The sequence below is a fragment of the Methanocaldococcus jannaschii DSM 2661 genome, assembly GCF_000091665.1.
Lineage (GTDB): Archaea > AGJL01 > Methanococci > Methanococcales > Methanocaldococcaceae > Methanocaldococcus > Methanocaldococcus jannaschii.
This window is the reverse complement of sequence record NC_000909.1, coordinates 845,923-1,076,608: the sequence shown is the minus strand read 5'-3', so window position 1 is coordinate 1,076,608 and position 230,686 is coordinate 845,923. Positions and strand designations below refer to the sequence as shown.

Annotated in this window: 225 protein-coding genes, 9 tRNA genes, 1 rRNA gene, 5 pseudogenes and 1 CRISPR repeat array (2 of these 241 running past the window's edge); of the genes and pseudogenes, 125 read left to right on the top strand and 115 right to left on the bottom strand. The window is 30.9% G+C overall.

Annotated elements, in window-relative coordinates; genetic code table 11:
- Positions 1–347, bottom strand: partial view of a tRNA uridine(34) 5-carboxymethylaminomethyl modification radical SAM/GNAT enzyme Elp3 gene (locus tag MJ_RS06065; protein ID WP_064496733.1) — the 5' portion only. The gene continues 1,267 nt to the left of window position 1, outside the view; the window shows 347 of its 1,614 coding nt (coding positions 1–347); it begins with the start codon at positions 345–347; its stop codon lies beyond the left edge, outside the window.
- Between the two features lie 229 nt (positions 348–576).
- Here MJ_RS06065 and moaC point away from each other — a divergent pair, with 229 nt between their 5' ends.
- Together moaC and MJ_RS06055 are read left to right on the top strand one after the other, a co-directional pair.
- Positions 577–1,035: a cyclic pyranopterin monophosphate synthase MoaC gene (gene moaC / locus MJ_RS06060; RefSeq protein WP_010870646.1), complete on the top strand. Its 459-nt coding sequence runs from the start codon at positions 577–579 to the stop codon at positions 1,033–1,035.
- An 18-nt stretch (positions 1,036–1,053) separates the two neighbouring features.
- Complete coding sequence (locus tag MJ_RS06055; RefSeq protein ID WP_010870645.1) at positions 1,054–1,734, top strand: segregation and condensation protein A; 681 nt, start codon at positions 1,054–1,056, stop codon at positions 1,732–1,734.
- 22 nt (positions 1,735–1,756) lie between these two features.
- Here MJ_RS06055 and MJ_RS06050 read toward each other — a convergent pair whose 3' ends face one another.
- Positions 1,757–3,022 (bottom strand): UbiD family decarboxylase, encoded by a 1,266-nt coding sequence (locus MJ_RS06050; protein WP_010870644.1) that lies wholly within the window; start codon positions 3,020–3,022, stop codon positions 1,757–1,759.
- A gap of 188 nt (positions 3,023–3,210) precedes the next feature.
- On the opposite strand from MJ_RS06050, the gene MJ_RS06045 reads away from it, so the two are divergent.
- The 5 genes from MJ_RS06045 to MJ_RS06025 all read left to right on the top strand — a co-directional run bounded on the left by MJ_RS06045 (position 3,211) and on the right by MJ_RS06025 (position 7,565).
- On the top strand, positions 3,211–3,567 hold the full coding sequence (locus MJ_RS06045; RefSeq protein ID WP_010870643.1) for a UPF0058 family protein: 357 nt from the start codon (positions 3,211–3,213) through the stop codon (positions 3,565–3,567).
- Between the two features lie 18 nt (positions 3,568–3,585).
- Positions 3,586–4,518 carry a glutamine-hydrolyzing GMP synthase gene (gene guaA, locus MJ_RS06040; RefSeq protein WP_010870642.1) on the top strand — a complete coding sequence of 311 codons (933 nt, stop codon included), beginning with the start codon at positions 3,586–3,588 and terminating at the stop codon, positions 4,516–4,518.
- Positions 4,519–4,615: 97 nt separating this feature from the next.
- Positions 4,616–6,223, top strand: coding sequence for a bifunctional N(6)-L-threonylcarbamoyladenine synthase/serine/threonine protein kinase (locus MJ_RS06035; RefSeq protein WP_010870641.1), 1,608 nt, complete (start codon positions 4,616–4,618; stop codon positions 6,221–6,223).
- A gap of 125 nt (positions 6,224–6,348) precedes the next feature.
- Positions 6,349–6,636, top strand: a complete 288-nt coding sequence (locus tag MJ_RS06030; RefSeq protein WP_010870640.1) for a metal-sulfur cluster assembly factor — start codon at positions 6,349–6,351, stop codon at positions 6,634–6,636.
- Positions 6,637–6,647: 11 nt separating this feature from the next.
- Positions 6,648–7,565 carry a D-glucuronyl C5-epimerase family protein gene (locus MJ_RS06025; protein ID WP_064496731.1) on the top strand — a complete coding sequence of 306 codons (918 nt, stop codon included), beginning with the start codon at positions 6,648–6,650 and terminating at the stop codon, positions 7,563–7,565.
- On the opposite strand, the gene MJ_RS06020 is transcribed toward MJ_RS06025, so the two are convergent.
- Together MJ_RS06020 and hflX are read right to left on the bottom strand one after the other, a co-directional pair.
- Positions 7,566–8,408 carry a TatD family hydrolase gene (locus tag MJ_RS06020; protein WP_010870638.1) on the bottom strand — a complete coding sequence of 281 codons (843 nt, stop codon included), beginning with the start codon at positions 8,406–8,408 and terminating at the stop codon, positions 7,566–7,568. It lies immediately after the preceding gene.
- 60 nt (positions 8,409–8,468) lie between these two features.
- Complete coding sequence (gene hflX, locus MJ_RS06015) at positions 8,469–9,677, bottom strand: GTPase HflX (RefSeq protein ID WP_010870637.1); 1,209 nt, start codon at positions 9,675–9,677, stop codon at positions 8,469–8,471.
- A gap of 475 nt (positions 9,678–10,152) precedes the next feature.
- Between hflX and MJ_RS09750 the strand changes: the two genes are divergently transcribed.
- Entirely contained in the window at positions 10,153–10,302 is a 150-nt protein-coding gene (locus MJ_RS09750; RefSeq protein ID WP_244409377.1) for a hypothetical protein, read from the top strand.
- Between the two features lie 281 nt (positions 10,303–10,583).
- On the opposite strand, the gene MJ_RS06010 is transcribed toward MJ_RS09750, so the two are convergent.
- Both MJ_RS06010 and MJ_RS06005 read right to left on the bottom strand, forming a co-directional pair.
- Positions 10,584–14,171 carry a DEAD/DEAH box helicase gene (locus tag MJ_RS06010; RefSeq protein ID WP_010870635.1) on the bottom strand — a complete coding sequence of 1,196 codons (3,588 nt, stop codon included), beginning with the start codon at positions 14,169–14,171 and terminating at the stop codon, positions 10,584–10,586.
- A 14-nt stretch (positions 14,172–14,185) separates the two neighbouring features.
- A complete protein-coding gene (locus MJ_RS06005; protein ID WP_010870634.1) occupies positions 14,186–14,803 on the bottom strand; it encodes a class I SAM-dependent methyltransferase in 618 nt (205 codons plus the stop codon).
- Positions 14,804–14,882: 79 nt separating this feature from the next.
- On the opposite strand from MJ_RS06005, the gene MJ_RS06000 reads away from it, so the two are divergent.
- The gene (locus MJ_RS06000) at positions 14,883–15,107 is read left to right on the top strand and encodes an antitoxin VapB family protein (RefSeq protein ID WP_064496730.1); all 225 of its coding nucleotides are present in this window, start codon (positions 14,883–14,885) and stop codon (positions 15,105–15,107) included.
- On the top strand, positions 15,080–15,364 hold the full coding sequence (locus tag MJ_RS05995) for a type II toxin-antitoxin system VapC family toxin (RefSeq protein ID WP_010870632.1): 285 nt from the start codon (positions 15,080–15,082) through the stop codon (positions 15,362–15,364). The genes MJ_RS06000 and MJ_RS05995 overlap by 28 nt, the downstream gene beginning before the upstream one ends.
- Before the next feature lie 69 nt (positions 15,365–15,433).
- Here the strand turns inward: MJ_RS05995 and MJ_RS05990 are convergent, their stop codons facing one another.
- The 4 genes from MJ_RS05990 to cobY form a co-directional block, all read right to left on the bottom strand.
- Positions 15,434–16,273, bottom strand: coding sequence for a helix-turn-helix domain-containing protein (locus MJ_RS05990; protein WP_010870631.1), 840 nt, complete (start codon positions 16,271–16,273; stop codon positions 15,434–15,436).
- Positions 16,274–16,276: 3 nt separating this feature from the next.
- The gene (gene dapF, locus MJ_RS05985; RefSeq protein WP_010870630.1) at positions 16,277–17,164 is read right to left on the bottom strand and encodes a diaminopimelate epimerase; all 888 of its coding nucleotides are present in this window, start codon (positions 17,162–17,164) and stop codon (positions 16,277–16,279) included.
- A 113-nt stretch (positions 17,165–17,277) separates the two neighbouring features.
- A complete protein-coding gene (locus MJ_RS05980; protein ID WP_010870629.1) occupies positions 17,278–17,547 on the bottom strand; it encodes a PRC-barrel domain-containing protein in 270 nt (89 codons plus the stop codon).
- A gap of 24 nt (positions 17,548–17,571) precedes the next feature.
- Positions 17,572–18,162 carry an adenosylcobinamide-phosphate guanylyltransferase gene (gene cobY, locus MJ_RS05975; protein WP_010870628.1) on the bottom strand — a complete coding sequence of 197 codons (591 nt, stop codon included), beginning with the start codon at positions 18,160–18,162 and terminating at the stop codon, positions 17,572–17,574.
- 145 nt (positions 18,163–18,307) lie between these two features.
- On the opposite strand from cobY, the gene asnB (MJ_RS05970) reads away from it, so the two are divergent.
- The 6 genes from asnB (MJ_RS05970) (at position 18,308) to MJ_RS05940 (ending at position 25,497) form a co-directional block, all read left to right on the top strand.
- Positions 18,308–19,933, top strand: a complete 1,626-nt coding sequence (gene asnB / locus MJ_RS05970; protein WP_064496729.1) for an asparagine synthase (glutamine-hydrolyzing) — start codon at positions 18,308–18,310, stop codon at positions 19,931–19,933.
- 23 nt (positions 19,934–19,956) lie between these two features.
- On the top strand, positions 19,957–20,733 hold the full coding sequence (locus MJ_RS05965) for a BtpA/SgcQ family protein (RefSeq protein ID WP_064496728.1): 777 nt from the start codon (positions 19,957–19,959) through the stop codon (positions 20,731–20,733).
- 83 nt (positions 20,734–20,816) lie between these two features.
- On the top strand, positions 20,817–21,395 hold the full coding sequence (locus MJ_RS05960) for a hypothetical protein (RefSeq protein ID WP_010870625.1): 579 nt from the start codon (positions 20,817–20,819) through the stop codon (positions 21,393–21,395).
- 305 nt (positions 21,396–21,700) lie between these two features.
- Positions 21,701–22,606 (top strand): MraY family glycosyltransferase, encoded by a 906-nt coding sequence (locus tag MJ_RS05950; RefSeq protein ID WP_010870624.1) that lies wholly within the window; start codon positions 21,701–21,703, stop codon positions 22,604–22,606.
- A 118-nt stretch (positions 22,607–22,724) separates the two neighbouring features.
- Positions 22,725–24,074, top strand: a complete 1,350-nt coding sequence (cca, locus tag MJ_RS05945; protein ID WP_010870623.1) for a CCA tRNA nucleotidyltransferase — start codon at positions 22,725–22,727, stop codon at positions 24,072–24,074.
- Positions 24,037–25,497, top strand: coding sequence for a DUF530 family protein (locus tag MJ_RS05940; protein WP_010870622.1), 1,461 nt, complete (start codon positions 24,037–24,039; stop codon positions 25,495–25,497). The genes cca and MJ_RS05940 overlap by 38 nt, the downstream gene beginning before the upstream one ends.
- Positions 25,498–25,594: 97 nt before the next feature.
- On the opposite strand, the gene pyrE is transcribed toward MJ_RS05940, so the two are convergent.
- A complete protein-coding gene (gene pyrE, locus MJ_RS05935) occupies positions 25,595–26,125 on the bottom strand; it encodes an orotate phosphoribosyltransferase (protein WP_010870621.1) in 531 nt (176 codons plus the stop codon).
- A gap of 1,679 nt (positions 26,126–27,804) precedes the next feature.
- Here pyrE and pheT point away from each other — a divergent pair.
- From pheT to relE3, 7 genes are all read left to right on the top strand, one after another.
- The gene (gene pheT, locus MJ_RS05930; RefSeq protein WP_010870620.1) at positions 27,805–29,451 is read left to right on the top strand and encodes a phenylalanine--tRNA ligase subunit beta; all 1,647 of its coding nucleotides are present in this window, start codon (positions 27,805–27,807) and stop codon (positions 29,449–29,451) included.
- A gap of 110 nt (positions 29,452–29,561) precedes the next feature.
- Positions 29,562–29,987 carry a hypothetical protein gene (locus tag MJ_RS05925; protein ID WP_064496726.1) on the top strand — a complete coding sequence of 142 codons (426 nt, stop codon included), beginning with the start codon at positions 29,562–29,564 and terminating at the stop codon, positions 29,985–29,987.
- Between the two features lie 17 nt (positions 29,988–30,004).
- Positions 30,005–30,562, top strand: a complete 558-nt coding sequence (locus MJ_RS05920; protein ID WP_010870618.1) for a DUF483 domain-containing protein — start codon at positions 30,005–30,007, stop codon at positions 30,560–30,562.
- 251 nt (positions 30,563–30,813) lie between these two features.
- Complete coding sequence (locus MJ_RS05915; protein WP_010870617.1) at positions 30,814–31,470, top strand: potassium channel family protein; 657 nt, start codon at positions 30,814–30,816, stop codon at positions 31,468–31,470.
- 20 nt (positions 31,471–31,490) lie between these two features.
- The gene (locus MJ_RS05910) at positions 31,491–32,381 is read left to right on the top strand and encodes a homoserine kinase (protein ID WP_064496725.1); all 891 of its coding nucleotides are present in this window, start codon (positions 31,491–31,493) and stop codon (positions 32,379–32,381) included.
- 81 nt (positions 32,382–32,462) lie between these two features.
- Positions 32,463–32,624, top strand: a complete 162-nt coding sequence (locus tag MJ_RS09500; RefSeq protein ID WP_162484755.1) for a hypothetical protein — start codon at positions 32,463–32,465, stop codon at positions 32,622–32,624.
- Positions 32,621–32,887, top strand: a complete 267-nt coding sequence (gene relE3, locus MJ_RS05905; protein ID WP_010870615.1) for a type II toxin-antitoxin system toxin RelE3 — start codon at positions 32,621–32,623, stop codon at positions 32,885–32,887. Before MJ_RS09500 ends, relE3 begins: the two co-directional genes overlap by 4 nt.
- A gap of 7 nt (positions 32,888–32,894) precedes the next feature.
- Here the strand turns inward: relE3 and MJ_RS05900 are convergent, their stop codons facing one another.
- The 3 genes from MJ_RS05900 to glmM form a co-directional block, all read right to left on the bottom strand.
- A complete protein-coding gene (locus tag MJ_RS05900) occupies positions 32,895–33,365 on the bottom strand; it encodes a deoxyuridine 5'-triphosphate nucleotidohydrolase (RefSeq protein ID WP_064496724.1) in 471 nt (156 codons plus the stop codon).
- Between the two features lie 116 nt (positions 33,366–33,481).
- On the bottom strand, positions 33,482–34,708 hold the full coding sequence (gene glmU / locus MJ_RS05895; protein ID WP_010870613.1) for a bifunctional UDP-N-acetylglucosamine diphosphorylase/glucosamine-1-phosphate N-acetyltransferase GlmU: 1,227 nt from the start codon (positions 34,706–34,708) through the stop codon (positions 33,482–33,484).
- Positions 34,709–34,735: 27 nt separating this feature from the next.
- Complete coding sequence (gene glmM, locus MJ_RS05890) at positions 34,736–36,082, bottom strand: phosphoglucosamine mutase (protein WP_010870612.1); 1,347 nt, start codon at positions 36,080–36,082, stop codon at positions 34,736–34,738.
- Positions 36,083–36,287: 205 nt separating this feature from the next.
- Between glmM and MJ_RS05885 the strand changes: the two genes are divergently transcribed.
- The 7 genes from MJ_RS05885 (at position 36,288) to MJ_RS05855 (ending at position 44,717) form a co-directional block, all read left to right on the top strand.
- On the top strand, positions 36,288–36,995 hold the full coding sequence (locus tag MJ_RS05885; protein WP_010870611.1) for a (5-formylfuran-3-yl)methyl phosphate synthase: 708 nt from the start codon (positions 36,288–36,290) through the stop codon (positions 36,993–36,995).
- A gap of 227 nt (positions 36,996–37,222) precedes the next feature.
- Positions 37,223–37,987, top strand: a complete 765-nt coding sequence (locus tag MJ_RS05880) for a hypothetical protein (protein ID WP_010870610.1) — start codon at positions 37,223–37,225, stop codon at positions 37,985–37,987.
- A gap of 1 nt (position 37,988) precedes the next feature.
- Positions 37,989–38,065, top strand: a tRNA-Arg gene (locus MJ_RS05875).
- Positions 38,066–38,104: 39 nt separating this feature from the next.
- Complete coding sequence (gene lysA, locus MJ_RS05870; RefSeq protein ID WP_064496723.1) at positions 38,105–39,412, top strand: diaminopimelate decarboxylase; 1,308 nt, start codon at positions 38,105–38,107, stop codon at positions 39,410–39,412.
- Positions 39,413–39,735: 323 nt separating this feature from the next.
- Positions 39,736–40,761, top strand: coding sequence for an N-acetyl-gamma-glutamyl-phosphate reductase (gene argC / locus MJ_RS05865; protein ID WP_010870608.1), 1,026 nt, complete (start codon positions 39,736–39,738; stop codon positions 40,759–40,761).
- Between the two features lie 227 nt (positions 40,762–40,988).
- A CRISPR array of direct repeats spans positions 40,989–41,789; the repeat unit is 31 nt; unit sequence ATTTCCATCCTCCAAGAGGTCTGATTTTAAC.
- 474 nt (positions 41,790–42,263) lie between these two features.
- Positions 42,264–43,526: a tRNA(Ile)(2)-agmatinylcytidine synthase gene (locus MJ_RS05860; protein ID WP_064496722.1), complete on the top strand. Its 1,263-nt coding sequence runs from the start codon at positions 42,264–42,266 to the stop codon at positions 43,524–43,526.
- Between the two features lie 33 nt (positions 43,527–43,559).
- The gene (locus tag MJ_RS05855; protein WP_010870606.1) at positions 43,560–44,717 is read left to right on the top strand and encodes a YcaO-related McrA-glycine thioamidation protein; all 1,158 of its coding nucleotides are present in this window, start codon (positions 43,560–43,562) and stop codon (positions 44,715–44,717) included.
- A gap of 113 nt (positions 44,718–44,830) precedes the next feature.
- Here the strand turns inward: MJ_RS05855 and nifB are convergent, their stop codons facing one another.
- Both nifB and MJ_RS05845 read right to left on the bottom strand, forming a co-directional pair.
- Complete coding sequence (gene nifB / locus MJ_RS05850) at positions 44,831–45,733, bottom strand: FeMo cofactor biosynthesis protein NifB (RefSeq protein ID WP_010870605.1); 903 nt, start codon at positions 45,731–45,733, stop codon at positions 44,831–44,833.
- Between the two features lie 131 nt (positions 45,734–45,864).
- Positions 45,865–46,509: a HoxN/HupN/NixA family nickel/cobalt transporter gene (locus MJ_RS05845; protein WP_010870604.1), complete on the bottom strand. Its 645-nt coding sequence runs from the start codon at positions 46,507–46,509 to the stop codon at positions 45,865–45,867.
- A 281-nt stretch (positions 46,510–46,790) separates the two neighbouring features.
- Here MJ_RS05845 and cbiM point away from each other — a divergent pair, with 281 nt between their 5' ends.
- Genes cbiM through MJ_RS05825 form a run of 4 tightly spaced genes read left to right on the top strand, consistent with a single transcriptional unit; the run spans position 46,791 to position 49,476 of the window.
- Positions 46,791–47,492 carry a cobalt ECF transporter S component CbiM gene (cbiM, locus tag MJ_RS05840; protein WP_010870603.1) on the top strand — a complete coding sequence of 234 codons (702 nt, stop codon included), beginning with the start codon at positions 46,791–46,793 and terminating at the stop codon, positions 47,490–47,492.
- Positions 47,493–47,780: an energy-coupling factor ABC transporter substrate-binding protein gene (locus MJ_RS05835; protein ID WP_010870602.1), complete on the top strand. Its 288-nt coding sequence runs from the start codon at positions 47,493–47,495 to the stop codon at positions 47,778–47,780.
- Between the two features lie 49 nt (positions 47,781–47,829).
- Positions 47,830–48,627: a cobalt ECF transporter T component CbiQ gene (gene cbiQ / locus MJ_RS05830; RefSeq protein ID WP_064496721.1), complete on the top strand. Its 798-nt coding sequence runs from the start codon at positions 47,830–47,832 to the stop codon at positions 48,625–48,627.
- A 9-nt stretch (positions 48,628–48,636) separates the two neighbouring features.
- Entirely contained in the window at positions 48,637–49,476 is an 840-nt protein-coding gene (locus MJ_RS05825; RefSeq protein WP_010870600.1) for an ATP-binding cassette domain-containing protein, read from the top strand.
- A gap of 1 nt (position 49,477) precedes the next feature.
- Here MJ_RS05825 and mvk read toward each other — a convergent pair whose 3' ends face one another.
- The 7 genes from mvk to MJ_RS05790 form a co-directional block, all read right to left on the bottom strand.
- On the bottom strand, positions 49,478–50,416 hold the full coding sequence (gene mvk, locus MJ_RS05820) for a mevalonate kinase (protein WP_010870599.1): 939 nt from the start codon (positions 50,414–50,416) through the stop codon (positions 49,478–49,480).
- A 13-nt stretch (positions 50,417–50,429) separates the two neighbouring features.
- Entirely contained in the window at positions 50,430–51,452 is a 1,023-nt protein-coding gene (locus MJ_RS05815) for a nucleotidyltransferase domain-containing protein (protein WP_010870598.1), read from the bottom strand.
- Positions 51,449–52,969 carry a hypothetical protein gene (locus tag MJ_RS05810; RefSeq protein ID WP_244409375.1) on the bottom strand — a complete coding sequence of 507 codons (1,521 nt, stop codon included), beginning with the start codon at positions 52,967–52,969 and terminating at the stop codon, positions 51,449–51,451. Before MJ_RS05810 ends, MJ_RS05815 begins: the two co-directional genes overlap by 4 nt.
- A gap of 34 nt (positions 52,970–53,003) precedes the next feature.
- On the bottom strand, positions 53,004–53,852 hold the full coding sequence (gene aroE / locus MJ_RS05805; RefSeq protein ID WP_010870596.1) for a shikimate dehydrogenase: 849 nt from the start codon (positions 53,850–53,852) through the stop codon (positions 53,004–53,006).
- A gap of 88 nt (positions 53,853–53,940) precedes the next feature.
- Entirely contained in the window at positions 53,941–54,522 is a 582-nt protein-coding gene (locus MJ_RS05800) for a flavodoxin family protein (RefSeq protein ID WP_010870595.1), read from the bottom strand.
- Positions 54,523–54,591: 69 nt separating this feature from the next.
- On the bottom strand, positions 54,592–54,954 hold the full coding sequence (locus MJ_RS05795; protein WP_010870594.1) for a helix-turn-helix domain-containing protein: 363 nt from the start codon (positions 54,952–54,954) through the stop codon (positions 54,592–54,594).
- 18 nt (positions 54,955–54,972) lie between these two features.
- On the bottom strand, positions 54,973–55,374 hold the full coding sequence (locus MJ_RS05790) for a secondary thiamine-phosphate synthase enzyme YjbQ (protein ID WP_064496720.1): 402 nt from the start codon (positions 55,372–55,374) through the stop codon (positions 54,973–54,975).
- 160 nt (positions 55,375–55,534) lie between these two features.
- Between MJ_RS05790 and MJ_RS05785 the strand changes: the two genes are divergently transcribed.
- From MJ_RS05785 to MJ_RS05690, 20 genes are all read left to right on the top strand, one after another.
- Positions 55,535–55,927 carry a hypothetical protein gene (locus MJ_RS05785; RefSeq protein WP_064496719.1) on the top strand — a complete coding sequence of 131 codons (393 nt, stop codon included), beginning with the start codon at positions 55,535–55,537 and terminating at the stop codon, positions 55,925–55,927.
- Between the two features lie 177 nt (positions 55,928–56,104).
- Positions 56,105–57,298 (top strand): tripartite tricarboxylate transporter permease, encoded by a 1,194-nt coding sequence (locus tag MJ_RS05780; protein ID WP_010870591.1) that lies wholly within the window; start codon positions 56,105–56,107, stop codon positions 57,296–57,298.
- A 1-nt stretch (position 57,299) separates the two neighbouring features.
- Positions 57,300–57,479, top strand: coding sequence for a hypothetical protein (locus MJ_RS09635; RefSeq protein WP_064496718.1), 180 nt, complete (start codon positions 57,300–57,302; stop codon positions 57,477–57,479).
- A gap of 92 nt (positions 57,480–57,571) precedes the next feature.
- Positions 57,572–58,276: a flippase-like domain-containing protein gene (locus MJ_RS05770; protein WP_010870590.1), complete on the top strand. Its 705-nt coding sequence runs from the start codon at positions 57,572–57,574 to the stop codon at positions 58,274–58,276.
- A gap of 89 nt (positions 58,277–58,365) precedes the next feature.
- Complete coding sequence (gene serS / locus MJ_RS05765) at positions 58,366–59,931, top strand: serine--tRNA ligase (RefSeq protein ID WP_010870589.1); 1,566 nt, start codon at positions 58,366–58,368, stop codon at positions 59,929–59,931.
- A gap of 33 nt (positions 59,932–59,964) precedes the next feature.
- The gene (locus MJ_RS05760) at positions 59,965–60,978 is read left to right on the top strand and encodes an ATP-binding protein (RefSeq protein ID WP_010870588.1); all 1,014 of its coding nucleotides are present in this window, start codon (positions 59,965–59,967) and stop codon (positions 60,976–60,978) included.
- An 8-nt stretch (positions 60,979–60,986) separates the two neighbouring features.
- Entirely contained in the window at positions 60,987–62,411 is a 1,425-nt protein-coding gene (gene trpE / locus MJ_RS05755) for an anthranilate synthase component I (protein ID WP_010870587.1), read from the top strand.
- Between the two features lie 64 nt (positions 62,412–62,475).
- A complete protein-coding gene (locus tag MJ_RS05750; RefSeq protein WP_010870586.1) occupies positions 62,476–62,814 on the top strand; it encodes a hypothetical protein in 339 nt (112 codons plus the stop codon).
- 30 nt (positions 62,815–62,844) lie between these two features.
- Positions 62,845–63,735 carry a serine/threonine-protein kinase RIO2 gene (locus tag MJ_RS05745; protein WP_083774546.1) on the top strand — a complete coding sequence of 297 codons (891 nt, stop codon included), beginning with the start codon at positions 62,845–62,847 and terminating at the stop codon, positions 63,733–63,735.
- A gap of 187 nt (positions 63,736–63,922) precedes the next feature.
- Positions 63,923–64,252: a hypothetical protein gene (locus MJ_RS05740; protein WP_064496717.1), complete on the top strand. Its 330-nt coding sequence runs from the start codon at positions 63,923–63,925 to the stop codon at positions 64,250–64,252.
- Positions 64,253–64,273: 21 nt separating this feature from the next.
- Entirely contained in the window at positions 64,274–65,215 is a 942-nt protein-coding gene (locus MJ_RS05735; RefSeq protein WP_010870583.1) for a DHH family phosphoesterase, read from the top strand.
- A complete protein-coding gene (locus MJ_RS05730) occupies positions 65,212–65,685 on the top strand; it encodes a hypothetical protein (protein WP_010870582.1) in 474 nt (157 codons plus the stop codon). Before MJ_RS05735 ends, MJ_RS05730 begins: the two co-directional genes overlap by 4 nt.
- A gap of 120 nt (positions 65,686–65,805) precedes the next feature.
- The gene (locus MJ_RS05725; RefSeq protein WP_010870581.1) at positions 65,806–66,984 is read left to right on the top strand and encodes a glycosyltransferase family 4 protein; all 1,179 of its coding nucleotides are present in this window, start codon (positions 65,806–65,808) and stop codon (positions 66,982–66,984) included.
- A gap of 10 nt (positions 66,985–66,994) precedes the next feature.
- Entirely contained in the window at positions 66,995–68,518 is a 1,524-nt protein-coding gene (locus MJ_RS05720; protein ID WP_010870580.1) for a flippase, read from the top strand.
- Between the two features lie 4 nt (positions 68,519–68,522).
- On the top strand, positions 68,523–69,683 hold the full coding sequence (gene pseC, locus MJ_RS05715) for a UDP-4-amino-4,6-dideoxy-N-acetyl-beta-L-altrosamine transaminase (protein ID WP_010870579.1): 1,161 nt from the start codon (positions 68,523–68,525) through the stop codon (positions 69,681–69,683).
- 10 nt (positions 69,684–69,693) lie between these two features.
- Positions 69,694–70,707: an N-acetylneuraminate synthase family protein gene (locus MJ_RS05710; RefSeq protein WP_010870578.1), complete on the top strand. Its 1,014-nt coding sequence runs from the start codon at positions 69,694–69,696 to the stop codon at positions 70,705–70,707.
- Positions 70,708–70,709: 2 nt separating this feature from the next.
- The gene (locus tag MJ_RS09865; protein WP_064496715.1) at positions 70,710–71,348 is read left to right on the top strand and encodes an acyltransferase; all 639 of its coding nucleotides are present in this window, start codon (positions 70,710–70,712) and stop codon (positions 71,346–71,348) included.
- 1 nt (position 71,349) lies between these two features.
- On the top strand, positions 71,350–72,081 hold the full coding sequence (locus MJ_RS05700) for a cytidylyltransferase domain-containing protein (protein ID WP_010870576.1): 732 nt from the start codon (positions 71,350–71,352) through the stop codon (positions 72,079–72,081).
- Positions 72,078–73,532 carry a UDP-2,4-diacetamido-2,4,6-trideoxy-beta-L-altropyranose hydrolase gene (gene pseG / locus MJ_RS05695; RefSeq protein ID WP_010870575.1) on the top strand — a complete coding sequence of 485 codons (1,455 nt, stop codon included), beginning with the start codon at positions 72,078–72,080 and terminating at the stop codon, positions 73,530–73,532. Before MJ_RS05700 ends, pseG begins: the two co-directional genes overlap by 4 nt.
- A gap of 12 nt (positions 73,533–73,544) precedes the next feature.
- Complete coding sequence (locus tag MJ_RS05690) at positions 73,545–74,546, top strand: UDP-N-acetylglucosamine 4,6-dehydratase family protein (RefSeq protein WP_010870574.1); 1,002 nt, start codon at positions 73,545–73,547, stop codon at positions 74,544–74,546.
- On the opposite strand, the gene MJ_RS05685 is transcribed toward MJ_RS05690, so the two are convergent.
- The 8 genes and pseudogenes from MJ_RS05685 to MJ_RS09345 all read right to left on the bottom strand — a co-directional run.
- Positions 74,541–76,154, bottom strand: a complete 1,614-nt coding sequence (locus MJ_RS05685) for a glycosyltransferase family protein (RefSeq protein ID WP_010870573.1) — start codon at positions 76,152–76,154, stop codon at positions 74,541–74,543. The two genes, MJ_RS05690 and MJ_RS05685, sit on opposite strands and share 6 nt — an antisense overlap.
- Positions 76,151–77,371 carry a glycosyltransferase gene (locus MJ_RS05680; RefSeq protein ID WP_010870572.1) on the bottom strand — a complete coding sequence of 407 codons (1,221 nt, stop codon included), beginning with the start codon at positions 77,369–77,371 and terminating at the stop codon, positions 76,151–76,153. The genes MJ_RS05685 and MJ_RS05680 overlap by 4 nt, the downstream gene beginning before the upstream one ends.
- A gap of 16 nt (positions 77,372–77,387) precedes the next feature.
- Complete coding sequence (locus tag MJ_RS05675) at positions 77,388–79,217, bottom strand: nodulation protein NodU (protein ID WP_010870571.1); 1,830 nt, start codon at positions 79,215–79,217, stop codon at positions 77,388–77,390.
- Between the two features lie 10 nt (positions 79,218–79,227).
- Complete coding sequence (locus tag MJ_RS05670; RefSeq protein ID WP_064496714.1) at positions 79,228–80,088, bottom strand: glycosyltransferase family 2 protein; 861 nt, start codon at positions 80,086–80,088, stop codon at positions 79,228–79,230.
- Positions 80,073–81,901 (bottom strand): annotated as a pseudogene (gene asnB / locus MJ_RS05660) (asparagine synthase (glutamine-hydrolyzing)). Before asnB (MJ_RS05660) ends, MJ_RS05670 begins: the two are co-directional and overlap by 16 nt.
- Before the next feature lie 79 nt (positions 81,902–81,980).
- A complete protein-coding gene (locus tag MJ_RS05655; RefSeq protein WP_010870568.1) occupies positions 81,981–82,961 on the bottom strand; it encodes an NAD-dependent epimerase in 981 nt (326 codons plus the stop codon).
- The gene (locus MJ_RS05650; protein ID WP_010870567.1) at positions 82,958–85,645 is read right to left on the bottom strand and encodes a nucleotide sugar dehydrogenase; all 2,688 of its coding nucleotides are present in this window, start codon (positions 85,643–85,645) and stop codon (positions 82,958–82,960) included. The genes MJ_RS05655 and MJ_RS05650 overlap by 4 nt, the downstream gene beginning before the upstream one ends.
- A 265-nt stretch (positions 85,646–85,910) precedes the next feature.
- Positions 85,911–86,122, bottom strand: a pseudogene (locus MJ_RS09345) (IS6 family transposase); the annotation flags it as partial.
- 138 nt (positions 86,123–86,260) lie between these two features.
- Between MJ_RS09345 and MJ_RS05645 the strand changes: the two are divergent.
- From MJ_RS05645 to MJ_RS05635, 3 genes are all read left to right on the top strand, one after another.
- On the top strand, positions 86,261–86,752 hold the full coding sequence (locus tag MJ_RS05645) for a hypothetical protein (protein WP_010870566.1): 492 nt from the start codon (positions 86,261–86,263) through the stop codon (positions 86,750–86,752).
- Between the two features lie 64 nt (positions 86,753–86,816).
- Positions 86,817–87,110 carry an MTH1187 family thiamine-binding protein gene (locus MJ_RS05640; protein ID WP_064496712.1) on the top strand — a complete coding sequence of 98 codons (294 nt, stop codon included), beginning with the start codon at positions 86,817–86,819 and terminating at the stop codon, positions 87,108–87,110.
- An 11-nt stretch (positions 87,111–87,121) separates the two neighbouring features.
- On the top strand, positions 87,122–88,663 hold the full coding sequence (locus tag MJ_RS05635; protein WP_010870564.1) for a carbamoyltransferase family protein: 1,542 nt from the start codon (positions 87,122–87,124) through the stop codon (positions 88,661–88,663).
- Here the strand turns inward: MJ_RS05635 and MJ_RS05630 are convergent.
- Both MJ_RS05630 and MJ_RS05625 read right to left on the bottom strand, forming a co-directional pair.
- Entirely contained in the window at positions 88,639–89,172 is a 534-nt protein-coding gene (locus MJ_RS05630) for an adenylate kinase family protein (RefSeq protein WP_010870563.1), read from the bottom strand. The two genes, MJ_RS05635 and MJ_RS05630, sit on opposite strands and share 25 nt — an antisense overlap.
- A gap of 67 nt (positions 89,173–89,239) precedes the next feature.
- Positions 89,240–89,725, bottom strand: a complete 486-nt coding sequence (locus MJ_RS05625; RefSeq protein WP_010870562.1) for a hypothetical protein — start codon at positions 89,723–89,725, stop codon at positions 89,240–89,242.
- A 124-nt stretch (positions 89,726–89,849) separates the two neighbouring features.
- Here MJ_RS05625 and MJ_RS09340 point away from each other — a divergent pair.
- Positions 89,850–90,061, top strand: a pseudogene (locus MJ_RS09340) (IS6 family transposase); the annotation flags it as partial.
- A 520-nt stretch (positions 90,062–90,581) separates the two neighbouring features.
- Here MJ_RS09340 and MJ_RS05620 read toward each other — a convergent pair.
- The 13 genes from MJ_RS05620 to MJ_RS05560 all read right to left on the bottom strand — a co-directional run bounded on the left by MJ_RS05620 (position 90,582) and on the right by MJ_RS05560 (position 109,023).
- Positions 90,582–92,762, bottom strand: a complete 2,181-nt coding sequence (locus tag MJ_RS05620; protein ID WP_010870561.1) for an elongation factor EF-2 — start codon at positions 92,760–92,762, stop codon at positions 90,582–90,584.
- A 110-nt stretch (positions 92,763–92,872) separates the two neighbouring features.
- Complete coding sequence (gene rpsG / locus MJ_RS05615) at positions 92,873–93,448, bottom strand: 30S ribosomal protein S7 (RefSeq protein WP_010870560.1); 576 nt, start codon at positions 93,446–93,448, stop codon at positions 92,873–92,875.
- 57 nt (positions 93,449–93,505) lie between these two features.
- Entirely contained in the window at positions 93,506–93,952 is a 447-nt protein-coding gene (locus tag MJ_RS05610; protein ID WP_010870559.1) for a 30S ribosomal protein S12, read from the bottom strand.
- A 141-nt stretch (positions 93,953–94,093) separates the two neighbouring features.
- Positions 94,094–94,645, bottom strand: a complete 552-nt coding sequence (locus tag MJ_RS05605) for a NusA-like transcription termination signal-binding factor (RefSeq protein WP_010870558.1) — start codon at positions 94,643–94,645, stop codon at positions 94,094–94,096.
- A complete protein-coding gene (locus MJ_RS05600) occupies positions 94,645–94,977 on the bottom strand; it encodes a 50S ribosomal protein L30e (protein ID WP_010870557.1) in 333 nt (110 codons plus the stop codon). Before MJ_RS05600 ends, MJ_RS05605 begins: the two co-directional genes overlap by 1 nt.
- Positions 94,978–95,323: 346 nt before the next feature.
- Positions 95,324–97,903, bottom strand: a complete 2,580-nt coding sequence (locus tag MJ_RS05595; protein ID WP_010870556.1) for a DNA-directed RNA polymerase subunit A'' — start codon at positions 97,901–97,903, stop codon at positions 95,324–95,326.
- A gap of 74 nt (positions 97,904–97,977) precedes the next feature.
- Positions 97,978–102,003, bottom strand: coding sequence for an LAGLIDADG family homing endonuclease (locus MJ_RS05590; RefSeq protein WP_010870555.1), 4,026 nt, complete (start codon positions 102,001–102,003; stop codon positions 97,978–97,980).
- Between the two features lie 108 nt (positions 102,004–102,111).
- A complete protein-coding gene (gene rpoB, locus MJ_RS05585) occupies positions 102,112–104,022 on the bottom strand; it encodes a DNA-directed RNA polymerase subunit B (RefSeq protein WP_010870554.1) in 1,911 nt (636 codons plus the stop codon).
- Positions 104,023–104,107: 85 nt separating this feature from the next.
- Positions 104,108–105,595: a DNA-directed RNA polymerase subunit B'' gene (locus tag MJ_RS05580; RefSeq protein WP_064496710.1), complete on the bottom strand. Its 1,488-nt coding sequence runs from the start codon at positions 105,593–105,595 to the stop codon at positions 104,108–104,110.
- A 16-nt stretch (positions 105,596–105,611) separates the two neighbouring features.
- The gene (locus tag MJ_RS05575) at positions 105,612–105,848 is read right to left on the bottom strand and encodes a DNA-directed RNA polymerase subunit H (RefSeq protein WP_010870552.1); all 237 of its coding nucleotides are present in this window, start codon (positions 105,846–105,848) and stop codon (positions 105,612–105,614) included.
- A 174-nt stretch (positions 105,849–106,022) separates the two neighbouring features.
- Positions 106,023–106,862, bottom strand: coding sequence for a tryptophan synthase subunit alpha (gene trpA / locus MJ_RS05570; RefSeq protein ID WP_064496709.1), 840 nt, complete (start codon positions 106,860–106,862; stop codon positions 106,023–106,025).
- 191 nt (positions 106,863–107,053) lie between these two features.
- Positions 107,054–108,259 carry a tryptophan synthase subunit beta gene (trpB, locus tag MJ_RS05565; protein ID WP_064496708.1) on the bottom strand — a complete coding sequence of 402 codons (1,206 nt, stop codon included), beginning with the start codon at positions 108,257–108,259 and terminating at the stop codon, positions 107,054–107,056.
- A 71-nt stretch (positions 108,260–108,330) separates the two neighbouring features.
- The gene (locus tag MJ_RS05560) at positions 108,331–109,023 is read right to left on the bottom strand and encodes a ZIP family metal transporter (protein WP_064496707.1); all 693 of its coding nucleotides are present in this window, start codon (positions 109,021–109,023) and stop codon (positions 108,331–108,333) included.
- Between the two features lie 417 nt (positions 109,024–109,440).
- Between MJ_RS05560 and MJ_RS05555 the strand changes: the two genes are divergently transcribed.
- Positions 109,441–110,274, top strand: coding sequence for a F420-dependent methylenetetrahydromethanopterin dehydrogenase (locus tag MJ_RS05555; protein WP_010870548.1), 834 nt, complete (start codon positions 109,441–109,443; stop codon positions 110,272–110,274).
- Between the two features lie 22 nt (positions 110,275–110,296).
- Here the strand turns inward: MJ_RS05555 and MJ_RS05550 are convergent, their stop codons facing one another.
- The 8 genes from MJ_RS05550 to MJ_RS05515 all read right to left on the bottom strand — a co-directional run bounded on the left by MJ_RS05550 (position 110,297) and on the right by MJ_RS05515 (position 118,241).
- Positions 110,297–110,560: a signal recognition particle subunit SRP19/SEC65 family protein gene (locus MJ_RS05550; protein WP_010870547.1), complete on the bottom strand. Its 264-nt coding sequence runs from the start codon at positions 110,558–110,560 to the stop codon at positions 110,297–110,299.
- Between the two features lie 9 nt (positions 110,561–110,569).
- Positions 110,570–111,523 carry a magnesium/cobalt transporter CorA gene (gene corA / locus MJ_RS05545; RefSeq protein WP_010870546.1) on the bottom strand — a complete coding sequence of 318 codons (954 nt, stop codon included), beginning with the start codon at positions 111,521–111,523 and terminating at the stop codon, positions 110,570–110,572.
- A 1-nt stretch (position 111,524) separates the two neighbouring features.
- Positions 111,525–112,625: a DUF373 family protein gene (locus MJ_RS05540; RefSeq protein WP_010870545.1), complete on the bottom strand. Its 1,101-nt coding sequence runs from the start codon at positions 112,623–112,625 to the stop codon at positions 111,525–111,527.
- A 126-nt stretch (positions 112,626–112,751) separates the two neighbouring features.
- Complete coding sequence (locus MJ_RS05535) at positions 112,752–113,669, bottom strand: AEC family transporter (RefSeq protein ID WP_064496706.1); 918 nt, start codon at positions 113,667–113,669, stop codon at positions 112,752–112,754.
- A gap of 5 nt (positions 113,670–113,674) precedes the next feature.
- Positions 113,675–114,118, bottom strand: coding sequence for a phosphopantetheine adenylyltransferase (locus MJ_RS05530; protein WP_010870543.1), 444 nt, complete (start codon positions 114,116–114,118; stop codon positions 113,675–113,677).
- Between the two features lie 2 nt (positions 114,119–114,120).
- Positions 114,121–114,948 (bottom strand): 16S rRNA (adenine(1518)-N(6)/adenine(1519)-N(6))-dimethyltransferase RsmA, encoded by an 828-nt coding sequence (gene rsmA, locus MJ_RS05525; RefSeq protein WP_010870542.1) that lies wholly within the window; start codon positions 114,946–114,948, stop codon positions 114,121–114,123.
- A gap of 47 nt (positions 114,949–114,995) precedes the next feature.
- On the bottom strand, positions 114,996–116,966 hold the full coding sequence (locus tag MJ_RS05520; RefSeq protein WP_064496705.1) for a DNA topoisomerase VI subunit B: 1,971 nt from the start codon (positions 116,964–116,966) through the stop codon (positions 114,996–114,998).
- A gap of 150 nt (positions 116,967–117,116) precedes the next feature.
- Positions 117,117–118,241, bottom strand: coding sequence for a hydrogenase large subunit (locus tag MJ_RS05515; protein WP_064496704.1), 1,125 nt, complete (start codon positions 118,239–118,241; stop codon positions 117,117–117,119).
- Positions 118,242–118,411: 170 nt separating this feature from the next.
- Here MJ_RS05515 and thiC point away from each other — a divergent pair, with 170 nt between their 5' ends.
- Together thiC and MJ_RS05505 are read left to right on the top strand one after the other, a co-directional pair.
- The gene (gene thiC, locus MJ_RS05510) at positions 118,412–119,692 is read left to right on the top strand and encodes a phosphomethylpyrimidine synthase (RefSeq protein WP_010870539.1); all 1,281 of its coding nucleotides are present in this window, start codon (positions 118,412–118,414) and stop codon (positions 119,690–119,692) included.
- Positions 119,693–119,707: 15 nt separating this feature from the next.
- Positions 119,708–120,862, top strand: coding sequence for an L-serine ammonia-lyase, iron-sulfur-dependent, subunit alpha (locus MJ_RS05505; protein ID WP_064496703.1), 1,155 nt, complete (start codon positions 119,708–119,710; stop codon positions 120,860–120,862).
- On the opposite strand, the gene MJ_RS05500 is transcribed toward MJ_RS05505, so the two are convergent.
- On the bottom strand, positions 120,863–122,056 hold the full coding sequence (locus MJ_RS05500) for an ABC transporter permease (RefSeq protein ID WP_064496702.1): 1,194 nt from the start codon (positions 122,054–122,056) through the stop codon (positions 120,863–120,865). It lies immediately after the preceding gene.
- 10 nt (positions 122,057–122,066) lie between these two features.
- Complete coding sequence (locus MJ_RS05495) at positions 122,067–122,855, bottom strand: ABC transporter ATP-binding protein (protein WP_010870536.1); 789 nt, start codon at positions 122,853–122,855, stop codon at positions 122,067–122,069.
- Positions 122,856–122,935: 80 nt separating this feature from the next.
- Between MJ_RS05495 and arcS the strand changes: the two genes are divergently transcribed.
- Both arcS and MJ_RS05485 read left to right on the top strand, forming a co-directional pair.
- Complete coding sequence (arcS, locus tag MJ_RS05490) at positions 122,936–124,645, top strand: archaeosine synthase subunit alpha (RefSeq protein WP_010870535.1); 1,710 nt, start codon at positions 122,936–122,938, stop codon at positions 124,643–124,645.
- Between the two features lie 232 nt (positions 124,646–124,877).
- A complete protein-coding gene (locus MJ_RS05485; RefSeq protein WP_010870534.1) occupies positions 124,878–125,369 on the top strand; it encodes a hypothetical protein in 492 nt (163 codons plus the stop codon).
- 43 nt (positions 125,370–125,412) lie between these two features.
- Here the strand turns inward: MJ_RS05485 and MJ_RS05480 are convergent, their stop codons facing one another.
- Together MJ_RS05480 and carA are read right to left on the bottom strand one after the other, a co-directional pair.
- On the bottom strand, positions 125,413–126,180 hold the full coding sequence (locus tag MJ_RS05480; protein ID WP_064496701.1) for an HD domain-containing protein: 768 nt from the start codon (positions 126,178–126,180) through the stop codon (positions 125,413–125,415).
- A gap of 106 nt (positions 126,181–126,286) precedes the next feature.
- Entirely contained in the window at positions 126,287–127,351 is a 1,065-nt protein-coding gene (gene carA, locus MJ_RS05475; protein ID WP_010870532.1) for a glutamine-hydrolyzing carbamoyl-phosphate synthase small subunit, read from the bottom strand.
- A gap of 132 nt (positions 127,352–127,483) precedes the next feature.
- On the opposite strand from carA, the gene serA reads away from it, so the two are divergent.
- On the top strand, positions 127,484–129,058 hold the full coding sequence (gene serA, locus MJ_RS05470; RefSeq protein WP_010870531.1) for a phosphoglycerate dehydrogenase: 1,575 nt from the start codon (positions 127,484–127,486) through the stop codon (positions 129,056–129,058).
- A gap of 6 nt (positions 129,059–129,064) precedes the next feature.
- On the opposite strand, the gene MJ_RS05465 is transcribed toward serA, so the two are convergent.
- Positions 129,065–129,676 carry a hypothetical protein gene (locus MJ_RS05465; protein ID WP_010870530.1) on the bottom strand — a complete coding sequence of 204 codons (612 nt, stop codon included), beginning with the start codon at positions 129,674–129,676 and terminating at the stop codon, positions 129,065–129,067.
- The gene (locus tag MJ_RS05460) at positions 129,666–130,550 is read right to left on the bottom strand and encodes a 7-cyano-7-deazaguanine synthase (protein ID WP_010870529.1); all 885 of its coding nucleotides are present in this window, start codon (positions 130,548–130,550) and stop codon (positions 129,666–129,668) included. The genes MJ_RS05465 and MJ_RS05460 overlap by 11 nt, the downstream gene beginning before the upstream one ends.
- A gap of 266 nt (positions 130,551–130,816) precedes the next feature.
- Here MJ_RS05460 and pstS point away from each other — a divergent pair, with 266 nt between their 5' ends.
- From pstS to ilvE, 9 genes are all read left to right on the top strand, one after another.
- On the top strand, positions 130,817–131,950 hold the full coding sequence (gene pstS, locus MJ_RS05455) for a phosphate ABC transporter substrate-binding protein PstS (protein ID WP_064496700.1): 1,134 nt from the start codon (positions 130,817–130,819) through the stop codon (positions 131,948–131,950).
- Positions 131,951–132,123: 173 nt separating this feature from the next.
- Positions 132,124–133,062: a phosphate ABC transporter permease subunit PstC gene (gene pstC, locus MJ_RS05450; RefSeq protein WP_064496699.1), complete on the top strand. Its 939-nt coding sequence runs from the start codon at positions 132,124–132,126 to the stop codon at positions 133,060–133,062.
- Positions 133,049–133,894, top strand: a complete 846-nt coding sequence (gene pstA / locus MJ_RS05445; protein ID WP_010870526.1) for a phosphate ABC transporter permease PstA — start codon at positions 133,049–133,051, stop codon at positions 133,892–133,894. Before pstC ends, pstA begins: the two co-directional genes overlap by 14 nt.
- 30 nt (positions 133,895–133,924) lie before the next feature.
- The gene (gene pstB, locus MJ_RS05440) at positions 133,925–134,683 is read left to right on the top strand and encodes a phosphate ABC transporter ATP-binding protein PstB (protein ID WP_010870525.1); all 759 of its coding nucleotides are present in this window, start codon (positions 133,925–133,927) and stop codon (positions 134,681–134,683) included.
- Positions 134,684–134,749: 66 nt separating this feature from the next.
- Positions 134,750–135,142, top strand: a complete 393-nt coding sequence (locus MJ_RS05435; protein ID WP_010870524.1) for a PhoU domain-containing protein — start codon at positions 134,750–134,752, stop codon at positions 135,140–135,142.
- The gene (locus MJ_RS05430; protein ID WP_064496698.1) at positions 135,139–135,381 is read left to right on the top strand and encodes a hypothetical protein; all 243 of its coding nucleotides are present in this window, start codon (positions 135,139–135,141) and stop codon (positions 135,379–135,381) included. The genes MJ_RS05435 and MJ_RS05430 overlap by 4 nt, the downstream gene beginning before the upstream one ends.
- A gap of 149 nt (positions 135,382–135,530) precedes the next feature.
- A complete protein-coding gene (locus tag MJ_RS05425) occupies positions 135,531–136,655 on the top strand; it encodes an ATP-binding protein (protein ID WP_064496697.1) in 1,125 nt (374 codons plus the stop codon).
- 51 nt (positions 136,656–136,706) lie between these two features.
- Positions 136,707–137,417, top strand: coding sequence for a phosphate signaling complex protein PhoU (gene phoU, locus MJ_RS05420; RefSeq protein ID WP_010870522.1), 711 nt, complete (start codon positions 136,707–136,709; stop codon positions 137,415–137,417).
- A 100-nt stretch (positions 137,418–137,517) separates the two neighbouring features.
- Complete coding sequence (gene ilvE / locus MJ_RS05415; protein WP_010870521.1) at positions 137,518–138,384, top strand: branched-chain-amino-acid transaminase; 867 nt, start codon at positions 137,518–137,520, stop codon at positions 138,382–138,384.
- A 47-nt stretch (positions 138,385–138,431) separates the two neighbouring features.
- On the opposite strand, the gene valS is transcribed toward ilvE, so the two are convergent.
- The 8 genes from valS to hisS all read right to left on the bottom strand — a co-directional run bounded on the left by valS (position 138,432) and on the right by hisS (position 147,883).
- A complete protein-coding gene (valS, locus tag MJ_RS05410; RefSeq protein WP_010870520.1) occupies positions 138,432–141,068 on the bottom strand; it encodes a valine--tRNA ligase in 2,637 nt (878 codons plus the stop codon).
- 101 nt (positions 141,069–141,169) lie between these two features.
- Positions 141,170–142,198: an ATP-binding protein gene (locus MJ_RS05405; RefSeq protein ID WP_064496696.1), complete on the bottom strand. Its 1,029-nt coding sequence runs from the start codon at positions 142,196–142,198 to the stop codon at positions 141,170–141,172.
- 22 nt (positions 142,199–142,220) lie between these two features.
- The gene (locus MJ_RS05400; RefSeq protein WP_010870518.1) at positions 142,221–142,616 is read right to left on the bottom strand and encodes a helix-turn-helix domain-containing protein; all 396 of its coding nucleotides are present in this window, start codon (positions 142,614–142,616) and stop codon (positions 142,221–142,223) included.
- Entirely contained in the window at positions 142,617–143,261 is a 645-nt protein-coding gene (locus MJ_RS05395; RefSeq protein WP_010870517.1) for a CBS domain-containing protein, read from the bottom strand. It lies immediately after the preceding gene.
- Between the two features lie 90 nt (positions 143,262–143,351).
- Complete coding sequence (gene hacA / locus MJ_RS05390) at positions 143,352–144,614, bottom strand: homoaconitase large subunit (protein WP_010870516.1); 1,263 nt, start codon at positions 144,612–144,614, stop codon at positions 143,352–143,354.
- A 101-nt stretch (positions 144,615–144,715) separates the two neighbouring features.
- Entirely contained in the window at positions 144,716–145,645 is a 930-nt protein-coding gene (gene dacZ / locus MJ_RS05385) for a diadenylate cyclase (protein ID WP_010870515.1), read from the bottom strand.
- Positions 145,646–145,732: 87 nt separating this feature from the next.
- Entirely contained in the window at positions 145,733–146,599 is an 867-nt protein-coding gene (cofF, locus tag MJ_RS05380) for a coenzyme gamma-F420-2:alpha-L-glutamate ligase (protein ID WP_064496695.1), read from the bottom strand.
- 42 nt (positions 146,600–146,641) lie between these two features.
- Positions 146,642–147,883, bottom strand: a complete 1,242-nt coding sequence (gene hisS / locus MJ_RS05375; protein WP_064496694.1) for a histidine--tRNA ligase — start codon at positions 147,881–147,883, stop codon at positions 146,642–146,644.
- Positions 147,884–148,094: 211 nt separating this feature from the next.
- Here hisS and thsB point away from each other — a divergent pair, with 211 nt between their 5' ends.
- The 3 genes from thsB (at position 148,095) to MJ_RS05360 (ending at position 150,894) form a co-directional block, all read left to right on the top strand.
- Positions 148,095–149,723, top strand: coding sequence for a thermosome subunit beta (thsB, locus tag MJ_RS05370; protein WP_010870512.1), 1,629 nt, complete (start codon positions 148,095–148,097; stop codon positions 149,721–149,723).
- 269 nt (positions 149,724–149,992) lie between these two features.
- On the top strand, positions 149,993–150,601 hold the full coding sequence (locus tag MJ_RS05365; RefSeq protein ID WP_162484754.1) for a hypothetical protein: 609 nt from the start codon (positions 149,993–149,995) through the stop codon (positions 150,599–150,601).
- Positions 150,602–150,621: 20 nt separating this feature from the next.
- Positions 150,622–150,894: a hypothetical protein gene (locus MJ_RS05360; RefSeq protein ID WP_064496693.1), complete on the top strand. Its 273-nt coding sequence runs from the start codon at positions 150,622–150,624 to the stop codon at positions 150,892–150,894.
- Here MJ_RS05360 and MJ_RS05355 read toward each other — a convergent pair.
- Positions 150,881–152,236, bottom strand: a complete 1,356-nt coding sequence (locus tag MJ_RS05355; RefSeq protein WP_010870510.1) for a TldD/PmbA family protein — start codon at positions 152,234–152,236, stop codon at positions 150,881–150,883. The two genes, MJ_RS05360 and MJ_RS05355, sit on opposite strands and share 14 nt — an antisense overlap.
- A 72-nt stretch (positions 152,237–152,308) precedes the next feature.
- Here MJ_RS05355 and MJ_RS05350 point away from each other — a divergent pair, with 72 nt between their 5' ends.
- From MJ_RS05350 to MJ_RS09495, 4 genes are all read left to right on the top strand, one after another.
- Positions 152,309–152,977 (top strand): hypothetical protein, encoded by a 669-nt coding sequence (locus tag MJ_RS05350; RefSeq protein WP_244409371.1) that lies wholly within the window; start codon positions 152,309–152,311, stop codon positions 152,975–152,977.
- Entirely contained in the window at positions 152,974–153,696 is a 723-nt protein-coding gene (locus tag MJ_RS05345; protein ID WP_010870508.1) for a uroporphyrinogen-III synthase, read from the top strand. Before MJ_RS05350 ends, MJ_RS05345 begins: the two co-directional genes overlap by 4 nt.
- A gap of 4 nt (positions 153,697–153,700) precedes the next feature.
- Complete coding sequence (hypD, locus tag MJ_RS05340) at positions 153,701–154,777, top strand: hydrogenase formation protein HypD (protein WP_010870507.1); 1,077 nt, start codon at positions 153,701–153,703, stop codon at positions 154,775–154,777.
- Between the two features lie 325 nt (positions 154,778–155,102).
- Entirely contained in the window at positions 155,103–155,273 is a 171-nt protein-coding gene (locus tag MJ_RS09495) for a multidrug effflux MFS transporter (RefSeq protein ID WP_162484753.1), read from the top strand.
- Positions 155,274–155,464: 191 nt separating this feature from the next.
- Here the strand turns inward: MJ_RS09495 and MJ_RS05335 are convergent, their stop codons facing one another.
- Positions 155,465–155,998 carry a hypothetical protein gene (locus tag MJ_RS05335; RefSeq protein ID WP_010870506.1) on the bottom strand — a complete coding sequence of 178 codons (534 nt, stop codon included), beginning with the start codon at positions 155,996–155,998 and terminating at the stop codon, positions 155,465–155,467.
- Positions 155,999–156,421, bottom strand: a complete 423-nt coding sequence (locus tag MJ_RS05330) for a hypothetical protein (protein ID WP_064496692.1) — start codon at positions 156,419–156,421, stop codon at positions 155,999–156,001. It abuts the gene before it with no gap.
- A 273-nt stretch (positions 156,422–156,694) separates the two neighbouring features.
- On the opposite strand from MJ_RS05330, the gene MJ_RS05325 reads away from it, so the two are divergent.
- Both MJ_RS05325 and MJ_RS05320 read left to right on the top strand, forming a co-directional pair.
- Positions 156,695–156,910, top strand: coding sequence for a sulfurtransferase TusA family protein (locus MJ_RS05325; protein WP_064496691.1), 216 nt, complete (start codon positions 156,695–156,697; stop codon positions 156,908–156,910).
- 8 nt (positions 156,911–156,918) lie between these two features.
- Positions 156,919–157,263, top strand: coding sequence for a DsrE/DsrF/TusD sulfur relay family protein (locus tag MJ_RS05320; protein ID WP_010870503.1), 345 nt, complete (start codon positions 156,919–156,921; stop codon positions 157,261–157,263).
- Here MJ_RS05320 and MJ_RS05315 read toward each other — a convergent pair.
- On the bottom strand, positions 157,260–158,249 hold the full coding sequence (locus tag MJ_RS05315) for a DHH family phosphoesterase (RefSeq protein WP_010870502.1): 990 nt from the start codon (positions 158,247–158,249) through the stop codon (positions 157,260–157,262). The genes MJ_RS05320 and MJ_RS05315 overlap by 4 nt on opposite strands.
- 110 nt (positions 158,250–158,359) lie before the next feature.
- Positions 158,360–158,701, bottom strand: a complete 342-nt coding sequence (locus tag MJ_RS05310; protein ID WP_064496690.1) for a prefoldin subunit beta — start codon at positions 158,699–158,701, stop codon at positions 158,360–158,362.
- A 341-nt stretch (positions 158,702–159,042) separates the two neighbouring features.
- Here MJ_RS05310 and MJ_RS05305 point away from each other — a divergent pair, with 341 nt between their 5' ends.
- Both MJ_RS05305 and MJ_RS05300 read left to right on the top strand, forming a co-directional pair.
- Positions 159,043–159,240 (top strand): hypothetical protein, encoded by a 198-nt coding sequence (locus tag MJ_RS05305; RefSeq protein ID WP_064496689.1) that lies wholly within the window; start codon positions 159,043–159,045, stop codon positions 159,238–159,240.
- Positions 159,240–160,148 carry a DNA-methyltransferase gene (locus tag MJ_RS05300; RefSeq protein WP_244409369.1) on the top strand — a complete coding sequence of 303 codons (909 nt, stop codon included), beginning with the start codon at positions 159,240–159,242 and terminating at the stop codon, positions 160,146–160,148. The genes MJ_RS05305 and MJ_RS05300 overlap by 1 nt, the downstream gene beginning before the upstream one ends.
- A 6-nt stretch (positions 160,149–160,154) precedes the next feature.
- Here the strand turns inward: MJ_RS05300 and MJ_RS05295 are convergent, their stop codons facing one another.
- Positions 160,155–160,811, bottom strand: a complete 657-nt coding sequence (locus MJ_RS05295; protein WP_064496688.1) for an MjaI family restriction endonuclease — start codon at positions 160,809–160,811, stop codon at positions 160,155–160,157.
- Between the two features lie 146 nt (positions 160,812–160,957).
- Between MJ_RS05295 and MJ_RS05290 the strand changes: the two genes are divergently transcribed.
- The 5 genes from MJ_RS05290 (at position 160,958) to MJ_RS05270 (ending at position 164,894) form a co-directional block, all read left to right on the top strand.
- Positions 160,958–161,542, top strand: coding sequence for a 50S ribosomal protein L15e (locus tag MJ_RS05290; protein ID WP_010870497.1), 585 nt, complete (start codon positions 160,958–160,960; stop codon positions 161,540–161,542).
- 119 nt (positions 161,543–161,661) lie between these two features.
- Complete coding sequence (gene rpsB, locus MJ_RS05285; protein WP_010870496.1) at positions 161,662–162,330, top strand: 30S ribosomal protein S2; 669 nt, start codon at positions 161,662–161,664, stop codon at positions 162,328–162,330.
- A gap of 33 nt (positions 162,331–162,363) precedes the next feature.
- A complete protein-coding gene (locus MJ_RS05280; protein WP_064496687.1) occupies positions 162,364–162,972 on the top strand; it encodes an HVO_0476 family zinc finger protein in 609 nt (202 codons plus the stop codon).
- Positions 162,973–163,009: 37 nt separating this feature from the next.
- Positions 163,010–163,678, top strand: coding sequence for a 30S ribosomal protein S3ae (locus MJ_RS05275; RefSeq protein WP_010870494.1), 669 nt, complete (start codon positions 163,010–163,012; stop codon positions 163,676–163,678).
- A gap of 622 nt (positions 163,679–164,300) precedes the next feature.
- Positions 164,301–164,894, top strand: coding sequence for a hypothetical protein (locus MJ_RS05270; protein ID WP_010870493.1), 594 nt, complete (start codon positions 164,301–164,303; stop codon positions 164,892–164,894).
- Positions 164,895–164,918: 24 nt separating this feature from the next.
- On the opposite strand, the pseudogene MJ_RS05265 reads toward MJ_RS05270, so the two are convergent.
- The 3 genes and pseudogenes from MJ_RS05265 to MJ_RS05255 form a co-directional block, all read right to left on the bottom strand.
- A pseudogene (locus MJ_RS05265) lies at positions 164,919–165,586 on the bottom strand (CRISPR-associated endonuclease Cas6).
- Between the two features lie 20 nt (positions 165,587–165,606).
- The gene (gene recJ, locus MJ_RS05260; RefSeq protein WP_010870491.1) at positions 165,607–167,016 is read right to left on the bottom strand and encodes a single-stranded-DNA-specific exonuclease RecJ; all 1,410 of its coding nucleotides are present in this window, start codon (positions 167,014–167,016) and stop codon (positions 165,607–165,609) included.
- Positions 167,017–167,046: 30 nt separating this feature from the next.
- The gene (locus MJ_RS05255; RefSeq protein ID WP_010870490.1) at positions 167,047–168,147 is read right to left on the bottom strand and encodes a hypothetical protein; all 1,101 of its coding nucleotides are present in this window, start codon (positions 168,145–168,147) and stop codon (positions 167,047–167,049) included.
- Positions 168,148–168,256: 109 nt separating this feature from the next.
- On the opposite strand from MJ_RS05255, the gene MJ_RS05250 reads away from it, so the two are divergent.
- Genes MJ_RS05250 through MJ_RS05240 form a run of 3 tightly spaced genes read left to right on the top strand, consistent with a single transcriptional unit; the run spans position 168,257 to position 170,117 of the window.
- Complete coding sequence (locus MJ_RS05250; protein ID WP_064496686.1) at positions 168,257–168,451, top strand: antitoxin family protein; 195 nt, start codon at positions 168,257–168,259, stop codon at positions 168,449–168,451.
- Positions 168,438–168,872 (top strand): type II toxin-antitoxin system VapC family toxin, encoded by a 435-nt coding sequence (locus MJ_RS05245; protein WP_064496685.1) that lies wholly within the window; start codon positions 168,438–168,440, stop codon positions 168,870–168,872. The genes MJ_RS05250 and MJ_RS05245 overlap by 14 nt, the downstream gene beginning before the upstream one ends.
- A 9-nt stretch (positions 168,873–168,881) precedes the next feature.
- Positions 168,882–170,117: a phosphoadenosine phosphosulfate reductase domain-containing protein gene (locus tag MJ_RS05240; RefSeq protein ID WP_010870487.1), complete on the top strand. Its 1,236-nt coding sequence runs from the start codon at positions 168,882–168,884 to the stop codon at positions 170,115–170,117.
- A gap of 1 nt (position 170,118) precedes the next feature.
- Here the strand turns inward: MJ_RS05240 and MJ_RS05235 are convergent, their stop codons facing one another.
- Complete coding sequence (locus tag MJ_RS05235) at positions 170,119–170,757, bottom strand: NAAT family transporter (RefSeq protein ID WP_064496684.1); 639 nt, start codon at positions 170,755–170,757, stop codon at positions 170,119–170,121.
- 5 nt (positions 170,758–170,762) lie between these two features.
- The gene (locus MJ_RS05230; protein WP_064496683.1) at positions 170,763–171,854 is read right to left on the bottom strand and encodes a site-2 protease family protein; all 1,092 of its coding nucleotides are present in this window, start codon (positions 171,852–171,854) and stop codon (positions 170,763–170,765) included.
- A gap of 128 nt (positions 171,855–171,982) precedes the next feature.
- Here MJ_RS05230 and cfbA point away from each other — a divergent pair, with 128 nt between their 5' ends.
- Both cfbA and MJ_RS05220 read left to right on the top strand, forming a co-directional pair.
- The gene (gene cfbA / locus MJ_RS05225) at positions 171,983–172,414 is read left to right on the top strand and encodes a sirohydrochlorin nickelochelatase (RefSeq protein WP_010870484.1); all 432 of its coding nucleotides are present in this window, start codon (positions 171,983–171,985) and stop codon (positions 172,412–172,414) included.
- A 260-nt stretch (positions 172,415–172,674) separates the two neighbouring features.
- Positions 172,675–173,487: a pantoate kinase gene (locus MJ_RS05220; RefSeq protein WP_010870483.1), complete on the top strand. Its 813-nt coding sequence runs from the start codon at positions 172,675–172,677 to the stop codon at positions 173,485–173,487.
- Positions 173,488–173,792: 305 nt separating this feature from the next.
- Here MJ_RS05220 and MJ_RS05215 read toward each other — a convergent pair whose 3' ends face one another.
- Positions 173,793–174,614, bottom strand: coding sequence for an HAD family hydrolase (locus MJ_RS05215; protein ID WP_010870482.1), 822 nt, complete (start codon positions 174,612–174,614; stop codon positions 173,793–173,795).
- 55 nt (positions 174,615–174,669) lie between these two features.
- Between MJ_RS05215 and MJ_RS05210 the strand changes: the two genes are divergently transcribed.
- Positions 174,670–175,287: a DJ-1/PfpI/YhbO family deglycase/protease gene (locus tag MJ_RS05210; protein WP_010870481.1), complete on the top strand. Its 618-nt coding sequence runs from the start codon at positions 174,670–174,672 to the stop codon at positions 175,285–175,287.
- A gap of 122 nt (positions 175,288–175,409) precedes the next feature.
- On the opposite strand, the gene MJ_RS05205 is transcribed toward MJ_RS05210, so the two are convergent.
- The gene (locus MJ_RS05205; RefSeq protein ID WP_064496682.1) at positions 175,410–176,735 is read right to left on the bottom strand and encodes a B12-binding domain-containing radical SAM protein; all 1,326 of its coding nucleotides are present in this window, start codon (positions 176,733–176,735) and stop codon (positions 175,410–175,412) included.
- 19 nt (positions 176,736–176,754) lie between these two features.
- Positions 176,755–177,483: a uroporphyrinogen-III C-methyltransferase gene (cobA, locus tag MJ_RS05200; RefSeq protein WP_064496681.1), complete on the bottom strand. Its 729-nt coding sequence runs from the start codon at positions 177,481–177,483 to the stop codon at positions 176,755–176,757.
- 71 nt (positions 177,484–177,554) lie between these two features.
- Here cobA and MJ_RS05195 point away from each other — a divergent pair, with 71 nt between their 5' ends.
- Together MJ_RS05195 and MJ_RS05190 are read left to right on the top strand one after the other, a co-directional pair.
- On the top strand, positions 177,555–179,597 hold the full coding sequence (locus MJ_RS05195) for a hydantoinase/oxoprolinase family protein (protein ID WP_010870478.1): 2,043 nt from the start codon (positions 177,555–177,557) through the stop codon (positions 179,595–179,597).
- A gap of 12 nt (positions 179,598–179,609) precedes the next feature.
- Positions 179,610–181,301: a hydantoinase B/oxoprolinase family protein gene (locus tag MJ_RS05190; protein ID WP_010870477.1), complete on the top strand. Its 1,692-nt coding sequence runs from the start codon at positions 179,610–179,612 to the stop codon at positions 181,299–181,301.
- Here MJ_RS05190 and MJ_RS05185 read toward each other — a convergent pair.
- Together MJ_RS05185 and MJ_RS05180 are read right to left on the bottom strand one after the other, a co-directional pair.
- The gene (locus MJ_RS05185) at positions 181,287–181,673 is read right to left on the bottom strand and encodes a ribonuclease P protein component 4 (RefSeq protein WP_010870476.1); all 387 of its coding nucleotides are present in this window, start codon (positions 181,671–181,673) and stop codon (positions 181,287–181,289) included. The two genes, MJ_RS05190 and MJ_RS05185, sit on opposite strands and share 15 nt — an antisense overlap.
- Complete coding sequence (locus MJ_RS05180; RefSeq protein WP_010870475.1) at positions 181,670–183,958, bottom strand: ATP-binding protein; 2,289 nt, start codon at positions 183,956–183,958, stop codon at positions 181,670–181,672. The genes MJ_RS05185 and MJ_RS05180 overlap by 4 nt, the downstream gene beginning before the upstream one ends.
- A gap of 216 nt (positions 183,959–184,174) precedes the next feature.
- On the opposite strand from MJ_RS05180, the gene fsa reads away from it, so the two are divergent.
- Together fsa and MJ_RS05170 are read left to right on the top strand one after the other, a co-directional pair.
- A complete protein-coding gene (gene fsa / locus MJ_RS05175; protein WP_010870474.1) occupies positions 184,175–184,828 on the top strand; it encodes a fructose-6-phosphate aldolase in 654 nt (217 codons plus the stop codon).
- A gap of 44 nt (positions 184,829–184,872) precedes the next feature.
- Positions 184,873–186,030 (top strand): pyridoxal-phosphate-dependent aminotransferase family protein, encoded by a 1,158-nt coding sequence (locus tag MJ_RS05170; protein WP_010870473.1) that lies wholly within the window; start codon positions 184,873–184,875, stop codon positions 186,028–186,030.
- Positions 186,031–186,053: 23 nt separating this feature from the next.
- Here the strand turns inward: MJ_RS05170 and MJ_RS05165 are convergent, their stop codons facing one another.
- From MJ_RS05165 to hisC, 4 genes are all read right to left on the bottom strand, one after another.
- Positions 186,054–187,334, bottom strand: coding sequence for a hypothetical protein (locus tag MJ_RS05165; RefSeq protein WP_010870472.1), 1,281 nt, complete (start codon positions 187,332–187,334; stop codon positions 186,054–186,056).
- Positions 187,335–187,338: 4 nt separating this feature from the next.
- Complete coding sequence (locus MJ_RS05160; protein ID WP_010870471.1) at positions 187,339–188,391, bottom strand: hypothetical protein; 1,053 nt, start codon at positions 188,389–188,391, stop codon at positions 187,339–187,341.
- Complete coding sequence (locus MJ_RS05155) at positions 188,391–189,173, bottom strand: hypothetical protein (protein WP_010870470.1); 783 nt, start codon at positions 189,171–189,173, stop codon at positions 188,391–188,393. The genes MJ_RS05160 and MJ_RS05155 overlap by 1 nt, the downstream gene beginning before the upstream one ends.
- 145 nt (positions 189,174–189,318) lie before the next feature.
- Positions 189,319–190,428 (bottom strand): histidinol-phosphate transaminase, encoded by a 1,110-nt coding sequence (gene hisC / locus MJ_RS05150; protein ID WP_064496679.1) that lies wholly within the window; start codon positions 190,426–190,428, stop codon positions 189,319–189,321.
- Positions 190,429–190,521: 93 nt separating this feature from the next.
- Here hisC and MJ_RS05145 point away from each other — a divergent pair, with 93 nt between their 5' ends.
- Positions 190,522–191,811, top strand: coding sequence for an S-layer protein (locus MJ_RS05145; RefSeq protein ID WP_244409367.1), 1,290 nt, complete (start codon positions 190,522–190,524; stop codon positions 191,809–191,811).
- Positions 191,812–191,819: 8 nt separating this feature from the next.
- On the opposite strand, the gene MJ_RS05140 is transcribed toward MJ_RS05145, so the two are convergent.
- A complete protein-coding gene (locus tag MJ_RS05140; protein ID WP_010870467.1) occupies positions 191,820–192,122 on the bottom strand; it encodes a monovalent cation/H+ antiporter subunit E in 303 nt (100 codons plus the stop codon).
- 189 nt (positions 192,123–192,311) lie between these two features.
- Here MJ_RS05140 and pfdA point away from each other — a divergent pair, with 189 nt between their 5' ends.
- The gene (gene pfdA, locus MJ_RS05135; protein WP_064496678.1) at positions 192,312–192,731 is read left to right on the top strand and encodes a prefoldin subunit alpha; all 420 of its coding nucleotides are present in this window, start codon (positions 192,312–192,314) and stop codon (positions 192,729–192,731) included.
- A 123-nt stretch (positions 192,732–192,854) separates the two neighbouring features.
- Here the strand turns inward: pfdA and MJ_RS05130 are convergent.
- Positions 192,855–192,928: transfer RNA gene (locus MJ_RS05130), tRNA-Val, on the bottom strand.
- Between the two features lie 47 nt (positions 192,929–192,975).
- Here MJ_RS05130 and MJ_RS05125 point away from each other — a divergent pair.
- From MJ_RS05125 to MJ_RS05095, 7 genes are all read left to right on the top strand, one after another.
- Positions 192,976–194,043, top strand: a complete 1,068-nt coding sequence (locus MJ_RS05125) for a nucleotidyltransferase family protein (protein WP_010870465.1) — start codon at positions 192,976–192,978, stop codon at positions 194,041–194,043.
- Between the two features lie 196 nt (positions 194,044–194,239).
- Positions 194,240–194,929, top strand: a complete 690-nt coding sequence (locus MJ_RS05120; protein ID WP_064496676.1) for an RNA ligase partner protein — start codon at positions 194,240–194,242, stop codon at positions 194,927–194,929.
- 43 nt (positions 194,930–194,972) lie between these two features.
- Positions 194,973–195,344 (top strand): DUF356 domain-containing protein, encoded by a 372-nt coding sequence (locus MJ_RS05115; RefSeq protein ID WP_010870463.1) that lies wholly within the window; start codon positions 194,973–194,975, stop codon positions 195,342–195,344.
- 34 nt (positions 195,345–195,378) lie between these two features.
- A complete protein-coding gene (locus tag MJ_RS05110) occupies positions 195,379–195,945 on the top strand; it encodes a hypothetical protein (protein ID WP_064496675.1) in 567 nt (188 codons plus the stop codon).
- Positions 195,946–195,949: 4 nt separating this feature from the next.
- Complete coding sequence (gene ileS / locus MJ_RS05105; RefSeq protein WP_010870461.1) at positions 195,950–199,069, top strand: isoleucine--tRNA ligase; 3,120 nt, start codon at positions 195,950–195,952, stop codon at positions 199,067–199,069.
- A 98-nt stretch (positions 199,070–199,167) separates the two neighbouring features.
- A complete protein-coding gene (locus tag MJ_RS05100) occupies positions 199,168–200,292 on the top strand; it encodes a tRNA (guanine(10)-N(2))-dimethyltransferase (RefSeq protein ID WP_010870460.1) in 1,125 nt (374 codons plus the stop codon).
- Between the two features lie 4 nt (positions 200,293–200,296).
- Positions 200,297–200,926, top strand: coding sequence for a family 16 glycoside hydrolase (locus tag MJ_RS05095; RefSeq protein ID WP_064496674.1), 630 nt, complete (start codon positions 200,297–200,299; stop codon positions 200,924–200,926).
- Positions 200,927–200,947: 21 nt separating this feature from the next.
- On the opposite strand, the gene MJ_RS05090 is transcribed toward MJ_RS05095, so the two are convergent.
- Positions 200,948–201,310 (bottom strand): winged helix-turn-helix transcriptional regulator, encoded by a 363-nt coding sequence (locus MJ_RS05090; protein ID WP_010870458.1) that lies wholly within the window; start codon positions 201,308–201,310, stop codon positions 200,948–200,950.
- A gap of 188 nt (positions 201,311–201,498) precedes the next feature.
- On the opposite strand from MJ_RS05090, the gene MJ_RS05085 reads away from it, so the two are divergent.
- Together MJ_RS05085 and MJ_RS05080 are read left to right on the top strand one after the other, a co-directional pair.
- Positions 201,499–202,743 (top strand): hypothetical protein, encoded by a 1,245-nt coding sequence (locus tag MJ_RS05085; RefSeq protein ID WP_064496673.1) that lies wholly within the window; start codon positions 201,499–201,501, stop codon positions 202,741–202,743.
- Between the two features lie 102 nt (positions 202,744–202,845).
- Positions 202,846–202,923, top strand: a tRNA-Ile gene (locus MJ_RS05080).
- A 238-nt stretch (positions 202,924–203,161) separates the two neighbouring features.
- Here MJ_RS05080 and MJ_RS05075 read toward each other — a convergent pair.
- From MJ_RS05075 to MJ_RS05060, 4 genes are all read right to left on the bottom strand, one after another.
- The gene (locus MJ_RS05075) at positions 203,162–205,117 is read right to left on the bottom strand and encodes an ATP-dependent DNA helicase (protein ID WP_010870456.1); all 1,956 of its coding nucleotides are present in this window, start codon (positions 205,115–205,117) and stop codon (positions 203,162–203,164) included.
- Between the two features lie 51 nt (positions 205,118–205,168).
- The gene (locus tag MJ_RS05070; protein WP_064496672.1) at positions 205,169–206,140 is read right to left on the bottom strand and encodes a tetratricopeptide repeat protein; all 972 of its coding nucleotides are present in this window, start codon (positions 206,138–206,140) and stop codon (positions 205,169–205,171) included.
- A gap of 34 nt (positions 206,141–206,174) precedes the next feature.
- Positions 206,175–207,131, bottom strand: a complete 957-nt coding sequence (locus MJ_RS05065; protein WP_010870454.1) for a tetratricopeptide repeat protein — start codon at positions 207,129–207,131, stop codon at positions 206,175–206,177.
- A gap of 373 nt (positions 207,132–207,504) precedes the next feature.
- Positions 207,505–208,326, bottom strand: a complete 822-nt coding sequence (locus MJ_RS05060) for a YkgJ family cysteine cluster protein (protein WP_209320023.1) — start codon at positions 208,324–208,326, stop codon at positions 207,505–207,507.
- An 82-nt stretch (positions 208,327–208,408) separates the two neighbouring features.
- On the opposite strand from MJ_RS05060, the gene MJ_RS05055 reads away from it, so the two are divergent.
- Positions 208,409–209,140 carry an ABC transporter permease gene (locus MJ_RS05055; protein ID WP_064496671.1) on the top strand — a complete coding sequence of 244 codons (732 nt, stop codon included), beginning with the start codon at positions 208,409–208,411 and terminating at the stop codon, positions 209,138–209,140.
- Between the two features lie 26 nt (positions 209,141–209,166).
- On the opposite strand, the gene purD is transcribed toward MJ_RS05055, so the two are convergent.
- The 16 genes from purD to purB form a co-directional block, all read right to left on the bottom strand.
- Positions 209,167–210,501, bottom strand: a complete 1,335-nt coding sequence (purD, locus tag MJ_RS05050; RefSeq protein ID WP_010870451.1) for a phosphoribosylamine--glycine ligase — start codon at positions 210,499–210,501, stop codon at positions 209,167–209,169.
- A 63-nt stretch (positions 210,502–210,564) separates the two neighbouring features.
- The gene (locus tag MJ_RS05045) at positions 210,565–211,065 is read right to left on the bottom strand and encodes an MJ0936 family phosphodiesterase (RefSeq protein WP_010870450.1); all 501 of its coding nucleotides are present in this window, start codon (positions 211,063–211,065) and stop codon (positions 210,565–210,567) included.
- A 94-nt stretch (positions 211,066–211,159) separates the two neighbouring features.
- Positions 211,160–211,786 carry a DUF434 domain-containing protein gene (locus MJ_RS05040; RefSeq protein WP_010870449.1) on the bottom strand — a complete coding sequence of 209 codons (627 nt, stop codon included), beginning with the start codon at positions 211,784–211,786 and terminating at the stop codon, positions 211,160–211,162.
- Positions 211,767–212,387 carry a 4Fe-4S binding protein gene (locus MJ_RS05035; protein ID WP_064496670.1) on the bottom strand — a complete coding sequence of 207 codons (621 nt, stop codon included), beginning with the start codon at positions 212,385–212,387 and terminating at the stop codon, positions 211,767–211,769. The genes MJ_RS05040 and MJ_RS05035 overlap by 20 nt, the downstream gene beginning before the upstream one ends.
- Before the next feature lie 80 nt (positions 212,388–212,467).
- Positions 212,468–212,545, bottom strand: a tRNA-Asp gene (locus MJ_RS05030).
- Positions 212,546–212,591: 46 nt separating this feature from the next.
- Positions 212,592–212,706 (bottom strand): 5S ribosomal RNA (rrf, locus tag MJ_RS05025).
- A gap of 13 nt (positions 212,707–212,719) precedes the next feature.
- Positions 212,720–212,793, bottom strand: a tRNA-Lys gene (locus MJ_RS05020).
- An 83-nt stretch (positions 212,794–212,876) separates the two neighbouring features.
- Positions 212,877–212,953, bottom strand: a tRNA-Tyr gene (locus tag MJ_RS05015).
- Positions 212,954–212,961: 8 nt separating this feature from the next.
- A tRNA-Pro gene (locus MJ_RS05010) sits at positions 212,962–213,039 on the bottom strand.
- Positions 213,040–213,053: 14 nt separating this feature from the next.
- Positions 213,054–213,130, bottom strand: a tRNA-Thr gene (locus tag MJ_RS05005).
- 86 nt (positions 213,131–213,216) lie between these two features.
- On the bottom strand, positions 213,217–213,918 hold the full coding sequence (locus tag MJ_RS05000; RefSeq protein ID WP_209320022.1) for a TIGR00297 family protein: 702 nt from the start codon (positions 213,916–213,918) through the stop codon (positions 213,217–213,219).
- Between the two features lie 29 nt (positions 213,919–213,947).
- Positions 213,948–214,019 (bottom strand) — tRNA-Arg (locus MJ_RS04995).
- A gap of 179 nt (positions 214,020–214,198) precedes the next feature.
- Positions 214,199–214,402, bottom strand: coding sequence for a histone family protein (locus MJ_RS04990; RefSeq protein WP_010870446.1), 204 nt, complete (start codon positions 214,400–214,402; stop codon positions 214,199–214,201).
- Between the two features lie 141 nt (positions 214,403–214,543).
- The gene (thiI, locus tag MJ_RS04985; protein WP_064496669.1) at positions 214,544–215,665 is read right to left on the bottom strand and encodes a tRNA uracil 4-sulfurtransferase ThiI; all 1,122 of its coding nucleotides are present in this window, start codon (positions 215,663–215,665) and stop codon (positions 214,544–214,546) included.
- 10 nt (positions 215,666–215,675) lie between these two features.
- Positions 215,676–216,308: a cobalt-precorrin-8 methylmutase gene (locus MJ_RS04980; protein WP_010870444.1), complete on the bottom strand. Its 633-nt coding sequence runs from the start codon at positions 216,306–216,308 to the stop codon at positions 215,676–215,678.
- Between the two features lie 72 nt (positions 216,309–216,380).
- Positions 216,381–217,733 carry an adenylosuccinate lyase gene (gene purB / locus MJ_RS04975; protein WP_064496668.1) on the bottom strand — a complete coding sequence of 451 codons (1,353 nt, stop codon included), beginning with the start codon at positions 217,731–217,733 and terminating at the stop codon, positions 216,381–216,383.
- Between the two features lie 882 nt (positions 217,734–218,615).
- On the opposite strand from purB, the gene MJ_RS04970 reads away from it, so the two are divergent.
- Both MJ_RS04970 and MJ_RS04965 read left to right on the top strand, forming a co-directional pair.
- The gene (locus tag MJ_RS04970) at positions 218,616–219,209 is read left to right on the top strand and encodes a HemK2/MTQ2 family protein methyltransferase (RefSeq protein ID WP_010870442.1); all 594 of its coding nucleotides are present in this window, start codon (positions 218,616–218,618) and stop codon (positions 219,207–219,209) included.
- Positions 219,210–219,211: 2 nt separating this feature from the next.
- A complete protein-coding gene (locus tag MJ_RS04965; RefSeq protein WP_064496667.1) occupies positions 219,212–219,946 on the top strand; it encodes a Nif3-like dinuclear metal center hexameric protein in 735 nt (244 codons plus the stop codon).
- Positions 219,947–219,968: 22 nt separating this feature from the next.
- Here MJ_RS04965 and MJ_RS04960 read toward each other — a convergent pair.
- Together MJ_RS04960 and MJ_RS09490 are read right to left on the bottom strand one after the other, a co-directional pair.
- Positions 219,969–220,346 (bottom strand): annotated as a pseudogene (locus tag MJ_RS04960) (DUF2226 domain-containing protein); the annotation flags it as partial.
- Positions 220,347–220,571: 225 nt separating this feature from the next.
- On the bottom strand, positions 220,572–220,718 hold the full coding sequence (locus MJ_RS09490; protein WP_162484752.1) for a hypothetical protein: 147 nt from the start codon (positions 220,716–220,718) through the stop codon (positions 220,572–220,574).
- Between the two features lie 362 nt (positions 220,719–221,080).
- Here MJ_RS09490 and MJ_RS04955 point away from each other — a divergent pair, with 362 nt between their 5' ends.
- Positions 221,081–221,401, top strand: coding sequence for a winged helix-turn-helix transcriptional regulator (locus MJ_RS04955; protein WP_010870439.1), 321 nt, complete (start codon positions 221,081–221,083; stop codon positions 221,399–221,401).
- A 115-nt stretch (positions 221,402–221,516) separates the two neighbouring features.
- On the top strand, positions 221,517–222,287 hold the full coding sequence (locus MJ_RS04950; RefSeq protein WP_064496666.1) for a MinD/ParA family ATP-binding protein: 771 nt from the start codon (positions 221,517–221,519) through the stop codon (positions 222,285–222,287).
- Between the two features lie 61 nt (positions 222,288–222,348).
- Here the strand turns inward: MJ_RS04950 and MJ_RS04945 are convergent, their stop codons facing one another.
- Complete coding sequence (locus MJ_RS04945) at positions 222,349–223,242, bottom strand: hypothetical protein (protein ID WP_010870437.1); 894 nt, start codon at positions 223,240–223,242, stop codon at positions 222,349–222,351.
- A 191-nt stretch (positions 223,243–223,433) separates the two neighbouring features.
- Here MJ_RS04945 and MJ_RS04940 point away from each other — a divergent pair, with 191 nt between their 5' ends.
- The 5 genes from MJ_RS04940 (at position 223,434) to MJ_RS04920 (ending at position 226,934) form a co-directional block, all read left to right on the top strand.
- On the top strand, positions 223,434–223,850 hold the full coding sequence (locus tag MJ_RS04940) for a CBS domain-containing protein (protein WP_010870436.1): 417 nt from the start codon (positions 223,434–223,436) through the stop codon (positions 223,848–223,850).
- A gap of 289 nt (positions 223,851–224,139) precedes the next feature.
- Positions 224,140–225,042 carry a methanogenesis marker protein 11 gene (mmp11, locus tag MJ_RS04935; protein ID WP_010870435.1) on the top strand — a complete coding sequence of 301 codons (903 nt, stop codon included), beginning with the start codon at positions 224,140–224,142 and terminating at the stop codon, positions 225,040–225,042.
- A gap of 9 nt (positions 225,043–225,051) precedes the next feature.
- Positions 225,052–225,609 (top strand): Era-like GTP-binding protein, encoded by a 558-nt coding sequence (locus tag MJ_RS04930; RefSeq protein ID WP_010870434.1) that lies wholly within the window; start codon positions 225,052–225,054, stop codon positions 225,607–225,609.
- Between the two features lie 4 nt (positions 225,610–225,613).
- Entirely contained in the window at positions 225,614–226,063 is a 450-nt protein-coding gene (gene sepF / locus MJ_RS04925; protein ID WP_010870433.1) for a cell division protein SepF, read from the top strand.
- 70 nt (positions 226,064–226,133) lie between these two features.
- Positions 226,134–226,934, top strand: coding sequence for an indole-3-glycerol phosphate synthase TrpC (locus tag MJ_RS04920; protein WP_010870432.1), 801 nt, complete (start codon positions 226,134–226,136; stop codon positions 226,932–226,934).
- A 1-nt stretch (position 226,935) separates the two neighbouring features.
- Here MJ_RS04920 and MJ_RS04915 read toward each other — a convergent pair whose 3' ends face one another.
- Positions 226,936–228,651, bottom strand: a complete 1,716-nt coding sequence (locus MJ_RS04915; protein ID WP_064496665.1) for a bifunctional NADP phosphatase/NAD kinase — start codon at positions 228,649–228,651, stop codon at positions 226,936–226,938.
- A gap of 83 nt (positions 228,652–228,734) precedes the next feature.
- Between MJ_RS04915 and MJ_RS04910 the strand changes: the two genes are divergently transcribed.
- From MJ_RS04910 to MJ_RS04895, 5 genes are all read left to right on the top strand, one after another.
- Positions 228,735–229,004, top strand: a complete 270-nt coding sequence (locus MJ_RS04910) for a PRC-barrel domain-containing protein (RefSeq protein WP_010870430.1) — start codon at positions 228,735–228,737, stop codon at positions 229,002–229,004.
- A 98-nt stretch (positions 229,005–229,102) separates the two neighbouring features.
- The gene (locus MJ_RS04905; RefSeq protein WP_010870429.1) at positions 229,103–229,906 is read left to right on the top strand and encodes an aspartate dehydrogenase; all 804 of its coding nucleotides are present in this window, start codon (positions 229,103–229,105) and stop codon (positions 229,904–229,906) included.
- 21 nt (positions 229,907–229,927) lie between these two features.
- Positions 229,928–230,086, top strand: a complete 159-nt coding sequence (locus tag MJ_RS09590) for a hypothetical protein (protein ID WP_162828715.1) — start codon at positions 229,928–229,930, stop codon at positions 230,084–230,086.
- Between the two features lie 188 nt (positions 230,087–230,274).
- Entirely contained in the window at positions 230,275–230,469 is a 195-nt protein-coding gene (locus MJ_RS04900; protein WP_064496664.1) for a hypothetical protein, read from the top strand.
- Positions 230,420–230,686, top strand: the 5' portion of a protein-coding gene (locus MJ_RS04895) for a type II toxin-antitoxin system VapC family toxin (protein WP_010870428.1). The gene runs 144 nt beyond the window's last position; the window shows 267 of its 411 coding nt (coding positions 1–267); it begins with the start codon at positions 230,420–230,422; its stop codon lies off the right edge, out of view. The genes MJ_RS04900 and MJ_RS04895 overlap by 50 nt, the downstream gene beginning before the upstream one ends.

Here is a 230,686-nt window from a genome sequence, read left to right as displayed (position 1 = left end):
GTGTAGCTTTGTGGCACATCTCCAAATACACTTCCAACTCCTCCGGGGCAGAAGATACATTTTCCATGAGGGCATTTTTCTGGAGATGTCATCACTGCTACAACAGCAACACCAGAGATTGTCCTGACAGGCTTCTTTCTTAATATTGGGATTAATATCTTCTTTTCCTCTTCAGTTGCATACTGCAAAATCTCAGAGTTTGATGGATGCCCAATACCAATTCTATGTATTCTTAAACACTCTGCCTTAATCTGTTCAATTCTCTTTTTATCCAAGGTTTTTCCTTTGTTGTATTCATCTAAGATTCTTTCAATGATGCATCTCATTAATTTTGCCTTTTCATCCATGATAATCACCAATAAACTTTAAACTTACATATATGAATATATTTATAAAAATGATTTATATATAGAACTTTCGCAACTTATATTTTTAAAAAGGTATTTGGATGCCTTTAGGCATCAATATTCAATAAAACATTTTATTCCTGCGAAAGTTCTATATAGTTTATTCGGCAATGATTATAATGTTATTGTATAATTGTAGTATTTGGTTTAATAAAGTAGTGGTGATTAAATGCTAACTCATGTTGATGATAAAGGCGTTAAGATGGTTGATATTTCTAAAAAAGAAGATGTTGAGAGAATATGTGTTGCTGAAGGATACATAAAATTAAAACCAGAAACAATTAAATTAATAAAAGAACAAAAAATTAAAAAGGGAAATGTCTTAACAACTGCACAAATAGCTGGAATCTTGGCAGTTAAAAAAACTTATGAGCTAATTCCAATGTGCCATCCTCTACCAATAACTTCAGTTAATGTTGATTTTGAGGTATTTGAAGATAAGATAAAGGCAATCTGCTCAGTAAAAACTACTTATAAGACAGGAATTGAGATGGAAGCTTTAACTGGTGTCTCTATAGCTTTATTAACAATTTGGGATATGGTTAAATCTGCTGAAAAGGATGAGGATGGGCAGTACAAAACTGCTGAGATTTTTGGGATTAGGGTTGTTGAAAAGATAAAGAAATAGTTTATTTAGGGGATTGCAATGATTGATTCTAACTTTGACATTGTTCTTTGGGTTAGGATGATTAAAGAAGGGATTGAAAAGAAAAATCTAAATCCTTGGGATGTTAATATTGCTGAAATTGCCGATTACTATATACAAAAGATTAAAGAGCTTAAGAAGTTTGATATTCGATTATCTGCCGATGTTATTCTTGTTGCTGGTATATTGTTGAGAATGAAATCTGAAGCTTTATATGACGAATGTAAGGTTGAGGAAGAAGAGGATTATGATTATTGCGATGATTATTATGATTATGATGATATAGAAGAGAAACCTAAAAAAGGCAAAAAGAAAGAAAAAGAAGATAAAGATAAAAATAAAAAAAGTAAAAAACCAGTTACTGTTGATGAATTAATTAAAACAATTGAAAAAGAGCTAAATAAGGTTAAAAAATCCAGAAAGAATAGAGAGAAAAAGACAAATGAGGTTGAAGAAATTATAGAGGAGCTTATAGAAGAGGATGATATCTCCGATATAATAGCTGAGTTGTTAGATGATTTGATGAAAGAGGGAATTATAGTTTATCAGGAAAAGTTTAAAACAAGAGAGGATAGGGTTAGATACTTTATCCCTTCTTTATACTTAGCTAATGATGGAAAGGCAGAGTTGATTCAAGAAAAATTGTTTGGAGAGTTGATAATTAAACTTAAATCTTTTTAAATCATTCCTTTTTACCTTCAACTCATTTATCAGGAATCTTGGCTCTCTCAAAATGCTCTCTACCTTTAATCAAACTCATAGTTGCATCTACCCCCACTTTTGCTGTTAGTTTATTTTTTAAATCACTCGAAGGATCTAAAGAAGAACCTTTGGCTCCAGAAATAATAACTATATCTTTATCTCCTTGAACCCTTGTGGCTATTGCATACTCAACATCATTTATATCAAATATATTTATGTCATCATCAACTACAATCACATGCTTCAAACTTGGATGGGAAGCAAATGCTGCCAATATAGCATTTTTCCCATCTCCTTCTGTCCTCTTCTCTATCTGAACAACAGCATGAAGCCAGCAACAACCTCCCTCAGTTAAAACAATATTTTTTACTGTCGGAACGGTATTTCTAACTCCCTTCAAAATTCTTGGCTCTTGAGGCATTCCCATCAATGTTTTATGTTCAATCCCTCCCGGTAATAAAGCGTGGAATATAGGTTTTTCCTTCCTATAAAGTTTCTCAATCTTAATTATTGGCTGCTTTCTAACAATATCATAAGTTCCAGTTATATCTACAAAAGGCCCCTCATCATCAACCTCTGGCAATATCTTACCCTCAATGATAAACTCTGCCTCTGGAACTAACAAGCCATTATCCAACTCAAAAACCCCTATCTCTCCTCCCAACAAAGCAGCTGCAAATTTTAGCTCATCAAATGTTATATCAGCAGAGGTAGAGCCAGCCAACAAAACAGCTGGATGAACTCCTATAACTATAGCAACATCCAAATATCCCTTTTCCTTTAGAGCTTTATTATATAAAAAGTGTAAATGCCTTTGTTCAACCATTCTTATAACTAAATAATCATCTTTAACCAAAATTCTATGAATTGATAAGTTATAGCCGTAATCTTTATCATAGACAACAACAACCCCACTTGTTATATAAGCTCCCGCATCCTTCTCGTAGTATATTGGAATTGGCCAGTTTTTAATATTCTCTGGGATTTCAACAATATATTTCTCTTTCAATTTATTGTTTATCTTTAATTTTCCTTCTTTTTCCTTTTCCATTGCATCAAGCATAAAGAATATAAAATCCTCCTTTTTAACATTAAAAATCTTTGAAAGGGTTTCCCTACTGCAAAGATTTCCAACAACTTCAAATCCATTTACATCTTTTATATAAACTGGTTTTCCATCATATTTTTTTAATATTCTTGAAACTCCAAACTTTTTATCGGCTTTGTCTATTATAATGGGATTAAGTTTATTAATGATTTCTCTCATGATACCACCAAAGTTTTTATAGTTTTTTGCAAAGTAATAAAATTTATTAAGGAAAGTTTAAACGCCTTCCAAAAGGAAGGCGTTCATAAATACCTTTTTATCCTAAAATGTTTTGCAAAAAACTATATATATTTCTTAGCCAATTTTAATATTAATCTTATTCTTTGCTTAATATTTAAAGTGATAACATGCACAAAGAGCAGTTAATGAAACTTCATCAATTTTTTGTTTATGTTGTAAAAGAAATTATGGATGATAATTTAGAAAATACTGACAATGAATGTAAAAAATTATTTAAAATTTATGAGATGTTAGACATTAGGCCCCATCACATTCATCGACTTAAAAGCGAACAAAAAGCAGCGATATTACTGTTATCTGCTTGTGTTGCCAGTTACTTAGCCAATAATATGGATAATGTCCCCAAAAACTTAGCCAAAAAACTTGAAGAAAACGCTTTTAAACATTTAAACAGTTGTAAGAAAAACATTATTATATTAGAAGAAAATGAAAATAACGGTGAAAGTGCTGAAAAGGAAGAATAATTTAAAGGTGATATTTTTATGTTTGACCCAAAAAAATTTATTGATGAGGCAGTAGAAGAAATAAAACAGCAAATTAGTGACAGAAAAGCAATAATTGCCTTAAGTGGAGGGGTAGATAGCTCCGTCGCTGCCGTCTTAACCCACAAAGCAATTGGAGATAAATTAACAGCTGTTTTTGTTGATACTGGATTGATGAGAAAGGGAGAGAGGGAAGAAGTTGAAAAAACTTTTAGAGACAAGTTGGGATTAAACTTAATTGTTGTAGATGCAAAGGATAGATTTTTAAATGCCCTAAAAGGAGTTACAGACCCAGAGGAGAAGAGAAAGATTATTGGAAAGTTATTTATTGATGTCTTTGAGGAGATTGCTGAAGATATAAAGGCAGAGGTTTTAGTGCAAGGGACTATAGCCCCAGATTGGATTGAAACACAAGGGAAGATAAAGAGCCATCATAACGTTGCCCTACCTCACGGAATGGTTTTAGAGGTTGTTGAACCATTGAGAGAGCTTTATAAAGATGAAGTTAGATTGTTGGCAAAAGAATTAGGGCTACCAGATAGCATCGTCTATAGACAACCATTCCCAGGGCCAGGATTAGCTGTTAGAGTTTTAGGGGAGGTTACAGAAGAAAAGCTAAACATCTGCAGAGAGGCAAATGCAATAGTTGAGGAAGAAGTTAAAAAAGCCAACTTAGATAAAGATTTATGGCAATACTTTGCCGTTGTTTTGGACTGTAAAGCAACTGGAGTTAAGGGAGATGAAAGGGAATACAACTGGATTGTCGCCTTAAGAATGGTTAAATCATTGGATGCTATGACAGCACACGTTCCAGAGATTCCTTTTGATTTGTTGAAGAGGATTAGTAAAAGAATTACATCAGAAATTCCAAATGTTGCAAGAGTAGTGTTTGATATAACTGATAAGCCACCAGCTACAATTGAATTTGAATAAAAAAACTTTTTTAAACTTTTTTAGTTTATTATATTGACATTAACTATTTAACTATTTTGGCAATTTAAATATTATAATAGTATAATTGAGTGATAATATGATTTGCTTAGGATTAGAAGGAACTGCAGAAAAAACTGGGGTAGGGATTGTTACCTCTGATGGAGAGGTTTTATTTAATAAAACTATCATGTATAAACCCCCAAAACAGGGTATTAATCCAAGAGAGGCTGCTGACCATCATGCTGAAACATTTCCTAAGCTTATAAAAGAGGCTTTTGAAGTAGTTGATAAAAATGAGATTGATTTAATTGCATTCTCCCAAGGGCCGGGATTAGGGCCGAGTTTGAGGGTAACTGCAACCGTAGCAAGAACTTTATCTTTAACATTAAAAAAACCAATAATTGGGGTTAATCATTGCATTGCCCATATAGAGATTGGTAAGCTAACTACAGAGGCAGAAGACCCTCTAACTCTATATGTTAGTGGTGGAAACACCCAAGTTATAGCTTATGTCTCAAAAAAATATAGGGTATTTGGAGAGACGTTAGATATAGCTGTTGGTAACTGCTTAGACCAGTTTGCAAGATATGTGAATTTGCCACATCCCGGGGGGCCTTATATAGAGGAATTGGCAAGGAAAGGGAAAAAGCTTGTTGATTTACCTTACACTGTTAAAGGCATGGATATAGCATTCTCTGGATTGCTAACAGCGGCTATGAGAGCTTATGATGCTGGAGAGAGATTGGAAGATATCTGCTACTCCCTACAAGAATATGCCTTCTCAATGCTAACTGAGATTACAGAAAGGGCTTTAGCTCACACAAATAAAGGAGAGGTCATGCTCGTTGGTGGAGTAGCGGCAAATAACAGATTGAGAGAGATGCTCAAAGCTATGTGTGAGGGTCAGAATGTTGATTTTTACGTCCCTCCTAAGGAGTTTTGTGGAGACAATGGAGCTATGATTGCATGGCTTGGTTTATTGATGCATAAAAATGGAAGATGGATGAGTTTGGATGAAACAAAGATAATTCCAAATTATAGGACTGATATGGTTGAAGTTAATTGGATAAAAGAAATTAAAGGCAAGAAGAGAAAGATTCCAGAACATTTAATTGGTAAGGGGGCAGAGGCAGATATTAAGAGAGATAGCTATTTAGATTTTGATGTAATTATTAAGGAGAGAGTTAAAAAAGGCTATAGGGATGAGAGATTAGATGAAAATATAAGAAAGAGTAGAACTGCAAGAGAGGCAAGGTATTTAGCATTGGTTAAAGATTTTGGTATCCCAGCTCCATACATATTTGATGTTGATTTAGATAACAAGAGAATTATGATGAGTTATATCAACGGAAAGTTAGCTAAGGATGTTATTGAGGATAATTTAGATATTGCATACAAAATTGGAGAAATCGTTGGAAAACTGCATAAAAACGATGTAATTCATAATGACTTAACTACATCCAACTTTATATTTGATAAAGATTTATATATCATTGATTTTGGTTTAGGAAAGATTTCAAATCTTGATGAAGATAAGGCAGTTGATTTAATCGTCTTTAAAAAGGCTGTGTTATCAACTCATCATGAAAAGTTTGATGAAATCTGGGAGAGATTTTTAGAGGGTTATAAAAGTGTTTATGATAGGTGGGAGATTATACTGGAGTTAATGAAGGATGTTGAAAGAAGAGCAAGATATGTAGAGTAAATATTTAAAATTTTTTAAGTGGTATGATTTTTCCACTTATGAGTAAAAAAAATGTAAAAATAGAAGTATTTATATAATGAGCAAATACTAAAAAATTATTTAAAATCTCTTCTGAGGTGTAAGATATGGTAACAAAGGAAGATGTTTTAAATGCCCTAAAAACAGTTGCAGACCCGCACATGGGAATAAGCATTGTAGATATGGGATTAATTAGAGATGTGGAGGTTGATGATGAGGGTAATGTAAAATTTAAGCTCATTCCTACAAACCCTTACTGTATGAGTGTTATGGCAATGGCTTTTCAGGCAAAGGAAGCAGTTAAATCATTGGAAGGTGTTAAAAAAGTTGAGGTTACTGTAGAAGGGCATGTAATGGAGAAGGACATTAATGAGATGCTTAAAGAGAAAGAATAAAAGTGATTCTTATGAAGAAATTTGAAATTATTCTTTTTTTATTTATAGCCGTTTTAATCTTTGTTTTCGGATATTTTGTTGGAGCATCTCAACCTTTATATTCTGAAAATCCAGTTATCCAATATTTCAAAAATCCAAAACCTTTTACAGTTGAAAATGTAAATATGCCAGTTACTTACTATGGCACGATATGTGGAAAGTATATTGGTTATCAGATAACTCCCCACAATGTCAATGAAGAGGCAAGAAAATGTTTCTATAAATATTTTAAGTTAAAAGATAAAAATCCTAAAGAGGCTGAGAGATATTTAAAAAGAGGACTATTTTTAACAGAGTATCTAATATCTCAAGCAGATAAAGAAACTGCTGAAGTAGATGAAAAGAACATCACTTTTATTGTTTGGAGGTATAATTTTGAATTCCCACTTTATAATCTATCTAAGGGTTGGAGAGGAGCATTATGCCAAGCAGGCTGCTTAAAGACCTTATATTTAGCTTATGAAGCTACTGGAGATGAGAGGTATTTAAATTATGCAAATTTAGCCATAAATGCCTTCAAAGTTCCTGTTGAAAAAGGAGGGTTATTAAAAATCAGAATCTATAAAAATAAAAGCTACTATTGGTTTCCAGAGTATGCATCTGAAAATCCACCCTATGTGCTAAATGGGTTTATCACAGCCACTCTATGGATTGGAGACTTTGGAAACAAAACAGGGAACGCTGATGCTCTATACCTTTACAAAGAAGGTTTAAAATCAATAAAAACATTTCTTCCAATGTATGATGCTGGAGATTGGAGTTATTACGATGCTTTAGGTCATAGATGCAATAAACATTATGAACATCTACATAGACTGCAGATGCTATGGCTTTACAATAAAACAGGAGATGAGATATACCTAAAATACTACAAAAAATGGAGAGAATAGTTACAATTCTAAATCCATATCATAAATCCTCTCTATATTCTCCTTATGGATTTTATAAACACCCTCTTCATCCAAAACTCCCTTCTCAATCAATCTCCTTGTAACTCTTGGGACTGTTTTTATTCCTAAGGCAACTCCTGGCCTTTTTAAATCATCAATATAGTCAGTTTCCATAACAAACCTTAAAGATTTTTTAACAACGTCTTCATTTACTCTTGATGCTAAAATTGAAGGAAAAATACCATATCTCTCTCCCTCCAAAACCATATTCCCACAATGATGCTTAACGACCTTTTCTGGATTCAATCCAACCTCTTTAGCCATTTCAGAAAACTCTTTAAACTGCTCTTCTGTTGAACTCTCAGCATGAATTTGGATTGCACAACCAATATCTTTTGCCAATTCCATACAATATTTTAAAATCTCATTTGATGCTTTCCAAACATCTTCACTTACAGGATAGTGAGGTCTTCCAACTTCACCAATTCCTACAATAAAATCATACTCCTCAACAAGCTTTTTTGCATAATTTAAGGCATCAACAATTCTTTGTTTTGCCTCCTCCAAGCTCATAAATTTCATCAAGTATGTTAGCTCAGCTGGATGAACTCCAACTAATCCAAAAGCTTTAACTGGTGTGTTTTTGTTTATTATCTCAACATCTCTAACTAAGATGTCCATTGATGCTGTTAGGTTTCCATCAAATGTTGGTTTATTTAAAACTATCATTACCTTTCCTCCAGCGTTATAGAATGTTTTAGCTACCTTTTCAGCTCCATAGCCGTGTTTGTCATCAACATGTATATGATTGTCAGTAACAGGCAGACTTTTTAGAACATCCATATTTTCACCAGATTTAATTTAAATTTTTCTAATTATACCTCTGAGCGTATTTCACTAAATTTATACTGCAGATTTATGCAGCTTTAAAATCCTATTTACATCTCTTTCTTTTGCTCTGAATGTTATTATATGCTTGTTATCTTCTAAGATATCTTCAATAATCTCAGTGTTCTCATACAAATAGGATATAAGCCTTGGATTGTCTGTCTCAATAGTTCCGATGGAGAGATTGAGATGCTCTATAATCATCTCCTTAAGTAAATCCATATTTATGTCGTATTTTGCAGAGACAAATATTGGATTCACTATGTATCTATCTAACTCTTCTAAAATTTTTCTCTTTTTTTCCTTTGTAATCTTATCTACTTTGTTAAATACAGTTATTATTGGGGCTTTGCAATTAATTTTACTTAAAATTTCATGATTTACCTTTAATTTTCTTTTAATTTCTTCAATATCATCGGACGCATCTACAACAATTAATATCAAATCGCTGTCTGCACTCTCTTCAATTGTTGATAAGAATGCCTCAATCATAAATGGGGGCAAATCATCAATAAATCCAACTGTATCGGTAACCAATATCTTTCTCTTAATACCTTTTATAGCCCTTGTTGTTGTAGTTAATGTTGTAAAAACCTGATTTTTTGATTCTTTGTTCTCTCCAGTTAATGCATTTAATAAGCTGGTTTTTCCTGCGTTTGTATAACCAATTAAACCAACAGTATCAAATTTAGCCCTTCCTTTCCTTGCTACCCTTCTATGCTCCCTGAGCTTTTCTAATTTTCTTTTTATTGTTGCTATCTCCCTTTTTACCTTTTGGTAGTATTTTTCAACTTCATAATCCCCATATCCTCCAAATCCCGGCTGTTCCCCCATCTTTGCTAATCTTACTTTCTCCCTTGCCCTTGGTAACTCATACTGCAATTCTGCCAATCTAACCTGCAATTGAGCTTCTTTAGTTCTTGCATGCTTATAGAATATCCTTAAAACAAGCTCAATCTTATCAATAACTTCAACTTTAAATTTCTTAGCTAAGTTGTATTTTTGTGAAGGAGTTAAGATATTTCCAACTATAACAATCTCTATATTCTCCTCTTTAATATTTTCAGCGATTCTTTCAACTAATCCACTACCAATTTGATACTTTGGGTCAGCTTTTCTAATTTGAACTATTGTTTTTACTGGGTTATAGAGAACTTCAGCTAATTCTTTAAGCTCCTCTATACTTTTTCTATCAAATTTACTGTCTTTTCTTAAAATTAACAATGCCCTTCTTTTAATTCTATCTCCCCCATTTAATTTTTAAATTTTAAATTGTTAAAATATATTATGGAAATTCAATATATAAATCTTGTCCTTATTAAAAAAGAAAATAGAGTCTAAGTCAATTTATAAAAGACTCATCTTTATAAACAAGCGTTTAAGAAATATGGTTTCGAAGTTATTGAAGACTAAAATATTCAATATATATTGCAATTGTTACAATAGTTTATCTCATTAATAAATTTTTAATAAGCTCATAGTTTCTTGTAAAAAATTTTGTAATAAAAAAAGGCATAAATGAATGCTTTTAGGATGTTCAAATTTCCTTAATTAATTTTAATAACTTTGCAAAAACAACTATGATGGTGAAAAATACAATAGATGTTAAAGAAATATTAAGAGAGTTAGATACAACCAGAATTAAAGACTATCCTTTAATGAGTGGAAAAGAGATTTTGTTGAGGACTAATTTTAAGGGTTGTTGTGGGATGCCTTCACAGATAAGCCAGTTGAATTTAAAGGAACAATTAGAGAGCTGTTAGATAAAGGAAATAGAGCTGAGATAATTGCCACTTTAAATGCTGTTATGAGATGTGCAAAAAAGTTAGTTGAATATTTAAAGAATTAAAACCAGAAAAGATTGGAATTATTGGATTTCAGCCAGCGTTAAAGAGATTGTTAATACCTTTAGTTCTGAAAATGTCATAGTTAGTGATTTAAATCCAGAAAATGTTGGAAAAATAAAATATGGGCTAGTAGCTTTAGCAAGAGCTTTAGTTGTAGAACCGAGGTTATTTTATTAGATAAACCGCTAAATACCTTATTTCTGACCTTCTCTCCGAGATAAAGCTCGGAGCTTCCTTAGCGACAATAAATGGTGAATCCAACTTAAAAGTTAAATTCAAAAATTTAAAAACTTAGTTTTTGCTGTCCAAATTTAACTCCCAACTCATCCAAAATCTTTTTAGCTATTTTTTCTCCAATAATTGAAGCCACTTTTGAAGGGTTGTTTATAATATCCTCAATACTTCTAATTCCAGCATTATACAGCTTTCTTGCTCTAACCCTTCCAATATACTTTATGCTCAACAACTCAATAATATCTTCCTTAGCTCCATATTCTAACCTTATCTCCAACTTCTCTGGAATGTCTGAGCTTTTACCAATTAATTTAGCAATCTCTTTTAATGCATGCATTATCCAAACAGCATTTTCAACCTTATATCTCAAAATCCCTGGTTCAATCTTATATCTCTTTAAAATTTCATCTTCTGGAACTTCATTAATCCAATCATACAGCATCTTAGCTGTTTTAAATGCCTCTAAATCCTCAATCTCAAAGCTTTTTATTCCAAGAGAGTCCATTTCATCAATTAAATTTAACTCTTCAGAGTTATAAACTCTTAAATTTGGCATCATCTCCAAGGTTTTTGAAATTAGGTAGAGATAATAAATCTCTTCTTCATTCTCCATCTCTTCCAATCCATCTATGATGAATTTAGCTGACAATGGGTCTATGTAGAGTTCAGAAACTCTCTTTCCTAATTCTGTTGGCATAAAATCAATAATAAACTCATTCTCTTCCAAAAATCTAATGACTTCATTAATATTTTTAGCAACTTCCCTCAAATTTCCATATTGATGAGCATAGAAGGTATTTCTTATAAACCATTCTAAATCATACTCATCTCTAATCTCTCCAGTAGCAATAAGTCCTAAAAGTTGAGTTCTTAAAACTGCTTGATTTGAGAGCTTTGAATATATTGGCTCTGGTTTTTGCGTCAATGCCTGATAAGCCCTTAAATAATCTCTATCATTCTTTGCTACGATTATCCCTTCTCCATATGGGTCTAATCCTGGTCTTCCAGCTCTTCCTATACATTGTTGGATTTCCATTATTGGGATGTATCTCATCCCTTTATTTGTAAATCTTGTTAAGTCTTTAACTATTGCCCTTCTACACGGTAAGTTCAGCCCAGCAGAGTTATGCACTATAAATCCATTTGCCACAATATAATGGCTGTTGCTTCCATCGTCTGGCAGTTCTATGTCATAGGCATACTTGTCATTTACTTTTATCTTTTTAATTTCTTTAATTCTATCCCAATAAATGTCTCCATCATAGCATTCTTTTTTCCAGCTATATCTCATCTCTTTATGAATTGGCTTACCACAAATTGGACATTTTTCGAGATTTACTAAAAAGTTATACATCTCTTCTAAGTTTTCTTTATCTTTTATGTGTTTATTTAGGAGACTCATTAAAACTCTGCCTTTTTCATTTAAAGAGTAATAATTGTTTCCATTAATTTTTTCTCTTACAATAAAGTCAAAATAAGGATTTTTTCTCTTTGAATAATATTCTTTATAGTTTGTAATTAATTTTTTTCCATCCAATAGTTCAAAAAGTAATTTTACACGTTTTTTATTTAACTCTCTCTGCCTTTTAGTTCTTGGTTTAAACATGGTCAAATCAACACTAAATCCACAATCACACCATATTTTGGCAATCGGAGTGAAGCGGAGAGCTACAAATTCCGAAGGAATTTGTCCAATTTCTTTATTTTTTATGATTTCTTCTAATTTTCTTCTCTTCTCTTCATGTCTTAGTGGGATGTTCTCATAAAATCTTTTTATACTCATAAAATCTCTAATTGTTAATACATAAATGTCTTTACATTTGTATTCTTTGCCATTTGTTGGAGATACCATAGTTTTAGTTTTCTTTTTTCTAATACTGCTATGAATCCCAAATCTTAACAATACAAACTGTAATTGTTCAACCAATTTTTCAGATATTGAATAGAATTCAATGTTTTTTCTATTTAAGTATATATATCCATCACTATCAAACAATCCTGCAATAAGATATGCTAACTTATCCAATGGAAGATTACAAAATGCATCAATGTTTTTGTTATCTTTTGTGAGCATATTTAATTTATTAAAGATTTTTCTTAGTTTTTTCGAGTATATATAATGAGCAACACCTTTTGATATTCTACATTTCAAAAAGTATTTTTTGTGAAGTTCAGAATCATCAAAATTTGGGGGATATTTTGGATTAAATGCAAGGTCTGGAGTGGCTTTAAGAGTATTTTTTTCTATAACTCCGGTATAACCATCTCCTATGAAATATCCAATGAAATAAAGGTCTCCATTAGATAAATCAATATCTTTCTCCTTAACTCTTATTCTATCAACTGTCGCTACATAATCTCCAACTTTTAAATCCTTTGCCTCTTTTTCTTTTAAAGAACCATTTTCTTTAACTAAAAATATATGATTTGGAGTTGTAGTGATTTCTAAACCATTTACTGTTTTTACAACGATGTTGTATTCATGCTGTGGAGTTTTATGGACTTTCCAACCATCTACTGGTTTTATCTCCTTTCCACATAATGCAAAGACTTTTTCGTCTTTATTTAATTCAGTAATTTTCCTAAATCCGCTCTCTTGCAGTATTTCAGTGTTTGCATTTAGGCAGAGTGTAGGAGTGCAACAGATAACCTTAATTAACCTCTTTCTAAACGCATCTTCAACAATCTTTCTATGCTGATAAGTTAAACCAGCATGATGAAAGGCAGAGCCGTTTAAGATGCATTCAGCTAAGGTTTTACACATCTCAGTTGGTGGCTCTAAGATAGATAAAATCTCTTCAGCTATTTCTTTTAATCTTATTTTTTCCTCTTCAGTTAAAAATTTCTTTAAATTTAATTTCTTTGCCTCATTAACGGCATTTCTTTTGGTGTTGCAGAATACTAAACAGCATCCTCCTTCCTTTACACAATCAACAACTAAGTTGTAAATATCGTTATTATCAACTGCCTTTATCTCTCTAATTTCTCCATTTATAAACTCTATGGCTTCATTTTTGTAAATGCCTTTTTTCAACTCAACAGGTCTCCAATCATCAACTATAAGCTCAGCATTAAGCCACTCAGCCAACTCATCTGGATTTCCAATAGTTGCAGATAAACCAATAATTTGTACATTGAACTCTTTTAATTTAGTCAATAAAATCTCTAACGTCCCTCCTCTTGTTTCATCATTAATTAGATGAATTTCATCAACCACAACAACAGAAACATCATTAATCCAGTCAATTTTATGTCTCCATAGAGAGTCAAGTTTCTCAGCTGTCGTTATAATTAAATGATATTTGCTTAAATCCTCATCTTCATCATAATCCCCTATTGATAAGGCTATTCTCAACCCATACCGCTCATATTTGCTTTTAAACTCCTCATACTTCTCTGATGCCAATGCCTTTAAAGGCACTATGAAGATACCCTTTTTGTTTGTAGGATTTTTATTCCCATCCAATAAGTGATTTATTAAAGCCATCTCTCCAATTAGTGTTTTTCCAGATGCTGTTGGAATAGATATTAAAAAATTTTTATTCTTATCCAATAATCCTCTTTCCAATGCCTTTTTCTGTGGTGGCCTTAGCTCTACAATGCCAAAATCCTTTAAAATCTCTAAGATTTTATCCATTCTTATACCTCCAGTTAAATCTTTTCAGCAGAAATAGCTACAAATCCACCTTCTCCATAACCTTCTTTAACTTCAACCTTATCAACTTTATCAATTTCTTTAAAAATCGTTTGTGTGGCTTTTATATTTTTAAATCCTAATTCTTTTAGCATTTCTATAACTTCCTTAGCTGATAAAAAATTTGCATCTTTGTAGAATTTACTTTTTTGCTTTTTTTCTTCATACATCTTTCCTAAAAAGCTATCCCTATCAATAATTCCAATAATTATCTTTCCTCCTCTTTTTAAAACCCTTTTTGCCTCTTCTATCATCTTTTTTGGATTTTCTGCAAACTCTAAGACAGTATTTATTAAAAAAAAATCAAACTCTTCATCTTTGAAAGGCAAATCTTCACCTTTTGCTATTATAACTTTTATTCCTCTCTTTTCAGCTATTTTAGCCATTTCTTTCGATATATCAACACCAATTTTTATATTAAAAGGTTTAGCAAATCTTCCGGTTCCTACTCCTATCTCTAAACCTCTTCCTTTTGGAATATGTCTTTTTAATGCTTCAATCTCTGATTTATAAATAATTTCATTTTCATCAAACCATTTATCGTATTCCTCAGCGTATTTATCAAAAACATTCATGGTTATTCCCCCTTATTACAAATTCTAACATTTTTATAATATTACAAAATTATAAAATATTATCATTGAGGTGATAAATATGGCAACTATAACTATAGATGATGATGTTTATAAAGAATTATTAAAACTTAAAGGTAGAAAGTCAGTTTCAGAGTTTATAAAAGAATTGTTGGAAGAGAGAAAGAGAAAAAACTTGGATGTTTTTATGATTGCCTTTGGTTCAAGAAGTGAGGAGGATGTAGAAAAATTAAAAAAAGAACTTAAAGAGGCAGAAAAATGGATGCAGTCATTGATACAAGTGTAATAATAGAGATATTTAGAGGAAATAAAGATACTCTATATCAAATTTGTGATTACAACTGTAAAATAACATCCATAACAGTTTTTGAGTTATATTGTGGTAATCTAAAAGAAAATGAAATGATAATGATTGACAGCTTACCAAAACTAAATTTTGATGATAAATCATCAAAGATTGCTGGCAATATATTTAAAAAACTAAAAAAAGAAGGCAAAATTCCATCAGTAAAAGATTTATTAATTGCGTCAATATTTTATTAACCTACGATAATGATTTTAAAATGTTTGAAAAGTTCGGCTTAAGAGTGAAGATTTTATAAATAATTTAATTCAAATTTTAAAACCCAATTTTTTTATTTTTTTAATTTCTTTTTTATCAATTTCAATATCTTTACCAAAGCTAATAAAATTTATTGCATGAACTGTCTTTTCATAAAAGTTAGGATAAATTACATTAAAATCTCCATCTATATATCTCAATAAACTCTCATTTAAAAATAAGCTATAGCCCTCATTAACTAACTCTATAGCTCTAAACGGATTTTTTACCCTTACTTTAACTTTAAATTTTATACCTTCTTTCTTTAAAATGTTATAAACTATCCTCTGTGAGCTAAATCTTATGCCAACTAAGTTTTTATAATTAAACTCTTTTTTACTAACCATTACAAAGTTGTCGTAGGCAATTAAAAATATGTTAAAATCACAACTCCCAATCTCTGACTTTAAAAATCTCTCATCTCCCAACCTATAAATCCAATAGCTGTCATCAACCCCTAAGACATCAACAAACCCCATCTTTAGCAATTTTAAAGCGTTATCAAAAGAGGTTATTATTGGATTTCCAAATAATATTTTGGCAATCTCCCCACTCACAAATCCAGAAACTGTAAAAAAGTGATTTTTTAATCTTTTGCTATATGAGTTGTAAGTTTCTAAAATCTCTAAGCCAGCATCAGTTAAAACCGTCCCATTTGGTGAGGAGTAATAAAGCTTAACCCCTAACTTATTCTCCAATCTTTTTAATTGAATATTAAAAGAGGAAGGCTTTATATTTAATAACTTAGCTGCCTCATTTTGGGATTTTGTTTTATGTAAGGCAATTAAAAGTTTTATTTGATTTGGAGTAATTAATTTTCCTCTATATTCAATGGTTAAATCTACTTTCATAATTTACCAGCCAATATTTATCAATTTGGCGTCATAAACCATTACTGCATCTCCAATCATATAAACTCCATCATCTTTAATCTCAATCTCCAAATCTCCACCATCTAAGTGAGCTAAAACCCTATTATTTGTTTTACCAAGTTTGTGAGCCATAATTACAGAAGCTGTTGTTCCTGTTCCGCATGCAGTTGTGTATCCAGCTCCCCTCTCCCAGGTAACAATCCTAATTTCATTAGGATTCAAAACTTTTACAAAATGCACATTAATTCTCTCTGGGAATGCTTCATGGTGTTCTATCTCTTTCCCAATAACATCCAAGTGTTCTCTAACAAAATCTAAATCTATGTTGTTATCTTCAACAAATATAACCGCATGTGGATTTCCAACATTAACGACACTCAACTTGACCTTAGGTAAATATGGATTCTTTAATTTTAACTCTCCATTCAAAAATTCATCATCCTCTTTATAACCATCAACAACCATTGGTATATCTTTTAATTTAAACTTTGGAACTCCCATATAAACTTTAATCTTCTTTACTTCATCTCCTTCTATCTCCATTTCAGATACTCTTAAGCCCCCTTTTGTCTCTACTTTTAAAGGATTTTTTTTCATTATTCTCTCATAAACGTATTTTGAAAAACATCTAATTCCATTACCACACATCTCTGCCTCAGAGCCGTCACTGTTAAATATTCTAAATCTTACATCGTATTCATCAGATGTTGGCTTTTGGATGAAAATAACTCCATCAGCACCTACTGAAAAACCTCTTCTACAAATTTTTCTTGAGAACTCTGCTTTTTCTTCTTCTTTAACTTTTTCCCCGTCAAATTCATTAATAACTATGTAATCATTCCCAAGGGCATGCATCTTTGTAAATTCCATATTTTCACACCAAAAATAGTTATTTGTAGCTCTTTGTAAAACATTTTGTAATAAAGAAAGGCATACTTTCCTTAGTTAGTTTTTAATCACATTTGCAAAGAACTATTGGTTTTTTAGTGTTCAGCTACCCTTATATTTACTCTATTCAAATTTGTTTCATCGATTACAACAACATCTTTAATAGCTACTACAAGTTTATAAGGAATTAAGACGTTTCTTCCTTCTTCTCTCATTATTGGGCTGTGTTCAGCTGGTTCTACTTCTAAAGAAACCAATCTACCAACTTTTTCATCAAACACGATATCTTTAACTTTTCCTATTACGCTACCCTTATTTCCTATTATACTTCTCTCAAACAATAACTTAGCTGGCATTTTTTCCATTTTATCCCCATTAGATTTTTATATTTATAACCCATCTTTTTTCAAAAGCATTTCAGCAAGTTTTAAATCATCTTTAGTATTTATATTGAATATCAGCTCATCAATAACCATAATTTCTTCTTTTTGATATCCATGCTTTGGGGATACAACATTTATCCCTGCAGGAACTAAGCCGTTGAAATCAATTGAGGGGTTTGGATATTTTTCTTTTGGAATCATAACAGCTAATGCTTCAACATCTGGAGTCTTAGCTTTAATACAATAAAAATAATCAACTATACTATTAATAATTTTCGATTTTAAGTTAATTAAGTCAGAGCTAACAACTAAGAATGGTTCTGAGAAATATCCAATACATTCATTTAAATCTTCTATATAACCTTTACCAGATGTGTCTATAACTACAATATTTTTGTAATCTTTATATGCTGAATTTATATATTCCTTTGTCTTTGGTGTATTTGGAGAGGTAGCGATAAATATATTATTTACCTTTGATTTTAATAAGGGAGAGACAACATAATCTATAAGACATCTACCACAAAGCTTAATCAACGGCTTTTCAACTCCACCCATTCTTGTTCCTTTACCACCAGCCATAATTAGAGCATCCATTTTAAAACCTCTAAGGTTATTTATAATAAATTGATTTAATCTTTATTAAGATATTTAAATTAAAATTTTGCAAATATTTAGCATAAAATGTTAAGTTGTGTTAGCTAATATTAAAAAATAAGGTATATTTAAAAATGTGAGAGACATGTGCTCTATAAGTGGAATAATTGTTAAAGACAATCAAATATCTGCTAAATACTCCATAGATATGATGAAGATTTTAAAGCACAGAGGGAGAGATAACTCTGGGCTGTTGTTGGATGATGAAGTTATATATTTTAACGATTTTGAGGATGTTGAGGATTTAGAGGAGGAGATGATTGGAAACTTAAGCTTGGCTCATAATAGATTGGCAATTGTTGGGAGGTATGGAGTTCAACCTATTCCAAATGAGGATGAAACTATATGGTTAGTTTGTAATGGAGAGATTTACAATTATATTGAGTTGAGGGAATATCTAAAACAAAATCATGAATTTAGGACAGACAGTGATAATGAGGTTATAATTCATCTATATGAAGAGGAGAAGTTGGAAGAGTTGGATGGAGACTATGCCTTTGCCATATATGATAAATCTAAGAATGTTGTGAGGTTGGCAAGGGATATGTTTGGAGTTAAGCCATTATTTTATGTAGATAGGGATAAATACTTTGCCTTTGCCTCTGAAAGAAAGGCGTTGTGGCATCTACTTATAAATATCGATGGCTGTGAGAGAGATTTAGATGAGCTAAATAGCAAAATCAAAACATTGAAGCCAAATTCACAGTTGATTTATTATTTAGATGATAATAGGTTTGAAATTATTGAAGGCTTTAAAAAGTTGGAGTTAAATTACATGAAAGAGAGGAGTTATGAGGAGGCTAAGGAGTATTTAGATAGAGCATTGAAAAACTCTGTTTTAAAGAGGGTCAGGGGTTTGGACAAAGTTGGAATTATATGCTCTGGAGGAGTTGATAGCTCATTGATTGCTAAATTAGCATCTCTATACTGTGAAGTTATATTGTATGCCGTTGGAACTGAAAATAGTGAAGATTTAATCTATGCTGAAAGATTGGCTAAAGATTTAAATTTAAAGCTAAGGAAGAAGATTATTTCAGAAGAGGAGTATGAGGAGTATGTGTTTAAGGTAGCTAAGGCAATAGATGAAGTTGATTTAATGAAGATTGGAGTTGGAATCCCTATCTATGTAGCTTCAGAGATGGCAAATGAGGATGGATTAAAGGTTGTTCTATCTGGGCAAGGAGCTGATGAGTTATTTGGAGGCTATGCAAGGCATGAGAGAATTTATAGGGAGAGAGGGGAGGAGGAGCTGAAAAAAGAGCTATTGAAGGATGTTTATAATTTATATAAGGTAAATTTAGAGAGAGATGACCACTGTACAATGGCTAATGGTGTTGAGTTGAGAGTTCCTTTCTTAGATGAGGAGGTTGTTGAAATTGCTTTATCAATTCCTATTGAATATAAGATGTCTGAACTTAGTAACAGACCTTACGCAGAGTCTAATATTTCATTGAAAAGTGAGCCCATAAATGGGCTCAAAAATACCAATTTAAATATAAAGTGCGTAAGGTCTGTTAGAAAGAAGATTTTGAGGGATGTTGCTTCCCAGTATTTGCCAGATTATATTGCCTATAGACCAAAGAAAGCCGCACAGTATGGAAGTGGTGGGGAGAAGATGATTTATAAGGTTGCTAAGAAATATGGATTTTCAAAGAAGAGAATTAATGAGTTTTTAGATATGTTGAAGAGGAAGATTGTTAGTGAATTTTAAAATTATAAGCTAGTGTGATACCTATGTTTAAGAAAAAACCATTGATTGGGATGGTTCATCTAAAACCATTGCCTGGTAGTTATCATTACAATGACAACTTTGATGATATTGTAGATTTTGCTATAAAAGAAGCTAAAAAACTTGAAGAAGCTGGATTTGATGCTGTAATGATAGAAAACTTTGGAGATGCTCCATTTAAAAAAGAGGCTGATAAGATAACCATTGCATCAATGGCTGTAATAGCAAAAGCTATAAAAGAGGAGGTATCTCTCCCATTGGGAATAAATATCTTAAGAAACGATGCTATAGGGGCTTACTCCATAGCTTATGTTGTTAAAGCAGATTTTATTAGAGTTAATGTCTTATCTGGTGTTGCATTTACAGACCAAGGGATTATCGAAGGCAAAGCTTATGAATTAGCCAAGCTAAAAAAGTTGCTTCCAAGTAAGATAAAGGTTTTTGCAGATGTTCATGTAAAGCATGCATATCATTTTATAGACTTTGAAAGCTCATTGTTGGATACCGTTGAGAGAGGTTTAGCTGATGCTGTAATTATCAGCGGTAAGAGAACGGGAAAGGAGGTTGATATTGAAAAGCTAAAATTAGCTAAGGAATTGGTTGATGTTCCAGTTATTGTTGGTTCTGGAACAAATTATAACAACCTAAGAATCCTCTGGAGCTATGCAGATGGTTTTATAATTGGGACATGGATAAAGAAAGATGGGAAAGCCAATAATGAGATTGATATTGATAGGGCTAAAAAGATTGTAAATTTAGCTAATAAATTAAAAATGTGCTAATTTTGATAGAAAGTTATATATAGAAGTTCTAATATTTTTATTTATTGACAAGAAATGAACAAAAGTAGGATAATGGTGATATTATGGACATAGTTGAGAAAGTATATAAAGAGGGGATATTGAAGTTGAAAGAAAACATTCCTCAAATAATAATCAATTTAGTAGTTGCAGGTTTAATTTGGGTATTTGGCATTTTAGTGTTTATTCCAATTGCTGATATGCTTGGAAATCCATATTTATTTGGATTAACTGCTTTAAAGCCAATAATCTCAGCAATAATAACCATAGCTTTAATTATTGTCTTGCTAAGAGTTACTAAAGACTTTGGGGAGTTAATGGATGGAATAGCAGATATAATTGCTGTAAAATTAGCAGGAAGTAGGGTAAATGAAGAAAAACTTAAAAAATACAGAAGGGGCTTAAGAGGATTAGCATACTTAATCGTTGCTATAATAGCTTATTTATTCTTCTTGCCTGTAATTTCAGGAATAACTCCAGTATTGGCTGGAATAGTGCTTATAATATTAGTTTTATGGGCAGTTACTGTGCTTATAAATATAGGACATATATTCTCAGAAGAAATTGAAGAAGGCATTAGAATAGCTACAGAAAAATTAGAAAAAGCATTAGAAAAGTCAGTAAAAAATGAGGAAAATGAATAAGGGTTAATTATGAAATATAAAAATATCCTAATTAATATCTTTTTACTGATTTTTTGGATATTTTTGGCTTATCTTTTACCATACTATCTATTTGTTTTTAAATATTTTGAAAAGTATTTTATGATGGACTTTAAAAGCATTGGTGCAATTTTTTTAATAGTTTTAGTTATCCTTGCCATTATTAATCTACTTTTATTGCTTAGGGAAGTAAGGAAAATAATAAAAGAATTTCTATAATTTTTTAGCAAAAAACATATATATCCTAAACTTTAACTTCTTTTATCTTCATTATAAAGGGGATAGTTATGGGGCATTATTTTATCAACTTATTTACATATACAATAATTGCTTTTATATTTTCAGCAGTATTGTGTAAATTTTTAATGAAGAAGATGATTAATTATAAATTTGGCTATGATTTGCATAAAAAAGAGAAGATTAAAGTTCCAGAGATGGGGGGCTTAGCAGTATTGTTTTCTAATGCTTTATTTATCCCATTTGTAAATCCAATTTTTGTTTTACCAATAATTACTGCTGGAATTATAGGAATTGTTGATGATATAGCTAAGCTCTCACCAAAAGAAAAATTAATATTGTTATTTATTTCTGGTTTGATAATAGGAATTTTGTTTTATAACAATTCTTATGTTAATTTGATAGAAATTTTGATTATTGCTTTAGGAATCATGATTTCCTCAAATTTAACTAATATGTTAGCTGGTTTTAATGGATTGGAGATAGGAATGGGAGTTATAGCTTCTATTTCATTAGCTTTGGTTTTATTCTTAGATAATTATACAACTGGATTTTTATCCGCTTTGATATTCTCTGCATCCTATTTAGGGCTATTGATATTTAACAAATATCCAGCAAAGGTTTTTCCAGGAGATGTTGGAACTCTACCAATTGGAGCTTTCTTAGCTGTCTTAGCAGTAGTTTATAAGGAATATATCCCATTTTTAGTTATAATGATGCCTTATGTGATAGATGCCTCTTTAAAATATCTAAGTGCTGGGGTTATGAGTAGGGATGAGCATAAACCAACAACTCTCAAAGAAGATGGGAAGCTATACTATATAGGTGGCTATCTATCCCTACCAAGGCTTATATTGAAGTATAAACCAATGAGAGAGCCTCACTTAGTTACAGTTTTATGGATAATTGGGATATTCTTTGGTATAGTTGGGATTTTAATATCATTAATAGCATGATGGTGATTGTTTTGAAAACCATAGGAGGAAACCTCCTATTGGGATACCTCCCGTCCATTAAGTTAGGGCTTTCAGCCCTAATTAATGTCCATTATTAATAACAATAAGTTTTAGTTCGGTGATTGTTTTGACAATAGAGGAGATATTAAAAGAAGTTTTAAATGAAATAAAGCCTTCAAAGGAAGATATGGAAAAACTGCAACTTAAAGCTAATGAAATCATTGATAAAATTTGGGAAATAGTCAGAGAGAATAGCTATCCAATCTTAGAGGTTTTATTGGTTGGCTCTTCAGCAAGAAACACAAATTTAAAGGATGACTATGATATTGATATTTTTGTATTGTTTGACAAATCAGTTTCTGAAGATGAATTAGAAGAGATTGGATTAAAAATAGGAACAGAGGCAATAAAGAGGTTAAACGGCTCTTATAACATAAACTATGCCTCTCATCCCTATGTTAATGGTGAAGTTGATGGTTATGAAGTTGATATAGTCCCATGCTATAAGATAGACTTTGGAGAAAAAATAATATCTGCAGTTGATAGAACTCCATTGCATCATAAATTTTTAATTAGTAGGTTGAATGAAAGGCTTTGTGATGAAGTTAGGTTGTTAAAGGCATTTTTAAAGAGTTTGGGATTATATGGTTCTGACGTAAAAACTAAAGGATTCTCTGGCTATTTATGTGAGTTGTTGATTCTACACTATGGTTCATTCATAAATCTATTAAAAGAGGCTCAAAATTGGAGAATTGGGAAGAAGATAATTTTAAAAGACATATTTGAAATTTATAAAGATGTTGATATTAATAAGCTAAAAAAGTTTGATGAACCGTTTATTGTCTATGACCCAGTAGATTTAAATAGAAATGTAGCCTCTCCGTTAAGCAAAGATAACTTCTGCAGATTCATATTCTACTCAAGACAATTTTTAAAAAATCCTTCTATTGAGTTCTTTAAGGACTATGCTAAAAAGTTAGAGGAGATTTTGGAAAATAGAGAGCATGGATATAGATTAATATTAAAAATCCCAAGGGAGAATGTTGTTGATGACATCATCTATCCACAGATGGAGAAGCTTCAAAAAAGTATAAATAAAGTTATTGTTAAAAATGAATTTGTAATTTTGAATAGCAAGTGTTTTGCAGATGATAACTATTGCTATCTGTATTGGGAATTTTTAGTGTATGAACTACCAAAAATTGCTTTGAGAGAAGGGCCTCCGGTATTTGAGAAGGAGAGGGCAGAGAGGTTTTTAAAGAAGTATGGTAAAGTTTTTATTAGGGATTGTAAGTTATTTGCCTATACAGAGAGAGAATATTCTCACATAATCGATTTATTTAAAGACATTGTTAATGGGAATTTACAGAATATCTCTATTCCGAAGTATGTAAATCCAAGAAACGGAAAGATTATTGAGTTGAATAGCCATGGAGAGCACAAGCAATTTAATAAAGAATGCCAATGAATTTTTGGATTCTTTAAATGAGATTAACGATAAATTAAAAGAGGTAGTTGGTAAAATAAAAAACAAAACAATTGATAAAACTAAATTATCTGATATTATATTAACCTTAGAAAAAAACTTAGAGATTTTACAAGATTTAAAATCAAAAATGGAGTTTTTAGAGTTTGATTCCCCATATAAAAATGTTGGAAAGTTGAAAGGAGGTTATGATAGTGAAGGATTACAAGAGATTGCAAGCTACAGCACATATTTGAGAAGAATAGCAAGTGAGAAAAAAGGTATCTTAGAGAGGGTTAGACATGCCTTAGTTGCCCATAAAATTGCCTTAGCCCATTTAACTGAAGATATTGGAAACATAAATTTACCTCCAAACTTGCCTTTAGATGGTTCTTATAAAAAGATAATGTTTGAATTTCCACCTTATTTAGTCACAACATATAAAGAATTTTTAGATATCTTAGAACCAAAGGGTAGAGGGATTTTAACATCCTATACAATATCCCTTATAGTTATTGATAAAGGAAAGAGAGAATTTAAGAGAATTAAAGTTGAAGACAAAAACTATGAGAAATACATCAAAGAGAAGTTTGGAAATGCTATAATTACATCAATAAAAAGGAATTTCTCAAAAAATAAGATTATAGATGACCAGTATGTTAGGAGAGTATTAGCTATCGGCTATCTCAACACTTACAAAGATGAGATTGAAAAAGCAATAAATGAAAAAATTGATAAATTGCTTAATGAAGAAGAAAAAAAATACCTTAACAGATATTTAGAACTCTGCTTATTATTTAGAGAAGAGGCAGATATAAGTGGGGGAATTTTAGACGTTAGATGCATGGAAGAAAGAAAATTAAAAGAGCTTGAACTTAAAGAGATTTTGGAAAAAGAAGGATTATATAGAGATGGAGAACCAATTGAACCGTTAAAAAAGGCAATTAAGATTAAAAATGAATTATCTAAAAAAATATCAAAAGATATTTTGATAAAGAGATTTTCTGAAGATGTTTTTAAATTTTATCTCTACAAAACACCAGATGAGAGGGCAAGGAGTAATTTGTTCCCATCTATTATGATTACTCCACAGAGAGGATTTTTATCTTGGATGAGTGTTGATGGGATTAATTGTGTGGATGTTTTAGATTTAAAATTTAAATTGGAGGAGGAGTTGCCAAAATATCAGATTCCTTTAAAGAACATTGGTGGAGTTGCTTTATACTTAATTCACGACTGGGATGCTGTGGAAAGATTTAACTTCAAAAAGAAGGATATTGAAGACTTACTTAAAAAAATTGCACTCATAGAACCAATAAAAGAAATTTTAAAGGATAAAAATGTAGATGTTAGCAAATTAGAGAAATTTGGTAAGGTTAAAAAAGAGAAAACTAAGAAGTTTTTAGATTTATTGAGTGGATTATAAGCTTAAAATGGACATTAATTGCTCCTGAAAGGAGCAACTTAATGGACGGGGAGTATCCCAATAGGGGTTTCCCCTATGGACTAAGAGGTTTTTAGATTTATTGAGTGGATTGTAGCTCCTTAACAGTAACTAATGGGATTAATTCAACATTCTCTTTTTGTAGGTTTTCTTTAGCTCCTTCTAACCTATCAACAACAACAAAAACTTTATCAACAATTCCACCATTTTCCCTAATCTCTTTAACTGCCTTTAGCACACTTCCTCCAGTTGTAGTAACATCCTCCACAATAACAACCTTATCTCCTTCTTTTAGCTCTCCTTCTATCTTATTTTTAGTTCCGTAATCCTTAGGTTTCTTTCTAACAATTAATAGTGGTTTTTGAGCAATAATTGAGACAGCTGTAGCTATAGGGACAGAACCAAGCTCTACTCCAGCAACTTTTACATCTTCATCCTTTATTTGCTCAGCAATAATTTCTCCAACTAACTTTAAAATTTCTGGGTTTGTGGTGGCTTTTTTTATGTCTATGTAGTAGTTACTTTTTTTACCAGAGGCTAAGATAAATTCTCCAAATCTTATACAACCAACCTCTTTTAGCAGGTTTATTAATTTGGATTTTTTGTCCATAATATCACCAAATTGTATATACTCTGCTCTTTAAGATTTGTTTAATTCTTTTAAAAAAGTTTCTATAATTCTGTAGCTTAAGATAAAAAAAGTTTTGTCTATTTAATATCTTACTATTAAGGTTAAAAATTATTCTTACTTTCAAATTTATAATTTTCAGCTTTAAAAGATATAAAATCCCGTTTTATACTTCTAAGAGGCTGATTTTAATCAATAGAAATTTATGAAAAAGAGATAAAACCCTATTGTTTCCATTCCAAATCGGTCTGATTTTAATCACTAAAAATAATAATCTATCTAATTTCCATTCTCCAAGAGGTCTTATTTTAATACAAGAGCTTACAGAGTTAGTGTATGTAAATCAAATGACTATAATTTCCACTCCGAAACGGTCTTATTTTAATTCTCACATTGAAGTTTTTGGAACCATACATGAGACCAGATAACGAATTTCCATTCCGAAACGGTCTTATTTTAATTACTTTTGATAACGCTGGAGAGGTTAGAGATTTTATGTTTCCATTCCGAAACGGTCTTATTTTAATTAACCTTTCCTAAAGTTTATTTCTTCTAATTCCACACTCAAGTTTCCATTCCGAAACGGTCTTATTTTAATGATGTAATGTAGTTATTGAAAAGAAAAATGGAGAATACTATGTATCGTTTCCATTCCGAAACGGTCTTATTTTAATTCTCCAAATCCTCTAAAAAATCATCTACAAAGTAGTTGTTTCCATTCCGAAACGGTCTTATTTTAATTATAGTATTAACCGTAAAAAACATAAACGGGTGATAAAATAGTTTCCATTCCGAAACGGTCTTATTTTAATAATTTGCATTATTTTTAACGCTTACAATGGACACAAGTTTCCATTCCGAAACGGTCTTATTTTAATGGGACAACACCCTGTAAGATTTGTCCAAGAAAAACTTCTGTTTCCATTCCGAAACGGTCTTATTTTAATGTATGGATTCATTATATGTTTATGTTGGGAAATGCCCAAATTGGTTTCCATTCCGAAACGGTCTTATATTTTGTCAATATCAAAGAAGAACTCATCCAAATCTTTAACAAAAATTGGTTTCCATTCCGAAACGGTCTTATAGGGCAATCATTCACAACATAATATACTTCAACTCTCCTAATATTTAAGCTTTTCTACACCACATTTTTCTAAGGGTAAGTAACTACTCCATAATATAAACCCTTTAGTATTTAAATCTTCCTTTCCATAATAAAACTGAGTATTTTTATCTCCTTAAATTCAAAAATTTAACTTGTCTGTTAGAGAAATCTTATTTCCTTTACTAATTAATCTTAATTTTTAAAAATCTGAATAATTCAATAAACTCAAATATTCTAAATAATCAAACCAGCTAACCCTTAGAAATTAAATTTAAAACCTCTAAATAAATAAATAATTCCTAAATACTCTCATTTCTAAATTCCAAACTTATACAACAAGACAATCAATAAATCAATTAACAAAATTGAAAATCCTAAAACCCTAATAATGTAATGATAGAATAACGATAGAATATTATTAAACAAACTATAATTAAAATTATCTACAGACTCGTATATAAACATTTTGTGATAATAAAGCTTTATTAAGTCAATTATCCTATTATTACAACTAATTATTACAACTAAGATAAAAAATACTGCTGGTGATAGGATGCCAACAATAAATGTAAAAAAAGCTGATTTAGAGAGATTGGTTAATATGCCCTTAGAGGATGAATTTATTGAAGAGAAATTTCCAATGATGGGTGTTGAAGTTGAAGGAATCTTTGAAGAAGATGGAGAAAAAATTATTCAGTTCTCAATAAACCCAAATAGACCAGATTATTTAAGTGCTGAAGGTTTAGCAAGAGGTTTTAGGGGAATTATTGGAATAGAAACAGGATTAAAAAAATACGACATTGAGAGTTCAGATGTAAAATTATATGTTGAGAATGTTGAAACAAGACCATACATAGCAATGGCTTTGGTTAAAGGGGTTATTGTTGATGATTATGTTTTAGAGAGCATAATTAACCTTCAAGAAAAGCTCCACTGGGTTATGGGAAGAGATAGGAAAAAAGTGGCAATAGGAATTCATGATGCAGATAAAGTTAAGCCTCCATTCTACTACAAAGAAGTTAGTGGGGATGGGATTAAGTTTGTTCCATTAAATTCAGATGAGGAAATGACACCAAGAGAGATTTTAGAAAAACATGAAAAAGGAATAAAATATGCTCATTTAATCAAAGATGATAAGTTTCCAATAATATTAGATAGTGAAGGGGATGTTTTATCTATGCCACCAATAATTAATGGGGAATTAACAAGAGTTACAACTGAAACAAGGAATTTATTGATTGATGTTACTGGAACTGATAAATATGCAGTAGAAAAAACTCTAAATATTATTGTTACTGCATTGGCAGAGAGAAAGTATGGAAAAATACATGCTGTTGAAGTAATTAAAGACAATCAAAGCACTATATATCCAAATTTAAAAGAGGATGTCTTAGAAACTACTTCTGAATACATAAACAAGGTTTTAGGAGCCAATCTAACTCCTGGGACTATAATAAACTACTTAAGAAGATGTAGATTAGACGCTCAATTTGTAGATAACAAAATAAAGGTTTTCATCCCTGCCTATAGAGTTGATATCTTTGGAGAGATTGACATCGCTGAAGAAGTAGCTATTGCTTACGGATATAATAAGTTCTCTGGAGAATATCCAATTATTGGAACTATTGGGGAACTTAACCAATTAGAAAAGAAATGTGACTTTATAAGAGAAATTATGGTTGGATTTGGATTCTATGAGGTTATAAATTTAATGCTTTCAAATGATGAGGTTTTATTTAAAAAGATGAGAATTGAAGACAACAACTATATAGAAGTTTTAAAACCAGCATCTATAGAGCATAGAATCGTTAGAAAAAGTATCTTACCATTGCTAATGGAAACTTTGAGGATAAATAAACATAAAGAGTTGCCACAAAAGATTTTTGAGATTGGAGATTGTGTTGTTATTGATGAAAATGCTGAAACAAAATCAAGAGTTGTTAAAAAAATAGCTGGAGTTATTGTAGATAATGAAACAAACTTTAATGAGATAAAGAGCTATGTTGAAGGTTTATTGAGAGAGCTTAAAATTGAGTATGAGCTTGATAATTTTGAACATCCATCATTCATTAAAGGAAGATGTGCTAAAATATTGAAAGATGGCAAAATTATTGGCTACTTTGGAGAGATTCATCCAGAGGTTATTACCAACTTTGAATTAGAATTCCCAGTTGTTGGATTTGAGTTAGAGATTGAATAATGATAAAAGAGGATGAAACTCTTTGACCTACTTCAGTAAAATAAAATTTTTAAAAATTTTTAAGGAATTTCCTAAATTCTAAATATATGAAATTTTTTGTGGTGTTCGTTATGGCAGTGGCATATAGTAAATTATACGAACTTATTAAAAATGTTAAGGATGAAAAAGAAGCTGAAGAACTCTGCAAAATAATTGAAGAATTCTTTGAAAAGCAGTGTAAAGAGAATGTATCTAAAAAATTTGAAGAACAAAAACCAGTTTTAAAGTTAGAACTTAAAGAAGAATTGAGAAAAGAATTGACAACAAAAGAAGATTTGGAATTAATCGGGGAAAAAATTTTAAGATATGTTGATAATAAAATCAACCAAGTTATTGAAAAAATCAATCAATTAGATAAGAAAATTGATGAGGGATTTTATCAATTGGATAAAAAAGTTGATACTCTAAAAAGAGATATTATAATTATTGCACTTATAATAATATTAGCCAATTATGCCCCAAGCATCATTGGAAAAATTCTATCCTTTTTAAAATAAGCTTTTTAAGTGAAAACATGCTTAAAAATCTACTATATAAAATTGAAAAGTTAAGAAGTGGAGAATTAGAAGGATTTGAAGTTTTAAAAGAGCATATCCAAAGCTTGGATGAGTTTCAATATCAACAAATAGTTGAGAGATTAAAGTTTCAAATTGAGCTTGTTGAAAAATACAAACCAAAGGTTAGGCCGGCAATAGACCCAATGGTTTCAACAGAACTTGGTATCTATAGGAGATTGGATGATTTTGAAATTGGAAAGCTTTTGGATTATCCAGAATGCTGTATAAAATCTTTTGTTGAAGATGTTAGAGTAGCAATAGACAGAGAGCATTTAAAAGAAGTTGAAGAAATGAAGGAGGAGTTAAAAAATAAAGGAATTTATGCAATAGTTTTACCTTCTGGTTTCATTCCTTGCAGTTTAAAATGTGAAGAAGCGATAAAAAGAGGGTTTATTGGATATCTAACTAAAGAGGAGTTTGACAAGATATTAGAGCTTGAAAAAGAACTGAAAGAAAAAATTAGACATTGGCACTTTGGATATGATGAATATTATGAGAAGATAATACTTCCGTAGGGGCATAACCCCATATTGGTTACTTCAAATCTCTATTAAAGTGGGGTTGCCTTTGGCAACCCCGCTCTTGGGTATACCACAGGACTTTCACAGGAATAAATTTCTTATTGAACATAATGATGCTATAGACATCATAATTCCTTATATTGAATTATAAAACTGTGAAAGTCCTGTGCCAATAGGGCGAAGCCCTATGGTGATGAATATTATGAAAAAATAATCCTATAATTAAAGTTTTTTGGTGTCAAACTATGTATATAATAATAGCTGGGATTGGTAGAGTTGGTTATACATTAGCTAAATCTCTATCTGAAAAAGGACACGACATTGTTTTAATTGACATAGATAAAGATATCTGCAAAAAAGCATCTGCAGAGATTGATGCTTTAGTGATTAATGGAGACTGCACAAAGATAAAAACATTGGAGGATGCTGGAATAGAGGATGCAGATATGTATATAGCAGTTACTGGAAAGGAGGAAGTTAATTTAATGAGTTCATTATTAGCAAAGAGTTATGGGATTAATAAAACCATTGCAAGGATTTCAGAAATTGAGTATAAGGATGTTTTTGAACGGTTAGGAGTTGATGTAGTTGTGTCTCCTGAGCTTATAGCTGCCAATTATATAGAAAAGCTTATAGAAAGACCTGGAATCTTAGATTTGGCTATTGTAGGTAGAGGAGAAGCAGAGATTTTAGAATTCATAATTCCTGAAAAAGCTAAGGTAGTTAATAAAAAGATTAAAGAACTTGGAAGACCTCAAGATTATTTGATAATAGCCATATATGATGGGGATGAGCTGAAAATTCCTAGTGGAGATACTGAACTAAAATCTGGAGATAGGGTTTTAGTTTTAGTTAAGAAAGATGCCGCTGATGCTATAAGAAAGATGTTTTTAGAGGAATAAAATTAAAAATGAGGGAAATCATGAAAGTTAGAGTGAAAGCTCCCTGCACATCAGCAAATTTAGGAGTTGGTTTTGATGTGTTTGGTTTATGTTTAAAAGAACCTTATGATGTTATAGAGGTTGAAGCAATAGATGATAAAGAGATTATTATTGAAGTAGATGATAAAAACATCCCTACAGACCCAGATAAAAATGTTGCAGGAATTGTAGCAAAAAAGATGATAGATGATTTTAATATTGGTAAAGGAGTTAAAATAACAATAAAAAAAGGTGTTAAAGCTGGTAGTGGTTTGGGAAGTTCAGCAGCTTCATCAGCAGGAACTGCTTATGCTATAAATGAGCTATTTAAGCTTAATTTAGATAAGTTAAAGTTGGTGGATTATGCTTCTTATGGAGAACTTGCCTCTTCCGGAGCTAAACACGCTGATAATGTAGCTCCAGCTATATTTGGAGGCTTTACGATGGTAACCAATTATGAGCCATTGGAAGTTTTACATATACCAATAGATTTTAAGCTTGATATTTTAATAGCTATCCCAAACATCTCAATAAACACAAAAGAAGCAAGAGAGATATTGCCAAAAGCTGTTGGACTAAAAGATTTAGTAAATAACGTTGGAAAGGCCTGTGGAATGGTTTATGCCCTATATAATAAAGATAAATCATTATTTGGAAGATATATGATGTCTGACAAGGTTATAGAGCCAGTTAGAGGAAAACTCATCCCAAATTATTTCAAAATTAAAGAAGAAGTTAAAGACAAAGTTTATGGCATAACAATAAGTGGTTCTGGCCCTTCAATAATTGCATTTCCAAAAGAAGAATTTATTGATGAGGTTGAAAATATTTTGAGAGATTATTATGAAAATACAATAAGAACAGAAGTTGGTAAAGGAGTTGAAGTTGTTTAATTTTGGATAAGGTATATATACTTAAAATTATATATATTAAAATGCGGTAAGACAATTATAAAACGTTAATTTGAGGATAATATGAGGCTCAAAAAGAGATTTAAAAAATTTTTCATCAGCAGAAAAGAATATGAAAAGATTGAGGAAATTTTAGATATTGGCTTGGCTAAAGCTATGGAGGAAACAAAAGATGATGAATTATTGACTTATGATGAAATAAAGGAATTATTGGGAGATAAATGAAAGTGTTATTTGCTAAAACATTTGTTAAGGATTTAAAGCATGTTCCAGGGCATATAAGAAAAAGAATAAAGCTAATAATTGAAGAATGTCAAAATTCTAACTCATTAAATGATTTAAAGTTAGATATTAAGAAAATAAAGGGCTATCACAATTATTATAGGATTAGAGTAGGAAATTATAGAATAGGTATTGAGGTTAATGGAGATACGATTATTTTTAGAAGAGTATTGCATAGAAAAAGCATATATGATTATTTCCCATAATTTTATCTTATCTCCCTTTATAAATTCCTTCATAAACTCCTTTAACATCTCTACACTCAACAAAAACAATCTGGGCAATTCTTGCATATTTGTAGATGGTTATTGGATTAAAAACTTGCATTAAATATTCTGGTCTTCCTTCATAGCCAGGGTCGTGAACTGCAGAGTATAAAGTTGCCCCCATTCTTAGCAGAGAACTCCTTGGATATGCAAAGCCAGCTACATTTTCTGGGATTTTTATATAATCAGCTACCTTTACAATATAAACTCCTCTATCTAATTTTATGTGTTCATCTTTTTCAGAGTTGAATATCTCTATGTAGTTTGGTAGCTTTCTTTTCTCATTTGAGAAATCAATAACCCCTTCTCCCTCTATTTTAAATATCTTCCAAACTCTCAAATCTATCCCACATTGTTGAATCTGCTCCTCTTCTAAATTATCAAAAAAGTTTTTTGATGTATTAGCTCCTATAATCATTAATTTCACCACCATAGGGCTCTGCCCTATTGGTATACCCGGGATACATTAAGAAGGGGCTTACAGCCCCTTTTAATGTCTCTTGGAGATATACCAATATAGGGCATAACACTCTTCTATTTCAATTTTCTAAATATCAGCTCATCTCTTTTATAAACAAATGTATTACTTTCTATATCTCTATCAATTAAACAACTTGCCCCAATCCAGCAGTTACTTCCAACTTTAACCCCTGGCATAAAAGAGACTTGAATACCTGTTTTAACATTATCTCCCATTATAACTCCCAATTTTCTAACGCTCTCAACCCTTTTACTCTTTATATTGACTTTAACTGGTTTATCATCAAATCTTAAGTTGGCAGTTATTGTATTGCAACCAAAATTGCAGTTCTCTCCAATTATACTATCTCCAACATAAGATAGATGTGGAATTTTTGTATTTTTCATAATTATACTTGCCTTAACTTCAGATGAATTTCCAACAAAAGTATTTTCCATTAAAACAGTATATGGTCTTATATAAGCTAACGGCCCCACAACAGCCCCTTTTTTAATAATTGCAGGCCCTTCAATAACTGAATTTGCTTTAACAATTGCTCCCTCTTCTATTATAACCTCTCCTTTAATAACAACATTTTCTTCAATTTTCCCCTTGATATCTGTATTTATTTTATCCAGGAGATATTTATTTGCCTCCAAAATGTCCCATGGTCTTCCAACATCGTTCCAATAACCATTTAACTTAATTCCTTTAACTTTTTCTTCTTTAATAAGATGTTTTATTGCATCTGTAAGTTCTCTCTCTCCTCTTTCAGAAATCTTTGTTTTTTCAATTAATTCAAAAATCTTTTTGTCAAATTTGTATATTCCGGCATTTATTAAATTTGATTTTGGGTTTTCTGGCTTTTCTTGGAGTTCTATAATATTATTTTCATCATCTAAAACTACAACTCCAAAGTTTTCTGGATTTTTTACCTCTTTAACAGCAACAGCATATTTGTATTTTAAAAATTCTTCTAAGTCATCTTCAAAGATAATATCCCCATTTATAACTAAAAATTCATCATCTACATAATCCTTGGCTGTTAAAACTGCCTGTCCAGTTCCATCTATTTCTCCCTGCTCTAAAAATTTGATTTTTGGATGGTTTTTAAAATAATCAACAATCTTTTCTTTTTTATACTTAACAATTAAGTAAATATTATCTACCAAATCCTCAACTTTTTCAATAATATGTTGTAAAATTGGCTTTCCAGCTATAGGAATCATTGGTTTTGGTCTGTTCTCTGTTAGAGGTCTTAATCTCTCCCCTTTCCCTGCACATAATATTATGGCATCCATTTATATCACCAAAATTTAAAAATAGTTTTATAAAGCACTTAAAGCTTCTTTAACTAACTTTATCCCTTTTTCTAACAACTCTTTAGCATCTTTGTTATTTTTTGCCTCAACTCTAACCCTTATGTATGGCTCAGTTCCCGAAGGTCTTATTAAAACCCATCCATTCTCTAAGTTAAATCTTGCTCCATCAACGGTCTCAGGAACTGTTTTAAATAAACTCTCTCCATTTTCAATAACATAACTCATTACTTTTTCTTTTTTATCATCTTCACATGGAATCTTCTCCCTTAAATTTACATAAGATGGGATTTCATCCAATATTTCATATAATTTTTTGTTATAGAAATCTAACATCTCTAAAACTCTCAGCCCACTCAAAATTCCATCTGGAGTTAGATGGATATCAGCATGAATCCACGTTCCACTTGGCTCTCCACCAAAAACAGCAGAGTTTTTAATCATCTCTTCAGCAACCGCCACATCCCCAACTTTTGTTCTTATTATCTCAACATCTAAATCTTTTAAATACTCATCAATAATCATTGAAGCATCAACTGTTGTAACAATCTTTTTGTTTCCAGTTTTTTCAACCATATATCTTGAGAAAGCAGCTAATAGCTTATCAAAATCAGCTAATCTTCCCTTTTCATCTATTGCTACCATTCTATCTGCATCTCCATCGTGTGCTATGCCAATGTAGTTATCTCCACTCATATTTAGGCCTTTAATCATATCCATAGTTTTTTTGAGGTTTTTTTCATCTGGCTCTGGTAATCTACCAATAAATCTCCCATCCATGTGACTATTAACTGAGATAACATGACATCCTAAATCTGTAAATAAATATGGAGATACTAAACAAGCAGAGGCGTTTGCACAATCAATAACCACATTAAATTTTTCATTTATCTCAACATTTTTAAGAATATGTTCCATATAGTTCCTTATCGCCCTGCTATCTTCCCAAATCTCGCCAACACTATGCCACTCAACTTCAATAAAATCTTCTTTAAATATAATCTCCTCTATCTCATCCTCTTCTTTTTTATTAAAAGCTAAACCATTTTTATTGAAGAGCTTTATTCCATTGTATTCTGGAGGGTTGTGAGAGGCAGTAATCATTATGCCAACATCATAATTTCGTGCATTAAAACCTAAAACTGGTGTTGGGACTATGTTTATAGTTGTAACTTCCCCCCCACCATTTAAGATTCCTGCTGTTAATGCAGTTTCAATTAATTTTCCTGTAGTCCTTGTATCTCTCCCAACTACAACTTTCTTATATTTTTTTGCCACTGCTAATCCAACTTTATAGGCAATTTTTGGAGATAAATTTTTCATTCTTATTCCAGAAGTCCCAAATAATCTTCCCATTTAATCACCTTTGCTATAATCATTAAAGATAATAATCAAAACATTTTGTAATAATTGAGGTATTAATGAACGCCTTCTATAAGAAGACGTTCAAGTGTTCCTTATTAATTTTAATACTTTTGAAAGACATTAAAATTTTAAAACATTAAGTTTTTATATATATTGTCATTAATCATTTTTGAAATCAATATCATGGGTGTAATGTATGATACTATTAGTAAGCCCTATAGATGTTGAAGAAGCAAAAGAGGCAATAGCTGGAGGAGCAGACATTATAGATGTGAAAAACCCAAAAGAAGGTTCTTTAGGAGCTAACTTTCCATGGATGATTAAGGCAATTAGGGAAGTGACACCAAAAGATTTATTGGTGAGTGCTACAGTTGGAGACGTCCCTTATAAGCCAGGAACAATTTCTTTAGCTGCTGTTGGAGCAGCAATAAGTGGAGCTGACTATATAAAAGTTGGATTGTATGGAGTTAAAAACTACTATCAGGCAGTTGAGTTAATGAAAAATGTTGTTAGAGCTGTTAAGGATATTGATGAAAATAAGATAGTTGTAGCAGCTGGTTATGCTGATGCCTATAGAGTTGGAGCTGTTGAGCCATTAATAGTCCCAAAAATTGCGAGAGATGCAGGTTGTGATGTTGCAATGTTAGATACTGCAATAAAGGATGGAAAAACATTATTTGATTTCCAAAGTAAAGAGATTTTAGCAGAGTTTGTTGATGAAGCTCACAGCTATGGATTGAAGTGTGCTTTGGCTGGTTCAATAAAAAAAGAACACATCCCAATTTTAAAAGAGATTGGAACTGACATAGTTGGTGTTAGAGGAGCAGCTTGTAAAGGAGGGGATAGAAATAACGGCAGGATAGATAGAGAGTTAGTTAAAGAGTTAAAGGAGCTTTGTAAGTAAATTTTTATAATTTTTAATTTTGTTTTCTTTTTATAATGTTAGGGAAATTTTATTAAGTATGATTGAGTATCAATAGAAAAGAAGTATAAAAGAACAAAAATTGCTTATTAATAGGCGTAGAAATGATAAAGCCCGGGTCGCCTAGCCAGATAGCATGGGCGAGATGATGAATATGTTGCATCCATATAAGAAGAATAAAAAAAGAATGGGTTATTCCTTATGGTTGGTTGTATGAAAAGTATATTGTTGAAGGTCTGAGTGATAGGGAAATTGCATATTTGATTGGTTGTGGTAAGGCAACAGTTGTGCGAGCAAGGCAAAAGCATGGTATATATAGGGAAGATGTAAAAATGTGTGATGATTATACTTTAGATAACATTTCTGAAGATTTGCGTACATTTATCGATGGATTGTTACTTGGTGACGCATGTATTACGGAAAAAGGAAACTTATTGATTACACAGAATAAGCGATATGATTGGTTAGAATATGTCAAACATCGATTCCAACAATTTGGGCTTAATGTATATTTTCACTGTTATAAGTATAAGCGTAGAACTTCTGAGGTAATTGCTGATTTATATGTTTTATCAACGAGTAGGTATGAATTGTTTAGGCAATTAAGGGAAAGATGGTATCCAGATGGAATAAAAAGGATACCGAATGATTTGGTAATAAATGATGAAGGATTAGCACAGTGGTATCTTGGTGATGGAAGCTTAACAAAACAGAAAAATGGTTATAAGTTAGAATTATCTACACATGGCTTTACATTGGATGAAAATAAGTTTTTGCAACAAAAACTAAAATTATTGTATGGATTTGATTTTCGTATTTCAAAGAAACATCAATACAGATATTTGAGGTTATTTAAAAGTAAGCAAGTGCATGCTTTTTGTAGTATAGTTGAACCATTTATACCACCTTCATATAGGAATAAAGTAAGATGTTTACATGATTACCAATGGTTGAAATCATGGGATGTAATATAGAGCCCGGGTCGCCTAGCCAGGATAGGGCGCTGGCCTGCGGAGCCAGTTTTTTCAGGGGTTCAAATCCCCTCCCGGGCGTTATTTTTATTTTATCATATAAAGAATTGGGTGAAAATAATGTTTTTAGGTAATGACACAGTAGAGATAAAGGATGGAAGATTCTTCATAGATGGGTATGATGCAATTGAATTAGCAGAGAAGTTTGGAACCCCCTTATATGTGATGTCAGAAGAGCAAATAAAGATAAATTACAACAGATACATTGAAGCTTTCAAAAGATGGGAAGAAGAGACTGGGAAGGAGTTTATTGTTGCCTATGCATATAAAGCAAATGCAAACTTAGCTATAACAAGATTGTTAGCTAAACTTGGCTGTGGAGCAGATGTTGTTAGTGGAGGAGAGTTGTATATAGCAAAGCTATCAAACGTTCCTTCAAAGAAAATTGTTTTCAACGGAAATTGTAAAACAAAAGAAGAAATTATAATGGGTATTGAAGCAAATATAAGGGCTTTCAATGTTGATAGTATAAGCGAATTAATCTTAATAAATGAGACAGCAAAAGAGTTGGGAGAAACTGCTAATGTAGCTTTCAGAATAAACCCTAATGTCAATCCAAAGACACATCCAAAGATTTCAACTGGTTTAAAGAAAAACAAGTTTGGTTTGGATGTTGAATCAGGAATTGCAATGAAAGCAATAAAAATGGCTTTAGAGATGGAGTATGTGAATGTTGTTGGAGTTCATTGCCACATTGGTTCTCAATTAACAGATATAAGCCCATTTATTGAAGAAACAAGGAAAGTTATGGATTTTGTTGTTGAATTAAAAGAAGAGGGCATTGAGATTGAAGATGTCAATTTAGGGGGAGGTTTAGGAATTCCCTACTACAAAGATAAACAAATCCCTACTCAAAAAGATTTAGCTGATGCAATAATAAACACAATGTTAAAATACAAAGATAAAGTAGAGATGCCAAATCTCATCTTAGAGCCTGGAAGAAGTTTGGTAGCTACTGCTGGCTATCTATTAGGAAAAGTTCATCACATAAAAGAAACACCAGTAACAAAATGGGTTATGATCGATGCTGGAATGAATGACATGATGAGACCGGCAATGTATGAGGCATATCATCATATAATAAACTGCAAAGTTAAGAATGAAAAAGAGGTTGTAAGCATAGCAGGAGGTTTATGTGAGAGTAGTGATGTTTTTGGTAGAGATAGAGAGCTTGACAAAGTAGAGGTTGGTGATGTATTGGCTATATTTGATGTTGGAGCTTATGGAATTAGTATGGCTAACAACTATAACGCAAGAGGAAGACCAAGAATGGTTTTAACAAGTAAGAAGGGAGTATTCTTAATTAGAGAGAGGGAAACTTATGCTGATTTAATTGCTAAGGATATAGTTCCACCACATTTATTGTAATCCAATCTTTAATTTTTTATCTATTCTTTTATTTTTTAAACTGAAAATATTATAAAGAGCATCTATTAGATTTAAAAGGAATCCATCTAAAATCCTGTTTTTTTACAAAAAGTTTATTAAAAACTAATAAAATCTAAACGCCTTCCTATAGAAGCCATTCATTATATTCCTCTTACTATAAGGTTCGTTCAAAGGTTTTATAAAAAATCTTAAATTATACATTGAGAATTATAATTAAGTTAAGTCTGGAAATATTATTAATATTAATTAGGATATTTATTCCCAAAGAAAATCCTAATAATAAAAAGAAAATTGGTGAAAGGATGAAAGAAGTTGCTATAATTGGGGCTACTGGCTATACTGGGGCAGAGTTATTGAGATTATTAGCAAATCATGAAAAAGTTAATGTAACATATATAACCTCAAGAAAAGAAGCTGGAAAGCATGTTTTTAAAGTTCATCCTCATTTAAAAGGTATTGAAAAGTATAAAAACCTATGTTTTACTGGAGATATTGATAAGGTTGATGCTTATTTGGTATTTACTGCAACTCCACACGGAGCTTCAATGGATATAGTTCCAGATTTTATTGAGAGAGGGATGAAAGTTATTGACTTAAGTGGAGATTATAGATTTGAGGATTTAAGCTTGTATGAAAAATACTATAAGATAAAACATAAAGGATTACCTGATGTAAAAATTGCTTATGGATTGCCAGAATTACATAGAGAGGAAATAAAAGAAGCTCAACTTGTAGCAAATCCTGGATGTTTCCCAACTGGAGCTATTTTGGCAGTAGCTCCATTAGTTAAAGAGAATATTATAGAGGAAAGGATTATATTTGATTCAAAAACGGGAGTTAGTGGAGCTGGAATAAAGCCAACGGAAACAACCCACTTCCCAAATGTAAATGAAAATATAAACCCATACAAAATAACAACCCACAGACACACTCCAGAGATTGAGAAGGAGTTAAAAAAGCTTGGAAAGGCTAAGGTTTCATTCACTCCTCACTTAGCTCCAATAACAAGAGGAATTTTAACAACTGCACACACATTCTTAGCTAAAGATGTTGATAGAGAGGAGATAATTAAGATTTATGAAAAATTCTATGGGAGTGAGGTTTTTGTTAGGATATTTTCAGAAGAGATTCCAAAATTAACATGGGTTAGAGGAACAAACTTCTGTGATATCGGAGGATTTGAGATTGATGAGCATGGTAGATTGGTAGTTATCTCAGCAATAGATAATTTAGTTAAAGGAGCGAGTGGGCAAGCAATACAAAACATGAATATAATGTTTGGATTTGATGAAAAAGAGGGGTTATTTGATGTAGGGTTAAATCCATAATTATTTTTAATATTTTTTGGCGATGTATTAAGTATATTTTATCTTCAATATTAAGAAAATAACTCCTATTTTATAATTGCTACCACTACAACAAGTTTCCATTCCGAATCGGTCTGATTTTAATCATCTGGATATAATTCCTCTAATAATCTCTCAATTTTATTTCCATTCCGAAACGGTCTGATTTTAATCCTCTCCAGAGGAGGCGGAGAAGGTTAAAAAATAAAGTTTCCATCCTCCAAGAGGTCTGATTTTAACATGAAATTAAGAGCTGAACATAAATTGAAAATCAGAATATTTCCATCCTCCAAGAGGTCTGATTTTAACAAATAAAGGAATAAACAAATCTGCATTACCTACAACTGTAGAAAAAATTTCCATCCTCCAAGAGGTCTGATTTTAACTGAATTCCACGCCCCACCCTCTTAATTTCAAAGACCCCCATTTCCATCCTCCAAGAGGTCTGATTTTAACATATTCATAGAAGAACTTAAAAAAACAGGATTCAAATTTCCATCCTCCAAGAGGTCTGATTTTAACTAAATTTAAATCTATCGATATACAACTGTAAAAAAGATTTCCATCCTCAAAGAGGTCTGATTTTAACATTTGATGAAACGGAATATTCACGGTTTGAATATACTGTTAAATTTCCATCCTCCAAGAGGTCTGATTTTAACATTTAATTGAAAAATATAGTGATGAATTTTTATATGAATTTCCATCCTCCAAGAGGTCTGATTTTAACCATCTTTCATTGCTTTTCTCTCAGCATCTCCCCAAGCAGTATTTCCATCCTCCAAGAGGTCTGATTTTAACTCAATAAATAGCACTAAAAACGAGATTTTATTCTTTATTTCCATCCTCCAAGAGGTCTGATTTTAACAAATAACTCTCTAACTATATCTGATAATAAAAAGCTCATTTCCATCCTCCAAGAGGTCTGATTTTAACTAGGTTTAAAAAGGGTTGATTATTTGAAAGAGAAATATAAAGGATTTCCATCCTCCAAGAGGTCTGATTTTAACAGGGCAATCATTCACAACATAATATACTTCATCACTCTTAATATTTAAGCTTTTCTATACCATATTTTTCTAAGGATAAATAACCATCTTACAATATAAACCTTTTAGTATTTAAAATTTTATCTCTTTACTAAAACAGAGTATTTTTATCTCCTTAAATTCAAAAATTTAACTTGTCTGTTAGAGAAATCTTATTTACTTACCTAATTAATCCTAATTTTTAAAAATCTGAATAATTCAATAAACTCAAATATTTTAAACAATCAAACCAGCTAACCCTTAGAAATTAAATAAAAATCCTTTGAACTAATTAATAAATTCTAAATACTCTTATTTTCAAAATCCAAACATATTCAACAAGACAATCCATTAACCAAACAACAAAATTAAAAATCCTAAAACCCAAATAATAAATTATAAACAGACTTCTATAAGTAATTTGCCACACTTCGTAATAACTTAAAGGTGGTTATGATGTTTATTGGCATTGATGATACAGACAGCCCAAATAAATACTGCACTACTTATATAGCGACATTATTAATAGAGGAGTTAAAAGGTTGTGGCTATAGCGTAGATATGCCAAAACTCATCAGAATGAATCCAATGGTCAAATATAAGACAAGAGGTAACGGAGGAGTGGCAATACATATATTAGATGAGTTATATTCAAAAGATAAAGAGGAGATTAAAAATATAACCATTAGTTTGGTTGAGAAATATACAGATTTTGAATGTGAAAATACAAACCCAGGCATTGTATTTTTAGACGAAGCAAAATACAAAGAAAATAGAGAAAAACTTACCAACTATTACAAAAAAGTTCTTTATGACATAGTTAGCGTTGATTATGCTGAAAAATTTATCTTAAAAGTTGGAGGGGAGTTTATAAAATATAAGTTAGGGAGGGGTATAATTGGAGCTTTGGGGGCTATATCATCAACTCCCCCATACACATATGAGCTTTTAGCTTATAGAAAAAAAGAGATGTGGGGAAAAAAGAGAGAGATTGATGAAAAAAGTGTCATAGAAATGGATAAGGAAACTTTTCCTTATACCTTTGACAACTATGATTATGAGAATGAAAAAATCTTAATAGCTCCAAACACACCATGCCCTGTTTTATTTGGAATTAGAGGAATTGATGCTGAAATCCTATTAAAGGCCATGCATAAAATTGAAGGAGAAAAACCTGAAAGATTTATGATTTTTAAAACAAATCATGGAACCGACGTGCATTTAAGGAAGATGAATATTAAAGACATCTACCCAAACACTGGAGTTATTGTTTATGGAAGAGTTGTAGAGGAGCCGAGAGATATAGAGGGAGGACATGTAATATTTAAACTCTCAGATGGAACTGGAGAAATCGATTGTATGGCTTATGAACCAACAAAAGGATTTAGAGATATTATAAGAAAGCTGATAGTTGGTGATTACATAGCTGTTTATGGAACTGTGAGGGAGAAGCCATTAGGGATAAATATTGAAAAAATAAAAATCTTAAAGTTGGAGAAGAAATTTGTTAAAGATAAGAGATGCCCATACTGTGGAGGCACGTTAAAAGCAAAGGGTAAAAAAGCTGGATACAAATGCAAAAAATGTAAAAAAACTATTGCCTATGATGAAATTAAAATGATAGAGGTTGAGAGAGATTTAAAAACTGGATTTTATGAAGTGCCTGGCTCTGCACGAAGGCATTTAAGTAAGCCAATACAGTTAATAGATTTAATTTAATTAAATAATTTAAAAATCTTAGAGGTTTTTAGTATGGATATAAAATATAAATTAGCAAGTTATAGAATTTGCTCCCCAGAAGAGACATTTGAAAAAATTCAAGAGGCATTGAAAAAGATTGAGACAGTAGAAATTAAAAATATACAGCATTTAGATAAAGTAAATATCCCTGTCTATTATTTAAAAAGGAGAGTTGTTGTAGATGGGAAAGAGGGAATAGCCATACACTATGGAAAGGGGGCTAATGATATCCAGGCAAAGGTCTCTGCATGCATGGAGGCGATAGAGAGGTTTTCAGCAAGTTATGATAAAAATAAAGTTAAAGAAAAGCCAGATAATCCAATAAATGTTGAAGATTTAATATTGCCCCAATATGCAGATAAAAATGTTAAAGAATGGGTTGAAGGGATTGATATCATAAATAATGAAACTATAGATGTCCCAGCAGACGCTGTTTTCTACCCAACATCTGGAAAATTATTTAGAGGCAACACTAACGGCTTAGCAAGTGGAAACAACTTAGATGAGGCAATTTTACATGCTACTCTGGAGATTATTGAAAGGGATGCATGGAGTTTGGCAGATTTAGCAAGAAAAATCCCAACAAAGATAAATCCTGAAGATGCAAAAAACCCATTAATCCATGAATTGATTGAGAAATATGAAAAAGCTGGTGTTAAGATAATTTTAAAGGATTTAACATCAGAGTTTGAGATTCCAGTTGTTGCTGCAATAAGTGATGATTTAAGTAAAAACCCTCTAATGCTGTGTGTTGGTGTTGGATGCCACTTACATCCAGAGATAGCTATTTTGAGAGCTTTGACTGAAGTGGCTCAAAGTAGAGCCTCTCAATTACACGGGTTTAGGAGAGACGCTAAATTGAGAGAAGAATTTACATCAAAAATTCCTTATGAGAGATTGAAAAGAATACATAGAAAGTGGTTTGAGTTTGAGGGGGAGATAAATATTGCAGATATGCCAAACAATGCAAGATATGATTTAAAGAAGGATTTAAAGTTTATAAAAGATAAACTTTCAGAATTTGGATTTGATAAATTGATATATGTAGATTTAAATAAGGTTGGGGTAGATGCTGTAAGAGTAATAATCCCAAAAATGGAAGTTTACACCATAGATAGGGATAGATTATCAAGAAGAGCTTTTGAAAGGGTTAAAAAGCTTTATTATTAAAATTTTAGTATATTTCAAAATATTTTGGATTAAGTATGGACTTAATGAACGCCTTCTTATAGAAGACGTTCAAATTTTCATTATTATTTTTAATTACTTTTGAAAGACACTAATTAATGAGAAAAGTGCTTTAATTCAAAAACATTGAGTTTTTTGTTTTTTTCTTTAAAGAACTCTTCTAATATTTTCCTCTCTTTTATTAAACCAACTGCATCAGCTCTGCACTGCCCACAAGCTCTAAACTGTGGAATGTATTTTTCACATTCCTCTCTAACTTTTTTTAGCTCTTCACATGTTGGAGGTCTTAAATGGCTCATTTTATATAGGGGGATTAGAGGGATGATATTTTGTATATAAACAAAATCCTTCAACTCTTTAGCTATATCTACCACATGATTCATATTTATCTCTGGAATTAAGACGGTATTAATCTTTATTATTAAATCTTCATCATAAGCTTTTTTTATCCCATCTATTTGATTCTCTATCAATATCTTTGCCCCTTCAATCCCATAATGGACTTTTTTATCATAATAAACCCATTCAACTATTTCCTTCAAAATCTCTGGGTCTATAGCATTCACAGTTACAGTAACTGTCTTTACATTTAAATCAGCCAATTTTTTATAGTATTTATTTAAAAGCAAACCGTTTGTAGAGAGGCATTTTATAAGGTTTGGGAACTTTTCATCAATAATTTTTAAGGTCTCAAATGTCTCTTTATTAAATAAACTATCTCCAGGTCCAGCAATACCAACAACCTTAATGTTTGGAATCTCTTTCAACACCTTGTTTAAATAACTTTCAACATCTTCTGGTTTTAATACTGATAAAGCCACACCTGGTCTATGCTCACATGCTTCTTTGCCCAAACTCCTTCTGCAGAACTTACATGCAATATTACATCTTGGAGCAACTGGGAGATGAACCCTTCCAACTTTATCGTGAATTTTTTCGTTAAAGCAGGGATGAACTTTTGTTATATGGGCAAATTTTGACATTTTATTTTTGTCCATAATATCACTGCATAAATTTTCATTTTTTGAACATTACTAAATTGGAAAAGGACATATATTAATCTATGCAATTTCTAATATACATTTGAATATACAAATTTGTATTTCTAAAATAAAAAATAGATAAACAATTAAACAATCGCATGTTCAAGAATTGGATGGGCTATAGTATATAATCCAATCAATATTATAATGCTGCCACTTATTAGAGGAAGTTTTGATACTTTTCTATTTCCAACATATTTTTTAATCAATTCCTTACTTTCAACAAAGGCAACTGCTAAGCCAGTTAATGAGATTGCCAGCCCAATGCTAAATATCGCAACATAAATTAAGCCATCAATTAAATTTCCTGATGATATTGATAATAATAAAACCGCTAAAGCTGCTGGGCATGGAACTAAGCCAGCAGATAATCCTAAAGTGATAACTCCCTTTTTTGTATCTACTTTATGTTCATGTGGGTGAAGATAACTTCTTATTATCCAAATTCCTACGGCAATTAATATTAAACCTCCAACAACGCTCATCATATCATGAACTACATCAACATTTAAGCTCTCCAATAAATAAATTGATAAGATTCCTAATAAAAATATTACTGCTGTGTGGGATATGGTTATTGTAGTTCCTAATAGGATGGCATCTTTTAAATCTGCTTTAGTTCCCAATATATAGGCGGCAACAACACTTTTTCCATGTCCTGGCTCTAAAGCATGCAACATTCCGAGTATGAATGCAGTGATTGCGTATAAAAGTTCCATAATCATCACCATAATAACTACTTTTTATATATCTTTATTTTTAGTAATACTTAATATTACCTAAGTTGCCTTACTATTTAAATAGTTTATTACTAAAAAAGAAAAATTAATCATTATTAAAAATGTCTTTAATTTAAATAAGTAATAAAAAATATGAAAAAAACAAAATAACTCATTAATAGTAACAAAATTAAAGTTTATTTTATTAATAATAAAATACCGTTAAATTTATATAAGATAAAGAGTACTATAAATGTGTTAAGTTTTTTTGAATTATATTCAGGGGTGATAACTTGCACATAATGGAGGGATATCTCCCACCAATGTGGTGTGCAGTTTGGTGGGTTCTCTCAGGTATTGTAATTGCCTACGGTATTGTTAAATTAAAAAAACTACTTGAAGAAAGTCCAGAAATGAAGCCATTAGTTGCAATATCTGGGGCATACATGTTTATATTGAGTTCCTTAAAGATGCCATCAGTTACTGGAAGTTGTTCTCACCCATGTGGTAACGGTTTAGGGGCAGTGTTATTCGGTGTTCCAATAACTGCTGTGTTAGCGGCTATTGTTCTATTGTTCCAAGCGTTATTCTTAGCTCATGGAGGTTTAACAACACTTGGAGCTAACGATTTCTCAATGGGTATTGTTGGACCTGCCGCCGCAGTGATTGTATATAGATTATGTATGAAGGCAGGTTTAAGCTCTACAGTTGGAATATTCTTCGCGGCATTGTTTGGAGACTGGCTAACTTATGTCACAACTGCTGTTCAGTTAGCACTTGCATTCCCAATCCCTTCATTCACAGCGGCATTTACAAAATTCATTGTAATTTATGCATATACACAAGTTCCATTGGCAATTGCAGAAGGTATATTGACAGTTATAATATGGGACTACATTAAGAAATTAAGACCTGACTTATTGTTGAAGTTAGGAGTAGTTCCAGAAGAGGAGTTAAAACCATATTTAACCCCCTCTCCTGCAGGAGGTGAGTAAATGGAAACAAAACATATAATTTTATTGGCAATAGTTGCAATAATTATTGCCTTACCTTTAATAATCTATGCAGGTAAAGGTGAAGAAGAAGGATACTTTGGTGGTTCTGACGACCAGGGTTGTGAAGTTGTGGAGGAATTAGGATATAAACCATGGTTCCATCCAATATGGGAACCACCAAGCGGAGAAATTGAAAGTTTATTGTTTGCTTTACAAGCAGCTATTGGAGCAATAATTATCGGTTACTATATCGGCTATTACAACGCAAAAAGACAAGTAGCTGCTTAATTCTTTAATTTTTTACTTTTTTAAATTTTAAAATTTAAAGGTGGGTTTTATGAAGCATAACATTGTTGATAATGTTGCTTTTAGTAACAAATTGAGGCATGTTAATCCAAAATTAAAGGTTATATTTGCCCTATCTTTACTTTTAATATCTGTTTTTTCAACTTCGTTTATAGTTCCATTAATAATATTTTTTATAAATTCAATACTACTACTGTTTAAAGCAAAAGTCCCAAAGAAGATTTATGCCGTGTTTGTAGGTATTCCTCTTGGATTCGGTATATTAAATTTAGTAATATTTGCATTTTTATTTGGGACAGTTGAATGGTTTAAAATAAATGTTTTTGGCTTTGAAATTCCTGTGTATAAAGATGGGATTGAATTAGGACTTTTATTATTTGGAAGAATGCTTGGTGGAGTTAGTAGCATGTTATTTTTGGCTTTTACAACACCAATGGTTGAATTATTTTATATATTTAGAGAGTTGAAGATGCCCGATGTTTTAGTTGATATGATGATGCTTATATATAGATACATCTTTGTTTTATATGAAGAATATGAAAAGATGAAATTTGCTCAGGAATCAAGATTAGGAACCTCAAACTTAAAATCAACATACAAATCTCTTGGTGCCTTAGCCGCTCATTTGTTTATTAGAGCATGGGAAAAGGGAGAAAAACTAAATATTACAATGATGTCAAGATGTTATGATGGAAAAATAAAGTTATTGCAAACAATTGAAAATCCCTCAATTAAATATATCTTATTCATTGCAATATTCGATATATTTTTAATAATATTGGCTTATTTAACAAAGGACTTTACACTAACATCATACATAAAAATTTAGGTGGAATAAATGTATATAGTTGAAACAAAGGATTTATATTTTAGATATCCTGATGGAACAGCGGTTTTAAAAGGAATAAATTTTAAAGTAAAAAAAGGAGAAATGGTCTCTTTACTCGGCCCTAATGGAGCTGGAAAATCAACCTTATTTTTACACTTCAATGGAATTCTAAGACCTACAAAAGGAGAGGTTTTAATAAAAGGCAAGCCAATAAAATATGATAAAAAAAGCTTGGTGGAAGTTAGAAAGACGGTTGGATTGGTGTTTCAGAATCCCGATGATCAGATATTCGCCCCTACAGTTAAGGAGGACGTGGCATTTGGACCTTTAAATCTTGGCTTGCCTAAAGAAGAAGTTGAGAAGAGAGTTAAAGAGGCGTTAAAAGCTGTAGGAATGGAAGGTTTTGAAAATAAACCTCCTCATCATTTAAGTGGAGGACAAAAAAAGAGAGTGGCTATAGCAGGTATTTTAGCTATGCAGCCTGAGGTTATTGTTTTGGATGAACCAACAGCTGGCTTAGACCCTGTTGGAGCATCAAAAATAATGAAACTTCTATACGATTTGAATAAAAAGGGCATGACCATAATAATCTCAACGCATGATGTAGATTTAGTTCCTGTCTATGCTGACAAAGTTTATGTTATGTATGATGGAAAAATTTTGAAGGAGGGAACACCAAAAGAAGTTTTTAGCGATGTTGAGACTATAAGAAAGGCAAATTTAAGATTACCAAGGGTAGCTCATTTAATTGAAATTTTAAATAAAAAGGATAATATTCCAATTGAATGGGGATTTACAATTGGAGAGGTTAGGAGGAATATTGTAAATTATCTAAAAGAGAAATGTTAATTTAATTCATCATTCTGCAGTTAAAAATCCTTACATCTTCTTTATTTAGTTCTTTTAAAAGCTCTTTCTCTTTTTCTTCATTAACTAAGATTATTACACATCCTCCCCCTCCAGCTCCAGTTAATTTTGCCCCAAAACCAAATCTATTCCCAATATCTACAATTCTATCAAGTTTTGGTGTTGAGATATTTAGCTTTTTTAACAACTCGTGGTTTTTAGTCATCAATTTCCCAAAATCTTCTTTATTTTTGATTTTTAAAGCTTCATCAATAACTTTGTCTATCTCTTTAAATATCTCATCTTTATTTTCAATCTTGGCAACTTCATTAACTAACTCAGCAGTTTTTTTCTTCCTTTTTTCAGCATAAACAATTAAAAACTTGCAATTTTTTAAAAATTCTTCAAACTCTCCTTTAATTTTTCTAAACTTGTTGTTTTTTATTTCTAAGATACCTTTATACGTTATTGTCGAAGTGTCTGTAATGCTTGCCTTACCTTGGATTTCTTTCTCAACCATATATCCAAGTTTTGCAATCTCATCATCTTTAAGCTCTTTATTATAAAATCCACTTACAGCTTTTATAGTTCCAATTGTTATTGAGGCAGAGCTTCCCAAACCACAACTTATTGGAATTTTTGAGCTAATGTTAATTTTAAAACCAGTTTTTGGCTCTATATTTAAATAATCTAAAGTGTTTTTAATTGCACAGAGGCAGTATTTAAAATCTCCAAAGTTATTTGGATTGATATTTTTTATCTCATTTAAGTTCAAACCTAAGCTTTTATTCAAGTCATTTAGGTTTAAAATTATCTCATCTTCTTGTGTTTCTTTTATTTCTATGGTTGATGTTAAATCAATAGCCATAGATATAGCTCTATAACCATAAACAACTGCATGCTCTCCGAATAGTATAACTTTTGATGGTGTTTCAATTATCATAACAAGCCCTATTTTATCTTTTTATTTTTATGTATTCATTAAACGCCTCTCTTGTAGTTCCTACAACAATCCTCTTATATCTTTCTCCACTTTTATCAATAACCTCCTCCAACTTTCCTCTTGCTACAATCTCCTCTCCATTAAAGCACTGCCCAGCATAGGTGTGAGTGAAAGAAACAACTTCCTTTATATCTTCATCATTGTAGCACTCTATTTTATAAACTGCTGGATTATCAAAGGCAAAATCATCATTTAAAACTCTTCCCTCTATTTTTGCAAATCCTAAGTTTTTATATCTCTTATCTCCATATTTTTCAGTTATCTCATCCCATTCCCTTGTAAATAATAAGTCAAACATTGTGTTATCCACAATTCCTCTGTTATATTTCCTTTTTTCATAGAATACAAATTCTTCGTAGGTTAAAGTTTTATCTTTAATCCTTTTTTTATAGGCAATTTTCCAAAAATCATCAGATAGTGGTTTTAACTTATTATCTTCAAATGCCTGCTTTAATGCTTCTCTTGCTTTTTTGTGCATATCTTTTCCATAAATTACAAAGTCAATATCTGAATTTTTGTTGTTTAATTTTAACAATAAAGATCCGCTAACTCCCATGCTTTTAATTGGAACTCCATAATCTTCCAATATTAGAGCTAATTTCCTACATTTTTCTTCTAATTCATTTAAATTATTTTCTTCGTTAATAATTTCATTTAATCTTTCTTTTGGTCTTAAAATTCTTTTAACATCTTCTTTTGGAATAGCATGCATTAAAACATTGATTGTTTCATCATAATATAAGTATTTGCTAAATTTTTCCTCTAAAAACTTATAGGCAATTTTGCTTTCAGCCATCTTTATATACTTTCTTCCATTAATCTCTCTAATGTTATTATCTTCTATTTTAAAATCTACAAACTCATATGGGACATATCTTAAAAATGCAAAAAATTTATTTTTTGGATGGGCATAGGTATTTACTGCAAAATATAAACCTTCAGTCGTTTCTATAAAGTCCCTAATTCTAACCTTCATGATACCACATTTGATTTTATCTTTTCAATTCTTTTTGTAACAACTTCAGTATATAGCTTTCTCAATAACTCAATATCTAAATTAATCTCTCCATTTTCAACTATGAATGGGATGATATATTCTTTAATATCTTTATAGAACAATTTTGAATCTTTTATTATGTAGTCTTTAAATGAGGCGTTACTTATAACTAAAGCACCAAAGTTTTTGATATATTCAATTATGAGTTTATAAGCTTCATCTTTTGATTTAGAAACTTTAATATTGCATTCATTGGCTAAAAATCTACAAATGTCTTTTCCTTTGATTTTATAATATGTTACTGTATCCATCACTGTGATAATATTCTTAAATCCAGCATTTTTAATCTTTTTGATTAGATTTTCTATGGAGTTTGGTGAAAGATTGTGCATATTATTTAAAACACTTATAGCATCTATAATAACAATTCTTCTTGATGGTTTTGGTGGATAAATTCTTCTAAATATCTTTTCCTCTTTAATATATTCTCCAAGATAAGAAACAATCTCACTATCTACCAAATATTCTTCTAAATCATCTACTGTTGTAAATCTTGTTGAATACCATGAAGGTGATGAAAGATTAGCAAGCTTATTTAATACATCTTTCTTTATTTTCATTAGTCGTTCTTTTTCTTTTAGTTTGTTGTATAATTCTTTTAATGTAATTTCTTCATCTATTTTTAAATCCATCAGAACTTTCAATAAATATCCTTCTTCAAATGTTTCTAATCCAAAGTTTTCACAGATTCTTTTTAATTCCATATATTCTTCAAGTTCTTTTTTGCTATTAACCCCTATAGCTTTTGCTATCTTATATTCATCAGCATCTCTAAACCCTTTACTTAATGCATCGTTGTATTCGTAGGCATCTTTAAATCCTCTATTTAAGGCATCTTTATATTCATTAGCGTCTCCAAAACCTGCTTTTAACGCATTTTTTAATTCATCAAAATCACTAAAACCTTTTTCTATTGCAAAGTAATATAGTTCAGCATCATTTGAAAATTCCCGATTCTCCAAAATTCCATAATATAAATATTCTATTATATATTTATCGTCCAATCTTTGTGCAATTCCTTCTTTTACAAGTTCTTCAAGTCCTCCAATAAAACCAAGGTCTTTAGCCTTTTTATACTCTTCTATAGATTTAAATCCAGATGATTTGTATTTTTTATATTCGTTGATATCTCCAAACTCTAAGTATTCATAATACTCCTCAGCACTTAATCCTAAAGATTTTGCTTCAATTAAATCTTCCAATGTTTTGAATCCATCAGAAGGAATATAAAATATAACCCCATTATCAACAAAGAAAAATATGTCTTCTAAATTATCTTTATATCTGCAAATTACGTGTTTCCCAAGGACTCTATGCGCTTCAAGAAATTCTTCAACATTCTTAACTTTTACTTTTGGTAACTCTTCTATTTCATCCACATCAATATATTTTATTAAATTTGCTCTTATTTTTAGTATATTTTTATCTTTACCCATGTTATCCATCCTCTATTAAATTTATTAAATATTTTTATTTAGTTATCTTATCAATTATTGCGTTTTTCATAACTTCTATATTTGGTTCTACACCAGTCCATATTTTAAATGCAACTGCTCCCTGATATATCAACATTCCTAACCCGTTTATTGTTTTTGCATTAACTTTTTTTGCCTCTTTCAATAAAACCGTCTCCAATGGATTATAAATTAAATCCATAACCACCATATCCTCTCTCAACTTCTCTGCTTTAACTATTGGTTCAACATCAATATTCGGATACATTCCTATTGGAGTAGCGTTAATTATTATATCAACTCCATCTAAATCCACATCTAATCCACTGAATTTAACTTCTTCACCAAATTTCTTATTTAATTTTTCTGCTATTTCTTTAGCTAATGCTTCAGCTTTTTCAACGGTTCTATTGGCTATTATTATGTTATTATCTTTTGCTAATTCAAATGCTACAGCTCTTGCAGCCCCTCCAGCTCCATAAATAACTATATTTTTGTCTTTAACTCTTCCAATTTCTTCCTCTAAAGCCATCCTCGCCCCAATACCATCAGTATTATAGCCGATTGCTTTCCCATCCTCTATTTTTATAGTATTAACAGCCCCAATTAATTGAGCATCTTTATCTATCTCATCCAAATACTTCATAATCTCTATTTTATGAGGGATTGTTACATTAAATCCAACTATTCCAAGGGCTTTAGCCCCATCTATTACATACTTTAAATTTTCTGGCAACACATCAAATGCAACATAAACATAATTTAATCCTTTATCTTTAAAAGCTGCATTGTGCATAATTGGTGAGAAAGAATGTTCTACAGGATGTCCAATCAACCCAATAACCTTTGTTTTAGCATTTATCATATTATCACATTAAATTAGTTTTTATAATTAAAAATTGTAAATTACAAAGAGAAGGTAAAAAATAAATATCAAATAACACAAAAGTGTTTTATTTTTTAATTAATTTAACAACTTCAGCTACCTTTTTACCTAAGTTTCTTGCTGTTTCTAATCCAATGTCATCATTTTTACAATCTCCAGGAGCTTTTCCTACTCCAGTTCCTCCATAATGAGCTGTTGGGTCGTTATCACCAACAACTATCATTGAATGGATTAAGAAAAAGTTGTGTATCTGTTGAATTGTTGTTTCTTGCCCACCATTTCTACTTGCTCCAACTGCTACAGCTCCACCAACTTTATTTCTTAATTGAAATCCTATTCTTAAAGGTCTTGACCTGTCCATCAACATCTTTAACTGAGCTGAAACTCCTCCGAAATAAACTGGCGAACCAAGAATAATTCCATCAGCTTCTTTCATCTTCTTCAATATTTCATCAACATCATCAATTATTGGGCATTTTCCTTCCTCTTTACACATATTACATCCGATACATGGATTTAATTCTTTATCAGCTAATGAGATAAATTCTGTTTCAATTCCTTCCTCAGCAATAGCATTTAAAGCCTCTCTAACTAATAGGGTTGTATTTCCTTCAGGTCTTGGACTACCACTTATCCCTATAACTTTCATACTCTCTCACCTATGGACATAAATTCTGACCTAATGTATTTTATCAGAAATAGGTTTTAATAGTTTTTCTCATTTCCTGTTTTCTCTAAAATAGGTTAGCCATTTTTTAACATTCTGATACCAATCATCCAACAACTCTTCAATAATATCGCTCACCCTATCCAAATCAACAGCATTATATATATACTTATACCCAACTTTCTCCGTCACTTTTCTTCTATCAACTAAACCACAATTCATCAAACTTCTTAAAGCTTTCTGAACAGTAGTTCTGTCTCTATTAACTCTCTCAGCTATCTCTAACACACTACCCTCTCCATTTTCTAAGAGGTCAAAATAAACTCTTATTTCAATCTCTTGCAATCCTAAAATACATCTCATTAAATCTTCAATTGTAAATTTTTTTAGTCTATTTATAATAAATTCTTTCATGATATCACAATGAAATAATTATTTATCACCTATTATCTTCACATAAAACTCTCTCCTTCTCGGCCCATCAAACTCTGCAAAAAATATTCCCTGCCAAGTTCCTAATAATGGCTTTCCATCTTTAATAATAATTGTCTGAGAACAGCCAACTAAAGAGCTTTTTATATGTGCATCTGAATTCCCTTCTAAGTGTGTAAAATTCCAATTTTTTGGAATAAGATGAGAGAGAAAGTTTATAATATCATGCTTTACTGATGGGTCTGCATTTTCATTTATAGTTATTCCAGCGGTTGTGTGAGGAACATAGATAACTGCTATTCCATCTTTAACTTTTGATTCGGAGATTGCTGATATTATATAAGGAGTTATATCTACCAATTCCTCTCTTTTGTTGGTTTTTATTTGATATTTAAATAGCATTTTTATCACCAACAAGATTTTATATCCGCAATACCCAATTAAATTTTTGATATGTTTTTGATTTGATGTGATAAGACCTTAATTAAATTTTAAATATTAAACTTGAATAGTTATAATTTATAGTTATAATTTAATAATTTAGAACATGGAGGGAAAGATTATGAATATCAAACATAAGATACCAATTTTATTATTGGTTTTATATATTGCTCTTGGAGTATTTATACAATATAATGGAATCTCAGAGTTTAAGTCTTTACCGTCCCCAATATATGGTGGAGACTACTATTATCAGATGGGTGTTATTTGGCATATTAGAGATGGAGGGAATCCATTAGAGAGCTCTTCAATGATTGGTGGAATGCCAGGTTATCTTCCATTATATGCTTATCTCTGTGCTAAATTTTGTGATTTACTCAATTTAGATACAATGAAAGGGATACTTTATTTCTCTGTAGTGCTATTTATTATGACGAGTGTTATATGGTTTTATTTGTTTAGAGTTTTATTTAAAGATGATTGGGTTGCTTTAATTGAAGTAGTTTTAGCATAATGTACTAAACTATATTGAATACTTAAACTATAAATATGGATTATTCTTTTATAAAGTCGTTAAAGAGTGTAGTAAAGAACTAATAAAAAAGGAATATCATAATCACACTGTCACTAACTTTAAACTTTATTATTACATTCATTTTTAATTTTAAAAAACTTAAAACAGAGTGAAACAATGCTAAATCTCCTATATTTAATCTTAGGTATAATCTGCGGAACTATAACTGGTTTATTTCCAGGCATTCATCCAAATAATATTGTTGCTTTATCATTCTTAATTTTACCTTATTTTGGATTAGACAATTATATCCCATTTTTAATTGGTTTGGTTATTACTCACTACTTTATAAATTTTATCCCTTCTGCTTTTTTAGGAGTCCCTGATGATGAAACTGCTGTTTCTGCTTTACCAATGCATAAATTAACTTTAAATGGAAATGGATATGAAGCTATTGTATTAGCTGGATTTGGAAGTTATTTAGGAGTAGTTTTTTCAATACTCATAAGTTTATTTTTAATGTCAATTTTGCATTTTGATGTTAGGGCATTTTACTGCTCAATTAAAATATTTATCCCTTTTATTTTAATTGCCTTTATTCTATATCAAATTTTTACAGCAAAATCAGTTTGGGAGGTTTTGGTTATATTTCTATCAGGAATTTTTGGAATTGCAGTTTTATATTGCAGTGAAGCATTTAATATAACCTTAACGGCAATATTTACTGGGATGTTTGGAATTCCACTGCTTATAAATAATTTAAAGACATACAAAATAAAAAGTCAGATGATGGCATTTCCTGATTTTGAATTAAAGTTTTTAAAATCATCATTTTTTGCATCTGTAGCTGGATTTTTTAGAATATTTTTGCCTGGAATAAGTGGAGCTCAGTTAAACTATATTTTAAGTAAAATTTTAAATGAAAGGGATTTAAAAAACTTTATAGTGTCTCAAGGGAGTATTATTTTGTCTAATGAGGTTTTTTCCCTATTGGCAGTTATTTTTATTGGAGTTGGAAGAAGTGGAGTTGCAAGGGCGATACAATTACTAAATGCCAATATTAATATAAACACAGCAATATTTTCTATTTTGATATCTTCTACAATAGCCATAATTATCTTGTTAAATTTATCAAAATATATTCTTCTTTTCATTAGAAAAGTTAATTTTAAATTTTTATCGTTATTTTTTATTATCTTCTGCTCACTTGTAGTAATTATTGGAAGCTATAACACTTACTTAATTTATCATATTATTGTTTATTTAACTGCAATTTATATAGGGCTTTTAGCAGTGAAAAGTAACACTAATTTATCAAATATGATGAACGTCTTAATATTTCCAACGATATTATATTTTTTGAGGGGATAAGATGGACTTAGAGGGACAGATTTTAAATAAAAGAACAATAGTTTCTTTTGTTATATCGTTGGGCATAATTTTATACATATTATCAAAAATTGATTTAGATAAATTAGTGTTAATTTTAAAAAAACAAACATTTTTTATTATTTTTTGCAGTAGTAATGTTTTATATCTCAATCCTAATTAAAAGTTATCGTTGGAAAATCTTTTTAAAAATACCAACATTGATTTAGAATTAAAAGATGCATTTTTAATATATTTTTAATATATTATCTTTCAATGTTTATAAATTCATTAGTTCCTGCTAAGTTAGGGGATGTTTATAGAGGATATCTATTAAAAAAGAAAACAAATGAATCAATATCTTTAGGAGTTGGAACTGTTTTCATTGAAAGAGTTTTTGATTTAGTAGCTATGATTTCTCTTCTATTTATCTCTGCCTATTTATCATTTAAATCAGATATTCCAAAGGAAATTCTTTATTCAATAAAATGGGGGGTTATTATAATCTTATTCTTGATTATTTTGATTTTTGGTTTTTTAATAGTTAATAGTAAGATAAATTTAAAAAATAAAAAATTAGAGGCAATATTGATGAACTTTGAAAAGGGCTTAAAAGCGGTGAAACTAAATACCCTTCCTTTATTAATAACTTTATCATTTACTGGGTGGTTTATTGAGGGACTAACTGTCTATTTTATATTTCTATCATTAAATCTAAATTTAGAAATCTTATTTGGAGTATTTTCTGATTTAGCATCTTCGTTATTAACTGCTATCCCTTTAACACCTTCTGGATTAGGGGTCGTTGAATATGCATTAATTTATATATTAAAACTAAAAAATATAGATTATAGTGGAGCTTTTGCAGTCCTTATTTTATATCGTTTAATATCATATTTCTCAATTGTTTTGTTTGGTGCGATAATGTTTTATATCGTTGAAAGAAATATTCTAAAAGAACCTAAAAATGAGAAATATTAAATTAAACTGTATTTCTAAAAACACAATAAAAAACATAAATACCTAATTATCAATTCAATAAAAACAATAAGAGTGTTATTGGTGATAAAATGAAACTCACATTTGATTTAGATGGGAAGATAATATTTAGTAAAGAGTTAAGTGAGGAGGCAAAAAATGCTGTAGAGGAAGTTTTAAAAAATGCAGACAGCATATTCTTAAAAGGTGTTCCAAAGGGTAAAGAAAATGAGGCATCAAAAATAAAAAGCTATGAGTTTGAAGGAAACATTTTAAAATTAAAAATTGCCTCTGGAACTTACACAAGAGCTCATGAAGGATTAATTAGATTGAGAAAGCCGTTAGCTGAAAAATTGGGAAGAAACTTTAGAATTGGAGTTAGAGGAATTGAGATAGATAATTATGTAATAACAATTGAAACAGATGAAGATAAAGCTAAAAAATTAGAAGGCATTAAAGTTCCAGAGTGTGAGGCAAAAGTTGAAGGAAACAAAATTATCTTAACTTTTAAGGACATTGGAGAGAGTGAATTAAAAAGAAACATTATAGATAGAGCAATAAAGTTCGTAAAAACAGAGTTGGAGAAAGAAGAAGAGGATTTAACATTCAAAGTTTGTAAAATTCCACCTGGAACAATAGTTAGTGAATATAAGGCAAAGAGAAAAATAACATTTGATAAAGACCCAACAGATGTTGCTGAAAAACTTGGATGGGTTAAAAAATTCCCAGGAAGAGGACAGTGGTTCTATACTCCACCAATAACAGCATTGTTTAGAGCTTTAGAGGAGTTAATAGTTGAAGAAGTTGTTAAAAAGATTGGATTTCAAGAATGCCTATTCCCAAAACTCATTCCATTGGAGATTATGTATAAGATGAGATATTTAGAGGGCTTACCAGAGGGAATGTATTACGTATGCCCACCAAAGAGGGAGCCAGAGCTTTTTAAAGAGTTTGTAAATGAGATGATGATTAAAAAAGAGATTCCAATTGAAAAATTAAAAAATCTATTGAGAGATCCAGGTTATGTGTTAGCCCCAGCTCAGTGTGAGCCGTTCTATCAATTCTTTGAGGGAGAGGTTATTGATGTTGATAAACCAATAATGTTCTTTGATAGAAGTGGATGGACTTATAGATGGGAAGGAGGAGGGGCAAGAGGTTTAGACAGAGTTAATGAATTCTTGAGGGTTGAGTGTGTTTGGATTGGAAGTCCAGAGTTTGTTGAAGAAACAAGAGACAAAACATTAAAATATGCTGAAAAATTAGCTGAAAAGCTTGATTTAGAGTATTGGGTTGAGGTTGGAGATGACCCATTCTATTTGGAGGGTAGAAAAAAGGAGGATAGAGGAATAGAATTCCCAGACGTGCCAAAGTATGAGATGAGGTTGTGGTTACCGCATATAAAAGATGAGAGGAAGGGAGTTGCTGTTACATCAGCGAATGTGCATGGAACACACTTCGTTGAGGGCTTTAGAATTAAAGATTATAAAGGAAGAAGAGTTTGGACTGGTTGTACTGGATATGGAATAACAAGATGGGTTGTTGGTTATTTAGCTCAATATGGATTTAATTTTGATGACTGGCATCCAATAATAAAGAAGAAGATTAAAAAGCTTCCAGAAGTTCCTCAATTGATAACTTGGCCTAAGAAGGATGAATAAATTTCTTTAATTTTTTAACCTTTTGGTGATAATATGAGATTTTATAATAGGGAGAAAGAACTTAACTATCTAAAGAATTATGTTCAATTAGAACCAAACTCTATATTATTTGTTTATGGTCCCAAATCATCAGGTAAATCTACCGTAATGATGAGAGTTATTAAAGAATTGGAAAATAGTAATATTGTCTTTTTCTACTACAATCTAAGAAAATATGCGACCCCCACAAAAGATGAGTTTTTGAGTATATTTTTTGAAAAATCAGATAAAAAATATCTATTAAATAAGTTAGAAATTAATCTGAAAATCTTTAAGTTTGGTATAGAGGAAAATTTTGATTTTAACAACATAAAACTAAATGATGTTTTTGCTAAAATAAATGAGAGCATAAATACAGTTATAAAAGATGGAAAAAGGCCTGTTTTGGTCATAGATGAACTTCAAAAATTAAAAAATATTTACTTCAATAGTGGAAAATCTTTATTAAACGAACTATTTAATTTATTTGTCTCTTTAACTAAGATGGAACATCTATGCCATGTTATTTGTTTAACATCTGATACTTTATTTATTGATAATGTCTATAGAAACTCTTCTCTATCAGAAGCATCAGAGTATTATCTAATAGACTGGCTAAAAAAAGATGATATTAAAAAAATCCTAAAAGAAGAAGGATTTAATAAAAAAGAAATAGATTATTGCCTAAATTATTTATCATTACCTTATGAGATTTCTCAATTAATAAATAATAAAAAATTAGGATTATCAGTTGAAGAAACTATAAAACGATGGATAAATATTGAAGCGGATGGGATAAAATATTTAATAGATACTTCCGATTTAAATGAAGAAGAGATTTATAAAGTCCTTTCTAAATTTAAGGATAAAATAAAAATTAACTATAAAAAAGATGTTAAAAAAGAGGAAATGAAATATATAAAATTTTTAATTGAAAATGAGATTTTGTTTTATGACGTTATTAATGGGATAATTAAGCCTACATCGGTAAAGAAATGGTATGCCATAAAAGAAATTTTGGATAAATAGGTGATTTAATGATAATTAAAAAAATAAAAATGGATGTTTGTCCATTAGATGTTTATGAGCAAATTAGGGGAGAGAATACATTTTTGTTAGAATCAGCTGAAGGAGTTCCAAAGGTGGCAAGATACTCAATCTTAGGAAAAGCTGAAGGAAAAGTAATATTTAAAAATGGAAAGCTGAAAGTTGAAAGCTTTACAGAATTTGGAGATAAAGCTAAAGATTTAGAAGGGAAATACGAATGTCCCTTAGACGCTTTAAGAGAGGTTAGAAATGAATATCTTAAATACATTGATATATCTAACATTGAGCCAATACCAAGATTTAAGGGGGGTTTAGTTGGGTATTTAAGCTATGATATTATCAGATACTGGATAGATTTATCAAATATCAACCCAAAGCCAATAAATGATTTAAAATTTCCAGATGCAGAGTTCTTTATTGTTAAGGACTTTATTTCATTTGATTTAAAAGAGAAAGTAATTAATTTAATAGCAGAGGATGATGAAGGTATTAGAGAACTTGAAAGAATTATAAAAAATGCAAAAATTGGAAATAATGACAATAAAGAAGAAAAAACTACAGAAAATAAGGACTTAAAAATAAAATCTAACATGAGCAAAGAGGAATTTATTGAGGCGGTTAAAAAAGCTAAGGAATACATTTTTGCTGGAGATATCTTCCAAGTGGTTTTATCAAGAAGGATAGAGATAGATTTAGATAACTTAGACCACTTGAAAATTTACAAAAAAGTTAGAGAGATAAATCCTTCCCCATACATGTATTACTTAGATTTTGGAGACAGAAAGATTATAGGTTCATCACCAGAGATTTTGGTAAGGACAGATTATAAAGATAATAAAAGGCTGGTTATAACAAGACCTATAGCTGGAACAATTAGGAGGGGTAAGACAGAAGAAGAAGATAAAGAGTTAGAGAAAAAGCTGTTAAGTGATGAGAAAGAGAGGGCAGAGCATGTTATGCTTGTAGATTTAGCAAGGAATGATATTGGAAAAATATCAAAATTTGGAACTGTTGAAGTTACTGATTTCATGATTATTGAGAAATACTCCCATGTTCAGCATATAGTAAGTAATGTTGTTGGGGAGTTAAAAGACAATTATGATTCATTCTTAGCTGTAAAAGCTACCTTCCCAGCGGGAACTTTAAGTGGAGCACCAAAGGTCAGAGCGATGGAGATTATTGAAGAGCTTGAAAAAACTTGGAGAGGACCTTATGGTGGGGGAGTTGGCTATTTCGGATGGGATGATTTAATGGATTTGGCTATAACAATCAGAACCTTTGTAATCTCGAAAAATAAGGGATATATTCAAGTTGGTGCTGGAATTGTAGCTGATTCAATCCCAGAAAATGAATGGGAAGAGACAGAGAGAAAGGGAATGGCTAACGTTAAGACGATTGAGAGTTTATTGAAATGATAAGTTTAGAAATGGTTTTATAGCAAAAAAATTAAATAATATGATTTAAAGATTTGGTGAAATTATGGCAATTGCTTATGCTAAGTTGTATGAATTAATTCATAAAAAGATTAAGGATGAAAGAGAGGCAGATGAGTTATATAATGCTATAATAGAGATTATTAAAGAATCCAAAGTTATTGTTAAAAATGAGTTAAAGGATGAGTTGAAAGATGAATTAGCGACTAAGAAAGATATTGATTTAGTTAGAGAAGAAATGAAGGCAATGGAAGAGAGAATATTAAGATATGTTGATAACAGATTCAATCAACTTTTAATTGTTCAGTTGATAATCTTATTTGCTATAATCATAACGAATCCTAACGCAATAGAATTAATAAAACTATTATTTGGTTTTAAATAAATTAAAAAATCCAATAAGGAGGGGATAATCATAATTAAAAAACTAATTGAAGCATTAAGACAGGCACAGGATGAAGATTTTAAAATATTAAAAATTATAGAGCTGTCAATGAGACATCATGAGTGGGTGCCGTTAGATGAGATTGTTAGAAAGGCGAAGATGCCAGAAAAGGACGTGCTTTACAGATTAAAGAGGTTGAACAAATTTGGATTTGTTGTGAGGAGCACTTATGGTTATGCTGTCTCAATGGGAGGCTATGATGCCCTTGCAATAAATGCTTTTGTTAAAAAAGGTATCTTAAAAGCCATAGGTAATAAGTTGGGAGTTGGTAAGGAGGGGGATGTTTATACTGTCTTGCTGAGTGATGGGAGAGAGGCGGTTTTAAAATTTCATAAACATGGAAGAACTTGCTTTACAAGAGGAAAGAGGTATAGAGGATATTTGGCTGATAAACATCATATAAGTTGGCTCTATGTTTCAAGATTAACAGCTGAGAGAGAGTTTGAGATTTTAAATGAGTTATTTCCAATAGTTAAAGTCCCTGAACCAATAGAATGGAATAGACATGCAATTATTATGGGTAAAGTTGTTGGAGAAGAGTTAAAGAGATTAGATTTATCAGAATTTATGAGTAAAGAGGAGATTAAAGATTTATTCTGGAAAATTATTGAAGAGGTTAAAAAGGCTTATGAAATTGGCTATATACATGGAGATTTGAGTGAATTTAATATTTTATTAGATGAAAATGGGGATTTTGTTATTATTGACTGGCCTCAGGCAGTTCCTAAATACCATCCAGATGCTGAATTTTACTTAAAGAGGGACATTTGGAACGTAATAAGATACTTTAAAAAGTATAAGATTGACAAAGAGGATGAGAAGATTGATGTTGATAAAATCTTTGAGTATATAACTAAATAACGGTTTTGGTGAAATCATGAGTATCTATAATGAATTATATAAATTAATGCTTGAATAAGTTAAAGATAAAGAAAAAGCTAAAAAATACTCCAAAATAATAGTTGAGTTAATAGAAGAAGGGTCATTGGAGATTAAAGATGGAAAGTTAGTAATTAAAGCTGATTAGATGATATATTTTGGTGGAATTATGGCTATTGCCTATGCTAAGTTATATGAAATTATAGCTAAATATATTAAGGATGAAAAAAGAGCGGAAGAACTGTATAATGCAGTTGTAGAAGTTATTAAAGAAGAAAAAATTATTGTTAAGCATGAGTTAAAAGACGAGCTAAAGAATGAACTGGCTACAAAAGAAGATATAATGCTTGCAGAAGAACGAATATTAAGGTATGTTGATAATAGATTCAATCAATTAGACAAAAAAATGACAGTTGGATTTGTGATTTTGATACTACTCTATATATTAACAAATCCAAACGCTATAGAACTAATAAAACTACTATTTGGAGTTAAATAAATATTAAATAAGTGAAGTTTTATGGCATTTGATGAAATTTGTGATGAGATTATATTGAACTATGAGGATGCCAAAGATTTTGCTTATATCTTAAAATTAACTTATTTGAATGAATTTAAGAAACTTGAAAATTTAAATTTAAATAAATTTGGGATTATTAAGAAAGATGATTTGTCATTTTATGGAAAGAACTACCCATTATTTAAAAGTTTATTATTTTTCAATGAAATTCCCGTATTTAGGGGGGAGAAAGAGAGTATTTTATTTTTAAAGAGTATTGGGCTATCTCCAAGAATTACATTGAATTCTTTAACATATAAAGAGAAGATAAAATTAGGCAATGAATTTCTAAAAAGATGTATAAACTTTGTCCCTAAAGAATACATAAGTTATATTCCCCAATTAATTTTTGGGAAGGAATATTATTTTAGAGGAGTTTGTTTAAAAGAGTATGTTTCTGCTTTAAATGGACTTTATAAGATTGGTAAGAAAAAGAAAGTTAAAAAATTAATTATTAACATGGAATTACCTGATGAGAAGGATGTTAAAAAGTATAAGAAGAAATTGGCAAAGAAAATAACTCTATTTAATAAAAAATTAGAGAACTATGAGATAAATTACTTTAACTTAAAGTTTAATAACAAAAATTTTGAATGTCAATATATATACGTTAAACAATCAGTATGGGATAAGATTTTAGGTTTGTTTGGGGAGGGGATTGAATTAAAATATTATCCAACATTGGTTAATATCGCTTATTCATCTGAAAAAGTTGATTTCTTAAAGCCATTTTTTATATTTGTTGATAAAGGAGATATTTCTGTTTATGCAAAAGTTCCTAAACTTATTTATTTAAAAGATGGATTATCTTTAAATTATTTAAATCTAAGAGGGAAGTATGTATATTTCGGTAATTGGGAAAAAGATAAGTTTTGGGAAATTATTGAAAGGGGAGTATTATGAGAAAATATTTGATAATATTGGTGCTCCTCTTATTTTTAAGTAGTAGTTTTGGTTATTATTTTGATTATATAAAAGTTAGTGAGAGCAATCCTATTAAAACAATAACATTTAAAATTAATAAAGCTGAAAACTATTCCTATAAACTCAGTTTTGTTCATTATGGCAATATAAACAAAAGTATGAAGGTAAATATTTATTTAAATGGAAATTTAGCATATACAATTGATGATTCCAATGATGCCTCTCCTGCATATAAGAAAAATGCCTCTATAGATATAACAAATTATTTAAAAGATGGAGAAAATGTTTTAAAAGTTGAAGGGATGAATTTAATTGGAAATGAAAATTATCACCCATATTATGTCCTAAAAGATATTTATATAAATGAGCCGGCTAAAACTCCAATAGATTTTAAATTAATGATTTATGCTTTGTTGATTATTTGTTTTTTGATTTATAAGAAGTGCTAAAAATTAAGAAAATTTAAAATAATGTTAAAGAAAAAGTTGATGCATGAAATATTGTGAATTTTATAAAGTTATGAAAAATAACATAAGGATACATAACCTACAAACCTTAAGGGTTGTATTATGAGAAAAATAAAATTAATTATCTTTCCAGGATATTATATTCCACATATTGGTGGATTAGAAACTCATGTAGATGAATTTACTAAACATCTTTCAGAAGATGAAAATTACGATATTTATATATTTGCACCAAACATTCCAAAGTATAAGGAATTTGAAATAAGACATAACAATGTCAAAGTTTATAGATATCCAGCATTTGAAATTATTCCAAATTATCCAGTTCCAAATATTTTCAATATAAAATTTTGGAGAATGTTTTTTAATTTATATAAAATTGATTTTGATATTGTAATGACAAGGACAAGGTTTTTTTCAAATACTTTATTAGGATTTATTTTCGCAAAATTGAGATTTAAAAAGAAGAAGTTAATTCATGTCGAGCATGGTAGTGCATTTGTTAAGTTGGAGAGTGAATTTAAAAATAAGTTATCTTATTTCTATGATAAAACCATTGGAAAATTAATATTTAAAAAGGCAGATTATGTTGTAGCAATATCTAAGGCAGTTAAAAACTTCATATTAGAGAATTTTGTTAATGACAAAGATATTCCAATAATCTATAGGGGTTTAGAAATTGAAAAAATTGAGAGTATTGGAGAAGATAAAAAAATCAAGGAAAAATTTAAAAATAAAATAAAACTATGTTTTGTTGGGAGGTTATATAAGTGGAAAGGGGTTGAAAATATTATAAAAGCTTATGTTGATTTGCCAAAAGATTTAAAAGAAAAAATAATTTTAATTGTTGTTGGATATGGAGAGGATTTAGAGAGGTTAAAAAAATTGGCTGGTAATTATTTAAATAATGGCATTTATTTCACTGGAAAAGTTGATTTTGAGAAAGCAATTGCAATTGTGAAGGCATCTGATATTTATATTCACTCTTCATACAAAGGAGGGGGCTTATCAAGCTCTTTACTGCAAGCGATGTGTTGCGGCAAAGCGATAGTTGCAAGTCCCTATGAGGGGGCTGACGAAGTAGTTATAGATGGATATAATGGCATTTTATTGAAAGACAATTCTCCAGAAGAGATTAAAAGAGGAATTATTAAATTAATAGAAAACAACAATTTAAGGAAAATTTATGGTGAAAATGCAAAAAATTTTATAAAAGAGAATTTTAACTGGAAGAAGTCAGTTAAGGAATATAAAAAGATTTTTGAGAGATTAGTTAATTAGGTGGTATTAGTTGAGTTATAAAGAAAAGGCAGTTAAAGGCGTAAGTTGGCATCTTCTTTCATATTTCTTAGCTGCTCCAATAGCATATTTAGTTAGAGTTTTATATGCAAATGAAATTCCTAAGTTAGATGTTGGACTATTTTATGCTGTTTTAGATTTTTTTAGTATGTTAGTAGTTTTTAGGGCTTTTGGTTTAGATCAGGCACTTATAAGGTATATTCCAAAATATTTAGCAGAGAATAGATTAGATATGTTGAAATCATCAATCGTTTTTGTAGGAATTTTGCAAACAATTTTAGCATTTATTGTTGCATTTTTAGTAGTTATCTTTGCACCATATATTGCAGAGTTTTATATTAACAATCAAGGGCAATTTACCGGAAGATTGGATTTAGTTATTAATATTTTAATCATTATGGCAATGGGATATTATTTTTTAGATAGTATCGTAGCGTTTTTTTCAAATATATTAACAGGCTTTCAACTTCAGAATTATGCAAGTTCAACAAGAGTCGTTAGAATATTAAGCGTTTTTATCTTTTCATTAATTTTTATTTATCTTTTTAATGTTCATAACGCTTATGTTCCCTCCGTATCTTACCTTTTGATGGCTGTTGTTATGATTATTATTTATGGATATATTGTAGTTAAAAAAATATTTCCAAAGTTTGCTAAAGAAAAAGTTATATTTTCAAGGAAATTAATTAGGAATTTGTTTTCTTATGGGATGTATGTGATGATAGGTTATGCGGGAAGTTTGATATTGGGATACTTAGATGGGATTTGTTTAACCTATTTTACTGGCTTAAATGCAGTTGCCGATTATAGAAATGTTGCTATGCCAACTGTTAATATTCTAAGTTATTTTGCCTTTTCTGTTGGAGCAGTTCTCTTCCCTATGAGTTCTGAGTTATGGGAAAAGGGTTATAAAAAGGCATTAAGTTATGGTGTTGAGAAAGTTTTTTTGTATTCTCTGATTATTGTAACCCCATTGGCTATCTTGATGGCATATTTTCCAACTGTTATCATCAATATTTTATTTAATCCCAAGTATTTATCCGCAGCCCCTGCTATACAGATTTTAAGTTTTGGGGCAATGTTTTTAACATTTAATTCCATAGGGTTCAATATTTTAAATGGCATTGGAAGACCAAACATATCAACAAAAATTTTGTATATTGGAGCAAGTTTTAACTTAATATTTAATATTTTGTTAATTCCTAAGTTTGGGATTATCGGGGCAGCCATAACTACTGTATTTGGATACTTTATAATGTGGATTTTCCAAATATGGTTTTTAAATAAACTTTTAGAACACCAATTTCTAAATAAAAAATGGATTTTAGTTATTTTAGTAGGAATTTTTAGCTTAATTCCAGTTATGTTCATTAAGGATTTGATTGATAATGTTATATTACAGCTATTTGTTTGTGGAGTTGTTTATTTTGGAATATATATATTAGGAATTTTTGGGCTTAAGATAATAAATATATATGAGGTTAAGGATATTATCTCCAAGATTATAAAAAGGTGAGTAAATGATAAGAGAAAGTTTTTTGCCACCATTTAGGCCATGTATTGGTGAAGAAGAGATAAATGAAGTTATAGATACATTAAAGTCAGATTGGATAACTATGGGTCCAAAAACATTAAAATTTGAAGAATTGTTTAGAAATTATATTGGAAGTAAATTTGCAATATCCTTAAATTCATGCACAGCCGGGTTACATCTGTCATTGGTTGCATTAAATATAAAGGATAAAGATGAAGTCATAACTACACCATATACCTTTGCAGCAACTGGGAACGTTATAGTTCATCAAAGGGCAAAGCCCGTATTTGTTGATATTGATAAAGAAACCTATAATATTAACGTTGAGGAGATAGAAAATGCCATAACTGAGAGAACAAAGGCAATAATTCCTGTCCATTATGCAGGACATCCATGTGAAATGGATGAAATATTAAAAATAGCAAGAGACTATGATTTATATGTAATTGAAGATGCTGCACATGCATTGGGGGCAGAGTATAAAGGAAAAAAAATAGGTACTATTGGAGATACAACATCATTCAGCTTTTATGCAACAAAAAATATAACCACTGGGGAGGGGGGAATGGTTACTACTGACAATGAAGAGATTGCAGAAAAAATAAAAATACTGCGACTACATGGGATAAGTAGAGACGCTTGGAAAAGATACTCATCCGAGGGCTCATGGTACTATGAGATTATCGAGTGTGGTTATAAATATAACATGACCGACATTCAAGCATCAATCGGAATACATCAACTAAAAAAAGCAGAGATAATGAGAAAAAGAAGAGAAGAAATCGCTAAAATTTATAATGAAGAGTTTGAAAATCTTGAGGGGTTAATAACTCCAACCATAAAAAAACATGTTAAACATGCATGGCACTTATATCCGTTGTTAATAAATATCGATAGATTGAAGATAAACAGAACCAAATTTATTGAAGAGTTAAAAAAACAGAATATTGGAACAAGTGTTCATTTTATCCCATTACACTTGCATCCATTTTATAGGAAAACTTTTGGATATAAAAAAGGTGATTTTCCAAATGCAGAGTGGGTTTATGAGAGAGAGATTTCCTTGCCAATATATCCAAAAATGACTGATGATGATGTAATTGATGTAGTTAATGCGGTTAAAAAAATTGTTTCTGAGAACAGATGAGGATGATATTATGGAAAAGATAAAAATTGGAGATAGATATGTTGGTAAAGGTGAGCCAACATTTATTATTGCAGAGGGGGGATTAAATCACAATGGGGATATCGATATAGGTAAAGAGTTAGTAAAAGAGGCAAAAAAATGCGGTGCTGATGCAATAAAATTCCAATCCTACCATACTGAGGATTTCATAAGCAAAAAATCAGAATATTATGAACTATTTAAAAGTTTAGAACTGTCAGAGGAGGAATTCTATGAACTAAAAGAATATGCAGAAAAAATTGGAATTATGTTTATCTCAACACCATTAGATTTAAAATATGTTGATATATTAAATAAAATGAATGTGCCTGCATTTAAAATTGCCTCTGGTGATTTAACCTTTTATCCCTTATTAGAAAAAGTGGCAAAAACAGGCAAGCCGGTGATTTTATCTACAGGAATGTCTGATATTGGGGAAATTTGGGAAGCAGTTAAAGTTTTAGAAAATAATGGATGCAGGGATATTATTTTATTGCATTGTATTTCATCTTACCCAACCCCTTATGAAGATGTCAATTTAAACGCTATTAAAACCTTGAAAAGTATATTCAATATCCCTGTGGGATATTCTGACCATACATTGGGAATACTCGCCCCAGTAGTTTCTGTTGCCTTAGGAGCGGATGTTATTGAGAAGCACTTTACCTTAGATAAAAATATGGAAGGTCCTGATCATGCTTTGTCAGCAGACCCAGAAGAATTTAAGGAAATGGTTAATAACATAAGATTAGTTGAAAAAATGCTTGGAAGTGGGGAAAAGATACCAATGCCTTCTGAAAGAGACGTTATTGTTGAAGCAAGAAGAAGTATTGTAGCAAAAAGAAATATTAAAAAAGGAGAATACTTAAGTGTTGATAATATTTCATTTAAAAGACCGGGGAGAGGTATTGAAACAAAGTATTTGAGCATAATATTAAACAGAAAAATCAAAAACGATAAAGAAGAGGATGATATAATATACTGGGATGATTTATTAGGGGATTGAGCATGATTAAATTGTTAAAAAACACTTTAAAAGATCCAAAAAAAATTATGAGGGCTTTGGAATTTGCCCCTTCTTTTGTTTTTGGGAAGATATATTTGTCTATTTTTGGTATAAATCCTTTGAAGGTTCATAATTTTGGAAAAATCCATATTAGAAAATATGACAGCTCTACTATAATAATCAAAAGTGGGATTCTTTTAAGGGATGTAGAAATAGCAGCAAGAGGCAATGGAAAAATCATTATTGGAGAGAACTTTCACTGTGAACCGTATGTTAGATTAAACGTTTTTGAAGAGGGGATTTTAGAGATTGGAGATAATTGTGGAATTGGTTCATTTTCAATAATAAATGCTACTAAAAAAATAACAATTGGTAGTAATGTTTTAATTTCAAGTCATGTTCATATTATTGATGGAGACCATGGATTTAAAAAAGGAGAATTAATAAGGAATCAGAAAATGGTCTCAGAGCCTATTGAAATTGGAGATGATGTTTGGATTGGAACAGGAGTTAAAATATTAAAAGGGGTTAAAATTGGGGAAGGGGCTGTTATTGGAGCTGGAAGTGTTGTTACAAGAGATATTCCCCCATATTCAGTAGCTGTTGGAGTTCCTGCAAGAGTTATAAAGAAGAGGGAATAACATGAAAATAATAGGTATAATCCAAGCAAGAACAGGTTCAAAACGATTAAAAAATAAGGTATTATTGAAACTTGGCGATAGATGTATTTTAGAGATTCTCTTAGAAAGATTAAAAAAATCTAAAAAATTAGATGATATTATTGTCGCAACAACAATTAAAAAAGAAGATAATGCAATTGTAGAGCTTTGTAATAGTTTAGGAGTCAATGTTTTTAGAGGTTCTGAAAAGGATGTGTTGGATAGGTTTTATAATGCATCTAAGTTTTATAGTGGGGATGTTATCGTTAGGATAACTGGGGATAATCCACTAACATCTATTGAATTAATCGATAAACAAGTCGAATATTTATTAAAAAATAATTTTGATTATGTATCAACAAAAAATATTATTTTGGGTTTAAGTAGTGAGGTTTTTACCTTTGATGCATTAGAGAAAGCATGGAAAAATGCAAAAGAGAAATATCAAAGAGAACATGTAACTCCTTATATTTATGAAAATCCAAATTTATTTAAGGTTTTTTATTTAGAACCTCCAGAATATCTCAAAAGAGAGGGTATTAGATTAACAATTGATACTATAAAGGACTTTAAACTTTATTTAGAATTACAAAAACATTTTGATTTGATTAATGTAGATATTAGACAAATTATAGATTTTTTAGATAAAAACCCTCAAATAAAAAATATAAATTCAAATGTAAGACAAAAATCATATAGAGAGGTGGAGGAATGAAGATTGCTATCATTACTGATGGCAGTGTTGAGATGGGGATGGGGCATGTTTATAGGACATTATCATTAGCAAATGAACTAAGAAAGTTTAATGTTAATGAAATTATATTCTTTACGAAAAGTGATGAGGATGTGATTAAAAAAATAGAAGAAAATGGCTTTAAAGTTATAAAATGTAGCGATAATAATGATATCTTAAAAAACATTAAAAATATAAAGCCAGATGTTGTTATTATTGATGATTTAGGTATTGAAGAGGATTTCGCAAAGAATATAAGAGAATTATGCAAAAAATTGATATTTTTTGATAATCCAAATCCTTCATCAAATAAATATGCTGATATTGTGGTTAATGCAATAGTTGGAAGTGAATTAAAAAACAGAAAATATTTTGATGAAGAAAATAAAACTTTATATTTTTATGGACCGAAGTATTTGATTTTAAGAAATGAGTTTTATAAGGTTAAAAAAGAAATGTTGAGTAGAAGTAAAAATAAAGAGACAAAAAACATATTAATAGCTTTTGGTGGAAGTGATCCATCAAATTTAACCTGTAAGGTATTAGAAGAGCTTCTGTCTAAAGATAGAGATTTTAATATTAACGTTGTTCTTGGACCTAAGTTCCAATATGAAGACGAATTGAATAATTTATTAAAAAGGTATAGTAAATCAGATAAAATAAAAATCTACAAAAATATAGATAATATGGCTGAACTTATGAAAGATAATGATTTAATTATAACATCACCAGGAATGACGATGTTTGAAGCACTATTCTTAGGGATTCCAGTGGTCGTTTTATATCAAAATGAATTACAAAGAGAATGTTATGATGATTATTTAAAGAAAATATCTAAAACTCATTTGAATCCTTTAAAAGAAGGATATTTTATAGATGCAGAGCATACTGATTTACATATAGGAAAAGGGAAATTTGAGATTATTGAAGCTATAACTAATATATATAATTGTAAAAAAATTGGTGAAGATTCCAAAATTATAATTAGACAAATTACCGATAATGATCTCGAACTTTTAATGGCATGGAGATCTAATCCATTAATATATAAATTTTTTTATATTCAAAAAGAACCCCTAAAGTGGGAAGAACACTATTCTTGGTGGATGTCTCGTGAGAATAGGGTAGATTGGATAATACTACTTAGAGAAAATAATACAATTAGAAAAGTAGGTAGTGTAAATGTTTCACAATTGAATACTGATAATCCAGAAATTGGAATACTCATTGGGGAGTTCTTTTTATGGGGTAAACATATTGGAAGACATTCAGTTTCACTCGTGCTTAAGTGGTTGAAAAATATAGGATATAAAAAAGCACATGCGAGAATATTAGAAAACAACATTCGATCCATTAAACTTTTTGAATCATTAGGATTCAAAAAAACTAAAAAAGGTAGAGAAAACGAATGGATATACGAAGTGAATTTATAATAAGGTGAAAAAATGTTTCAAGATATATCAAATTTTTATAAAGATAAAACTATTCTCGTTACAGGAGGAACTGGCTCAATAGGTAAAGAAATAGTAAAAACATTATTAAAATTTAATCCAAAAACAATTAGAGTATTAGATATAAATGAAACTGCATTGTTTGAATTAGAACATGAGCTAAATTCAGAGAAAATTAGATGTTTTATTGGGGATGTTAGGGATAAGGATAGGTTAAAAAGAGCTATTGAGGAGGTAGATGTTGTATTCCATGCAGCTGCATTAAAGCACGTTCCCCTCTGCGAATACAACCCATTTGAAGCTGTAAAAACTAACGTTATTGGAACTCAAAATTTGATTGAAGTAGCAATGGATGAAGAAGTTGAAAAATTTATAACAATAAGCACAGACAAGGCAGTAAATCCAGTAAATGTTATGGGCGCTACCAAATTATTGGCTGAAAGATTAACAATTTCAGCAAATTTATATAAAGGAAAGAGAAAAACGGCTTTTTCTGTTGTTAGATTTGGAAATGTTCTAAATTCAAGAGGTTCCATACTGCCATTACTAAAAGAACAAATAAAAAAAGGAGGGCCTGTAACTTTAACCCATCCAGATATGACAAGATTTATAATGTCTATTAATGAAGCTGTTAAATTAGTTTTAAAAGCTTGTTATTTGGCTAAAGGTGGGGAAATATTCATTTTAAAAATGCCTTCTGTTAGAATTAAAGATTTAATTGAGGTTGTTATTGAGGAACTCGCTCCAAAATATGGATATAAACCAGAAGATATTGAAATTAAAATTATTGGAAAGAGGCCTGGTGAAAAACTATATGAAGAGTTAATTATCGAAGAAGAAATTTATAACTTAGAAGAGTTAGAAGATATGTTTGTTGTTTATCCTTATGGAGTAGATGGAAATAAAAATAATAAGATAATTTATAATTCGAAGGATGCCAAATTTTTAAATAAAGAGAAAATTAAAAAAATATTAAAAGAAATTAGTTATTTATAATTGTTTATTTAAAATTTCAAAAAATATTTCCTTTAAATTTTTTCTAAAATATTTTTTAAATTCTTTATCATCCATCATAAATGTTTCTTTTGCATTGGATTCTAAGAAGAAACTTTTACTTCCAGCATTTAAAAGTTCATAAATCATTGTTGAACTCATCCCTATTGTATATTCTGGAACAAAATTAAGTCCATTTATTATTTTTATTTCTTTTATGTTTTTTAATTTTTCTAACTCTCTAATTGAGAAATCATTCAAATACTCTCCAGGATGAGGTTTAAAGTAGAAAGAATAACCATGTTCGATTAAAGTATTTATTAATTTTTTATCTCTAAAAGTATTAAATATCTCTTCATAAAATTCAGGATAACCTTGAGATACAAATAATATCGTTTTTTCTTTTTTAGGATATTTTTTCCAATATAAGAATCTTGGGTCTGGAAAGACAATAACTTTATCTTTCGGAAAGTTATATTTATCAATTAAGAGTTTTTTTATATTTTCGTTCCAAACTAATTTACAATCTGGAATACAACTATATTTTTCCGATATTGGAAGATGGATATAGTTATTGTTAATTACCTCATGACTAAAGGCGATAGTTTTTATATTTTTTCTCCACAACCTATAAATATTGCACAGATAAAACATGAAGTTTCTTTCAGAGTCCCCAACAATACATTTAATATTGGTTTTTGAGATATAATCCTTTATAGATAAATAGAACCATAAAACAAAAGGTAATTTATGTTTTAAGAATATATTAAACATTGTATGAATAAACTTTTCATGTTCATCATTGTAGTTAGTTAAATTTACTTTTTTAAAAATTTTAGAAGAGTTTAGCAATATATCAAAACCCAACTTTAAATTTAAAATATCTTCAATAAATAGGTAATCTTGTCTCTTTTTATAGTAATCTTTAATATATTTTGGCAAATTGATAAAATTATACTTAGTAAATAAAATTGAGTAATTCTTATCTGTTAAATTAATATCAAAATTTTTTAATAGTTTTTTAAACTCTTCATTCTTAAATAAATGATTACCAAAAAATCTATTATTTCCATAATATCTGTCGTAATCTGTTATAAATAATATATCAAACCTGTAATTGTTATTTTTGTTCATTATTATTTTTCTAACTAAAAAATATAGCATAATTAAATTACCTTGAAAATTTTCCATAATATAATCCACTATTCTATTTTTATTTTTTGATTTTATATTATTGGTAAATTTTTTTAAATATTTTCCAAAATAATCAATATTTACATATTTCTGATTTAAAATAAATGTTATATCTTTTTCTGATTTTAATATATCATCAACTCTTTCTTTAAAATTATACCAGATATAGAATGGCATTTGATTTGTGTGATATAGGTTATCCCAATTAATTAAAAAATATAAGAAAGTGTTATATACTAAATGCTCAAACTCATCCTTTTTAATAAATTTGTTATTTTTGTATGAGTTAGATACTAACTCCTTTATAAAATCAAGATAACACTCTAATTTTTTTAATGGTGGATATGTGTTATAAAATAATTTTATTTCTTTTTCGTTAATTCTAATGAAATTAAAGTTATATATTTCTACAATCATATTGTTCCCTCAATTAATAGTTTCCATTCTTTAATTATCTTTTCAATGTCAAAATCCTTAGCTCTTTCTAACCCATTAGAATATCTCTTTCTCAAATCTTCATCTTCAATCATCTTAATCATTAAATCAGCTAACATTTTCTCTTCTTCGATTAAAGGTTTTTCATTTAAATCTTGCCATATAAACTCTCTTGAAAATGGTTTAGTTAATATCCCATACTTTCCATAATAAGGATAATCGATTTTATCACTTATATTTAACTCTGGGCATAAGATTTCCCTTGGACCAGTTTTACAATCAGTTGATATTACAGGGAGGTTTAACGATAACGCCTCTATAACAGTGTTTGGTAATCCCTCCCACAAAGATGAGAAAACAAAACAATTCGAATGCTTTAAAAATTTGAATGGATTCTTCTGCATGCCTAAAAGATAAACATTATTTTGTAAGTTTAATTTATTTATTAATTCTTGAAGTTTATTTTTTAACTCCCCATCTCCAAGAATTATTAGTTTAGCGTTTGGGTATTTTTCAGTAACCCTTTTAAAACTTCTGATTAAAAACCACTGTCCTTTTTGTTCGGTTAATCTTCCAATATTTATAAATACAAAAGAATCTTTAAAGATATTTCGATATTGTTTTTCCAATGGTTCGTTAGATAGTTGTTGAAGTTTATCAATTTCATAAACATTCGGAACAATTTTAGTTTTATTTTTTAATGATTTAAAATGAGATTCTATTATTTTCTTATTTTCCTGTGTTTGAACAATTATAATATCTGCATATTTATAAAAATATTTATATGCCAGTATAATAATTTTAGAATAAAGACCTTCTTTATATGATTCTATTGGGTTGTTCCTAACCCATAAAATAAATTTAGTATTGTTGGATATTTTAAAAATTTTATTTAATAATATTACTGGAATTATTGAAACATTTGCATCATCATGATGGGTTATAACTAAATCTGGCTTGAATTCTCTAATAATTTTTAGTATCTTATAAGTTCTTTTTAAAATTTTAAACGGCCAAAGTAGAGGATTTTTAGATTTTTCGTTAAATAGTATTATCTTTTCTTTGTCAATTTCGCCCTTTAACCATGGCTCATAAAATGAAATATATTTTGATTCATAAAGTTTGTCAAACATTTTTAACACTGACCAGAAATCCCAAACAGTCCCCATTACAGTTAATTGTTTCTTTTTGTTGGACATTCTAATCCCTCAACTTTTATATTTTTCTCTTTACTAAATAACCTTCAATAAACATTGCGTCAATATTACAATCAATGAAATCAGTTATTGCATCCTCAGGAGTTCTAACAATTGTTCTTCCATGCAAATTAAAAGATGTGTTTATAACAATTCCATAACCAGTAATCTCCTTGAATTTTTTTAGTAATCTATAGTAATTTGGGTTATCTTTTTCTTCAACGAATTGTGGTCTCGCTGTTCCGTCTATATGCATTGCAGAAGGTAACTTATCCCAAAATTCTTTTTTCATTCTGAACGCTATTGCCATATGTTTATGTTTATAAGACTTTTCAAATAATCTTTCTCTTTCTTCTTCTAAAACAGAAGGACAAAATGGTTGAAACCATGGTCTCCTTTTAACAGTAGAATTTATTTTATCTCTTGTCTTAGGATCTCTTGGATCTGCTAATATACTTCTATTTCCTAATGCCCTTGGTCCAAACTCCATTTTTCCTTGATAAACAGCTATTATATTACCTTTTGCAATCATCTCAGCAGCAATTTCAGGCCATTTTTCACCTATATATTCGTAAGTTATTTTATCTTTCCATTTATCTTTTTTTAACTCTTTTTCTACGTCTTCTCTTGAGTAATTAGGTCCCCAATAAGGCATTTCTAAATCTTTTAACCATGAGATATCTTCACCTAATTCTACAGCCTTTAATATCGCAGCCCCCGCTGCTACTCCATCATCACCCATTGCTGGAAATATATAGAGTTCTTCAAATGGAGTTCTTTCAAAAATATTCAAATTCATAATAACATTTGCTACCACACCACCTGCCATTGCAAGTCTCTGTATTTTAAATTTTTCATAGACAATATTTAAGTATTCAACAACAGTATCTTCTAGCCATCTTTGAATGGTTGCTGCAAAATTTTCATCACCTATTTTTTCTTTCCATTTTTGTAAGTATTGTTTATTATGTAATTTTTTAAGTATGTTTATATCGTGTTCCCATCTAAGTTTTTCTTTATTTATTTTGTATCCTTTTTTTAATAAATTATATAATTCCCCATTAGGCTTTCCATAAGCAGCTAGTGCTTCTGTTTTTCCTTCATCAGAATTTGGTGTAAAACCTAAAATTTCAGTGAATAGAGAATATATATGCCCAATTGAAGCTCCTTTAAATATACCTTCCACATCATCATAACAAATAATATCAAAACTAGAATAGGATACTAATCTATAATCATATTCTTTAAATAACCATAAACTATGATATTTCCAGTCCCCTATTCCATCAAGAGTAAAAACCAAGGTCTCTTTTGGAAAGAATGGACTAAAATAGTATGCTGAAGCTGCATGACATAAATGATGCTCATACAACGAAACATCTTTTCTAAAAATTTTTTTCAATTCTCTTTTTATAGCTAAGTTTCCTAATTTATTATATATGTTATTAAATCTTTTAAATAACAACTTCCTTAATCCATAAACAGCCAGTATCTCCCAAATAAATGGTCTATATATGTTGTTTAAAACAAACTTAGTTTTATTTTGTGATAACTCTTTTTTGTATTTAGCATATTCTTTAATATATTTGGGCTTATATGTTCTCTTTATATAGTCATCTATATGTTTGAATAATATAAAATCTAAATTAGTTTGTTCAAAGGGATATGCCACATAATCTATATTTTTTAATTTTGGGTATTCATTTAGTATTGGAATTACTGTCCCACCATCATGCTTTATTCTCGTAACTCTTTCAGTTAAGATTCCAAAAATCTCCTTATTCTTTGTATCAATATAAAAAACACCACTATCATGTAAAAAATATTTTACTCCTAAGATTTTAACCATAATTCCACCTTTAATGTCCTTTCGTACTAATTTCAGTCTTTTTATCTTTTATATCGATTAAAATCTTTAAAATAAATGTTGGCGTTAATACGATAAATAAATATACTACCAAACTATAAAAAAATACTTTCCAAAAATAAACATTGTTGCAGAAATGTTTTTTATTTTTCCAATGTGTTTTTAAGGTATAGTAAGAATATAATTTTTGTTTTTTGATTCTGCTTAAATAATTGTCTCTATTTGGAATTCTATATTTTAATAAAAATTCCTCAATTATGTCAAATTTGTAATCATTGGCTATACATCTAATCCAAAAATCGTAGTCTTGAGACCTAATTAATTTCTCATCGTATTTTAATTTCTTTAAGATTTTACTCTTTACCATCATAGATGGATGAACAGTTAAATGTTCTTTGAAAAAATATTTTTTAATTTCTTTAAATTTATATTTTTCTGGCTTAAACTCTTTTAAAATATTTCCATTTTCATCAATAAAATAAACCCAGCTAAACAATAAATCAATGTCTCTATTATTTTCCATATATTTAAATTGTTTTTCTAATCTTTTAGGTAATGCAATATCATCAGCGTCTAATATGGCAATATACTTCCCCCTTGCTATATTAACAGCTTTATTTCTACTGGCTCCTCTACCTAAATTTCTTTCATTTTTTATAAAAATAATTCTTTTATCTTTCTGTTGATATTCTTTAATAATTTCCTCTGCTTTTTTATTATTTGGATTATCTAAAACGATTATAAAKTCAAAATCTTTARATGTTTGATTTRAAATTGACTCAATAGATTCCTTTAAATATTTTTCTGGTTCGTTGTATGTTGCCATTACAACTGAAACTAATGGCTTATCCATCTCTCCCACCATTTAATAAACAAAAACAACCTTATCAAATAATTCCTATACAAACTTTGTTCTTTATTTTTAAAAACTTTCTCTTTAAAGAATTCATATAACTCATAATCAACCTCTTTTAATATTTCAACTTTTTCAAAAATCTCATTTAAATATTTTTCTTTTAAAATCCAATCTGCTAATGGTGGAGTAAAGCCTTGCTTTCCCCTATTAACTATCTCTTCAGGTAAAATATCTTTAATAATCTCCCTCATCAACTTCTTGGTTTTGAACAAATCTACCTTCCATTCAGTTGGAATTTTTTGGCTAAATTCTGCAAACCTATAATCTAAAAATGGACTTCTAACTTCCAAAGCGTTAGCATAGATGCCCTATCAACCTTAACTAAGAAATTATCACACAAAGTATTAAACAATAAATCAAAAATCCTTAGGGCTTCCCCCAACTTATTATCTCCTTTATTCAAACAATATCTTAATTTTTCAATAGTCCATTTTTTATAAATTTCTGGTCTTATCGCATCTTCTTTTATTGATTCAGCATAGAATTCCTCTGGATTTATTAAGGATAACCTAAACGCCTCCTTTAATAAATACAAATTAGCAATTCCATTTAAATCTTTCTTAACAGGTAATTTAGAACCAACAACTCTCAAAAATTTAGGTAATTTTCTAATGAAATCCATTCTATATCCGTTTAAATGAGTCATATAACCTCCAAAAACCTCATCCCCGCCATCTCCACTCAAAACAACAGTAACAAATTTCCTTGCCATTTCAGAGACCTTATAAGTAGGGAATCCACTATAATCTCCAAACGGTTCATCGTAAATCCAGCTGTATTTATCAATCAATTCCTCAAAATCTCTCTCCTTAAAGTAGTAATGATGATGCTGAGTTTTAAAGTAATCAACAACTATCTTAATATAAGGAGTTTCATCATACTTTCCTTCAAAACCTATAGAAAAAGTATGCAATTTACTTAAATCTGTAAATTCCCTCATAACTCCAACAACTGTAGAGCTATCTAAACCACCACTCAAAAACGCTCCAACTGGCACATCACTCCTCATTCTTATCTTAACAGCATCATATAATAGCTTTTTACCTTCTTCAATCAATTTCTTTTTATCATAAATAGGTTTGTAATCTGGCAACTCCCAGTAATAATATTTTCTAATCTCTCTTTTATCCAAATCAAAGATTAAATTCTGTCTTGCCTCTAATTTAAAAGTGTTTTTATAAATAGAGTAGGGAGATGGGATAAATCCCAAGGCAAAGTATAACTCAACTGCATCTTTGTTAATATTTTCTTTTTTATTTATCTCTTTAACTGCTAAAATTCCCTTCAATTCAGAAGAAAAGATAAATTCATTTCCATCCCAATAATAATAAAATGGCTTAACTCCTAATCTATCCCTTGAACAAAAGATTAAGCCCTTCTTTTTATCAAAAATACAAAATGCCCACATACCATTAAACTCTTTAACACAATCAAAACCCAACTTATTATAAAGCTTTAAAATAACCTCTGTATCTGTCCCTGTTTCTGTCTCTAAGTTAAATTTTTCTTTTAACTCCAAATAATTATAAATCTCTCCATTATAAACAATGATTATATCCGCCCTATCCAACTCATCATCTCTATAAATGATTTTATCCTCATCAACATTATACCCCATCGGTTGATGTCCCTTTTCACTTAAATCTAAAATTGCTAATCTAACATGTCCCAAACCAATAGAATAATTTTTAAAATTATAAATAAAGATTCCTTCATCATCAGGACCTCTATGTTTAATTGCTTTATTCATCTTATTAATTTCTTCTTTTATAACTTCTTTACCAAATCTAATAATCCCATTTATCCCACACATCATTCCACCAAAAAAATTATAATCTTAAAAGCCAATCTTTATTTTCCAAAAACCAGTTACAAAATCTCTTTAAACCCTCCTCAATAGTAACTTTTGGTTTATACCCCAACAGCTTTTCGCTCTTACTCAAATCAGCATAGGTTCTTAAAACATCTCCATCCTGCATTGGCAAAAATTTCTTTTTTGCTTTTTTGTTGAGATATTTTTCAATTAACTCAATAAAATACATCAACTTAACTGGTTTAGAATTACCCAAATTAAAAATCTCATAATCAAAGTCCTTTTTAATAGCTCTCAATATTCCATCCACAACATCAGAAATATAAGTAAAGTCCCTCTCCATATTTCCATAGTTATAGACCTCAATCTCCTTACCCAATAAAATGTTTTTTGCAAACTTGAAGTAAGCCATATCTGGTCTTCCATACTCTCCATAAACAGTAAAAAACCTTAAACCAATCATTTTAATACCATATAGATGATGATATACATGAGCCATTAACTCATTACTTCTCTTTGTTGAGGCATATAGAGAGATTGGTTTATCCACTCTATCATCTTCACTAAAAGGAATCTTCCTATTCCCTCCATAGACAGAAGAAGAGGAAGCATAAACAACCTTCTCAATATCAAATCTTCTTGCAAATTCGAAGATGTTTAATGTTCCCATTTCATTGGATTTTATATAAGCCCATGGGTTTTGTAGAGAATATCTAACTCCTGCCTGTGCTCCTAAATGCACAATCAAATCAATCTCTTTATCTTTTAAATTTTCAACTAAATCATCCCAATCTGAAAAATCCAATTTTATAAACGTATAATTTTCATAATTTTTTAAAATTTCATTCCTTTTTTCTTTTAAAACTGGGTTATAGTAGTTATTTAAATTATCTATTCCAATAACCTTTAGATCTTCATAGTTATCCATTAAATATTTACTTAGATGGAAACCAATAAAACCGGCACTTCCAGTAACTAAGATATTTTTATATTTCATCTTCCCACTCCATAATATTTAAATCCCAACTTTTTAATCTTTTCAACATCTAAAATATTTCTTCCATCGAATACTACTTTTTCTTTAACTAAATTTCCAATCTTTTCCCAGTCTTCCTTATTAAAATCATACTCAACAGTTATTATTATTCCATCGACATTTTTAACTGTCTCATATAAATCATCCAATACATACAAGTTATAGCCATAAAATCCTTTTGATTTATCTAACTTATACATGTTGATGGTGTTTTCTCGTGCCTTTTCAACATAATCAAAGCCCTTAACAATAGCCCCACTCTCTAAAAGCATATCAATCAATTTTATTGCCCTACTCTCTCTTAAATCATCAGTATTTGGTTTAAATGCTAAACCCAAGACAGCAAAGGTTTTTCCATTTAAATTTCCATAATAATTCTTAATCTTTTCAAAGAACCATTTTATTTGCTCTTCATTGACGATGTCGGTAGCTTTTATTAATATTGGTTCTATGTTGTTATTTTCAAATTGTTTTATCAATGCTTTGACATCTTTTGGGAAGCAATTATGGATTAATATTCCATAAGATGTTATGAGCAGGGAGTTTTCTGTTTCTACGCTATATACATAACCGCTATAATGCTCTTTTATAATTTCTTTAACCTCCAATATAGCAAAGTTATCTGATTTCTTATAACCTAACGGTTCTATGTTTCTTTTATAGCTCTCTGCAATATCTTTGTAGTTTTCCCATTTTTTACCAAATAACTCTCCGATTTTCTTAACTTGTTCTAATCCATTGATTCTTATAATATAAGCCATAGTTGTTGATTTGTTGTTGTAGCATTTTTTCACGGATGCCACAATACCCAACAATTGCAGTAATATCAACAAGGAATGAGCCATTTTTTTACTGACAGTTGCAAATTCAATATTTAGATTTTTGTTGTTATTTAACCTTACAATTCCGCCATCTCCTCTAAAAAGACCTTTTAAGAACTCCCATTTTATTTCCTCTTTTGCATTGAACATCTGTGGAGGAATATTTTTATTATAACAGTTAATTCCACAGTTTAAGATATTTTCAAATACATAAGCCAATATTTTTGATGAGATGAGGATTGAATGAGAACCGTCTTTTATTTTTTCTATGTATTTTATACCTAATTTGTTTAATATGTTTTTAACATCGTTTATGTATTCCTCTTCATGAATACCAAAACATAGTCCAATTCTCTTCCTTACAACACCATTTCTTCCATAGTCTTTTGATATCCAGCCTTCTGATAGATAATAGCCAATTAACCTTGCAAAATCCTTATCTATCTTTATTTTATATGGGATTGTTGTTGATTTGCTTTTTGCAGTAAATAATCTATTTTTTGAACCATATTTATCCAAAATTTCTTTTATTGGTAGTATATCCTTAGCTCTTATTGTTCCATTTCTCTTAACATCGTGAGGATATTTGTTTGATAAGTATGGTTTTATAATGTTAAATTCATTGGTTGCCAAGTCCTTATTGTGTATCCAAACTTTTTCAATAAGGTCTGTCTTACTGAGTTCTTCTAAAATGTCTATTTCTATCTCCCTTTCTTCTCCAAAGTTTCCATAAGGTAAAATTACCTTATCCCCCTCTTTAACATCAGATGTCAATTTAATTTTTAATTCTCCATCTTCTAAAATCACAACTGGGTGGTCTTTTGTTATCTTTATTTCTCTACCTAAATTAAACCTCAAAGTAATTAAATCATCGTTGTAGTATCTTTTTGATGCTAATTTTAACTTTTTTAAAGATAATTTTTCTCCATCAAAGGATAGAATCTTTACATTATCTTTATCTTCTAATTCAAATAATTCTTTGAATGTTATGCATTCTAAACCTCTACCTCTATCTATAAATAAAACTTCATCTGGGTGGAAACAGCTCCCACCATAACCAATCCCAGCATTTAAAAACTTATTCCCAATTCTTGGATCTAAACCCATAGCATAGCTTATTGTTTTTATATCAGCTTTAACTTTATCCGATAATTTTGCCAACTCATTTATAAAAGATATCTTTGTTGCTAAGAAAGCGTTAGAGGCATATTTTATTAACTCTGCAGTCTCCCAGTTTGTTATTACAAATGGAATATTCTTATCTTTAAAGTATTTATAAACTTCTTCCATAATTTCTATCGGTTTTTTATTGTTAAGGTTTTCAAACCCTAAAATTACCCTCTCTGGATTGAAAAAATCATAGACAGCAATCCCCTCCCTCAAAAACTCCGGATTTGAAACAACATCCACATTATAATCCTTTAAAAGCTCTTTAACCCTCCTATTTGTTCCCACTGGAACAGTAGATTTTATAACAATAACCTTATAATCCTCCTTATCTATTGTCTCTTTTATCTTCTCAACTGCAGAAAATAGAAATCTCAAATCAGCATTTCCGTCTTTATCTTGAGGAGTCCCAACACATAAAAAGATAACATCTGAATCCTTTATTGGTTTATAAGAAGTAGTGAATGTTAGATTCTTATTTACATGTTTTTTTAATAACCCTTCCAAACCTTCTTCATATAATGGGCATTCGCCTCTGTTTAACGCTTTAACTTTCGATTCATCGATATCAATACCAACAACATCAAAACCAAACTCAGCCAAACCAACTGCCTGTATTAAGCCAACATAACCAGTCCCAATAACTGAAATGTTCATTTAAATCCCCTGAGTTTATTTATTAATAATTGTATAATATTATTATATTTCTCTTACATCGATAACCCTCAGACATAAAATTACAGCTAAATAAACTCCAAAATAAACTACTCCTCCAACAATTAATTGTAAATATAGCATTACTTATAATTTTCGTTATCAATACCAGAGGCTGTTAAGTTAACGACTTCACCCAATTGTAGAACATTATGGAGCTTTTTACTCAACTAACAACCGTATCGAATTTACTATTACTTGGAAATCTATTTAAAACCTCTTTAATCTTGTGATAATAAATTCTAATCGATTCGTGACTTATATCTTCGAATTGGGAGGGGGATAAACCCACTTTCCTCAATGATAATCCGAGGTAGTATAAAAGCCCTGCTAAGATTTTAACCTCTATCGATTCCTATTCCTTTTAAAAAGCTTCCTCTCTACGATTTTCTCCTTTATAACTTCTATCATGAGCCTCATAGTTTATTATTTTTTATCAATATTTTGATAAAAACTTAACTTGACAGTCTCCTCTGAAATCTACAAAAACTTTAAATACTAAGCAAAATTATAAAATAGATATAAGGAATATAATTAAAAATAAGGTGGGGGAGAGTCATGATACCATTAGTTCCAACATCAAAGACAGAAATAGACAAGTTAGAGCATGTTTTAATTTTGGGAACATTGTTCAGACCTGAAATCTTGGAGTTAATAAAAGACCCTATAGAGAAAGTTACTTGGGTTGATTCCTTAGCTATTGCCGCAGGAGCTTTAGCAAGAGAGAAAGCTGGATATACAATAAGAGAAATCGCAGATGAGTTAGGAAGAACTGAACAAACCATTAGAAAGCATTTAAAAGGAGAAACAAAGGCAGGAAAGCTTGTTAGGGAAACCTATGAGATGATGAAGAGAGGGGAATTAAATATTGAAGAAGTAGAAAAATTCTTAGAAGCTGTTGTCAGAAAAGAAGAATTAGAGAAGATAACTGACATTAAGAAGTTAGAAGAAGAAATTGAAAAACTTAAGAAAGAGAATGAAGAATTGGCCGCAAAATTAGAAAAGGTTAAGGAGAAGTTGAAAGAAGTTTTAAGTGAATTAGAGAAATAATTAAATTTTGATTCTATTTTATTTTTGCTTTTTTATTATTTTTATCAATTTTTAGGTGATTTTTATGAGAAAAGTCGTTGCTGAGGTTTCTATAATTCCTTTAGGAAAAGGAGCAAGTGTTTCAAAGTATGTTAAAAAAGCAATTGAAGTTTTTAAAAAGTATGATTTAAAGGTTGAGACAAACGCTATGGGAACTGTATTAGAAGGAGATTTAGATGAAATTTTAAAAGCTTTTAAAGAAGCACATTCAACAGTTTTAAATGACGTTGATAGAGTTGTAAGCAGTTTAAAAATTGATGAAAGGAAAGATAAAGAAAACACAATTGAAAGGAAGTTAAAAGCAATTGGAGAGCTGTAATTGGTGTTTGTATGATTCTTGGAATTTGTGATGGGCATAATGCAAGCTCTTCTTTGATAAAAAGAGATGAAATCCTATTTGCAATGAGTGAGGAGAGATTTACAAGAAAGAAAAATCAGAGAGGATTCCCAGAAAAATCAGTAGATTATATTTTAAACAAAGTTAAACCTGATGAAATTAATTATGTTTCTGTTGGTGGAGTTTTTAGAAGAGGAGAGAGAATAAAAAAATTAAAAGAATTTCAAAACAGAATAAATAAAAAATTTCTCTATTTTTATCATCACATATCCCATTCATATTTATTTAAACTCTCAGATTTTAAAGAAGCTTTAGTAATTTCAATAGATGGAGGAGGAGATGGTTTATCTTTTTTGGCATCCATAGCAAATAAAAATAACTTGGAAATTATAGCCCAAAGTGATTTAATCGACTCTGTTGGAGATTTTTATGCCTCAATAACTGAGCTTTTAGGTTTTAAGCCTATGGAAGATGAAGGAAAAGTTATGTCTCTATCTTCTTACGAAGGAGAAGATGATATAAATTTAACAACTATTGACTATATAAAAGAATTAAAATCATTTAAAAATTATTTAGGAGTTATTGGCTATGAAGCTACCAAAGCATTGAAAAAACTTATAGTTAGCGATAAAAGCCAATTATCTTTTGAGGATAAGGTTAGAATATCAAAATTTGCTCAAAGAACTTTAGAAAATATTGTTTTAAAGGCAATTGATGATTTATCTAATGAATATAACATAGATAACATTGTGTTTGTTGGTGGAGTGGCTCAAAACGTTAAGTTGAATTCAAAAATTGCTGAAAAATATAATCTATTCGTTCCACCTTTTATGGGAGATGAAGGACTTTGCTTAGGAGCAAGCTTAGCCGATAAAAGAATAGATAGAATAAATATAAACAATACATACTTTGGATATGAAATTGAAAATGAAAGAGCTGAAAAAATTTTAGAGGAATTAAAAAATAAACTCAATGATTATAAGATAGAGTTTGTTGAAGAGAGAGACATTCCAGAGGTCATTGGAAATTTAATCTTAGATAATAAGGTTGTTTGCCTATCAAGAGGGAAAATGGAGTTTGGTCCAAGAGCTTTGGGAAATAGGAGCGTTATAGCTTTACCAACAAAAGAAAATAAAGAAAAGATTAATAAAAAGTTAAAAAGAAGTTGGTTTATGCCTTTTGCTCCAACAATACTGTATGATTTTATAGATGATTATTTAATAAATCCAAGATACTCCCCATTTATGACTCAGATATTTAAGGTTAAGGAGAATAAGATAAAAGAAATTGAGGGGGTTATACACGTAGATAAAACTACAAGACCTCAAACATTAAAAAAAGATTCAAATAAAACATTCTACGGAATAATAAGATATATTTATGACTCTATAGGTATTCCAGTAGTTTTAAACACATCCTTTAATTTACATGGAGAGCCGATAGTTTGCAATGAGAAAGATGCAATAAATAGCTTTTTAAAGGCAGATTTTGATGCTTTGTTGTTAGGGAATTATTTAATTTCTAAAGTTAAATAATCAAAGTATTTCTCTGTCCAATCTACAACTCCTTTTCTCTCTTTTTTATGTTTTATTGCTTCAATAATCTCATCAACTATATTTTCAACATCTCTATTTGTTGTATCTATCTCATAAACCTTGCCTTTACTCTCACATAAGCACACATCTAAAATTTCTGCCTGAATATTTTCCAAAACCTTTTTTGGCTTATAGCCCCTTTTTTCTAACCTTTCTTTGATAATTTCTGGATTGCATCTAAGAACTATAATATAGTCGGGATTCAAAAGATGAGATACATGACCATCTAATATAATAGTTTTTTCTTTTTCCTCAATCTCATCAATAAATTTTTCCAATTTCTCAAAATCAATAACATAAGAGTCCATATCTTCATCTTTTTCAGTATATAGCTTATATTTCTTAACAGCCTCAGTTATATCAATAACTTTTATTCCTAATCTGTCTCTCAAAACTTTTGAAATTGTTGTTTTCCCAACTCCTGGAGTTCCAGTTATTGCTATTCTCATTTAACCACCAAAAAATTAACAAGATAAAAATGAACTAAAATAATTAATTATTATATATTAATTAGTTTTACACATTTTCAGCATCGTCCGTAATATTTGAAACATATTTATCCAATATCACGTCATCTCTATAAGCTAACAACACATTCTCAGCAACAAACCCTAATTTAAAATTTAAAATACTCATATAATCCCTAAATTCATTAAGCTCTTTTAAAATAGATTCAAAAGGTACTTCCTCAAAATTTACAATTACAACGTCATATTCTGGGATTTTATCTTTTATATTTTCAAAGTCTAAAGGATGTTTAATCCTAACAACATACAATTTTGGAAGAATCTTTTCTACTCTAACAACCTCTTCCACTTCTTTTACTTCTTCCTTTTCCTTATGTTCTAACCCTAAAACTTCTGATTCAGTTTCTGATTCTTCCTCTAATATATAAGCTGGTTTTTCTTCTCCAATAACTATATACTCTTCATCAGGGACTTCAATAGGTTTTGGTAAGTCTTTATTTCCTCTAATCTTCTTTATAATTTTTTTTATGACCATAATTCCATCCCTCTTCTAAATCTTAAAATGTTATTTTAATGTTTTATTATATAAGTTTAACTTTTATAAGGATGAGATTGTCAAGTTAAGTTTTTATCAAAATATTGATAAAAAATAATAAACTATGAGGCTCATGATAGAAGTTATAAAGGAGAAAATCGTAGAGAGGAAGCTTTTTAAAAGGAATAGGAATCGATAGAGGTTAAAATCTTAGCAGGGCTTTTATACTACCTCGGATTATCATTGAGGAAAGTGGGTTTATCCCCCTCCCAATTCGAAGATATAAGTCACGAATCGATTAGAATTTATTATCACAAGATTAAAGAGGTTTTAAATAGATTTCCAAGTAATAGTAAATTCGATACGGTTGTTAGTTGAGTAAAAAGCTCCATAATGTTCTACAATTGGGTGAAGTCGTTAACTTAACAGTCCCAGAATTTTCCATATAAAATTATTTAAATTAGATTTCTGCAAGAAAAAATGTTTGATTGCATAATGACACTCAAAGAATGCCATAGTGTCTTTCAAAAATAACCTTTCAAAAAATAAAATTTATTTAAGCTTAGAATTTGAATAAAAACTAAAGTTTTGGTAAGGTTGAAAAAATTAACTCAGATTAGAAAATTATATGTGTAAAAATTTCCAAAAAACTATCAATTCTTCAGTCTCCGAGTGATTTAACATTAAGAGATAACTTATTATCAACAAAATAGATTAATTATTTATGAGAAATGTCCCCCCTATATCCTACCCTCTCTCATCCTTGGCTCTGCCACGTCGAGAGCGTGGGCCGTAGGGGGTAAAATAGATTTTCTTGAATCTTAAAAATAAAATAAGGATATAATAGTCAGAGAGTTTATTCTAATTTAAGTCCTTTTCTCTCTCTAATTTGCTTAATTAATTGCTCTTGCATGTCTCTTGGAACTTTTTCATAACCAGCAAACTCAATACTCCAGAGACATCTACCCTGAGTTGCTCCTCTAATAGCCCCAGCGAATCCAAACATCTCTGCAACTGGACACTTAGCTTTAATGATAGCCATATCTCCCTCTTGCTCCATATCTAAGATTTGTCCTCTTCTGTTGCTGATTTCCCTCATCGCTGCCCCCATGAAGTCCTGTGGGGTGTTTATATAAACAAACTGCATTGGCTCTAATAATACTGGATTTGCCTGCATCATTGCATCTCTAATACCAAATCTTGCTGCTGGAATCATTTGTGCTGGTCCTCTGTGGATTGCATCTTCGTGTAATACTGCATCCATTAACTTAACTTTAACTCCTTGACACTTCTCTGCTGCTAATGGACCGTTTCTCATAGCTTCTTTGAACCCTTGGATAATCAATTCTTTAACTTCATCTAAATGGACAATACCTCTTGTCATGTTAATGAGAACGTTTCCTTCATAGATACACATTACTCTCTTAGCTTCTTCTGGATCCATTCCTGCCTTAATTAACTCCTGAACAATCTTATCATCTAATTTTCTCTTTGTATCAACGTCTGGGATTCTTCCTTCTTTGTATGCTTGTAATACACTCTCCTCTAATGGTTCAACTACAAAGTAGAGCTTGTTGTGTTTGTTTGGAGATTTACTCTCAACTACTGGTGATTGCCCTGTTACTGTCTCTCTATAGACAACAATTGGTTGCCCTACTTCAACTGGAATTCCAGCATCTCTCTCAATCTTTAATTTTGTTATAATCTCAATGTGCAACTCTCCCATACCGCTTAATAAGTGCTCTCCTGTTTCTTCGTTAATCTCAACTTTAACGGTTGGGTCTTCTCTTGCAACTTGTCTTAAAACTTCAATTAATTTTGGTAAATCTTTTGTGTTCTTTGCTTCAATAGCGACTGTAATAACTGGCTCACTGATGTGAGTTATTGCCTCAAATGGCTCAATTATTTTGTCTGGGGAACAGATTGTTTCTCCTGCTGATGCCTCCTTCAAACCAACTAATGCACAGATGTTTCCTGCTGAAATGCTATCTACTGGAATTCTCTCAGGCCCCATGAAGACAGATACTTGCTGAATCTTTGCCTTTTGCTGGTTATTTACCATATAAACTTCGTCTCCTTGCTTAATTCTACCACTGAATAATCTACAAACTGAAACAGCTCCTGCGTGTTTATCTACAATAATCTTTGTAATAACTCCTGCTAATGGTCCGTTAGGGTCACAGTTGAGCATAGCTTTTCCAGCTTCTGAATTCAAGTCTCCTTTCCATAGGTGTGGAATTCTGTATTTCTGAGCTTCTGGTGGGCTTGGTAAGTGTTTAATAACCATATCTAAAACAACTTCATGTAATGGAGCTTTTTCAGCTAATTCATCTTGCCTGTCTTCTTCACAATACTTGATTATATCTTTAAATGTAATTCCACTCTTCTTCATGAATGGAACTGAAATTGCCCAGTTGTTGTAAGCTGAACCAAATGCGACACTTCCATCTTCAACTCTAACCAACCATTTGTCTTTAAATTCTTCTGGAGCCATCTTTCTAATTAAGTTGTTAATATCATTGATAATCTTGATAAATCTGCTCTGCAACTCTTCTGGTGTTAGTTTTAACTCGTTAATTAATCTATCTACCTTGTTGATGAAGAGGACTGGTTTAACTCTCTCCCTCAATGCCTGTCTTAAGACAGTTTCTGTCTGTGGCATAACTCCCTCAACTGCACAGACAACAACAATTGCCCCATCAATAGCTCTCATTGCTCTTGTAACGTCCCCTCCAAAGTCAACGTGTCCTGGAGTGTCAATTAAGTTAATTAAATACTCATTTCCTTCATAGGTGTGAACCATTGAAACGTTTGCAGCAAATATGGTGATTCCTCTTTGAGCTTCCTCTTCATCGAAGTCGAGAGCTAACTGCTCTCCAGCTAATTCTTTTGAAATCATTCCTGCTCCAGCTAATAGGTTATCTGATAATGTTGTTTTTCCGTGGTCAATGTGAGCACAGATTCCGATATTTCTTATTCTGTCATACTTTTCCATTAATTCCTTAATTTTAGCAATCATTTTTGCTCTTTTTCCCATGTCCCTTCACCTTATTTTTAGTTGTTGAGTTAATTAATTTGTTAAAAGTTTAAAAGCTTATTGGGTTATTAAGATAAAGTTTGGATGTAATATTGAAAAGGCATGTAAATTTATCTTGCTGACTGAGCAACTCTCTCTGTCTCTTCTTTCTTTCTAACTGCATAGCTTTTCTGCATGTCTCCTCTTGCAGCTGCAATTATCTCTTCAGCTAATGCCTCTTCAATTGGCTTCTTGCTTTTATGAGCAGCCATGTATGCTCCAAGAGCAATGTTTCTTAAAGCAACATCAATTCTTCTCAATGATGAACAATCAACTGATTGTAAATAGACGATACCTCCATAAGAAATTCTTGTTGTATCTTCTCTTGGTCCAGCGTTTTCAATTGCATCTACTAAAACTTGAATTGGGTTTTGTTTTGTTCTCTTTTCAATGATTTCAAAAGCATTTTCAACTATTTTTAATGCTTTTAATTTTTTACCTGTATTTTCTTCTCTTCTCATAACTTTATTTACTAATCTCTCAACAATGTTCATTTTTGCTTTTTCGAACTGTCTCTTTGTGTATCTTCCTGCAGTGTGTGGAACATAAATTGGTGTTAAGTTTATGTAGTTTCTTAAACCTGGGTCTTTAACAACAACATCCTTTGTGCTCCATCTTCCAAATACCTTAATTTCATCGAGTTCCAAATTACCACCTCATTTCCAACTCTTTCAAAATTTTTAATAAATTTAAATATAGAGAATTTATCTTTTGATTTTCTCCTGTCTTCCTCTAACTAATTCTCTCAATGAGTTTCTACCAACCATTATAACCTTATACTTAACTCCTGGAATGTCCCCCTTAGCTCTTGGTCCCTTAGGTCCTCCAATACCTTCAATGATAACCTCATCGTGTTCATCAATGAAGTTTATAGCGTGATTTCCTGGACAGAATGCAGTAACAACTCTACCGTTTTTAATTAACTGAACTCTGACACACTTTCTAATAGCTGAGTTTGGCTGCTTTGCCTCTAAACCAACTTTTTCAATAACTATTCCTCTTGCCATTGGTGCTCCTTCTAATGGGTCATACTTCTCTTTTAATTTTAAAACTCTTCTAACATAGTTGTAATCGTGCCATCTACACCATTTTCTTTTTAATCTCAACTTTCTACCAGCAAATTCTCCTCTTGGTGATTTACTTCCACTCATAATCTTCACCTTTCATAATTATGTTATGTTTTGTTTTGATTTTGAGTAATTTAATAATTCAAGTAATAATTTGGAAAGATTACACAATGATTTTCCCATACAGCATATAGCATATAAAGATAAATACTTTTATAAATACTTTTACTCTTTAACAGTTTCCTTTACATCCTGTTGAACGTCTGTTTCTTGCTTAGTTTCAGTCTGTTCTTGCTGTTGGTCTTTAACTACAGGTCTTTTTGCTCTTTTTCTTTTAAATTTTTGATTTTCAACAATAACTTTTATTTTTGTAATTTTTGTATGTCTTTTTAAAATCTTTAAAGCTCTTTCTAAGTTCTTGCCTTTTTCTCCAAAAACCGCTCTTCTAACTTTTGGATTTATTTTAATAAAAGCAACAACATCCTTTCCAACTCTTTTAACCCAAACATCATCTAACTGTATTGGTGCGAATATATTTCTTATAAACTTTCTCCAGTCGTCTGAGTACTCAATAATATCAACTTTCTTTCCAAATTTCTCTTCTGCTGTTTTAACGTTCTCTCCACCCTTCCCAATTGCCGCTCCTACATCACCCTCCTTTACAATAAAAGCAACTCTTTCATCATTTAATACACAGTCAAGAATAGGGACATTTGCAATTTTTTCAAAAAATCCAATCTTCATAATCTCTTCTGTTGTTAATCTTACCTTAGCCATTATTCACCACCTTCCTTTTTCTCTACCAGCTCCATAATGTTTGAGAGCCCTTCATCTAAAACCAAAAGAGCAGCAACTGGGAAAGGTTTCCCACAAACCGCTCCCAGTTCTAATGATGTTATTTTATGTTGATAAACTGGGATGTTTGATAACTTAGCGTAGTATTTGACATCCTCTTCTAAATCTTTTGGAATGTTTCCTGCTAAAACTACTAACTTACCTTCTCCGTGTTTAACAAATTTTATTGTTCTTTTTGAACCTAAAATTACTTTACCTGTATCTACTGCGGTTCTAATTGCTTTATTCACATCCATATTCTCCCTCCTTCTCATTTTTTACTCCGGAGGGATTTCTTAGGACTTTCGCAGGCAAATATATTTTAACTTTGGAACTTAGACATCTAAAAAATGTCAATATTCAATATAAAACATTTACTCCTGCGAAAGTCCTAACTCCCTACCGGTAAGAATATTGGTTTTCGATAATAGTTTCTCTATATTTATATACTTTTTGGATAGGATAAAAACATCAAAAAATTAAATCAATTTTTGTTTAAATTTTTTAAAGGTCAGAGAAGGGCGCGTTCATCATCAATATTCAGCACATCGATGTATCATCATCCCCATAAAATAGTAGTTTATGATGTTAATGTTAAAAGTAAATTTTAATATAAAAACTTTACTCTTCCATATTTTTACCCTCTTCGTACTCCCTATCTATTGTTAGTTCAACACATCCAGTTCCTAAGTATATTGGTTTTCCAACAATAACGTTTTCTATAACCCCTTTCAGTTTATCAACATCTCCCCTCTCTGCAGCAGCATATAGATGCTTAACAGTTTCTTCGAATGCAGCTCTTGCTAAGACAGAACCTTTCTCTCCAGCAACTCCATGTCTTCCAATTGGCTTAACTTCCCCATCAGCAGTCATTATATCTGCCACTAACATCAAATGCCTTATATCAACCTCCAACCCCTGTTGCTCTAACGTGTTTCTCATTTCATTAATTATAGCGTTTCTTGCTGCCTCAATACCTAAAACTTCTTGGATTTCAATGATGTTATTGGTTATTGTTCTTGTTGTATCAACCCCATCAATTTTAAACACTTCTCTTAAGTTTGAACCTTGAGTATATAAAACATATTCTCCTCCCTCTTTTTTAACTAAAACCCTCTCAATTCCTGGAATTCCTTTTAATTGTATATTTTTGATTTTTGGGATTCTCTTTCTAAGAGCTTTTATTGATGGAGTCTTTATTTTTAAATATAAAGTAGTTCCATCAACATCAATCTTTACCTTTAATTTTTTCTTAATTGCCTCAATAACATCGTCTATTGTTAATCCTCTATCAGCTAATCTATTCTCATCCAACTCAACTTTTATAGATTGAGTCCATAAATCAATACTTATGCTTTCAGCTATACTTCCCAAGGTTAAACTTTCAATCTCCTTCGCTATCTCTTCAGCTTTTTCTCTATTATCTTTATATTCTTCTTTTAGATAGATAGTCATAATTGGTGTTGATGGCTCTTTTCTTGCATCTACAATCTCAATCATCCTTGGCAAACCCAAGGTAACGTTAATCTCCGCAACCCCTGCATAGTGGAACGTTCTCATTGTGTTATGAGTTAAAACTCCATCAAAGGTTGTAAATGTCTCTAAACCTTCAACGCTTATGTCATAAACGTATTTTTTATCACAACTTATTTCCTCAATCTTAACAATTTCATCCCAAATTACATCACTTTCAACTGCCTTCTTTAACAACCAATACTCTTTTAGAGCTAAGATATTTACTCCTTTCTTAACTGCCAATTCTTCTATTCTTCTTAAGTGTCTTTGTAATGTAGCTCTTCCAATTTTCTGCTTTCTTTCAAATTTCTTTAAAATTACCTTTGGATAATCAACTTTCTCTCCCAACTTAGTTAATGCATCTCCAATTGAAGGAATCATGTCGATTGAATCGTAGGTTTTATCATCATTTAAGCTACTTACAAGCCTTTCTAATTCAGATTTTTTCTTTTCAACTGAGAAGTTAATTTCTTCATGGAATTTTTTAGCATATCTGTGTGGAATTATCAGTACAAACTGATTTTTCGTCTTAGTTTTTATACTAAAGATGTTAAATCTTGCCAACAATATTGCAATTCCATCAATCAACTCTTTTGAGTTTGAAGTAACTCTTATAACCTTTCTATCTGCATTTACATTTCCATCTCCGTCAAAGTAACCTCTAATTAATCCTCTAACAAACTCCTTATTAGCTCCAAACACAAACTCAGCAATCTTTTTAGTGTTTGATGATGTGCCAAAGTTTGATAAAAATTCTGCCAATGTTGATGAATAAATCCTTATATCATGGCTTTCTGCGAATCCGTTGTTGTTATCATACTCTCCATAATTCAAACCAAGTTTATCTGCAAATGCTCTAATTTTATTTAAGATAAGTTCATCAACGTTTGAAATTGAAACAAAGTATTTAGTTACTGAACCCTCTGCTAAGTAGATTCCTATGAAATAGCCAAAGTCATAATCTAATTTTATGTTGTTTGGAATCGATTTACCATTTATTTTTGGAGCTATTTTATTGTTAATGTTATCTACAACATAGTTACCAGAAACATAGTCGGAGATGTTTATAGCCTCAACACAGTTTGCGGGTATGTGCTTTACAACTGGAATTCTATCTCCAATCTTCAACTCACTACCCTTAACTGGGATTATTTTGTTGTCCTTTCTTATAACAAAGGAGTGATATGGTGTTGCAGTTATCTCCCTACCTGACTTTGTCTTTATTTTAATCAATTTTCCATTATGCTTATGTCTTATACAGCTTATTATCCTCTTCCAATGCACTTTTTCATCTTGGTCTAAGCTTAAGGCATAGATGTCAATAGGCAAATCACAAACCTCACTATTTCCAATCTTCTCAAATCCAAATCTCTCAATCATCTCATCAACTAACTTTCCAATTTCAACTGGCTTTATAAACTCTCCTTCTTTGATTATAATCTTTTCTTCATAAGGTAGAGACATCTGAGTCCCAGGCTCTCCAATGGATTGAGCAGCAACAATTCCTACCGCCTCATAAGGCTCAACTAAAGCCTTTCTATAGGCATTAACAACCTCATCAATAATCTCATCTACCATCTCTTCTGTCAAATCCTTCTCTTTTGATAACTTTTCAAACAACTCATCCTTTAATGATTGTGGTATATCTAAACCTTCAATTTTTTGTTTTAATGCTTCCATGTCCATGTATTCTCACCTTAAAAAATTAAAAGATGTAAAAATTGTTTTGAAAAAGTTTTGAAATTTTTGAATTTAGAGATTTATTGGTTATACTTCATCTTAACCTTATCAATTATTCTGTCAATATTTACTGCCTTACCTCTATCAGCAAGCATTGGGTCAATTCCATCCTCTCCATACTTAAATTGAATCATAATTCCTCTTGAATCTCTAACGGTTCCATCGAACTCTGTCTTTAAGTCTTGTAGAGCGTTAATTAATCTTCTCTGCATGTAACCAGACTGAGCAGTTCTAACTGCCTGGTCAACCAATCCTTCTCTACCTCCCATAGCGTGGAAGAAGAACTCTGTTGGACTTAACCCCTTCTTATAACTACTTCTAACAAACCCGTGAGACCTTGCTCCTAAATCTCCTTTTTCGAAATGAGGCAATACTCTACCCCTGTAACCTCTAAAGATTCTCTTACCTCTAACTGACTGCTGCCCTAAACATGCCGCCATCTGTGTTAAGTTTAAGATGTTCCCTCTCGCCCCAGTAACTGCCATGATAACCGCATGGTTATCCAAACCTAAGTATCTCTCAGCAATAGCTCCAGCTTTGTCTCTTGCCTCTCTTAAAACATTGCTTATATATGCCTCCCTTGACTCCTCCAAGTTCAAACCTGGAAGCAATTCAAGTTCTCCTCTTTCATATTTCTCGATGATTTCTTTAACTTTCTCTTCTGCCTCATCTAAGACTTTTTCAATCTCTTTTAATGCTTCTTCTGGTAAATCTTCATCATCAATTCCTGTAGTAAATCCTCTTAACATCACTGCCCTTATTGCCATCTTAGTAGCTGAGTCAAGGAATTTTCTTCCAGCTTCTGGACCAAACTCTTTAACTATTGTGTGTAAGATTAAACCTGCCTCTGCCCCGTAACCGTTTTTATCAATAACTCCTTTAATTAACTCCCCATCTTTTATTACAACATAGGCATCGTATTCACATTCCTCTTTTTTGCACACATCACACTTTCTACAAATCTTTGCTTTATATCTCAAATTCAATCCTTTTGGTAATGCTTTACTGAATATCTTCTTACCGGAGTATAATGGAACTCCATTCTCTACCTTATCTGGCTCCCATAACTCATCCTTTATTCCCCCACTTCTTAAGATTAAAGTAGCTTCATCTTTTGTGAAGTAGTTTGAGGTTAAGAGATAAGCTCCTGAAATAAAGTCGTGTATAGCTCCAATTATAGGCCCTCCAAATCTTGGTGAAAGGATGTGTTTTTCTACAAGCATTAAAGCTTCTGCCTCTGCTCTTGCCTCCTCTGATTGTGGAACGTGTAAGTTCATCTCATCTCCATCAAAGTCAGCGTTGTAGGGCGGGCAATTTCCTGTTAAAAAGCCGTTTGCAATGAAATTGTGAGTTTCTGAGATTGTAGTTATATCATAGACATAATCTACTTTTGTTTCTTCAATACTTACAATTTTTTCTTTTACAAATCCATTCTTAAGGCATTTCTCTTTTATAAACTTATCAAATGTAATAAATTTGGTGTTATTTTCTAATTTTTTAATGTTTCTGTCTTTTAGATATTTCTCTTTTGTAAGGAGGTATTCATAAGCATATCTTGCTAATGTTTCTTTTTTGTTAGCATAGGTATATCCAATTCTTCCAAAGAATTCTTTATGGTTGTATATTGACGCAACATAAACTTTTGTTTTATAACCATCTTTTCTTAGATTGCCTTCTTCAACCCTAACCTTTAATTCAATACCAAATTCTTTTAGCATCTCTTTAATGTCTTTAATGAATCTATCTTCGTCAAATATCTCCTCAATCTTAGCTATTTTGAATGATAACTCTTTAAATGAAGTCCCATGATTTCTAATTTTTGGAGTTGTTAATTCCGAACCGAAGTAGGCTGATAAAAACTCTTTCTTTATATACTTTGGAGCAGTTTTAATCCAATTTGGAATGCCATACATCTTTTTAGTTTTATCTCCACCTACACAACCAAGGGCTTTTAATAGTATGCATAACGATTTTTTCCTAACTTCAAAGCTATAACCTTTGCCTTTAATTATTCTTTTCTTGCCGTTGTAATCTGTTATTTCAGTTTCTCCTTCATGTAGTTTTATTTCCTCCCCATCATAACCTAATTCTTTTAAGTCCTCTTTTATTGTTTTTAAATCCTCAATATCTCCTCTAAATACAACTCTTGAATTTTTATTGTTTATTATTAAAGAACCATCTCCCATTACATGTCCAACAATCCTTGCCAATATTGATGCCTTTTGGTCATTGTATGTCAAAGGAATTAACTTCCTATCTTTTAGCTCATTAATAATTTTATTTTTGTAAGTTCCTCCAATGTTATTAATTACCTTCTTGATTTTTTCTTCATCAACTATTACTCTATTGTCATCTTCAAACATTGGGAAGTCGTTTGGATATATTATAACTTCATCTCCAACTTTCAACTCACCGCATCTCTTTCTACCATTTGTTGTATAGAATGGATGGTCTTCTGTTGCTATAATTTCTCTTCCAAGCTCTGTTTTTATTTTATAAATCTTCTTTCCATACTCATCTGCGTTTAATTTCCAATACTTGCTTAATGAAGTTAGTTTTGGATTTAAATCATCTGAAGTTAAAACTTTGACATCTTTCCATTTATCTTCTAAGTCCTTAATTTTAATTAATTTCCCATCTAACAACACTGTGGTGTCTCCATCTACACATACGCATAAATTGTGTCTAAATGTTCTGTATGGGAGAACTCTAACTCTATGTGCCATAATAGACATTCTATGCAGTGATGGCTGTCTGTTGTATAAGACAATATCTCCATCCATTAAGTGCCTTTCAACAATATCTCCTTCTCTTATATTCTCTGCCCAGAAGTCTTTATTGCTTTCAGTTATCTTAACCTTATATTCCTGCTCTGTTCCATCTCTACCAATCATCTTTCTTATAACATAATTAACTCCTGGGTGTTTCTCTGAACCATTTCTTAATAACTGCCTAATTCTCTCAATGTTGTATTTCGTTACCTTCTCTGGGACGGTTAGCTCTTTAGCCACAACCTCTGGAACTCCAACTTCATTAATACTTAAACATGGGTCTGGAGAGATAACTGTTCTTGATGAGAAATTAACCCTCTTACCAGCTAAGTTGTATCTGAACCTTCCTTCTTTACCTTTTAATCTCTGAGCTAAGGTTTTTAATGGTCTTCCACTTCTGTGCTTAGCTGGTGGAATACCTGGAGCTTCGTTATCGAAGTAGGTATTTACGTGATACTGCAACAGATTCCATAAATCCTCAATAATTAAGTTTGGTGCTCCTCCTTCTATATTCTCCTCTAATCTATTGTTGATTCTGATGATATCAACTAACTTGTGAGTTAAATCGTCTTCACTTCTCTCTCCAGTTTCCAAGGTAATTGATGGCCTTACAGTTACTGGTGGAACTGGCAAAACGGTGAGAACCATCCACTCTGGCCTTGCAACCTCTGGGTTTAAGCCGAGTAAGATACAATCTTCATCTGGAATCTTCTCTAAAATCTCTCTAACATCTGATGGAGTTAATGTTTTTTCCTCATTTCCATCAATTCTGTAGTAGGTTGTTGGTTTCTCAAACTTTATATCATACTTTATCTCTCCACAGTGTGGGCAGATTGTAACTTTTGAAGCTTCTTTATAAACCTCTTCACAAACCTCCCACTTGTTTCCTCCATCTCTCTCTAATTTTTCCATCTTTTCCAAAATTTCTTTCCTCTTAGTTTCACTTATTGCTACTCTTCCACAGTGTGGGCAAACTGCCTTCAATATCTTGTATATTGTTTTGGCAAATCCTATATGAATTACTGGTTTAGCCAACTCTATATGCCCAAAATGCCCTGGACACTCTCCAATCCTTCCTCCACATGTTTTGCAAACTAAACCTGGGTCTATAACTCCCAATCTTGTGTCCATTAAACCTCCATCTATTGGATAACCATCTTCATCATAAGTGTCTGGTGTAACTATCTTAGCAACTGACATCTGTCTTATGTAATCTGGAGACAACAAGCCAAACATTATTTCTCCAATCTCTTTAGGGATTTCATACCTCTCCATCAATATCACCAAAGATTAAGGATTTGCTTTTATTTTTACTTTTTATTTTTCTAAAAATATTGTAATAAGGCAAGATTAAGGTTAAGCAAGGTCTTTTAATGTTTCTCTTTATTGTTTCTGTTTAACTTTTTCTTTCTCCAATTTTTCAACAAACTCCTCAAAATCCTCTAATTCAACCTTATCTCTAACCTTAATTCTTGGCAAGATACACATACTCTTCAACTCATCTAATAAAAGCTTGAATGCGTAAGGTATTCTAACGAATGGTATCTTCTTAGAGCTGTAGAGGTTTTCAATCTCTCCACAAATTGGACAGTATTTTAGCCCTCTCTTGTAGTCTAATATGGCAAAGTCTCCACATTTTGAACATATACAGATATCATATGGGTCTGATTCATCCATAAGCCTCTCTTTTAATAGCATAGCTGCACCATGCCCAATTAAAACATCCCTCTCCATCTCTCCAAACCTTAGACCTCCCTCTCTTGCCCTACCTTCTGTTGGCTGTCTTGTTAGCACTTGGACAGGTCCTCTACTTCTTGCATGTATCTTTCCAGCTACTAAGTGGTGTAATTTCTGGTAGTATGCTATTCCAATGTAAATCTCTACTTCAAACTTCTTTCCAGTTTTTCCATCATACATGACCTCTTTACCGTGATGCTTGAATCCTAAAGCCTCTAAAGCCTTTCTTAAATCCCATTCTTTTTCTCCGCTAAATATTGTTCCGTCTATTCTTCTTCCTTCTAAAGCTCCTACTTTACCCCCAAGCATCTCCAATAACTGCCCAACAGTCATTCTTGATGGAATTGCGTGTGGGTTGATTATGATATCAGGAACTATTCCACTCTCAGTGAAAGGTAAATCCTCCTGTGGAACTGTAAGTCCCATAACTCCTTTCTGTCCATGTCTTGAAGCAAATTTATCTCCAAGCTCTGGAATTCTCAAATCTCTAACTTTAACCTTAACTAACCTGTTTCCTTCCTTTGTTTCAGTTAATATAACTTTATCTATATAACCTTCTTCCCCATGTCTTACAACAACTGATGAATCTCTTCTCTGTGGTTTAACTTGAATTGTTATCTCATGCTCCTCTAAGAATCTTGGTGGAGAGGTTTTACCAACAATTACATCTCCACCTTTTACATGGGACTCAACTGCAACTATTCCATCCTCTTCTAAGTATCTATAACACTCCTCTGACCTATAACCCCTTACTCCTTTATCAGGAATCTCAAACCTATCCATCTGTCCTCCTGGGTATCTTCTCTCACACGCATCGTAAGTTCTGAAGAAGGTGCTTCTTCCCAAACCTCTATCAATTGCTGATTTGTTAAAGACTATAGCATCCTCCATGTTGTATCCTTCATAGCTCATAATAGCTACAACGAAGTTCTGCCCTGCTGGTCTTTTATCGAAACCTAAAATCTCTTGGTGTTTTGTCCTAACAATTGGAACTTGTGGATAGTGGAGATAATGCCCTCTTGTATCTAATCTCCATTTTATATTGCTCATTGGAATTCCTAATGACTGCTTCCCCATTGCTGCAGCCATTGTAATTCTTGGTGCTGAGTTGTGTTCTGGATAAGGAGCAACCCCTGCCCCAATACCTAATATGGTTAATGGGTCTATCTCTAAGTGTGTGTGTTTCTCAGTCAATTCTTCTTCAGATAGAGCAATATAGGCATTTTCTTCCTCTTCAGCGTCTAAATATTCAATAACTCCTTCTTTAACTAAATCTGAGAATGTAATTTCTCCTTTCTTTAATTTTTCAATATGTTCTTTAGTTAGTTTTGGTTTTCCATTTTCTACAACTATTAAAGGTCTAACAATCCTTCCAGCATCCGTGTTTATATGAATGTCATTACTTTCTTCATTGTAAGCAACTGTTGTATATTGAGGGAGCTCTCCTTTTCTTCTTTTTTCCCTAATAAAATTAACAAGTTCTTCTGGTTTGTCTGTAGTTCCAACTAACTTTCCATTAACATAAATATTTACTTCCCTTGATGCCAAGTTTTTCACCTAAGAGAGATTTTTATTGATTTTGAAAAGATTAAAATTAAACATCAACAAAAACTCAGAAAAAACATAATAAATAAAGTTTCTTTTAAGAAACATTTATTCCAAAGGATTTTAATAGCTCAATAACTTTGCTATCATCTTCTTCTCTTGTAACTTTACACATTATAGCAAAGTTTTTAACAAGACCACAGTTTGGACCTTCTGGAGTTTCTGAAGGGCAGATTTTACCCCAATGAGTTCCATGCAGTTCTCTCGCTTCAAAGTGTGGCTGTGACCTTGATAATGGTGAAACTATTCTCCTCAATTGAGAGTTTGTTGCTAAGTAACTTGTTCTATCTAAGAGCTGGCTAACCCCAGTTTTTCCTCCAACCCATGTTCCTGTTGCCATAGCGTGTTTAATTCTCTCGGTTAATATATCGCTCCTTACAGCAGCTTGAATTGAAGGAGTTTTGTTCCTTAATGTTTGTCTCTCTAATTGATATTTTATATCCTTAACAAGTTGGCTAAACGCATATCTAAACAAATCTTCCATTAAGTCCCCAGCTAATTTAGCTCTTTTATATGCGTAGTGGTCTTTATCATCTTCTCCTCTATATCCAAAGTAAAGTTCTAAAGCGTTTCTTGCCATTATTCCTAAGAACCTAATTTTCTTTGGGAAATCTTCTTTTGTAACTCCTAAATGGGGCAGTAAATAGTTACATAAAACTGTTTCTGCTCTCTTTAATCTATAATCCTTTGCCTGCCCTGGAGCTACTCTCTTTCCAATAAACTCCAAAGCATCTTCAGGGGAGTTTATGTTATGCTCTTCCCTAATCTCTTGAATGTTTAAAACAATCTCCATAAAGAATCTTTCATCATCAATTGACTCAATGATATCTTTATCTGTCTCAGCCCCAAGTGCTTTCATTAATATAACCAATGGTATCTGCCCAGGCATTCCAGGGAATGTAGCATACAACAAACCATCTGGATGTCTTTCAACAGTACATAAAGCCCTAAATCCGTGTCTTGTTGAAAACACTTTTGCAACATCTACTATCTTTCCACTTCTCTCTGCCTTCTCACATAAAATTCTATTTGGAATTAAATCTTCCTGAGTAATTAATACTTTTTCAGTTCCATTAATTATAAAATAGCCAAATGGGTCTTCAGGGTCTTCTCCCAGGTCTATAAGCTCTTCTCTTGATTTTCCATACAAGTGGCAGATTTTTGAACCAAGCATTACTGGAAGTTCTCCGATATAAACTTCAACAGTTTCCCCTTCCCTTGCATCTTCTCCTTCACCAATAATAGGGGTCATTTCTAAATATAATGGAACTGAATATGTTAAATCTCTGATTCTTGCTTCCATTGGAGTTATTGGTCTTATTGAACCATCAGCTTCTTTAATAACTGGTTTTCCTACTTTAATTTTCCCTAATTTAACTTTATACCCTCCAGTAATCTCTGTTTCAATATATCCAACTTCATCAATAATTTTTTGTAATCTATTTTCTACAAAATCGTTGTATGACTCTATCTGGTGGTCTATTAAACCATGTTCTTTAAAATAAGCATCTACTAATTCTCTCATAATTGCCACCTATTTTTTAAATAATCCTTTTAATAACTAATCTATAAGCTATACTAACTCCAGCCGTTGGACTTTTTCTAATTACTCTAACAACATCTCCTTCTTTAGCTCCAATTTCCTGAATAACAGGGTCGTCTTCATAAATTTTTGGTAGTTGCTGAATCTTTATATTGTATCTCTTCAAAATCTCCTCAACTTCTTCTTTTGGAACTATTTCATGCTTTGGAACCAGTATGTGGTCTGTGACCTTCAAGGTTACTCCTCCCTACCATTTTGTTTAAATATAATTAATGACAAAAATTAGGTTAAAAGAGAGACTCAAGGTAATGATGTAATAAATGTGATGCATCCTTACAAATATTTTTTTCTCATATTTATTTTTTACTTTTATTGTCCTATAAAAATATTTCTTTATTTGAATATTCTGTTAATTTTTTATAGCTACTTTAGCCTTCTTTTTAGTCCCTTCCTTTAGATTTTTAACAAACTCCTCCAACTCCTTTAGGAATTTTTCCTCATCCTTTATTTGTCCATTCTCATCTAAATGTTTTTCAACAATCTTAACAATCGCACTTCCTACAATAGCTCCATCAGCTATTTCAGTTATTTCCTCAACATGCTCCCTCTTTGAGATTCCAAACCCTACACAGGCAGGGATTTTTGAAAACTTTTTAACTCTCTTAATTAACTCTTTCGTCTCTTCAGCTACTTTCTCTCTCGCTCCAGTAATCCCAGTTACAGAAACAACATAAACAAACCCACTACACTTTTCTAAAATTTTCTTTAACCTTTCATCAGGTGTTGTTGGGGCAACTAAAAATATTAAATCAACTCCATACTTTTTACAGTAATTGTATAAGCTATCAGCCTCTTCAATTGGCAAATCTGGAACTATAATCCCAGAAACTCCAGCCTCTTTACATTTTTTAACGAACTCCTCCTCTCCCATCTTAAATATTATGTTATAGTAGGTTAAGAACACCTTTGGAACATTTGGAGCTTTTTCATTCAATTTTTTAGCCAACTCAAATGCCTTCAATGGATTCATGCCACTGTTTAAAGCTCTAACATCTGCTTTTTGTATTGTAATTCCATCTGCAACAGGGTCAGAAAATGGAATACCTATCTCAACAATATCAGCATGCTTACAAATAACTTCTAATGCCTTTTCTGAAATTTCCAAGTTTGGGTCTCCTCCCACATAAAATGCAACAAATGCCTTTTCTCCTTTGTTTTTTAACTCTTCAAATTTTTCTGCTAATTTCATAATCATCCACTCCAACTTTTTAGTAAAAGCTGCCCGAACAACCTTTTTAGAAAAGGTTGATCAAAATCTTAATTTAAATGGGTATCCCAATAGGGCGAAGTCCTATGGTGTCTTGACCAGAACGGATACATTAAAGGGCTTTTAGTCCCTTTAATGTCTCTTAAGATTGTCTCAAGTAATCGAATATGTCTTTAAATCTCCCTTCCCAATGCCTTAGCAACAGTCTGAACGTCCTTATCCCCTCTTCCAGACAAATTAATAACCATTATATCATCTTTATCTAATTTATCAGCCAATTTAACAGCATAAGCTAAGGCATGAGAACTTTCCAATGCTGGTAAAATACCTTCTAACCTACATAGCAATTGAAATGCCTCTAAAGCTTCGTCATCAGTTACACAAACTGCTTTAATCCTTCCCTCATCCTTTAAAAATGAAAGCTCAGGTCCTACTCCAGGATAATCTAAACCTGCTGAAATACTGTAACTTTCTTCTATCTGCCCAAACTCATCCTCTTTAACATAAATCTTAGCTCCATGCAAAACTCCAACCTCTCCAGCACATAATGAAGCTCCATGCATTCCAGTTTCTATCCCTTTACCTCCAGCCTCAACAGCGTAAAGCTCTACGTCATCATCCAAAAACTCATAAAATGCCCCTATTGCATTACTTCCTCCTCCAACACATGCAACGATAACATCTGGCAATCTTCCCTCTTTTTCTAATATCTGCTCTTTAAGTTCTTTACCAATAACTCTTTGGAATTCTCTAACCATCATTGGGTATGGATGAGGTCCTAAGGCAGAACCAAGCAAATAGTAGGTAGTTCTAACGTTGGTTGTCCAATCTCTCAAAGCTTCATTTACAGCATCTTTTAATGTCTGTGAGCCTCCAAATACTGGAATAACCTTAGCTCCCATCAACTCCATCCTAAAAACATTTAATTTTTGCCTTTCAACGTCTTTAGCTCCCATGTATATTATGCATTCTAATCCAAGCTTTGCACATGCTGCTGCAGTAGCAACTCCATGCTGTCCAGCTCCAGTTTCAGCTATAACTCTCTTTTTACCCATCTTTTTAGCTAACAAAGCTTGTCCTAAGGCGTTGTTTATTTTATGAGCTCCTAAGTGTGCTAAATCTTCTCTCTTTAAATAAACTTTACAACCAAGTTCTTCACTCAATCTCTCAGCATAATATAATGGTGTTGGTCTTCCAACGTAATCCCTCAATAAAGCATAGAACTCTTCTCTAAAGTTTCCTTCATTGTTTATCCAAAATCTCTTAAATGCTTCTTCCAATTCAGCTATGGCTGGCATCAATGTTTCTGGAACAAATTTACCTCCGTAAATGCCAAACTTTCCATTTTCATCTGGATACATGTCTTTGTATTTCTTCAAGATGGACACCCCAAAAAGATAATTTTAGCTTCTGAAATAGTATTTGGTAGTAATACTTATACGTTTTGAACTTAATGCAATGCAATGATTCCAACCAATATATAGCCCAATAGAATATATAAGAACGTTTTTTCCTCTTTATGCTCATAGATATGAGGAGCAAGCATAAGAAACGCTCCTAAAAACACCCCTCCAGAGAATGCCAACAGTATCTTTGTAGATACATCCTTTAAAGTCACCAATCCAACTATAGTGCCAAGGACTGTTCCAAATGACACAAAAACCCCTGGATAGAGAGGATTCTTATAGACACCTTTTAGTGGAGATATCAAAACAAATCCAGCTGGGAGTTTATGCATCAATATAGCAAGATACAAAGGAAGCCCTATCTCACTTATATATGATACAGCAATTATCAACCCATCTATAAATGTGTGGATAAAGAAGGATATTGGATAAATAAACTTAATCCTATTTTCTTCTAAGTTGTCACACTCTACACAATATTTTTTTGATAATGGGCAGTATGCTAAATATTTTTCAATAAGATAGACTGTAATCATCCCCAAAATTACATATAACACAAACATGTTGGAGTATGATTTTGGAATTAATATTAGAGTTGCCACTCCAAATATAAATCCAAAGGAAATTGCCTCAAATTCATATTTATATTTTAAAGATACTGAGTAGTAAGCTAAAAGCTCGCCAATACACATGACAATAAAGCTTAGAATTGCAATAAATATTGGAACCTCAACCATGTTTGACACCTAAATTTTATATTTTATCTTATATTAATAATATTCCAACAAAAACCGGATTTAAACGTTAATATCATTCACATTATTTTATTTTTGTTAATTTAAAAATTCAAATTGTATAATTAATTAATATTTGTAGAATATAGCCCTAACTCATTTATGCCCATGAAGCAATTATACAAAAGCTAAAACTTTGGTTATTAATGTTAATTTCTGACTATTCTCATATTTATAGTCATTTATAGTTATTAGATTTTCTAATATATAACTTAAATAAAAATAATAGTTATTATTTTTTAATAACAAAATCTAAAGATATTATATATCAGGTGAATATTCCAAATAAGTAGTAAGATATTTATTGGATAAGCTTGGATAATACTAATATCCCTATTAAGTAATAAAAAAGGTGATAACTTGGTCGTAAAAATAGGAATAATAAAGTGTGGTAACATAGGAATGTCCCCAGTTGTTGATTTAGCATTAGATGAGAGAGCAGATAGAAAGGATATAGCAGTTAGAGTCTTAGGTAGTGGGGCAAAGATGGACCCAGAATCAGTTGAAGAGGTAACAAAGAAGATGGTTGAGGAAGTTAAGCCAGACTTCATCATCTACATAGGTCCAAATCCAGCCGCTCCAGGGCCTAAGAAGGCAAGAGAAATTTTAAGTCAAAGTGGAATTCCTGCAGTGATTATTGGAGACGCTCCAGGATTAAGAGTTAAGGATGAGATGGAACAGCAAGGTTTAGGATACATAATTATAAAATGTGACCCAATGATTGGTGCAAGAAGGGAGTTTTTAGACCCTGTTGAAATGGCATTATTCAATGCAGATGTTATAAGGGTTTTAGCTGGAACTGGAGCTTTAAGAATCGTTCAAGAGGCAATTGATAAGATGATTGACGCAGTTAAAGAGGGCAAAGAAATAGAATTACCAAAGATTGTTATTACAGAACAGAAGGCAGTTGAAGCTATGGAATTCACAAACCCTTACGCAAAGGCAAAGGCCATGGCTGCATTTACAATTGCTGAGAAGGTTGGAGATGTTGATGTTAAAGGTTGTTTCATGACAAAAGAGGCAGAGAAATATATCCCAATCGTTGCCTCTGCTCATGAAATGATTAGATATGCCGCTAAGTTGGTAGATGAAGCAAGAGAGTTAGAAAAAGCAATGGATGCTGTTAGTAGAAAACCACATCACCCAGAAGGAAAGAGATTGAGCAAAAAAGCATTAATGGAGAAACCAGAATAAATTAATCCTTTTTAATTCTATTTTAATTTTTTCCTTTTATTATTTTGCAAATCTCTTTTAGTAACTGCAGTTTATTTCCTTTATAATCAACCTCTACACATCCACATATCTCCCAATGTTGTCTTGGGTATCTTTTATCCCTATAAATCTTTGGTTCTAAGCCAAGTTTTTTTAATGCCTTTTCAATATCCTTTAAAGATGGCTTTTCTATAGCTAACTCTTCTGGAACTTTTCTTCCTTCTCTCCTACTTTTCTTTTTATCTATATAAGATGGCCATATAATCATTTTCTCCCTCTAAATCCATCCTGACCTTCTAAATATATAGACAAATATCATAATTATTACAACCATCAAAGCCATTACAAGCCAAAAACCTTGAGGGTTGTTTGCTAAAGGTAAATAAGAGAAGTTCATCCCGTATATTCCAGTAATCCACATGGGAACAGCGAAAATTGTCGTAACCATAGTTAGGATTTTCATAATTTGGTTCATCTTTATATTTTCTAATGAGAGGGTTATATCCATCATTGAGGTTAAAACCTCTCTATAGGTTGCTGACATATCAATTAACTGTAAAGTGTCGTAGTAAAGGTCTTCAAAGTTCTCTCTGTCTTCTTTTGTGGTTATTGGAAGATACTTTCTCTTTAATAAAACTAAGACATCCCTATTAGCTATTAAAGATTTATGAAAATAAACCAAAGTTTTTCTTAATCCTAAAATTTTTTCCATAACCTCTCTGTCATAGCCAGCTAATAATTTATCCTCCAACTCCTCCAACTCATCTTCTAAATTCATTAAAATTCTTGAATAACTCCTTGTAATCTCATTTAATATATGGTATAATAAAAAGCCAATTCCTCTTTCAAATACAATTCTTGGTTTTTTTGTTGATATTAATTTATGCAATCTTCCAATAGCCTTTATTTTATCCGAGTGGATTGTTAGTAGGAGGTTATTCTTAATATAGATACCTAAGGATGTTGTTGTAATATCCTCTTCAAATAATGGAGCTTTGTAAATAATTAAGTAAAAGTCCTCATCTTCCTCTACCCTTGGAATTTCCTGCTCATCTAAACCAATTTGTAAATCAGAGACAGAAATACCAATTTTTTTAGAGAGTTTATATAGCTCTTCATCTTTTGGGTCATAACAATCAATCCAAATAAGTCTATAATCTTCAAAGCTAATTTCATCAAGTTTTGGCTCGACAATACTGCCATCTTTAGCTATAGCAATTACCGTAATCATATTAGCCCTTTGTGATGCTATTTTTTAATTTTTTGAATTTATCTTCTTTTGAACTTTTTGTAAATAGGATAACTGAAAGAATAATAACAATAGATATGTAAATTATAACACACATAACAAACATTATAAAGCTTATCTTTTTTAGTAGGTATTCCCCACCAGAAATAATCAGTTCTCTCGATATGAATATACATATCAAACAGAAAAAATACTTTTTAAGTATTTCTAAAAGGTCTTTTTCTGAGTTGATAATGGTATCTACAAATTTCCCAACCATTAAAATCAACAATGAAAGTGTTAAAGAATCCACAAAGTGCAATAAAAATTCTCCTATAAATTCTGTAAGTGTTGATGAAGTTTTATTAATAGAACTTAATGAGTATATTAGTCCAATAATTAAAATAAATATAGATATAGATGCAGAGATAGGAAAAACCCTCCCTACATCAAACTCTTCTTTCTTTTTAATTTTCTCCATTAATAACTTTCTAACACCCACTCCTTCCGATAATATATATAACCCAATAATTCCAACAACAATTCTCCAACCTATATCTGCAAATATCGCATACAATATTAAAGAAAATCCAATAAATGTTAAAATTAATGGGATATATTCTTCCATGGTCTTTTTAATAAACTCTTGGATTAAATAATAAGTGGATTCTAAGGTTTCACTCTGCTTAACTATAACTCTCTTCTTCCACACAAAAATATTTTTTGACTCCAAGTATTTTAAAATCATCTCATCCTCTTTTCCATCAGATACCAAATAAATAAAATCTGGATTATACAGATATAACAAAAAGTCTATCTGCTCCTTTATTCTCAATGCACATTTCTCTGATTCAACATCAACATCTCCAGAAATTGTAGCTATTTCAACATCTTTTCCACTTGCTTTTAACTCATCGTAAATCTTAACCCCTCCAAGAATTGCATTAACATCGCTATCTCCAGGGTCTGCCAAACCTAATTTTATCAATGCCTTTATGTTTTCCTCCCTACCTAAAATTGGTGTGTTTAGACCAGCTTTTCTTCCAATATCGTCATCAATATCAACAACAAGAACAAGATAATTTTTTACTCCTTCCTTTTCCATCCTTACTCCCTCTCATAGGCAAATAATGATAAACAAGATAAACAATGCCAACATTCTTAAAAATAACAGATAATTATAGTTACACTATTTAATGTTATATATACCTTTTAATTAATTAAAAATTATTTAATTTAATAAAATCCATCCCCAAAGGGCAATGACTAATAGAGAGAAAGTTGTTGTAATAAATATAGATGAAGCTATCAATTTAATATCTAACTCATATAATGTCCCTAAAACGAGCGTCATCATTGCTGAAGGCATAGAACTCTCAACCAATAAAACATTCTTCTCTAAACCTTTTATATTGATTAGTTCAGATAACGTAAAGGCAGTAGCTGGAGATACAATGAATCTAAATATTGACGCTATAATTCCCCAAAAGACTCCAAACTTTAAAGCCTTTGGTGAGAGAGATAAACCCAAAGACATCATGATTAAAGGGACAGTTGCTGAAGATAGATAATTTAAAGATTTTAAGATAAAGCTTGGAATATAATTTAATTTAAAACCAAAAAATACTAAGATTATTGATAGAATTCCAGTTATTAAGGGAGGGAATTTAGCCATATCTTTTAGGATGCTTTTATCTCTACCTTTTCCAAATCTTATCCCAACATAAGTTCCTAATAGCATTGTAGCAAAAACTCCTCCTAAGTCGCAGAATATAGCTCTTGCCAATCCCTCTTCACCAAACATTCCCAAAGCTACTGGATAACCTAAAAATCCAGTATTTCCAAGCATTGATACCAAAATTAATCCTCCAAGCTTTTCATCCTTTAATTTAAAGATGTGCTTTCCAAGTAAATAAGCCAATATCCCAACAAATAAACAGCATAAAAAAATGACCACTGGAAGCTTTAAAAATTCTAATATCTGAGATGAGGAGACATTTTTTGATATAGTTAAAAATATCGTTGAAGGCATAGCAATGTAAATAACGATATTGTTTAAAATCTTTGCATGTTCTTCTTTTAAAATCCCAAAGATTTTTGAAAAATACCCAACTAAAACTAAAATTAAGACAATTAAAACAACATCCATGGGTATCACTTTATTATTCTCCCCTCTTCATCTATCTCTCCCTTTCTAATCCTCGTTGTTGATATTGGCTTTCCATCTTCAGCTAATATAGGTTTGAAGATAACTATCTTTAATGGCTTTAATCCTTTAGACTCTCTTATTTTGTTTATTTTCTCTGCATTTTTTAGTGTTTCTTGAGTAACAACTATTATATCGTAATCTTCAGTTATTGCATCACCATAAGCATCATTTATAACTTTAATTTCATAATCAGCTTTAATACTATCCAAAAACTTTTTTAAATTTTCTATTCTTGTTTTTAAATCATTTATTTTATGTGTTTTATATTTTTTGGCAAATTCATCACTTGTTATTCCTATAGTTAATTTTCCTAAAGAGGATGCAAATTTTAAAAGCTCCTTATGCCCTCTATGCAGAATATCAAATGTTCCTCCTACTACTACCTTCATGGCTATAACCTACCCCTATTTTGCAGAAATCTATAGAATTCATTTGAGAGATTAACTATATCTTTAACAGAGAGTTTAAAAACCTTCTCATTTATTAGGTTTTTTATCTCTGAGTTTGTATTTAAAAAATCTTCCAATATCTTTTTCATTTCATCTTTGTTATAGTTTAATTCTTTGGAAGAATCAATCAACGCCTTCCTAACTGATTTATTTCTATGTTGAAATATAGCTCTCAAAAAATCATCAAAGAAATTTTCATTCTCTATGTGGTATTTGCCTTTGTTAGGTTTTATTTTAACTATTGCAGAATAAACCTTTGGTTTTGGATAGAAAGCACTTGGTGGAACTTTAGCTACTATCTCAACATCTGCCCTTGATTGAACCGCCACAGATAACCTTCCATAATCTTTTGTTCCCTCTTTAGCTACCATTCTCTTGGCAAACTCATACTGATACATTAAAACAGCTAAATCAAAGCCCCTCTTTATCAATTTAAATGTTATTGGTGATGAAATTTGATATGGAAGATTAGCTACAACCTTATTAAAATCTAACTTGTTTAAATCAACTTTTAATGCATCTCCCCAGATGATTTCTATATTGTTATAAAGCTCTTTTAATTTATTAGCATAAGGCTCTAAGCTTTTATCTATCTCAATGACATAGACTTTTTTAGCATTTTTAGCAAGCTCTTCTGTTAAAATTCCTTTTCCTAAGCCAATCTCTAAAACTACATCATCCTTTGTAAGATTTGCAGATTCCACTGCCTTATTAACAAAATTCTTATCTATTAAAAAGCATTGCCCTAATTTTTTCTTTGGTTTGAACATTGTTTCACTTTTTATTTATTCTAAAAAAGAGAAAAGAAAATAAAAATTTATTCTAACAACTTAACAACTTTCTCTTCAATCTCATCAACTGGTTTATTTAATATATTAGCCAATGCCTCAGCAAATATTCTTGCATACTTCATAACATACTTTCTCTTTTTCTCTTCTTCAGCCTCTCTTCTAATTCTTGATAAATATTTCTCTAATTCTCTACCACAAATCATCAACGCATGTCTAATTTCATTATAAATTTCTTCATTTTCATTTTCACTACAAGCAACTGCCTGCTTTCCTGCTGAAGTGTAAGGGATAAACGTAGATATTAGATTAACAAACACTGTTATTGGTGCATCTTCTCCTCTCAACCCATACCTCTTCCAATTTATACTCTTAACTGCCTTAGTTAAACCACAGGCTGAGGCATCATACAGCAAAGGAACGTGGTTAGCAAATCTCATAATCTCCATTCTTCTTCCTTCGTCTCCCTGCCTCCCAGCGTTTCCTCCATAGGCAATAGCAACTTCAACAGCGAATGGAATTCCTCCTTTATAAGTTTTTGGATTTCTCGTAATTGCCTTAACAAAATCTGGCTGTAAAAGCTCTTTTAATGATTTTTCTATATTCTCTGCTCCAATAGGTCTTAATCCTGTTGTTGGAGGAGCCATAAATTCCATACTTTGAAGACAATTAACAATCATTTCCGCCTCATCCCAAGTTAATTCCTTAGGATTTTTATTTAATATGCTTTTGACTTCATCCTCAAATTTTTTTAGTTCTTCATCAGATATTAGTCCTTTATTTTTTATTTCAGCGATAAATTCTTCTGGATTTTTAACTATATTTTTAACTTTTTTGTTTAATTCATCAACAACTGTAGCTGATAAATAGTTCTTTTCAGCCCATTCCATAAAGTTTTCAGGTATCTTCTTAAAGTGGTTCTTTAACTTGTTTATCTCCTCTTCACTTAGCTTATTAAATAAATATTCCATTGTTATATACTTTAAAGCGTATCTCTTTAATTCATCTAAGCTCTCTGGAAGGTTTTTAATTAACATTCTAACGGTTTCTATCTCATCATCGGTAATATAATCTTTAAATTTATTTAGATAGCTCTCAATATCTATATTTAAATAGCAAGAAACAACCATGTTCCAAAATACACTATCTTTAAATTTCTTTAATATTAAATCTCTAAGCATGTAATTTATAAGCTCTTTAATTCTTTTTGTTGTAACTCTTGAAAGTTCAGAGACGAGCATTGAAGAAACTTTCTTTGATTTTGTCTTTCTTGCAATATATAATAGTTCATCGGTAGTTAAACCATAAGGATGAGGTTTCATCTCCTCTGGTTTTTTAGGCAGTTCATTAACAACCCTATCAAATACAACCTCTCCATAAGGGTCTTTTAATACAATTTTTGCGTGTGGTGTTGCTAAACTTATTCTCCTCAAATATTCAAAAGGTCCAAACTCTCCTCTGTTGTAGCTAACTTCTTTAAACTCTCCCTCTACTCTTGTTCCTCTCCATTTTCCTTTTCTTACTTTTTTTGATACAATTTCTCCTTCGTTTTTCTCAACATTCATCTTTACTTCAACTTCATAGATATTGCCATCTCCAGTTGATGTTATAATTTTTAACGGCTTTCCAGTGGTTATTTGTGAAAATAGCAGAACTCCAGCAGCCCCAATTCCCTGCTGTCCTCTTGATTGAATAAACCTATGCATCTTAGAACCAGCTAACATCTTTCCAAATACCTTTGGGATGAATTCTAAAGGAATTCCAGGACCGTTGTCTTCAACTGCCACTTTATAGTGGTCAGCTCCTAACTTCTCAATCTCAACTTTTATATCTGGCAAAATGCCGGCTTCTTCACATGCATCTAAGCTGTTTGTAACCAATTCATGGATTATAGTTGTTAAACTTCTAATTTTTCCACTGTATCCAAGCATGTGTTTATTTTTCCTAAAAAATTCAGCAACTGAATGTTCTTTAAATTCTTTAAATAATTCATCTCCCATGAATCCCACCATTAAACTTATTTTGCAAATTAAGCTTTTATGTTGAAAATGATATATAAAATTTAAAATTGTCATATTTATATTTATCAATAAATATCAGTAAAATAAATAATGTAACAAAATAGAAATTAACTAAACTATTTTTAAACTTTAAATCTTATTTTCTTTAACAACAATCATCCTATCTGTGCAAGTAAAGCATGGGTCACAGCTTGCTATAATTAATTCAGCATCTGAAACATGATGTCCTGGCAGAATTGCTTCCATACAAGCTAAGTTGGTTGCTGTTGGTGTCCTAATTTTTACCTGTCTAACTCTACCATTTTCATCTAAACCATAAGAATAATAAACCTGCCCTCTTTGAGCTTCATTATAAACATCTATTGGTTTAAACTCCTTTAATTCATAGTTTGGGTTATATATTCTTTTATCCAAATTTGGCAAGTCCTTTAAACCCTGTCTAATGATTTTAACGCTCTCAAAACACTCATAAAATCTAACTGCCAATCTGCTAAATACATCTCCATCATCAAACACAATCTCTTCAAACTCAAAGTTATCATAAACAGGGACTTGTCCCATCTTTCTCATGTCACTATGTATTCCAGAACCTCTCGCTGTTGGGCCAAGAGCATGGAGTTTTTTAGCAGTTTTTTTATCTAAAACACCAACATCCTTAATCCTTGACATAATCATTGGGTCATTAACGGTTCTTTCCAATAATTTCTTTAAATTTTCTTCAAACTTTTCCAACCTCTCTAATAAAGCTGGAATCTTGCTCTCTTTTATATTACATCTCGGCCTAATTCCTCCTATTATAGGGCAAGAGTATTGAGCCCTCCCTCCAGTAATCTCTCCCAATATTTGCATTATTGGTTCTCTAATCATAAAAGCTCTGAAAGCCATTGTTTCAAAGCCTAAAACCTCAAAGGCATGTCCAAACAGCAACATGTGGGAATGTAATCTCTCCAACTCTTCAACTATAGCCCTTATATACTCAGCTCTCTCTGGAACCTCTATATCACATCCTCTCTCAGTAACTGTAACGTTACACCATACATGAATATGTGAGCAAATACCACAAATCTTTTCAGATAATATACTAATTTTTTCTGGTGGCAATCCTTCCATGATAAGCTCAATTCCCCTATAATTAACACCAATTACTAATTCAGCCTCTTTTATAATTTCATCTTCAATAAACAATCTTAACCTATGTGGTTCAAGCATTGTAGGATGAACTGGACCTATAGCTATCTCTCCCTCATACTTCATGAACAACACCCAACAATTATAAACATGATAATAGGTATATGACTCACTAAGGTAATGAATAGATAATTTATCATAATTAATAATGATAATTAGCTTAACCTTTTATATAGTTTTGTTTTAATAAAGTTATCGAGATGCATTATTATTTTATTACAAATCTGGTGATTGTTATGACTCAAATGGATGATGCAAAAAATGGGATTATCACTGAAGAGATGAAAATCGTTGCTGAAAAAGAAAAAATTGATATTGAAAAGCTTAGAAAACTTATAGCAAAAGGATATGTAGTTATTTTAAAGAATGTTAATAGGGATACAAATCCAGTAGGAATTGGGCAGAGTTTAAGAACTAAAGTAAATGCAAACATTGGGACGTCTCCAGATTGTGTTGATATAGAATTGGAGATAAAAAAGGCAAAAATTGCTGAAAAATATGGGGCAGATGCAGTAATGGATTTAAGCACTGGAGGTAATTTGGAAGAGATAAGAAAAGCGATAATGGATGCTGTTAAAATCCCTATTGGGACAGTTCCAATATATGAAGTTGGAAAATTGGCAAGAGAAAAGTATGGAAGAGTCATTGATATGAATGAAGATTTGATGTTTAAGGTTATTGAAAAGCAAGCTAAAGAAGGAGTAGATTTTATGACTTTACATTGTGGTATAACTAAACAGTCAGTTGAGAGATTAAAGAGAAGTGGAAGAATAATGGGAGTTGTAAGTAGAGGAGGAGCATTTTTAACCGCCTATATCTTATATCACAACGAAGAAAACCCATTATACAAAAACTTTGATTATTTATTAGATATCCTTAAAGAGCATGATGTAACTATAAGCTTAGGAGATGGAATGAGACCTGGTTGCTTAGCAGATAACACAGATAGGGCTCAAATTGAAGAGCTCATTACTTTAGGAGAGTTGGTTGAAAGATGTAGGGAGAAAGGAGTTCAATGTATGGTTGAAGGGCCAGGACATATTCCTATAAACTACATAGAAACAAACATCAGATTGCAAAAAAGTTTATGTAAAAATGCTCCATTCTACGTTTTGGGGCCGATAGTTACAGATATAGCCCCTGGCTATGACCATATAACTGCTGCAATTGGTGGAGCTTTAGCAGGCTATTATGGAGCTGATTTCCTCTGCTATGTAACTCCAAGTGAGCATTTAAGATTGCCTACAATAGAAGATGTTAAAGAAGGAGTTATAGCTACTAAAATAGCTGCTCAAGCTGCTGATGTTGCTAAAGGGAATAAATTAGCATGGGAAAAAGAGACAGAGATGGCTTATGCAAGGAAAAACCATGATTGGGAAAAGCAGTTTGAATTAGCAATAGATAAGGAGAAGGCAAGAAAGATGAGAGAAGAAATTCCATCAAAAGAAGAAAAGGCATGTTCAATTTGTGGGGATTACTGCGCTTTGTTAATGGTTGAAGAGTTAGGAAAGAGATAAAATGTGGTGTCTATTATGAACAAAAATGAATTAATAACTGAAATTTTAAAAAATGAGGTAGTTAAGGCGTTAGGTTGCACAGAAGTTGGATTAATTGGTTATACTGTCGCTAAGGCAAAACCAGAGGATTTGTATTCAATAAAAGAGATTAAATTAATCTTAGATAAGGGAACTTTTAAAAATGCCTTTTCAGTTGGTGTTCCTAACACTAATAAATTTGGAATATTGCCAGCAGTTGTTGGTGGTTTGTTAGGAAGGGAAGAGAATAAGCTTGAAGTATTCAAAGACATAAAATATGATGAGAAATTAGAAGAATTCATTGAAAATAAGTTAAAAATAGAAGTAATTGATTCAGACGTTTATTGTAAAGTAATTATAAAAGCTAATAAAGTATATGAGGCAGAAACAAAAGGGAGTCATTCTGGAAAATCTCTATCTGATGATTTAAAAAATGCATACAAAAGCCTAACTCTTAAAGATTTCATTGATTATATTGAAGATATTCCTGAAGAAGTTATTAAAATTATTAAAGAAACAATAGAAACTAACAAAAACCTCTCAACGCCAGAAGTTCCAGAAGATTTTATTAGCTTAGATTTAAAGGATGAAATTCTAAATCATATGCTTAAAAAAACAGTTTCAGCAGTTTATAATAGAATGATAGGTATCAATAAACCAGCCATGGCTATTGCTGGTAGTGGAAATATGGGATTAACAGCTACTTTACCAATAATCGCCTATGATGAAATAAAAGGGCATGATGAAGAGAAATTGACAAAATCTATAACTCTATCAGCTTTAACAACTATATATTCAGCATATCATTCATCCTACATCTCAGCAATGTGTGGATGTGTAAATAGAGGAGGAATTGGAGCTGTTTCTGGTTTATCCTATTATATATTTGGATTTGATAGAATTGAAGAAAGTATTAAAAGCTTTACAGCAAACCTTCCAGGAATCGTTTGTGACGGAGGAAAAATTGGCTGTGCTTTAAAGATAGCTTCTGGTGTCTTTGCTATATATTTATCTTTATTCTCCAAAGTGCCATATACAAATGGAATTGTCGGAAAGGACTTTAAAGAATGCATAGAGAATATTGGAAAAATTGGGAAAGCAATGAAACCAGTAGATGATGAGATAATAGAGATTTTGAAAAACAAGAAATAATTATTTTTTAAAGATAATTTTTATAACTCTTTTTAATGTTAGATTTTCTTCATACAGCAAAACACCAATTTTAAACAGCTTAATTGATAAGATAAAGGATATTACTATACTAACAATCATAATTGCTGTTGATAATACAATTTCTATTAAAGGTAGCTGAGTTACACTCGCTCTCAAAACAACTGCATAAGGAGCAGTAAATGGAACATAAGAAAGAATTTTAGCCATATAGTGATTTGGATTAACCATTATCGTGTTCATAAACATTATTGGAATAATTTGGATGATTATTATTGGAGATATTAATTGAGATGCATCTTTTGGATGAGAAAACAAGGAAGACAACCCGCATAGTAGAGATGAATAAAACAAGTATCCTAATACAAAATAAATCAAAGCAAAGATTGCTAAATACAGAGAGACTTTAACTGCATAAGTTATTATTATAGGTAAAGCAAACAACACCCAAATTCCTATTTGCAATAAACCAACAGCCGAAATTCCCAGTATTTTACCAAACATTAGATTTTCAGCTGATGAATAGCAAAGCAAAAGCTCCATAATTCTATTTTGCTTCTCTTCAATAATTGATGAGACAATAATTCCTGATAGTGAAGAGATAGCCATATACAACAAGAAAACAAATCCAATTGGCAATAATTGAGATAAAAACGTCTCTTTTTCAAATCCTTTTTTAGATACAGAATAAATTTCAAGATTCATAGGATTTATAACTCTATTGTATGTTTTATTATCAACCTTACCTTTTAAAAGCTTTTTTAATAGGAATTTATTTAGAGTATCTGTAATTATAGGATTTGGTGATTTTGTTGTTGAGTAAAGTATTATTTTTCCAGAATCTAAGTAATCTTTTGGAATAACTATTAAAGCATCTATGCTTTTATTTAAAACATCCTCTTTGCCTTTTTCAATGTTTTCATATTTTATAAAATATATGGTTGTATTTTTTCCAAAGTTATTTTCTACAACTTTATTTGGAATACCTAAGCCAAATTCATCAACATAGCCAACTTTTATCTCCTTAATGTCAAACATCATAAAACTTCCAATTATCGCTAAGGCAATTATAATTAAAGGCCCTATAATAGTAGCTATTAAAAACTGTTTCCTTTTTATATTGCTGAGAACTTCTCTTTTTCCAATAGTTAAAATTTTTTTGATATTGAGTTTCATTATATCACCACTATTCATCTAAAAATAGATCTTCCAATGAATATCTAACCTCAAATTTAATTACATCTTCTGCCTTTTCTTTTAAAATTAAAACAGCCTCTTCATAAGGAATCTCTTTCTTTATTAACTTTCCGTTATCTAAATACTCAATGTATGCCATTTTTCTACAGATATCTTCAATCTTTCCATAATGAACTGCTTTCCCTTTCTTTAAGATTAAAACTCTATCACACAACCTCTCTATCTTTTCTAATTGATGAGTTGATAGTATTATTGTTTTTCCTTCTTCCTTTAGCTCAAATATTATATCTCTCAGTAGTCTAACATTAACAACATCCAACCCAGAAAACGGCTCATCTAAAATAACAATATCTGGATTATGAATAACTGAAACAATAAATTGAACTTTTTGCTGATTTCCTTTAGATAGTTCTTTAATTTTTGAGTATTTGTAATTACTAATTTTTAGTTTATTTAACCAGTAATCAATACTTTTGGCAATCTCTTCTTTTTTCATCCCAGCCAATTCACCAAAAAACTTTAATACATCTACAACTTTCTCATCCCTATAAAGTCCCCTCTCCTCTGGCAAATAACCAATTTTTCCATTAACTTCTACATAGCCAGTATATTCCTCAATAATCCCTGCCAATATTCTTAAAGTAGTTGTTTTTCCAGCTCCATTATGCCCCAATAATCCAAAAATCTCCCCTTCATAAACTTCAAAAGAAATCTCATCCAAAACCTTTTTATCTCCAAAGTATTTTGTTAAGTTCTCTACCTTAATTTTTGGTTTCATAATCTCCCAACATTAATTTTATTAATGGTGATTATTAATATTCTTTTGAGTTTTAAAATTAAAGTTGTTGATGTGATAAAATGCTCGAACCAATTGCCTATGATATTGGAAGACTGTGCAAAGAGGAAGATAAAGAACTAACCCCTAAGCTAATTGACATTGATGTCATAGGACTTTCGCAGGAAAAAATTTTTTATGGTATAATGACACCTTTTAGGTGTCCAAATTCCAAATCCATATATGAACTGCGAAAGTCCTATGTTAAAGCTGATGGCATAAAGATGCCTTTTGATACATTTAGAGAACTAACCTCAATATTTAAAAAATCTTTTATTGGAACTGTTAAATATAAGGGTAATGTATTTAAATATCAAATACTAAACTTTGGTAAGCACGTTGATTTAATTGAATTGGAAGATGCTGATTTATATATCATAGCAGATGGTAGAAGGTTGATAGAAAGAAAAGAACTTCAAATAATACCAAAAATTAGAGAAAAAATATCTCCAAACTCAGCTATTTACTCCCCAGCTGTATTTCCTTGGGAAATTCCACTATTGGCTTATATAGGCGTTGATTACTTTGATGACTCATTAGCTAAGTTATATGCATCAATGGGCTACAAATTTACAAAAAATAGGGCTGTAAAGGTAGATAGCTTTAGTTTTGAGGAATTATATAATAACAATAAAAAAGTTTATGAGGAAATCTTAGAAGAAGTTAGGATAGCTATAAAAAATGGATTTCTAAGAAATGTTGTTGAAGAAACAGCTGTATCTCATCCATATTTGTGGGCAAATTATAGAAGATATGAGCCAGATTTAAGAAACATCCCGTTATCAAAAGAAAATAAGATTATTGTAACAACCAACATTAATATTCCAGAGGTTAAAAAATATTTGGAAAGATTAGATAACTATGAGCCGTATTCAAACATTATAGTTTTATTACCTTGCTCATCAAAAAAGCCCTACTCAATTTCCCAATCTCACCAAAAATTTATAAAGGCGATAAAATCTGCAAAAGTTGTTGTTGAGGAAGTTATATTAACATCTCCCTACGGATTAGTGCCGAGAGCTTTGGAAAGGTTAGTCAATTATGACATTCCAGTAACTGGAGAATGGAGTTTTGAAGAGATAGAGCTTATAAACAACTGTTTAAAAAACTTCTTAAAGAAGGTTAAGGAGAAATTTGATGATTATATTGTTATAGCTCATCTTCCAGAACACTACCTTGAGATTTTGGAGTTGGATGATATTGTTATTACATCAAAAGGAAATCCAACATCAGAAGAAGCTTTAAAAAATTTAACTGACACACTAAAAAAGTATAAAGAACTAACAAAAAGTAAAGATATAAATAAAAAGGGACAAAGAATTCATAATATTCAGCAACTTGCAGAGTTTCAATTTGGCATAAACTTTATACCAAACGAAATATTTATAAATCATAAGGGGCAAATATTTACAAAAATTAACAATAAAAATCAACAAATAGCATCAATAAATCCAAAAAATGGTTTGCTTATCTTAACCTTAAGTGGGGGAGAGTTGTTGTGGAACAGTGGGGGAAAAGACATCAACTATATTGAAGTAAATTATGAAATTAAAAAAGGTTCTCTCTTTCCTCCCGGATTTGTTGATTGCAATGAAAATATTTCCTATAATGATGAAGTCGTCTTAATTAAAGATGATACATTTTTAGGGATTGGAAGAGCTTTGATGAGTGGTTTTGAAATGAAAAAGGCAAAGCATGGAGCTTTAGTAAATATAAGAAATGTTAAAAGCTGACCTCCTCTCCGAGCTAAAGCTCGGAGGTTCCCACGGGGAACACCCTTCTCCCTACCGTCGCCGGTAGGTCACAGGGCAGGTTCAGCTCATCGGGCTGGGTCAGACAGCCCTCAAATAAAAATTATACACTAAATCGAATATATAAAAATTATGCTTGCTTATTCACCTTCCTAAATCCCCTCCGAGCTAAAACATTGGAGTTTTCTTAACAACAATTAATGGTGAATAGTTAATGGAGATTGAGAGAGTAGCTGAGCTAATATTATTAAAAGATAAAAATTTTAAAGAGAAAGAAAGACTAAGAGATCTATTAAGGGAATATATAAAAACAAAAGATGAAATTAGTTATTTAGAAAATATCCTTGAAGATTTTGAAAATTTGGATGTAAATTTAAAACATCTCAAAAGAGATGCTGATATTATAAAATCAATACTGCCAAGATTAAGTAAATTTACAAACATCCCAGTTTTCATGAAAATCGTTAAAATGTTAGAGGCAGTTGAAAAAATTGATACAGAAGATCTTGAATCTGTGAGATGGAACATCAATAAGGAAATAGAAGAGCTAAATGATAAACTTAAAACACTTGAGAATGAATTAAGGGTTATAATAATCAATGAAGCATTATCAAAAATAGGTACTTCGAATTTAGAAGAGTTTTCAAAATATTTAGAAAATCTGAGGTATGAAGAAAAAAATCAAAAAGAAGAAGCGTATAATTAGTGTCTTATTATTTTAAGAATTTTTGAAAGACACTATAAAATTTTTAAATTGTAATTTCTTCAAATACAGGTTTTTCTTTTTCAACTCTTGCATATACAGAGACATAATTTTTTATTCCACTCCATTTTATTTTCTCTCCTAAAACCTCTTGGATTTGGAATATCCCAGCTTCATTTGATAGTATTACCTCAATTTGTATTGGCTTCTCATCGCCCTCCTTTATTTCAACTCTTTCAATTGAAGCCGCTGAAACTGAATGTATATCATAGCATTTTTTACAGATTGGAATTCTTGACCTTCCCTTTGTCATATCTGTTCCATCTGCAACGGCAATAACTCCAGCTTCAATCGTTAATCCCATAATTCCTTCACTGTGAGAATAAATAGCGTGTAAAACCTCAGTAGTCATCTGATAAGCTTTCTCTTCTTTATAATACTTTTTTAATATGTTTTCAACTATATCCAAAGCCAAATATGCTGAATGTAAGTGATGAATATCTCTATGCACTGAATTTCCAATATCATGCAAATAAGCTCCCAAAAGAGTTATAACTAAAGAATCTTCAAAACTGCCTTTGCAGTCTTTTACAAAACTTGGCTCTATCCCTTTTTTATATAAAATTTTTAGCATCTTTATTGCATTGTTTGCCACTATCTTAGCGTGTGTTTTTCCATGGTCATTGTAGCCTAATCTACCAACAGCCATGATATTTGACATTTTTAAAAAAGTATTTACCTTTTTATTTTTAATTAGTTCATCATAAATCATTTTTGGAATCCCTTGTAGAGAATTTAGCTCTTCGAAGTCCATATCTCTCCCCATTTAGATAAAACTTGTTTTTAATTTAATTAAAATAATTTAAATTTAAAATTAAATTAACCTTCAAGGCAATAAAATAAAAATATTTTTTAGAAGTTTATTTCCTATCCTTCAGCTTAATCATCTCATCGAATAAAAACATTGTGTCATGAGGTCCTGGTCTTGCCTCTGGGTGGAATTGAACTGAGAATATTGGTAAATCCTTATGCCTAATACCTTCAACAGTCATATCGTTTAGATTTATAAAGCTAACTTCTACATCATCTGGTAAGCTCTCCTTTCTAACAGCAAATCCATGGTTTTGGGAGGTTATATAAACTTTTTGTGTTTTTAAATCTTTAACTGGCTGGTTTCCTCCCCTATGCCCAAACTTCATCTTGTATGTTTCTCCACCAAATGCTAAGGATAAAAGTTGATTACCTAAACAAATTCCTGTTATTGGGACAACACCAATTAAGTTTTTAATATTTTTAATAACTTCTTTTAATCTTGCTGGGTCTCCTGGGCCATTGGAGATTAAAACAAAATCTGGTTTGTATTCTAAGATTTCATCATACTTTGTGTTGTATGGGACTTGAATAACTTCACAGTTTCTTTGAACTAAACTTCTTATAATATTCAATTTAACTCCACAATCAATTAAAACACATCTTGCCTTTGGGTTAGCTGTTTTATGAATTTTTGGTTCTTTTGTTGAAACTAAAGGAACTAAATCAATATCTGATATATCACTGTATCTTTTAACTCTCTCCAATAATTCAGATATTTCATCATCACTTATTTCTTCAGCAACCTTTAAACAGCTTTTAACAACTCCTTTATCCCTAATCTTTCTTGTTAAGAATCTTGTATCAATATCTTGAATTCCTGGGATATCATACTCCTTTAAAAAGTCATCTAAAGCTTTACTTGTTACCTCTCTAACAACAAAACCCTCTGCCTTTATCCCATCTGACTCAAACCAATCCTTTTTAACTCCATAATTCCCTTCTAATGGATAAGTCATCATAACTATTTGCCCTTTATATGAAGGGTCTGTTAAAACTTCAACATAACCAGTCATAACTGTTGTAAAAACTAATTCTCCAAAAACCTCTTTCTCTGCTCCAAAACCTTTTCCTTTTAAAATTGTTCCGTCCTCTAAGATTAACACTGCCTCCATATATTTCACCAAAATACCTATAAACTATCACATATATATATGATTGGGATAATCATCTATCTACTGCTTTTAGAGGACATTATGCATTTTATAATTTATGGTTGTTAATAATTGATGAAATGGTGAATAGACATGGTTAAGATATTAGTTACAGACCCATTGCATGAAGATGCAATAAAGATATTAGAGGAAGTTGGAGAGGTTGAAGTAGCTACTGGATTAACAAAAGAAGAATTGTTAGAAAAAATTAAAGATGCAGATGTTTTAGTTGTTAGAAGTGGGACAAAGGTCACAAGGGATGTTATTGAGAAGGCTGAAAAATTAAAGGTTATTGGTAGAGCTGGAGTTGGAGTGGATAACATAGACGTTGAAGCAGCAACAGAAAAAGGGATTATAGTAGTTAATGCCCCTGATGCTTCATCAATCTCTGTAGCTGAGCTAACTATGGGATTAATGCTTGCTGCTGCAAGAAACATTCCTCAAGCAACAGCATCATTAAAAAGAGGAGAATGGGATAGAAAGAGATTTAAAGGTATTGAATTGTATGGAAAAACACTTGGAGTTATTGGTTTGGGAAGGATAGGACAGCAAGTTGTTAAGAGAGCTAAGGCATTTGGAATGAACATAATTGGTTACGACCCTTACATCCCAAAGGAAGTTGCTGAAAGTATGGGAGTTGAGTTGGTTGATGATATAAATGAGCTATGTAAGAGGGCTGATTTTATAACTCTGCATGTTCCATTAACACCAAAAACAAGACATATTATTGGTAGAGAACAAATAGCCCTAATGAAAAAGAATGCCATAATTGTTAATTGTGCAAGAGGAGGACTTATTGATGAAAAGGCTTTATATGAAGCATTAAAAGAGGGTAAAATTAGAGCAGCAGCCTTGGATGTGTTTGAGGAAGAGCCACCTAAGGACAATCCATTATTAACGTTAGATAATGTTATAGGAACTCCACACCAAGGAGCTTCAACTGAAGAGGCACAGAAAGCAGCTGGAACTATTGTGGCAGAGCAGATAAAGAAGGTTTTGAGAGGAGAGTTAGCTGAAAATGTTGTAAATATGCCCAATATTCCCCAAGAAAAGTTAGGAAAACTAAAACCATACATGTTGTTGGCAGAGATGCTTGGAAACATTGTTATGCAGGTATTAGATGGTTCTGTTAATAGGGTTGAACTTATATATTCAGGAGAATTAGCCAAAGAAAAAACTGATTTAATAAAAAGAGCTTTCTTAAAAGGGCTTTTGTCACCAATATTATTGGCTGGAATCAATTTGGTTAATGCCCCTATTATAGCAAAAAATAGAAATATCAATGTGGTTGAAAGCTCAACCTCTGAAGAGAAATATGGAAATGCTATAAAAATAACTGCTGAAAGTGATAAGAAAAAATTCTCAATAGTTGGGGCAATAATAAACAATAAACCAGTTATCTTAGAAGTTGATGGATATGAAGTTAGCTTCATTCCAGAGGGAGTTTTAGCAATTATTAAACATATTGATAGACCTGGCACAATTGGTAGGGTGTGCATAACATTGGGTGATTATGGAATAAATATTGCAAGTATGCAAGTAGGAAGAAAAGAGCCTGGAGGAGAAAGTGTAATGCTATTAAACTTAGACCATACAGTCCCTGAGGAAGTTATTGAAAAAATAAAAGAGATTCCAAATATTAAAGATGTTGCTGTGATAAATTTATAATCATTATTATTTGAGTACCATGTCTCCAATTTCAAACCTTTTTAGTTCAGAGATGCTCATCCTATCCTTTAAAAACTCTTTTGGAATCAAATATAAAAATTTTGGATCATAAGGTTCTCCTTTTAATCCTAAAACCACAGCATCAATGTTTTCTGGATATCTTAGGCTTATAATTTCATTTATTGGATAAGATTTTTTGAATATTGGATATATTTTGTATCCTTTAAAGTAAATGCCGTCATCTCTAAACTCAGCTCCTATATTTTTTAAATAGTAAGCAAAAGATTTTGTATTTTCATCTAAATAATCCAATAAAGTGTTTATATTGTTTGTTTCTATTTTGCCATCTTCAATTTCTATTCTTTTAGCAAAATTTATTTTTACCTCACCATTTGTTGATGTATCCTCAATCTTTATCTTCTTCTTTCTTATATTATACCAAACTTTCCTAAAAAATGATTTTATCTTATATTTTAATAAAATATATCCTCCAAATATTGCCATTAGAATTAAAAATATTGGTAAAGCAACTATTGCCAAAATTATCAATAGCAATAAAATTAGAAATATCAAAAAAATTCCTGTAATTCCACCAACTCTATAAACCTTAACTTTCATCTACATCCCTCAGAGCGTTTTTGATTAAAGTAATATATTCATCTTTTTTGGGCACTACCATAATCTTTTTTGAAGGTAGTTTTATAGAAGCCCTAAACCCATGTTTTTTTGCTACTTCAGTGGCTATTTTGTTATATTTGTAGAGTTCATTAAAGAGTTTCTCATTTAATAGGGCGTTTTCATCAGCATACTGCAAACAGCATCCTTCCCTCCAAAATCCAATTTTATCACCTACCTCATGAGCCCTCTCTATCTCTATATTATAGTAATCCATTAGCTTTAAAACATCCTCACAAGCTAATCTTATCAAAGGTCTAAAGAATAAAACTTCTTTATCTTTTCCTTTGCTATATTTTTGTGGGACTGGAGTGAGTTCCATTTTGTTATATACAACCTCTCCATAAACATCTCTCAGATAGTTCATAACCGCTCCAGAGACTTTTTCAAGAGCAGAATCTCCAGTCATAATTATTCTAATTCCTTTTTCTTTGGATATATCAACGGCTTTATCCTTCATAATATTTTTACATATTCTGCAGATACTACTACCCTTAGCCCCCTTAGTTCTCTTTAAAAGTTCGTCTGTAATATTGTAAAATATCACTGGGATATCAAACTTCTTAGAGAGCTTTTCAACCATTTTTTTTGATACATCCCAACTCCATCTATGATAGAAGTGTATTAAATACTCTATATTTAATCCTAAGTCCTTAGCTAAGGCAATTGCTGTTGAGCTATCTTTTCCACCACTCGCCATAACTACAATGCCTTCATCTAAGGCATTTTTTTCTTTAAATTGTTCTATGATGTCTCTTTTTAATTCTTCTAAATTATTTAACTTTCTTTTATTTTTTGTCCATTCTGAGAATTCCATGGTTTCACAAAGAAGTGTTTTACTTTTTATATTGAGTTTTTAACTATTAAAATTGAATGTTCATAAAATATGAACTTTAATTCAAAATAGAAAACTTTATATACCTTTATGTATCTTACAATCTATTGTAAATTATGGTGTCATTCAAAAATAACAAAATCTACTAATGAAAATTTTGAACGCCTTCTTTTAGAAGGCGTTCATCTATACCTTAAATCATTAAAAAAGTTTTGAATGACACCACACAACCTACAAAAGGTGATGCTGTGAAAAAAATATTGGCATTAATATTGGGGCTGTGTTTAATAGTCCCAGTAATTTCAATAGCTGGATGTGTTGGTGGAGGTAATTCTCAACCGTCAAATAATGAAAAACCAAGTACCATAATAATTAGGACTACAGGGGCAACATTCCCAAAATACCAAATCCAGAAATGGATTGAAGATTATCAAAAAACCCATCCTAATGTCAAGATTGAGTATGAGGGAGGAGGTTCAGGATACGGGCAAGAGGCATTTGCAAAAGGTTTAACTGATATTGGAAGAACTGACCCTCCAGTTAAAGAAAGCATGTGGAAGAAATTCTTATCAACAGGAGACCAACCATTACAATTCCCAGAAATTGTTGGTGCTGTGGTTGTAACCTACAACATCCCAGAAATTGGAGATAAAACTTTAAAATTGAGTAGGGATGTTTTAGCTGATATATTCTTAGGTAAGATTGAATACTGGGACGATGAAAGAATTAAAAAAATAAACCCAGAAATTGCTGATAAACTCCCACATGAGAAGATTATCGTTGTTCATAGAAGTGACGCAAGTGGAACAACCGCCATATTTACAACATATCTAAGCTTAATTAGTAAGGAATGGGCTGAAAAAGTTGGAGCTGGAAAAACTGTTAATTGGCCAACTGATAATATAGGCAGGGGAGTCGCTGGAAAAGGAAATCCAGGTGTTGTAGCAATAGTGAAATCAACGCCTTATACAGTTGCATATACTGAGCTTTCATATGCAATAGAACAAAAACTTCCAGTTGCAGCATTAGAAAACAAAAATGGTAAATTTGTTAAACCAACAGATGAAACAATAAAAGCAGCAGTTTCAGCAGTTAAGGCAAGTATTCCAAACCCAACAGAAGGATACAAAGAGGATTTAAAGCAGATGTTGGATGCCCCTGGAGACAATGCCTATCCAATAGTTGCATTCACACACTTATTAGTTTGGGAAAACAAAAATGGTAAGCACTACTCTCCAGAAAAAGCTAAAGCTATAAAAGATTTCTTAACATGGGTATTAACAGAAGGGCAGAAACCAGAGCATTTAGCTCCAGGTTATGTAGGATTACCAGAAGATGTTGCTAAGATTGGATTAAATGCTGTAAATATGATAAAAGAATAAATCTAATTTTTTAATATTTTTTAAATCCAAATTTAAAGATAAGAAATTTTATATTTGGGAATAATATTTTTATTAAGCAATATACAATGTTACAATTATTTAATCCTGCGAAAGTCTTATTAAAATAGAACTTATAAAAGCCATAAGATAAGGATTAAAAAAGGTTGAAAACCATGGAGATTAAAAAACTCCTAAGAAAGATAGATGAATTCAAAATAATAACATTACCAGCAATATTTGTTGTGTTTATATTATTTGTTTTAATATTAGGCTTTTATTTCTTCAATGCACTCCCAGCTATTGAGAGATATGGTATTGATTTATTTATAACAAATGTTTGGAAAGCGGCTGAAGAACCTGCAAAAGAAGTTTATGGATTAGCAGCGCCAATTTGGGGTAGTATATATACAGCAACAATTGCTGTTTTAATAGCTTTGCCTCTATCTATATGCTATGCAATATTTGTCAATGATTATGCTCCTAAAAGACTGAAATATCCTTTAATTGTAATTTCAGATATTATGGCAGGACTTCCAACAATAATTTATGGTATATGGGGAGCATTCATATTAGTCCCTCTGTTAAGAGACCATATTATGAAATTTTTGTATGAACATTTTTCATTTATTCCACTCTTTGATTACCCTCCATTATCAGGTTATTGCTATCTATCAGCAGGAATTTTGTTGGGAATAATGGTTACTCCATTTGCAGCAGCTATTATTAGAGAGGCTTATGCAATGATTCCATCTGTTTATAAAGAGGGTTTAGTTGCTTTAGGAGCAACAAGATATGAAACCACAAAGGTTTTAATAAAATACATAAGACCAGCCATAATTTCAGGGCTTATATTGGCTTTTGGTAGGGCTTTAGGAGAAACAGTTGCTGTTTCACTGGTTATTGGAAACTCCTTCAACCTAACTTACAAGCTCTTTGCTCCAGGATATACAATATCATCATTGATAGCAAATCAATTTGGAAATGCAGTGTTGTATGAGTATATGACTTCTGTCCTCTACTCTGCTGGTTTAGTGCTGTTTGTTATAGGATTGGTTGTTAATATCATTGGAATTTATTATTTGAAGAGGTGGAGAGAGCATGTCTCCCATTAAACATAAAACCATTAGAATGATTAAAGATAAGATATTTCTATTTATTGTTGGGGCATTAACTTTATTGGCAATACTCCCTTTATTCCATATAATAATTTCAATTGTTGAAAAAGGACTACCAATAATAATGGAAAGGGGCTTAACTTTCATAACTGGAACGTTGAGTGAGGGAGGAATAGGTCCGGCAATAGTTGGGACTTTAATGCTCACATTCTTAGCGACTTTAATTGGCTTACCTTTAGCTTTCTTAGCTGGAGCTTATGCCTATGAATTCCCAAACAGCTTTATTGGAAGAGCTACAAAGATGTTACTGCAGATAATGTTAGAATTCCCAACTATACTGGTTGGTACATTTGTCATGGGTATGTTAGTTGTTCCTATGGGAACTTTTTCAGCATTAGCTGGGGCTTTGGCTTTAGCTTTAATATTAACTCCTTATGTTGCAGTTTATACAGAAGAAGCGATGGCAGAAGTCCCAAAGATTTATAAAGAAGGAGGTTATGCGTTAGGATGCACAAGGGCACAAGTAATATTCAAAGTTATTACGAAGATGGCTAAAAAAGGAATTTTAACAGGAATTTTAATTGGTATGGCAAAGGTTGCTGGAGAAACAGCTCCTCTACTATTTACTGCAGGAGGGTTGTATGAGGTCTATCCAACAAATCCATTAGAGCCAGTTGGAGCAATTCCTCTCCTCATCTATACATTAGTTCAAAGTCCTTCTATAGAAGACCACCAGATGGCATGGGGAGCGGCTTTAGTAATGCTTATAATATTTTTAGCAATATTTGTTCCGATAAGATATGCTTTAAAGGATGATATAAAATTATAAAATTTTATAAAATATAAAAAAGGGATAGAAATGACAAAGGTGAAGATGGAAACAAAAAACCTAAATTTGTGGTATGGGGAAAAGCAGGCGTTATTTGATATAAATCTCCCAATCTATGAGAATAAAATAACTGCCTTAATAGGGCCAAGTGGATGTGGTAAATCAACATTTTTAAGATGCTTAAATAGGCTAAATGATTTAATTCCAAATGTTAGAATAGAGGGAGAGGTTTTATTGGATGGAAAAAATATCTATGATAAGGATGTTGATGTTTATGAGTTGAGAAAGAGAGTAGGAATGGTATTTCAAAAGCCAAATCCTTTTGCTATGAGCATCTATGATAATGTTGCATTTGGCCCAAGAATTCATGGAATTAAGGATAAAAAAGAATTGGATAAGATTGTTGAGTGGGCTTTAAAGAAAGCGGCTTTGTGGGATGAGGTTAAAGATGAACTGCATAAAAACGCTTTATCTCTCTCTGGAGGACAACAGCAGAGGTTATGTATAGCGAGAGCGATAGCAGTTAAGCCAGAGGTTTTATTGATGGATGAACCAACATCTGCCTTAGACCCTATCTCCACATTAAAGATAGAGGAGTTAATGGTTGAGTTAGCTAAAGATTATACGATTGTTGTTGTTACCCACAACATGCAGCAGGCAAGTAGGGTTTCTGATTACACTGCCTTTTTCTTAATGGGGAAATTAATTGAGTTTGGAGAGACAGAGCAGATATTCCTAAATCCACAGAAGAAGGAGACAGATGACTACATTAGTGGTAGGTTTGGTTAAGTATCATCATCAAAATTTTTTAATTAATCACAAAATATGAACTTTTATACTTATTGAGGGATATTTATGCCAAAAAAATTTGATGACATAGTAAATGAGATGGATAGAAAAATAGAGCTATTAGGGGAAGAAATAATAAAAAATCTAAATCTTAGTGTTGAAGGATACTGCACAAACAAAAAAGACATCTGTAATTTGGTAATTTATAAAAACAATAACATAATCAAAAATTTAGAGTCATTGGAGATGTATTCAGTAAAAGCTCTATGCCTATATAGACCCGTCTCAAAAGATTTAAGAAAATTGCTAACAATTATAAAATTGTGTTCAATGTTGGAAAAAATTGAAGAATGTGCCGTAAAGATAAGTTTTGTTCTGCTAAATTCAAAATTTAATTTTGATAGAAATGACAAATACATAAAAAGAATGGCTTCTTTAACTGAGGAGATAATTTATTGAGTATTTCTTCTTACATAAATGAAGATATAAATAAAATTGATGAGATATATAAACTACACAGAGAAATTGAAAAGATATTTTATGAAGAGTTTCAAAGATACTTAGCAAGAAAGATTTTTGAAGATGTGTTTATAGTTTTTGCAAAAGTTATTAAAATTAAAAATAAAAATTTGAACGCCCCCACTTGGGGGCGTTCATATATATCCTATATATTTCAAAATGTTTTGCAAAAACTATAATGTTGCTATTGTGAATGAGCTAACCAATATAGGAAAATATTTAGAAAGATGCGAAAATTCTGCAAATGACTTTAGAAAAGAGATATACTTTTTAATTACTGGCAAAAAAATGATATGAAATATATAGTAAATTTGAGGAGTTGATAAATATGAAATTCTTTAATAGGGTGGAAGAAATAAAAGAAATTTTATCAATTTTAGAAGAAGAACCAAATTTAATTTATTTTATTTATGGCCCCATAAACTCTGGAAAAACAGCCCTAATTAATGAAATTATCAACAATAGACTGGATAAAAACAAATATGTTGTGTTTTATATCGATTTGAGAGAGATTTTTATCTCTAAGTATGATGAGTTCGAAGCGAAGCTTCGAGCAACGAAAACCTTCGGTTTTCGTCTAATTATAGAAGTCTTGTTTGAAGAGTATGAGGATGATAAAAAGCCTATTGAAATTATAAGGAGTTTGATAAAGGATGCTCCTTCTTTATGTGGTATTCCAACACCAAAAAATACATTGGAAGAAATTCTAAAAAAGAAAACAACCAAGAATGTATTTAAGTATATAACTAACATTTTAATGGATATTAAAAGAGAAGGAAAACAGCCAATAATTATTATAGATGAATTGCAAAAAATAGGAGATATGAAAATTAACGGATTCTTAATTTATGAGTTGTTTAATTATTTTGTATCATTAACTAAGCATAAGCATCTATGTCATGTTTTTTGTTTAAGTTCTGATAGTTTATTCATAGAGAGGGTTTATAACGAGGCAATGTTAAAGGAGAGGGTTGATTACATTTTAGTTGATGACTTTGATAAAGAGACAGCTTTAAAGTTTATAGATTTTCTATCAGAGGAAATTCTAAATAAAAAATTATCCGATGAGGATAAAGAGCTAATTTATTCTTATGTTGGGGGAAAGCCAATTCTAATTATAAATGTTATAGGTAAATTAAAACATAAAAATCTAAAAGATGTTTTAAATATCTTGTTAATGGATGAAATCTCTAAATTAAAGGACTTTTTAAGTAATTTGGATTATATAAAACCAAAAGTTAATATTGAGGAGGAGATTATCGAAATTAGAAAAGAGGACATAATTAATGCGTTAAAATTGTTTAAGGGAAAGTATGAAATTGAAGTTGATAAAATACCAAAAGCAGTTTATGTTTATTTAGTTAAAAAAAACATTTTATTTTTATATCCTCAAAGAGGAACTTTAAAGCCACAATCATTTTTAGTATGGAATGCCATAAAAAGAGTGTTATAACTATACTTTATTTTACTTTTATATTGCCAAAAAATTATATGGAGGGAAATTATGCCAAAAAAGTTTGAAGAAATACTTAAAGAAGTTGAAAACGATTTAATAGAGATGGCTGAACTTTGTGCAGAACAAACTGAAAATGCAGTGAAGGCATTTATTGAAAGTGATAGAGAGTTGGCTAAACAAGTTAGAAAAAGAGACACTACCATTGATTTGATGGAGATGAAAATAGAGGAAAAATGTATTAAGGCAATTGCTTTATATCAACCTGTTTCAGGAGATTTAAGGGAGTTAATGACTGCTATTAAAATATCTTCAAAATTGGAAAAAGTTGGAGACAATGCATCAAAGATTTGCAAAATTTTGTTAAAGTCAGATGTTGAGGGTAATAGAAAGAATGAACTTCTTATTGTTATGAAAGATTATTTAATAAATATGTTAAAAAATGCAATGATTGCGTTTAAAACAAGAGATGAGAGTTTAGCAAGAGATGTCTATAATATGGATAAAAGGTTAGATGATTTGTATGAGCAACTATATAGAAGTATGATTAGTAAAATCATTGAAAACCCTAAAAATCTAACTCTTTACACTGAAATAATATTCGCTGGTAAATATTTAGAAAGAAGTGGAAATATTGTTGCTTCAATAGGAGATAGGATTGTTTATATGATTACTGGGGAGAGGATAAAAGAGGAAGAGATAGAAGAAGAATTAAAAAAAGAAAAAGATATAGAAAAGAATATAGATCAAATAAATGACTAAATAAGTGAATAGACTCTATTTTTATTTTTTGCAAATAGACAATTTTATATATTAAATATTCATTTTATTTTTATTTTGACAATTTAACAAAGGTGGTCTTATGAAAATCTACTTAAACGGAAAGTTTGTTGATGAAAAAGATGCAAAGGTTTCTGTGTTTGACCACGGTTTATTATATGGAGATGGAGTTTTTGAAGGAATTAGGGCTTATGATGGCGTTGTTTTTATGTTGAAGGAGCATATAGACAGATTGTATGATTCAGCAAAATCTCTCTGTATAGATATCCCACTAACAAAAGAAGAGATGATTGATGTTGTTTTAGAGACATTGAGAGTTAATAATCTGAGAGATGCATATATAAGATTAGTTGTTACAAGAGGAGTTGGTGATTTAGGGTTAGACCCAAGAAAGTGTGGAAAGCCAACTATTTTCTGTATAGCAATTCCTATGCCTCCTTTATTAGGGGAGGATGGAATCAGGGCTATAACCGTTTCAGTTAGAAGACTGCCAGTAGATGTTTTGAATCCAGCAGTTAAATCCCTCAACTACTTAAACAGCGTCTTAGCAAAGATTCAGGCAAACTATGCTGGAGTTGATGAGGCATTTTTATTGGATGATAAAGGTTTTGTTGTTGAAGGAACTGGAGATAACATATTTATAGTTAAAAATGGAGTTTTAAAAACTCCCCCAGTTTATCAGAGTATCTTAAAAGGAATCACAAGGGATGTTGTCATAAAATTAGCTAAGGAAGAAGGAATAGAGGTTGTTGAAGAACCTTTAACTTTACATGACTTATACACTGCCGATGAACTATTTATCACTGGAACAGCTGCTGAAATAGTCCCTGTTTTTGAGATAGATGGTAGAGTAATAAATAATAAACAAGTTGGAGAAATCACTAAAAAATTAAAAGAGAAGTTTAAAGATATTAGAACCAAATGGGGAATAAAGGTTTATGATGAATAAAAAATAAAAAAGTTAAAAAATTCAATTTATTTTTTTATTTTATCCATTTATTTCCTAATTATTGCCATTGCTAAAACTCCCTCAATATCAACTGAATCTACTTCCTCTCCTTCGCAGAATAAAGCTCTTTTAACATCTTTAATGTGTTCTTTTCTAATAACTCCATACTCTGTTTCTAAACCTTCGTTAATGATTTTTTCAAGTGTCTCTTCATCAGCATTCTTAATTAAATCCATAACCGCCTTTGCATTCTTTTTAAACTCTGGCCCTATCTTTGATTTATCAGGAATTATTTCAACAATCTTTGATTCAAGGGCTGGTTTTCCTTTGATTATTTTAAGCTCTTCAATCTTCAATGTCCCTTTAATATCCTCGGCTGTTTTATTTAAAGCTAAATAAGTCTCTTCATCCTCTGTATAAATTTCAACGTATTTTAATGGAGCATTTAAAGCCATTCCTGAATTTGCCTTAAATCTTCTAATTGAAATGACTGTATTTTTAGCTATTTCCCCAAATTTCTCTGCCTCTTCATTTATAAATCTATTATCAACTTCTGGAAATGAGAAGTGGAGATTATCTATCTTATAAATCTCAGCTATGTAATCTGAGAAGTGTGGTGCAAATGGGCATAGCAATCTAACAACCTTGTCAATTACATAGTATAATGTCCATCTTGCTTCTTTCTTTGCCTCTTCATCATCTCCATACAATCGATATTTAACCATCTCTATGTAGTTATCACAGAACTCATGCCAAACAAACTTATAGATTTCAACTATTGTATTAAACCTATAATTCTCTAAGTCCTTATCAACCCTCTCAATTAATCTCTGCAATTTACTCAAAATCCATAAATCAATTGGGTTGCTAATTTCCATTGGTTTTTTTAGCTCATCAATAATGTCATCACTTATATGCATCTTAGCAAATCTACAAGCATTCCAGGACTTTCTTAAGAATCTATAGCCGTAATCAACCTCTTTCCATAAGAATTGGACATCATCTCCAACAACACTATTACTTGCCCACAATCTTAAGGCATCTGCTCCATACTTAGCTATAATTTCATCTGGCTCTACAACATTTCCCCTACTCTTACTCATCTTATGTCCATCTTCTCCAAACACCATTCCGTTTATAACAATCTCATCCCATGGCTTTTTACCAGTCAAAGCTACTGACTTGACAATTGTATAGAAAGCCCATGTTCTAATTATGTCATGCCCCTGTGGTCTTAATTGGACAGGATAATGCTTCTCAAAGAATTTATCATCATCTAACCACTTTGTTATAACCATTGGTGTTATTGAAGAGTCCATCCATGTATCTAAAACATCTGTCTCTGGGATTAAGTCTTTATTGCCGCACTTATCACAAACATAACCTGTTTTAGTTGGGTCTATTGGTAAATCTTCTTCTTTAGCAACAACCACATTTCCACACTTTGGACAATACCAAACTGGGATTGGTGTGGCAAAGATTCTCTGCCTACTTATAACCCAGTCCCAATCCATATCTTCAATCCAATTCAACAATCTAATTTTCATGTGCTCTGGAATCCACTTAATTTCATCAGCTACTTCTCTAACCTTTGGGATGAGTTTTCTAACATTAACAAACCACTGCTCAGTAACGATAATTTCAATTGGTGTTTTACATCTCCAACAAACACCAACATTCTGTTTTATTGGCTCTTGCTTAACTAAATAGCCCTCTTTCTTTAAATCCTCAATAATCTTCTCTCTTGCTTCCTCTGTTTTTAGCCCTTTATACTTTCCAGCTATCTCTGTTAGCTCTCCCTTCTCATCAATTGCTTTCTTAATCTCCAATTTATGCCTATTAACCCACAAAACGTCTGTCTTATCCCCAAATGTACAAACCATAACTGCTCCAGTACCAAACTCCTTCTCAACATCCTCATCAGCCAATAACTTAACCTTATGCCCAAACAATGGGACTATAAACTCTTTTCCAATTAAATGCTTATATCTTTCATCCTCTGGATGAACTAAGATAGCAACACACGCAGCCATAAGTTCAGGTCTTGTTGTTGCTATCAACAAATGCCCTTCTCCATCAGCAGCAGGGAATTTTATATAATTCAATTTGCTTTCTCTCTCTTTATACTCAACTTCAGCAAATGCAATAGCTGTTTGACATCTTGGACACCAATTTACTGGGAATTTTCCTCTGTAAATTAATCCATCTTTATACATTCTAACAAAGGCAGTTTGGGATTTTTTAATATACTCTGGAGTCATTGTTATATACTCTTTATCCCAATCAATAGAAATTCCTAAGGATTTTATCTGTCTTCTCATTTTTTCAATGTTTTCTTTTGTTAATTCAATGCAAAGCTCTCTAAATTTATGTCTATCAACATCTGACTTTGTTATGCCATGGATTTCTTCAACCTTAACCTCTGTTGGCAGTCCATGACAGTCCCAACCTTGCGGGAAGAGAACGTTAAAGCCCTTCATCCTCTTGTATCTTGCTATTATATCCATGTAAGTCCAGTTTAATGCATGTCCTAAGTGTAATCTACCAGTTGGGTATGGTGGTGGTGTATCTATAATATATGGTGGCTTATTGCTCTCTTCATCAAATTTGTAAATCTTACTTTCTTCCCACTTTTTTTGTATCTGTTTCTCAATCTCTATATTGTAATCCTTTGGCATCTCCATTATGAATCACCGTCAAATCTTTTGAAGAGTTTTTAATTTAATAAAAATAGTTGAGGTTTAAATAAATAACTCTCTAATACATATTTGTAAATTTATAAATCTCATTCTATAACTTCTTTTATGGCATACCACTTCTTTACAGAGGTTGGCTTGATTATACCGTTCATCACATCATAAAACAGTATCTCATTTTTAATTAAAAATTTAACTTCATCCATAAGATTATCTCTTATAATCTCTTTAATATCAACTTTTATTTTGTTCTCAAATAATTTTAAGGCATCAATTAATTTTCCCATCTCAAACTCCTTTTGAGTAGAAATTAAATATAAGATTTTGTCCCTCTCAATATTAATCCACTGCTTTATAGTTTGTTCAACAGATAAGCCAAGTTTTTTATTGTTTATTAATTGAGAAATTTCATAAGGTAGAGATAAATATTTTAAGCAGTAATCAACCTCCTCCTCACTAAAACCCTCTTCTTTTAAGATATTTCTAATACTTTCTTTTCTTAACCAATCAATTAAATAATATTCAGAGGTATTTTCTAAAGTAGAGTTTCTATAGATTTCCTCTATAAATAAAGTATCAGAAGTTAAACAAATAACATGACATAGATGTCTTACTTTAGTTAAATGCACAAATAAATTAAACAATTCATTCAACAAAGATTTATCTCCCTTACCCTCTCCATTGAAGTATATACTCTTTAACTTCTGCAATTCATCTATTATTAAAATTGGTTTCTTTCCATCTTTAATAACTGCATTAATACTCTCTTTCATCTTGCTAAAGACATCATTTAACTTTATATTATCGAAATCAAATTTCTCTTCAATACCAAACTTAAATATTTTTAAGTTAATTTCAAATCTATTTAGAAGATACTTTTTATCTCCTTTTTCAAAAAATATTTCCAAAAACTCTTCCTTTGTTGGTGTAGCATATTCTCTCAAATCATAATAAAAAAACACCAAATCATCTTTTTTAGATAATTCTTCAATAACCCTAAGCATTACCGTAGATTTACCAGAAGATTTAGGACCATAAACAAAAAGTATAGAGTTAGGCTCTAATTGGACATAATTTTTTAGATAATTTAATTCTTTCTCTCGATTATAAAATTTCATAAAAATCACCAAAAAAAGAATCCTATTTCTTAAACCATTCTGGATAGCCAACTATCTTATACCCACCAAATGGCCCAGACTTACTCTCTATTTTAAAGCCAAGAGTTTTTAAATCCTTTATTCTGTTATGCACTGCTACTCTGCTCTTCCTATCAATATAATCTTTTAAAAATTCTCCAGATATAAAATCAGAGTTTTTGGCAAATATTTTATTTCTCTCTAAAATTTTTCTTGCTTCTTCTTCCCCAAACTTCTCAGATAGCTTATGATATAAATCATTAACACCAATAAGAATATTTAAAAGGATGAAATGCCCAATATCTAACTTTATGTTATTTTCATAGGCCTTTTTTAAAAACTCCCAGAAATCATAATCTTTCTTTTCTATTATGTTTTTTATCTCATCTTCTATCCTCATTCAACCCCCTTTCCTTCTTTTTGCTAATTTTCTTGCCAAAGCAACCATACCTATCTCAATAAGTCCAACAAAGAACTTTTCTAAACCACCACAAGCCCAAATAGCCTTTCCAAAGGTTGTTTTTTTAATCCTCTCCTCATACTCTTGTGGCGTTATATCTTCTCCAGTCATTCTCTTTGTTACAACTGCAGCTGCTTCCATCAACTCCTCCCAGCTTATATCTCCAATGTGATTATGCAATTCCTTAAATATCTTATACACTGGGATTTCATAGAGCTTAGCTAATGTTTTGACAACATCACAGTTCCTAACCATTCCAATAACTCTACCATCTCTTGTTAATACAGGAATGCTAACAACCTTATACTTAACGAATTTTAAAACTACATTCCTTGCCTCATCATCTTCATAGACAGTTATAACTTCTTCAACAGGCCTCATAAACTCTGTTATAGGCTTTTTAAAATCTTTCTCTGAAATTCCTAATAACTCCAATGTAGTTACCCATCCAACTAATCTATCCTCTTTATCAACAATTGGGGCAGAGAATCTCTTCTTCTTTTTTAATAGATTTATAGCATCTTCAACAGTCTCATCTACATATATCTTGGCAAAATTCTTATCCATTAAATCCCTAACTTTCATAGTATCACAAAGAATATTTATGATAAAATAATATTATACTTGCTTAATGTTTTTATTTCTATCTCTTTAGGAATTTTAATACCTATTCCATTAATCCAATTTGTTGGTTATATATCCCTTAACTGCACTTATTGCGGCAATCTTTGGAGATGCCAAGTAAATATAGCTATTTATATGCCCCATCCTTCCTTTAAAGTTTCTGTTTGTTGTTGATAAACAAATTTCTCCCTCAGCCAAAACCCCTTGATGAGCTCCTAAGCAAGGTCCGCATCCCGGAGTGCAAATCATCGCCCCAGCTTTAACAAAGATATCTATAATACCCTCTTTTAACGCTTGCAAAAATACCTTTTTTGATGCCGGGATAACAATTAGCTTAACATCTTTATGAACCTCCCTACCTTTTAAATATTTAGCTGCTTCTCTTAAATCACTCAACCTTCCATTTGTGCAACTCCCAATAAAAACTTGATTTATCTCAGTCCCTTCAACATCACTAATTGGCTTTACGTTATCTGGGTGGTGTGGAACAGCAACTTGTTCTTCCATATCTGTTATGTCAATTTCTATCTCCTTATAGTAGTTTGCTTCATCTCTATTTACTGTTATTCTCTCTTTTTTTAATTTAGCTATATCCTCATCAGAAAGTCCTCTCTCTTTCTTTAAATAATCATAAGTAATTTCATCAGCCTCTATCACTCCTGTTTTTCCTCCCATCTCTATTGCCATGTTGCATAAAGTTAGCCTTCCATCCATGTCCATGTTTTTAACAACCTCTCCACCATACTCAATAGCCATGTATGTTGCTCCTCTTCTCCCAATTTCCTTACAAACCCTTAAAACAATATCTTTGGCAGAAACATTTTCATTTTTTCCAACTATATCTACCCTAATTGTTTTTGGCACTTTAATCCATGTTTCTCCTGTTGCATAGATGTAAGCCATATCAGTAGCTCCAAAGCCAGTAGCAAAAGCTCCAAAAGCTCCATGTGTGCATGTATGGCTGTCTCCACCAGCTACAAACATGTTTGGCAAAACATAATTTTCAGCTAAGATTTGATGACAGATGCCTTCTCCACCTTTATGGAAATTTTTAATGCCAAATCTTTTAACAAACTCCAAAGCTAATTTTTGCATTTCAGCAGCTTTAACTGTGTTTGGTGGAACATTGTGGTCAAAGGCAACGACTATTTTATCTGGATTCCAAACACTATCACTCATTTCCTTTAAAGCTTTGTATGCTAAAGGTGTTGTTCCATCGTGTGTCATTGCCAAATCAACTTCAACCTCTATGCTATCTCCTGCACAAACTTCATAACCAACTTTTTTTGATAGTATCTTCTCTACCAATGTCAATTTATCACCTAAATACTTTATTTACAAAACATCCCAAAGAAAGGTGTTCAAATTTTCTATCAAATAACCTAATAACTTTTTTGCAAAAAATATAACCAAACCTAATCAAAGAATAATATATTTGCCCTTGGGTCTGTCTCAAAAACTATCTTCCCATCTTTAAATACCCTAACTATTCCTCCACTTTGTGAAACAGTCACAGCTATAGCATTCGTATTTTTTGATATACTTGCAGCAGCTAAATGCCTCGCTCCTAAACCTTTTGGTATATTAACATCTCCTTTTATCTCTAAAAATCTCCCTGCTGAAACTACTTTACCTTCATCAGTAATTATAAATGCTCCATCAATAGAAGATAACTCCTTTATAGTCCCCTTAACATTTTCGTCAAATATGCTCGCATTGTGTCCAGCAAATGGATTTAATATTAAAGGTTTTGACATACTCATAACGTTTAAGGTATCCCCCATAACAAAAATTGTTCCTACATACTCTCCTTCTCTTCCTTCTCTTCCAATTTCCATAGCTAATTTTATAATCTCTTTTAATGTTCTTTTTTGTTTTTCATCCAATGTTTCAAAAAGTTCATAAAGGGTTATAGTTTTCACATGCTCTTTTACATTAACCACCATTATTGTATCCAACTTTCCAGGAGTTTTTGGCTCTCCTACAACTGCAACAATTTTGTTATTTTCTTTTAATATTTTCATTTTAAGAGCATGCACTATTCCACTACTTATTATCATGCATCTGTTATCCTCTCTATGTTTAATAAAGATTGGATAAATATTCTCTTCATTCTCAGAAGAGATTTTTTTATAAGTTACTTGATTTGGAGTTGCAACAATTATTTTTACATTTTTATGAGATATTTTGTCAAGAATCTTTATTATTCCTGAATGTTCATCTTTTTTTAAAAAAGATTTTAGTAATTCATAAGATTTCCCCGTCTCAGTAAATATCATAAACGCGTCTGCTTTAATATCATAAGCAAGTTCTAAACCATGCTTTATTATGTATTTAGCTATCATACCTCCACCACTACAACTTTACATAATTCAATTCGGTATAACCAAAACGGATATATTAAAAGGAGCTTTCATCCCCTTAATGTCTCTTCAGGACTTTGCATACCTAACTAAAGCTTCAGCTATCTTCTTATCAGCATTTATTCCTATATCTCTAAAGCCCTTAGTTCCCGGGGATGAATTTAACTCAATAACATAATAGTTGTCTTTTGTTGGTAGTATATCAACCCCTAAGATTACAGCCTCAGATAAATCAGCACATTTTAAGGCTAATTCTTCAAGTTCCTCATCAATATTTAGTTTCTCAACAACATTTCCTAAATAAAGGTTTGTTCTAAAATCTCTACTAACTCTTCTGTATCCACCAACAACTTCTCCATCAACAACTAATATTCTCATATCCCTATATAAGTCATTTTCTTTGAAATCAATAAACTCCTGTATAAGCTTTCCTTCCCAGATGGCATTTTTTGTTAATTGTTTTAACTCATCATAATTTCTTGCCATAAATACCTTTAAACCACACTTTGAGAAAGAATTTTTTATAACCACTGGAAATCTTAAATTGTATTTCTCAATAAATTTAACTGCATCCTCATAATCTCTAATTAAAGCTGTTTTTGGTGTCTTTATTTTATTCTTTGCAAGTAACTTTATACATTTAAACTTGTCTGATGTAAGGTAGAGAGTTTTAATTGGATTTATAAATCTACAGCCCTCAACTTCCAATGCATTTATGAATTGCCAAGAGTAGAGGGTTAATCTATCAAAATAATCTCCTATTCCACATCTCGAATGAATTAAGTCAGTTTCTAATTTAAAATCATGGCTCATCAAATTTTCTGGGCTTGATAATAAAAATATATCGCATTTAGCTCCTAATTTTTCAATCTCATTCTTTAAACTCCATACACTACAGCTCCTTCCTTCTGGTGATAGTATGGTTATTTTTACCATAAACATCCCAAAAATAAAAATTTATAAAGATTTAAATTGGGGTTAGAAATTTGTCAATTCATCTATACCAATTAATTTCTGCTCTCCAGTTATCATATCTTTTACAGTTACTTTCCCTTCATTAAGCTCTTTCTCTCCAACAATAATTACCTTCTTAAATCCTCTTGAGTTTGCATAATCTAAAGCTTTTCTTAGCTTTCTCCCCATAATCTCAAGTTCTACAATTTTTCCAGCTTTTCTTAACTTATCAGCTATAATTAGAGATTTTTTAATTAATTCCTTATCTTTTTTTACTGGGATTATTAAAATGCTCTCTTCCTCAATATCTAAATCATCGATATTCATCATAATCCTATCAAATCCATAGGCAAAACCAACAGCTGGAGTTGGTTCTCCTCCAAACGTTTCAATTAAGTTATCGTATCTCCCGCCACCACATATCTGCTTAGCTCCCTTCTTCCCATAGATTTCAAATACCATTCCTGTGTAGTAATCTAAACCTCTCGCAATTCCAAGGTTTATTGTATATTTATCATGAATAACAAACTCTAAAATCTCCTCCAAATTATTTATCGCCTCCATAGATTTTGGGAAGTCCTTTAATATTTCCTTTAGTTCATCCAAAACCTCTCTACTTCCTTTAAACTTCAATATCTCAAATATTAGCTCTTTCTTCTCCTCTCCTAAGATTTGAGTTAGATAAATCTTCAAATTATCATAATCCTCTTTATCAATTAATCTTCTTATTTTAACCTCCTCTTCCTCACTAACATTAAATTTCTCTAAAACTCCCTTCAAAACTCCCAAATGCCCTATATGAACATCAAAATCCAAACCAATATTTATCAATCCATCCATTGCTAAATTCAAAACCTCAGCATCTGCCAATGGTTCTTTGCATCCTATTAACTCACAACCCATCTGCCAAAACTCTCTAAACCTCCCTGCCTGAGGTCTCTCATATCTAAAACAATTAGCGAAATAATAAAGCCTTAAAGGTTTTTGTAGGTTCTTCAATTCATTTAAATAGAATCTAACAACCGGGGATGTCATCTCTGGTCTTAAAGCCATTTCTCTCCCACCATGGTCCTTAAACACATACAACTGCTTTCTAATCTCTTCTCCTGTTTTTTTAGCTATTAACTCAAAGCTTTCAAAGGTTGGGGTTAATATCTCCTTATACCCATACCTCTCAAAAACCTCTCTTAGCTTATTTTCAACAAATCTTCTTTTTTTCATCTCCTCTGGTAAAAAATCTCTCGTCCCTCTTGGTTTTTGGAACATCACTATCATCCTTAAATACGTTTTGTTTTTTGTAAATAAATAGCAAAGCTATCTTATAAATCTTTGTTTCATCAGCATAATTTTGTAAGATATAAGTATTTATATATTTACAGTTATTGATGTTGAATCAACTTTACACAAAACCGAAAGGTTTATATAGAATTTCATTAACATATACATACCGAATAAGGTAACAATCTGAGGTGAGAAGATGGCAATGGCAGGAGCACCAATAGTAGTATTACCACAAAACGTTAAGAGATACGTTGGAAGAGATGCTCAAAGAATGAACATCTTAGCAGGTAGAATTATCGCTGAAACAGTTAGAACAACATTAGGTCCAAAAGGAATGGACAAAATGTTAGTTGATGAGTTAGGAGACATTGTTGTTACAAACGATGGAGTTACAATATTAAAAGAAATGAGTGTTGAGCACCCAGCTGCTAAGATGTTAATAGAAGTTGCTAAAACCCAAGAAAAAGAAGTTGGAGATGGAACAACAACAGCAGTTGTTATTGCTGGAGAGTTGTTAAGAAAAGCTGAAGAGTTGTTAGACCAAAACATCCACCCATCAGTCATCATCAACGGATACGAAATGGCAAGAAACAAAGCAGTTGAAGAATTAAAGTCAATAGCTAAAGAAGTTAAGCCAGAAGACACAGAGATGTTAAAGAAAATTGCAATGACATCAATTACTGGTAAAGGAGCAGAGAAAGCAAGAGAACAGTTAGCTGAAATTGTTGTTGAGGCAGTTAGAGCTGTTGTTGATGAAGAAACTGGAAAAGTTGATAAGGACTTAATTAAAGTTGAGAAGAAAGAAGGAGCTCCAATTGAAGAAACCAAGTTAATTAGAGGAGTTGTTATTGACAAAGAGAGAGTCAACCCACAAATGCCAAAGAAAGTTGAAAACGCTAAGATTGCATTATTAAACTGCCCAATTGAAGTCAAAGAAACAGAGACAGATGCAGAAATAAGAATTACTGACCCAGCTAAGTTAATGGAGTTCATTGAGCAAGAAGAGAAGATGATTAAAGACATGGTTGAGAAGATTGCTGCTACAGGAGCAAATGTAGTATTCTGTCAGAAAGGAATTGATGACTTAGCTCAGCACTACTTAGCTAAGAAGGGAATCTTAGCAGTAAGAAGAGTTAAAAAATCAGACATGGAAAAATTAGCTAAAGCAACAGGAGCAAGAATCGTTACAAAGATTGACGACTTAACACCAGAGGACTTAGGAGAAGCTGGATTAGTTGAAGAGAGAAAAGTTGCTGGAGATGCAATGATATTCGTCGAGCAGTGCAAGCATCCAAAGGCTGTAACAATCTTAGCAAGAGGTTCAACAGAGCACGTTGTTGAAGAAGTTGCAAGAGCAATTGATGATGCAATTGGAGTTGTTAAGTGTGCATTAGAAGAAGGTAAGATTGTTGCTGGTGGGGGAGCAACTGAAATAGAATTAGCTAAGAGATTAAGAAAATTCGCTGAGTCAGTTGCTGGAAGAGAACAGTTAGCAGTTAAAGCATTCGCTGATGCTTTAGAAGTCATTCCAAGAACATTAGCTGAAAACTCAGGATTAGACCCAATTGACATGCTCGTTAAGTTAAGAGCTGCTCACGAGAAAGAAGGCGGAGAAGTCTATGGATTAGATGTCTTCGAAGGAGAAGTTGTCGATATGTTAGAGAAAGGAGTTGTTGAACCATTGAAAGTTAAAACACAAGCTATTGACTCAGCTACAGAGGCATCAGTCATGCTCTTAAGAATCGATGACGTCATAGCTGCTGAGAAAGTTAAAGGAGACGAAAAAGGAGGAGAAGGAGGAGACATGGGAGGGGATGAATTTTAATTCCTCCTCTGAATAAATAAATTTTTAAGCTTTTATTTTTTATTTCCTTACATTAATGTATTTTTATATATAGTGGTGTCTAAATGGGAAAAATAGATACTGACACCCCTATAGAGATTGTTAAGGAGAGTATATGATTCTACTTTGATATATTGAAGTCCCTATATGCCCTTATTTTCTTGTTATTTGTTATTGTCGTTTCATATATTTTTAATGGATTGTGGTCTGTATTTAATATAAAGCACGTCTTTTGGGTTAATCTTTTTTTATTGATAGCTTTTCATCCACAACATTTAGATGGTTTAATTATTCTTCTCTTAATTCCATTAAAAATTTTCAGTAATTTTAAATTAAAACTTCAATGTATTATAGCACTGGTTGGAATACTATTAACAATAATTAAAGGAGTAATAAAATCAGGTTTTGGATGGATTTTGAGGATTCTATTCTTTTTTGTCAGAATGATGACAGTTTCCTTTATTAATTTAGTTGTGTTTTCGATTTTACTTACAAGTGTTTATGTACTGGGTTATGTTGCATTTTTAAAACCAGATGATATTCAATTTGGAACGTTATATACTGCATTTGGAGGTCTTGCACTTTTAGGAGCAGGAATAAAAATCATACAACACTTTATTAAACAGTCGGAGGAAATTGCACAAGAAGAATTTAAAAAGTGGTATGAAACTGAAGTTAAGAATTTTATGTATTCGTTATTTATAACTGCAAAAAATGCTTTTCCAAAATTTTTAGATGATTTGTTAGCTAAGGGAGTGGTTTCACAGGAGGAATATCAAAATTTAATAAAATTATATTCCCACATTTTAGCTAGAATTTTGAAAAATGATGAAGAGAAAATGAAAATTCCAACGTTTTAGAAGTAAAACGAATTAATTATGTGAAATATGTAATAATTATTGCATCATTTTTTAAAGAACTATTAGATGAAATATTCTCAGAAAATGAACCAAAACTTATATCTAAAAAAGAAAATAAAGAATTGAAAAAATTATGGTCAGACTTAATAGATGATTTAAAAATACTCTTGCCCTATACAACATATCCAACAATAACATTGGATTCTCTTGCACGATTAAGCCGTTTGAGTTTAAAAAGAGATTTAAAGATAATCTCTGAATACATTAAAAATGAGAATTTTAAGAAACAGTAGCTATTGTTCTAACACATCCACCACCATCACCAACTGGAACACTCTGCCCATCCTTTCCACAGTAACCAACACTTAGCTCAAAGTCCTTTGTAACTGCATCAACTTTAAATAAAATATCTAAAATCTCCCCACTTAAACCAGCATCTTTTAAAACCTGAGTTAGTTCTCCATTTTCGATTAAGTAGGCTTCAACTGCACTGAATTGGAAGAGCCCTTTACCAGTATCTACCTGTCCCCCTCTCGAACCCTTTAAGAATATTCCTTCTTTTGTGTCCTCTAAAAGCTCTTCAAAACTCCAATCTCCAGGTTTTATGAAGGTGTTACTCATCCTTACAATTGGTTTGTTTAAACCTTCAGCTCTACCGTTCCCTGTTAGCTCAGCATCCATTCTTCCAGCTGTTTCTCTTGAGTGTAAATAAGTTTTTAAAATTCCATTTTCAATGATAACTGTTTTTTTACCTTCAACTCCCTCATCATCATACTTATAAGAACCAAAAGCTCCCTCAATTGTAGCATCATCTATAACTGTAACATATTCACTTCCTACTCTTTCTCCTAACTTATCTTTAAATACACTATCATTCTGCAAAACTAAGTCCGCCTCTGATGCATGCCCCACTGCCTCATGTATAAATACTCCAGCTAACTCAGGGTCTAAAATTACTTTAAATTTCCCCTTTGGGCATGGTTTTGCTTTCAATAATCTTAAAGCTCTATTTTTTGCTTCTAAAGCTAAATTTAAATAGTTATCTTTTATTTTCTCAAATCCAAAACCACCAGTTCTCTCAGCACCATACTGCAGATTCCCATTTTCCTTAGCAACACAGTTCATATACATTATGCATCTTGTTATCTCTCCCTCAATCCTTGAACCTTCGCTAATCATAAATATTCTCTTTCCAAACACATCAGAATAGCTAACAGAAATACTTTTAATCTTTTCATCCGTCATATTTTTGTATGTATCAATAATAATTTCTTTCTTTTCTTCAATATCAACATCAGTTGGGTTTATTTTCCCAATCATTTTATAATTATCAATTATTGCCTTGTAATCTTTTAATATAATCTCTTTTTCTGAATATTCATTTGAGATTTTAGCCATTTTATACGCTTTATTTATGAGTTTTTCGATTTCCTCTTCACTCACTATGTTTGATGTAACAAACCCCCATCCATTTTTGTATAAGACTCTAACAGCTACACCATTTCCAAAACCTGATGAGATTTCTTCTATTTTACCATCTTTTAATGTTATTGTATTGCTCTCTCCAAAATTTATTCTTATATCCGCATAATCTCCAACTTCTAACAATTTCTCTATTTTTTCCAAGTTAAGCATGTTATCACCAAAGACATTAAAATACTTTTTATAAAATATTTTAACTATTATTATAAGATGTATGGTGATTATATGAAGTATATGAAAAAGATAGTGTTGTTTTTGATAATAAATATACTGCCTATACTCATCTTAGGTTTATATTTATATGCAAATATAGGAGGAGCTGAGGATGTTAAGGAGGTTATAGAAAATTCACCATTTAAAGAATTCACTTATATAGACCATAAAACCCTTATGATGCTCAAAAATGATGTTAATCTCAAAAACATGCCAGAATTCTATAAAGAGTCAATAATTTTAATTAATGGGATTTATATTGGAAATCATGGGAGTTTTGGTATAAAAATACCACTTGGATTTTTAATTAAATACATTCCAATTGATAATTTTAAGTATTATAATGGAGTTTTGATAAAAAATCTAAATGAAGATGATTTAGGAAAAGCTGAGATGAATGATTTAGTTAATACAATCCCTCCGAACTATAAGGATGTTCTTATATATAGGGAGAACTATACAATTGGCATATATTATGACCTAAATTCAAATAAAACATATTTGATAGAGGTATTTAGAAAACCAAATAATCAAGAAATTGATACTGAAAAACTTAGAAATGAATTGTTGCAAAAAACAAATGCAGTTGATTGTAATGTAGTTGATATGGGGGACAAAGTTTATGTTTATTTGGAGTTTAATGGGATAGATTTAAATTTAATAAATAACGGGATAACATGAAAGTTGTGATAACGAGACCTAAGGAAAGGGCTGATGTTTTTGCCAGTTTATTAAAAAAAGAAGGGTTTGAACCAATAATATTTCCAACATTGGAGATTGTATATAATAAAGATTTAGATGTTAATTTAGACAGCTATGATTGGATAGCTTTTACCTCACCAAGTGGTGTTATTGGACTATACAATATACTAACTGAAAATGAAAGAGAAAATGTAAAAAATAAAAAAATTGCAGTTATTGGAGAAAAAACAGCAAAAACTTTTAAAAAATATTTTGGTAGGGACCCAGATATAATGCCTAATGAATACACTGCAGAGTCCCTCCTAAGAGAGATTAAAAAAGTTTCTAAAGAGGAGGAAAAATTTTTAATCCCAACAACACCATCAACAAGAGACGTTTTAAAGAATAACTTAAATGCTGATTTGTTATTTGTGTATAAATCAGCAGAGCCAGAAAACTTAAAAGAGGATATTAAAAAACTAAAAGAGTTAATAGCAAAAGATAAATTTATTCTAACATTTACAAGTGGATTAACAGCTAAGAATTTTTTTAAGTATGTGGATGATGAGTTTGCTGAAATTATAAAAGATAACTACATAGTCGCCATTGGTCCTATAACTGCCAAAGTTATTGAAAAATTTGGTTTTAAACCATTAATTCCTAAAGTATATACGATTGAAGGGATGTTAGAAGTTATTAGAACATTAAAGGAGAGGTAGGAAAATGATTAATATCAATGATAGAGCCTTAATAAAAAAAGCCATAGATAAGATAAACAAACTTGCTGAGAAGATAGATAAATTAAAGATTATGCACGTCTGTGGAAGTCATGAGCACACAATCTGTAAGTATGGGATTAGGGATGTTCTGCCAGAGAATATAACCGTTGTTCCAGGGCCGGGTTGTCCAGTTTGTGTAACAACTCAAAAAGAGATAGATACAGCCATATATTTAGCTGACAATGGATATGTAATAACCACTCTTGGAGATATGTATAGAGTGCCGGGAAGTGAAAAATCTTTGATGGAAAAGCAATCTGAGGGTTGTGATGTTAGAATTGTCTATAGTATAAGTGAAGCAGTAAAGATGGCTAAGAAGGAGAGAGATAAGAAGTTTGTTTTTGTGGCAATAGGTTTTGAAACCACTGCTCCAACTACTGGGGCTGAACTAATAAGTTTAAAAAATAAAGATGTTAATAACTTCTTTATCCTAAATTGCCACAGGCAGACTCCTCCAGTTATGGAGTTCTTGTTAAATGAGGGAGTTTATTTAGATGCATTTATATGCCCAGGACATGTTTCAACAATCACCGGATTAAAGCCTTATTATGGGTTGTGTGAAAAATACAAAGCTCCAATGGTTGTTGCTGGCTTTGAGCCAATAGATGTGTTAATGGCTATAATAATGATTTTAAAGCAAGTCATCAGTGGAGAGGCAAAGGTTGAAAATGAATATATTAGAGCAGTTAAGCCAGAAGGTAATGTTTTAGCTCAAAAAATAATAAATGAAGTTTTTGAAAGCATAGATGTTCCTTGGAGAGGTTTCCCAGTTGTTAAAAATGGTGGTTTTGGATTGAGGGAGAAGTATAAGAAATTTGACATCTATGAGCATGAGGATATTCCAGAGATTAAAGAGAAAATTCCTAAAGGTTGTATATGTGATAAGATTTTGAGAGGAGAGAAACTGCCAACTGACTGCCCATTGTTTGGAACGGTTTGCACTCCATTAAATCCAGTTGGTAGTTGTATGGTTTCAGATGAGGGAACGTGTAGGATATTTTATAAGTATAGGAGGATTTAAAACAAATTTTTTCTATTTTTAGGATTTTACTCATTAAAGTTAGCTTCATACTCTTTTATATACATTTTTATACAAATTCAAATTTGTCATGATTTATCATTATAGATTAAAACCAATCTGTCATTATTTTTCATTAAAAACATTTATCATGATTGTTCATGAGCAAAAAAGCATATATATGACTTTTTTCAATGATATAAGTGAATAGGACTTTCGCAGTTTATATATTAAGTTTGGAACTTAGACACCCAAAGGGTGTCTATATACAATAAAACTTTATTTCCTGCGAAAGTCCTATTAAAACAACAATAGGTAGGGTGAGAATATGGAAGTGAAGTTACAACACATACATGTAAATGATGGGGAATTTGAAGAATTAGAAAGCATAAAAAGAGATTTAACAAGGCCATATACTGGAAGTGAATTAACAAAAATCATGGGATACATATTAGCTGGGTTGATTATAATATCTGCAATTGCACCTATTTTGTTTTAAACTAACGAAATTTACAGAATAAAAAAAGAGTAGTTTGGACTATTTTTATGGATAAAATTGTCATGATTTATCATAATAAACAGAATTAACGAATTTTTTCCGAACAATTTATGGTTTATAAAATTTAACCTCATAAGTAATCTCTTTTGTTTTTACTAACCAATCTGGTTTTGTATTTTTTTCTGTCATAATTATCTTCGTCTATACATAATGTTAATGACTTCGTTATAAGTTGGTAGGTTATCTTTATCCTTAAAATATTCAAGAACATTTTTTAATCCAACAATTTTGGTTTTACTTTTTGGTTTTTGATAAGAGAGGTTAGTTATTGTTTGCTCTATAATTTCTATATCTATCTCAGCTTCAATGACTTTAGTAAATGATATGGAAACATCAACATCATAATCACACATATTTCTTAATTTCCTTAAATCTTCAAGAGCTTCAGCCAAAGTTATTAAATCATTCTTCAAATTATCTACTCTAATTTTATCAGATAAAGTTCTGAAATATGCTGGTAATGCTTTATGTGCCTTTCCACTATTTAAAAGTTCATAAATCCCATCTTCTCTATCTTGCTCAATCTCTTTAACAATCTCTCTAAGTTTTAAAAAGATACAATAGTAGTATCTCCCAATAGCAGTTCGGTATTTTCCTTCATTTGGTAGAGATTTGAAAGTTGGTAGCTTTTCAGCTATTTCTTTAAATTCATCAATATTAAACACTTACAACACCTCCAAGTCAGAGGTAACAATTAAAAATCCACGCATATCTGGGTATTTCTCATCAACTTTTCTCCAAGCATCAAATATAATCTCCTTTAGCTTTCTTATAATAACTTTTATATCCTTTAACTCCCTTTTATCCAATTTCTTCTTAAAAACTATCTCCACAACTACCTTATCATCAATTCCATCATAATCTAAAACAATCTCAAATTCCTCATCAGAATATTTTTTCTTTAAATAATCTTCAACAAATTCAGCTATTTTGTAAATTTTCATCTTTAAATCTTCATCTTTAACAAATAGTTTAAAATTCTCAGTTTTCTTGTATTTTTCCTCCAATTCAAGCTTTTTAATAGCCTCTTCAATCTTTTTCTTTGAAATATTGGAAGGAACTTTTAGAGTTATAGTTTTAGTTGGCATAATTATCACCAAATTAAAAATCTCCTCTCAAACTAATAAAACTTAATTGTTTCTAAATGTATAAATAGCTTCCTCTTTTAAAAATTCAGAAGACTATTCTTCTAAACATTTAGGGTAGTAAAAGACAAACGCAAGAAACTATAAAATTAAATAAAAAGCTTATAAAAATAGCCATTAAAAACTCTAATAACCAACTAAGCAATTAAACTTTTTTCAGATTAATTTTTTATACTTTTTAAACCTACTTTTATTAAAAATCTCATGGTGATAGCTATGAAAAAACTTGATGTTACTGGAGACATCTGCCCAGTTCCAGTTTTAAAGACAAAAAAGGCTTTAGAAGAATTGAATGAAGGAGAAGAGTTAGAGGTTGTAGGGGACTACAAACCAGCATTAGAAAACATAAAAAGATTTGCTGAAAATAACGGCTATACAGTTGTTTTAGCTGAAGAAACAGAGAGTAGATTTAGAATAGTCATCAAAAAATAGGTGAAATAATGAAATTCACCGTAATCATTACAGAAGCTCCTTATGGAAAGGAGAGGGCTTACTCTGCCTTAAGATTTGCATTAACAGCTTTATTAGAAGGGATTGAAGTAAATATCTTCTTACTTGAGAATGGTGTCTATGTTGCTAAAAAGGAACAAAACCCTTCAGAAGTTCCAAACTACTTAGAGCTATTAAAGAATGCCATTGAGTTGGGAGCAGTTGTTAAAGTTTGCGGTCCTTGCTGTAAGGCAAGAGGTTTAAAAGAGGAGGATTTAATTGAAGGAGCTAAGTTAGCTACAATGCACGACTTAATCGCCTTTGTTAAAGAGAGTGATAATGTTGTTACATTCTAATTTTGTTTTGCTTTTTTATATTCCTCAACAAACCTCTTATAGCAGAGGTTTAATACCTCTTTTATAACCTTCTCTTTGCTCTTACTCTTATCATAAGGAGCATTTAGTCCACCAGCCTCACTATGCCCTCCTCCACTTCCTCCAAGTTCTTTTCCAATCTTCTCCATCAAATTGCCTAAATGCACATACTTAGAAACATGCTTTCTACATCTTGCACTGACTCTTATTTCTTTTTCTTTCTTCCTAACAGCTACAACAAAGGCAACATCTGCTCCTATGCTTACAATAGTCTTTGCACAAGATGCCTCATGAGAACTAACATGAGATAATGCTATTCTCAACTTATCGAATTCCCTAATTTCCATTCTACTACATGCCTTTAAATGGGCTGTTCTCTTACTAACGTCACTCTCTTGAGATAAAAGGTAGAGAATCTTCTGAAAGCTTATGTCCTTTATCAAATAGCTTATCAACTCAAACGTTTTTGAATTAGCTAACTTTAAATGTTTTGTATCATAAACTATTCCACACAATAAAGCAATTCTAACATTTTTTGGTGGAAAGATATTTAGCTCTTTAAAAATCTCTGCTATAATCTCAGATGTTGATGGGTAATCCTCCTTAATTATATAGTATTTACATATATCAGCTAAATCTGTCTTCTTATGATGGTCTATTAAAATAACCTCTCTCTCCTTCAGCTCATCAAAATTAACCTTTAACTGATTAATTGATGCAGTATCAACTATAAAAACTGTTTCTGGGAGTTTAGGATAAATCTCAATATCAACCCTCTCCCCTATCTCATTTAAAATATTTCTTGAGAGTTTGCTGACAGAATCTGCTGAAATTCTAAACTTTCCATTTGGATTTAATTGAGATGCCAAGTATTTTAAAGCTACACAACTTCCAACTGCATCGGGGTCTGCATTGTGATGACATAAAAAAAGAACCTCATCCCTCTTTAAATATTCCAATAACTCCATTTTTGCTCACCACAAATAAAATTAAAACAATCATAATTTAAAGCTTAAAACTTCTAAAAATAATAAAGCTAAAAAATTAAAATAACAAACAAAAATAAGATAGGATTAATTTATTGTGCTGTAGGTATCATTTTTTGAATCTTTTCTTGAAGTTCTTTTAATCTTGACTGTAATTTTTCTTCTTGCTTCTCTAATGTTTTTACTCTCAACTCTAATGTTTCGACTTTCTCTTCGAGTTCTTTTTTGACATCTTCCTTTTTTCTTTTAACAAACAATCCACCAACTAATTTATAAACTTCATCACTTGAAGATTTTTCCAACTCTTCTAATGCCTTTTTACATTCTTTTAATTCTGTCTCAACACTCTGCTTCTGCATTAAAATCATTTGTAGTTGTTGCTGTAATTGCTGTAACTGCATCAATTGAGCTTGAATTTGTGGTGGTAATTCCATAACAGTCACCTCAAGTTAAGCTTTATAGTTTTTTGCAAAACATTTTGGAATAATAAGACATTATAATGAACGCCTTCAATAAAAGGCGTTCAATTTTCCTTTATTAATTTTAATCACTTTTGCAAAAAACTATATATTGCTGATAGTAAAATAACTACCAATAATATAAAAATCTTTTCCTCCTTAGATAAGCAGAATTTTTATTCGTAGTATCTAAACTTCATTGTTATGCAATTTACAGTCATTTTTGATTTTTTAGTTAAAAATTATAGTGTCTTAGATAATAATCACACAAACTTTAAATAATATTGTGTTTAATATGTGTTTTAGGTGAGTACATTATGACACAAAGAGAAAAAGATAATAATATAAAAAGAGTTCAAGTTACATTCACTAAGAGTCAGTGGGAATTAATTGAAAATTTTAGAGGAATTTTAGGACAAACTGATGCTGAAATTGTGAGAACCATTGTTTTAACATGGCTGTCTGAAAAATCAATTATATCAACCACCATAAAGAAAGAAATAGGGGATAAATGATGAGTATTGATATAACAACTAATCACAAAATAATCTTTGGAGATGCAAGAAAAATGGATGAAATTGAGGATGAAAGTGTGCATTTAGTTGTTACATCACCTCCATATCCAATGATAGAAATGTGGGATGAATTATTCAAAATGTTAAATCTAGAAATAAATAAGCGTTGGATGGAGATGGAAAATGAAGAAGATGAAGAGAAAAAAGAAAAATTAATCATGCAAATATATAATTTAATGCATCAAACATTATATCCAGTTTGGGAAGAAGTCTATAGAGTTTTAGTTCCAGGAGGAATTGCATGCATCAACATAGGAGACGCTACAAGAAAAATAAACGGAGTTTTTAGACTATTTCCAAATCATTCTAAGATTATAGAAAACTTTGAAAAGATTGGATTCGTTACTCTCCCATATATACTATGGAAGAAACCCTCAAACAAGCCAAATGCATTCTTAGGTTCTGGATTTCTTCCTCCAAATGCTTATGTAACCTTAGATGTTGAGTATATATTAATATTTAGGAAAGGAAAACCAAGAAAGTTTAAACCAAAAGACCCGTTAAGATATGCAAGTGCATACACTAAGGAGGAGAGAGACAGATGGTTCTCTCAAATTTGGGAGATTGTTGGAGATAAGCAAACACATCCAAAAATAGAGAGAAGAACGGCATCATTTCCAGAAGAGATTCCAAGAAGATTAATAAGGATGTTTTCTATAATTGGAGACACCGTCTTAGACCCTTTCTTAGGGACTGGAACAACAGTAAAAGCGGCTATTGAATTAAAAAGAAACTCTATTGGATATGAAATTGATAAATCCCTAAAGCCAATAATTGAAGAAAAAATTGGAATTAAGCAAAAAAGAATAGGAATGGATTTTAATGTAGAATTTATTAATCGTGGTTAATGATAATTACTTCGTATTTTCAACTAAATCCAATAAATCGGAGTAATCAACAATAATTTTATTTTTCTTCTTTTCATAAATAATTAAATGCCCTTTAAGTTCTTCAGACAAGTGTTTTTCCTGATTGACATAAGTTTTAGATTTAATTGATACAGGAATTTCTTTATCATCAATAATAATTACTCCATCAATACCTTTAGATTCTTCTTCTATAGTAGAAGGGCGATAATTTCCACCAAGTTCCTCTGCAACTTTTTTCAAAATAGCATCCTGCAACATCAGCCCTTCATAAGTTTTTATAAGAACTAAATCCTCAACCCACTTTCTTACATCATCTCTTTCCAACTGTTCTAAGGTTTCTTTAAAATTATTAAGCATGTTCCAAATTTTTTCAGTAGCTTCATCAATCGCATTAGGATATTTTTGCAAATACCACTTCTTCCAATCTTCAAATGTTCTACCTCCAGTTTTTCTGAATTCTTTAATTAACTCACTCATCTGACCAACGACTTTTGGACGTGTGCCTTGTGAAAATATATTTGCAAGATTGATAAGTTGAGAGGCATATTTTGGCAGTTCAGGTTTTGAAGGTAGCTCTAAGATTTCTCTTTCTTCTTCAAACGTAATTTCTATAATTCCCTTTTTATCTTCCAATTTTTTCATAAGTTTCACCACAATCTACTTGTGATTACAACTTTTCAAATAACCGTTAAATTAATATAATAGTTGTCTATAGTTATTTACTCTAAAGCTTTGATATTATAAAAGGGGATGTGGCGGCAATGCTGAACCCATAGAAGAGGGATAAAATGGGAATCTACAAGTATATAAGAGAAGCATGGAAAAGACCAAAAGAGAGTTACGTTAGACAGCTATTATGGGAAAGATTACAGCAGTGGAGAAGAGAACCAGCAGTTGTAAGAATTGAGAGACCAACAAGGTTAGACAGAGCAAGAGCATTAGGATACAAACCAAAACAAGGAATAATTGTTGTCAGAGTAAGAGTTAGAAGAGGAGGTTTAAGAAAACCAAGACCAAAGAACTCAAAGAAGCCAGCTACACTTGGGGTTAACAAGATAACAATGGGTAAATCAATTCAAAGAATTGCTGAAGAGAGAGCAGCAAGAAAATATCCAAACATGGAAGTTTTAAACAGCTACTGGGTTGGAGAAGATGGAAAACACAAGTGGTATGAGGTTATATTAGTTGACCCATACCACCCAGCTATTAAAGCTGATCCTCAACTCAACTGGTTATGCACTGGAAAACACAGAGGAAGAGCATTCAGAGGTTTAACATCAGCTGGTAAGAAGGGTAGAGGTTTAAGAAACAAAGGAATAGGAGCTGAGAAGGTTAGACCAAGTATAAGAGCTCATGGAAGAAGAGGTAAGTAAATTGATAAAATTTATATACTCCCTTATACTTATTTCTATCCTTTAGGGGAAACAACCACTAATTTTTAAATCCCCGACAATATTCAAAAAGATAACAACTATTTTTAAAGGTGGAAAATATGAGTGAGAAGGAATTGTTAGTACCATTAGACACATACTTGGCTTCAGGTATCCATATAGGGACTCAGCAAAAGACAAAAGACATGGAGAAATTTATTTACAGAGTAAGAAGTGATGGATTGTATGTTTTAGATGTTAGAAAGACTGATGAGAGATTAAGAATAGCTGCTAAATTCTTAGCAAGATACGAACCAGAGGATATATTAGCTGTTTCAAGAAGAATCTACACAATGGGACCGTTAGAAGAGTTTGGAAAATACACTGGAATTAGAACAGTTGCAGGAAGATTTGTCCCTGGAACATTAACAAACCCTGCATACAAAGGGTTTATGGAGCCAGAAGTTGTATTTATCAGTGACCCAAGAGTTGATAGACAGGCATTGAAAGAGGCAACAGAAATTGGAGTTCCAATAGTTGGTTTATGTGATACAGAGCACTTAACATCGTTCATCGACTTAGTTATACCAACAAACAACAAGGGTAAGAAAGCAGTTGCTTTAATCTACTACTTATTAACAAGAGAGTATCTCAAAAACAGAGGAGTTATAACTGACGATACAAAATTACCATTCACTTATGAAGAGTTTTTAGAAAAGGCAGCAAATCCAAAATACAGAATTATAATTCAACCAAAAGACAAGAGAAGAAGAAGGAGAAGAAGAAAATAAATAAATAAACAAAATACTTAGAGGTTTTTGGAGATGACTGAAAAAATATATCTTAAGTGTGAGAATTGTGGGTTTGAAGAGCAGGAAGTATTAAAGAAAAAAATTTATAACAAATCTGCATATTACTTAGTTAGATGTCCAAACTGTGGATCTGTAAGGGAGATTGTTGATAAGGTTAAATTAAGCCAGGCAAAGTTAATTATAAGCAGATACGATATTTCAGAATCTAAGGTAATCAATATCCCTGAAGATGAAACTTACAAAGTTGGAGACACAATTGAAATTGATGGAGAGAAAATTGAGATAACAAAAATTGAAACACCTGAATCAGTTAAATCTGCCTTAGGTGAAGATATTAAAGTTATTTGGGGAAAATCTTTATCCATTCCCAAAAAATTAGGAATATCAATAAATGATAGAAGTAAAACTTATGGTATATACATCTATGTCCCAAATGATTTTGAGTTTGAAGTAGAGAAAGTTTATAGGATAAACGATGGATTCTTTAGGTTAAAGAAGATAAAAACTGAAAAAGGAACTGCTAAAAAAGCAAAAGCTAAGGATATAAAAAGATTGTATGGGGATGTAACAAGACCTGTAAGAAACTATGTTGATTTATCTGAGTTCTATAAGGGTGAATAATTCCTAAAACCACAACTAAATTTTTTAAGGTGAAAAGATGGCTACTGCAAGAACTGCAAGGTCAAGAAGGAAAGTAAGAAAAGTGAGAGATAAATGGAAAGAGAAAGTATGGTATGAAATTTATGCTACACCAGAATTTGGAGGAGTATTTATTGGCTACACCCCAGCAAATGACCCAAGCTTAGTTTTAGGAAGAGTTGCTGAGACAAGCTTAAGAGATTTAACAGGAGACCCAACAAAACACATGCACAGAGTTTATTTCAAAATCTTTGGAGTTACAGGAAATAAGGCAATTGCTCAATATTATGGACATGATACAACAAGAGAATTTATGAAGTCACAAATCAGAAGAAGAAGAAGTAGAATTGACGCTATCCTTGATGTTAAAACCCAAGACGGCCATAAGATAAGAACAAAGGCAATGGTCTTAACAGCTTACAGAGCAAACACAAAACAAAAATCAGACATTAGAAAGAAGATGGAAGAGATTATAAAGGCAATGGCTAAAGAAAAGACATTCCCACAGTATGTTCAGGCAATGTTGTTTGGAGAAATGGCTGAGAAGATAAAGAATGAATGTAAGAAGATATTCCCAATTAAAAACGTTATCATCTACAAATCAGAAGTTTTATCATTAGCTAAGAAAGAGGAAAATGAAGGATTTGTAAAAGAAGCTGAAGAAGAAACTGCTGAAGCTCAAGAATAAATAATTTTTACTATTTTTTAGTTTTTTAATATTGATATTCGATTTTTTAATTTTGTTTTCTTGCTTCCTACGAGCGTAGCGAGTAGGTTAAATAAACTCTTCGAGTTTGTAGCCGCATCTTTAGATGCGGGATTAAAAATCCAAAGGACTTTTAAGATTTTAAAGGTTTTAATAATCATACAGTAAGAAATTTGGATAAAAATAGAAAATTATATATGGGAGTTTGAGTATAATAAGAAAAAAGAGTAAGTGTTTATCGTTAGTCCATTAAAATAAGGATGGAAACATTGGGAGGACTGCAACAACTTCATCACAGTTATGTTCTTTTGTTTGAACTCTTAGTCCATTAAAACAAGGATAAAACCTATTTTTTTCCATATACTACCAAAAATTTTAACTTATAATTCTCAAAGAAGAATAAATCTTTTTTTAAACATTAATTTATTAATTCAAATATTCCAATATTTTTAACTAAACTAAAACCGTAAAGTATATATATATGAGTTTTGTAGTATTAGAGAAGTTCTACTTTACATTACTTAGATAAAGCATAAATTAATACATAAAAAGAGTATCATTTACCATATAATCTAAATTTAAAAAATTAAAGCGAGGTGAAAAAATGTTACCAAAGAAAATTGACTATATAAAAATAGCCCTCATTGTTGTAGGGATTATTGCTTTGTTTCTCCCATGGCTCACAATCTCTGCCTCTACGATAAACATAAAGACAGACGAAGGAATTCATTTATCTGTAAATCTCGCACCATTTAGAGTTTCATCAGATATTAAATCTGATACAAACAACATATTTGTAGAAATGATGATGCCATATGTCAAACAATACTTTGACATGGCTGTTAAAGAAAAAATGTCAACATTTATGATGATATTTGGTATAATTCCAATAATCCTCTACATTGCCTCAATATTCGTTGATAAAAAAGCGGTTGTAGTTGGAGCTGGAATAGCAGGAATTACCTGTGCTTCAATATTTGTTGTGTTATTCACAGTAGGGCTGAACTCATCAGATTCTGGATTAGCTCTTACAGGAGGTAAAGAAGTCACTCCAATAGATTTAATAACGGGAGTGGTCAATGAAAAATCCAGTTATCTCTCTAAGGATATTATAAAGATTCAGGTGGGGACAGGTTGGTATCTAACAATGATAATTGGCTTGGCGTTAATTGCATATCCTTTCATTAGGAAGGTTTAATTTTTAAATTTCCTCTATTTTTACTTACTCTTCAACTCTTATAACACTCCCAAAACCCTTGGAAACCTTTCTTCCAATTCCTAAATAATTAGGAATGTTAAAATTAACCAAAAACTCTCCCCAGAAGCCAATAAACTTATTTCCTTTATATTTAACAACAAAGTCTTCATATTCTAAAAGCCCTGCTTTTAACTTTTCTTCAACTGTATAATCTAAATACTTGCTCATAGATAAAATATTTCCAACTAAAATTTTCTCTAACAACTCTTTCTTTCCATCTTCATCTAACTCCTTATACTCCAAATAATTTTTCTCATTCAAAGCAATCCATGGAGATATAAACTTATACTTAATCATATTCTCAGCAACTCCAAATTCTTCAAACTTCACCTTTGCATAGCCATTAACAACCCTATAAACTTCTCCTTTTAAATTTAACTCTCTAATATTTAAAATAATCTCTCCCAAAATGTTTATCCCCTCTTTTATGCCAATTAAAACAGCATCTCCACCAATAATCTTATACTGTATTTTTGGATATGTATAGAGAAAACCATTCCGCTGTGGTTGTGTAATTCTACATAATCCTCTTTTCCAAATTTGTTTAAAATATAGCCCCTCAAAAATGGTGTTTGCGATTTTTTAAGTGGTTTATCTGTCTTTAAACGGCATATTAAAATTGGAATTTGCATAATATCCCCATAAAATATTTTTATCTCAAAGCAATCTCAAGGTATTTTATAAATTCTCTTTTATTATCTGGAATATATGCCCCACAGGCAAATTTATGCCCTCCCCCACTACCATTAACCTTTTCTGATGCATATTTTATTGCCTTGGCTAAATTCACATCCTCAGCAAAGCACAATAGCTTAGGACATCGTGCGGATACCTTATAGCCGTTTTCATCCTCTGTTATTGCAAATATCGGCTTCATCCAATCCACTTCTTCAATAGAATAACTCATTCCAGCAACAATCCCAACAATATTTGACATAATTTTATCTGTCTCAAAGTATTGGAATCTATCTTTTTGAATTATCTCAACGTCATTTTTCACATGCTCTAATGCCTCCCTTAAGTTATTTCTATGCTTTCTTAAGTTTGAGAGCATTTTTCTATAGTATTTATCCCTATCTCCCATTAACACATTTAAAGCTGTTTCATAATCTCCATATCTTGAACATGCGTTTATGCACGTTGAGAACTCCTCTAAATCTCTCAATGGAGATCCAAACTCTTCTCCTCTAAATTCATAAACCTCTCCAAATATAACCTTTGGAATGTAAGGTGTCCAGTGGTTTGGGACATAGTTTAGACATTTTATTAAAAGCTCATTTCCAATAATCCTTTTATGTTCAAAAGGAATTTCAGCTAATCTCATAGTTGGGTTTATTTCAATATCATACTTTTTATTTATGCTTTGGATGTATTTGATTATCTTTGAATCGTTATTTAATAAATCAGTTCTCACATCTGCCCAATATCTCATAGACACAAATAAAGGTCTTGTTTGCCTACCATACATCTGTAAATCTGTTTTTACTTTAACATCTCCATTCATAATTGCATCGCATAGTATTTTTCTATTCAAACCAATTAATTTTCCCTCAATGTTTTGAATATCACCAACAGCACCCAAAACAGCATATTTAGCCAAATCAATCCAATCATTGTTTATAGCTTTTGCAAATAAATATGAAACTCCAGCTCCGCAAATTTCAGCTCCGCTTTTTGCAATGGTTAGGGGGTTTATATGGATGATGGTTTTTGGAATCTTTATCTCCTCTGGTTGGTGGTGGTCTAAGATAATAATTTTGTCTCTCTTATCAGATAAGTTGAGTTCATCTAACTTCTCTTTAATCATCTTTAACTGCCCACTACCTAAGTCAGCAAAGATTATTAAATCATAGTCTTTAAATGGAATGTCATTTATTGTCTCTATAGTAATTTGCTTCAAAAACATGAAATCAGCATCCAAGTTTAATCTCTCAGCCAATTTTTGTAAAATAGCTCTTGATGTTAGCCCATCAGTATCTATATGGGTAACTATCAAAATTTTGTTGTTTTTGTTGTTTTGCAATACCTTAGCTCCTTTTTTCAATTCTACCCAATTTTCCATAGTTTCACTGTGTTTATTTCTTTAAATTATTTAAGAACTATCTGATTGAGTTAATTCATTAATTTTATTGTTTATAATATACTTTGCTTCATTTAGTTCATTTATTGCTTCAAAAATGTTATTTCCGGAAATCTTCCTACATGCTTCAGTAATTTTACTTTTTGCTTCTTCTAAATTGTTATTTTGAGTTCCATTTTCTGAAGTCCCTCCGAGTAATTTTATAACATTTTCAATGAGTTTTTTTATTTTTCTAAGTTTTTTCTTTAATTCTTCTTTTTTTGTATCATCTAATCTAATGTTTTTCAATATTTTTATGATATCATCGATATCATTAACAGTTCTCTCTAAACTCAACATTATTATTGTATTTTCAATATGTTTTTTTGCATTATAATAGACATCTATTATTACAAATATAAGTATAACAATCATTGCTACAATAAAACTTTCTGGGATATAAGAACATATTAGGTTTATTATATCATAAATGAAATAATTCATCAATGGTGGTATAAATGATATAAATAATACAACACCAATCACTTTGCGATATTCGTTTGAGTCTATTCTTCTATATATCCAATCTAATAAATCTAAAAAATAGATAATCACAACTATTATAAAAAATCCTGTCCCAAATAAAATAATTGTTTTACAACTATTAGCAAGATATCCAAGAGCAATCACTGAAATCATGTAAATTCCAATAAATATTGAAATAAATATTCTTCCAGTAGTGTCAATAACTTTATTAAAATTATCAAATTTAGAATATCTTTTGGGAATTATTTTTATATGCTCTTCTTTTAAAATATACCTTTCTAAATTAACAGTTAATATCATATTCCTAAAGAACCATTTTCCTCTTTCAATTATAACAATTATTCCAATAAGTGAAAGTAAAATATTTACCAAAGCCAGAAAAGCAATAATAATTTCAGTAGGAAAGTTCTGAAGGTTATTACTCAAATATCTACACAATATTCCAACAGCACCGTTTATCCCTACTAAAAACTGTAAATAAAACAACATATATGTCCAAAAAGAGTTCTCTGCCCTTTCAATATGGCTTCTGAATGTCTCATACATTTTTAGTTTTAAGTCATTTTTTGGATTTGAATCTTCACTCATAAATCCCCCACCTATATTTTCAAGTTCATAACCTAACTAAATAATCAAATAATAAAATTCCAAACTTATAAATAATTTTAATAGCATGAAATTTTAAATGGTGATTGTTATGGAAATTGTCGTTGATGCTATCTATGAGAAAGGAGTTTTAAAACTTAAAAAATCTATAAATCTTCCAGAGGGTTGTGAAGTTGAGATAAAGATAATCCCAAAAAAGATTTCAGAAAAAACCTTTGGAATCTTAAAACTTTCAGATAAAGAAATTAAAGAAATTCTTGAGGAGATTGAAAATGGAGGAGAATAAAATATTTTTTGATTCTAATATATTAATATATCACTTATGTGGTAAAGTTGAAGCTAAAAAACTAATTGAAAAAGTAGAGAATAAAGAAATCTGTGGATTTATAAATCCTATAGTAATATCAGAAGTTTTGTTCTTTTATATAAGGGCTACAACAAATAAAAGGCATTATGACATTAAAAAACATCCAGAGATTTTAAAATCGTTAGATTTAGATATAGTTTTTGAGCTTTTTTCAATTTTCCAAATATTAGATTTAAATAGTGAGATTGTTAAAATTTCAAGAGAAATTATTAAAAAATATTGTTTATTACCAAATGACGCATTAATCTGCTCAACATGTAAGTTTTATAAAATCAATAAAATATGTAGCTTTGACGATGATTTTAAAAGAGTAGATTTCTTAGAAATTATTGAAATTTAAAGTGATAAAATGGACGATAAATTTGCCTCTAAGTTTGAGATAGATGTTTTAAACAAACTGCTCAATAAAAACTTCTCCTATGATTTAGCAATTATTTTAAAGAAGATTGGTGGCTTAGATTACAGAAAAAAAGTTTTTATTAATGGAGAGTGTATAGGCATCTTAGAATTTGATTTAATTGATTTGGATTGGAAGTTTCATCCTTATGCCTCTTATTATTTAATAGAAGAACCAAAAATTAAAATAAAACCAACAAAGAGAAAGCTAAAAGGCAAAAAAGTGCCAGTTGATTTAATTGAAAATGCTGAAGAGCTAAAAGATATCAATGAGAATGATTATGTTGGTGTTGAAGTAGGAAATTATGTTGGCGTAGCAGTTAAAAAAGGAGATACAATAAAAATTAAGGACTTAACTTTAAAGAAAGAGCTTAGATTTGAAAAGATTGAAGATTATCTAAGAAAAAACAAAGATAGGATTGAAAAATTAGAGAAAAAATCCCTATCAATCATAAAAAAATACTATGAAATGTGTAAAAATAAGAATTATGCTATAAATACCTCTTTTAGTGGTGGGAAGGATTCTTCTGTCTCTACTTTATTAGCTAACAAAGTTATAGATGATTTAGAAGTCATCTTTATAGATACCGGCTTAGAATTTAAAGATACTATAGACTTTGTAAAAAAATTTGCTAAAAAGTATGATTTAAACTTAGTTGTTTTAAAAGGCAAAAACTTTTGGGAATATCTGGAAAAAGAAGGTATTCCTACAAAAGATTATAGATGGTGTAATAGTGTTTGCAAATTAGAGCCGTTAAAAGAGTATTTAAAGAAATATAAAAGAGTTTATACAATTGATGGCTCAAGGAGATATGAAAGCTTTACAAGAGAAAAATTAACTTATGAAAGAAAAAGTGGCTTTATTGAAAATCAGATAAACATCTTCCCAATATTGGATTGGAGAGGAACTGATGTCTGGAGCTGGATATATCTAAATGATGTTATCTATAATGAACTCTATGATAAAGGATTTGAAAGAATTGGTTGTTATATGTGTCCAGCTGCTTTAAATGCTGAATTTTTGAGAGTTAAAGAACTTTATCCAGAGTTGTTTAATAAATGGGTTGATGTTTTAAAAAGATTTGGTTATGATGAGGATGAGATTTTAAGAGGATTTTGGAGATGGAAAGAATTACCACCAAAAATGAAAGAATTAAAGAAAATATTAGAAAATAAAGAAAAAAAGTAATTTATTGAACGCTAATGCTATTATATAGCCCAACTATTCCAGTAAATATTATTTGCACTGAGATAGCTACTAATAGCAATCCCATAATTCTTACAAAGGCGTTAATGCCATAAATATTAACTCTTCTAATTATAAAGTCAGTTAATGATAAAATGATTCCAGAAACTAACATAGCTGATAATATAGAGAGAACAACAACCCCTTTCTCTAAGATACTCTGGGTTTTGCTAATCAAAATCATGGTTGTTGTTATAGCTCCAGGGCCAGAGATTAAAGGAATAGCCAATGGGACATAAACTATACTATCAATATCTTCAAGGTCTAATCTTTCATCTGGTTTGTGCTTTGTTTTTGGAATTTCTGCGTGAAGCATGTCCCAAGCTATTTTAAAGAGCAAAATTCCCCCAGCTACTCTAAACGCATCTATTGTAATCCCAAAATAGCCAAAAATATAATTCCCAAATAAAGCAAATAACAATAAAACTACCGTTGATGAGATTATAGCCTTTTTGATAATTCTAATTCTCTGTTCTTTTGGATAGGGATAGGTTAGAGAATGCACTATTGGAATTAAGCCAATTGGGTCTATTGTAATAAAAAGAGAAACAAATCCATAGATGTAGAAGTTAAGAATATCCATATATTTCACCACATTGAATATAAAATGCTCCCCAGAATAACCCACCAAACTAATAGTGTTATTGATCCTAAAGTTTTTTCATTTATAAATAATTCCAGTATTTGACCTACTTTAGAAATGAATCTATTTTTTCTCTCTTTTAATAATTCTGGGAAAGCATTCCATACGTGAAAACCATCCAAAGGCATAGCTGGGAGTAGGTTAAATAAAGCTAATAAAAAGTTAAACCAGTAAGTCCAATAGATAGTGTTTATAAATAATGCCGTGTTTTTTGTTGGAGAAACCATAATTCCAAGTTTTCCTTCATTAGAACTAACAATTTTATACGTCAGTATTTTATTATCCCTCAAAATTTTTATCTCATACTCTTTTTTTGGTTCTATAGTTTTGGCAAATTCTTTAAAGTCCTCTAATGAATTTATTTTTTTGCCGTTAATTTCGTAAATAATATCTCCTTTTTGTAAAAACTCTGATGCTGGTTCTTTAACATCAATAATTTTTAATTCTGTTGGTAGTGTATAGCTAAATGAAAGTAATGGAATTGATGTTAAAAATATTATTAAATTTGCTAATGGACCTGCTGAGGCTATAGCTCCTCTAATCTTTTTATCAGCTGTTTTAAATTCATCTCCTAATTCAACAAAAGCCCCCAATGGTAATCCTAATAATAATAAAATTCCTGAACTCTTAACTTTAATTCCAAAAGATTTGGCAAATATACCATGTGCTAATTCATGCACAGAAATTGCTATTAATAGAGCTATAATCCCTGGAATCCATGGAATAACATCTCCAAATAAAAATACTACTGGCTTTGCTGCTTCTTTTGGCAGAGTTCCAGACAACAGCCTTATACTCATATCTATGATATTAAGAAGCATAAAAAATCCAAGTATTACACATATTGGTATTGATATAATTCCTATTTTTTGCCAAATTTTATATTTTCCTAATTTTTCAATTGTTTTTAATCCCAATTTAGTCCTTAAAATTCCAAAAATTCCTCCATAAGTCTTTAAATTTATTGAATCTCTGATACTATATAAAATTATCCAGATAATTATAGCTACAATTAATATAACTTTAGATGTATCCATGTTCAATCCTCCAAATATTTTTAATATTTTTTATTTTCAATTACCTATAACTTTAAATCTAATAAAAACGAAGAGTATATATAATAGTTGGTATGAATCTTACAACATAAAATAATAATGGTGAGTTCATGGAAGCGTTGGTTTTAGTAGGACATGGGAGTAGATTACCCTACAGCAAAGAGCTTCTGGTAAAGTTAGCTGAGAAAGTTAAAGAGAGAAATTTATTCCCAATAGTTGAAATTGGTTTGATGGAGTTTAGTGAGCCAACAATACCTCAAGCAGTTAAAAAAGCTATAGAACAAGGGGCTAAAAGAATCATTGTTGTTCCTGTTTTCTTAGCTCATGGAATTCATACAACAAGAGATATTCCAAGGTTATTGGGGTTGATTGAAGATAACCATGAACATCATCATGAACACAGCCATCACCATCATCACCACCATCATCATGAACATGAAAAATTAGAGATTCCAGAAGACGTTGAAATTATATATAGAGAACCTATTGGAGCAGATGATAGAATTGTTGATATAATTATCGATAGAGCATTTGGAAGATAAGTAGAAACATGTCAATTTACACCTCCGAGCGTAAGCGAGGAGGTGTTAAGTGGTATCCCAATAGGAGGTATCCTCCTATGGGTAGAGATAATTATCGATAGAGCATTTGGAAGATAAGTACTTAATAAAGAATCTACTAACTCCTCCAATAAAGATAAATTTTAAATAAATATCCTTTCTTTTTTATTTCTTAACAATTTACATAAAAAGTTTATAATATTGCTATTTTAGTAGTTTTAAGTAATTAAGGAGGTTGAGGTATGTTTGCTCCAGGGCACATAACAGGATTTTTTGTAATTTGTAAATCTTCCAATAAGTTAAAAACTGGTTCTATAGGGGCAGGAATTACTATAGATAGAGGAGTTAATGTAGAATTAAAAGAAGGAAATGGTAGTATTTTTTATAATAATAAGAAAGTAAATATCTGTGCCGTTGAAAAAGTTATTGAACATTATAAAAAATTTGGATATAATGATGATTATGACATAATATTTTCATCTGACTTTCCCTTAGGTAGTGGATTAGGAATGTCTGGAGGATGTGCTTTAATATTAGCTAAAAAACTAAATGAAATGTTGAATTTAAATGAAAATTATGCAGAGATAGCCCATATAAGCGAAGTAGAATGTGGAACTGGATTGGGAGATGTTATTGCTCAATATGTTAAAGGTTTTGTCATAAGAAAAACTCCTGGATTTCCTATAAATGTTGAAAAAATCGTTGTTGATGATGATTACTACATTATAATTGAAATTTTTGGTAAAAAAGAGACAAAAGAGATAATAACTAATGATATTTGGATTAAAAAAATAAATGAATATGGAGAGAGATGCTTAAATGAGCTTTTAAAAAATCCTACTTTGGAAAATTTTGTCAATCTTTCTTATGAATTTGCAGTAAATACTGGACTAATAAATGAGAAAATCTTATCCATCTGTGAAGACTTAAAATTTACAGTTGGAGCTTCACAATCCATGTTAGGAAATACTTTATTCTGCATTTCAAAAAAAGAAACATTAGAAGATGCATTATCTATTTTAAAAAATCCAATAGTTTGTAATATTTATTACTGAACACTTTATAATATTACTATTTTTATGAATTTCTACCTAACTGTGAATCACGTCCACGTTTAACCTCTTAAAAGCTGATTTTAATCAATATTGGAAGCTAAGGAGACAGAAAGAAACTTAGTTTTCATCCCGAATTAGTCTGATTTTAATTACATATCTTTATTAAATGCAAATCCATCCCAGTCCTTATTTCCATTCCGAATCGGTCTGATTTAATTAACTGAGACATTTAAATGGAAACACTACATTTTAGACAGATTTCCATTCCGAAATGGCTAATTTTAATCTATAAATAATGTCTTATATTAAGAACACTCCTTAATTTGCATTCTACCTTTAATTTCTCCATTAATAACTTTTTTACATATATCAACTATTTCCTTTATGTTGTAAATCTTTATATCAGCTGTTTCGAGAGCTCTCCTCGAAACATTCCCATTTTGCAATGTTACCACTGCTAAATCACTTTCAATCATTGCTGGGACATCGTTAGCTCCATCCCCTACCATTATTGTAAAGTACCCCTCTTTTTTTAGATTTCTTATTAAATCTCTCTTTAACTCCTGATGAGCCTCTGCCATTATATATCGTTCATCAACCCCAGTAATTTCAGCTAATCTCTTTATAAACCCTTTTCTATCTCCAGAAGCAATGAAAACCTTAACTCCTAAATCTTTTAGTTGTTTAATTGTTTCTTTAACCTCTTTAAATAAACATCCAGCTGTTGCTATTGTGTATTCAACCTCTCCAGCATAAGTGTCTATTATTAAAGCACTTCCATACCCAGTTTCTACTTCATATCTCTTTAAAATGTTTAATGGCTCTTGTAATTCTTTAACCTTGGTTTTTCTATCTTTGAAAATTCCTTCTCTATTTATCGGTGGGTTACAATAAGATATACCAATTTCAACCTCTTTTAATAAGTCAGATATTAATTTTTCTGGATTTTCTTTATCCACTACCTTTAAAGGGTCTTCTTTAATTATAACTAATGCTCTACCCTTTTTTTTATCCACTATATCAACCGTCTGGCTATTACAAATAAACTTATTTTTCTTTAAATCTTTAATAACTCTCATTATCTTTACAAGAGTCCCAGCACTGTCAAACACTATAGCCACTTTCATAATTACCCCATTAATTAAATATATACGTTCAGATATAAAGAATTATTGTGGGAGCATGAAGAGGTTGGCAGTGATATTAATAACCTTAGCTTTAGTTTCTTCAATGTGCATAACTAATTCTAATGAAAAGAGGGAAAATATGAAAAATGCAAAAGTTTTAATGGTTATAGCTCCAAAGGACTTTAGAGATGAAGAACTTTTTGAGCCAATGGCAGTATTTGAGTCAAATGGTTTAAAGGTTGATGTTGTATCAACTACAAAAGGAGAATGTGTGGGGATGTTAGGTAATAAAATAACTGTTGAAAAAACCATATATGATGTAAATCCTGATGATTATGTGGCTATAGTTATAGTGGGGGGAATTGGTTCAAAAGAGTATTTATGGAATAACACAAAATTGATAGAATTAGTTAAAGAATTTTACAATAAAAATAAGGTTGTCTCAGCAATCTGCTTATCTCCAGTAGTTTTAGCAAGAGCAGGAATCTTAAAAGGCAAGAAAGCAACTGTATATCCAGCTCCAGAGGCTATAGAAGAGTTAAAAAAGGCAGGAGCTATTTATGAAGATAGAGGAGTTGTAGTTGATGGTAATGTAATTACTGCAAAATCTCCTGACTATGCAAGATTATTTGGATTGGAAGTTTTAAAAGCAATAGAAAAAAATAATGAATAATTTGCAACTATTTTTATTGTTTTTTCTAAAATTTAGATGATTCTTATTTTTTAAAGTTTTAACTTAAAAAAGTGATAGTTTCTAATCTCATAATCTTATGGAAATATACAAATTTGAAATTTTTAGAGAATAATATTTTTCCAAACACCTTTATCTTCAAACCTTCCTAAGTATTTATCCAACAATCTATCTTTCTTTAAAGCACTAATTAAGCTTGTTGGATTTTTTGAGTAATCTAAATATTTGCTAAGATTTTCATCCCCCCTTGCCAATATACACTGGCAAATCATGGAGTTGAAGTTCTCATATTCTACCCTAATACCTTCTTTTTTTAATGCCTTCTCAATATACTTAATTTTTTTCTTAGATGATAAATCAAACTCTTCTACCTCAAAATCTGTATGTGGCTTTGGAATCATTGGATTGACTGAGATTTCTACTTTTCTAATTTCTTTCTTTACTTTCTTCGTTAAATTTATAAGTTCTTCAATATCTTCATCAGTCTCTGTCGGAATGCCAACCATAAAATAGAGCTTAACCTTTTCAACTCCAAATTTTTTAGCTAAATCAATGGCATTAGCTATGTCCCTCTCTCTAATGTCCTTTTTTATAAACTCTCTTAACCTTTCACTTCCAGCTTCTGGAGCTATGGTTAAAGTTTTAGGCTTTAAAATTCTCATCAAATCATCGTTTAATGTATCTGCCCTTAAAGATGAAGGAGATATATGAACTCCCATATCATCCAAAAAGTTGCATAACTCAACTATATACTTGTAATCTCCAACTGATGGGGCTATTAAAGCAACTTTATTGACTTTATTAACCTTAACTCCTTCTTCTGCTAAATACATTAAATCATCAAGCTTTCTAAACCTTGGTGGATAATAGATAGCTCTCGCTAAGCAAAATCTACATCTTCTTGGACATCCTCTACCAATCTCTAATAAGAAGGATTTTCCATAAGCTCCCTCTTCAGAGGTTGGCTGATATATTGGATAATCATCTATAGTTAATTTTTTTGGATAGATTCTTTTAACTTTATCCTTCTCTAAATATTTTGAATAAACACCCTCAACATCAAACTCTCTATTTATAACTTTTAGCATTACATCACTGCCCTCAATCTCTCCAACGATAAATACATCAAAAAACTCAGCTATTGGGAAAAAATTTTCCATTACACAAGGCCCTCCAGCAACAAAAATAGCATTTGGGTTATTTTTTCTCAAATCTTTAATTATCTTTATTGCATTAAAGTAATCGTTTTCATACTGTAGAGTAATAAAAATTGCATCAAAATTTTTTATTCTATCATAATTCTCTAAGAAATACACTCCTACATTTAAATCTCTATATTTGCTTAAATGATTAGCTAGAACATGCACAGCTAAGCAAGAAATCCCAGCTTTAAATTTGTTTGGGTAGATTATAGCAACATTCTTTATCATTTTAATCACAAAAATTAATTTATTGACTATCTAACACATTAACAACCTCACCAACAACTATAACTCCTGGAGGTCTTGCATTTTCTTTTTTAGCCTTTTCAACAATATCTCCCAAAGTCCCTTTTATAACTCTCTGATTCTTTGTAGTTCCCTCCATAATGATTGCTACTGGTGTTTCTTTACTTCTTTTTGGGTTTTGCAACAACTCTTTAACCAAATTTTCCAAATTAGTTATTCCCATTAAAATTACAATAGTATCAGCATTTAACTTGCTTAAATCTACCTGTTTCTCTTTCTTATCCTCTGCCTCATGCCCTGTAACTACTGTAAAGGAGGTAGCTACCTTTCTATGAGTAACTGGAATCCCAGCAACCTCTGGGACTGCTATAGCTGACGTTATTCCCGGAATTACCTCATAAGGTATGTTATGCTTCTTTAACTCTAAAATCTCTTCTCCACCTCTACCAAAAACAAATGGGTCTCCACCTTTTAATCTAACAACTAACTTTCCTTCCTTTGCCTTCTCAACCAATATTTTATTAATCTCTTCTTGTTTAAATGAATGTTTTCCCTTTCTTTTACCAACATAAATTAGCTCGGCATCTTTTTTAGCATAATTTAATAGCTCTTTTGATATTAAATCATCATAAACAACAACATCTGCCTCTTTAATAGCTTTTAAACCTTTTATTGTTATCAACTCTGGGTCTCCCGGTCCTGCTCCTACTAAGATAACTTTGCCTGTCATTATTTCACCAGAAATGTTTATATTTTTTGGCATTAAAATAAGTTATAGCTTCTAATACTAATTTTTATGGGATGGTTATGGGATACAGAGTAGGAATTGATATAGGTGGGACATTTACAGACCTCGTTTATTTTGATGAATATAGCAAAGAATTTCATGTAGTTAAAGTTCCAACAACTCCAAAGAGTCCTGATGTTGGGGCAATAAATGCAATAGAAACTGCTAAAATAGAATTTGATAAGATAAATATTTTAATCCACGCAACCACCTTAGGAACAAACATGTTTTTAGGGCAAGAGCACTTAAACCCACCAAAAATTGCACTAATTACAACAAAGGGATTTAAGGATGTTATTGAAATTGGTAGGCAGAGGAGGCCTAAACTTTATGATTTATTCTTTGAAAAGCCAAAGCCATTAATAAAGAGGAGAGACAGATATGAGGTTGAAGAGAGGATAGATGCAAATGGAAATATAATCACTCCACTAAATGAGGAGGAATTGCAAAAAATAGCTGAAATTATTAAGAAAAAGGATTATGAAGTTGTTGTTATCTCTTTTTTACACAGCTATAAGAATCCAATCCATGAAAAGAAGGCAAGGGAAATAATAAAAAATCTCTGCTCTAATGTGGATGTTATAACCTCCTACGAAATAAATCCAGAGTATAAGGAGTATGAGAGAACAAGCACAACCGTTATTAACGCCTATCTAAAGCCATTAGTGTCCAATTATCTAAAAAACTTCATAGATTCTTTAAAAAACAAAGGCTTTAATGGAAAGTTTTATGTTATGCAGAGTAGTGGAGGCATCTCAAATATAAAATATGCCACTGAAAGACCTGCAGCATTTATAGAATCCGGTCCAGCCGCTGGAGCTATTGCAGTCGCCTATTTTTCAAAAATTTTAAATGATAACAAAGTTATAGGCTTTGATATGGGTGGAACAACTGCTAAGGCATCAACTATAATTAACAACTCTCCATTGGTAACAAATGAGTATGAGGTTGGAGGAGAGGTTCATGCTGGAAGATTAATTAAAGGCTCTGGTTATCCTGTTAGATTTCCATTTATTGATTTGGCTGAGGTTAGTGCTGGAGGAGGGACAATAGCATGGGTTGATGAAGGAAATGCCTTAAGAGTTGGGCCGATAAGTGCTGGAGCTGACCCGGGGCCTGTTTGCTATGGAAAGGGAAATGATAAACCAACAATAACTGATGCCAACTTAATCCTTGGTAGATTGGGAGAGAAGCTTAGTGGTGGTCTATTAAAATTAAGAAAAGATTTAGCTGAAAAGGCAATATCAAAATTAGCTGAAAAAATAGGGGAGAGTGTTGAAGAAATCGCCTATGGAATAATAAGATTGGCAAACACCACCATGGCAAAGGCTTTAAGAATAGTTACAGTTGAGAGAGGCTATGACCCAAGGGATTTTGTCATGTATGTTTTTGGTGGAGCTGGACCTTTACATGGAGTTGAGTTGGCAGAGGAGATGGAGATTAGCTCTATATTAATTCCTCCTTCGTGTGGTGTTTTCTCTGCTTTAGGGCTTTTATTGGCTGATTGTAGGGTAGATAAAGCTAAGAGTATATTGAAAGATATAGATGAAGTTGATGAGGAAGAGATTGAGAATATATTTATTGAGCTAATAGAGGAGGGACTTAAAGAGGTTGAGGGCTTTGAGGAGATAAAGATAGTTAAACAGATTGATGTTAGATATAAAGGGCAATCTTATGAACTAACAATCCCTTGGACTGGAGATTTAAAAGAATTGGCAGATAACTTCCACAAAAAGCATGAGACTGTTTATAAATTCAGTTCTTTAGAGGAAGATATTGAGTTGGTTAATGCAAGGGTTACAATTATTGGTTTATTAACAAAGCCAGAGATAAAATGTTATGAAGTTAAAGAATACAAACCAAAGCCAGAGAGTTATAGAAAGGTTTATTTCAGCAGTGGATGGGAAGAGACTGCAATTTATAATAGGGATAAGCTTAAACCAGGAGCTATATTTGAAGGACCGGCAGTAGTTGAAGAGTATGATTCAACTATCGTAATTCCTCCAGATTATACAGCTTTTGTTGATAAATACGGATGTTTAAGAATTGAGAGATAAAAGGGGATTGTTATGGATAAAATTACAGTTGAGGTTATTAAAAGCTCTACCTCATATATTGCAGAAGAGATGGGAATTATTTTGAGAAATACAGCCTATTCTCCAAATATTAAGGACAGATTAGATTTTAGCTGTGCTATCTTATCATCAAATGGAGAGTTAATAGCCCAAGCTGAACACATCCCAGTGCATTTAGGGAGTATGGCTATTGGAGTTAAGAATACCGTTGATTATCTAAAAAAAGAGAGCATTGAGATTGAGAAGGACGATGTAATTATCGTTAACGACCCATACATAGCTGGAACTCATCTAAATGACATCACCCTCTTAAAACCAATATTTTATAACGATGAAATAATTGGCTATGTGGCAAATAAGGCTCATCATGTAGATGTTGGTGGCTATGCACCAGGAAGTATAAGCAGTAACGTAAAAGAACTCTACCACGAAGGTTTAATTATTCCTCCCTCTAAGCTCGTTATAAATGGAAAGTTAAACAAAGAGCTCTTAAATCTAATAACATCAAATGTTAGAGTGCCAAAATCAACAATTGGAGATTTAAAAGCTCAAATAGCATCATTGAACATTGGTGTTGAGAGAATTTTAAAACTAATTGAAAAGTATGGGGATAGAGAAGTTACTGAGGCATGGAATAAGAGTTTAGATTATTCTGAGGAATATTTAAAATCAAAAATTAGAGATATTAACTGTATATGTGAGGCAGTAGATTACCTTGAATATAAGGACAAATTAATAAATATAAATATGAAGATTGAGATAAAAAATGGCAAAATAAAAGTTGATTTTACTGGAACGCATAGACAGTTAGATGCTCCATTAAATGCTGTTTATGGTGTTACCGTTGCATCAACATCCTTTGCATTAAAGGCAGTTATAGACCCTGATTTACCAATGAATCATGGTATCTTTAGAGTTTTAAATATCATTGCTCCAGAGGAAACAATTGTTAATCCAAAGAAACCAGCTCCAGTTTCTGTTGGTAATGTAGAAACCTCTCAAAGAATAGTTGATGTGATATTTAAAGCCCTCTACCATGAATTCCCAGATAGAGTGCCAGCCGCATCAAACGGGAGTATGAACAACGTTATTATTGGGGGAAGAGGTTGGGCATTCTATGAAACAATTGGAGGAGGATTTGGAGGAAGAAATGGAAAAGATGGAGTTGATGGAGTTCATGCAAATATGACAAACACTCTCAATACTCCAATTGAAGTTATAGAGAACGAATATCCAATAATGATTCTTGAATACTCTCTAAGAGAAGATTCTGGAGGAGCTGGGAAGTATAGGGGAGGTTTGGGAATAAGGAGAGTTTATAAAATGCTATCTGACTGCATGCTCTCCATAATTGCTGATAGAATTAAAATTTCCCCATGGGGAGTTAATAATGGCTATAGTGGAGCGTGTGGAGAGCATTATGTTATAAAAGATGGTAAAAAAATCCCATTATCTGGAAAAGATACTTTATATTTAAGTTGTGGTGATATAGTTGAAATAAACACTCCTGGTGGTGGGGGCTACGGCTCTCCTTATGAAAGAGATATAAATCTAATATTAGAGGATGTTAAAGATGAAAAAATTTCCATAAAATCGGCATATAGGGATTATAAAGTAAAAATTATCAAAAAAGATGATGATTTCGTTGTTGATATGGAAGAAACAAAAAAGTTAAGAGGTTTGTGAGTTTGATTTTGCTTTTAATCTTTCCTCTAATTTTTTCCTTCTCTTTTCTTTCTTCTCTCTAATCATTGGGATTCTATATATTGCTCCGCATTCTAAGCATGTTATAACAACGTGGGGATATCTCTTGCTCTTAATTCTAACCCTTGCATTCCTTCCATACAACAAAAAGGTTCCACATTTTTTGCATATCCTTCTCTTCCATTTTTTAGGGAATCTTATTCTCATTTTCATGGCTATTCTTCTTGCTAAATATACATATCTCTTAGCTCTATCCCAATTACCTTTCTTTGCCTCTTCTTCAGCTAAGCTCATCAATATATCAATTCTTTCATAAGCTATCTTCTTTAGCTTTTTTTCTAAGAACTTTTTCATAATAAACCCCAGAATCCATATCTTGGATTGTATATATCTCCAGCTTTCTTTAAATATTCTAAGGCATCATTAACATCCTTTTCAGATAAACCAATAGCCATCGCTTTTTCATATATCTCCTCTTCTGGTGCTAAACCATCATCTCTCAAGCTAACAATCTCCCTAATAATGTTAAGGACAGCGTCCATCTTATCTCTTCTTGACTTTGGAGTTCCAGCTATCTTATCCAAGTCCAAAGTTCCAGTTTCTGGGTCATAAGCTACCTGTTTTAAGCAATCATCAATAATACTTATTGCCACTTCAGCATCGACATCTTCAACTTTATCTGATAGTCTTGCCTTTGCATGCATTTCAGCAATCCTAATAATTGCCTCTAACTGCCTTGCAGTTATTGGTATTGGGTTATCCCCCTCTCCCAACTTTCTCATCTCTAAGTAATACTTTTTAATCATCTTTTTTGCTTTATCAGTTAAATAAGGCATAATTAACTTTGTTTCATCAAACTCTCCTAAGTATAAATCTTGATTCTCTTCTATGTATGCACAGCTCCTTGCATAAATAATATAGTATTTTAAAAGCTTCTCATCCACTGTTATTCCATCAATATCAATAGCTCCTAAGATTTTGTAGTCTTTTGTTGCTGTCTCAATATGGGTGTTTAATATATGTTCAGCTATCTCTTCATCACTCTTTCTATTTGGTTTATCCATCAATGGAAATATTAAATCAAATCTACTAAGCAATGGGGCTGGAATATCTATCTGCTCAATAACAGTTAAATTCCTATCAAATCTTCCCCTCTTTGGGTTGCATGCTGCTAAAACTGCACATCTTGCGGGCAGTTTAACATTAATCCCTCCTTTATTGACGTGGATTGTCTGGCTCTCCATAGCCTCCAATATATATTTCATTACATTCTTATCTACAGTTAGCTCATCAATACATGCAGTTCCTTCATTAGCTCTAACAAAAACCCCCGGCTTAACAACCCATCCATCTCCGATTTCAGTAGCCTCTCTTGTTACTATAGCAGTTAAACCTCCTCCAGTAGCAGTTGTTACTGATGCATAAGCATTTTGAGGGAATAATCTTGCTATTCTTCTGAGCATTGTTGATTTTCCAATACCTGGGTCTGTAATTAATAAAATATGGCTATCCCTTCTTAAAGGAGTCCCATCAGGTAAAAATTTAAAAGCTCCTTTTATTTGTTGCAAAAATATGGCTTTTTTAACTAATTCATAACCTTTTATTTGAGAGATTAGATAGTTTGATAAAATGTCAATAATATTTTTCTTTCTCCCTAATTCATTTAAAGTCTCTATAAGCTCTTCATTTCTTAATATATCTTTAACTTCAATTTTATTATAACTTTCAGAAATTTTAATATAGTTACTTTTAATGTAAATTTTATAAATTGGGATGTTATGTCTATACTCTCTTTTCATAACCCTTCCTATAACATTTACCCTTCCTGCATATATTCCCGGAGTGTTTTCTAAAAAGACTCTAATGCTCCTCGCTGGCTCTTCAGGATTTTTCATTAAATCAATTGGCTGCTGAATCTCCATCTCCTGAATATTCACATATATTGAATCATATTCATCCAAAATGAACTTTATTTCCTTTAAATTTTCTTTAAAAACTTCATCATTTTCCTTCAAATCCACACATCTTGGGATTTTCCCTTTTTCCACTAATTTATCCCAAACTTTTTTGTTTTCTAAAATTTTTTTGACCTCTCTTGGAGATAACATGTCCTTAATAAATTCTCCTTCACTAAAGTAGTCATCAATCTCAATTTCAACACGTCCATCACATGGAGTATATGTGTATTTACACAAAAAACCTCCATTTTCATCTTTTATTCTTTTGTTACAGTAATATACTGCCTTTTTTAAAAGTGCATTAACTTTTCCTGCTTGCAGTATATTTCCTTCAAATTTAACCAATTTGTTTATATCTTCAGCAGAAATCTCCTCAATTAATTTTTCACAACCTTTTGGATTTTTAAATGCAATTTGTATCTTTTCTAACTCTTTATCTTCACCAAATAGTTCAACATAAGCTTCTTTAAATATATCCAATATTATTTCCTCAATTTCTTTCGGTCTCTCAATGATTAAGTCATTAACTTCACATGCATCTGGAAAGTGCATTAAAAACTTCTCAATGTCAAATTCAAAGATATTCCCCTTAATTAAATTATTAGACAGCTCTTCTTTTATAAAACTCTTTATTTTATGTTCATAATATGCTCTAAAAACTTCTTCATCAAAATTTACCATAGTATCACGTAAATTGTCTTTATTATAAATTTAAAAATAGATTTTCCATTTGAGAGTTGAAGTGTAGTTAAAACATAATAAACAAAATAGTGGTATATAATTTACTACTATAAAAACCTTTGTATATTCAAATTAATAATAAGAGATAACTTTTTAACCCCCTACGATATATAATTTCCTAAAAGCCTATCATAAAATTTTATAAGAGGGATAGGGATGAAATTCTTCTTAGACACTGCAAATGTTGAAGAGATTAAAAAATATGCTGAGCTTGGATTAGTAGATGGGGTTACAACAAACCCAACATTGGTAGCTAAGGAAGGAAGAGATTTCTATGAAGTTGTTAAAGAAATCTGTGAAATTGTTGAAGGTCCAGTAAGTGCTGAGGTTATCTCAACAGATGCTGAGGGAATGGTTAAAGAGGCAAGAGAATTGGCAAAATTAGCAGATAACATAGTTATAAAAATCCCAATGACAAAAGATGGAATGAAGGCAGTTAAAATATTATCAGCTGAAGGAATAAAAACAAATGTAACATTAGTTTTCTCTCCATTACAGGCTTTAGTTGCTGCTAAGGCAGGGGCTACCTATGTATCACCATTCGTTGGAAGGTTAGATGACATTGGACACGTTGGGATGAAGTTAATTGAGGATGTTGTAAAGATATACAAAAACTACGATATTAAGACTGAAGTTATAGTTGCTTCAGTTAGACACCCATGGCATGTTTTAGAGGCGGCAAAAATAGGAGCAGATATTGCAACAATGCCACCAGCAGTTATGGACAAGCTATTCAATCACCCATTAACAGACATTGGTTTGGAGAGATTCTTAAAAGATTGGGATGAATACTTAAAGAGTAGAAAATAAAGAATAATCCCAATTCATAAAAATAATTTTTATGGAGGGAGATTATGAAAATAGATGCAGTTAAAAAGCTATTGATGATTCCAGGGCCTACAATGGTTCCACCAGAGGTTTTAAATGCAATGGCATTGCCAGTTATTGGACATAGGACAAAGGATTACAGCAACTTATTGGAAGACACAATAGAAAAATTAAAAAAAGTATTCATAACTGAAAACGATACATTCTTAATTACTGGTTCAGGAACAGCAGCAATGGATATGGCAATATCAAACATAATAAAAAGAGGAGATAAGGTTTTAAACATTGTTACAGGAAACTTTGGAGAGAGATTTGCAAATATAGTTAAAGCATACAAAGGAGAGGCAATTAGATTAGATGTAGAATGGGGAGATATGGCAGAGCCAGAGGCAGTTAAAGAGATATTGGACAAATATGATGACATCAAAGCAGTTACAGTAGTGCATAATGAAACATCAACAGGGGCAAGAAACCCAATAAAAGAGATTGGAGAGGTTGTTAAGGACTATGATGCTTTATACATTGTTGATACTGTCTCATCATTAGGAGGAGATTATGTAAATGTTGATAAATTCCACATAGATATCTGTGTTACTGGTTCTCAAAAATGTTTGGCAGCTCCACCAGGATTGGCTGCAATAACAGTCAGTGAAAAGGCATGGGAAGTTATTAAGAAGAATGATGACAAAGTTGGTTTCTACTTAGATTTATTGGCTTATAAAAAATACTATGAAGAGAAAAAACAAACCCCATACACACCATCAGTTAATTTAACCTATGCCTTAAATGTTGCATTAGATTTAGTTTTAGAGGAAGGAATCGAGAATAGGGTTAAAAGACATGAGAGATTAGCAAAAGCAACAAGGGCTGGTTTGGAGGCAATGGGAATAGAGTTGTTTGCCAAGGAGAGGGCAAGGTCAGTAACAGTTACATCAGCAAAATATCCAGAAGGCATTGAAGATAGCAAATTTAGAGGTATATTAAGCAACAAATACAACATAGTTGTTGCTGGTGGGCAGAAGCACTTAGCTGGAAAGATATTCAGAATTGGACACATGGGAATCTGTGGAGAGAAAGAAGTTTTAGCAACACTTGCTTGTGTAGAATTGGCTTTAAAAGAGCTTGGATTTGAAGTTAAAGAGAGTGGAGTAGAGGTAGCAAAAGAAGTTCTATTGAAAGAATAGATTTTATTTATATTTAAATTTAATTATTTTTTCCATAATATAGCCATCCACAACAAACCAGCTATAATTAAAACTATTATATACCAGTTATGTATTACCCAATAAATTTTTGGTTCTAATTCTTTTTTAATATCATCCCATAAGCTATGTTTCTTTTTATACAATTTTATAATGTTTTTTAGTTTTATCTCTTCTATTGAGTTGTTTTTTACAATATAATAGTGTAGTTTGTGATTTTCGTTGGTTTCAATCAATAATATTCCGTTATTGTATGCTAAATCCGTAATTCTTATACTTTCATATTTATTTCCAAAAATCTTTTTTAGATAGCTTTTTTCTATTGGAATTTCTCCTCCTTTGATTTTAACAAAATAATATGGATTTGAGCAATTACTTATGATTTTTATGGTTTTATTTTTCCATATAAGAAGATATGGCTTCTGATTTAAATAATCTTCATACCAACCTGCATAATTGATATTGGAGCAATTAAGTTTCTTCATAACAATATATAAAGTCCCATTTATGCTGTAAAAATCCATACACTCCCAAGAAATATTTTCATATTTTGGAAGAGTTATGTTATCTTCGAAATGGATTTTTCCACCGTAATAAGAATACAAAGGAAATGAAGTATTTGATAAACGCCCATCTAAGATATAAAACTTCTTTGCCTTCGAATCATAGGTTGTAAAGATGAATATAGGTTGATATATGTAATGTTGGAACGTAGTATAATAGTCGTCATCCTCAAACTTCTTTAATTCGGTTATGTTGGTGTTATTTATTAACACAAGAATATTTTCTGGATAATCTGCTTTCATTTTATAACAATAAACAAGTAATGCCTCATTAGGGGAACATGCTGGAGGAGATATATCAAAATCATCAACTGAATAAAAAACATCAGCCCACAGTATTTTCTCAGTGTAGTTTATTTTATTGTTTTTTGTTGTGTATACTAAAACACCTAAAAAAACTATTCCGTCACCATTTTTTGGGAAATAAAAATATCCAAAAGATAATATAGTTAAATTATTAGTTGAGCCACACTCAAAATATGTTATATTATGATACAACTCAGGGAAATAATAGTCAGAAATAGGAGTTATGTCCATTAAATTTTTATTATTAAAATACAAAATCTCCGAATCGTTGTAAGTATATCCAAAAAGCTTATCATAACCAATATCATGGTAAATTATTATAAATCCATCCTTAAATGGACAAACTTCTGCTGAAGAGACATTTAAAAAATAAATAGAAAATAATAAAATTATTAAAAATAAAATGAATTTTTTCATAATCTCACCAGTTTTTACATCCTTTTATACCGTAAGCTCCATTTCTCACCTTATCTACATTCTCAATATTTGTGTCAAAGTAGTATGCTCTTATTTGCCAAATATCTCTACCAGTTAAGAACTCTCGGGCTTTAATATAATCACATGCTTTGTTTATCAAATCATGATATTTATATTCATCAATTTTATTATCTACTTCCATTTCTATATATCCATTAGGAATTTCTTTTATCCAATTAAGAACCTCTATAAGTTTTGTTATTCCCTGAGTTAAATATCCATTATATCTGTTAATTTGGTATTTCCAATATTCTCTTATATCTTCACTCACATTTTTTTCATAGTTCCAGAGACACCAGTATTTCCATGCAATATAATAGTGTGGTTGAACAAATACATAGTCAAAATACTTTGATAATCGTTTTATATCATTATTATCTGGATTCTCTATATCGTTAATATAGGGAATCCATATAAACTCTAATTTTCTGTTCAATTCATTAGATTTTTGTTTGATATATGTTGATAATTGTGCTATTTCCCAATCAGTAATAAATCCCCAACTTACTTGCCCAGGAGATTCAAAATTCCAATAAAATCCTACTAAATTGCTATCACAACTTTCAATAACTCCATCAATCCAACCCTTCCAGTATTCTAATGTTCTTTTTACCAGATAAATATGGTTTATATAATATTCCATCTGTTTTTTGTCTTTGGAAGCATTTTTTAATTTTTCTAACATTCCACGTTTATAATAAGGAATTTGAGCAATATACTTAATTCCAGAGAGTTCTGAATTTATAAACTCTCCAAATTCTTTTCCATCTTTTTCACCATCTTCTCTTAAATTTCCACTTTCCGGAGTTCCACTACCTTCATCCTTTTCCAAAGCAATTGCGTAGTTAAACCCTCTATTTAATAAATCACCTACTGTTCCATTAAATCTTTTCTCATAAGTATTGGTGTATTTAAAATACCATAAAGCGTATTTATACTCAGGTTTTGGTTTTGGCTTGGGTTTGGGTTTTGGAGGTATATAAATATCGTCCCCCATTATTTCACCCCTAAATACTCTTTACACTTATTAACCAATTTATCAAACATCTCAACATCTCTACTCTTTATATAATCGGCATACGGCTCATCTAACTCTCTTATATACTTATTATAGTAAATTTTAACCGAATTAATCATCCTACCAATATCTTGCTCCTTCATAGCATCATAAAATTCATTTAAAGCATGTTCTTTCCTTTCATTATCGGTTAAAATCTTTTTCTTATAGAAAATCTCTGATTTTATCAAACTTTTTCCAAGTTTATACAATATAGGGCAGAATACACATGCATGATAGCAACTTGAAATTAGATTTTTATCTAAGCTTTCAAATTCTTTAACAAGCCTTTCTCTTGAGACATTTAAGTGAATAAAAGGAGGAAATAAGTTATAATCGTTACACCACGTTAAAAATCGTTCTTTATCTTTAATATGCTCTCCTATTGATGATGCTACAACTCCTCCCTCAAAATTTTTAATACCCTCCCAAACTACACAACTTCCGTGATAATCATGTCCATTATTTTCTAAGCTTATCTTGCATTTTCCACACTCAATAAATCTATGTTTAACATCATTTGCTTTCATAATCCACTTTATCTCTTCTCTTACCCATTTTGGACTTCTATCTGAAATAAACGTTACTGCCTCAAAGTCAAAGTTATATTTCCCCCTAAGCTTTAATAAATATCCTAACAAAACCCTGTTTTTCATTCCATGAGAGTATAGAATAGTTTTATGATTTGTTTCTTTAATTAAACTCCAAACATCCTCATGCATAAAAACCCACTATATAAAAAAATCTATATTATTTTTTAAGTAAATTTTAATTATCAAAAGACTTACATATAAAAGTTTTTATTATTCTTTAATTTAAATGGATAAATTAATAAAAATAAAATAATAAAACAAAAATTAAAAAGATTTAGCTTATAATCTCCTCCAAAATCTTTAAAAACCTTTCAACCTCTTCAAACGTCCCTATTGATACTCTAACATAATTATCCCCTAAACCATCAAAGGATGTGCAATCTCTAACAATAACACCTCTTTTTAATAGTTCCTCACAAAATTCTTTTGCTTTCATTGTTTTTAATTCAACCAATAGATAATTAGCTTCTGAAGGATAAACTTTAATATCCTTAAACTTCTTCAATCCATTGTAGAGCATCTCTCTACTTTTAATTCCATCTCTAACACATCTTTCAAAGAATTCTCTATCTCTTAATGCAGTTATGGCACAAACTTGACTTAACCTTGTTAAGCTAAATATTGGCTTAACTCTCATCATATAATCTATGATTTTTTTATTTGCAACACCATAACCAACCCTCATTCCTGCTAAACCAAAGACCTTTGAAAAGGTTCTTAAAACAATAACATTATCATATTCAGGGGCTTTTTGAGTCCAATCATATTCTTTTTTAGCATACTCAATGTATGCATGGTCAATAACAACTAAAGCGTCTGTTTCATTGATAACCCTCTCTACATCTCTATTTTCTATTATATTTCCTGTTGGATTATTTGGAGTGCAGAGGAAAATAACCTTCGTTTTATCTGTTATATTATTTAAGACACTTTCAACATTCAATTTAAAGTCTTTCTCCTTATCATATTTAGCATATTTTATTTTAGCATTGTGGATTGTTGCTGAAACTCTATATTGGGTAAATGTTGGAATTGGAATTATAACCTCATCTCCATCATCAACAAACGTTCTAAATATTGTGTCTATAATCTCATCAGCTCCATCTCCTCCAACAATTATGTTTTCCTCATCAACATTCAAAAATTTGCTTAACTCTTTCATTAAAATTGGATTTACTGGCTCTGGATATTGGTGAATTTTGTCAATTTCATCTAAAATTTTTTCTTTTATTTTTGGAGATGGTCCCCAAGGATTTTCATTAGAACCAAGTTTTATAATGTCCTCTGGTTTTATTCCGTAAGCCCTTGCTATCTCTTCTTTTGATTTTCCTGGAACATAGGGCTTTAATTTTTTAACAACGTCTCTTACTTTATTTTCTATCATCCAATCACCCAAAATTTTTAACCAAAAATATTTTAAATAAGATTTCTGGATTTTTTATTATTGTTAAGATTACAAATGATGGAGGGGTTAATTGTGAAGAGGACACTTTTACTTATACTCTTATTGGTTATAAGTGTTAGCTATGCTCTACCTATAGAGCCAATAATCTATGTAAATAAATCCACGGTAGATTATCAAAATGCAAAAATTTTGATGGACAATTTTTACTCATCAAGAGAGATAAATATCAATGGAGATAATGTAACAATTGTTATTAACGATATTATGTATATTCCATCTATAGATGAACTTGAAATTAAAAATGGAGATAAAAATCTTATTATAAAATTTGATAGAGACGGAAACAAAGTGAAATATAAAGATATTGAGTGTATTGAATATTTAAACCTTAAAAAGGGAGAAGAAATAAGCTTATTCAATAAAAGCTACATAGTTGAAGATATTACTTCAAATTATGTAATATTAAAAGAAAAAGATGGAAAGGAAGTATTGACAAATGAATCATTTGAATACGATGGATATAAAGTTGTTGTAAAGTTGGTTTCCTCTGATTTAAATACTATAATTGTTGATATATACAAAAATGAGAAAGTTTTGGATTCTCCTAAATTAACTAAGGGAAAGATTTATTATATGAAAGGAGGAACCTTAGGGTTAATGTATGAAAATTGCACAAGGATTGGCAAAGGTTATAGATTTACTTTTAGAGTATATTCTACAATAAAAATTGAAGAAGGGGAAGATTACCCATTAGATAAAGAGTTTAAAGTTAAAGAAATAAGCACTGATAAAATAAAACTTGAGTATAAAAATATAGATAGTTTAGGAAATGAAATATACTTGTTTAATTACACCATAATACCTGAAAAGTGTTACAAAGATTATGTTCTCTTTAAAGTTATAAAAAGGAAAGAAAAAACCGTAGATGTTAAAGATGTTGCATATATAGGGGATGGAATTTATGCTGTAAAGGTAAATAATACCGTTCATGTATTCTATAAAGGAAAAGAACTCAAAAATCATGAAAAGATTTATCTTGGTTCGGTAGATGTATATAGTTCTAATCCTTTAAATGTTAATAAGGACATAATTCTAATTGGAGGTCCAAAAGTTAATAAAATCGTTAAAGAACTTGAAGATAAAGGTTTATTGAAAGTAAATATCTCTACCAATTATCCGGGAAACAATAGAGGAATCATACTAAAAATAAAAAACCCATATAATGATAACAACATCTATATATTAGCCGGTTCTGATAGATGGGGAACAAAAGCGGCGATATTAGTATTTTTAACAAAATATAATGATGAAGATACATTGATGGTAGAGTGGGACAAAGGAGAGATAAAAATTATTAAATAAAAATCAATTTAATCAAAAATTTTCTTAATATATGGCTCAAATGGAACAATATCTTCCCTACTTCTTGGACTTATAACTGCTACTTTTAATTTCCTCTCTTCTGGAATTAAATCAATAACTAAAGTTCCTGGCGTGGCGGTTATAGACCATGACAGCAAAACTAAGCCAGTAGGATTATTAATAATTGATTCTATCTCTATAACTTGAGGGTGTATTTCCCCATTTATGCTTCTTTTAACTACATCAACCCAAGATTCGCATATTGCTTTAATTAAAACAGCCAAATAACCAATAACTCCTAATAATCTCATAAACCTCCCCCCTTATAAAAACCATGCTTACAATAAGTTTTATTAAGGCATTAAAATATATATCTCTTACTATAGGACTTTCGCAGGAATAAATGTTTTATTGCATATTGACACTTTTGAGTGTCTAAATTCCAGTAAGAAGATAAGCTGCGAAAGTCCTATCTACATAATGCTTATGGGGTGGAAAATATGGCTGAAGATTTAAGACAGAAAGCAATGGCCTTAGAAATATACAACCAACAATTACAAATGATTCAAAGTGAAATTACTTCAATAAGAGCGTTAAAATCTGAAATAATGAATTCAATTAAAACAATTGAAAATATAAAGGCAGATGAAGAGACATTAATCCCAGTAGGTCCTGGAGTGTTTTTAAAGGCAAAAATTGTTGATGATAAGGCATTAATTGGAGTAAAGTCAGATATTTATGTTGAAAAATCATTTAATGAAGTTATTGAGGATTTAAAAAAGTCAGTTGAAGATTTAGATAAAGCTGAAAAAGAAGGCATGAAGAAAGCTGAGGAATTAGCTAAAGCAATAACTGCATTAAGAAAAGAATTACAAACAGAGATACAAAAAGCTCAACAAGCTCAAGATAAGAAACAATAAAAATGTAAAATTAAAATTTTTATCCTTTTTTATCTTATTTTTTGTACTCAGAATGCTTGATTAAACTAAAACAGTAATTCCTATATTTAAACTAACAAATGTTTATGTCTAAAATAAAAATAGTGGGCCCAGCCGGATTCGAACCGGCGACCTTCGCCTTGTAAGGGCGACGTCATAGCCAGCTAGACCATGGGCCCTCAACCTTTAGCATCAATAAAAATTTAACTCATCATATATAAAGTTTATGCTCATTGGTGAAATTATGGATTTAAATTTAAAAAATTTTTTGGAAGATAGAGAGGAAATAATTAGAGATGCTAAAAGGAAAGATGAAAAATCCTTCAAAGATTTTAAGAAAATAGTTGAAGAAATAAAAGAAAGAGAAAATAAAGATAAAATCGTCTGCGATTTTACTGAATACAACCCATTGCATAAAGGGCATAAATATGCATTAGAAAAAGGAAAAGAGCATGGAATTTTTATCAGTGTATTGCCCGGCCCTTTAGAAAGGAGTGGAAGGGGAATTCCTTATTTTTTAAACAGATACATAAGGGCAGAGATGGCAATAAGAGCTGGGGCTGATATTGTCGTTGAAGGCCCACCTATGGGAATTATGGGCTCTGGGCAGTATATGAGATGCCTAATAAAGATGTTTTATAGCTTAGGAGCTGAGATAATCCCAAGGGGCTATATTCCAGAAAAAACCATGGAAAAGGTTATAGATTGCATAAATAAGGGCTATCATATTCAAGTTAAGCCCTATAAAATTATCTGTATAGAGACAGGGGAGATTTTAGGAGAGAAGTTAAATATAGACAACTATGTCATTGCTTCAATGTCTCAGATGATTTATAAACTGAATAGAGAGGGCTTAAAATTTAACCCGAAATTTGTTTTTGTAAAGAGGTTAGAGGGAATTAGTGGAACTAAGATTAGAGAAGCAATATTCAGTGGAAAGTTTGAAGATATTAAAAATATGCTTCCAAAAACAACATTAAGTATTTTAAAAGAACTCTATGATAATGGAAAGCTCAATGAATTGATATTGAAAAGATTTGAAGATAGAATTTTAGAAACAGCGAATGAGTATGATTTATATGAATATTTGCCAAGTAATGTTGCTGAAATTTTAGAGAAGAAAAGACCATTTAACAATATAGAGGAGATAAAAAACTCTCTACCTTATGGATTTTCAAGGCATTTTAGGGAGAGGATTTTATCTAAATTAGAGGCAAGGATTCCAAATGAAACTTTATCAAAATATATAAATAACTATCCTGCAAAGATAAAAATACTTGCAGTGAAACTTTAAGAAAGTTTCATCAAAACGATGCATTAAATGGACTTTCAGTCCCTTAATGTCTCTTAGTATATAAATAGGTAAATAACGATATATAGTTGCTTATAAATCTTAATGCTTTGAATATGAAATCCTATAATTTTCATTTAATAGAAAGCGAAACTTTTTAGATATAAATTTCAATAGAAACTAAATTTTGGGGAGAGGTATGCAAAAACAGAGATTCTGCTTAGACACAAGTGCTTTTACTGAACCGTCAGTTAGGAAAGCGTTAGGGGTTAAAACAGTTACTGAACTAACAGATAAGGTTATGGATTTGATAGCTGAGGCAAGGATAAAGTTAAATATATCTTGTCACATTCCATATCCAACTGTATATAATGAATTGATGGGATTTTTGGAGAATGAGAATTGTCCGAGAGATGTTATAGTTAAAGTTGATACATGGCTTGTTAAAAAAACCCCAAACAGATATGAGATAAAAATCCCTTCAGAGATTTTTTATGAATATGTTAAAGATTTGAGAGAAAGAATTAACAAAGGGATGAGGATTGGAGAGGAGCATATAATAAAAGCCACAGACATGGTTTATGAGTTATCAAAAAAACATCCAGAAATGGGTAAAAATGAAATCATAAATAAAGTGTTATCAAAAACAATAAATACCTTTAGAAATAAATATAGAAGTGCTTTGAGAGTGGGAACTTTAGATAGTGCCCCTGATTTAGATGTGTTATTGTTAGCCAAGGAGTTAGATGCTGCGGTAGTGGCAAGTGATGGAGGCATTGAAAAATGGGCTCAGAGGCTGGGCTTGAGATTTGTTGATGCTTCTGATTTTCCATTTATGCTTGAGGAATATTTGAAACATAATGATAGACATTTGAGGATAAAATACTAAGAAAATTTAAAATTAATATTAAAAAACACGTTTAGGGATAGTTATGACGATATTGCTAATCAGAGGAGATAGTTATGAAAAATTAAAGAATGCCTTAGCTGATGTTGATAGGCATGCAGAGCTAACAATTATTGGAAAGCCAAAAATTATTGTTCCAGAAGCTGCAGATGAAATATTAAGTCATATATTGGGGGAAGTTAAAAAACCATGTAAAACTGCATGCTTAGCAAAGATTGCTGAAAAAGCACCAAAAGCAATAGATAGAATTAGAAAAATTCATCCACCTGCTCATATTGTTGTGATTAGTGAGAGATATGGTGACATATATTATAAGTTATTGGACGACTTCCCAAAACTTCCAGTGTTAAAGGGCTATTACAAATCTAAGAAAAAAGATAAGAAGAAAAAGAAGTAAATTGGTTAATTTTCATTAGTATTAGGTGATTTTTATGAAAAATAGCACAGAATATCCAACATTAGTGGAAATAAAAGACAAAAAAGGAGAAATGATTGAGAAGGGGGAGGCAAAACTTAGAGATTTAAATAACATAAGAGTAAAATTAAACGAATTAAGGACGAGCAATCCAGATGATTTAGATACTATTGCTCAATTGGAAGAGGAAGAAAGTCATCTAACATCTGAAGTTTTAAAATTAGATTTAAGCATAAAAATATTAGAAGTGGTTGAATATATTATAGAAAGTAACATATTTGAAGATTATTGGAAAATAATAGAAGAGAAAATTCCATATGAGGAGTTATTAAATATTGTGGTTGAAAATGGCTTAAGTATAAAAAAGACGTGCATGGAGTTATATAAACTTGCCAATATTGATGATAAAAATATTTTAAAGAAAATTCAGAATCTACCAGATGACTATCCTAAGGAAACAAAAGAAGACCCAAACCTTCAAAATAAATATTTGAGTAAGATAATTTCAAGAATTAGTCGATTAAAAGAATTTAAAAGCAATTTGGATGAGATAGTTTCAGATATAATCTCAAACATGAGGTGAGTGGATGAAAAAAGTAGAGCCTGTTAATTTTAGAGAGTTGGATAAGAAGATAAAAAAGTTCTGGGAAGAGAATGACATATATCAAAAAGTAAAGAAAAAGAATGAAAGAAATAAGGAATTTTATTTTGTTGATGGTCCTCCATACTGTTCTGGAGCTATACACTTAGGGACTGCATGGAATAAGATAATTAAAGACACTTATCTAAGATTTAAGAGAATGCAAGGTTATAATGTTTTGGATAAAGCTGGATGGGACATGCATGGATTGCCAATAGAAGTTAAAGTTGAAAATGAATTTGGAATAAAGAACAAGAAAGAGATAGAAACAAAAATTGGAGTAAAGCAATTTATAGAAAAGTGTAAAGAATTCGCTTTAAAACATAAGGAAATTATGGAAAAGCAATTTAAAAACTTAGGAGTTTGGTTAGATTGGGAAAACGCCTATATGCCAATAACTAAGGAATATATGGAAATTGGATGGTGGACATTAAAGGTTGCTCATGAGAAGGGATTATTAACAAGAGATTTAAGGGTTGTCTATTGGTGTCCAAGATGTGAAACTGCCTTAGCGGAGCATGAGGTTAGAGGAGAGTATAAGGAAGTTTATGACCCATCCGTTTATGTAAAATTCAGATTAGCAAATGAAGAAAACACATACATTGTTATTTGGACAACAACACCATGGACTTTAGTTGCTAACTTGGCTGTTACTGTCCATCCAGATTATGACTATGCATATGTAGAAGTTGAATTTGATGACAAAAAAGAGGTTTGGATTATTGCTGAAAAGTTAGTTGAGGAAGTTATAAACAAAGCTAAAAAATTCCATAACATCAAAAACTACAAAATAATCAAAAAAGTTAAAGGAAAAGAATTGGAAGGTATAAAATATATTCATCCATTATTAGAAGAGAATGAGAGACAGAAAGAATTTGCAGAATTAGAAAATGCTCATACAGTTATTTTAGGAGAGCATGTAACCTTAGAGGGAGGAACTGGGTTGGTTCATACTGCCCCAGGACACGGGGAAGAGGACTTTGAAGTTGGTAAAAAATACAATTTGCCAATCTATTCACCAATAGACGATGAAGGTAAATATGTAGAAGGAAAATGGAAGGGCGTTTTTGTTAAAGATGCGGATGCTGAAATAATTGAAACCCTAAAAAACAAAGGATTGTTAGTTTATGCTGGAAAGATAAAACACAGCTATCCACACTGTTGGAGATGTAAAACTCCTCTATTATTTAGAGCTACAGAGCAGTGGTTCTTAGAGATATCAAAGATTAAAGATAACATTATAGAGCATGCTAAAACAGTTCAGTGGATACCACACTGGGTTGAAACAAGATATATAAATGGAGTTAAGTTCGTTGGAGACTGGAATATAAGTAGGCAGAGATACTGGGGAATCCCTATTCCAGTATGGGTGTGTGAGAAGTGTGGAAAATACATTGTTGTAGGAAGTGTTGAAGAATTAGAAGAGAAGATGATAAATAAAGATGAAGTTGGAGAGATTAATGATTTACACAAACCAACAGTTGATAAAATAAAGCTGAGATGTGAATGTGGAGGAGAAATGAAAAGAGTTCCAGATGTCTTAGATGTTTGGTTTGACTCTGGTTTAGCTCCTTATGCTTCAATTGGAGTAAAAGAGCTTAAAAAAGCAGACTTTATAACAGAGGGACATGACCAAGTTACTAAATGGTTTTATTCACAGCATGCACTCTCAGCAATAGTATTTAACGATATTCCATACAAAAAGTGTTTAATGCATGGCTTCACTTTAGATGAGCATGGAGACAAGATGAGTAAGAGTTTGGGTAATGTAGTTAATCCAGATGATGTCGTTGAAAAGTATGGGGCTGATTTATTAAGGTTTTATTTATTGAGTGCAAATAAGGTTTGGGAAGATTTAAGGTTTGTATGGAGTGAGATGGATGATGTTTTAAGCTTATTCAACACTTTATGGAACGCCTATATGTTTGCTGTAAATTACATGGTGTTAGATAACTTTAAACCAGATGAAAAATACTTTGAATATTTAAAAGATGAGGATAGATGGATTGTAAGCAGAATAAACAGTGTTGCTAAGATAGCAATTGAAAATCTTGAAGTCCCATACTTCCACACATACACTTGGACATTAAAGGATTTCATATTAAATGACTTAAGTAGATGGTATATTAGGTTGATTAGAGACAGAACATGGAAAGAGAAGGATGACGCTGATAAATTAGCAGCATATCAAACACTCTACTATGTCTTATTAAAGTTAGCTACAATATTGGCTCCAGTAGCTCCACATACTGCTGAGGCAATATATCAAAACCTAAAAACAGAAGATATGGAAGAAAGTATCTTCATGAATAAAATAGAGGTTGATGAAGAGTTTATTGATGAGGAGTTAGAGAGAGATATGGCAATAGTTAGAGATGTCGTTGATGCAATCTACAGAGGAAGGGATAGGATAAAATACACCTTAAGATACCCATTGAAAGAAATAACTATTGCTGGTGGAGAAGAGGTTAAAAAAGCTGTAGAGAGATTTGAATACATAATAAAAGAGCAAGGTAATGTTAAAAATATCAAATTTGGAGAGGTTGAAGGTAGCAAGTATATAATAAAGCCAAACTACAGAGAGTTAGGTAAGAGATATAGAAGTGAGGTTCCAAAGGTTGTTGAGGCATTAAATAAAGCAGATGCTAAGGAGTTGATGGAGAGGTTGAAAGAAGGAGCTGTAATATTAGATGGATATGAGATTAAGCCAGAATATGTTGAAATTAGATTGGAAATTCCTGAACATATAGCAGGAGTTGAATTCTCAAAGGGAACTGTCTTTATAAATACCGAGATTACTGATGATTTGATAAAAGAGGGGCTAATGAGAGAGGTTATAAGAAGAATCCAAGCTATGAGGAAGGATATGGATTTAGATATTGAGGAGAAGATTAAAATTAAAGTTGAGGGCATTGACTTAGATGAATTTAAGGAGATTATTGAGAGGGAAGTTAGAGGTCAGTTTGTTGATGAGATAAAGGCAGATTACGAAAAAGATTGGGAGATAAAAACACCAAATGGAGAGAAATACAACGTTAAAATTGCTATTGAGAGAATAAATAAATAAAAATTTCTTTTTAGTTTTCTTTAATACTTTTACTTTTATTTCTATTTTTAATTGTTTTTAATTTATAAAACTAAGACAATATTATTCTGTGTGATAATATGATTCTAAAAGAGGGGGAAGTAGTTTTTGAAGTTCCAGATAAATTGACAGTTACAAAAAAGGATGAGGTATTTTATAATCCAAGAATGAAAACATGCAGGGATATAAGTATAGCAGTAATTCAGGCATTTCTAAATTTGTATCATAAGAGAGATAAGTTTTACATTGCTGATGCTTTGGCTGGAAGTGGAATTAGGGGGCTTAGATACGCTAAAGAGCTTGAGTTTAATGGAGAGTTAAAGGTTTTTTTAAATGATATAAATCCAAAAGCTTATGAGAAGATAATAAACAATGCCAAATTAAATGAGATTGAGAATATAGATGTTTTTAATGAAGATGCCAACACATTTTTATCTAAGCATTTTAGATTTTTTAATGTTGTTGATATAGACCCGTTTGGCTCTCCAGCTCCTTATGTAGAGCAAGCAATTAGGGCTTTAGTAACAAGAAATGGTTTGCTCTGTTTAACAGCAACAGATACAGCGGCATTATGTGGTAGGTCTAAAAAATCATGCTTAAGGAAATACTTGGCTTATCCATTATTTGGTAGGGATTGTCATGAATTTGCATTGAGGGTTTTAGTTGGATATGTTATGAGAATGGCTACAAAATATGAGCTTGCTTTAAAGCCAGTATTTTGCCATGCCACAGACCATTATGTTAGAGTTTATTTAGTTACGGATAGGGGAGCTAAGAGGGCTGATAAGGTTTTTGAAATGCTTGGCTATGTTAAGGATGTAAATGGAATTAAAATAATTAAAAAATTTGAAGAAGGTTATGAGAAAGGATTTGCTGGGCCTTTATATATAGGCAATTTGTATGATAAAGCTCTTGTTGAAGAGGCTTTAAAAATAGCTGAAAAGAGGGAGTTTAGTGAAAGAGTTTTAAAGATTTTAAATGCCATTAAAGGAGAATCTGCTATAAATCAAGTTGGATGTTATGACACTCACCAAATTGGGAAAATGTTAAAGATTTCAGTTCCACCAATGCAAGATATTATAAACAAGCTAAAAGAGATGGGATTTAATGCAGTTGTAACTCACTATAATCCGAAAGGAATAAAAACTGATGCAACATTAAAGAATGTTATTGAGGCAATATATCAATGTACCAAGATTAGGTGAAATTATGAATCTTAAAGAACTTACTGTAATTTTGATTATCCCAATTGTATATTTGGGAGTGTGTGGTTGTTTTGAAATTGTCCCAAAATCCTTTTATGATAATTTTTCTTCGTATAATGTGGGGGATAAAGCACCGTTTGGAGAATGGAAAGTTAAAGAAGGGGGATTTAAGATTGAGGCCATATTAAGCGAAGATAAAAAAACACTAAACAAAGTTGCAGTACCAATAAACAATGGAATAATATATATTGATAAAAACTATACTGACTTTAAGTTTATTGTTGATATAAAGCGATTAGAAGAATCAGATAGCCCAAAGATATACTTCAGATTGATAAATAATGCAAATGCTGGATATTATATTGATATAGAAGGATTTGATAGGGGGTATGTTCTCTACAAATTTAATGGAACTAAGGTTGAAAAATTGGCTGAATCTTACGATGCCGCTCCTGCTGGCACAGATTTTTATAGGTATGAAGTTGTAGCAAAAGATAATAAGATAATCTTCCTTGCAGGAGGGCAGAAATATATTGAATACACTGACAATAATACACCAATACTTAAAGGTGGAATAGGAATTGGAGGGGGTAGAGCATACTATGACAACGTTAGAGTTGAGCCAATAGAATAAAAATTATATTAAGATTTTCAATCATTTATTATGAATATTAACAATTTTTGCGTTGATGATATTATGATTTTTTCCATTAATAATTTGAATGATGATATTTTGATTATTTTTTGAATTTTCAATAATTTTTTCTACTTCATATAATAATAGTGCCTTTTTTCCTAATGGTGTTAATTTATAGTATGTTTTTGGTAATGCCTGTTTGTTGTCTTCTTTCCTTTTTGATATTAATCCCAATTTTACCAATTCATTTAATGTTCTGTTTAAACTGCTCATATGAGTAGGAATTTCTTTATGAATTTGACTAAAATGGAGTTCTCCTTTTTCATTAAGTAGTTCCAAAATTTCTTTAACATATTTTTTGCTTAGTATCCCAATAAGCATGATTTAGCCCTTTTATGATTTTTTATTTTTGCTTTTTTGAGAATTTTCATATTTATACGATAATTAACATTTTTGCTAAATTTCACAAAAAAGAGAAAAGTTTATATTTGTGTATAGTTATATCTATGTTAGTAAATATGCTAAATTTAACAAAAATGTTAAAAGTGGAATTTAATTAGGTGATAACAATGGACACGATAAGAAAAGCTTTAGTTTGTTTTAGCATACTCTCTATTTTGGTTTTAGCTTGTGGGTGTGTGAATACTCCAGAAAAGATAGATATAAATATTAATTCAAATACGAATAATGGAGAAAATACTGAAAAACCTATAAATCAAGAAAATCAAAATGTTAATAATGTAGAAAATAAAAAAGAAAGTCAATCAACACAGAATATTCAAAGTTATGAAAATAAAGAAATTAAAAATCAAGAAAATCATCCTTTACAAAGTAATCAAAATTATGAACAGACCAATGGTAATTTTAATGAAGAGAATGAAAATGCCATGACTAATGTTGGAGAGTCAGAAGTAAATTATAATAATGAACCAGCATATAATTATTATATCGAAATAACTTATCCAGATGGCACTATTCCTGATAAAATAGAAGAACAAATGTTGTATTATATTAAAGTCATTGACCCAATAGTTGGAGGGTTAGCAGGAATTGACATATATGTTGATGGCAACTACATTGGAACATTAGATGATGTATACGGGATTGTAGAGTGTGTATTCTATGAGCCAGGTTATCACACAATAACAGCAGAAGATAATGGAAAAATTTTAGCATCTAAAACTGTATATGTTGAGGAAGGGACTGCATACAACAGTGGAGAATCCGAAAATTATGATGAGTATGATAATAATTATGAAAGCAATGACTTACAACAAACACAAACTCAGTTTTCAGAAATAGAAGTATATGTGGATGATATAAAACCCAGTAATAGTATTATAATTACAAAATTAGCTATGAATCCAGGTTTTTTAGCATCAATAAATGGAATCTCTCCAGACATTGGTGTAAATATAGAAATGGAAAATGGAGAAAAAATAAATTTAAAATATGTTTCTATGGATGTAGATTTAATAATAGATAATCCAAATTCAGAGAGTATAACAATCGATAAAATAATCTTAAATATGTTTGATGATGAAGGTCATAGTTTAGGACGAGGAGAGGTATCAAATATAGTAATAACACCAGGAGAAAATCCAGTAACTGTTAAAGTAAATATACCGATTAATAAGATGGGATATGAAATCCTTAGAAAATTAAGTGGAGAAGAAGTTTTTGCTGAAATATCTGGAAGTGCATATATTGAAGGCAGTGGGGAAGTCCCATTTAGTGGAGAGGCGGATTTATTGCCACCATTACCTACACCACCATTCCCACTACCTCCATTGCCACCATTTCCAACTGAATAACAAAATTTTAAATCTTTTACATTTTTATATCTCCAAATTTACCAATAACCGAAAAGTATATATACTACTTATTATTATTTAATTTTTGCTTCTGGTGGTTGTAGGGCGGTGGCTCAGCCTGGTTAGAGTGCTCGGCTGATAACCGAGTGGTCCGGGGTTCGAATCCCCGCCGCCCTACCATATTTTTTATTTCCATAGGGCTATCGCCCTATTGGGATACCCAGAGCGGGGCTTCACTACGTTCAGCCCCACTGTAATCTAAGAGACATTGCCGAGCAAAGCGAGGCAATGTATCCTGTTTTGATGAACCTTTTACTAAAAGGTTCGTTTGAATCCCCGCCGCCCTACCATTTTTTTATTTTAGATAATAATATTTGTTAATTTAGTTTTATCAATTAATAAAACTAAAAATAAAAATTTAATTTTTAAACTGACTCATAAACTTTGGAATATATTTTATAGCCATATCCAAACTCATAACCTCATAGTTATCTTTTAGATAACCTTTTTCTCTCATAACTCTTCCTACCCAATCTGCGAACCTCTTATCCTGTATAACTACAACTCCATAATCATTCTCAGTTCTTATTAATCTTCCAATCATCTGAACCAATGTCCTTGCCATTCTATCAAATGATGTCATTAAAAAAGCTCTCCAATGAGCATCCCTAACTCCTCTAATTTTAAATCTCTCTTCCAATATCTTCTGCTCTCTCAATATTAAAGGAGTGGGAACTGGGAATGGAAGGGAGTCAATAACAACTCCAACCAATGCCTCACCAGGAATATCTACTCCTTCAGCAAACCTCCCAGTTGCTAACAAAATTCCTCCAATCTTTTCAAATCTCTCTTTTAGCTCTTTAGCTTCTTTTCCATCCATACCTTGCTCATACACATGGATATTTTTATTTTTAATATTTGTTTTTGTAATCTCCCTTTTTAGATATTTATAAAAACTATCTAAATCCTCAAAGCTCTTAAATAAAACTAAAGAGTTTCCATTTATTGCTTCCAATATTTTTAATAAATTTTTATTTGCTTTCTCTCTATCTTTCCTTTCGTATTTCATATCAACGCCATCTTTTAAAGCTATAATTTTCTTCCTATTCTTTGGAAATGGACTCTCTAAAATTAAAAATTCTGCTTTATCTAAACCTGTCTTTAAAGCATGCATCTTTAAATTTCCAATTGTTGCTGAGCAGTGGATAACTACAGCATTTCCATAAAGTTCTTTTAGATGAGAGCTTACAAAAACTGGCTCACATAATAAAGAATTTCCACTTCTATAAACTACATAATTTTCATTAATATATCTTAAATTTTTAATATTTTCTATAAATTCCAAAAGATATAGGTCAGATAATTTCTTTTTATGGATAAAATCAAGCTCTATAGCTATTAAAGCTTTATTGTCAATTTCAAATCTAAGTTCCTCTCTATCAATTTCCTCATTTTCATTAAATCTCAATATTTTATTCTTTATGTTGTTTATTTGATAATATGCATCTAAAATAGCCCCTAATACAGCAAGTTCTGTCTTATATTTCCAAGAGCTTAAATTTTCTCCATCAAAAATAATTGTCTCTTTGCAGATATCTATATTGATGCCTCTACTTGTTAAATATTTTTCAATAATTTCCCAAAAATTTTCGTCTCCAATATCCAATCTCTTTTTTAAAATATTGGGAGCATAATGTATAGCCATATATTTTAATCTATTAATTGGTAATTCTGGATTTATAATTATTGTTGATGTATTTCTTATACTGCTTTCCAATTTATGGGCTTCATCACAAATAATTATATCAATATCTCTTTTTGCCTCAATATCTTCCTTAGCATAGTAAAACATACTGTTATTCATAACCACAATATCAGCTAAGATACTCTCTATTTTTGCCTTTTGATATTCACAGGTGCAGTATGGGCAGTAGTAAATAACTTTATCCCCTAAATTCACTGGTTGTTTTTTTGTTCCACAATAGCAAATTGGTCTTTTATTTGGTCTATATAAGCATTTTTTATTCAATTGGCAATATAGTCTATTAGCCTTTCCTCCTTTTGATTTGCAAATAAAGTTACTTTTTCCCATTAAGAATGCAACCTTTAAATTATGCCTTAGAGAACTTAAATCCTCATAAATCCTAACCTGCTGGTCTATCGTTTCTGTTAATATTAAAACTCTCTTTCTTCTCTCTGCAAAGTATAAAGCAGGAATTAGATAGCCTAAAGTTTTTCCAACACCAGTTGGTGCTTCAACTATCAAATTTCTCTTATTTTTTATACACTCGTAAATTTTTAGCATCATCCTTTTCTGTGGCTCCCTAACTTTAGGATATGGAAACTTCTCTTTAATATACCCTTTAAATTCCATAAAAATCCCTTTACTTTAAATTATAGAAAAAATAATAAAAAAGAGGAAATATTATTCTCCATGGTCTTTGTGAATATTTTCTACAGCCTTGTTATAATATTCAATTGCTGCTTCGATATTTCCCTGCCTCTCATAGATTCTTGCTTTACTCAAAAGTGCCTTTATATAATGTGGTTGTAGTTCAATAACTTTTTCATAGCATTTTAATGCTTCATCCAGCTTTCCCAATCTCTCATATAATTCCCCTTTAAAATACCATAAAGCCACGTCATCTTTTCTTATCTCCAATCCTATATTTATGTATCTTTCAGCATCTTTTAAATCGTCAAGAGCTAACATCAAAGAAACAGCATGTCTTATGGCATCTATCCATTTTACATTTAGTTCATCTATCAATTTTTTGAAACATTCAAGTGCCTCCCTAAATTTACCCATTCTCTTTAACAAAACACCTTTTAAATATAAGGCATTTTTATCATGTGGCTTTAACTCTAAGGCTCTATTTAAACATAGTAATGCATCTTCATATCTCCCCAATTTTCTTAGGATTTCAGCCTTTTTAACCCACATTGGGACAAAGTTTGGAGTATATGTTAATACCTCATTATAGCATTTTAATAGTTCATCATACTCTCCTAAGAATTCTAAACAAATCGTTTTGAGTAAAAATGCTGATAAAAATCTATTTTCAATGCCCAACGCTTTGTTGTAACACTTTAATGCTTCATCACAATTTCCTGACATTCCATACAGTTGCCCAACAAACACCCATGTAATTGGATTTTTTGATTCATAGCTTAGCAATTCTTCAAATGTTGTAATTGCTTCTTTTATTTCTCCTTTAGCGGATAATGCTAATCCCTTCAAAAACAAAGCCAAATAGAAATCAGGCTCCAATTCCAACGCTTTATCAACATAATAAAGTGCTTTTATTAAATTTCCCTCAAATAATTCTCTATAAGCTCTTAAAACATTAGCCACGGCTTCTAAGGTATCCACTCTTGGAGTTCTCTTTCTATTCATACGCATATCACCATAAAAATAAAGGATAATAATTTTATCTATCAAGTGCTTTATTGTAGCACTCTATAGATTCCTCTATTCTTCCAAGTTTTTCTAACACCCTTGCCTTAGCAAGTAAAGCTTTTGTGTGATGAGGCATCAGCTGAATAGCCTTATTATAATATTTTAAAGCTTCTTCAAATTTATTTTGCTTTTCGTATAATTTACCTTTAAAATACCATAAACTTGCATCGTCGGGCCTTAACTTTAGTCCCATCTCAATATATTTCTCAGCTTTATCCAGTTTATTAAATAGAAAGGATAAGTAAATAGCTTCCCTAATAACTTCTATCCACGTTACATTTAGTTCATCAATAAGTTTTTCATAGTATTTTAATGCTTCATCACAATTTCCTATTCTATTTAGTATTAACGCCTTTAAATATATTGCATTTGTATCATTTTCCTTTAATTCTAATACTTTATTTACACATGCTAAAGCTTCTTCATATCTCCCTAATTTACGTAACATATTTGCTTTAATTATATAGGCAGGAATGAAATTTGGAGCGAACGATATTAATCTATCACAACACTTTAATAATTCGTCATATTTACCTGAAAGTCCTAAACATAATACCTTAAGGAAAAATGCTGTAGCAAATTTCTCTTCAATACCTAATGACTTCTCATAACATTCCAAAGCGTTATCAAAATTTCCCAATAGCTCGTAAAGTTGGCCAAGAAGAGCATAAGCTACCGGGTCATTTGAATTACTTGTAATATCTTCAAGACATTCTATAGATTTATTAATATCACCCAAAATTGCCAAAGATATCGCTTTTAAAAATTTTGCAAATTTAAAATCAGGATTCAACTCCAATGCTTTATCAAGATAATATAATGATTCTAAAAGATTTCCCCTGTCTCTATATTCATATGATTTTATTAAATAAGTTAATGATAATAAAACATCAGAAGTTTCTTTTAATTTTTTATTTTTTATTTCCATATTTATCCACCAAATAGAAGATTGGAGTTATTTGTAATATTTTTATATCACAAGATTTCGGACACTCAACTTATTATTATCGTTAATAATCCCTATATTAAAATTATGTATCATCATCAGAAATACTATAGGACGTTCCACAGAATATAATCTTTATAAAGAATTGAATATTTAAAGGCATCTAAATATCTTATATTAAGTATATGAATATGAAAGTCCTCTACCAAAATTGTGGATATAGAGTTTTCATCTTTTATTATGATTTTTATTATGATTTTATAAGAATAATATAGAATAATAATGCTTATAGTTTGGGGAGTAACTTGATTTTTAATTGTGGAAGAAATCTATCTTACTAAAGCGAGTATTATAGCTATTTCAAATTTAAAAATAATTTTTTATCAACTTCCCCCTCTCCCTTAAATACATTCTTGTATTTGGTCAAATAATTTCCTATATTTATGAGCTTATTAACCTCTCTATAGAAAGGAAGTTTTCTAAAATGTTCTCTTCTATTTAATTCTAATAGGTATCTCAAAATTTCCTCTTCATTTTCTTTAGTATTGTATCTTTGTAGATTATTCTTTATTTCATCAATCTCTTCGAGATTTAATTTATTTATTTTATTTCCAAAAATTTCTCTACATCTTTCAAACATCTCATCAAATGTCTTACTGCTAAAAATATATCTTCCAAAATCTTCCCTCTCTTCCCAATCAACTCTAAAATTTTCAAATATTTCTGTCTTACTACTATGTTCCATTCCGTTCTCTATAATCTCTTCAAACATATCAAAATAAAGCTCTTTTATTAATTCTATAGCCTCATTAACAACTTTTTTACTGATTTTTCCTTTTTTAATGCCACTACAATAATGTTTTATAATTAGGAGAGGAGTTCCATCCCATTTAATCATGCAACTGAAAGGAAAAATCATGCACATCAATGGTTTAAACTCATAGCCCTTCTCTAAATGAATTCTACATAGGTTGTTATTTAATAAAACACAACCCTTTTCATTAACTTTTAGCCTATATTTAAATTCTCCTTCACAAGGTTCTATGGCATATTCGTAATCTTTAAGTTTTAATCTATCAAAATAGTTTAAATATATCCTCCAACCTTTACATGAGCAACAGTAAGCACAATTTATGCATTCATAGGTTATTCCCTTAAAGGTTATCTCCCAATCCATGGGCATCACTTTAAATATAATTTTTATGATATTATTTTATATTTGACAGAATTCAATAAAATTGATTATAAAAGTTATGGTGATGTTATTGATAGAGCTTACTTATGCCTTTATTTTTGTTATTATTGCAGTTCTTATTGCATATAGGGAAAAGTTGGGCATTGAGAAAAAAATCCTTTATGTGTCAATTTTAGCTTTAATCCAGCTGTTTATTTTAGGATTTGTTTTGCTCTATATATTTTCATTTGGAATGGTTGGGGCATTTTTAATGATTGGTGTGATGATTACCTTAGCATCCTATCTTATAATGAGAGAAATTAACTTAAAAAATAAAACAAAACTCTTTATTTGTCTATTTATTACGTTTTTAACAACTACAATAGTTTCATTGGCAGTATTAACAATTCCAAAGGTTGTCAAATTTGAGCCGATATATGTAATTCCACTAATGGGAATGGTCATTGGAAATACAATGAACACCATCCATTTAGCATTAGATAAAATAATAGACATGGTTAAATCAGAGAGGGATATTTTGTGGGGATATTTAGCTTTAGGAGCTACTGAAATAGAAGCATTAAGACCATTTATAAAAAATGCTGTAAAGTCAGCAGTAATACCTCAAATGAATAGAACAAAGTCAGTTGGGGTTATATTTATCCCAGGGGCTATGGTAGGGATGTTGTTGAGTGGAGCAAATCCCATATATGCTGCAGAGATTCAAATTATCATTATGTGGATGATTCTAAGCTCTGCAGTAATTTCTGGGATTTTGATATGCTACCTAATGTATAAAGAGATTATTAGAGCATAAAAAAGGTTTTAAAATTTAATTAAATTTTATCTTCTTAATTCGTTCATCTTCTCTATTCTCTTTTTAATTAACTCTTTTTTACCAATATCACTTCTGTGATATACTTCTCCTTTAATATATTTAGTTGCCTCCTCAGCAATTCTCTCAGCTTCTTCAATTGTATCAGCAACTCCAACCACAGCAACAGCCCTTGAACCAGTCATATATAAAGACCCATTATCCTCATTAACTGAAGCATAATGCAATATAGCTCCAGTTTTCTTAATTGCTTCTTCATCAACAGTTATTGGCTCTCCCCTAACTGGGTTATCAGGATATCCCTTTGGAACAACATACTTACAAACAGTAGCTTTGTTTTCAAACTCAACGTCAATATCTTTAAGTTTTTTATTTACTATTGCCTCACAAACCTCTAAGAAATCATTCTTTAATATAGCTAATAAGTTCATTGCTTCAGGGTCTCCAAATCTTGCATTGTATTCAATAATTTTCGGCCCCTCTTTTGTTAGCATAAACTGTCCATATAAAATTCCTTTGTAACCTCCAACCTCCTCCTTTAATGCTTTAACAGTCTCTTCCATAATCTCTTTTGCTAACTTAACATCCTCTTCTGTCATAAATGGTAGTTTATGGTCTGGGCATGAGTAAGAACCCATACCTCCTGTTATACTTCCTTCATCCCCCTCTAATGCATGTGGGTGGTCTTGGACAAATGGTGTAAATTTAATAGTATCTCCATCAACAAATCCGTGTAAGGTGAATTCAACTCCTTCCAATTTTTCTTCAATTAAGACCTTTCCTCCCCCTAAACCAGTTTCAAAAATCTCTTTAGCATATTTCTTTGCCTCTTCATTATCTTTTAGCTGTTCTCCAACTACCTTAACTCCTTTACCTCCTGTCAATCCAACGGGTTTAACGACTGCTTTAATACCTTTCTCAGTTAATTCATCAATAAAGCTTTCTAACTCTTCCCCATACTCTTCAAAAGCTTTATACATTAAAGAACCTTTTATATTGTATTTTTTGAATAAATTTCTCATGAATTCTTTGTTTGTTTCTATTTGTGCTGCTAACTTTTTAGGACCAACTGCTGAAATTCCCATTTCCTCTAACAAATCAACAACACCTTCCCCTAAAGGAGCTTCTGGACCTATAACAGCCAAATCTGGTTTAACTTTTTCAGCAAACTCTTTAACCGCATCTAAATCAGTCTCTTTAGCTAACTTTATCTCTTCTGATAATCTTGCAATTCCTGGGTTTTTGTTTTTCATTAATGTGTAGAGCTTTACTTCTTCATTCTTTTTTAGAGCGTGAGCTATTGCACTCTCCCTTGCTCCTCCTCCAATCAATAAAATTTTCATAATCTCACCTTTTGCTTTTGGATTAATGTAATAATAAAAAAGTAAAAAAGTGGTTTAAATCTTTTACTCTAACACTATCTCCCTATACTCCTTCTTTTCAGTGTCTAATATCCCAATGGTAGGAATGCCAGTTAAGTAACCGCAACATTCTCCTGGGTTTATGACTAAAACATCATCAACCTCCTCAAAAACCCTCTCATGTGTATGTCCATAAATAACAACATCATACAAACCAGATTTAATAGCCATCTCTAAAACAGATTGATGATGCCCATGTGTTATAAAGAATTTTAGGTCATCAATTTCAACTGATATAAAATCATCAATTATGTTCTCTTCATTTATATCCTTCAACCATTCCTTTAATTTGCATCTCTCCCCATCGTTATTTCCATAAGTGGCTATGATATTGGCGTTTAAGTTTTCAAACTCTTTTATAACAAACAAACTAACAAAATCCCCACAATGAATAACAGTCTCAACATTTTCATCATTAAAAATCTCTATAGCTTTTCTAATATTGGGTAAGTGGTCATGGGTATCGCTCATTATCCCAATTTTCATTCTATCGCCTCGAAGATATTTTATAATGGAGAATATTTTATAACACTATCTATGTCATTATCTCTTATATAACAATTTTTTAATGAGAGAAATATTATTTCTTTTTTAAATATTCAATTGCTTCAGCTATTAAATCAACCACATACTTTACATTTTCACTTTTAATTATTACACTGTCTGATGTTGCAACAACTTCTTTATTTTTAAGCTCGTAGTCACAATTTTTAACACAAAAAACCTCTCCTTCAATACTAAAAGCTTTCATTTTTTCTCTAATCTTTTTAGCCAATATTCCACTTTTTGATACTTGTGCATCTAAATAAATAACAGCTTTAATATTGTAATGCTTAAGAATCTCCAATAAAAGAGATATGGCTTTGTCACTGTATTCATTTATCTTGTATTTACCATAAACGTTTTCAAAATCTCTGTAAATATTGTCATCACATAAAACAATTTTATTTCCTTTAATTAAAGCTTCTAAACTAATAAGAACATTAAAACCATCTATGTATATGGTTTTTCCTTTAAAATCTTTTAATTTTTTAAGCTTTCTTTTAGTTAATTTAATTTCTTTATCGCTGTGAGTAGTTCTAATAATTTTAAGCCTATCCTCTTTACTTAACTTATAATGATTTGCTACAAAATTTAAAGCAACATCCTTTTTATAGCCCCTATTTATCAAATATTTAAAATCTTCTTTAGCTTTCTCTATGCTCATAATTTCCCCTTATGGGACAGATTTCTTCACATTCCCTACAAAATATACAGCTGTCTATATCTACTTTAACAATTAAGGAGTTTATGTATTCATCGGGTGTCAAAATAGCTTGTAATGGACATTTTTCAATACAACTTAGGCAGAGCTTGCATTTCTCCGGGTTAATTTCTTTATTTATTATATCGATAGCTTCACATTCACACAACCCACAACTGTTACATCTATCTTTTAAAATAACGGGTGTTTTTGGCTTAGGAATTTCTTTTTTTATTATAGGTATTGGACAAAATAAAACACAAACTCCACATTTTGTGCATTTATCAGCATCTATGGTAAATCTATCTTTTATTATTGCGTTGTTTGGGCATACATCAACACAAGTTCCACAAACAGAGCATATGGTTTCTCTAAAGCTAAATATTTTTATTGCATTTGTAGGGCATACATCTACACATAAACCACAACCAATGCACTCAGTTAATTGTATAGGCTTAGTTTTTGAAGGTTTTGAAAACTTATTCCTATTTGTTAAAAAAATGCTTCTTATTAAGGTTTTTATCAATCCTGCCCCTTTAAAAATTTTGTAAAATTCTTCTTCCATAAACCTCACTTACTTAAGATATTTTAAAAATATTTAAATTTATCGATTAATTGTTCTAAAATAAAAAGAAGCCCGGCAAATGGCGCCCTGGCCGGGATTTGAACCCGAGTCACGGGAGTGACAGTCCCGTATGATAGGCCGGGCTACACCACCAGGGCATAGTAATGCCAAGGATTACCTTGAGAATTTAAAATAATAAAAAGTGGCCGGCGGCGTCGCCCCTTTCCCGCCAGATGGCAGTACTCGGGGCATCGCTGGGGGGCTTAACTTCCGAGTTCGGGATGGGTTCGGGTGTGGCCCCCCCGCTATGACCGCCGTACCAAAGGAAATAGCGGGCCCGAAGGGATTTGAACCCTCGACCACCTGGTTAAAAGCCAGGCGCTCTGCCAGACTGAGCTACGGGCCCTCTTCAGCCCTTAGCTCGTGCGCGTTTCAAACATATCGCATTTCTCATATATATACTTTTCGGTTCTCCCCATAAATGGGAGATGGTCCGGCGGGCCGGATTTGAACCAGCGACATGCGGATCTACAGTCCGCCGTTCTACCAGGCTGAACTACCGCCGGACACGAAGTGGTGGGCCTGCCCAGATTTGAACTGGGGTCTCAGGATCCCAAATCCCAAAGGATAGACCAGGCTACCCCACAGGCCCACTGAAGAAGAGAATGGAGCCCCGGGGGGGATTTGAACCCCCGACCACCTGATTACAAGTCAGGCGCTCTACCAGGCTGAGCCACCGAGGCTCGTTTGCAGTATTAGTAAATTACAGATGTTATATATAAACTTTTCGGTGATTAAATCATTTAGTTATTTTGATGTATTTTAACCCCTACAGAGTACAATAAATCAAAACTCCAATTATTCCACCAACAATAGTAGCTATTAAATTAACGTGTTCATTATTTAAAATTCCTTTTCTTTCAAATAATGCCCCAACTAAGCTATCAGCTAAGTTCCCAGCTATTCCACCAGCTGTGCCACATAAAACAATTTTAATATCACCAAATAGTAAATATCCAAACAACCCTATTAAAAACGCTCCTAAGACTCCAGCTAATGTACCAAATATTGTAATTGCTCCATCAGTTCCTTTTTCAACAACTTCGAAGGTAGTTATTAATCTCGGCTTTTCGTTAGATAATATTCCAAGTTCTGAAGAAAAAGTATCTGATGTAGCAGCAGCTATTGATGATATGTATCCAATTAAAGCCCAGTTGAATCCAAATATAGCTAAAATTGCAAATAATATTGGAATTAAACCATTTGCTAATACATTTTTTAAACTTCTACAAGTTTCATCCATTTTTTTAGCTTTCTTTTTTTCTAAACCGACTCTACTCACCAAAACCCCTAAAATAAAAAAAGATAGAAGTAATATCAAATATTTAAATCCACAGAAATAAAGTAATATAAAACCCATAATAGATGATCCAATGACTCCCTCATTATCTAAGCATCTACTCTTTTTAATCATCAATGCCAATACACATATAATTAAGATAGATACGAATAATCTTATCAAGGTTTCCATTGTATCAACTTCCAATATAAATTAAATGAGGCCCTGGCCGGGATTTGAACCCGGGTTTGGGGATCCGAAGTCCCCCGTGATATCCTCTACACCACCAGGGCTTAATAAGCTATTATATGGTATTTTTATTTTTTAAATTAATTTTAATAACTTTGAGAGCCTATACTGATAACTTTCCCCAAAATTAATAATAACAAAAAGCTATACGAAAAACCAACATTAAATTTTCATGCAAGAATAAAAATAAACAAAAAAATAAAAATTTAAAAAATTCATTAATTTATTGTTTTAATGCTAATTTTATGTCTTCGACTTTTACTGTTTTTCTTTTTGCGTGCTTAGCTAATTCAACTGCTTCTTTTGCAATCTCTAATGCAATCTCTTCAACTGCTTCAGCCAAGTATTCTGCAGCTGCTCTGCTAACTCTCTCAGCACCTGCTTTTTTCAAGATTCTTTCAAATGGTGCAACTGGAAGCTCAGCCATAATACCACCTCAGAAGTTTTACAAGGATTCTTTTATTAAAATAGGGTATTTAAAATTTTCGGTTTAGATTTAGTGTTTATGATAGTTTATCTTATAAAATAAAACCTTATATTGGGAAATAGGAATTTTTATAAAATGTCTTTATACAAGTTTGACTTTTTCCTTTATTTTTTTGACTTCTTCTGGTTTAGCAATGGTTTTTGGATGTTTTGGAAGATACGGACATTTTATTTCTTTTTCAGTAGATATTTCATAAGTTCCAATCTCTTTAGCTATTTTCACAATATCATTCTTATCTAAACCAATTAAAGGCCTTAAAATTGGATAATTTATATTTTCACTTATGACTCTCAAGTTCTTTAATGTTTGGGAAGCTACCTGCCCCAAGTTATCTCCTGTAACAATAGCATCACAATCTAAATATTTTGCATATTTTTCAGCGACTTTTAGCATTTTTCTTTTACAGAATATGCATGTATAATTCTCTTTTTTAATACTTTTAAGTTTTTCTACAATATCCTCAATATCTTTTTTGTAATCATAGACAACAAACTCCAATTCGGTATCATAGTCACTTAAAACCTCAACAATCTTTCTAACTTTATTTAATGCTTCTTCACTCATCTTTAAATGTAACAAAACAGCTCTACAACCTCTTCTAATCATCATAAATGCAGCTACAGGGCTATCTATTCCATCAGATATTAAGCAGAGAACTTTCCCCTGGCTTCCTGCTGGTAATCCTCCAATTCCTTCATATTTTTCTGTGAAAATATATGCTCCATCATTTAAAATCTCTATTCCCAAAACAATATCTGGATTTTCTAAATCAACTTCTAATCCGAGCTTTTCAACTATAGCTTCCCCAACTTTTTTATTTACTTCAACTGATGTGAATGGGAATTTTTTATAGCTCCTTTTTGTTTTAACTGCAAAAGTTACTTTTTCTTTATTTAGAGTTTTTAATTTCTTCTTCATAATTTGAACTGCAAAACTTACAATTTCGTTGATATCCAATGGACACTCATAAACTGGACTGTAGGAAACAATACCAGCAACTTTTTTTAATAACTTTAGAGCTAAATCTTCTTTATCTTTTGTGTTTATCTTGACTAACAATTTCCTATGTAAAATTTTAACCTCTGCATCAATCTCATATTTTCTAAGCAATTTTATAATGTTTTTTCTTAAGATTTCCTCTAAGTTTTTTCTAATTGGGTCTGATTTTAATCCAATTTCTCCATATCTAACTAATATTTCCATTTTACTCACCTTAAGCTTTTTCATTTTTTGCATAGGCAATAATGCCGTTAATTATGGCAACAGCTACTGGAGTTCCTCCTTTTGGGCCTATGGTTGATATACTTGGAACATTTACCTCTCTAAGTGCTTCTTTTGATTCTGATGCCTGAACAAACCCCACTGGAACTCCAACAATTAATTTTGGTTTTATATTTTCTTCTTTAACTAATCTTATAACCTCAAACAATGCAGTTGGGGAGTTTCCGATAACTACAATTCCATCATCTATCAAATCCTTAGCCAATCTCATTGAAGCTACTGCTCTTGTTATCCCCTCTTTTTTAGCAACTTCATAGACATCTGGATGATTTATAAAACAATGTACTTTATTATATCTAATCCCAGCTTTAATCATATTTACATCAACTATTATTGGTTTTTCTTCCTTTATAGCTTTAATTCCTTCCTCTATTGGGTTATTTTTAAACACTAAAAGTTTGGCATACTCAGGGTCTGCTGTAGCATGAACTACTCTTTCAATAATTCCCATTTCTTTTTCGTTGAATTCATTTATTCTGTCTCCTAAAACCTCTTTTATTTTATTTCTAACGATTTCCCTTGATTTATTTGCTATATTTAATCCATCTTTTGATATTGCTCCCATAAAATCCATAAAAATCACCAAAACTGAAAATATAGAAGTTAAAAATAGAAAAAATAGGATAAGCCATTATTTTTAGTACTTTTTATTCTTTAGAGTTTTAATAACTTCATCAACTATCTGTGGAGCTAAACCTATGTAAGTTTTAGGATTCATCAATTCCTCTAACTCTTCTTTTGTTATATACTTCATAACTTCCTCATTTTCTAATAAAATATCTTTTAAATGCCTTTTCTCTTCATAGGCTTTCATTGCACACTGCCTTACTATTTCATGAGCTGTTTGTCTGCCCATACCTCTCTTAGCCAATTCAATCATTATTCTCTCAGCCATTATCAGTCCTTTTGTTAATTCTAAGTTTCTCTCAACATTTTCTTTATTTACTTTTAGCTTTTTAACTCCTTTAATTGCTAATGTTAAGATGTGGTCTGTTAAAACGCAAACCTCTGCAAATATACATCTCTCAGCTGATGAGTTTGTTAAATCCCTCTCTTCCCATAATGGGATATTGTCCATTTCAGCTATACATAGTGATTTTATAACCCTTGATAAACCGCAGATTTGCTCAAAGGTTATTGGATTTCTCTTGTGAGGCATTGTTGATGAACCAGTTTGCTTTGTAGGGTCGAACTCTTCTTCTAGCTCTCCAATTTCAGTTCTCTGCATACTTCTAACAGTAACTCCAATCTTGTTTAATGTCTGAGCAATTAAAGCTAATAAAAAGACGAATTCAGCATGTCTGTCTCTCTGAATAACTTGGTTTGAGATTAAAACTGGTTCTAAGCCTAAGATTTCAGCAACTCTTTTATGCACTTCCAAACCCTTCTCTCCCATAGCCGCCATTGTTCCAACAGCTCCAGTAATCATAGAGACGCATATTCTCTTTTTTGCTTCTTTTAATCTCTCTAAGTGTCTGTCAATCTCAGCCGCCCATAGAGCAAATCTCATCCCATAGGTTGTTGGAATTGCATGCTGTCCATGTGTTCTTCCTACACAGACAGTGTATTTATGCTCTTCTGCTTTGTCTAATAATATATCTCTTAACTGCTTTAACTTATCTTCTATAATTTCAATGGATTCTTTTATTAGTAGGGAGTTGGCAGTATCAACAATATCGTTTGATGTAGCTCCGAAGTGTATGTATTCTCCAGCATTTCCTTCACATACTTCAGCTAAAGCTCTAATCATTGCAACAACATCATGTTTTGTTTGTTTCTCAATTTCTTTAACTCTCTCCAATTTTACATATTTTGTTGATGCTTTTTTGTTTATCTCTTCAGCGGCTTCTTTTGGAATTAAGCCGAGTTCTGCCTGAGCTTTAGCTAATGCAGCCTCTACCTTTAACATTTTTTCCAATTTATTTTCTTCTTCCCAAACTTTTCTCATCTCTGGTGTTCCATATCTATAATCAATTGGATGCACAGCCATTTTTTCACCTGACTTTATTATTTGATTAAGTTCCAATTAATTGCTAATGATTTTTATAGTTTGATGTTTATTTAAAAAAGCATTTTCAGAAAATTACTTATAGAAGTCTGTTTATAATTTATTATTTGGGTTTTAGGATTTTTAATTTTGTTGTTTGGTTAATGGATTGTCTTGTTGAATATGTTTGGATTTTGAAAATAAGAGCATTTAGAAGTTATTAATTAGTTCAAAGGATTTTTATTTAATTTCTAAGGGTTTGCTGGTTTGATTATTTAGAATATTTAAGTTTATTGAATTATTCAGATTTTTGAAAATAAAAATTAAATAATTATCTAAATAAGATTTCTCTAACAGACAAGTTAAATTTTTGAATTTAAAAAGATAAAAATGCTTAGTTTTAGTAAAGAGATAAAATTTTAAATACTAAAAGGTTTATATTGTAAGATGGTTATTTACCCTTAGAAAAATATGGTATAGAAAAGCTTAAATATTAAGAGTGATGAAGTATATTATGTTGTGAATGATTGCCCTGTTAAAATCAGACCTCTTGGAGGATGGAAAAAACATCCTCTCACCTTAAAAAGTTAAAAAAAGAATTTAGTTAAAATCAGACCTCTTGGAGGATGGAAACGATATTAGGAGTCAGTGTAGGAGAAAGATACTCTTTATTAAAATAAGACCTCTTGGAGGATGGAAATAACTATCTTATACTTTTGGTATCTATTCATCTTTTTATTAAAATCAGACCTCTAAGAGGTTTTAAACTTGGATATATTGGAATAAACTCAACTTTTTATTTTATTACTGTAAATCCACATATTTAAAAATATAATAACAAAATTTAAAATCCTCAACTCACATAATTCTTCTTGGTGAGAATTAATGATAATTGAGATAGAAGGAATTAAACTAAAACTACATCCCGAAGTTTATGAACCTGCTGAAGATTCAATTTTATTACTAAAAAACCTTGTAGATGTTAAAAATAAAGATGTTTTAGAGATAGGTGTGGGAACTGGATTAATATCAATTGCATGTGCAAAAAAGGGAGCTAAAAAAATTGTTGGTGTTGATATAAATCCTTATGCTGTAAAATTAGCTAAAGAAAATGCCAAACTAAATAATGTTAATATCTCATTTTTTGAGAGTGATTTATTTGAAAATGTTACTGGAAAGTTTGATGTTATATTATTTAACCCTCCCTATTTACCAACATCTGAAGATGAAAAAATAGACAGCTATCTAAATTTTGCATTTGATGGAGGAAAAGATGGAAGGGAAATTTTAGATAGGTTTATCTATGAGTTACCAAATTATTTAAAAAAGGGAGGAGTAGTTCAAATATTACAGAGTTCTTTAACTGGAGAAAAAGAAACAATAAACAAATTAAAACCCCTTGGTTTTAAAGTTGAAATATCCGCCCGTTTAAAAGTTCCATTTGAGGAACTTATGGTTATAAATGCATGGAGGTTGTAAATATGAAAGCTAAAGAGATTATAGAGTTTATTGAAACCTTTGCTCCTAAAGATTTGGCTATTGAGGGAGATAACATTGGTCTTCAGGTTGGAGACAACTTAGATAAAGAGATAAAAAAGCTAGGTATTGCCTTAGACCCTTCATTATCAGTTATTAAAAAAGCAGAAAAAGAAGGAGTAGATTTTTTATTTACCCACCATCCATTATTAAAAGACCCTATAAGAAATTTTACTGGAGTTATTTACAAAAAACTAAAGATATTAATGGAAAATGACATCATCCTCTACTCTGCTCATACAAATTTAGATATATGCAAAAATGGGTTGAATGATGCTTTAGCTGAACTTTATAATTTAGAAAATCCAAAGCCCTTATATGATAATGGACTTGGAAGAGTTGGAATTTTTAAAGGAAGTTTTGAGGAATTTTTGGAGATAACTAAAAAATACATTCACAAAAACCCTATTGTTGTTAAAAGTAAAGAGGTAGATGACAACTTTAAATTAGCTGTTTTATCTGGTTATGGATTGTCTCAATCATCCATAAAGTATGTTGCTGAGAAAGCAGATGTCTATCTTTCTGGAGATTTAACTCATCATTCAAAAATTTTAGCTGAGGAGCTTGGTTTAGTGGTTGTTGATGCTACTCATTACTCAACTGAAGTTTTTGGATTAAAGAAATTTAAAGAGTTCTTATCTTCAAATTTAGATTTAGAAATAATTAGTTTAGATTTCTAATTTTAATTTAAAAAAGTAATATTCAGTATAATCTAATATCAATTCTATATTCCACGTTGTATGGTTTAGCCTCTAAAATTTCCATTAATCTTTTCTTTATTGGTTCAATTTTTACAGGTTTTTTGATAAAGAGTTTTTTCTGTATTATTATAACATCACATGTGCAGATGTATTTATTATTGCATCTCTCAATTTTAACCTTTAAAGCATAGTCTTCAATTAAATCTTGGTCTTTTAATATAGATAAGATATTTTTATCTAATTCATTCTCAATTGAAAGTTCCATATCCTTTATTTCATCATCTGTTAATATTATATCCTCTCCATAATCAAAAGCCTCTTTTATTATATTCTCTATGAAGTCCTCATCTGGCTCTTTAATTCCTAATTGTTTTAAAAGTTCTTCTCTTGATAATGTTCCACATTAAATAGTATTTAAATTCATAGTGTTTGTTTTTTTAGTTTTCTTTTTTTGAACTCTTGGTATTGTATCTACAACATCATAAACAATTATTTTTCTGATTTTAGTATTTCACGTAAATCCTGTAAGCATTTATCTAGTTTAATCTTCATCTATAACAGCTTCAATTTTTGTAAATTCCTCTAATACTTCTGTTTCATATATTTACCCCCTATATTCAATAACAACCTTTTTACTACTTTTTTCTTTTATATCTGAAACTACATACTCATCTATAATAGTGTATCTTTTCAAAATATTTATGCAGGGTAGAATTTTTTCTTGAGGTAGAATTACTTCAACTAATTTCATATATTTCACCCTAATAATTTAAGACATTAATAACTCATTTCTTTGAAAGGAGTTCAAATTATCCGTATCTTTGTAAATTTTAACTTTTTCATAAACAATAATAAATTAATCAACCAATGAAAACAATACTGGAAGGAAGGAAAGTTCCTTCCTTACTTATGTCTTAATAGGGTATAAAAAGATTACTAATAACACTATTTAAAAATATTCAAATCTAAAAATAAGTAATTGTAGGTAAATTTTAAATACGGGTAGTAATCTAAAGTATTAAACTATATAAACCTAACCATAATGAAATAAATGGAAGAAAATAAATTGTCAAAGTTTAGTAAATTTTATTAAAATAAATTTAGCGTGGGATTATGTCAATCTTCTATGTGCTTGGAAAGAAGGGAACGATAGAGATATTATATAAAATTAAAGAGGGAGTAAATTCCTTCACGAGCATAAAAAACGCCTTAGATATGGAAGGATGTGGGGTTAGCACGAGAACATTGGCGGAAAGATTAAATGAATTGGAGGATGAAAATTTAATACAGAAAGATGGAAGTAAATACTATTTAACAAAGAAAGGCCAGGAAGCATTGGAAATTATTGAAAATGTTATGAAATGGGAAGCAAAGTGGAAAGAAGCAAAAATTCCAAAGATTATAATAGGAATGCTTGGAGACAAAGAAAGATAATCACAAAAAACATGCTGTTAAAACTTAATTTCCTTTAAATGTTTTGTTAAACGCTTTTTGGAATAATTCTTTTAAGCAATAGTTGAATAAATAATTGGATTATAGGTGGATACAAATGAAGGTAATCACATTCTCAATTGCAAAGGGAGGAACTGGAAAAACAATTATCACAGCAAATGCTGCAGCAGCTTTAGCAAAAAAAGGTAAAAAAATCTTACTAATCGATGGAGATGTTGGGTCAAAGTCATTGTCCCATCTTCTAAATGTAAAATCAAACATATTTTTGGCGGATATTATAGAAGAAGAACGTCCAATAAAAGATGCTATCGTTAATACTCCAATTGAAAATATCGAATTATTGGCAGTTGGAAAATCACTTGCCGATTACTTAAAATTCGACATAAATATTTTAAAAAGATTTAAGGAGTTAGGAGATTATGATTATGTGTTTATAGATGCTCCATCAACATCAAGCGGTGTTGAAACCTACTTAGCTTTAGGTCTTTCCGACTACTTTATCCCGGTTTTGGATTACACTGCCTTTGGTCCAAGTTTGCAGGGGGCTATAAATACAATAGTTATTGGAAAGAACTATTTAGAAAGCACACCTGCAGGGTTTATAATAAACAAAGCCGAAGATTTGCCAGAGAGTGTAATTAATGATATTAAGAAAATCTTAGGATTAGAGTGTATATCCATAATTCATAAGAATTCCCTTGTAGAACAGTCTTATGCAAAAAAGGAAATAGTTTATCTAACCTCTTCAGACAAGAAATTTGTTGAAGAAATCGACAAAATCGTTGATGCCTTAGAAAAGTTAAAGGAGGTAAAAGAAAGGGATATTCCAAAGGTCATTGAGAAAATAAAGGAAAGCACATTATTATAAGGGCTTTCGTAGTCTATATATAAATTTTTGAACTTATAGTGTTTTTCATTGATTTTCATCTTTATCGATTTTCATCTTTATCGTTATTGAACACCACTACTTCCACAAGTGTCTTTAAAATTTCTTTCTGTTCTTCTTCCGACGGTATTTTAACATTATATTTCTTTAATAACTCTTCATCTACATTCAACATATTTTTGCAGTTTATTTTTATTTCTTTATCAATATAACTTTTTAATAATTTTTCCTTTAATTTTGTAGCATTTTTTAAGAAACATTTGCTAATTTCTATTGCAAAAATTACAAAAAATGCACCTATTACAGTCATTATTAATCTCTCTTTAATAAAGAGAGGAATTACTGAAATGTAATCCTCTGCTGGCAAATGTAAATATACAATTCCCAAAATTGAACCATATAGATGGTCTGTCATCACCGATGAGAATGATAAAATTGTAGCCCCAACTATCATTTTTTTCCAATCTTTACTAAACAACAATTTACTTATTTTTTCTCTAAAAATGAGGATAAGTAATAAAGCAAGAGTTGAAAGGTATGGGTAATAAAAAGCTACCCTCCCCACATCTGTTAAATAAAATAGTAATAAACCCACAATTAAAATTATAGCTGAATATTTCCATTTCCCTTCAGATAACGCTCCAGCAGATATAACCGCTAATGTAGGAGGTATTAAAGAATAAATTCCAAAATAAAATGCTTTTGGATTTAAAAAAAAGTATATTAATGTTACCAACATAACTGCAAAAAATCCATAAATTGGACCCAATAAAAGACCACATACAGCTGATAAACTTGGATATGCATTAATTTTATGACTTGAACCTATCATCTGAAATTTAAGAAATGGGATAAATATAAATAAAAAAGAAACTGTTCCAATAAACATTAGAAATAACATCTTTCTATCTTTTCTTAAGAGTTTAAATATTTCCATAATATCACATAGCCACTATTGGACTTATTTAGTCCAAATGTAATATAAAATATTTTCTATTACCTTCTGACTATATAAATGTGTTACTATTTAATATTTAACCAAACTAAGTTATATAATAGTTCTTAAATAATGTATTTAAACCTAAAAATTTTTGATCCAAAACTTTTAAAATTTTTTAGGTGTTATAAATGATTGATACTCTTAAAAATATAAAAGTAAAAGATGTAATGACAAAAAACGTAATAACTGCAAAAAGACATGAGGGAGTAGTAGAAGCGTTTGAAAAAATGTTAAAATATAAAATTAGCTCTCTACCAGTAATTGATGATGAAAATAAGGTTATTGGTATAGTAACAACAACAGATATTGGCTATAATTTAATAAGAGATAAATATACATTAGAAACTACAATAGGAGATGTGATGACAAAGGATGTAATTACGATACATGAAGATGCCAGTATTTTAGAAGCAATTAAAAAGATGGATATCAGTGGAAAGAAAGAGGAGATTATTAACCAACTACCCGTAGTTGATAAAAACAATAAATTGGTCGGAATAATTTCAGATGGAGATATAATTAGAACTATATCAAAAATTATATAAGCATTATTAATAAATATTAAACTATTTTCATATCTTATTACAATTTTCATAAAATTCAAATAGGACTTTCTGTAGTTTTTTATAATATCATCTTTGATAGAACGTTCGTAGACTAAAATTTATCATTGCACAAAAAAGTGACCTAATGTTTTAAACTACAAAAAAGTTCTATTTGGAACTTTAACACCTTTGTACATCCATATACAATTACGTCCTATACAATAATGATAATAAAAAATAATAAAATTTACCTCTGCGAAAGTCCTATTTAAATATCACAGGTGATTCTATGTCAGTAAATTATAAAAGTGTCATTGCAATGGTAGATGATGCCTTAAACCTTGTTGAGATAGTTGAAGAACATCCTTGTCCAAACGGTAGTGAATGGGTTATCTATCAATATCAAAGAACCTCTCCTCTAATCTTATCAGCATGGAGAGAAGGAAACAAACACCACTTTGTAACAAAAATTGGTAAAGAAAAATTAAATTTAGTCCCTTCATTATCGGCAGCAGGAATTGAAGAAGTTTATATAGAAAATAATAGAGTTCATATTGTCTATGCGGGATTAGCTGGAGGAGGCGTAGGAGCTGAGTTAAGGAAGGGAGCCAAAAATGTCCTTGAAGTAAATATTTTAGAAAAGGGAGGTGGTTCAAGGCTTGGAAAGGCAGAGGTTATAACTCCAAAAATGGAAAAGGTTATTATTGGAATTGATGACACAGATACAAAAGAAGAAGGAGCTACATGGGTTTTAGCACATGAGATTGGTTTAGAAGTTGAGAAAGAAGGGCTTGGTTATTATTTAGACCATACAATTGTTCAACTTTATCCTGGAAATCCAAATAAAACTCAAAACTGTGTCTCCATCGCTTTAAGTTTTGCGGTCTATCCAGAATATAAATACAAATTGGATAAATTCATTAAAAAATTATTAAAAGAAAGAAGTTTATCAGATGAAACAGCAATGGCTGTTTATTATGGCCTTTTCCCATCAAAAAGTATGAAGCTCTTTGCATTAAAAGCTAAAAAAGAAATGGTTAAAATAGAGGAAGCAAAATCTATAGCTTTAAGAAATAACATAAAAATAATTCCAATTAATGGAGAAGGAGGGATAATAGGGGCTGTTGCTGCTTTAGGTTTGGCTGAGCATCACTCATTAGCTCCAAAGTTGTGTGAAGACATTAAGCTATAATGTGAGACTATGCAAGATAAAGAGTTTAAAATAGCCATTATTGGCCCAGAAAATGCTGGAAAGTCATCAATAATGAACGCATTGTTTGGAAAATATGTTTCATTAGTGTCTGAGGTAGGTGGAACTACAAAAATGCCCATAAAAAGATACTGGGGAAAGTTGAAGATTGGGAGAATTAAGGAGGAGCCAGAATTTGTGAATTTAGTGTTTGTTGATTTGGGAGGATTATATACAACAACTGACAAACAATCCCCAATTATGACACCAAAAGTTTTAGAAAAGACGTTTGAGGAGATTAATGATTCAGATATGATTATACATGTAATTGATGGCAGTGTTGGATTATTAAGGAGCTTTGAGAGACTCCACCACTTGTTAAAATTCAGATACCAAAAACCTATTATAGTGGTAATCAATAAATGTGATTTATTAAATGATAGTGATAAAGAACATTTAAAGAATTATGTTGAAAGAAGAATAAAAAATACTCCAATATTTGTATCAGCAAAAACTTTTGAAGGAATCCCTGAATTGTTGGATATAATTATTAAGTATTTGAAAAGGTGATGCAATGTTAGAAAAGCTAAAGAAACTTTTGAGTAAAAAAGGAGATAATTTCTCAACCCCCGCACCAGTATCTGTAGATGACTACTTAGAAGAAATTGAGGAAATCCCACTAACTCCAGTTGAAGAAGAGAAAGTAATTATAAAGGTTTGCAGTATTGAAGATGAAAAAGATGCTGTAAATGCTATAGTGATGGCTGAAGCGGGATATATCGTTATAGCAAAAACTCCCAACTTAGAGAAGGAGATTGATGATGAATTTATCGAAATCATCAGAAAGATGAGAAATGAAGTTGCAAAATTTGGAGGAATGTTATTGGCTTTAGGAGATGAACATTTGCTAATAACCCCAAGAAATGTCGTTATAGAAAAACTTATTAAAGAAAAAAAGGAAGAAAGTAATGTTACAAAAGAAAACATAGAAATAAAAGAAGAAAAAGAAGAAAATAGTGAATAAGAGCTTATACTATTATTTTATTTTATCCTACCTTTTTTAAATAGCAATTCTTTTTATTAAATGTGATAATATGAAAGTCTTAGATGAAATTGTAGCAAATAGAAAAAAAATGGTTGAGATAGAAAAGAGAAAAGACATAATCAAAAACTTAAGGAGTTTTATCGATGAATTAGATATAGATGTAGAAAAAAAGAGAAAGTTAAGATTATCAAAAGCCATAAAAAAAGCTAAAGAAATAAAAAACCCAATAATTACAGAGATTAAGCCATCTTCTCCATCAAAAGGTAGCATAAGAGAAATAAATCTCGAAGATGTAAAAAATATTGCCAATGAAATGGTGGAAGGAGGAGCAACAGCTTTATCTATTTTAACTGAACCAAAATACTTCAATGGAAGTTATAAAAATTTAATTGTTGCAAGAGAATTTGATATTCCCATATTGATGAAAGATTTTATTGTTGATTTTTATCAGATTGATGTAGCAAGTGAGATTGGAGCTAATGCAGTGTTATTAATTGTTTCATCATTAAAAGAAGACATTGGAGAGTTTTTAGATTATGCAAAAGAAAATGATTTGGAATGTTTAGTTGAGACGCACAGTGAAGATGAAATAGATATAGCTTTAGATGCTGGAGCTAAAATTATAGGCATAAATAACAGAGATTTAAAAACCCTAAAGATTGATTTATCTACAACTGAAAAATTGGCCCCATTAATCCCAAAAAATAAAATAAAGGTTGGAGAGAGTGGTATATATACAAAGGAGCAGTTAAATTATGTTTTAAAATTCACTGACGCTGCTTTAATTGGCTCATCAATAATGGAGAGTGAAAATATAAGAGAGAAAGTTAGGGAGTTCGTGATAAAGTAATTTATTTAATTCCAAGGCATCTGCTCAACTTATTATAAAAACTCTGCCCCTTTACAAAATAAGCATAGCTGTCGGATTTTTCAAAGATTAACTCATCATCTTTATTTATTTCATATTCAACACTTCCATCAATAACCAATAAAGCAGGTTTTTCCAATTTAAGCTTTAGTTTAATTCTATTTGACGCGGAAATCACTAAAGGTCTCGAAGATAACTTAAATGGACATATTGGTGATATTATAAAGCAATCAACGTTTGGTTCAACGATAGGCCCTCCAGCACTTAGAGAATAGGCTGTTGAACCAGTTGGTGTTGAGACAATTATTCCATCCGCCCTAACATTTTCAACAAGCGTATCATTAACATATACATCAAATTCTAAAATCTTTGCAGGGTTTTTTGTAATAACAACCATCTCATTTAAGGCAGAGGGTGTTTTTATAACTCTATTATCTTTTATTATTTTGCAAGATAATTTACTTCTTTTTTCTATCTCATACTCTCCATATATTACCTTATCAATTATTTCAAAAACTTCATCTTTACAAAACTCAGCTAAAAATCCAACTTTTCCCATATTTACAGCTATTATAGGTATTGTCTCTCCATTAACCAATCTTGAAGCCCTAAGTATTGTTCCATCCCCACCAATAGCAATAATATGAGAGATTGCTGAAATATCAAACTTATCGCCACCAACTCTCTCTCTTAAAAAGTCCTCAACGCAGAAGGGGATGTTTTTATCTTTTAGATATTTACAAATCTCTATAGCCAAGTTAATTGCCTCTTCCTTATCCTCCCTAACAACTATTCCAAATTTCACTGGCTTTATTATCCATCTGTTGCCAAATAAAGCTATAAGCTTTTTATGTAAATATTTATTGCTAACAATTAAAGATGTTCTCTCCATTAAATGTAATTTCATATTTAATGGTTTCCCATTTTTGTTTGTTACAATTGCATTTCCCTCTCTGCAGATAACATAAGCCCCAGCTATATCGCAGAGACGAGAATTTTCATTTACGTTTATATAAGCGTCTAAAGCCCCACTAACAACATAACACATCTCCAAAGCCATAGAACCAAATAATCTGACCCTCCTAACCTTCCTTTCCTTTAAAAATTCTAACAAATCATTAGATAACCCATAAACAAACAATCCAACAGATGCTTCTTTTAAATCTTTTATATTTTTTGTTTCTATTTTAATTTTTTCCCCATCTTTCTCTAAAAAGCTTCCTTCTCCTTTGATAGCATAATACAAATCTCCAGTAGCTAAATTTTTCACAATTCCAACATATAAATCATTTATTGTATATTTATTAGCTATAAAACTTTTAATCCAATCTATGTTATTAATATTTTCTCTAATTAGTTTTTTATCCTCCCCTTTAATTTTTGCTACAGCTATTGAAGTTGAATATATGGGGATAGATTTTAAAGCGTTGTATGTTCCATCTATGGGGTCCAAGATAAAAATATACTCTAACTCATCGCCAACAACTTTCAATCCAATTTCTTCACTTATTAAAATCCCTCCACTAAACTTCTCTAAAATATTTATTGCCATATTTTCAGCAATTACATCAATTCTTTTCGTTGGAGTCCCATCTGCACCTATTTTAACCACTTCATCTGCTTTTTCCCAGCCAATTAAAGGTTTTATCTTTTTATCAATCTCATCAATAACCTTCATTGCAATTTTGAATCCTTCCATAATTACCACACAAAAGATTTAAATAAACATAAATAAATAGTAATTTTTTAAGTTAAAGGAGTATAAAAATTAGGGGGATAGCAATGGCAATTAGAGTTAGTGATATTTTAGATAAACCAATATACACAACGACAGCCATATACGTTGGGAAGGTCTATGATGTAATGCTTGATTTAAATAAGGGAGTTATTAGTGGTTTAATTGTTTCAGACATTCAAAATGGATGTTTAAAAGACTATGTTACCGACCCTTCTAAGAAGGTTGTTTTGCCATTCAACTTAATAACTGCAATTGGAAATATAATATTGGTTAAACCTCCTGCAGATTCTGGTTATGGGTTCTTAAAGAAGTAATAAAAAAACAATAATATATTCTGTCTTTTATAATAAATTAGGCTTATTATTTATTTTTCTAAAAAATTTTATTTTATTGTTTTTAGGAGGGATAACTAATGCTTAAAATTGGTATTGTTGGTTGTGGAGCTATTGGCAATTTTATAACAAAAAAAGTTTTAGATGGAACTATAAAAAATGCCAAAATCTCCGCTGTCTATGATAGAAATTTTGACAAGGCAAAAACACTTTCAGAAAGAACTGGGGCTAAGATATGTAGTAGTATTGATGATTTAGTTAAAGAAGATTTAGATTTAGTTGTTGAGGCAGCTTCAATAAAGGCAGTTGAAGAGATTGCAGAAAAATCTTTAATAAATAATAAGGATGTTTTAATAATGAGTGTTGGTGCATTGGCAGATAAAAAGCTGTTTTTAAAACTTAGAGATTTAGCTAAAACTGTTGGAAGAAAGATTTATCTGCCCTCTGGAGCTATTGGTGGCTTAGATGCCATAAAAGCTCTGAGATTGGGAGAGATAGAGGAGGTTGTTTTAAAAACTACAAAACCAGTTGCTGCCTTAGAGGATGCGTTGAAAAACCTTGGTTATAAACCAGAAGATATAAAAAATCCAGTAATTGTTTTTGAAGGGGATGTTTTTAAAGCTATAAAAGAATTTCCAGCAAATATAAATGTTTCAGTTACTTTATCGATAGCCGCAGAGTTTCCAGCAAAGGTTGTTATTGTTGCAGACCCAAATGCTAAATTGAACAAACATGAACTATTTGTTAAAAGCTCTATAGGAACATTGAGAGTTTGTATTGAAAATGTTCCATTTGAAGAAAATCCAAGAACCTCTGCATTGGCTGCCTATTCAGCTGTTAGGTTGATTAGAGATTTAGCTGAGCCAGTAAAAGTTGGAACTTAAAAGCTTTAATTCGTGGAGAATATGGAAGAGATAGAAAAATTTACAGTTATTGATTTGGATAGCTTAGATAATTTTATAAAAGTAGTTAGATGTCCAAACTGTTCTTATGAATTTAAATGTGTTGGAGATAGGTTTATCTGTCCAAAATGTAAAATAATTATAAATTTAAAATTTCAATAAAATTTTTATATAATTAATTATATAAAATATTGATAAATAAGTTTTTGGAAATGAAAGGATGGAAAATAATAAGAATTTAGAGCAAAAACTGGTGGAAAGATAAAGAGAAAGAAATTGAAAGAATTGAAAATGAAATAAGAAAAATTTAAATAAACAAACATATAATTATAGAAATAAGGTGATTTAGAATGATTTCTGCAAAATCTAAAACAAAAAGGATTACTATAACTTTTGAAATTCCAGAAGATATTGATGCTAAAAAATTCAAAGATGATGTTAAAAGATATGTTAGATATAAATTACTTGCTAACAAACTCTATGAATTATTAGAAGGTGAAAATATTGAAGAAATTGAAGAAGAAATTAGAAAAAGAAGAGAGTAAAATATTGGTCGATACTTCAGTTTTAATTGATTATTTTAAAAAAAGAAGATTGGAAGAACTCGGAGGAGAAGCGATTTCAATAATAACAGCAGTCGAATTTATTAGAGGTATTTCAGAACACAAACAAGAACAAGTTCTAAATATTTTTAAAGAGTTGTTTGAGATTGTTTATATTGATGAAGAGATAATTATACCATTTTCAAAAATTTACCGACAA

Bases quoted from the DNA above. Each gene is read 5' to 3' on its own strand.
- MJ_RS05600 (WP_010870557.1), bottom strand. From the start codon at position 94,977: ATGAGAAGGAGGGAGAATATGGATGTGAATAAAGCAATTAGAACCGCA.
- MJ_RS06050 (WP_010870644.1), bottom strand. From the start codon at position 3,022: ATGAGAGAAATCATTAATAAACTTAATCCCATTATAATAGACAAAGCC.
- cofF (WP_064496695.1), bottom strand. From the start codon at position 146,599: ATGGTAAAAATAACCATACTATCACCAGAAGGAAGGAGCTGTAGTGTA.
- MJ_RS05465 (WP_010870530.1), bottom strand. From the start codon at position 129,676: ATGAAAGTTAAGGTTTATAGAGTTGGTGGAATTACAGGAATTTTTTTG.
- MJ_RS05995 (WP_010870632.1), top strand. From the start codon at position 15,080: ATGGATGCAGTCATTGATACAAGTGTAATAATAGAGATATTTAGAGGA.
- MJ_RS04940 (WP_010870436.1), top strand. From the start codon at position 223,434: ATGATTGATACTCTTAAAAATATAAAAGTAAAAGATGTAATGACAAAA.
- moaC (WP_010870646.1), top strand. From the start codon at position 577: ATGCTAACTCATGTTGATGATAAAGGCGTTAAGATGGTTGATATTTCT.
- MJ_RS06000 (WP_064496730.1), top strand. From the start codon at position 14,883: ATGGCAACTATAACTATAGATGATGATGTTTATAAAGAATTATTAAAA.
- MJ_RS05140 (WP_010870467.1), bottom strand. From the start codon at position 192,122: ATGAGATTATTAGGAGTTATTGGTTATTTGGCTGTTTTAATTAAAGCA.
- MJ_RS05690 (WP_010870574.1), top strand. From the start codon at position 73,545: ATGTTTCAAGATATATCAAATTTTTATAAAGATAAAACTATTCTCGTT.
- MJ_RS05295 (WP_064496688.1), bottom strand. From the start codon at position 160,811: ATGAAAAAATTGGAAGATAAAAAGGGAATTATAGAAATTACGTTTGAA.
- MJ_RS05085 (WP_064496673.1), top strand. From the start codon at position 201,499: ATGGACACGATAAGAAAAGCTTTAGTTTGTTTTAGCATACTCTCTATT.
- purB (WP_064496668.1), bottom strand. From the start codon at position 217,733: ATGGCTGTGCATCCAATTGATTATAGATATGGAACACCAGAGATGAGA.
- MJ_RS05095 (WP_064496674.1), top strand. From the start codon at position 200,297: ATGAATCTTAAAGAACTTACTGTAATTTTGATTATCCCAATTGTATAT.
- MJ_RS05770 (WP_010870590.1), top strand. From the start codon at position 57,572: ATGTTTATAAATTCATTAGTTCCTGCTAAGTTAGGGGATGTTTATAGA.
- thsB (WP_010870512.1), top strand. From the start codon at position 148,095: ATGGCAATGGCAGGAGCACCAATAGTAGTATTACCACAAAACGTTAAG.
- MJ_RS06010 (WP_010870635.1), bottom strand. From the start codon at position 14,171: ATGGATAAAATCTTAGAGATTTTAAAGGATTTTGGCATTGTAGAGCTA.
- MJ_RS05750 (WP_010870586.1), top strand. From the start codon at position 62,476: ATGGCAATTGCTTATGCTAAGTTGTATGAATTAATTCATAAAAAGATT.
- MJ_RS05165 (WP_010870472.1), bottom strand. From the start codon at position 187,334: ATGAAAAAATTCATTTTATTTTTAATAATTTTATTATTTTCTATTTAT.
- MJ_RS05480 (WP_064496701.1), bottom strand. From the start codon at position 126,180: ATGGACTTCGAAGAGCTAAATTCTCTACAAGGGATTCCAAAAATGATT.
- MJ_RS05185 (WP_010870476.1), bottom strand. From the start codon at position 181,673: ATGAAAAAGTTCTTAGAAAAAAAGCTAAAGAAGATAGCTTATGAAAGA.
- MJ_RS05170 (WP_010870473.1), top strand. From the start codon at position 184,873: ATGAAAATAGATGCAGTTAAAAAGCTATTGATGATTCCAGGGCCTACA.
- MJ_RS05460 (WP_010870529.1), bottom strand. From the start codon at position 130,550: ATGGAATTCTCAGAATGGACAAAAAATAAAAGAAAGTTAAATAATTTA.
- MJ_RS05740 (WP_064496717.1), top strand. From the start codon at position 63,923: ATGGCTATTGCCTATGCTAAGTTATATGAAATTATAGCTAAATATATT.
- MJ_RS05040 (WP_010870449.1), bottom strand. From the start codon at position 211,786: ATGAGCATAGAGAAAGCTAAAGAAGATTTTAAATATTTGATAAATAGG.
- MJ_RS05315 (WP_010870502.1), bottom strand. From the start codon at position 158,249: ATGGAGTTATTGGAATATTTAAAGAGGGATGAGGTTCTTTTTTTATGT.
- MJ_RS05120 (WP_064496676.1), top strand. From the start codon at position 194,240: ATGCAAAAACAGAGATTCTGCTTAGACACAAGTGCTTTTACTGAACCG.
- phoU (WP_010870522.1), top strand. From the start codon at position 136,707: ATGCCAAAAAAGTTTGAAGAAATACTTAAAGAAGTTGAAAACGATTTA.
- MJ_RS04965 (WP_064496667.1), top strand. From the start codon at position 219,212: ATGAAAGCTAAAGAGATTATAGAGTTTATTGAAACCTTTGCTCCTAAA.
- MJ_RS04970 (WP_010870442.1), top strand. From the start codon at position 218,616: ATGATAATTGAGATAGAAGGAATTAAACTAAAACTACATCCCGAAGTT.
- MJ_RS05855 (WP_010870606.1), top strand. From the start codon at position 43,560: ATGGATATAAAATATAAATTAGCAAGTTATAGAATTTGCTCCCCAGAA.
- relE3 (WP_010870615.1), top strand. From the start codon at position 32,621: ATGAAAGTGTTATTTGCTAAAACATTTGTTAAGGATTTAAAGCATGTT.
- pheT (WP_010870620.1), top strand. From the start codon at position 27,805: ATGCCAACAATAAATGTAAAAAAAGCTGATTTAGAGAGATTGGTTAAT.
- MJ_RS09495 (WP_162484753.1), top strand. From the start codon at position 155,103: ATGGAAGTGAAGTTACAACACATACATGTAAATGATGGGGAATTTGAA.
- MJ_RS06035 (WP_010870641.1), top strand. From the start codon at position 4,616: ATGATTTGCTTAGGATTAGAAGGAACTGCAGAAAAAACTGGGGTAGGG.
- MJ_RS05055 (WP_064496671.1), top strand. From the start codon at position 208,409: ATGTTATTGATAGAGCTTACTTATGCCTTTATTTTTGTTATTATTGCA.
- mmp11 (WP_010870435.1), top strand. From the start codon at position 224,140: ATGTCAGTAAATTATAAAAGTGTCATTGCAATGGTAGATGATGCCTTA.
- MJ_RS05535 (WP_064496706.1), bottom strand. From the start codon at position 113,669: ATGGATGTTGTTTTAATTGTCTTAATTTTAGTTTTAGTTGGGTATTTT.
- MJ_RS05540 (WP_010870545.1), bottom strand. From the start codon at position 112,625: ATGGAAAAGGAAGGAGTAAAAAATTATCTTGTTCTTGTTGTTGATATT.
- MJ_RS05780 (WP_010870591.1), top strand. From the start codon at position 56,105: ATGCTAAATCTCCTATATTTAATCTTAGGTATAATCTGCGGAACTATA.
- nifB (WP_010870605.1), bottom strand. From the start codon at position 45,733: ATGGACAAAAATAAAATGTCAAAATTTGCCCATATAACAAAAGTTCAT.
- MJ_RS05640 (WP_064496712.1), top strand. From the start codon at position 86,817: ATGAGAAAAGTCGTTGCTGAGGTTTCTATAATTCCTTTAGGAAAAGGA.
- MJ_RS05835 (WP_010870602.1), top strand. From the start codon at position 47,493: ATGGAAACAAAACATATAATTTTATTGGCAATAGTTGCAATAATTATT.
- glmU (WP_010870613.1), bottom strand. From the start codon at position 34,708: ATGGATGCCATAATATTATGTGCAGGGAAAGGGGAGAGATTAAGACCT.
- MJ_RS05810 (WP_244409375.1), bottom strand. From the start codon at position 52,969: ATGGGTAAAGATAAAAATATACTAAAAATAAGAGCAAATTTAATAAAA.
- MJ_RS05495 (WP_010870536.1), bottom strand. From the start codon at position 122,855: ATGAAACCAAAAATTAAGGTAGAGAACTTAACAAAATACTTTGGAGAT.
- sepF (WP_010870433.1), top strand. From the start codon at position 225,614: ATGTTAGAAAAGCTAAAGAAACTTTTGAGTAAAAAAGGAGATAATTTC.
- MJ_RS05885 (WP_010870611.1), top strand. From the start codon at position 36,288: ATGATACTATTAGTAAGCCCTATAGATGTTGAAGAAGCAAAAGAGGCA.
- MJ_RS05485 (WP_010870534.1), top strand. From the start codon at position 124,878: ATGGAGATTGAGAGAGTAGCTGAGCTAATATTATTAAAAGATAAAAAT.
- MJ_RS04905 (WP_010870429.1), top strand. From the start codon at position 229,103: ATGCTTAAAATTGGTATTGTTGGTTGTGGAGCTATTGGCAATTTTATA.
- MJ_RS09635 (WP_064496718.1), top strand. From the start codon at position 57,300: ATGGACTTAGAGGGACAGATTTTAAATAAAAGAACAATAGTTTCTTTT.
- MJ_RS05350 (WP_244409371.1), top strand. From the start codon at position 152,309: ATGAAGTATATGAAAAAGATAGTGTTGTTTTTGATAATAAATATACTG.
- dapF (WP_010870630.1), bottom strand. From the start codon at position 17,164: ATGGAATTTACAAAGATGCATGCCCTTGGGAATGATTACATAGTTATT.
- MJ_RS06025 (WP_064496731.1), top strand. From the start codon at position 6,648: ATGAAGAAATTTGAAATTATTCTTTTTTTATTTATAGCCGTTTTAATC.
- MJ_RS05205 (WP_064496682.1), bottom strand. From the start codon at position 176,735: ATGATAAAGAATGTTGCTATAATCTACCCAAACAAATTTAAAGCTGGG.
- pseC (WP_010870579.1), top strand. From the start codon at position 68,523: ATGATAAGAGAAAGTTTTTTGCCACCATTTAGGCCATGTATTGGTGAA.
- MJ_RS09590 (WP_162828715.1), top strand. From the start codon at position 229,928: ATGGAAGAGATAGAAAAATTTACAGTTATTGATTTGGATAGCTTAGAT.
- MJ_RS05195 (WP_010870478.1), top strand. From the start codon at position 177,555: ATGGTTATGGGATACAGAGTAGGAATTGATATAGGTGGGACATTTACA.
- MJ_RS04930 (WP_010870434.1), top strand. From the start codon at position 225,052: ATGCAAGATAAAGAGTTTAAAATAGCCATTATTGGCCCAGAAAATGCT.
- MJ_RS05620 (WP_010870561.1), bottom strand. From the start codon at position 92,762: ATGGGAAAAAGAGCAAAAATGATTGCTAAAATTAAGGAATTAATGGAA.
- MJ_RS05860 (WP_064496722.1), top strand. From the start codon at position 42,264: ATGTTTATTGGCATTGATGATACAGACAGCCCAAATAAATACTGCACT.
- MJ_RS09490 (WP_162484752.1), bottom strand. From the start codon at position 220,718: ATGAAATTAGTTGAAGTAATTCTACCTCAAGAAAAAATTCTACCCTGC.
- cfbA (WP_010870484.1), top strand. From the start codon at position 171,983: ATGGAAGCGTTGGTTTTAGTAGGACATGGGAGTAGATTACCCTACAGC.
- arcS (WP_010870535.1), top strand. From the start codon at position 122,936: ATGCTCGAACCAATTGCCTATGATATTGGAAGACTGTGCAAAGAGGAA.
- MJ_RS09500 (WP_162484755.1), top strand. From the start codon at position 32,463: ATGAGGCTCAAAAAGAGATTTAAAAAATTTTTCATCAGCAGAAAAGAA.
- MJ_RS05355 (WP_010870510.1), bottom strand. From the start codon at position 152,236: ATGCTTAACTTGGAAAAAATAGAGAAATTGTTAGAAGTTGGAGATTAT.
- MJ_RS05035 (WP_064496670.1), bottom strand. From the start codon at position 212,387: ATGGAAGAAGAATTTTACAAAATTTTTAAAGGGGCAGGATTGATAAAA.
- MJ_RS05300 (WP_244409369.1), top strand. From the start codon at position 159,240: ATGAGTATTGATATAACAACTAATCACAAAATAATCTTTGGAGATGCA.
- MJ_RS05045 (WP_010870450.1), bottom strand. From the start codon at position 211,065: ATGAAAATTGGGATAATGAGCGATACCCATGACCACTTACCCAATATT.
- aroE (WP_010870596.1), bottom strand. From the start codon at position 53,852: ATGATAAATGCTAAAACAAAGGTTATTGGGTTGATTGGACATCCTGTA.
- MJ_RS05675 (WP_010870571.1), bottom strand. From the start codon at position 79,217: ATGGTTAAAATCTTAGGAGTAAAATATTTTTTACATGATAGTGGTGTT.
- MJ_RS05965 (WP_064496728.1), top strand. From the start codon at position 19,957: ATGTTTAAGAAAAAACCATTGATTGGGATGGTTCATCTAAAACCATTG.
- MJ_RS05250 (WP_064496686.1), top strand. From the start codon at position 168,257: ATGGAAATTGTCGTTGATGCTATCTATGAGAAAGGAGTTTTAAAACTT.
- MJ_RS05280 (WP_064496687.1), top strand. From the start codon at position 162,364: ATGACTGAAAAAATATATCTTAAGTGTGAGAATTGTGGGTTTGAAGAG.
- MJ_RS05730 (WP_010870582.1), top strand. From the start codon at position 65,212: ATGAGAAAATATTTGATAATATTGGTGCTCCTCTTATTTTTAAGTAGT.
- MJ_RS04955 (WP_010870439.1), top strand. From the start codon at position 221,081: ATGTCAATCTTCTATGTGCTTGGAAAGAAGGGAACGATAGAGATATTA.
- mvk (WP_010870599.1), bottom strand. From the start codon at position 50,416: ATGATAATTGAAACACCATCAAAAGTTATACTATTCGGAGAGCATGCA.
- MJ_RS05090 (WP_010870458.1), bottom strand. From the start codon at position 201,310: ATGCTTATTGGGATACTAAGCAAAAAATATGTTAAAGAAATTTTGGAA.
- MJ_RS05815 (WP_010870598.1), bottom strand. From the start codon at position 51,452: ATGAAGGTTAGAATTAGGGACTTTATAGAAACGACTGAAGGTTTATAT.
- rsmA (WP_010870542.1), bottom strand. From the start codon at position 114,948: ATGTTCAAACCAAAGAAAAAATTAGGGCAATGCTTTTTAATAGATAAG.
- MJ_RS05910 (WP_064496725.1), top strand. From the start codon at position 31,491: ATGAAAGTTAGAGTGAAAGCTCCCTGCACATCAGCAAATTTAGGAGTT.
- MJ_RS05325 (WP_064496691.1), top strand. From the start codon at position 156,695: ATGAAAAAACTTGATGTTACTGGAGACATCTGCCCAGTTCCAGTTTTA.
- MJ_RS05065 (WP_010870454.1), bottom strand. From the start codon at position 207,131: ATGGAAATAAAAAATAAAAAATTAAAAGAAACTTCTGATGTTTTATTA.
- MJ_RS05395 (WP_010870517.1), bottom strand. From the start codon at position 143,261: ATGAAAGTTAGGGATTTAATGGATAAGAATTTTGCCAAGATATATGTA.
- purD (WP_010870451.1), bottom strand. From the start codon at position 210,501: ATGAAAATTTTATTGATTGGAGGAGGAGCAAGGGAGAGTGCAATAGCT.
- lysA (WP_064496723.1), top strand. From the start codon at position 38,105: ATGTTTTTAGGTAATGACACAGTAGAGATAAAGGATGGAAGATTCTTC.
- MJ_RS05710 (WP_010870578.1), top strand. From the start codon at position 69,694: ATGGAAAAGATAAAAATTGGAGATAGATATGTTGGTAAAGGTGAGCCA.
- rpsB (WP_010870496.1), top strand. From the start codon at position 161,662: ATGAGTGAGAAGGAATTGTTAGTACCATTAGACACATACTTGGCTTCA.
- MJ_RS05680 (WP_010870572.1), bottom strand. From the start codon at position 77,371: ATGTCCAACAAAAAGAAACAATTAACTGTAATGGGGACTGTTTGGGAT.
- MJ_RS05990 (WP_010870631.1), bottom strand. From the start codon at position 16,273: ATGAAAGTAGATTTAACCATTGAATATAGAGGAAAATTAATTACTCCA.
- trpE (WP_010870587.1), top strand. From the start codon at position 60,987: ATGATAATTAAAAAAATAAAAATGGATGTTTGTCCATTAGATGTTTAT.
- ilvE (WP_010870521.1), top strand. From the start codon at position 137,518: ATGAAAATCTACTTAAACGGAAAGTTTGTTGATGAAAAAGATGCAAAG.
- MJ_RS05110 (WP_064496675.1), top strand. From the start codon at position 195,379: ATGAAAAATAGCACAGAATATCCAACATTAGTGGAAATAAAAGACAAA.
- MJ_RS04990 (WP_010870446.1), bottom strand. From the start codon at position 214,402: ATGGCTGAGCTTCCAGTTGCACCATTTGAAAGAATCTTGAAAAAAGCA.
- MJ_RS05310 (WP_064496690.1), bottom strand. From the start codon at position 158,701: ATGGAATTACCACCACAAATTCAAGCTCAATTGATGCAGTTACAGCAA.
- carA (WP_010870532.1), bottom strand. From the start codon at position 127,351: ATGGAGGCAGTGTTAATCTTAGAGGACGGAACAATTTTAAAAGGAAAA.
- corA (WP_010870546.1), bottom strand. From the start codon at position 111,523: ATGATTACGGTAATTGCTATAGCTAAAGATGGCAGTATTGTCGAGCCA.
- MJ_RS05610 (WP_010870559.1), bottom strand. From the start codon at position 93,952: ATGAGTGGAAGTAAATCACCAAGAGGAGAATTTGCTGGTAGAAAGTTG.
- MJ_RS05405 (WP_064496696.1), bottom strand. From the start codon at position 142,198: ATGAAATTTTATAATCGAGAGAAAGAATTAAATTATCTAAAAAATTAT.
- MJ_RS05160 (WP_010870471.1), bottom strand. From the start codon at position 188,391: ATGGGGGACGATATTTATATACCTCCAAAACCCAAACCCAAGCCAAAA.
- MJ_RS05795 (WP_010870594.1), bottom strand. From the start codon at position 54,954: ATGAAAGAATTTATTATAAATAGACTAAAAAAATTTACAATTGAAGAT.
- guaA (WP_010870642.1), top strand. From the start codon at position 3,586: ATGTTTGACCCAAAAAAATTTATTGATGAGGCAGTAGAAGAAATAAAA.
- pstC (WP_064496699.1), top strand. From the start codon at position 132,124: ATGGAGATTAAAAAACTCCTAAGAAAGATAGATGAATTCAAAATAATA.
- MJ_RS05940 (WP_010870622.1), top strand. From the start codon at position 24,037: ATGGAGAGCACAAGCAATTTAATAAAGAATGCCAATGAATTTTTGGAT.
- hisS (WP_064496694.1), bottom strand. From the start codon at position 147,883: ATGTTCCAAAAACCAAGAGGGACGAGAGATTTTTTACCAGAGGAGATG.
- MJ_RS05900 (WP_064496724.1), bottom strand. From the start codon at position 33,365: ATGATTATAGGAGCTAATACATCAAAAAACTTTTTTGATAATTTAGAA.
- MJ_RS05735 (WP_010870583.1), top strand. From the start codon at position 64,274: ATGGCATTTGATGAAATTTGTGATGAGATTATATTGAACTATGAGGAT.
- MJ_RS05580 (WP_064496710.1), bottom strand. From the start codon at position 105,595: ATGAGAGAATTAGTAGATGCTTATTTTAAAGAACATGGTTTAATAGAC.
- MJ_RS04945 (WP_010870437.1), bottom strand. From the start codon at position 223,242: ATGGAAATATTTAAACTCTTAAGAAAAGATAGAAAGATGTTATTTCTA.
- MJ_RS05240 (WP_010870487.1), top strand. From the start codon at position 168,882: ATGGACGATAAATTTGCCTCTAAGTTTGAGATAGATGTTTTAAACAAA.
- MJ_RS05760 (WP_010870588.1), top strand. From the start codon at position 59,965: ATGAGATTTTATAATAGGGAGAAAGAACTTAACTATCTAAAGAATTAT.
- MJ_RS04900 (WP_064496664.1), top strand. From the start codon at position 230,275: ATGATTTCTGCAAAATCTAAAACAAAAAGGATTACTATAACTTTTGAA.
- MJ_RS05700 (WP_010870576.1), top strand. From the start codon at position 71,350: ATGAAAATAATAGGTATAATCCAAGCAAGAACAGGTTCAAAACGATTA.
- MJ_RS05125 (WP_010870465.1), top strand. From the start codon at position 192,976: ATGCTCATTGGTGAAATTATGGATTTAAATTTAAAAAATTTTTTGGAA.
- MJ_RS05075 (WP_010870456.1), bottom strand. From the start codon at position 205,117: ATGGAATTTAAAGGGTATATTAAAGAGAAGTTTCCATATCCTAAAGTT.
- MJ_RS06055 (WP_010870645.1), top strand. From the start codon at position 1,054: ATGATTGATTCTAACTTTGACATTGTTCTTTGGGTTAGGATGATTAAA.
- MJ_RS05155 (WP_010870470.1), bottom strand. From the start codon at position 189,173: ATGCATGAGGATGTTTGGAGTTTAATTAAAGAAACAAATCATAAAACT.
- valS (WP_010870520.1), bottom strand. From the start codon at position 141,068: ATGGAGATGCCAAAGGATTACAATATAGAGATTGAGAAACAGATACAA.
- MJ_RS05500 (WP_064496702.1), bottom strand. From the start codon at position 122,056: ATGAAACTCAATATCAAAAAAATTTTAACTATTGGAAAAAGAGAAGTT.
- MJ_RS05255 (WP_010870490.1), bottom strand. From the start codon at position 168,147: ATGAGTGAAGATTCAAATCCAAAAAATGACTTAAAACTAAAAATGTAT.
- MJ_RS05505 (WP_064496703.1), top strand. From the start codon at position 119,708: ATGAACAAAAATGAATTAATAACTGAAATTTTAAAAAATGAGGTAGTT.
- MJ_RS05270 (WP_010870493.1), top strand. From the start codon at position 164,301: ATGTTACCAAAGAAAATTGACTATATAAAAATAGCCCTCATTGTTGTA.
- MJ_RS05290 (WP_010870497.1), top strand. From the start codon at position 160,958: ATGGGAATCTACAAGTATATAAGAGAAGCATGGAAAAGACCAAAAGAG.
- MJ_RS05950 (WP_010870624.1), top strand. From the start codon at position 21,701: ATGGGGCATTATTTTATCAACTTATTTACATATACAATAATTGCTTTT.
- MJ_RS05210 (WP_010870481.1), top strand. From the start codon at position 174,670: ATGAAGAGGTTGGCAGTGATATTAATAACCTTAGCTTTAGTTTCTTCA.
- MJ_RS05520 (WP_064496705.1), bottom strand. From the start codon at position 116,966: ATGGGAGATGAATTATTTAAAGAATTTAAAGAACATTCAGTTGCTGAA.
- MJ_RS04910 (WP_010870430.1), top strand. From the start codon at position 228,735: ATGGCAATTAGAGTTAGTGATATTTTAGATAAACCAATATACACAACG.
- MJ_RS05725 (WP_010870581.1), top strand. From the start codon at position 65,806: ATGAGAAAAATAAAATTAATTATCTTTCCAGGATATTATATTCCACAT.
- MJ_RS05275 (WP_010870494.1), top strand. From the start codon at position 163,010: ATGGCTACTGCAAGAACTGCAAGGTCAAGAAGGAAAGTAAGAAAAGTG.
- cobY (WP_010870628.1), bottom strand. From the start codon at position 18,162: ATGGATGCTCTAATTATGGCTGGTGGTAAAGGAACAAGAATGGGTGGA.
- dacZ (WP_010870515.1), bottom strand. From the start codon at position 145,645: ATGATAGCTAAATACATAATAAAGCATGGTTTAGAACTTGCTTATGAT.
- pseG (WP_010870575.1), top strand. From the start codon at position 72,078: ATGAAGATTGCTATCATTACTGATGGCAGTGTTGAGATGGGGATGGGG.
- MJ_RS09865 (WP_064496715.1), top strand. From the start codon at position 70,710: ATGATTAAATTGTTAAAAAACACTTTAAAAGATCCAAAAAAAATTATG.
- MJ_RS05215 (WP_010870482.1), bottom strand. From the start codon at position 174,614: ATGAAAGTGGCTATAGTGTTTGACAGTGCTGGGACTCTTGTAAAGATA.
- MJ_RS05400 (WP_010870518.1), bottom strand. From the start codon at position 142,616: ATGAGGATAGAAGATGAGATAAAAAACATAATAGAAAAGAAAGATTAT.
- MJ_RS05230 (WP_064496683.1), bottom strand. From the start codon at position 171,854: ATGGATACATCTAAAGTTATATTAATTGTAGCTATAATTATCTGGATA.
- MJ_RS05960 (WP_010870625.1), top strand. From the start codon at position 20,817: ATGGACATAGTTGAGAAAGTATATAAAGAGGGGATATTGAAGTTGAAA.
- trpA (WP_064496709.1), bottom strand. From the start codon at position 106,862: ATGAAATTAGCAGAAAAATTTGAAGAGTTAAAAAACAAAGGAGAAAAG.
- MJ_RS05685 (WP_010870573.1), bottom strand. From the start codon at position 76,154: ATGATTGTAGAAATATATAACTTTAATTTCATTAGAATTAACGAAAAA.
- fsa (WP_010870474.1), top strand. From the start codon at position 184,175: ATGAAATTCTTCTTAGACACTGCAAATGTTGAAGAGATTAAAAAATAT.
- MJ_RS05235 (WP_064496684.1), bottom strand. From the start codon at position 170,757: ATGGATATTCTTAACTTCTACATCTATGGATTTGTTTCTCTTTTTATT.
- MJ_RS05000 (WP_209320022.1), bottom strand. From the start codon at position 213,918: ATGGAAACCTTGATAAGATTATTCGTATCTATCTTAATTATATGTGTA.
- MJ_RS05560 (WP_064496707.1), bottom strand. From the start codon at position 109,023: ATGGTTGAGGTTCCAATATTTATTGCAATTCTAAGCTTTATTGTCATG.
- MJ_RS05190 (WP_010870477.1), top strand. From the start codon at position 179,610: ATGGATAAAATTACAGTTGAGGTTATTAAAAGCTCTACCTCATATATT.
- argC (WP_010870608.1), top strand. From the start codon at position 39,736: ATGAAAGAAGTTGCTATAATTGGGGCTACTGGCTATACTGGGGCAGAG.
- MJ_RS05305 (WP_064496689.1), top strand. From the start codon at position 159,043: ATGACACAAAGAGAAAAAGATAATAATATAAAAAGAGTTCAAGTTACA.
- pfdA (WP_064496678.1), top strand. From the start codon at position 192,312: ATGGCTGAAGATTTAAGACAGAAAGCAATGGCCTTAGAAATATACAAC.
- hypD (WP_010870507.1), top strand. From the start codon at position 153,701: ATGATTAATATCAATGATAGAGCCTTAATAAAAAAAGCCATAGATAAG.
- MJ_RS05070 (WP_064496672.1), bottom strand. From the start codon at position 206,140: ATGAATAGAAAGAGAACTCCAAGAGTGGATACCTTAGAAGCCGTGGCT.
- MJ_RS05590 (WP_010870555.1), bottom strand. From the start codon at position 102,003: ATGGAGAGGTATGAAATCCCTAAAGAGATTGGAGAAATAATGTTTGGC.
- MJ_RS05630 (WP_010870563.1), bottom strand. From the start codon at position 89,172: ATGAGAATAGCAATAACTGGAACTCCAGGAGTTGGGAAAACAACAATT.
- recJ (WP_010870491.1), bottom strand. From the start codon at position 167,016: ATGGAAAATTGGGTAGAATTGAAAAAAGGAGCTAAGGTATTGCAAAAC.
- MJ_RS04920 (WP_010870432.1), top strand. From the start codon at position 226,134: ATGAAAGTCTTAGATGAAATTGTAGCAAATAGAAAAAAAATGGTTGAG.
- thiI (WP_064496669.1), bottom strand. From the start codon at position 215,665: ATGGAAATATTAGTTAGATATGGAGAAATTGGATTAAAATCAGACCCA.
- glmM (WP_010870612.1), bottom strand. From the start codon at position 36,082: ATGGGAAGATTATTTGGGACTTCTGGAATAAGAATGAAAAATTTATCT.
- MJ_RS05180 (WP_010870475.1), bottom strand. From the start codon at position 183,958: ATGGTAAATTTTGATGAAGAAGTTTTTAGAGCATATTATGAACATAAA.
- MJ_RS05320 (WP_010870503.1), top strand. From the start codon at position 156,919: ATGAAATTCACCGTAATCATTACAGAAGCTCCTTATGGAAAGGAGAGG.
- cbiQ (WP_064496721.1), top strand. From the start codon at position 47,830: ATGAAGCATAACATTGTTGATAATGTTGCTTTTAGTAACAAATTGAGG.
- MJ_RS05435 (WP_010870524.1), top strand. From the start codon at position 134,750: ATGCCAAAAAAATTTGATGACATAGTAAATGAGATGGATAGAAAAATA.
- asnB (WP_064496729.1), top strand. From the start codon at position 18,308: ATGTGCTCTATAAGTGGAATAATTGTTAAAGACAATCAAATATCTGCT.
- MJ_RS05825 (WP_010870600.1), top strand. From the start codon at position 48,637: ATGTATATAGTTGAAACAAAGGATTTATATTTTAGATATCCTGATGGA.
- MJ_RS06030 (WP_010870640.1), top strand. From the start codon at position 6,349: ATGGTAACAAAGGAAGATGTTTTAAATGCCCTAAAAACAGTTGCAGAC.
- MJ_RS05060 (WP_209320023.1), bottom strand. From the start codon at position 208,326: ATGGATTGGGAGATAACCTTTAAGGGAATAACCTATGAATGCATAAAT.
- MJ_RS05920 (WP_010870618.1), top strand. From the start codon at position 30,005: ATGCTTAAAAATCTACTATATAAAATTGAAAAGTTAAGAAGTGGAGAA.
- MJ_RS05515 (WP_064496704.1), bottom strand. From the start codon at position 118,241: ATGAAGTATGAGGGAGAGATAGCTATAGGTCCAGTTCATCCTACAATG.
- MJ_RS05645 (WP_010870566.1), top strand. From the start codon at position 86,261: ATGATACCATTAGTTCCAACATCAAAGACAGAAATAGACAAGTTAGAG.
- pstA (WP_010870526.1), top strand. From the start codon at position 133,049: ATGTCTCCCATTAAACATAAAACCATTAGAATGATTAAAGATAAGATA.
- MJ_RS05595 (WP_010870556.1), bottom strand. From the start codon at position 97,903: ATGGACATGGAAGCATTAAAACAAAAAATTGAAGGTTTAGATATACCA.
- MJ_RS04950 (WP_064496666.1), top strand. From the start codon at position 221,517: ATGAAGGTAATCACATTCTCAATTGCAAAGGGAGGAACTGGAAAAACA.
- MJ_RS05100 (WP_010870460.1), top strand. From the start codon at position 199,168: ATGATTCTAAAAGAGGGGGAAGTAGTTTTTGAAGTTCCAGATAAATTG.
- hisC (WP_064496679.1), bottom strand. From the start codon at position 190,428: ATGATAGAAAATAAAGTAAGAGACGTTGTTAAAAAATTAAAGCCCTAT.
- MJ_RS04980 (WP_010870444.1), bottom strand. From the start codon at position 216,308: ATGGGAGCAATATCAAAAGATGGATTAAATATAGCAAATAAATCAAGG.
- MJ_RS05650 (WP_010870567.1), bottom strand. From the start codon at position 85,645: ATGAACATTTCAGTTATTGGGACTGGTTATGTTGGCTTAATACAGGCA.
- MJ_RS06020 (WP_010870638.1), bottom strand. From the start codon at position 8,408: ATGGATGTTCTAAAAAGTCTGCCTGTTACTGACAATCATATACATGTT.
- MJ_RS05655 (WP_010870568.1), bottom strand. From the start codon at position 82,961: ATGAAATATAAAAATATCTTAGTTACTGGAAGTGCCGGTTTTATTGGT.
- MJ_RS05785 (WP_064496719.1), top strand. From the start codon at position 55,535: ATGAATATCAAACATAAGATACCAATTTTATTATTGGTTTTATATATT.
- MJ_RS06045 (WP_010870643.1), top strand. From the start codon at position 3,211: ATGCACAAAGAGCAGTTAATGAAACTTCATCAATTTTTTGTTTATGTT.
- MJ_RS05425 (WP_064496697.1), top strand. From the start codon at position 135,531: ATGAAATTCTTTAATAGGGTGGAAGAAATAAAAGAAATTTTATCAATT.
- MJ_RS05800 (WP_010870595.1), bottom strand. From the start codon at position 54,522: ATGAAAGTTATAGGGATAAGTGGTAGTCCAAGACCTGAAGGAAATACA.
- MJ_RS05845 (WP_010870604.1), bottom strand. From the start codon at position 46,509: ATGGTGATGATTATGGAACTTTTATACGCAATCACTGCATTCATACTC.
- MJ_RS05925 (WP_064496726.1), top strand. From the start codon at position 29,562: ATGGCAGTGGCATATAGTAAATTATACGAACTTATTAAAAATGTTAAG.
- MJ_RS05530 (WP_010870543.1), bottom strand. From the start codon at position 114,118: ATGAAGGTAGTAGTAGGAGGAACATTTGATATTCTGCATAGAGGGCAT.
- MJ_RS05915 (WP_010870617.1), top strand. From the start codon at position 30,814: ATGTATATAATAATAGCTGGGATTGGTAGAGTTGGTTATACATTAGCT.
- MJ_RS05220 (WP_010870483.1), top strand. From the start codon at position 172,675: ATGTTTGCTCCAGGGCACATAACAGGATTTTTTGTAATTTGTAAATCT.
- MJ_RS04915 (WP_064496665.1), bottom strand. From the start codon at position 228,651: ATGGAAGGATTCAAAATTGCAATGAAGGTTATTGATGAGATTGATAAA.
- MJ_RS06005 (WP_010870634.1), bottom strand. From the start codon at position 14,803: ATGAATGTTTTTGATAAATACGCTGAGGAATACGATAAATGGTTTGAT.
- thiC (WP_010870539.1), top strand. From the start codon at position 118,412: ATGACTCAAATGGATGATGCAAAAAATGGGATTATCACTGAAGAGATG.
- serA (WP_010870531.1), top strand. From the start codon at position 127,484: ATGGTTAAGATATTAGTTACAGACCCATTGCATGAAGATGCAATAAAG.
- MJ_RS05980 (WP_010870629.1), bottom strand. From the start codon at position 17,547: ATGGAAAAAATGCCAGCTAAGTTATTGTTTGAGAGAAGTATAATAGGA.
- cobA (WP_064496681.1), bottom strand. From the start codon at position 177,483: ATGACAGGCAAAGTTATCTTAGTAGGAGCAGGACCGGGAGACCCAGAG.
- ileS (WP_010870461.1), top strand. From the start codon at position 195,950: ATGAAAAAAGTAGAGCCTGTTAATTTTAGAGAGTTGGATAAGAAGATA.
- MJ_RS05635 (WP_010870564.1), top strand. From the start codon at position 87,122: ATGATTCTTGGAATTTGTGATGGGCATAATGCAAGCTCTTCTTTGATA.
- MJ_RS05345 (WP_010870508.1), top strand. From the start codon at position 152,974: ATGAAAGTTGTGATAACGAGACCTAAGGAAAGGGCTGATGTTTTTGCC.
- MJ_RS05330 (WP_064496692.1), bottom strand. From the start codon at position 156,421: ATGCCAACTAAAACTATAACTCTAAAAGTTCCTTCCAATATTTCAAAG.
- MJ_RS05550 (WP_010870547.1), bottom strand. From the start codon at position 110,560: ATGATTATATGGCCATCTTATATAGATAAAAAGAAAAGTAGGAGAGAA.
- pstB (WP_010870525.1), top strand. From the start codon at position 133,925: ATGACAAAGGTGAAGATGGAAACAAAAAACCTAAATTTGTGGTATGGG.
- MJ_RS05605 (WP_010870558.1), bottom strand. From the start codon at position 94,645: ATGGCTAAGGTAAGATTAACAACAGAAGAGATTATGAAGATTGGATTT.
- MJ_RS05625 (WP_010870562.1), bottom strand. From the start codon at position 89,725: ATGGTCATAAAAAAAATTATAAAGAAGATTAGAGGAAATAAAGACTTA.
- MJ_RS05115 (WP_010870463.1), top strand. From the start codon at position 194,973: ATGACGATATTGCTAATCAGAGGAGATAGTTATGAAAAATTAAAGAAT.
- pyrE (WP_010870621.1), bottom strand. From the start codon at position 26,125: ATGGACAAAAAATCCAAATTAATAAACCTGCTAAAAGAGGTTGGTTGT.
- MJ_RS05245 (WP_064496685.1), top strand. From the start codon at position 168,438: ATGGAGGAGAATAAAATATTTTTTGATTCTAATATATTAATATATCAC.
- serS (WP_010870589.1), top strand. From the start codon at position 58,366: ATGAAACTCACATTTGATTTAGATGGGAAGATAATATTTAGTAAAGAG.
- MJ_RS05790 (WP_064496720.1), bottom strand. From the start codon at position 55,374: ATGCTATTTAAATATCAAATAAAAACCAACAAAAGAGAGGAATTGGTA.